This window comes from Flavobacterium sp. MR2016-29, assembly GCF_015350695.1.
Classification (GTDB): domain Bacteria; phylum Bacteroidota; class Bacteroidia; order Flavobacteriales; family Flavobacteriaceae; genus Flavobacterium.
This window is the reverse complement of record NZ_JADKPU010000009.1, coordinates 1-180,105: the sequence shown is the minus strand read 5'-3', so window position 1 is coordinate 180,105 and position 180,105 is coordinate 1. Positions and strand designations below refer to the sequence as shown.

Here is a 180,105-nt window from a genome sequence, read left to right as displayed (position 1 = left end):
GAATAGCTTAGAACTTCGGCATTAAACTCGCCAGCTATCGTCGTTGGTATCTTTTTATCTGATATAACGGCTAGTACGTTTCCTAAGTGATTTGACAACTCGTAACGTTTATCTCCAATCGAAGATAAGAAACTCCTTTGAACTATAGGCAACGCAGGTGTGAAAAGTCCGTTTGTAGGATCCAAATAGTTTGGTATTCCATCCGTTGGTGCATCCGTATTAAGTGTATAAGTACTACCTGTTGTAGCAGCATTTAGCATTCCAGGGCCTCCCTCATAAGTTTCCCAAGTAGCATAACCATCACCATCATCATCAACATCTAGATAGTTAGGTATGGTGTTGATTGACGCTTTCGGATTCTGAATTGAAGCTATTGCATTAGTATTTAGAGTAGCTCCCGTTGCAGGATTTTTGTCGCCATCAGGGTTCGCTCCTTCATTTAGGGTATAAATACCATCACCATCGTCATCTTTATCGTCATGATTTGCTATACCGTCACCATCAGTATCTATAAAACTTAGGTCATTATTTACTTCGTATAAATCAAATATACCATCTCCATCGGTATCCGGCAGGCAAGGTGCCAGAGTACGAATTACATTATTGTTTATTGGTATTCCTAAACTCGATACAGGAGGATTACTTGTGTTTGCCAAATCTGTTGCATCGTCAAAAGTAAACCCGTTTTGTAAAGTATTGATACCATAATTAAAATAACACATATCAAATCCAAGTGCTCTGGCATTACCAGCTCCTCCTAATTTATTAATGTTTTCGGCCGGTATACTGGCTGGGTTAACTGTTGTTGGTGTGATCCAATTAGCTCTGTTTTCAACAATTTGCGTGAAACCATTTACATCGAGTAGGGTAGGATTGGTACCAAAAGTAGTATTCAATTTTATAGCTATGCTATTGGCTGGTGTAGTCAATAAATTTGCTTGTAAAGTCACATCATAGCTTTTGATTGTTGCAGTAACGGGGCTGTCTGATGTAATTTTAGTGTATTGATTAACTGTAATCTTAGGGCTAATCGAATTATTGTTTTTAACTAGGTTAATTTGAACTTGATTTGTGATTTCTTTAGTTTGGCTTTCAATTACATCTTTGGTAACTTTAAGATCTTGTACAGACGCAACCAACGGTGTAGGTACAGCTATATCTATAGTAGTAACGGCAGCGCCTGGTGTAATTTGTGTTTTGAACACAATAGCTGTTCCCTTGTAAAGAGTAATAAAAAATTTACCAGATTCTAATGTTTTTCCAATTTTCAAAATCTGATTTGTAGTGTATGTGCCATATAAAATTTCTGCATTTCCGTTTGAGTAATATAATCTTGGCTGTGTTAACCCTGAATTCCTAACTGTCCTAAAACCATAAAAAAGATTATTGATAGTAAGTCCAACTTTTACCCTATTGGTATTTGTTAGTAAACTGGCAGTTTTAAATTCTAGTAATCCTGTTTCGGCAGGGCCAAAAACAGATACTGGATTTGCTGTTGTACAACTACCTGCAGATACTCTAAAAAGATTTATCAAATCACCATTGTCTACTCTTCTGACACAATTGTTAGCGACACCTTTTATATCTACTATTTTACTTTTGGTAACAGATTCTTGTTTAACGCCTTTGTATTGCAATTCACCTACAAAATATGTTCCATTAGCAGGATTGGCATTAATCAGTTTAATGGATGTGTCCAGATTTAAACTTTTCATATCTGGATCTATTGCAGGCGAATTATTCGAATACATACCCCAAGTTGATGAAGCCGTTGCAGTATCAAAGTGAAGCGAATAATCTCTAATAACAGGTGTTCCTGTCAATATAGAATTCTTAGTTAAAGCACTAGTTTTTGCAGCTATTCTGCCTGTGCTTGCAATGGAACTATTTCCTAATTTGTATATCAGTAAATTAGATTCTTCGAGTCCAAGACGGCTGCTGCCAAAAAGGTCGTGTTCTTTTAGACGATATAACGATTCAGTACTATTTCCCTGTTCGTTAACCTTATAGTTTTCTTCATAAACTCCTAATACATTGCCTTGTGCATCACGAGCATAATGCGTACGAACGATATCAAGACCACGTTGTACACGTTTTGCTATTCTATTGCCTAATCCATCATAATCAAAGAAGATAGTAACACCAGCTTTGCTGTTTATAACTTTTTCAACTTTGCCATCAACACGCCAGTCAATAGTCAAACCTTCGTTTTTATCTTGTATCAATTGACCAATAGCGTCATAAACATAGTTATACGTATTAGAATCACCTAAGTTATAATTAGCCTTTTCAATTAGATTTTGCTTGATATCGATACCAGTCTCAGTAAATATATCTTTAGCTACATCAAAAACATTGGTTAGCTTATTCGTTCCCGGAATGTATTTATAGGTAAAGTTGTCCATCTCTGGATTTGGTAGTGTTGAGTTAGGATAAACGCCCGGTGCGGTGTTACGCATGGTTTGTAAATTACCGTTTTTATCGTAAGAATAGCTGGATTCATAACTTTCAGCTGCTTGCATTGTGAAAGCATCAAAAGCTTGAGAAGTCATTGTTTTTATACGATTCAGCTGATCGTAACTATAATTATTTTTTTGTATAGCAAGCAACTGATCGCCTTCTTTACGAATAGCTGTTGTCATTTGCTTAATATTACCATTGTACAAGTTTTGAAGGCTTGTGCCAGTTGTATTACGACTTACCATTAAAGGTTTGAAAGAGTCACTTCCGTTATCCCCTGATATCGCTTTATAGTCATTGTCATAATAACTTAAAGAATAACCAAAAGCATCTTTTGTTTTTGTAGAACTTGCAGATGCTCCATCTTTGCCTAAGTCATTATCACTGCTAGATAGGTTTTCTCCATTAACTGTTTTTAACCAGCCCTGTAGCGTATAAGCATAATCTATTCCCTGCACTTTTTTGTCGCCTAATTCTACTCTCGCTAAAGGTCCGTGTGCATAATATTTGTAGCTAGCATCTTTTTCCCAAAGTGTACCATCTGATGATGTTTCGACATTTACAATACGATTGTCTGCATCATAGTTATAGCGATGCGTAAATTGATCAAATTTGTTAGGCTGAAATTTAACTGTATTTACATTGCCGCTTATAAGATCATAATCGTAAACAATTCTTTTTAAATGAACTTCACAGTCATTTGTTTGTCCTGTGGTTGTGTTGATAACAGTTTGAGTACAATTAGGATTTTTTAGAGCAGTATAGTAATTAACTATCTCTTTTACATTGCCGTGCACATCATAATTATATAAAATGGCGTTATCAAAAGTATTCGCATTCGTATAATTTTGATGATAGAATATTCCAGTTACTCTATTACGGTTATTGTATGCTGGATTAACTCCTGCTGCAACATTTGTAATAAATAATGAAGAAGCTTTGACAGTAGGTTCTACTTCTGGATCTTCATCATAAATAGTTCTTGTAACCTGAGTTTTAGGCAAACTGCTCTCAAAACCATCTACTATGGCATTTACAGCTCCAATAGGTTTTGGACTGCGCAAAAGTCTTCCTTCGGCAGATATACTATAACTTACAGATGCGGATGGATTGGCTGCATTAAATACAAAACTTTCTATTTCGCCAGCCTGATTTATCCTTCCTAGGCTATCATAGTTTGTATAGCTCATTTTGGCAACAGTTCCTGTTAGTTGTTTTCGGTTTTGCGAGGCAATGATTCTGCCCAATTTATCATAAGCAAAAGTTGTGGTATTGCCATCTGGAGTATTTTGCCAAACTAACTGATTTAATGAATTGTAGCGGTATTCGGTCTTAAATTTATGATTAGGCTGTAAATTCGAAATATCACCTGTAAATTGTTTAAGTGGGTCATCAGCTATTTTGTAAGCTTCTATTAGTGCATTTTTTGCTTTAATATCAGCTGGTGAAAAGCGATTTACTCCTTCTGGAGCTACAGTTTGAGTAAGATTTCCTGCTTGGTCATAATAATAAAGCGTATATTGATATTCTTGATCATAATACGTCATGTCAAGATTTTCAACAACCTCTGACATCGCTTTTTTGATATACGATGCAATAAATTCTTTGCGTTTCTCTTGCAGTAAATTATTATAATTATCTGCAGAAAAAGCTTCAGCAATGTTTTTTACAAGTTTTTCACAAGTTGATTCTGTCTCTTCAGGTAGACTAGGTGAAACCACACTAGTTAATGCTGCTGGAGGACAAATTTTACCATTATTAGCTGGTCTAAATACAGTTTCTACCCAATCATTCCAGTTCAGCACAGGAGTTACCTCATTATTAGCTATATTATCTGTATAATATTTTTTGTATTGCTCTATCACAGCATTGATACCGTTAAAACCGTAATGCAAGTAAGTGTCTCCAAATTCTGCAAGTGTTCTAAAACGGATATCATAAAGCTCTTTAACATCTAGTTCAGTTAAGTATCTGATATAGCTGTCTGAAATATACTGATAACCATTATTGCAAAAATTATCAAGAGTAGCTTGTGGCACTGAGTAATCAGCTATGCTTATTTTATTCATCCCGCTTATAAAAGCAGCTTTCTTTTCATCGCAAGCGACAGGAGCTACAGTTTGAGGAATACATGTAGTACATGTTTCTACCGAAGCTAATAACCTTTGAGAGCTTTTAACAGCACTTCTAAGAGAACTTGTAGCTTTTTTAGATCTAGCAGTTGCTTTACTGGCTAGTTCTTGTAAACTGATTGCATCACTTTGTAATAAATAATAATCATTTGATGGTACAGACTCAGCAATCATTCTCGCTCTGGCAACTGTATTGTCTGAAAGGAAATCACAGAAATCACTAGGACCTGCATCTAGCATTGTACCTGGAGCATAAAAGTTCATTCTATTTTGCAGAAATACAATTTTCGACTCTATTACATTGCTATTTTTGTTCTTATAATAAATTAAAAGACTGCTATCGCCTATATAATCTACACTTAAAACAGTAGCAATATCTTGGATTCCAAAATCCATTTCAATTCTGCAAAATATTTTGTCTATGCCGCCTGTTCCCCATGATCCTGCAGAAGCTGGACTTACATAATCATGATCGAAGAATCCTATTGCAAAATAATCCGAAGATGAAAATATTTGACATTTTGATATTTCTACATCATAATTATTTGGATAACTAGCCGCAAAACTTTCTTTTAATTTTTGAAATCTGCTCTCCAATTGAGTTTCCTGAACAAATGAATTTACATTAGGGTATGCATTTATTGTAGTAGCATCATTTACAAAACCCCCATTAGGATTAAATTGGTAATTTGCAGCTATAACTTCATTTAAAATGTTTTTTAATCCATTTTCATATAATTCTTCATTTTCTTGCGAATTTTCGCAACTAACTATTTTTTCAATCTCCGCAGGTACTAGAGGAGCAAAGAAATTACAAAAATCATCATCACCTAAAGACATAGATATTGTTCCTTCGAATGCAACACATTTTTGGCTTTCAGTATCATAATTTATATGTAATACATTATTTGAATCGATATCAATTTTGTTAAGATGAAGAATTGGCTCTTGAACGATATAACTAGGAGGTACCCCTATCCAAAAGACAGGCATTTGATTGCCTTCGTTATCATGGAACGAAATAATTATGGTGTCCCTAAAACCTGAATAATTGACCTGAAACTGATAAAGGTCAGTTGGTGGAAAATTAGGGAGATTTGCTTTTCTATATCTTTCAAAACGAGCCACTAAATTAGAATTATTGATAAGATTATTCATAGCAGGGTACTCGCTGCAGACGCGATAAATTGCAGTGTCAGGTGATGCTACTCCTCCATAATTAATTGTATAATTAGGATCAGATAAAATTTGATTTATAAAGTCTTTTAGATCGTTTTCAAAAGTAATTTCAGTTTCTGAATTGCTACAGGCAGCTATAGATAGACCTTCACACGGAATAACATTTTGACAAGCATCTCCAATACCATCTTTAGGATTAATATCCAATTGATCTGTATTTGGTGTAGTTGGACAGTTGTCTAGCTCATTTGGAACTCCATCGCGGTCATCATCCATAATAGCAACAAAAGGACAACAGTCAAAATTATTAGTAAAAAGTTTTAACGTTCCTTTTAAAATAGCTGTACCAGTAGTGAAATTAGTATTGCCAGAAGTAACTAACTGAAATGAACTTTCAGCATTATTATCTGGGGACTTAATTGTTATAGACTCAAATTTTTTGAAGGTATAAGAGTCAATCAAAACACCTTCTCTGACAGATTCTAGAACAAGGTTTGCAATGATATTTGTACCTTGTTTGAAATATATATTTTGTGCATTTCTTTCCCAAGTTATACTAGTATTGGCTCCGAAAAATTCTTCTAAATAAGAATTATTATACGCTGTATAATTACTTATATCAATAGGCGTAGTGCTATTAAAGGTACCTTTTGTTTTTAATTCGTTGAAAAGAGGTATCAAAGCTTTTTCAAACTTAGATTTTTTATTACAGCCAACTCCCTGGTCATTTGTTGCTTGATTAGGATCTAAAACTTCACCAATAGCATTTGGAGATGTCCCGCATTCCCCTATAGGAGCGCAAGTTTCTCCGGTTAGAATAATTTCATTAGAAATCTCATTACTTCCAACAGCTCCTATTTCAGCCACGACAGAGAATTTGTATTTTCCTTCTGAAGGTTTTGAATTTCCTAAATCGTAATAGATTTGCTTTAGATTTTTAATAGACCAAGAAGAGCCGTAATTTGCCCAAGTATAACCACTTGTTTTAGGCAGTTGTACTGAAATTGGACAAGTTGAAAAATCTCCTCCAGTTTTTGGAGTAATGTTAATAGTCAAAGTTGCTCCTGTTGCTGGTGTTGAAACAGTTAAAGGCTGTAATCCATTTGCAAATAATCCTTCTAATGTTTGATTAGCCGAAGGAATAATTAATTTTTTAATCAATTCTTTGGTAATATACGACTTATTAAAAGCTGCATTCGATAAAGATACTGGTGAAGTAAAAGCACCATCTTTGAAAAATCCATTCAAAAATATATCGAAGTCAAACAAAAGTGGGCAATTTCCAGTTTGAGCATAATACTCAAAATGGTTTGCTTGAACTGCATTGGCCATAGCATCTGTAGGACTTAAGCTCGAGTTGTATCCAAAATCTGCTGGAAGATAATTTTTTTGTTTGCTTTGATATAATATTGCACTGCTGCTTTCACATAAAGAGCCTGCAGTAACAATGTTATTTTGAATATAATTAGACAGCAACTTTTTCTGAGTGAAATTATCACTCAAAACATCTGTAATTGCACTAGAAGATGCTTGACCTACACAGCCATTAAAAGATTTGCGCTGCATAGCATATATATTGCTGAATATATGTTTGATTTTATTTTTTAATCCGATGTACAAACCTTTATAAACATTCCATACCTCATTTTTTTCAGATGCACTTAATGTAATATTAGTTAAGTCACATTGAGAAAAAGAGTTGCACAATACACTTTGTACAGCTACTTGATACATAGTTAAATTAGTATTATCTGCTCCGATGTAACTGTTGTTTATAGCCTGATACATTATACTTCCAGTACCAACTCTCATACTATAAAGAGTGGCATCTTCAAATGGAGCAGGAGATTGTGCTTGTTTAAAATAAGGGTCATTATTGTAAATTTTGAATTTGCCTGAATTTCCTGCACTGTCAAAATCAATAAATCCTTTTGAATATGCATCAGCATAAGTTGCAGTATTCATTAAATAAGAATCATAACCATCAGAAGATAAAGGTGTAGAAATTGTTCCTGTACTTTTAGCTATAGTAAAGTTTATTGTTCTTTGGCATATTTCACGGCTATATTCTAAATATCTATATTCTGGGTGATAAAGTAATAAAGATTGCGCCCAACTGTCTTCCCAATGCGCTATAAAATCGCTTACGTCCTTCAATTGCTCTGGCTGTACGGTCCAAATATCACTCCCGTCTGGAGCTTTTGCAGGACTAAGGACAGGAGTAAAGGCCGGATCAACTTCAGGTGAATATATTTTAGGAGTACTTGTATTGTCTATTATTTTAACTTCAATTACTGACTGAACTCCATAAGAATCTTTATAAGTATCTACTTGATCTTGAGTAGGGCTAATTGCTCTTCTAGGATGTTTCCAGTTGTTTCCAGTGGTTGCACCGTTATAATAAAGACTACCATCTGAATTGAAAACACTTAATTTGTCAAAATTTGAATTGGGTACTTTATTTCCGTTTGCATCTATAGTATTTACATCAGTAGCTCCATATTGTCCATTAGGTCTCAAATCTGAGATCAATAAATTTTCATTCATTTGACAAGAAGTTTCAAAATCAACGAATGTAGGATTACATATTTTATCACATTCTGCATATAACAAATCCCATTCTCTACTGAAACGTATATTTAAAGAATTTACATCAGATACTGTTATTATATTGCCTTCCATATCTGTAGCACCATTGTTTAATGTAATGCTTGTTGTATTGCCTGACGCGTATACACTTAGAACTACTTTGCCGTATAATTTATCGAAAGCACCTTGAACATAATTCAATTTTGTTCCTATACTTTTTGTACAGCTCTCACATGTAATATTACACGAATCATAAATAAATTGAGTATTGGGTGATAATCCAAATTTTGGATCATTAGGATCAATATAGCATTCAGAACTAGCTGTGGTCAATTTTTTTATGTAATCATCAGCGTAATCGTTTAATGCTTTTTCATTTACCTTAATTTCTTTTTTCAGACTATAGCTTCCTGTATTTAAAGTTGCTTTTGACTTAACTACAGGCAGACTTGCCGGAATATTGCTGCCTGATAAACTAAACGTACCAACAGTTTTAAAAATAGGCGTATCTAATTTTTCATTGCCACAATCGTCTTTTAAACCCAATTTAACATCATACACGAAAGGATATAAACCTGTTGGGCAATAAAAAGGAGAGAATGAGTTTGTTTGATCTAAACTATATTCAAAGTCATATCCTTCTCCGTCATTTGTGACTTCTACTGATTTTGAAAGAGTCAAAACATCATTGCTTTGAGGAAATATTCCTGTCGATTGTAATATGTTGTTGTCTTTTGCCGTATCTGCATCAGTAACTGCAAGTTTGTTGAGTAAGTCTGCAGTAACACTTCCATGACCGTTAGCATCAGCATTAGCCTTAGTATCTACGTTTTCTTCTGGCAAGCTAATAAGGTTATTTGGTGATTTTCCAGACAACGCCGTAGCAATAGTGCGCCCTTGTGGATCTAGATAACTTACAGATACTTGTTTATTAGGATCAACTACAATATTTTTTTTATAATGAGAAGATTCACCTACACTATAACCAAACAATCTATGCAGCTCTGGAGCTGAAGGTGTTGTGTAAAAATATTTCATCTCATGATTACTGCCAAGCTGATGCTCTACACCCACGCCGCCTTTTCTAGCTATTCGGCCTGTGTTGTCAGGTGTGTATTCTATTTGTGAGAAAGGATATAGTTTGGCATCCGGTACATAAGCCTGGTTAGTTCTTGAAGAAAAATCCGAATATCCCGTTGGAGAATAATACCTGCTTGATCCAGAACTATCCGACATTCCAGAAACATTGCTAAAACAGCTTCCTCCATCTATATCAAAATCTTTAAAAGAATAGGATTTGCTTTGGCTATTTAAGTTGTAATTTTTAAAATAATGAATATTAGAATCAACATTTGGAGCAGGCAATATCTCTAGGCCGGCTCTTCCTTGACTGTCATAAATAATTTCTCCTACTATAGTAGTATTATCGGTATTTATTTTGGTTACTGTTTGGCGATTTCTCAATGAGCCGTCAAAATAACTGACGATTTCTTTTTTCTTTCCATCTTCGGCATAGCTCGCTTGAAATTGCCAGTTTTTGCCAGCTTCATGTTCAGAAATAATGCTCTGATGAGGCCAATCAGCAATTGTGTTTTTTACACTAGTTCCTGAACTCCAATTACCATAATATTTAACAAGTTCTGTATTTCTGCTGATTCCTCGTACTCTATATATCAAATACCCTTTACTGTATATTAAGGGTATTTCAAATGTGTTTTTAGAAGTTATGATTCGGGTATTATTGAGTTCAAAATCTCTCTCTTTAAATGGAATTTGATCTCCAGATAAATGAGCAGTTATGCCTTCATTACTATAATTATCAATCCAAGTCCATTCTAATTCATATTCTAAAGCACCAGCTAAACTTGCCCAGTTAATGGTTACTGAACTTCCTGTAGCATTAGTTGAGCCAATCGGATTAGGCAATTGTTGTGATACTGCATAATACCTTTTTGTCTTGAAACCCATATTAACGAAAGCATTATTTGGTACTACGTTTCCGTTAGCTGTATTCAATGCATTGTATGAAATCAATTGTACTCTGATACCAAACCTGTTTTCGATTTTTAAATAACTTAAATCGCTAAAGTTCGCACCTCCGCTGTTTGCAGGATTTGGGTTATAATTTACTGTTAGTTCCTTATCAAAAGAAGTATCATTACTGCCGTCTTGTTTTAAAGGAGTTACTCTAAAAGTTGCCTTTAATTCATAAGCGACATATGGTGCTAGATTATTATCGATACTTAATGACAAGTAGCAATAAGAGCCTAAATTGTTTTGATTCGGAAAATTAGCTTCTGAATCAAAAATAGAGATAGGAGCATTGCCAAAACTGGTAATCGCTGTTGGCTTAAAACTAGTATACTCTCTTTCTTGTACTTGTGCGCTGAGTAGTACTGTAAAGAACAATAACCCAATTAAGCTTATCTTTTTACTTAACACATTCAATGATATATTCATATTATAATTATAACGTGATTAACTTATATGTTTTAAACTTTTCCAAAAGATTGTTATTGATACTGAAATAATTGGCGTTAGATAGGAGGGATGGATTCAAAATTATTTTCAAAATAAGTTTAAATACCCCTTCGGTTTGACCAATAGAACTGTTGTTCAATAAAATCAGAACTATTAACAATCAAGGAATTATCATTCCCTTTTTGGACTATTACTTCGCGTTTCTTGTATGGTATAAACTCCTTTTTCTGTTTCTTTCTTCACTCTTACCAATCCTCCTTCGAGATCATATTCATAAAACGAGGCGTAGTTGTTTTCATCTAATTCTGCCATGAGTTTTTGGGTATCTTCATCATAAACAAAACTTTTTAAATTCCCATTGTAAGGGAAAAATCGAATGTCATCAAAATAGCAGTCTGCCGTAGTGTTAGTACAATTTAAAGCGATTTCTAAACTTGGATTATTTTCTGCAACTATAGCAGGAATTTCAATAATGCCCAAAATGCGTTGCCAACCGTCTATAATTGCTCCAGAAGGCTTAAATGTTTCAGAATAGAATGATGCTCCATTGCCATTTGCAATAGAAATTGATATGTTGCTTTGAGAATACGTAATTTGCTGTTGCGCAACATTTTCTTTTACCCAGCCTGAAACAATATATTTACCAGCTTCCGGCATAAAAGAACTGTTAGACAATTCATCAAGTGCTGCTTGATTTGCTTGTGAATATCGCTTTATAATATAAGTGACTATATTTGAAAATGCATTACAGGTTGCTCTTTGTCTAATATAAATGTTCTTGTTCACATAACTATTTACATTAGTATTCCCCAAAATAATTGCAGCATTAGTATTTAATGAAGGCATACCGCTAAATTGTGGCAAATCAATCCAAGTTGTTGCGTTTAAAGAATATTGCCAATTATATTCACTCGAAGGAAAACCTATATCTGATTCTATTATAATGTTATCATTAATTGGAAGTAGAGTACTTGCACCAGTGTCCTTGATTTTAAGTAAAGGAACATTTGTTATTGTTAATTGATCGTTCCACCATCTTACAATATCATTGTAAGTATTTGTACAAAATGCAAAAGTACCTTCTTTTAAATCGTCATTAAAAGAACCATTTCCTCCACATCCGCCTATTGTTCTCTTCCAGTTTCTAGAAGATTTGACTTGAATTTTATCTGGAACCCTATTTGCTAAAACATCTACATTACTTTCATAATAAGTGTTTTGTCCTCGTGATATACCGCTTAAGTTCTTACTCAGAGCTTGTACAATACCGTCTTTATAAACCAAAGTAATATTTACATCGTTTCTGCATCCGTCACCGTAATTTCCACCTCCAGGACTAATGTAAAGCATTGTTTTTACCCTATACGAACCCATGTTCTGACCAAAAGCCAAGCTAGAGGACAATAAGAATATAAAAAAGATAAACAGTATTATTTTTTTCATTTTTAAATTTTTAGATACAAAAAATATTATTTAAGTTTTAACTTTATTAATAGTCTATTACCTTAATAAAATTTTGATTATTTAAATTTCTTATTAGTGAATTGTCATTTGGCCAGAAATTATTTCTTCATGATCTAGCGTAAAATATCTTAATCGATAATATGAATTTTCTACAGGGAAGTTATATAAATTGGTAAAGCCTGTTCCATCTGCGTCACCTATTTCATCACGTATCGTCGCCACAGTATACCAGGTTTGGTCATCTGGATGGTATACTTGTAAGTCTAAACTAATCCCATATATTGGTCTTTGTGTAATTTTATCTGTTATTCCATAATTAATTATTAAAACATTATTAGGGGAACTAGTATGATTTTCCATATACCATAGGTCGATTTGATAGTTTTGTGTAACGGGAGGATTTACAACAACAACAGGACACTTCGCCTCATCAATTTTAGGAATACTGGCAAACAAATTTCTCGTCATCGTGCTAGAAGTACCTTTAGATACTTTTAGACTATTTTTTCCAGTATGAGATTGATTAGAATCAATATTTAGCTTGTCATTTGCAAAACCAAAATGTTTTTTGGTAGTTACAGTTTTCTTCTCCTCAAATCCTTCGTATCCTATTTGTTGGTATTTTGAGTTAGAAGCTACCGCCATAGGCAGTTTATACATATAGCCATACTGTGCTGCACTGTAGCGTTCTAGCGCATCTTTGTTTTCTAATTCTGCTCCATAAGGACTGTATTTAGTAACACTGCTTGCAGAGGTCCAATTGGTATCGTCAATCTTCCAAACAGGAATTTGAGAGCTGCGGTCTAGTTTATAAAAAGGATTGAAACTAGTAAAGAAACCTTCGTTTCTAGGGTTATTACTATCTCCTCTTCTGCTATTTCTGCCTGTTAAATAGGCATACGATTTTTCGGCTCTCCAATTACCTTTAATGTTCCAGAGATAAGGATTTACCTTAACGTCATTAGGGTATTTAACATCTCCAGAAGGATAAATCAAGTTTAGATCTTTGTCAATTATAATATTGCCAGTAGCTGGATCTATATGTGAGACAGCACTGCTAGAATTATAACTTGGGTAATACGGAAGATTAGATTCAACTTGCGTATTCCAATGATCCTTATAAACAACTGCGCTTGCATTAATTATTCTAGGATTAAAACTTGAGTTCGAGTTGAATTGAAATGAATCTTGATCTAGCTTTCCATTCTTTATCGGATTGATCATAGAAGTAATCGAAGCCATCGATGCAGTTTGCATATTTCTATATCCAGAGCGTGTAATTTTAAAATTAAAATTGTTTAAATCTTGACATTTGTTGATATAATTTCCGCTTTTATCCATTAACAATACACCTGTTTTATCAGTATTGAAGCCTACGACCCATAATTTATATACTGCAGGCAAAGTTTGACCAGCTACAGCAGTTGACTGGATTATTCCACTATCGACAGCTATTTCATCTCCAACATGGAATATTTTAGAAACATCACCACTTTCTAGTTTAAAGTAAGGGTTTCCAGCCTGCCCTGTACCAGTATTGCCAGAACCATTAGCAATCAATTTTCCTTCAATACCAATATTTTGAGAAGCCAACCCCATTCCGTCATACATCCAATAAGCAGGGAAGTTGAAAGAAAAGTAATGATCACTATATTCATTAACAGTTTCTGTTAGGAGTACATCACCTGTACTGGCATCCCATCCAAGATTTTTTGTAGATACGGTAGCACCCAAATCAGTTGCTATTTTTTCAACCAATAGAGCAGTTTTATGTACATGCTTTGTGGTTACTGCTGTACGAAGTTCATTAATGTTCGTAGATGATTCTGGAAATACTGTAGGTATAAATATAGGTATTGGAAATATCCCAACAGGAATTAGATAACCCGCAACATTTGCTTTAAAACCAGAGGTTTCTGTTTTAGCAAAACTTCTGTTAAAGTCATTTATTAAATCATAGTCAACGCCAATTAATTTTTTAGATACATTTCCTTTTTCATCTACAGTAGTAATATTGTTATCTATATTTCCTTGTTCATCTAAATTATATTTGTATTCAACGGAAGAAACTATTTCTTTGGCTTCATTGTACACTTCCTGTAATTTCACTTTGCCATTCATGTCATTGGTTTCAATAGAATAGCCTTGGGTCATTGTCAATAGATTTCTAACATCTATATTTCCGCCTCTTATGACATTCTTCAACAGATCTTTAATAATGCTGGTTTCTGTAATTCCGTTAATCATCTTCACATCGGTGTAGGACACTTTTGTTGGAAAATCATGACTGGTATAATGTTTTGTTATGACGCTGCCCGTTGCATGCTTTTTTACTACAATATTTCCCGAACTGTCTTTTCTGTCCAAATTTTTCACTGTTACCCTTGAATAAGTAACTTTTGCTGCTGGAAAGAAATTAACTCCAAATGGTTTTTCTACATAATTACTTTCCATAGGAGCAGCTACTGTCTCTGCGTAATTTCCTTTTGCGTTATAGAAAGGTTCTATAAATGGATTTTCAGCACACATATTAGGTTCAAAAGTTGCGACTCCACTAGATTTTCCATCAGTATCATTATAAGAATACGTTTGACCATACTCCATGTCGTTCACTGTTCCGGCTGTACCTTCAAGCATTTGAGTCCAATTGTCACTTAATTTTACAGATTTAACTCGAAGTCCTCCACCCAATTTATGGCCATCTGGATTTTCTAATCGGATCCAAGACTTTTCAGGTTTAAAAATTCTTGCACGTCCTTTATTTTGTAAATAACCATTCGGCCCATCAAACATTTCTTTTATAATACTTAAACTGCCTCTCAGATTTTTTACAATAGAACCAAAATCTGTTGCTGCAGGATCATCGTTTATACCGCATGTTAATCTATTCAGGAACGTACGCCCAAAACCCCACCCAGCTTTAGCAATTGGATTTACTTCGTTACCGGTTCCTTTATCCCTTGCTAAAAATTCTACCGGAATAGAAGCTATTGTTCCTCCTAATTCTGAACTGTATTTAACATCAATTTCATTTGGGTTTCCTGTTTTAAAATAACCTGAAACATATTCATACTGTTGTGCATTATCAGACATATTCAGCATAAATTTAAACTGAATGGGTTTGTTTAAATTCTCACTTAAATATTTATCAAGAAATCCTTGTCTTGTGAGTCCGCCATCAGCAGTTAAAAGGTTATCACCACTTAGTTTTACATACAAAAACCTTTTATGAGTGTTGCCATTGTATAATATGTTTTTGCCTTTTATATCATCGTCATTAGGAACTACATTTTGCCCGACACCAACAACTTTATACATTTGCATTGCCTTTTTATCCTGCACGTATTGGTAATCATCACTTTCAGTCTCGATTTTGATTTCTCCTCCAGACGGTAATGTAACTGATTTCAAGTTCCATGAAGCGGTATTAATATCAGCTTGATTTTTAGTTAAGTCAGGACTCACTTTTGTTTTATTTTGATCAACAAAAGGAAATTCAGTATTTGATAATGGCGTATTTATATTGCCGCTATTTTCAGGGTTTTCCTTGTAATTTCCCCAAATATCAAAACCTTTCATATTGTATTTAGGATTAAAAGCACCTGGCACTGATGGATAAGGATCATCACTGGTTTTATTTAGTTTTTGATATTCCAGATCATTTTCGCCATAATCAAATGCATAGGGAGTGTATTTCCCCATATTAGAACCTCGATAGGTAAAATATACTTTTTTCAAAGTAAGTTTACCATGATAATTACTCAATTCATTCGCTGTAAGATTGGAGCTTTTGTTATTGTTCGAAATACCTTTACAGAGGCTATAACTATATACAAAATGCGCAGTTTTTATTGGTTTTACAGCGCTTCCTGCAATTTTAGACGGATCAAAAATTGCACCTGCAGCATCTGTAACTTCTGGTCTAGAATACAATCGTATTGCATGAAGCTTTTTCATTCTTCCTGAGCCTTCACCTCCATTTTCACCTGCAACACCAATAGCATCTTTTCTGTCTTCAATATCAAAGAATGCTACGTGGGTTTTAGTAACTATTTTATCGAGATATTTAAGTTCTTTTTCACCATATAAATAGTTTCCTTTTTGATCGTCTTTTTTTGAAATAAGACCTTCATTATAAGTAGCTGTATTCTTTTCAAAAGGGACTCTCCATTTATAAGCTGAGACTGTCGTATATTCAAACTTAGTAAAAGCACCCAAATCATTTATTGTTGGTCCATTGTCATCAATGTCTTGATAATCTGATGAAAGAACAGTAGATAATAGATAGGTATGTGCATAAGCAGGAGTTATAACTCTGTTTACATATTCATCACTTGTTTTATTATCCCCGTTTCCATAAAGAGATCCATTATATCCAACCAGTCCTGTAGTGTTGTTGCCACTTTTTCCAGAAACATCAAAAGTAGCTTCTGATTTTTTGGTATTGTAAGCTGTTTCTCCATACACATAACTTGTACCATCTGCCTGTAAAACTTTTATTCCTGCGGTGTGGTGTGGTTTAGCGTTATCATTTTTTATAATAAATTTATCTCTAGACGCTTCTGCATTTGTAATTTTCTGAATGACCTGACTGCGTACAAATCGTTTCGATCTCTTTATTTCTGTATTGCCATAGCTGCCACCTGTAAATGTATAAGGACTAGTGTACGTATTTTTTTTATTTCCGTCAATATCAACTCTTAAGGCTTTTGTTTCGTATATTTTATCTTTATAAATAGTTTCTGGATCTACTATTGCAGCACCAACCATTTTGAAGGTAACGGGTTCATAAGTCAATTCTTTTTTGTCAGTGCTTTTTTCGTTAAAACGGGCTAATACATTGTTATTTTCGATCCATCCACCTGTAGTACTTTCAGAGGGAGCTTTCTTAAAATCACCACTGGCATGAAATAAATTACCTAAACCAACTTCAACACCAAAATTTTGGCTTTTGCCAAGATCCACAACTTCGTCATTATATACACTGCTTACTTTTGATCTATACGGTCTAAACATACCTGATACACCTTGTCCGTCTATACTATAAGTGTCATAAGTATAATTTGTTACCGGTAAAGCCAACGTGTTTTTGCTTACAGTTTTTTCATTTTCTCTATTAAAATCTAAGACTCCAGACTCATTTACTTTTTTATATTCAGTATTTTCATAGCCATAACCTTTTTCTGTTCTGTTGCGATATTCATCTGCAACACTTTGATAGGAACCGTATCCTGTAACTTGAACTTGACCTTCTATTCCAAAGACCTCTCCTCCAATAGCGCCGTTAAAAGAAAAGTTTTCATTTCTAAATCCAATTCTTTTAGTAGGAGTATAACTTAAATTATTGAAAGAAATACTGCCGCCAATACCGCCGCCTCCAGAAGCTCTTTTAATATTATCATAATAGTCGTTACCATCTCGGCCGGTCTTTTTATCCGCAGTTTCTCCTTGTTGACTAATACTTGCAGATACATTAAGATTTTCAACTCCTTTTCTGCTATTTAAACCTAAAGAAATAGAACTGTTTAGTGAAGTAGTTTCACAGCCGTTATCTTGCATTTTAGTAGAAATACCAATTCTAGGAGTTACTGTAGCGCCACCGTCTAGAGAACTTGAGAAATCCATCCCAACCGATACGTTGCCATTAAAATTAAATCCTATACCATAAGAAGGTTTAAATGAAATTCCTTCATAATTATTAGATTCAACTCCCAATCCAACACCCAATTGCAAAGCATCAAAACCTGTATAAGCACCATTAACACCTACATTAATACCTACCGTTCTGTTTTGCCTTAAATTGTTTTCATAAGTCATTTCATCGCCTCTAAAATCATCAGGCAAACCTCGAACTTGTCTTTCTATCTGTCCTACATTTAGATTCCATCCAAGTCCTACCCAAGATGCTTCCTGATCCATGGTTATTCCTGAATTGTATGCAAGATTCAGTGGATATCCACCCACATCCATGATTGGAATATTGTAATTAAAGTCACCACTTGCTAAGTCTACCATATCTGAAGTGCCTATGGGTGTAAAAGAATTGAATTCAGGCTGTGTAGGCCCGCTCGTCAAAGCATACATCTGCATTGGCTGAAAGGTTTCCAAAAGAATCATCATCGCTAAATAAATAGCAACAGTTTTTTTTAATTTACTTACTTTTTTTGGCTTGATCATAAGGCTACAGGGGTAAATGGATCTTTGAATTTAAATTTTAATATTCCCTTTCTAAAAAGGAAATCATTGTAAATCAATTGTATTTTATCATTGGGATCTATTCCTGAGAAGAATAGCAGTACTTTTTGGAATGGAGCGATTTTATAATTACGCTCAAAGTTTACTCCAGAACATTTAATTGTATCTTTCTTTGAAGTCACAACATAAAAATCTTTGTCAAGGCCAAAAGACATGTACTTTACAGCAGCAGTATAATCCATGCCTGTAAAATCTTTGCTCAGTAGGTCTTTCTCTTCATCTTGTTGAAATACAAACTCTATAACACGCTCTGTTTTATTTTCTTCGTAAAGAGAATCAACGTGTTGTAGGTTTTCAATTCCCTGATCTTTTAGCAAATAATATTGAATGGGAACCTCAGTAGCAGTAAAACCAATATCTTCTACAATTTGCGTATATGAACGAGATTTCCAGCCTATTTTTTCGAGATTAAAATATCTATCTCTAATTTCTGAGTCGTGTATATTTTTTGATTGGTCTTTCCTGCAAGAAAATAAAGCAAAAAAAAGAAAGACAAAAATAACCTTATTTAAGTCCTTCATATTTTTTATTTATGTATGAAACTAAGTCGTTTGTTACATCTATGTCTTCAGAAGCAAATAAAATATTTGTTTTGGTGTCAGAACCGATTATAAGATTATAATCATTCTCTTCTGAAAATTTTGCCGAGTAGCTTTTAATTCTTGCTAATATTTTTGAAGATTGTTCAGAAGCAAATACTTGATTAAATTGTTCGAGTTCTTCTTTCGACTGGATAAACTCTTGCATTAGTACTTTTCTTTCTGTAGCTGTTGCAGAAAATTGTATTTTTTGATATAAAGAATCAACATGCAATTTTTTACTATTAAATTCCTTTTCGCCTACAAGCTTTAATTCTTTAGTCATATTGAAATTGTTAAATACTTGACTATTATCTACATAAACAATTTTGGAGTTTTTATTAAAATTGATAAAAACTATAACTGTTATAATTATAATTAATAAGACATTACATGTTATTAATGCCAATTGGGTATTTTTTTTCACAGAATAAATTTGTTAAAAATTTTGTAAATTAATTTTATGTTTTTTTGCTTAAATACAGCCTTATTTGCTTCTAGAAAATTTAATGATTTGTGTTAAATACTTTTTTACTAAATAATATAACTTTGAAGTGTTTAGATTTGTAACTATTCTTGTTAATATTAATCTTATTTCAAATAATTTTATTCTATAAGCATTTTTTTATGTTAAAAACCCATTATTTATCTCTCTTTTATAATAGTAGATGATTTTATTTTTGCTTTTTTCTAAAATTTCAAATAATGTTATTTATTTGTTAACGAGGCCAAAACTATATTATATTTTTTTTATTTACTTACGGCTTTCCTCATTGTAGCTTTTTTAGTAATTTTTTTTTAAATAAAAAACACTTATGTGTTTGCAAATCAGTGATTTGTTGTTGAATTAAATATTGAAAAAAAAATATTTTTTTAATATTAATAAAATCAAATTTGAATAATGAATAGGTAAGTAATTTCTTAAAATTTTGAAATAAGGCTTGTTTTTTTGAATATGCAATAAGAGTAGAGAAACAATAGAGCTATAAGTATAAAGCAGTGTGAAAGATTTTTTACTTGGGGAAGGTTTAATAGTTACGCTAGATTCTAACAAAAACTTTATAATTAAAAACCGAATTTGTATATTGTTCTGCTAAAATTAACAATGCCAATTATATACATTTTAAAAACATCTGTCTTTAAACGTTTTTTAGTACATTTTAATAGAAATCATCCAGATTATGAAAAAAACATTAATGCTCTTCCTTGCATTCTTAGCTTTTACAGCATGCTCAAAACATCAAGAGAAAAAAAATATTACTATCACTGGAATAGATTCCACATTGCGGCCTGGTAATGATTTTTTTAAATATGTAAATGGCAAATGGTATGATTCTGTAGCAATACCTGCATCTCAAGCCGGAGTTGGTGCATATATGTTTATGAATTATCCGCAACGCATACGTCTGCAAGGAATATTAGATAGTATTTCGCAAAGCAAGAATCCAGCAGGAAGTATAGCACAAAAGGTAGGAGACTTTTATGCATCTGGTATGGATACGGTAACAATTGACAAACGCGGTTATACGCCTATCAAACCCTTACTTGCCAATATTGAAGCAATTAGTGATTTACCATCTTTAATGAAATTTGTAGTTAATGAGGTAAAAGTGGGCAATCCTTCTATTATAGGTTTTGCAGTTTCACCCGATGAAAAAAACAGCAGTATAAACATTGCCCAAATTTATCAAACGGGTATTGGTTTGCCTGACAGGGACTATTATTTCAAATCAGATTCATCAACTGTTGCCATACAAGCAGCGTATAAAAAATACCTTGCTGCATTATTTCAACAAACGGGCAGCAATGCTCAAGACGCTAAAAAGAATGCTGATCTGGTTTATGATATTGACAAACAGCTAGCCGTTTCGCATAAAACAAAAGTAGAACTTCGGGATGTACAGGCAAATTATAATAAAATGGCTGTGAGGGATCTTGTAAAAAGACATTCCAATATTAACTGGAGTACTTTTTTAAATGATTTAGGTGCTCAAACCGATTCTATTAATGTAGGCCAGCCTGCCTATTATGATGCCCTTAATAAGCTCTTAAAAAACATTCCCATTGCTAATTGGAAAATTTACCTGAAAGCAAATTCTTTAGAAAGATATGCAGATGATTTAAGTAAACCTTTTGTAGATGCCTCATTTGAGTATACCAAAGTGCTTTCTGGTCAAGCAGTTCAAAAAACACGTGGCGAAAAAATGGCTAATGTCCTTGATAATTATTTAGGCGAAGCATTGGGTGAATTATATGTAAAGAAATATTTTTCAGAAGATGCCAAAAAACGCATGTTAATCCTCGTGAATAACCTCCAAAAAGCATATGCTAAAAGAATTGATAATTTAGCATGGATGAGTCCCGGTACGAAACAAAAAGCCAAGGAAAAACTGTTTGCCATGACAAAGAAAATAGGATATCCAGATAAATGGAAAGACTACAGCAAGGTACATATAGAAAGAAATACCTATTTTGAGAATATGGTTTCGGCCGCGACAGCTGCTTATCAATTTCAATTAGCAAAATTGGGCAAACCGGTCGATAAATCAGAATGGTATACTACGCCTCCGACAGTTACTGCATATAATAACCCTACTGCAAATGAAATTGTTTTTCCTGCAGGTATTTTACAGCCCCCATATTTTGACAATAATGCAGATGATGCTCTAAACTATGGAGGTATTGGAATGGTTATAGGCCATGAAATAACCCATACTTTTGATGATCAGGGTGCGCAATACGACAAAGATGGAAACTTAAAAAACTGGTGGAAAAAAGAGGATTATGCACAGTTTAAATCAAGAATACAGCAGGTGATCAATTTGTACAGTACCTATACCGTTTTAGGCGATCTGCATATTAATGGCGCAATGACAGTTGGCGAAAATACTGCAGATATTGCTGGAATAGCAGTTGCCTATGATGCTTTTAAAATGACCGAACAAGGAAAAGGCAATACAAAAATCGACGGTTTTACTGCAGATCAACGCTTCTTTATTTCTATAGCCAAAATATGGAGAGTAAAAATGAAAGACGAGTTCCTGCGATTGTGGATTAACAATAATCCGCATTCTCCACCAAATTGGCGTGTTAATGGTCCTCTAATGAATACGACACCTTTTTACAACGCCTTTAATGTACAACCTGGAGATAAAATGTTTTTGCCGAAGAAAGACAGAATAACAATTTGGTAGTGCCCTTGGCTCTCCAAGTGGTCTTGAAAAACTGTGCAAATACAAGTCTCGAAAACTTTCAAGACTTGTATTTGCACAGTTTTTTAGTTTCCTAGAAATTGTAAATTTTAGAAAAGTCCCTAAATTTTATATTTTAGCTTAAAAACAAAAAAAGCCTCAGATTTCTCTGAAGCTTTTACTTAGTAGCGGGAACAGGACTCGAACCTGTGACCTTCGGGTTATGAGCCCGACGAGCTGCCTACTGCTCTATCCCGCGATGTTTCGGGTGCAAAGATACACAGTTAATACGGTTATGCAAAGAAATTACTGAATTATTTTTATTGCATCTTATTTTTGCTGATAACTTATTAAAATGTAGTACTTTATATTGTCTTTTGCGAATTCCTGATTTCAGATATTTTATTTGTCGTAGTTCTTCTCTTCTTTTATTTCCTGTTCGATTCTTTTATTGATGTTTATTTTGGCATCCGTGAAAACAAAAATGGTTGTTTTATATTCACGGGCAAATTTATCAGTGATCTCGCCAGAAATTTTAGCAGTCTTAAAGTACGGACTAGTTTCTTTTATTTCATCATTGTTTTCATCGAATTCCTTAACTCTGATCAGATTTTTGTATAAAATATTTAGATTAAACCAATTGACATAATCGGCATTAAAAGAAACCGCTTTTATTCCTTTTTTAGTATAATAATTAATGGCTCCTGCTTGTCCATAATTGTCACAAAGTATGAGAGTTTTTTCAGGATTTTCCAATGTAGAATAAACAGAATCGGTTTTTCGTGCGAGTTCTTTCCAGCCTAACATATCAGCAAAATCTTGAGGCAGTGCATGATCTTTTCCATCTTCCCAGCGAAGCATTCCTAATTTCTGGTATTTCTCAGGATGCTTTACGATATATTCCGGACTTTTATTGGGGAAAGCCAAATTGTAAATCGGAATAAAAAGCAATATAGGAATCAGAATGAAAACCGGCCTTAAATATTTTTTCCAACCAGAATTCAAAACATCAGAAAGAAAAACAGCTCCAAAAGCAATATAAATTGGATACAAACCAATTGCATAATATGCTTTTGCCTTGAAATAAATAAAAACAATTAAGGTGAAAATTATCGAGCCAAAAAAGAATTTATATTTCTCGAAAGGCTTATAAAATAATAAAGCATAAAAAGCTGAAAGAATTACAAAAATAGAACCGATAAAAAATAATATTTGTTCTTTTAAAAATCCCATACGATCAACATTTACCAATTGCGTTTCGGCTAATTCCTTCATATGGTGCACTATGGGGAAATGATTGTTGTATTGCCATAAAAGATTCGGCAGAATTAATAGTATTCCTAAAATCGACGCAAAATAAAATTTTTTGTTTGCTAATATTGTTCTTTGTTTAGACAATAAAAGAGCAGGGAAGAAGCCAATCAGCAAAAACAAAATATTGTATTTATTTAAGAAGCCGAAAGCAAAAACAATTGCTCCTATATAAAACCATTTCGATTTTTCAGTTGTGATATATTGTATGACAACGTAATAAAATGCTGTCCAGCATAAAACATCGAGAGAGTTTGGCTGATAAAGCATGTTTATTCGCAATAGAGAAGAAAGCAAAATACAAGTTGCACCCAAAACTAGAGCGTATAAATTTCCTTTAAGCAATTCTGTCGTTTTCCAAACAACTAAAAGCGTTAACGCACCAAAAAGGGCAGGGAAGAATTTTACCCAAAAAACCGAATTACCAAGCAAAAAGATTAAATAAGAAAACCAAGATGTAACAGGCGGAACTGATAAATAGCCCCAAGCCAAATGATGTGCCTGATCAAGATGCAGATATTCGTCACGCTGTAAATCATATTCAGGACTTAGTAAAACATATTGCAGTACAAATTTTAAAATTATAAACCCAATTAAAATTATAGTTTTCTTGGTCATGAATATTTGGTTTACAGTTTATTAATGATGAAGCTAATATATAATTTATTTTGGATTTTGATTCAAATCAAAGCGTTATGAAATGATATAAAAATAGCCTCAGATTTCTCTGAAGCTATTTTTATAAATATTAAATTTCTTTTTTGAAAATTTTTTTTAAAAAAAATTATTCCTCCAAAGCTGTTTCAAATTCCATGTGATCGATAGTTTCTACTTCTGCTTGTGCAGGTTTAGAGGCTTTCAAGGCATTGAATCTTTCAAGCATTTCTGTTTCGCCTTCTTCACCGCTGAAATAAGGGAAAACATCCATAATTGGTGATTCTGAAATCGCCGGAATCGAATATTCACCCATTGTGTTTTTCATTACATGAATGGTATTATCAAAAGCTTCACGAACGTCATTTGCCTGAACAAGCATATACATACTGGTTTTTCTTTCTTTCCCGCTTTCTTCATCATAAGCAATCAAAGAAACTTTCGATTTAAACCAGCGATCTGCATTTTCAAAAGGATGAATTTCAGCATAATTCGCCACTTTAATATTTGTGATTTTAAATTCTTCACTAATATAAGCTGCCATTTCTTCATTAATTCTTTTTTCAGCTTCCGTATAAGACAAAGCATCAACCAAATAAGGTTCTGTCAATACTTTTTGCCCGCCTGTTTCATCTGTTTTTCTATATTTTACTTTGCATTCGTACCAAGTTGCGCTCATCTCTATTAATTTTTAAGGATGCCAAAGATAGATTTTACAGGAAAATAACAGCTGAATTCTCGAAATAGATATTCACAATTTTGAGTTTCTTTTTGTAAAGATTTGAATATCAGATAAAAAATAATCGGACTTATACAGCAATCTTTTTTACATAAAAAGCATTTTTTGTATATTTGAGTATGGATATAAATCTCAAAAACCTTTCAGTAAGGCCTGCCACAAATGCTGATTTGCCCGATCTTGCAAAATTTCTTCAATTTCTTGTTGAAGCCGAGCGCCCGTTTGATCCAACATTAAAAGACGGAGAAATTTTCTATTACGATATAAAAGACCTTATATTAGATAAAGCGACTGAAGTTTTGGTTATGGATTATGATAATCAGATCATTGGGTGCGGATACGCTCAAATACGATCAGCAAAAGCGTATGAAAAACATGAATTATTTGGATATCTTGGTTTCATGTTTGTTCTGCCGGAATTCAGAGGACATGGACTCAATAACGTATTGCTTAACGAACTTAAAAAATGGGTTTTATCTCAAGGAATAACTGAAGTCAGACTTGAAGTATATCATGACAATGATCCTGCAGTTAGGGCTTACGAAAAAGCAGGTTTCAAACAAATATTGACAACAATGCGCTGTGAAATTAGCCCAAAGAATTTTGATTAAAAAAAAGCTCCAGATTTCTCTGAAGCTTTTGTGTTATTGGTAAAGTATATCTTTAAAAATTTGTATTTACTTTTTTAGAACGATCTGCAATGTATGAGATAAGCCAAGCTTTTGGACCTTCTTTTACAAAATATATTTTCTTATTTTCTAAATCTGGAATACTTTCCAGGCAAGCCAATAATATATTATTTGCTGAAATAAGATATTTCTGGTCATAAATACTTAGAACTCTAGCAGCTTCTTTATTGGTTTTGGCAAGGTTAGTAAACTTGGTAAAATTATTCTTTAAGATAGCATCATAGTCTATAACATCTTGCATATTTAAAGGGACAAAATGCTCTTTAGGATTATCATCATAAGATAGTGTTGCAAACGCCCATACGGCTCCGCCAGATAAATAGATTTTTTCTTTTTTTCCAATAGCAGGATTGGTATCGAACATTTCTTTTATCTTCTTGCGCAACACGGGGTTAAAATCAAAAGATTTTTCCTGATATACAGATATGTCATTCGCTTGGTTTTGATTTGCAACTGTCTTTTTTACAGCATCTGTAAGTGTCATTGTACCAAAATCAAGTTCCAAAGGTATAAACTCTAATTTGTTATCTTTAAGTTCATCAATATAACCACCTTTAGTATTTTGAGCACCAATATCTAGCAGTAGGGCATCAGCATAATCGACAGGCGGTATAGAACCTTTTACTAGTACTTTCGCTTCTTCAGCAACATTGATAACATCAAGATCCTTATTGGTCAAGGTTGTAATTTTGCTTTTTAAAGCATCAAAGTTGGTGGCAGATCCAAAAACGGATGCAGCTACTATAAATATATTTTCTTCAGGAACTTTAAATTGCGTTCTAATTTTCGTCAATTCATTAAAAACGATAACTCCAGCACTGTTGATATCTTCCTGAGTAAGCAGGCCGTCAGCCGCAATATGTTTTGCAAAACTAAGACCTTCTTCGTTCAAGAAATAGACAATCTTATATTCTGCTTTCTTAATGTTGTTTACCTCAAGAACTGAAACTTTTATAGTTCTGCGGCTGATTTCAATTCCGGCATAAAGATTTTTTTGAGAAAATGAAGTAACGGAAAAGAATAAAGATAAAACGATAAAAAATAAAATTTGGGATTTGTTTTTTTTAAGCATTGGATTTAATTATGATTATAATATAATTTGTTTTGAGTAAGACTTTACATTAATTTTTATGGTATTTATGTGAAAGTCATAATTTTGAATTAAAAATAAAGGGTTTCAATACAAGATCGCAAATTTATAAAAAGATTTACTAACATAAATGCAGTTGCAGCGAAAACATGTTATTAAATTATTAAGATAGTTTTCATATTGAAAAAGAGTAATAATCGAAAAATATGCGCCAAACAAAAAGTATCTGATGTAGTTTGTACGAAAAAAGAATATATTTGAAATGCATTAAAACTTGACTAATCCTTCGGCAATCTTCAAAAGAATGAACAAAAGACTTATAATTAGAAATTTTACAATTAAAAGCATTTTTATTTTAGAAGCCCCTTTAATTAATGTGAAGTATCATAAGGTAATACCACTGGTTTTGTTGTTGCTGCAATCCATAAATTTAATAGGGCAAGGGATAAAAACTAGTGTTGAAAAATTAGAATATAATATAACAGATAAAATAGTTGTACAGTATCAAATTGCAAAAGAAGTTGACCCAAATGAAGAACTTGATCAAAGTCAATTCAAGGTGGTGGAAGGACCAAGTAAAAACATTTCTCTAACGTATGTTAACGGAAAGTCTGTTTCCAGCACTGTGTATACATATGTTATAGAAGCACGCAAGACGGGAAAATTAGATTTGCCTCAATTGACAATGCATTTTGAAGGCAAGGATATAAAATCTGAAAAACTGTATATTAACGTAGTTGGCGTATTGTTGACAGAACAGCAGATATCTGATAAAATTAAATCTGCAAATTCTCCGTATAAAGAATATCATGTGGGGCAAGCTTTTGAGATTAGTCTGCCAGCATATATTAAACAGGCGGAGGGAATTAATAGTGATGCAGCAATCGAATATGTAAATAGGGAAAATAATATTTACGGCTATACATTAGTTGAAACTAAAGAAGATATTCTACTATCAGGAGGAAAATACACTACACTAGATGCATATCATGGAAATATAATTAAAAATTTCTCAAAAGATTTAGCAAAAAAAACAGTCTCCACACCATTATCTAATAAAGGTAAAGAAATCAGTTTTATAGAAAATGATGTGACTTATTTTGATGCAGAAACAAATAAAGATTTGTATTATTTTATCGGGTCAGTAGAGACAAAAACAGCTTTTTATACCGTTGTTTTATATACATTCAATAAAAACAAAAGCGAGTTTAAAGCAGACTTTCAAAAAATATTATACAGTTTAAAAGACTAGACAAAATGAAATACAAAATAGTAGTGACGTTGCTTTTTTTTATCATGTTTCATCCTTTAATGGCACAGCAAATAACTATTGATATTAAAAAATTAAATTATAAGGTTGATGAAACGATAGACATAACGTATCGTATAGAAAAACAGGTTGATTCAGCTGCAATAGAAAATAAGAATTTTACAATAGTAAGCGGCCCTAATATAAGCACAACTCCAAATTTCTCCGAAGTTTCTTTTGTTTTAAAAGCTTTTACAATAGGACGAATAAAAGTCCCAACTTTGACTATGCATTGCAAAGACGAAAATATCAAGTCGAACGATTTATTTGTTGAAATTACTAATAAAGAATTTACGAGTGAAGACTTAAAATTAATTGCATACAAAACAGGACATTCCTTTAATGTGAGTTTACCTGCTTATTTGAGCAAAACAGCTGAAATGAATAGTTCTTCAGGAATAGAATTTAAAAGTGAAAAAGATGATGTTCACGGCTATGTGTTTTTTGAAAATAAAAAAAATAAGAACATACGAAAATCCTTCTCTGCTAATGAATATTATGAACTATTCATAAAAGATTTCATGATTGAGCAACAACAAAGAAAAGTTTCAAAACAACAGTTTTTAAAGAAGGGCGAAATAAATTTTATCGAAAGCGAGATGACATTTTTCGATAAAGCAAAAAAGAAGAAAATGTATTATTTCATTGGTATCGCAGAAACAGATAAGGCTTTTTATCAATTTATTTCATGGACGCCGGAAGACAAAAAAGTAAAAATTAAAACAGACTTTGAAAATATTTTTTTCAGTATAAAAGATTAAAGATGGTTATAGCGCCGGAACGTTTAGCAGTTGTTAATACTTCAAAACTAAAAAAGTAACAACCAAACAGAATAATAATATATGAAAATAACAACATTAATTTTTGCTTTAACTTTTGGACTTACAGCATTCGGACAGGCTCAAAAAACAAAAATTTTATTAATAGGAACTATTCATTTTGAAACCCCGCATACAGATCAATTTGAACTAAAAACGGACGATTTTTTGAGTGCAAAGAGACAAAAAGAATTAGAAGATTTAACGAATATTCTGTCTCAAACAAAAGCGAATAAAGTAATGATTGAAAGACCATTAGAAAATCAACGTTCCAGCGACAGTTTGTATAATTTATATGTAACAGATCATTATAAACTTACAGTTTCAGAAAGAGAACAAATTGGTTTTAGGCTTGCTAAAAAATTAAAATTAAATCAAGTAAACTGTATAGACAAATTTTATGCAATGCATGATAGCTTAGTGGGTGTTACTGCAAAAGAAAATAATCAGCTTTATTTGCTAAAAGATTTAGGAACAGTGGCAAATGCTATGCTAAATGATTATAATAATAAATTGAAAAAAGGCACAATAACCGAAGTTTTAAAATACCTTAATCAACCTGAAGAATTAAAAAAAAATTTATCAATTTATCTAAAATTTATAACAAAGATTGGAGCCGGTAAAAATTTTGCAGGAGCAGAATCGGTATCAGATTGGTATTTAAGAAATCTTGCTATTTATTCAAATATCATAACTCAAGTTAAATCTTCAGACAAATATGTTATTTTAATTTTTGGACAAGGACATATTCCAATATTAAAACATCTGGTGCAAAATAATGATGACTTTGAAGTCGTTGAATTAAATAGTGTTCTTAAATAACAGTCGCTAATAAATTCTGTCACAAATCTAGGTTAAATGAAATTTAAGTAAAAAAAGATAAGATTGTTTTTATCTAGTTTCGATACTTATTTTAATTCTTTCGAAATGTAGAAATCGATTCTTAATAATTTAAGTGATGAAAAAAAGTATTTTTATCTATTTGTTTATAATTTTTTGTTTTTGTAGTTGTGTTTCAAGTAATAAAAAAACTTTCGGTATAACATCAAAAAAGGAATTAATTTACATAAGCATAAATAAAATAGATGCTTTAAAAATAACTGAAGATGTTGTTAAATTTGCGAAATTCATAAATCCTGATTTTGCACAAGAGAATTTTGGAGAATTACAGATCAAGCCAACAGATTTAATTGTAAAAGAATTAAATAATTGTAATTTGTATAAAATTTGGAATATTCAAAATTGGGAAAAAATTGACCTTAATAATGATAATAAAACCGATCTGCTTTTTACAGGCTATTGGTATGGAAGCTATCGTCAATACGCTATAGTATATGTGGAATCAGATAAATATAAGTTGTTTAATTTATCAGAAAACATAGATATTGCCTGTAAAATTGTAAAGCCTATTATTGTAGATAATAAAAGTGGATTACTTGTTAATAATTACAAAACAGATCTAGAGACTGTTTACAAACTAAAAATGATTCATTTTGCAGATACTCTAACCTATAAATTTAATTACTTCATAGAAAAGAGTAAGAAGGCTGTAAATTATGATATACAGCATATAAAATTTATTTCAGAAAACAATTTTGAAATTGAGATTGATAAAAATCAAAATGCTCATTACACTTGTTTAAATGTTTTGAATGTGTCTCATTTAAAAGGTAATTTTTATAAAGGTGAATCAAGAAAAAAAATTGATAAGACTATATTTAATGATATTAGTAAATTACTTGAATATATTAATGTTTCAGATTTACCAAACGAGTTTGCAATAGATGGCTATGATTTTTCTACAGTTTGGCTTGAAATTAAATTTAAAAATGGAACTGTTAAAAAAATAAAAGATTATGGTTATCAAGGAACTTATGGACTAAATGCAACATATGATAAGATGAAAAATATAGCATTACAAACCGATTGGAAGTAGTAAATTGTATTGAATTAAAAAATATTGCGCCTAACAACCACTACAATAGATTTGGGTTATGCTTTACCGAAGTATTTGGAGGAAAGCACGAGGAAATGGACAAAACTTATGCAGAATCTGTAGGTATAGTTTTACAGGAATTTCGGACAGAGTTTCTTTTAGTAAATGGAGTAAAAAACCTGATCAAATCTATATCGAATTAGCGTGGGGAGGATTGAGAGATGCCTCAATTACGCAAAAATATTCCCCTATGTAGTGTTGAACGATTAAGAATTAACAATGGACTGGCTTCTGAGTAAAGCGGTCGTACAGTTGGTTTCATTGGTACTCCACAGCAACAAACCCCGATAGGCTAACTTTATGTCGTGTTTTTAAGGCCTGTTTTTTAATAATTTTCTTATAAATATATTAAAGTAAGAATAAAATTTTATATTTGAATTATTAAAAAATTAATATAATATGCATAAATGTATAAATTATTCAATCTGTTTCTTATTTACTCTTTTTTTGTTTGCCTGTAATGAAGAATCAATAAACAATCAAGAAAATATAAGTACTGTCAACAATAATTTGAAGTTAAGCAAATTTTCAAATTCAAATATAGCAGAAAATATTACAGTAGATTTTGAAAATGTCAATGAATTTGAAAAAGATAATTTTAAAATTGTCGAAAATGCAGCTAGAGAAAAAAACGCAAATTTTCTTCAGTCTGATTTGTTGCAAAATCAATTAAAATATCAAGTGATTACAATTGAATATGCAAATAAACCTTATTCATATTTGTTAGAAATTTATGCACATAAAAAAAGTACTGTTTATCCAATGACTATTACCAAGTTGAAGGATTTTTCAGGAGCATTAAATGTGTATTCCTTTGATGGGGAAAATTTAGGTTCAATTGGAGTGTCTAAAGGCATAGCGAAAAATATTTCAGAAAAAGAGGATTTAAATATTTTGACAACAGCAATAAATTTGTTTTCCGATAATTCGAATTTAACTAACCGAATTCCGCCTTGCAATACACCATATTATCTCCCTATGCAATTTACTGTAGATTATTATAATCAAACCTCATTTGATGGCACGGTTATTTCATATGATTATATGTATTCTACAACTACTACGGTACAGGTATTGATGACATATCCTTGTGATGCATTGCCAAGTGAAGTAGGACACGCATATACATCGGCAATTATTAATGACCATGGAGCTGGTGGAGCTGGAACTTCGGAGTTTGAAAATTTGAGAATTTATAATAATCTAACTGGTAAAGCAAGATGCTTAAATACCTTATTAAATAATAGCGGGAATTCTTTTGTAAAAAAAATGTTAGAAAAATTTGAAGGGTCTTCTGAATTTAGTATAAAAATATCCTCTGTAGACAAAGTCTATTCTGATGCAGCAAAAACTATAGAAATTAACGGAACTACGAAATATGATGATTCTGATAATACAAAAAATATGGATATAGAGATTAGTTCGACTAGAATTGATGCGGTGGCAAGTTTAGAGGCAGCACGTATTATTTTGCACGAATATATTCACGCAGATATGTATAGAAAATTGTATACTAAAGATAAAACGGCGATTGATGTTCAAGACTTTAAGAAAGTATTTGACTTGTATGAGAAGAACTATCACAGTTCAATGGCTGTTTTGTATGTCAATAGTATGCGAGATGCTTTAAAAGAATTTCATAAAAATGTGCTTACAGATGATTATAATAAATATGTTGCTAATTACGGTACTGCACCAAGTGATGATTTTTATGAAGCGATGGCGTGGGGAGGTTTAAGAAATGGAAACGTTAAAGCGTGGACGGATTTGCCAGCCGATAAAAAAGCTTCTATTGAATCATTAGCAAGTGGTGTTACTCAATTAACTAAAACATATACTTGTCCCAATTAATTATTAAATATTTTAATTATGAAAAAATACTTGTTACTAATGTCTTCCTTCTTTTGCTTTGGTTTAACGATAGCTCAGGAAAAAGAAAAAGACACATTATTTTTAAAATTGGATAACTCGTTAATTTTTGAATCTCAGTCTATTCCTTTGAAGTTTTCACTTAAAGATGCAAATACCGATGAGGACTTGTATTTTCAAGGAACTGAAATTTTAAATAATCTAAAACCTGGAAAGTTGATCTGTTTTAATGAGTTTATACATCAACCACAATTTTATGATAAGACCAAAACGCAAAAGTTAAAAAATTATGAATTAGTTATTTTTTTTAGAAGCACAGTTGTTTATTTGGTTAGAAAAAAAGATAAAAAAACTGAATACATTAAAGTAAAACCAATATTAGTAAGCTACGATTAAAACAGTTAAAAAATGCAATTATAGAATTTTGATAAACAGACAAGATTGCTTCTTCTTAATTGAAGAAAAAATTACACCTTTTAAAAATGGAAATCTTTATCTAAAAGACAAAGCAATTCCTATTGACATTGTTTATAGTATTGGTGGAATTCATATAATAAAAAAAAAGAGTTAGAATAACATAGTGTAGAAATTACTATGCCCAACAACTACTACATTGTATTTGGACAATTGGCTTTTTCGAAGTATAGGAAGAAAAATTGTTTTTGTATTTGGTGTAGTGCAGTTTTAAAAAACTGTTCCTTGCCCATAATAACTTTAAAACCAAAAATTATTAAGATGCATTTATACCTAATGATAACTTTATTATTTGCAATTAATGCACAAGGACAAGAAAAAGCTAATGATACGCTTTTTTTTAAATTTGATAAATCTTATATTACAGAATCTGATTTAACGTTTTATTTGAAAGACACTAATCACAACGAAATATTTTATTTTCGCGGAACTCAACTTCTAAATGACTTGAAACCTAAAAAAATTCTTTGTTTAAAGGAAATGATAAGACAGCCTAAATTCTATAATAAATCGAAAGCACAAAAATTAAATACTTATGAACTCATAATTTATTTTAGTGACAAAATTACTTATTTGGTTAAGGAGAAAAATGGCAAAAAAGAATTTATTAACATAGAGCCAGTACTTGCAATTGCAGATTAATACAACAAACTATTATGTGTAATACAAAACAAAAAGGTTGCCTTTTGAGATAGTCTCTATTTTGTACTCCGCTCTTCAAAGTTTTTAAATATTATAACGCTGTGCGAATATCTCTGACTTCGCACCACAATCTAAATCAAATAAAAAGTAAAATTTAATATAAAAAAAGCTCCAGATTTCTCTGAAGCTTTGTCTTAGTAGCGGGAACAGGACTCGAACCTGTGACCTTCGGGTTATGAGCCCGACGAGCTGCCTACTGCTCTATCCCGCGATGTTTCGGGTGCAAAGATACGCCGATTTTCTAGAAATCCAACGAAAACTTTAAAAAATGTTTTATTTTCTGTATTGAGTTGATATGACTACCTTTGCAAAATAAATAGTACACAAATGTCACATAAAGCAGGTTTTGTAAACATCATCGGGAATCCAAACGTTGGAAAATCAACATTGATGAACGCCTTTGTTGGAGAAAGATTATCGATCATTACATCAAAAGCACAAACAACACGCCACCGTATTCTTGGAATCGTTAATGGCGAAGATTTTCAACTTATATTATCGGATACTCCCGGAATCATCAAACCCGCTTATGAAATGCAGGAATCGATGATGAACTTTGTAAAATCAGCTTTTGAAGATGCTGATATTCTAATTTACATGGTCGAAATAGGAGAGCAGGACTTAAAAGACGAAGCTTTCTTTAATAAAATCATTCACGCTAAAATTCCGGTTTTGCTATTGTTGAATAAAATAGACAATTCAAATCAGGAACAATTAGAGCAACAAGTAGCATTTTGGACTGCAAAGGTGCCAAATGCTGAAATTTTTCCAATCTCTGCTTTACAGAATTTTAATGTACCAGAAGTTTTTGGAAGAATTATCGAATTATTGCCAGAATCTCCAGCGTATTATCCTAAAGATCAATTAACAGATAAACCAGAGCGTTTTTTCGTAAACGAAACAATCCGCGAGAAAATCTTGTTGAATTACAGCAAAGAAATTCCATACGCAGTTGAAATCGTTACGGAAGAGTTTTTTGAAGACGAAAATATTATCAGAATCCGTTCGATCATTATGGTAGAACGCGAAACGCAAAAAGGAATTATCATTGGACATAAAGGTGCCGCTTTGAAAAAAGTAGGTACTGAAGCTCGTGCCGATTTAGAGAAATTCTTCGGAAAACAAATTCACATTGAACTAGTTGTAAAAGTGAATAAAAACTGGAGAAGCAACGCGAATATGTTAAAACGATTTGGGTATAATCAATAGAGTTTTGTTTGTTTCAAGTTTCAGGTTTCACGTTTGAAATACGAAATTGGAACGAAAAAGATCTTGATACCTTGAACCCCTAGCCCCGATGGGAGGGAAAATCCTTTTGTGCCGGGGTTCGGCATAAAAGATTGGAAGGAACAGCGGGAAACAGCTTCTAATAATAATAGGAAAAATAATAAAAAACTTAGGTACTTAGAAACTTAGTCCCGAGGCTTCGGGATAGTCACTTTTTTAACTACCTTTGCAAAAAATTAAAATAAAGCATTTTGGATTACAAGTGATTAGGTTTTTAAGGAACTAAAAATTTGAAATCTAAAATCTAATCCCGAGGCTTCGGGACTAAAATTCAAAAAAATGAATAACATTGTTGCGATAGTAGGAAGACCTAATGTAGGGAAATCAACCCTTTTTAATAGGCTGATACAAAGAAGAGAAGCTATTGTAGATTCGGTTTCTGGAGTTACCAGAGATAGAAACTACGGTAAAAGCGAGTGGAACGGAAAAGAGTTTTCTGTAATTGATACCGGCGGATACGTTCGCGGATCTGATGACGTATTTGAAGGTGAAATTCGCAAACAAGTTGAGCTTGCTATCGATGAAGCTGATGTTATTATTTTTGTAGTTGATGTAGAAGAAGGCATTACACCAATGGATGACGTTGTTGCCCGTTTGTTGCGTAAGGTTACTAAGCCAGTTTTATTGGCTGTAAATAAAGTAGATAATGCCATGCGTGAGAAAGATGCGCTGGAATTTTATAACCTTGGATTAGGAGATTATTTCACATTCGCCAGTATTTCAGGAAGTGGAACGGGAGACTTATTGGATGCTTTAATTGAATCTTTTCCAGTAAAACCAGAACCAGTTCAAGAAGAAGTTGTGTTGCCTCGTTTTGCAGTTGTAGGACGTCCTAATGCAGGAAAATCAAGTTTTATTAATGCCTTGATTGGTAAAGAACGTTTCATGGTAACGGATATTGCAGGAACAACTCGTGATGCAATCGATACAAAGTTTGACCGTTTTGGTTTTGAATTTAACTTAGTTGATACTGCGGGAATTCGTCGTAAAGCTAAAGTAAAGGAAGATTTAGAGTTTTACTCTGTAATGCGTTCTGTTCGTGCGATTGAGCATGCAGATATTTGTATTTTGGTTATCGATGCAACCCGCGGATTTGAAGGTCAGGATCAAAGTATTTTTTGGCTGGCAGAGAAAAACCGTAAAGGAGTTGTAATCTTGGTAAACAAATGGGATTTGATTGAAAAAGATACCATGTCAACTCGTGATTACGAAGAGAAAATCAAAAAAGAATTAATGCCTTTTACAGATGTGCCAATTCTGTTCGTTTCGGCTTTAACGAAACAACGTTTATTGAAGGCATTAGAAGCTACAGTTCAGGTTTTTGAAAACAGAAAACAACGAATTGCAACTTCAAAATTCAACGAATATATGTTGAAAGTGATTGAAGCATATCCGCCGCCAGCGACAAAAGGTAAATATGTAAAAATTAAATATTGTATGCAGTTGCCAACTTTAACACCTCAATTTGTGTTTTTTGCCAATATGCCACAATATGTTAAAGAACCATATAAGAGATACCTTGAGAATAAAATTAGAGAAAATTGGGACTTTTCCGGAGTACCAATCGATATTTATATTAGAGAGAAATAAAATTAAAATCCCCGCTGTGTCGGGGATTTTTTTTGCTATAGAAACAAAATCTAAATAAATGTTAAACGCACAGTTAAACCTTTGGACTTTTAGTTAGTCTTATTGATCTAACCATCCGTTTTATGACCAAAGTATTTTCTTATTTTCTGTTTTTCCTAGTTTGTTCTACTGCAAATGCTCAAAATGATATTACGATAAAAGGAACTATTGTCGATATTAATTCGCAATTGCCTTTAGAAATGGCTACCGTTTATTTTACAACTGTAAAAGACTCTACAGTTCTGGAATACGCGACAACAGATAAAAATGGTGTTTTTAGAATCAATACTAAAAAAATAGACAAACCTGTTTTCTTGAAGGTCAATTATATGGGCTATCAGACATTGGTTGAAGAACAAAAATCAATTTTAGAAAGCAAGGATTTTGGAAAATTATATTTGCTTGAAAATGTAAATGCTTTAGAAAATGTAATAATAAAAACTGAAGCTCCTCCAATTACCGTTAAAAAAGATACTTTAGAATTTAATGCCTCTGCGTATAAAGTGCGACCAGATGCCAATGTTGAAGCTTTATTAAAACAGCTTCCCGGCGTTGATGTCGATAATGATGGAAAAGTTACCGTTAACGGACGAGAAGTAACTCAGTTTTTAGTAAACGGGAAAACGTTTTTTGATAAAGATGGAGCTTTGCTTCTAAAGAATTTGCCTGCTGAAATCATCAAAAAAGTGCAGGTTTCTGATTATAAAACAAAGAAAGAAGAACTTGCCAAACAAGAATCGACTTCGGATAATTCGACTATCAACTTAACTATTGATGAAAAGAAAAATAAAGGTTTTTTTGGAAAAATGCTCGGCGGTTATGGTTCTGATGATCGATACGAAAGCAGTGTAATTCTGAATTTTTTCAAAAACCAGCAAAAAATAAGCGTACTTGCTTCATCCAATAATATCAATTCTACAGGTTTTTCAATGGATGATGTTTTTGATAATATGAGCGGAGGCCGAAACAGCAAATCCAACAATCAGAGTTCTGGCGGAGGAAAAGGAATTACGCAGTCTAATTTGGCCGGAATAAATTATTCTGATGATTGGACTAAAGATTTTGCCGTAATGAGCAGTTATAATTTTTCGAATACGATTAATAATAACGAAAGCAAATCAGATCAGATTAATTTTTTGCCAACTGGAAATATTTTGACTTCATCAGATGCTAAAACAAGAAATGAAAATACTGGAAATAAAGTAAATCTAGAATTAGAATATAAAATTAATCCGAGTACAACACTTGTGGTTACGCCAAAATTTAATCAAACAAAAACAAACAGCGATTCTAAATCGAATACTTTTTCAGAAGATGAAAGCGGGCAGGAGCTGAACGAGAGCACTTCACAATCAAAAAATGAAGGCAACAGTTTTAATTTTACAAACAGTATTAATTTTAATAAAGCTTTTGAAAAACAGTCTCGCAACTTAAGTTTGGTTTTCAGCAACAATAATACAAGAAGCGATTCGAATGCACTAAATCTTTCTGAAACTATTTTTTATCAGGACAACAAACCAAATGACGAGAGAAATCAGAACAGCAAAAATGATACAAGCGCTGATAGTTATTCACTAGATGTTGAATATACTGAACCAATTACAGATTCATTGCGCGTAAGATTTGGTTCTGATTTTGATTGGGCAAATACTGTAAACGATCAAAAAACTTTTGATTTTGATGCCGCTTCGCAATCTTATTCTGATCTGAATTTGTCGCTGACAAACTATATATCTTCGAGACAAAATTCTGTTAGCCCGAAAGTGGGTATTACGCTTCAAAAAAACAAATACACCTTTAACTTAAATACAAAAACGTCTATTGTCGATTACGATAATCACTCTTTGTATTTAGGAAATGCAACAGATTTGAATAAAAAGTATGCTTTGCCTTTCGCGAATGCGCAAATGAGATACAAGTTCAGCCGTTCTAAAAATTTGACCTTTAGATATGATTATTCTAATTCGCTTCCGACTTCAACTCAATTGTTGCCAGTTTTAAATTTAATGAACCCATTGAATACCGTAATTGGAAATCCAAATTTAGATCCGATCGAGAAAAATAGTGCAGGTATAGATTTTAAAAACTTTGATTTCCGTACGCGTTCTGGTTACAGCGTTTTTATTAAAGGAGATTATTATAACAACGATGTGGTTTCGACTTCAATTTATGATGAAAGCGGAAAAAGAACTACAACTTACGCCAACATTTCTGGAACTTATCTTGCCTCAATTGGAGGGAATTGGAACCAATCTATAAAAAAAGATGCTCATGTCTTGCGATATGGTTTAGGAATAAATGCAAGTTATTCTTTTGATAAAGGATTTACAAATGCTGTTTTGTACAATGCAAAAGCAACGGCAATTACACCAAAAGTATATTTAACTTATGAATACGGAGAATTATTGACTGTTTCTCCATCTTACAGCTTGTCTTATAATGAAACAAAATATGAGAATTACACACGCGATGCAACTTCAAATGTAGTACACAGAATCAATTTACAGACAACAAGTTATTGGCCGGCAAATTTAATTTTCGGAAATGATTTTGGATACACATATAACTCTAATATTTCGAGCGATTTCAAAAAAGATTTCTATTTATGGAATACTAGTTTGTCTTACGGATTTTTAGATAAAAAACTGTATGCAAAAATAAAAGTGTATGATGTCTTAAATCAAAACCTGAGCGCAACAAGAACTATTTCTGCAACCTCAATTCGAGATGAAGAAAATACAGTTTTAAAACGGTATGTTATGTTTTCCCTAGCTTATAAAATTGGAAATTTTGCTGCAGAAAAAGGTTTAAAAAGAAGACAGAGAGAAGAATAATTACTTGATTCCCGCGCAAAGTGTTTTCAGTTTAATTTTATAATCTGGATCTAGAGGCTCGTTGGTTTGTGCTAATCTTTGTGAACCAACATTAGCCGGACAAGCAATATCATTAGTTGCGTCGTAAATAATTTTTGTTCCATTTAAGGAAAGTATTAATTCTTTAGGAACATATACTTGTACTCGCGTTTTAGAATAACCTGAAGGGAAATAACGTACATAATAACCATCAGGATGCAAAGTCCATATACCGCTGGGAATGTCAGTTCTGGCAGGTGCAATACCGGCAAGAATAGCATATTTTTCCATTTCATCATAAGTATAATTTCCTGAGGAAACCATTTGTCGAATTTTGTTTTCGGCCTCAAAAATTGCTTTTAAATTATCCGGAAGCTTATCCATAGCTTTATCCATTAAGTTGCCAGGCAAAACACCTAATACACCACCTTCAAGCTTTGTAAGCTGTAATGGAGTCAATAATGCAATGGCGGTTAATTTAACGGTACCGTTATAATCTGCAAATTTAGTTCTTGCAATGATGGTCCAAAGTAAAACTTGAATATCATGCTGATTGATTTCAGGGTGTTTTTCGGCACTTTTTAAAATCGCGGTAACAATTTCTTCTTTTGGTCCCAGAACAGGAGCAAACATATAGCCATCTCCTTGAGAAGGAGCAAATGTTCCTGCATGCAGGCAGTAGCTTTTGTTTGTCATTTCATATAAACCTGCACAAAGGACAAAACCGCCATCTGGTGCTTTTGGCAATAAGTATAAAGGCTGTGCTTTGTCTGCTATTGAAAAATCAGGCATTTTTGAACCTTCTTGATTTACATCTTCAAAGGAAGTAGTTATAGCGGCAGGCTGTTTTAAAATTTTATCTACACCTAATTTTTTGCTTGCCAAAGAAGCTCCTGCTTCCAGTACTTTATCTGTTAAGCCTCCAAATTGTGCGTGCGAAGCTTGTACAAATGCAAATTGAAAAAGAATTATAAATAAGATGTTTTTTATTATTTTCATTACTAAGAGTTTATATTTAAGCCAAGCGAATTTAAGTATTAACTTTTTTGAAATTAGAATTAAATTGTAAAAAGTAAGGCAATAAAGATTAAAATATTTTCTTAACTTAAATGGCTTATTTTGTTGTTTTTCTGTTTATTTTATGATAAAGTGTAAGTCGAAAGATATCACGATCATAAAAATCAACACCACTTGTGCGCCTCTGAAAACTTTTTAGATAACCCAGTTCTAGACCAAGGTTTGAATTAAAATGATAACGCAATGCAAGATAAAATCGGTTTTGATCGAAAGTATTTCTTTTGTTGTCTTTTCCGAAATTGAATAATACTTCATCAGAAATAGTTCCTTTTAAACTTCGATTTTCTTTTTTCCAAAGATCAAAAGTCGACTGCAGTCTGTAACGAAATCTATAAGCAAAAGAAAAATTGTCAAGTAATTCAGTTTTACTCGCTTTTTGAAAAAGTCGTTCTTCTAACTGAAAACGATTATGAAATGTAATTTTAGAAATGTCATTTATTAAAGTGATATCTTGCTGTGCCCGATATTCTGGAATTGAAAAATCTGGATCAATATTCGGGTCTTGAGTATTAACATTGAAATAAGCAAAACCGCCACCTAAATCTATATTTTTATTTGCTCTAAATCTTCCTTGAACTCTAATTACAAATAAATTCTCGTGAATTGGATTTAAAAAACTGCGATTATCAAATTCAGAATGTATTGCAAATTTCTCTGTTATAGGTAAAATGTTATAGTACCGAATCCATGTTAAGGTTTGCTGATCAGTTTTCTTCGCATTTTGCGCTGATAAGAATGGACCAATAAAGGCAATCAAAAACAATAATTTGAAAAATTTCATCTAATTCATAAATCAAGTTGCGAATATAGATAAATCAGAAGGTTTTTGTAAAATATCCAATCGTTTTTAAATTTGTTTTAGATTTTATTTTGTGATTTCAGCAATAAAAAAACGAGGCAGAATTAATAACCTACCTCGTTCAGTATATTTAAAATTAAATAAATATTATAAAGAATATTTTAAAGTGATTCCGTAAGTTCTTTGATCACCAATGACACCTGCATATTGTCCTGCATTTCCGCCTGCTGGCAATAATTGCTCATAATAATCTTTATTTAAAAGGTTGCGTCCCCAGAAATGTACAGATAAACCATCTGCCGCACGGAAACCTAAACGGGCATTAAAAATAGCATAACCTGGAACAACTAAATATTTTGAAGCTGAAGGGCTAGATGAAAATTCAGATCGTGCATAAGAATCTACCGCAACGAAAATTCTTCCTCTATTTCCAAAGAATTTTGCTTCGTCGGAAAGCTCGCCACCTAAAGATCCTGCCCATCTTGATACACCAGGCAAATCGGTACCGGAAACATCTTTATAGGCTACCTGAACTCCATCAACAGTAGTTCCGGTTTCTTCTAAAGGAAGTGGTGCATTTGTAAATTTGACATATGTACCTTCGGTATAAGTTGCAGCGGCATTAATAGTCAAGTTTGGATTTACAACAAAGCTTGCATCTAATTCAGCACCTCTCACACGTACTTTATCTGCGTTTGCAAGATAACCACGATTTACACCCAATTCTGCAGCCTGAACGTTTGTTTGGAAATCTTTAATTTCGGTATTAAAGAACGCCAAGTTGAATATTGAATTTTTGAAAGGAGATGTTTTTACTCCAACTTCATAATGATTTACTTTTTCTGGTTTAATTACTGCAAGATCAGTCAAAGGGTCACCCGCCGCATTTGTCGGAAGCCCAGCTACGTTTACACCAACTGGTTTATAACTTTTTGCATAAGTTCCGTAAGCATTAATTTTATCAGATGCTTTATAAGTTACCGTTAAGTTTCCTGAAAAATCGGTATTGTCAGTACTTGAATTAAAGGCTTGGTCAGAGTACACCGATTTTTTTAAGGCAATTAATGCAGCATTTGTCGTTTGTAAACCTCCGTATGTTGTACGAGAATAACGAGCATCTTTTTTATCAAAATTATATCTTAAACCTGGTAAAATATGAAAACGTTCTGTTATAGCCCAGTCTAATTGACCAAACGTTGCAGCACTTGATGCTCTAATGTTTGCATCAGTTTTAATACCATATCCTTCAAAAAGTCCTGGAGTTTTCCATAATGCACTTGTTGAGCTTTGTGCAAATCTCCACTGTGCACTTCCAGATTCTTCAGTACCATCAGTTTGAGAAGTTTGATCGATAAAGAAAACACCAACAACTCCGCTAATTTTAGAGGTTAATTGTCCTGCATAACGAACTTCTTGCGTTATTTGAGTTTGTCTTGTAGGATTTTGTGATTTGGCTAAAACTTGTAATCCTGTAAAATCTCTATCATTTGATGGATCCCAGTTCCAAAAACGCCAAGCTGTTGTCGAAGTCAGCGTTCCTGTTCCAATTTTAGTATCAATATTAAGAGAGATGCCACCCATATCTTGATTTGAGCGCCATGGTGTATCATGATCAATTTTACGGTCAAAAGCATTAAGACTTGGCAATTGGTAATTCAAATCTTTTATAATAGCATCAAACTGGCGATAAGCGGCTCTTTTTGTAGGTGCCACACCTGCAACAACCTGAGCATATCCGTCAGGGCGCTGTGTGGTAATATCTGCTGCTAATATAACATTCGTATTTACGCTTGGAGTCCAAAGTAGTTGACCTCTAATTCCTTGATTATTTAAACTATTTGTTGCTCTGCCAGTAGCAACATTATCAATTAAACCATCACGCTGTGTGCCTGAGAATGATATGCGTCCGGCTACTTTTTTGCCTAATGCACCAGTAACCGAAGCTTTAGCTTGTAAAAAGGCATAATTTCCATAGCTTACTTCAAAATCAGCACGAGAAGTAAAACTTGGTTTGCGAGTTGTAATGTTAAACGCTCCTGAAGTAGTATTTTTTCCAAACAGTGATCCTTGCGGTCCGCGTAAAACTTCAATTTGCTCTACATCAATAAAGTCTAATGTTGTTGCCGCTGGACGTGCGTAATATACACCATCAACATAAAAGCCAACACCTGGGTCAATACCGTCATTGGTAAGTCCGAATGGAGAACCGAGACTACGAATGTTAATTCCAGTATTTCTAGGATTAGAAGAGTAAAGCTGTACAGAAGGAACAAGTTCTTTAATACGGTTAACGTTGAAAGCTCCTGTTTGCTCAGCCTGTTTGCCTGTTATAACAGAAATTGCAATTGGCACATCCTGAACTTTTTCAATTCTTCGTCTTGACGAAACAACCACTTCAACAAGTTCATTTTCTTCGCTTAATGTTACTTGTAGCGGAGCAGGGGGCAAGTCATTAATTTCTAACTGTGCAGTTTTATATCCCACGTATTGTACTAAAAGTGTTAAAGGAAGTTTTTCTCTTGTATCTATTGTAAATTTTCCGTTTGCATCTGTTGTGGTGTTTGAAGTAGTTCCTTTAACAACTACATTAACAGCTTCTAGGGGAATGTTTTCATTTGTTTTAACCACACCTTCAATTTTTTGTGCAAATGATAATGAGAAAGTTAAAACGGCTAATAAGGTAAATATGTTTTTGATTGAATTTTTCATTTTTATATTAAGTATATGTAATTAGTAGAATTTAAAAGAAATTTTTTTAAATCAGCACATACACATATAAGAAGAATTGCTCACAGTTGTTAAGAATTTGATTTGATTGTTTTGCAAAAGATTTGTTACACTTGATTGACTTAAATGTACTTTCATGAGTTAAAATTTTGTAAATGGTTTGTTAATTATTTTTTGCAAATATAAATATTAATTCTATCGATTTACTAGGAATTAGAAAATATTTTTTTATTTCGTCACCAGTGAGGCTATTGTAATACCTTCCATAGCTTTCAAAGTTTTATCTCTAATAAGCATTAAACCGTGACGCAGACTGCATTCTGATTCAGTTTTACAATCTGAGCAAGGCTCGTAAAAGTTTAAAGAAGCGCATGGCAAAAGTGCAATTGCACCATCAAATAAACGGTGAATTTCTGCCAAAGTAATATCATTTTTTGATTTTATCAGATAATAACCGCCAAATTTTCCTTGCTTGCTGCTCACAAAACGGCCACGTTTTAGATCTAATAAAATTTGCTCTAAAAACTTTTTTGGTATGTTGGCTCCATCAGCAATTTCTATAGTTCTAGAAATGTGATTTTCGTCTTGTTCTGCTAAATAAAGTAAGGCCTTAAGGGCGTATTTTGCTTTATGTGATAACATCTATATTGAATTATTATTTGTAATTATGAATTATAAATTTTTTAATCTGATCTGTAATGAGACTGTAAGCTGTAAACTGAGACTGAATGCAAAATTCTACCATCCTCCGCTAGAACCTCCTCCAGAGAATCCGCCTCCGCCAAATCCGCCACCGAAGCCACCGCCTCCGCCACCAAATCCACCTCCAGATGATCCTCCTCCGAAACCGCCAAATCCTCCTCCGCTGCTTCTGCCAAGACTGCTTAATAGAATTACATCCATCAGGCTTGGGCCTCCGCCATTATTGCCAGAATTTCCTCCACCGCCTTTTTTGTTTCGAGACAGTAAAATTAATACAATTACAACAATTACAATAAGCGGCAGTATAGGAAAACTTTTTCCTTTAGCTTGTTTTCTTTCGCCCTTAAATTTGCCTTTAAAAACATCAATTATAGCATCGGTTCCTTTGTCAAGTCCATTATAAAAACTTCCCGCTTTAAACTCAGGAATAATAATATTTCTAATAATGGTTCCGCCTATCCCTGCAGTTAAGCGGTCTTCAACGCCATAACCTGGGTTGATTGCGATTTTTTTCTCATTTTTAGCCAGTAATATTACAACACCATTGTCATCTTTTGCTGTTCCTCCAATTCCCCAGGTTTGTCCCCATTTTGTAGCTAACTGACTCACATCTTCTCCTTTCAAACTTTCAATAGTAATTACTACTATTTGTGTTGTAGTAGAATCAGAATAACGAATTAGTTTTTCTTCTAATTGGGCTTTTTCAGACGCACTTAAAATATTTGCGTAGTCATAGACCGAAGTCTGGAAACTTGGTTTCTCTGGAATTGTAAATTGTGCAAAAATACAATTGGTAGTAAAAAGGGCTATTAATAGAAAGGATAATTGAAAAATTCCTTTAAGAATTGATGTTTTGTTTTTGGAAACTTTCATTATTTATCCTTTTGAGATTTCGTTAGATAATTCATTTGTATCGTCTTCAGACCAAGGGAAATATTTTTTCAATTGTTCACCGGCATTCAAAATGCCATCAACAATTCCTTGTTTAAAATTTCCTAATTTAAATTGTTCCACCATTTTATCTTTGGTACAATCCCAAAAATCAGAAGCCACAACATCATTAATACCTTTGTCACCGCAGATAGCAAAAGTTTTATCTTCGACAGCAAAGTAAAATAAAACGCCATTTTGTTGTTGGGTTTCATTCATTTTTAATTCATAAAAAACTTCTAAAGCCCTGTCAAAAGGAACTTTAGAAGTTGTTTTTTCTATATGTACTCTAATTTCACCAGAAGTATTTTTTTCAGCCACGCGAATAGCTTCAACAATTGTTAGTTCTTCTTCCTTGGTTAAAAAATCTTCTACTTGTGACATTTGAATTATTTTAGAGTTTAGTCCCTATCCCGAAACCTCGGGACGGGATTGATATTAGATTTTAGACGATACTTAGATTCTGAGAAGTCTACTCATCTAAAAAACTAATTTAGAATTTTACTTCAACTGGTTTATCTGCACCTGTAGAAGCTTCAAAGTATGGTTTTTCTTTGTATTCTCCTAAGAACCATTTGTTTGGAATAGAAAGTACATAACCATTATATTCTTGAACAGACTCATTAAAACGAGTTCTTGCAGTTAAAATCTGATTTTCAGTGCTTGCTAATTCGTCTTGCAATTTCAAGAAATTTTCATTTGCTTTTAACGTTGGATATTGCTCCACAGAAACCAATAAACGAGATAATGATGAACTAACACCGCTTTGAGCTTGGTTAAATTCTTTTAATTGTTCTGGAGTAACATTGCTAGGATCGATTGTTACAGAAGTTGCTTTTGCACGAGCTTCAATAACAGCTGTTAAAGTTCCTTTTTCAAAATCAGCTGCCCCTTTTACTGTATTTACTAAATTTCCGATAAGATCATTACGTCTTTGGTAAGCGGTTTGTACATTACCCCATTCTTTGTTAACGGCTTGGCTGTATTTTAAACCGTTATTCTTAATTCCGATTGACCAAAAAGCGATAATAGCTATTAGTACTACAATAATTCCTACGGGGATTAACCATTTTTTCATATCTGATTTAATTTAAGTTTGTTTCTAATTTATAATATTACAATTCGTTCTTAATTTCGTTTAATTGTGTTTTTATGGTCTCTAATTTACGTATTATTTCGAATTTATCTAATGTTTTCTTTTGACCTTCCTTTAAATGTGTTTTAGCGCCTTCGAGCGTAAAACCTCTTTCTTTAACTAAGTGATAAATTAGCTGCAGGTTGGTAATATCTTCTGGCGTAAACATTCTGTTGCCCTTGGCATTCTTCTTAGGTTTCAGGATGTCAAATTCGCTGTCCCAAAACCGTATCAATGACGCATTGACATTAAAAGCTTTGGCTACTTCGCCAATGCTGTAATATCTTTTATCCTTTGAAAGCTCAATATGCATGTTTTTTTATTTTCTATTTTAATCCAAAAATAACACTTTTTAAAGTATTAATCTAATGACTGATTTTCTTGGTTTGCCATATGTGAAATTGCCACATATTCGGCAGCCGAAATATTTCCGTAATAAAAATTCAGCGGATTCACGACTTTTCCATCTTTATGCACTTCATAATGACAATGCGGGCCTTCTGATCTTCCTGTGCTTCCTACATATCCAATAACAGCACCGCGTTTGACATGTTGTCCTGGTCTGCAATTGTATCTGCTTAGATGCGCGTACAAACTCTCATATCCAAAACCATGCCTGATGACTACGTGGTTTCCAAATCCTGACGCAGAATTGTCAGCTCTTGCAATAACGCCATCACCGGTGGCATAAACGGGAGAACCTGTGTTGGCAGTAAAGTCCATTCCGTTATGCATTTTTCGCACTTTCGTGAAAGGGTCAATCCTGTATCCAAAACCAGAAGCTACTCTTTTTAAATTTTCATTTTGAACAGGCTGTATCGCCGGAATTGCCAATAACAAATTCCCTTTTACACCCGCCAACTTCAAAATTTCATCTAATGATCTGGACTGAATGGCAAGTTGTTTTGAAAGTTTATCAATTCGTTTTGTGGTATTTAAAACTAGTTGCGAATTGTTATAACCTTCAAGATCCTTATATCTTTTAGGGTCTCTAAATCCTGCTTTTCTGATAGAATCTGGAATCTCGGCTTTATTAAAATAAACTCTGTAAATGTTATTGTCTCTTTCTTCCAAGGCTTCAGTTACATCATCAATTTCATCCATTTTTTTGTTTAAAATTGCATATTGAAGTTTTAAATTTTCAATTTCTCGTGCTTGTAAACGATCTTTTGGCGTTTCGAAATAAGGCGTATTTATTAAAAGCACAAAAACTAAAAAACCAAATAGCGCTGAAGCGAGCAAAAACAGCAATGCATAACCAATTTTGATTCTTTTTCTGGTTTTTATTTTTGTATAAGCCAGATTTTCTGAGTCGTAATAATATTTTACTTTCGCCATATTTTAAAATACGCTATTTTTGCAGCTTGTAAAATAAGTTAGTCGAACAAAATTACTAAATGTTTCAGTTGTTCGAAGCTTTTTTTCCAAGAATAAAATAATTAGATAATTGCGTCAATTTGATAATTAGATAATGTAAGAATTAAAGAATTTATTGTTGCTAACTTAAAGTTTTTTAATTTAAAATCGTCAAATTATCACATTTTCAAATTAACACTTTTTCTAATTGTTTAGTTATCAAATTATCACATTTTCAAATTGACTCATTTTCTTAATTAAAATATGAAATCACAAGACGTACGTAAACAATTTTTAGACTTTTTTAAGAGCAACGGACACTTAATCGTTCCTTCGGCTCCTATCGTCCTTAAAGACGATCCAACCCTTATGTTCAATAACTCGGGAATGGCCCAGTTTAAAGAATATTTTTTAGGAAACGGAACTCCAAAAAGTAAAAGAATAGCCGATACGCAAAAATGTCTTCGTGTTTCAGGAAAACATAACGATCTTGAAGATGTAGGTTTTGATACGTATCACCATACCATGTTTGAGATGCTTGGAAACTGGTCTTTTGGGGACTATTTCAAAAAAGAAGCAATCAACTGGGCATGGCAGCTTTTGACAGAAGTGTATAAAATTCCAAAAGAAAATTTATATGTTTCTGTTTTTGAAGGAAGCAAAGAAGATAATGTTCCTTTTGATCAAGAAGCTTGGGATATTTGGAAAACATTAATTGACGAGGATAGAATTATCCTTGGAAATAAAAAAGATAATTTCTGGGAAATGGGAGATCAAGGACCATGCGGACCTTGTTCTGAAATTCACGTTGATTTACGTCCAGAATCTGAAAAAGCTTTGGTATCAGGAAAAAGTTTAGTTAATAATGATCACCCGCAAGTAGTTGAAATCTGGAATAATGTATTCATGGAATTCAACCGTAAAGCTGACGGATCTTTAGAAAAACTTCCTGCACAGCACGTTGATACCGGAATGGGATTTGAGCGTTTGTGTATGGCATTACAAGGTAAAACATCAAATTATGATACGGATGTTTTTACACCGCTTATCGAAAAAATAGAACAAATTACAGGTTTGAAATATACATCTGATGAGGTAAAAGATATCTCAGAAGAACAAAATAAAACCAACATTGCGATTCGTGTAGTTGTCGATCACGTACGTGCGGTTGCTTTTGCAATTGCAGACGGACAATTGCCATCTAATACAGGAGCTGGTTATGTAATCCGTAGAATTTTGCGTCGTGCTATTCGTTACGGATTTACATTTTTAGGTACTAAAGAGCCTTTTATCAATAAATTGGTAGAAGTTCTGGCAAACCAAATGGGAGAATTTTTCCCAGAAATCAAATCGCAGCAGCAATTGGTTACGAATGTAATTCGTGAAGAAGAAGCTTCTTTCTTAAGAACTTTGGATCAAGGATTACAATTGTTAGAAAATGTGGTAACAGAAACTACAGGAAAAGAAGTTTCTGGAGCTAAGGTTTTTGAATTGTATGATACGTTTGGTTTTCCAAAAGATTTGACAGCTCTTATTCTAAAAGAAAAAGGTTTCTCATATAAGGAAGAAGAATTTGAAGTTGAATTACAAAAACAAAAAACACGTTCTCGTGCGGCTTCTGAAGTTTCTACAGAAGACTGGAATGTTTTAATTCCTGGAAATGTAGAAACATTTGTGGGTTATGATAAAACAGAAAACGAAGTAAAGATCACAAGAATTCGTAAAGTTGATTCTAAAAAAGATGGTATTTTGTACCAAATCGTTTTAGACAATACGCCATTTTATCCAGAAGGAGGAGGGCAAGTTGGTGATAAAGGAACTTTAGTTTCTGCAAACGAAACAATTGAAATCATTGATACCAAAAAAGAAAATAATTTGATTTTGCATTTTGCAAAACAGCTTCCAGAAAATGTAGAAGCAGGTTTTGTGGCAAAAGTAAATACTGATTTAAGAACATCAACTTCAAAAAATCACTCGGCTACGCATTTAATGCATTTAGCTTTGAGAAATATTTTAGGAACACATGTAGAGCAAAAAGGATCGTTGGTAAATCCAAATTATCTGCGTTTTGACTTTTCTCATTTCAGCAAAGTTTCTGATGAAGAATTACGTCAGGTTGAAGCAAGTGTAAATGCACAAATTGAAGCACAATTGCAATTGGTAGAACACAGAAATATTCCGATTAAAGAAGCATTGGATAAAGGTGCAATGGCTTTATTTGGTGAGAAATACGGCGATAATGTTCGTATGATTGAGTTTGGTGAAAGTAAAGAACTTTGTGGTGGAATTCACGTGAAAAATACTGCTGAAATCTGGCATTTCAAAATCATTTCTGAAGGTGCTGTTGCAGCAGGAATTCGTCGTATTGAAGCAATTACAGGTGATGCAGTAAAAGACTTCTATCAGAATCAAGAAAATACATTATCTGAAATAAAAGAAACATTAAAAAATCCACAGGATATTTTAAAGTCAGTTGCTTCTTTACAAGATGATAATACGAAATTGAAAAAACAAGTTGAGCAGTTATTAAAAGAAAAAGTAGGAGCATTAAAAACTGAATTAGAGAAAGATTTCCAAGAAGTAAACGGAGTTAATTTCCTAGCTAAACAAGTTGATTTAAGCATGGCGTCGACAAAAGAGTTAGCTTCGGCATTAGGAAGTTCAAAACCAGATTCGTTTGTGTTTTTAGCTTCTGTTGAAGACGGTTTGCCGAACATTCATTGTTATATCGCTAAAGAATTAGTTGCAGCTAAAGGCTTAAATGCAAACGCAGTAATCAAAGAATTAGGAAAATATATTGAAGGAAACGGAGGAGGACAGCCTTTCTTCGCTTCTGGAAAAGGTAAAAATGCAAACGGAATTGCGGAGGCTTTGGCTAAGGCGGTTGAGTTTGTGAAATAAGTTTTTTTAATCGCGCAAAGACGCAGAGTCGCAAAGTTTCTTAAGCTTTGCGACTTTTTTTATTTTATAAAAGCTTATTTTTTATAAGTTTATACTTATATTTTTTTAAAGTATGACCGAAAATGAAATTTCAGCTATTGTAGTTGATACTTGTTATAAAATGCATGTGAAATTAGGACCAGGTTTGTTAGAATCGGTTTATGAAGCAATTCTATACTACGAATTAACTAAAAAAGGATTATTGGCAGAAAGACAAAAGGCCGTTCCTGTTATTTGGGATGAATTAAAACTGGATATTGGTTTTCGAACTGATTTAATAGTTGAAAATAAATTGATTTTAGAAATTAAATCAATTGAAAAAATAACAGAAGTTCATGCGAAACAAATTATGACCTATTTGAAAATCACCCAAATTAAATTAGGATTACTGATAAATTTTAATGTTCCTTTGATCAAATTTGGTATTACAAGGATTGTTAATAATCTTTAGATTAGGTTCAAATCTCAATCAAAAGAAAATAAGTCAAAACTTTGTGACTCTGCCCCTTTGCACGATTTTTTCTTTCTATAAAAAATTAAGATATTTATTAAAAAAGCAAAGTCGCAAAGCTTAAGAAACTTTGCGACTCTGCGTCTTTGCGCGATTAAAACAACTCTTATTTTCTTTCCCCAATCTGCTGGCGCCACATAGCGTAATACAAACCTTTTTCAACAATTAAATCTTCGTGTTTGCCTTGTTCGATGATTTTACCTTGTTCTAATACAAAAATTCTATCAGCATGCAGTACTGTAGAAAGTCGATGTGCAATTAAAACGGTAATTCGGTTTTTATCAGATATATTTCTGATTGTTGCATTGATTTCTTCTTCGGTAATAGAATCTAATGCAGAAGTTGCCTCATCAAAAATTAATAAATTTGGGTTTCTCAAAATAGCTCTTGCAATAGATAAACGCTGCTTTTCACCTCCAGAAACTTTAATTCCGCCTTCGCCTATTGTGGTGTTTAAGCCATCTTCTGCACGTCTCAGCAATTTATCACAACTTGCTTTTTTAAGAGCATCATATAAATCTTCATCAGTTGCATTTGGTTTTACAAACAGCAAATTCTCGCGAATTGTTCCAGAGAATAATTGTGCATCCTGCGTTACAAAACCCAATTGTTTTCTTAGATCAAGTAAATCAATATCAGTTGAATCAATATCATTATAAAGCACTTGACCTTCCGCAGGCGTATATAACCCCACCAATAATTTTACTAAAGTCGTTTTTCCAGAACCAGACGGACCAACAAATGCAACAGTCTGTCCTTGTTTAATTTCAAAATTGATGTTTTCTACCGCTTTGAATTTTGCCGTTTTATGTTTGAAACTTACATTAGAAAATAATAAAGATTGAATCGCACCAACATGCTTCGGGTTTTTAGGACGAAATTCTTTTGGAGCGCTTAATAGAGTTTTAAAGTTTTCCATAGAAACTTTTGTTTCATTCAATGCAATAATGAAATTTCCTAATTCTTGCAAAGGGCCAAAGATGAAAAAAGTAAAAAAGACCATTGTCAATAAGTCTCCAACAATAATTTTATTTCCGAACAAGAAATAATACAAAGTAAAAACAACACAAGTTCTTAAAAAGTGAACTGTTGTTCCCTGAATAAAACTTAAACTTCTAATAAAACGGATTTTCTCTAACTCAAGCTGGAGAATTTTAAACGTATTTAAGTTCAAACGCTTTTCTTCCTGATACGTTAATCCAAGGCTTTTTACAAGTTCGATGTTTCTCAAACTTTCGGTTGTAGAACCTGCTAATGCATTCGTTTGGTTTACAATTTTTTTAGAGACAATTTTTATTTTTTTACCTAAATACGAACTGATCAAAGCAATAATTGGAGCAGTAATCAAAAAGATAATCGAAATACGGTAGTCAATTCGGGCAACGTAAACAATTACGAATATAAATCCGATAATGGTTTGAAAGATTAATGAGATTGAAAGTGTAATCAGTTTTTCAGAATCAGAGCGCACTTTCGTCAATTTGCTTAACGTTTCACCGCTTCGCTGGTCTTCAAACTCAGCATAAGGCAAATCGAGTGATTTTTTTATTCCATCAGTATACATTTGAGCTCCAGTTCGCTGAATAACGACATTGGTAAAATAATCCTGAAAGTTTTTAGTAATTCTCGAAATCATCGCAGCACCAAGTGAAAGTCCGAGCCAGAAAGATAAAGATTTAATAAACCCAATTTCGTTTCCTGCATATTTGTGTAATCCAACACCGCAATCCTGCATTAATTTTCCGGTAATAACCGAGTCTGATAAGCTGAAACAGATGTTTATTGTAGCCATAATCAAAGCAAAAAACAATAGCATTTTGTGTTTGATTATATAAGAATATAGTAATTTCATAAGTGAACTTAAATTTATAGAGATGCAAAAGTAGTGAATTGTTTGGCTTTGTAAAGTTGATTTAAGTTATTAAAAACCTAATTTTATGAAAATACCTTATTCTGTTGTAAAGGTATCTTTTTGAGATAATTATTTTCTTTCGTCTGAGATATTTTTGGTTTATTATTAACTATTAATATTAAATAAAATGAAAAAAATTGTAAGCCTTTTTAGTGTTGTTGCTTTGCTATTTGCATCTTGTTCAAAGGATGACAGTGTTAATTCGAAATCGGAAAATTTAATTTTGCCAAAAACGATTAAACTAAGTGATCCAAATTATTCTTCTGAAAATTTGACAAACACATTTAAGTATGACGGAAACAAAATTGTAAGCATCACGAATGAACGTGGAAAAACTGAATACACTTATAATGGAAATTTAATAGTAAAAGAAGTAAATAGCAGTACGGCAACTGGCATTCAAAAAGAAATTTCATACAGTTATGCAAATGGCAAATTAGCCAAAGCATTAACAGTAGTGCCGAATAATTATTCTTATGAGCTTGTTTATACAGATAATAATGATGGAACTTTTAAAGTAGAATCATACAGTATAAACCAAAAGACAGGAGTGAAAACAAAAAGTAATAACGTAGAAACACTTACTTTCTCAAATGGAAATTTAAATAAAGCAGTTTTAACTTATGGAAATACTGTTGAAACAAATGTTTATGACTATGATACTCAAAGCAATCCTTTTAAAAACATTGAAGGCTTTAATTTGCTAAATAGAGTTGATATATCTTCTCAACTAAATATTCTTTCAGCAAATAATATTATAAAGCAAACGTCATTTAATATTTATGATACCGTAGTTTCTGATTTAACTATTTATACAAGCAAATATGATTATGATACTAAAGGCTATCCAATCAAAAAAACATTAAATAATCCAGATGGAACAGTAAATAAAATATACGAATATATTTACTAAGTAAAAAAGTTAAATTTTATAAGCCAAATGCAAAAGTATTTGGCTTTTATTGTTTAAAATTATATAAATATTCCATACCATTTTTTGCGTAAGCTAAAAATATTTTAGGAAAAAGATTACTTTATTTTTTAAATAAAAGATATTGATAAAATTATTGATATAATTTACTTACAAGTTGAATTGTAAAGAGTTAAGATTTATTATGTTTTAAAAATAAACATTTTGATACATAATGAGGTTTTTTAGTATTAAAATAAGTCAGAATTTATTTGGTTTTGAAATTGACTTTCATTTAAATTTAGGTTACTAATTAATTATGTTAACCTTCAAAAATGAAAAAAATCCTTTACCTGTTTTGTGCTTTGACTTTAGCTCTTAGCTCTTGTTCAAGTGATGATGCTTCTTCTTCAGTATTAATTAAAAAAATTATAGAAAAAGATATTGATGGAGATGATTATACTGTAAATTATACTTACGATCAAGGAAATAAAATTTCAGAAGAAACAGTGCAAGATGGCGCAAGTACATATAAGATAATGTATTCGTATGATGGAAATTTAATTAATTCAATAACTCAGGTAAGCGGTGGACATGTAGATATTTTAACTACTTTGACTTATAATGCAACCAATTTACTCGCCGTTCTTGTGGACGAAACGGATGGTAAAAATCATTATTTGACAAAAACATACTATAAAGATAATTTTGATGGCAGTATTTCTTTTAGAAAAGTACACATAGATGAAGTAACAAGAGCTGAAACCGCTTTAAGTACAGGAAAGTTAAGCTATACGGACGGGAATCTTGTAAAAGAGGAAACCACCAATACTTCAGAAACTTCAACAATTGTTTATGAGTATGACACAAAAAATAATCCATTTAAAAATGTATTGGGAATAGAATTTTTGCTTGATAATGCAGAATTAGGGTACTCTAAACATAATAAAACAAAAGAAACTACTACATCTTCTCCTGGATCTAATCTAATTTATAGTTCTGCTTTTACTTATGATGGAAATGATTTTCCAATGGAAGCAAAACATTTTGATAAAGATGGAAAAACAGAAGGAACAACTCAGTATTTTTACTAAAATAAAATTGCAAAACCCTAACAGTTCCTATTGTTTGGGTTTTCTTTTTAAATTTTTCCCATTTTTGATGACCATTTAACAACCCCCTTATAAATTAATTCAAGATTGCCGTCATCTTGCAATTGTAAAATTGCTCCAGAGAATTCAGCTGTATTACTGCTCCAAGTTATCCGTTCTGGCGAGCCTCCAACACCTCCAGTCGTTCCTTTAATTACCAAATTTCCGTTAGGTTCTAAATAACAAGAAGTGCTGTAATTATATCTTCTATCTCCAGCTTCCCAAATTATTGTATTGTTTGCAAGATCAAAAATGTGGAGTAGGCCAGATTCAAATTTTAGCATATATTTTCCATTCGCAGATCTTATAGCATTTGTCCAGGGAATAAAATCAATTCGTTCTCCTGATTCAATACTTGATCGTATCGGAAAAGGATACCAGTGGTTTATAAATGTCATATCTGTAATAGATAAATCATCATTTATAGGATTTCTTACCCCGTCAGTTCTTAGTGACGGATCGATATAATAATTCATAATCGATAAGCTGTCATACTCAGTATAATTGGTTTGTTCACTGCTGTAAAGAACATTCTCATCGACTTCTTCTTTCGACCAGCCCATTAAATCGCTATAATATTTGTATACTTTTGGCAAATTCCAAGGAATGTTTGCTGCCGGACTTTGATGCTCGTGAATTAATCCTAATGCATGCCCAAATTCGTGTAATACTTCTCTTTTTGTTGCTGTGTCGTTTCCGAGAGTTGTCCATCCAAAATTCATTGATGGCTCGTTTTGATAATTAGTGGTTGCATTAGTAGAGTTCATTCCTAATACAGACCAGCTGCTGCCGTCATTTTTCCATCTAAAACTGATTCGAATGTCAGCATATTCATTGACAGGAACATACTCAAATTTGATATTTGCATAGATAGTCCATTCTGAAGCAAATTCTTTAACTTTATCTTCAAGCGCAGCATTTCCATTCAAAAATTTAATTTTAACAATTTGTCCAGGATTCCATCGTGGCCAAGTTATAATCGCCGCATCTGGCTTTTCTGTCGCATTGTTTTGCTGGTGAAATTCGTAAGTACAAACGGTTATCTTATTTTCATCAGAATAAGGAAAATCTTTATTGTTTTGGTCACAAGAAGATATAACGAAGATAAAACTGACTATTGCAAGTTTTAATTTTTTCATGATTAGTGCTGCTAAAGTAAGCTTGCAATTTAAATACAAAAAGAATTCATTTTTTAAACAGCATTCGAATGTGGCTTATATTGATACAAATATGCCTTATGAAATTGTAAATGAAATACGAAGAATAGACTTATTAAGAAGAATGCTTTTTTCTTAGTAAAAAATGGATGAAATTTGTGTAAAATGACAAGCCATGCAATTCAGAACCCAAATCCCAATTTCAAAAAGCAGTGCAACTATCGATTATAATTCGAAATTACTGTCTTTTGGATCCTGTTTTGCAGAAAATATGGCAGAGAAATTCGATTATTTTAAGTTTCAAAATCAAACAAATCCGTTTGGTATTATCTTTAATCCGGTTTCGATCGAAAATATAATTGCGAGAACGGTTCGAAAAGAATTGTTTATAGAGAAAGATGTTTTCTTTTATAACGAACGCTGGCACAGTTTTGAAGTGCATTCTGATTTAAGCAATTCAGATCGAGAAGAATTACTGGAAACTTTAAACAAGGCTATTGAAGAAACCAATAAGCAGTTACAAGAAGCAACACATATCATTATTACCTACGGAACATCTTGGATTTATAGAAATATAGAAAGCGATGAAATTGTGGCCAACTGCCATAAAGTGCCTCAAAAGCAATTTTCAAAAGAATTATTATCGGTTGATGTTATCCAAAAAAGTATTCAAAATACAATTGATGTGATTCAAAGCATAAACCCAAAGGTAAATTTCATTTTTACAGTTTCGCCAGTACGCCATCTAAAAGATGGTTTTGCAGAAAATCAATTGAGTAAATCACATTTATTTTCGGCGTTGCATCAAGTTTTAAAAACTCACAATTCAAAACTAATCCCTCATAATTATTTTCCTTCTTACGAAATCATGATGGATGAACTTCGTGATTATCGTTTTTACGCCGAAGATATGCTTCATCCAAACCAAGTTGCGATAGATTATATTTGGAAGCGATTCAGTGAAAATTACATATCAGAGAACAGTATTTCGATTATGCAAGAAGTAGATGAGATTCAAAAAAGTCTTCGCCACAGGAGTTTCAATCCCGATTCTGAGCAGCATCAAAAATTCTTAGAAAAACTGCAGCAGAAAATAAATCTTCTATCAGCTAAACAGCCTCACATTAAATTTTAAGATTTAAAGTTTTTTTGCGCTTTTGCAAGACTAAATTGAAATTTAATACCTTGAAAACTTCTTGGTAGAAAACTCGCAAAATGGCAAAAATCGAAAGTCTTTTCTTGTCTTTTTATGGCAACAATTTAACTATTGGCCGTAAAATTTTAGAATAATTGCTTGTAATTATGTAAATTGTTAAAGTTTAAATTTTCCAATTTTGTAAACTGTGTAAATACAGCCTTGCCATAACACAGCTTTAATCTAATCGTGTTTATTTACGTATGAATAAGAAACAAGTTCATTTTCTTAAAAAAACACTACGTGTACTTCTTTGGTGCGTGGGTTCAATTGTTGCGCTCTTATTGCTTCTAATTATTTTAATTCAGGTTCCGTCTATCCAAAATTTTGCCAAAGACAAGGCAATTACGTATCTGCATGATAAAATCAAAACCAAAGTTTCCTTAAATCATATTTCGATCAAATTTCCTAAAGATGTAGTTCTTGAAGGTTTTTACTTTGAAGACCAAAACAAAGATACTTTGTTGGCTGGTAAGCGATTAGTAGTGGATGTCGATTTGTTTAAGTTGGTCAGCAGCGAATTGGAGATCAACTCTGTTTCGCTTGAAAATGTAAAAGCAAACATCTCAAGAAATAAAGACGGCGTTTTCAATTTCGATTATATCATAAAAGCGTTTGAATCTAAAGAGCCAAAAGTCGAAGATCCGGACAGCAAACCTTTTAAAATTTCGGTTGTAAAAGTAAATCTTGATAATGTCAAGTTTAATTTTAAAGACGATTTCGCGAAAAATGATATCAAGGTAAATGTAACGCATTTTGATACCAGATTTAAGGAATTTGATTTGGATAAAATGAATTTCGATATTCCTAATATTAATTTAAACGGATTAAAATTGGTTCTGGATCAAGATGTTGTAGAGAAAATTGCTGAGGTTTCAGTAAAAACAGTTGATACAATTTCAAAACGAAAGGATTTTAGTTTAAAATTAGGAAAAATTAGTCTGTCGAAAATTGATATTGCATACGATAACAAAGATTCGAAATTAGATTCTGGCATAAAACTGGGCAATCTTGATTTGTCTGTGAATAAAATCGACTTGAACAATCAGCTGTTAGATTTTGATTCTTTTGAGTTGAAAAATCTTAGCGGTAATTTAAGATTAGGCGCAAAAGACAAGCAAATTCACACGCCAAGTTTAGATTCAACTGCAATCAAACAAACGGGCTGGAAAGTAAAACTGAATGATGTTAATTTAGAAAATATCGCTTTCAAATTTGACGATATGCAATCAAAACAAGTTCAGAAAGGAATTGATTACAGCCATTTAGATTTAAATAAGTTCAATTTTAAAGCCGAGAAATTGTATTACGGAAACGATACGATTTCAGGAAATATAAAATCGCTTGCTGTAAACGAAAAAAGCGGTTTAAACATTCAATCCTTAAAAACAGATTTCTTTTACGGGCCTAAAAATGCATCTTTAAATAATTTGTATTTAAGAACGCCGCAAACGCTTGTTCAAGATAAAATTAAAGTTACATATGCGTCGCTTGATGCATTAAAAAAAGATATTGCAAATATTGCTTTAGATGCTAATTTAAAACAGTCGAAAATTGGCTTTAAAGACATTTTATTGTTCGCGCCAGATTTACAAAAAACAAATCCGTTTAAAAGTAACCCAAATGCTATTTTATATTTGAATACTCGCTTAAGCGGAAAAATAAAAGATTTAACTATTCCGCAGTTCGAAATGAGCGGTATAGGAACTACAAAGGTTTCCCTTTCGGGGAAAATAACAGGCTTGCCCGATGCTCAAAAAGCGTATTACGATTTAGATATCAAAAAACTATCAAGCACTTCAAAAGACGTATATTCTTTTTTGCCGGCGGGAACGATTCCGAAAAATATTCAATTGCCTTCTCAATTTAATTTACAAGGAAAATTTAAAGGTTCTGTTCAAAATTTCAAAACTAATTTAGCTTTAAACAGCAGTTTCGGAAATGCTAAAATTGATGCGTTATTTGATCAGCGCGTTAAAAAAAGAGAGAAATACGATGCAACCGTTTATTTATTAGATTTTGATTTAGGAAGATTAATCAAAAACGATTCAATTGGAAAAATTACGCTTAAAGCGAAAGTAAAAGGAAAAGGTTTAGATCCAAAAACAGCTCAAGCACAATTTGACGGTTTGGTTCAAAAAGCCGTTTTTAATAAATATACTTACAGAGATTTAGCTTTAAAAGGAAATATCGAAAACGGATCTTTTGCCGTAAAATCTGGAATGAAAGATCCTAATTTAAATTTCAATTTAACGGCAAGCGGTAATACAAAAGACAAATATCCATCTGTTCAATTAAAATTAAACTTGGATATTGCTGATTTAGAAAAATTACATCTTCATGCCGGGCCAATGAAATTACGCGGGAATGTTGATGCCGATATTGCCAACAGTAATCCTGATTTTTTAAACGGAAAAGTATTTCTTTCGAACATTCAGATTTTGCAAGATGCAGAACCAATTGTTTTAGATTCGGTTCGTGTAATTGCTTTTTCAGATAATACACGTAACAATATTAAAATCTCATCTCAGTTTTTAAAAGCTGAAGTTGACGGAAAATATAAATTGACCACATTAGCATCGGCAATAAAAAAATCATTGTCAAAGTACATCGACTTAAAAAATCCGAAAGGAAACGGAGAATCAGATGAACAAAGATTAGCGTTTACATTAACGGTTGATAACGATCCGATTCTGTTTAAATTGATTCCAAAATTGACAGGTTTAGAGCCAATTAAAATCACCGGAAAATACAACAACGTAACCGATTCATTAGAAATAAAAGGAACGATTCCGAGAATTGTTTACGCAGATAATACGATTGCCGACGGAAAAATAAACATCGAAGCCAAAGAAAGCGCTTTAGAATATCAAATTTCTGTAGCTACGATTGAAAGCGGTTCTTTAAAAATTCCGTTTACAAGTTTATCAGGGAAAGTCGAAAACAACATCTTAGATTATGCACTTGAAGTAAAAGATACAAAAGACAAACAACAATACTTTATTGCAGGAGAATTTAAAACAGAAGATTCTAAAAACATTTTTAAAATCGATGCTGAAAACTTTATTCTGAATTATGATAAATGGAGTATTGATCCAGAAAATGCAGTTGAATTTGGCGGAAAAAGACTTTATATCAACAAGTTTAATTTAGCAAATTCAGGAAATGAACTTAAAATTCAATCGCAAGGAAATCAAAATAATGCGCCATTGCAGGTCGATTTTGTAAACTTCAAAATTGAGACCATTATGAACATGGTCAAAAAAGACAAATTACTAATGCAAGGTTTGATCAACGGAAACGCTTTGGTAGAAAATGTCATGACGAACCCAACTTTTACCTCTGATCTAAAAATTGATGATTTTGTTTTTAGAGGCGAACCAGTTGGTGACATTACTATAAAAGTAGATAACAAAACCAATAATTTATTGGTGGCAAATGTTACATTGACCGGAGAAGGAAATGACTTGAATCTGACCGGAAATTATGGTATGAAGGATGGAAATCTTGATTTTAATTTAGATTTGAAAAAGCTGAATATCAAAAGTATTCAAGGTTTTACGATGGGCAATGTTACAGAAGGAACAGGTTATTTATCTGGAAATTTCAAAATTATTGGGCAAGCATCAAGTCCAAAAGTTTCTGGCGAATTAAACTTTAATGATACAGGTTTTAGAATCACGCAGTTGAACTCATTTTTCAAAACAGATCAGGAAAAAATCACTTTTAATAATGATATTATCAGGTTTGATAAGTTTACACTTAACGACGAAAATGACAATGAATTATCGATAGACGGAACAATACAATCGCCAGATTTTAAAAATTATAATTTTGGCTTGACAATAACAGCAGATGATTTTAGAGCAATGCATTCTAAAGCGGCTGACAATGATTTGTTTTATGGAGATTTATTTATTGATACAAAATTAAATATAAAAGGAACGCTGGAAAATCCTGTGGTTGGAGGAAATCTTAAAATAAATAAAGACACTAAGTTTACACTTGTTTTACCGCAGTCAGATCCGTCAATTGCTGACAGAGAAGGAATTGTAGAGTTTGTTGATGAAGATAATCAATATCTGAAACAAACGGCAGAAATGGAGAAAAAACTGAATCAGTCACCATTGATTGGAATGGATGTCAGTGTTGAAATTTCGATCGATAAAGAAGCAAAAATGACACTTATAATCGATAAAGGAAATGGAGATTATTTAGATCTAAAAGGAGAAGCGCAATTGACAGGGGGAATTGATCCTTCTGGAAAAACAACTTTAACTGGTAAATATGAATTTTCAGAAGGTGCATATGAAATGAATTTCAATATGATCCGAAGAAAATTCGACATTCAAAAAGGAAGTTATATTATTTGGAATGGCGAACCTACAATGGCAAATTTAAATATCACAGCTATTTACAAGGTAGAAACTGCTCCAATAGATTTGTTAGGAAATCAGTTGGGTACTGTGAGTCCAACAATAAAAAATACTTATAAACAGAAGATTCCGTTTGAAACGCATTTAAAAATGAGTGGCGAATTATTAAAGCCAGAAATTACCTTTGATATTGTATTGCCAGACGGGAATTATAATGTTTCATCAGATATCGTAACAGCTTCACAACAAAAATTAGAACAATTAAGACAAGAGCCGGCTGAATTAAACAAACAAGTTTTTGCTTTGTTATTATTAAACAGGTTTGTTGGCGAGAATCCGTTTGCAAGTGAAAGTGGCGGTACAAGTGCCGAATCATTGGCAAGACAAAGTGTGAGCAAGATTCTTTCGCAGCAATTAAATGATTTTGCAAGTGAATTAATTACCGGAGTTCAATTAGAATTTGATTTGGAATCTACAGATGATTATACATCTGGAACTATGGAAAACAGAACCGATTTGAATGTTGGTGTTTCAAAAAAACTTTTAGACGATAGATTAAAAGTAACTGTTGGAAGCAGTTTTGCAGTCGAAGGACAAGAACGTGCCAATGAAGAAAGCACCAATATTGCCGGCGACGTAGCATTAGATTATCAGCTTACAAAAGACGGCCGTTATATGGTTCGTGCTTATAGAAAAAACGAATATCAGGTTGCAGTAGAAGGTCAGGTTGTAGAAACTGGCGTTGCTTTTATTATAACGATGAGTTACAATAAATTCCGCGAACTTTTTCATCGCAGTGCTGAAGAAAAAGAAATGATAAAGGAAGAAAAACTGCGTAAAGAAAAAAGAAAACAAAAAGAAAAGGCAGAGAAAGAAAAAAAGGAGAATGAGGAAAATCAAATTGAAGGTAATGAGCAAAAAACATAATAATATGGAAAACAGATATATAAAATATTTTATTACGCTGTCCTTATTTTTTGTTTTTGGATGCAGTAATACAAAATATTTACCCGAAGGCGATTTATTATATACAGGCGGTTCTGTCGAAGTTAAAGATTCAATCATTAAAAAGAAGGATCGAAAAGCGTTAGAAAAAGAACTGGAAGATTTATTGCGACCAAAACCAAATAAACAAATTTTTGGACTGCGCCCAAAGTTGTGGATTTACAATATCGCCGGACAGCCTAAAAAAGAAAAAGGAATAAGAAATTGGCTTCGAACAAAAGTGGGTGAGGAACCAGTACTTTTTAGCAAAGTCGATTTAGATTATAATGCATCTGTTTTACGAAATTTTACAGAAAATAGAGGTTATTTTAAAACTCGAGTAAGTGCCGATTCAACCGTAAGAAATAAAAGAGTGACAGCAGAATATATCGTTGTTCCTAAAAAGCAATACATCATCAAAAGTGTCACTTTTCCTGATGACTCTCTGGCAATGTCAAGAATAATTGGGCGATCAAGCCGAAGAAGTTTATTGAAGGTTGGAAAACCGTATGACTTAGATATTATAAAAGCAGAACGAGAAAGAATTGATGCCAGACTTAAAGAAAAAGGGTATTTCTACTTCAATCCCGATTATATTTTGGCTCAGGTAGACAGCACTAAAGGCGATCACGAAGTAAAAGTAAGACTGGTAATAAAACCAGATACACCGCCAAAAGCGCTTACAGCATATAAAATCAATAAAATAGTAGTTTATCCTAATTTTACGGTTTCAAAAGACACTGTAAAATATAAAAAGGAAGACATTGTTCAGTACAAAGACTTTACGATTATAGATACTGCAAATACCTTTAAGCCAAGAGTTTTTGACCGAGCAATTTATTTTAAAAAGGGAGATTTGTACAATCGAAAGGATCATAATCTTACTTTAAATCGATTTGTAAATTTGGGAACTTTCGGTTTCGTAAAAAATGAATTTAAACTTTCTGACAGCATACCAAATGCGTTAGATTCTTACTATTATCTTACTTTACTGCCTAAAAAATTTATTAGAGTTGAGGTTTTAGGAAAAACCAATTCAGCGAGTTATACAGGTACCGAAGTTAACGTCAACTGGAATAATAGAAACTTATTTCGCGGCGCAGAATTGCTGACTGTATCTGTTTTTGGTGGTGCCGATTTCCAGCTTTCAGGAACGAATAATGGAAAAAATATTTACAAATTAGGAACAGAAACAAGTTTGACATGGCCAAGATTTATTGTTCCATTTTTTCATGTGGAAGGTGCAAGTGAATATGTGCCAAGAACCAAAGCTTCATTACGATATGAATATCAAAACAGAACACAATTGTATGCTTTGAATTCTTTTAAAACCTCTTTTGGTTATTTATGGAAAGAAAATATTCGCAAGGAACATCAATTGAATATCCTAGATGTTACTTATGTTAGTCCGAATAATGTTACTGATGAATATCTGGCAGATATTAAAGATGATCCTGCACTTGGAAAAGTGATTGAAAAGCAGTTAATTTTTGGACCAACCTATTCTTATACTTATACGAACACTATGCAAAAGCGTAAAAAAAATACGTTTTATTTTAATGGCGAATTAGATTTGGCGGGAAATATTACAGGCTTGGTTACCGGAGCAAACGTAAAGAAAAACGATACGATCAAAATTTTTGATGTCCCGTTTAGTCAATTTGTAAAAATTAAAGCAGATTTTAGACATTATTTAAAACTTGGAAAAGAAAGCGAATTGGCCAGCAGAGTTATTGTTGGAGCTGGAATTCCGTACGGAAATTCAGGTGCGCTTCCAACTGCTAAGCAATTTGTAGTTGGCGGTACAAATAGTATTCGAGCTTTTAGAGCACGTTCTATTGGTCCAGGAAGTTATCTAAATACAGAAACGGCAAACAATTATCTGCCGGATCAATCGGGTGATTTAAAATTAGAATTTAATACAGAATACAGGGCTAAGCTTTTTAGCATTGTGCGTGGAGCTCTTTTTGTAGATGCAGGAAATGTTTGGCTGATGAATGCCGATCCTAATAAACCTGGTGGAGAAATCACCAAAGATTTTATGAAAGATATTGCCGTTGGAGCTGGAGCAGGATTGCGTTTTGATTTATCTTTCCTGATTTTAAGAACGGATTTGGCTTTTCCACTTCGTAAACCTTATTTGCCACAAGGCGAACGATGGGTAATTGATGATATTAATTTTGGAAGCGGACCTTGGAGAAAAGACAATCTAATTTTGAATATTGCAATTGGATATCCATTTTAAAAAAGTTTTTTGTGGCAGTACGAATTCATAATGAAAAAAACTTCATTGCGAAAAACTTTTAAGCTCTTGAAAAAAGAAGTAAATTGGTCTACTAAATTAATGGAATGCAAAACTTAATAAAAAGAATACTAGTTTTAACTGCAGTCGTACTTGTAATTGTTTTGGCTTTCAAATATTGCCAATTCAAAAAAGAAGATGATTCAGATATTCAATATAATACCAATTTAATTCAGCAGCAGATCTTAAATGTTGGCAAACTGGTTGTAACCGAAGGGCATTTTTCAGAAGTTATCACCTATAAAAATCAGCAGAAGTATTTGATGGATATGATTTCTTTTGAGAAGAAAGCACTTATTGTGGTCAATGCGAATGTAACTGTAGCTTATGATTTGCATAAAATGAAATATGACATCGATGAGAAAAACAAGACAATTACGATTTTAAATATTCCAAAAGAAGAAATTACCATCAATCCAGATATTCAGTTTTATGATGTAGAACAAAGTAAACTAAACCCTTTTACGGGAGATGATTACAATAAAATAAATAAATCTGTAAAAGCGAATTTGGCTAAAAAAATCGAAAAATCTTCTCTTAAAACAAATGCTCAAAACAGGTTAATCAGCGAATTATCTAAGATTTTAATTTTAACCAATTCAATGGGATGGAAATTGCAATACGAAGGAAAAACGATAGAATCCGATACCGATTTTAATCAAGATTTGAAGTTGTAGAGGAAAGGTACAAAGGTTGAGAGTAGCAAAGGTTCAAAGGTTTTATCACAAGAGAAACTCCGCTTGGTAAGTCACTAATCTTTGTCGAATTACTCGTGTGATTTCTCGTTCCTCGAAATGACAAAAAAACTTAGAATCTCAGCATCTTAAAACCTTAGTAACTTACAACACTAAACAACTTCTTTGTCAAATATCAAATCCAATCCGCCAGAAATTAAGTGCGCGACTTCAGGACGTTTTACTTTCAATTGATCCAAATAAACCAAAACTTCTTGTAAAAGTTGTTTTTCATCAGAATCTTTTAAAAGTTCAGCAATTTCAACAGATAACAGCCAATCATTAGAATGGTTTTGTTTGAGTTTTTCAAAAACAGTTTTTAGTTCAGTTTTAGCATCTTTGTTTTCTCGAATCATTCGCACAGTTTGATATAAAACTTCTAAGTCATCACGTTCGTCTGTATGTTTTGCTTTTATAGTAGTTGTTTTTGGAACAGAATTAATTAGATCGAAGCTATTTACATCGGCTGGACCGGAAAAAGCTGAAACTACTTTTTTACCTATTGCCATATCGTAATTTCCCCAATCAGGCTGAAACAAAATTGTTTCGCCGTGCGTAACAGTACAATTTCTAAAACTGATTAAAATAATCTCTCCGTGTAAGTTTCTTGAGCCAGTAATAATTTCTCCTTCAACAATAATATTGCCTTCAAATTCTAATTTTACGGTTTCGTTTTCAACAATACTATAGGCTTGTAAATCTTTCGGACTCATATCTTCAATTGCAAGATTAAAGCCTTTCAGTTTCCCAATCGGACTTCCAAATCCCTGCGGATGCGTTAAAGTTCCGTGACCTACTAATTCTTTTTCACGGTATGATAAAGCCGTTTTTCCAGTTGTCTGAATGTAAACTGGTTTTCCTTCTTCTTCCAAAACATTAGTAAAAACACCAGAGATTTGTAAACCAGTACTTAATTCAATTGTTCCTAAAGCGTTCGAATGAATTAACTTCTTAATTCCTGAAATTCCTCCCGTGCGCAAAGCCATTTTATTAGCAAATTCTTCTAAAATCAAACTCAAATAAGAGAAGGTTGGCGTTACATAAAGTTGCGGCTGTAACTGCGTAATGTCAAAATTTTGATTTGCAGCAGAAATGTCGTAAGGAATTTTTTTAACGTTATCTGTCATACACCAAGCACTTTCTCCGATAGATGAAAGTAATCCTGCGCCATATATTTTAGGGTCTTCAACTGTGCCAATTAAGCCATATTCGACTGTCCACCAATGTAAGTTTCTAATTTGAGCCATTTCAGAAAGTTCGCCCATATTGTTTTGCAAATCGGCAACCGCTTTTTCGGCTTCGTCAATTTTTTCCTGAGGCGTATCTTCGGCTTCTTTCAAAATAGAAAGCAGACGAATCGCTTCATACATCTGATAATCTTTGTAAGATGAAATAGCTTTGCATCCAATTTCTCCAAAGCGTCTCAAATATTCGGCATATTCAGGATTGGCAATAATAGGAGCGTGGCCGGCACCTTCGTGAATAATATCTGGTGCAGGTGTATATTCAATATGTTCTAATTGTCTAATATCTGATGCTATAACTAAAACATTATACGCTTGAAACTCCATAAAAGCATTAGGCGGAATAAATCCGTCTACTGCAACTGCAGCCCAGCCAATTTCGGTCAGAATTCGGTTCATTCCGTACATACTCGGAATAGAATCAACCTCAATTCCGGTTTTTTTCAAACCATCCAAATACGAATGATGTGCTACTTTTGCTAAATAATCTACATTTTTACGCATCACATAACGCCAAACCGCCTGATTGATTGGTGTGTAATCACTATAATCTTGAGGTTTAATAAATTGCTTTAAATGTTTAGGCAATCGCTCTAATAACGGATTTGTTTCAATAGTTGGATTCATTTCAAAAACATTGTAGATTAGAATGTAAAATTACGAATTTAAGGCGCTATTTTTTGTTATTCATGACAATATTTTTATTCGAAATAGTTTTTTATTGCGTTTTTCGTGAGATTCTTATAAGTATATCCAGCTGTATCGAATGTTCGATTGTTATAACTGTTCGCCTCTGTTCTTTAATTCATTTTCAGCATTCCTAAAATATTCAATTTTATGACTGAACATGAAGGCCATATTTGCCGCTCTCATTTTGGCTTCTTCAGTAATTACTCCAGCGAATTGTGAATCGATGGTAGAATTGAAAATTTCAATCCAGCGATTAAAATGCGTTTTATCAACAGGCAATTGTTTGTGTGGCGGAAAAGGAGTTCCAGAATACGCTCGAACATCAAATAAAATAGTCTGCCAAAAATTATACATTTTTTGCAAATGCGGTTCCCATCGATCTTGGAGTTTCTCATTAAAAATAGGCCCTATAAGATCGTCTTTTCTAACATTGCCATAAAAGCTGTTAACCATTTGTTTTATGTCTTCTATGTTTGAAATGTCTTTAAGATTTTCCATATTTCCTACTATAAATATAAACACAAAAATACAATATAACTGCTTTTTGTTTCCATGATATTTGTCATTTATGAATTATTTATGCGAATATTTTTATGGTAATAAGTTTCTTAAAACTGAATTTTAAATTTCTTTAAATAGAAGAAAATTAAAATATTTTTTTTGAGATTTTTAATATTTAAGTATTTGAAATATAGTTGTTTAGCAAAAATAAAGATCAGTTTTTGTTAAGTTATTTTTTACAAATGATGTGTATTTGTAAAGTTTTAATTATATCGATTTCGTGAAAATTAATCTAATTTCGATTTCTTTTAATAAAATTAATCATAATAAAATGAGAAAAATTTAACTATCTAAAAACCAAAAACCACAAAAAGATGCACAAAATTACTCGAAAACCTACAAATCGAATACAAACAATAATAATGGGTATTATTATTATGTTTTTGTTCATTACTAAGATGAATGCTCAAACGGTTACGCCTTGGATAACCACAAGCGATCAAACAAAATTACTGCAACAGCAAGGTACTGTAAATTTTGGTACGAATTCTGGATCCAATCCATCAACAGTTACAATTAATGCTGGCACTACGTACCAAACGATGGATGGATTTGGTTATACACTTACTGAAGGAAGCTGTGAAGTAATTAGCGGGATGGCTACAACGCAGCAAAATCAATTATTAAATGACTTGTATAATCCGACTACAGGTTTAAACGCAAATGTAGTTCGTATAAGTATTGGAGCTTCAGATTTAAGCAGTTCTTCTTATAGTTATAATGAAACTGCAGGCGATGTGAATATGAATAATTTTAGCTTGAACGGTCCTGATTTGAATTATTTAGTTCCGATTATAAAAAAGATTCTGCTCATTAATCCAAATATAAAAATACTAGCCACGCCATGGTCGGCGCCACGTTGGATGAAAACAAACAATTCTTGGTTTGGCGGAAATTTGCAGACCCAATATTATGCGGCTTATGCTAAATATTTTGTGAAATATTTTACAGCAATGCAGGCACAGGGAATTTCTATTTGGGGAATCACACCACAAAACGAACCAGAAAATCCGAATAACGAACCAAGCATGCTGATGAATTCAACAGAGCAGAAAAATTTCATTAATCAGCAACTTGGCCCACAAATGGCAGCTGCAGGTTTTGGAAATATTAAAATTATTGCTTTTGATCATAATTGTGATAATACAACATATCCTATTGATGTTTTAAATAACAGCAGTTATGTAGATGGGGCAGCTTTTCATATGTATTTAGGAAACATTTCAGCAATGTCAACGGTTCGAAATGCAACTAATAAAAATGTTTATTTTACAGAACAATACACTGGCTCAGGCGGAAGTTTTAGTGGCGATTTTGGCTGGCACATGCAAAATATAGTGATTGGAGGAACAAATAACTGGGCTAAAACAGTTTTAGAATGGAATGTTGCTAACAATTCTAGCCTAGGGCCTCATACCCCGGGCGGATGTAATACTTGTTTAGGGGCGGTGACAATTAATAACAGTACAAGTTATACTAAAAATGTTGCATACTATATTATTGGTCAAATCTCAAAATTTGTAAAGCCGGGTGCCTTACGAATAGGGTCTTCGAGTACTAGCGGCAGTATCCTATCTGTTGGGTTTAAAAATCCGGACGGATCGACCGTACTTGTAGTATACAATTCTGCGGGATCATCAAATACTATAAAAGTTGTTTCAGGATCATCTGCATTTAATTATGCGGTTCCGGCAAATGCTGCTGTTACATTTACTTGGAGCGCTGGTACACCGCCTGCTTCTGGTTTTCCAGGATATTATAACATTATTTCAAGAAACAGCAATAAAGGTTTAGATGTTGCAGATAATTCGACAACTAGCGGAGGCCGTATTCAGCAATACGATATAACAGGCGGCGGTGGAAATAACCAGCGATGGAAATTTGTTTCTGACGGAAGCGGGAACTACTACATCATTGTAAAATCAACGGGAATGTATTTAGCGGTAGAAAATAACGGAACTGGCGATGGATTAAAAGTGCAGCAAAAAACTTTTTCGGCATCTAATGAATTCAAATGGACCGTGACAGATCTTGGTGGCGGTTATTATAAAATAATTAACGTAAACAGTGGTAAATCGCTTGATGTTGAAAATGTTTCGACTGCAAACGGTGCTAACATTCAGGTTTGGAGTTATACAGGCGGATTAAATCAGCAATGGCAATTTATTCAAGTTGAAGCTACGGCCAAAAAAGCTCTGACAATAACAGAAAATGAAAGTCCGAACGATATGGCGATTTTTATAAATTCGACTAACGATTATTTAAAAATTGACACTAATCACGAAGGAAATGGAGAAGTAGAAATATTCTCGATTAGCGGACAAAGTCTTTTAAAGAAAACGGTAAATTTTGTAAAAGGAAATCAATCTGAAATTGAAATTTCGAGATTGCCAAAAGGAGTTTATATTGTGAGAGTGAATGACAGTAAAGGTTCTTATTCTAAAAAAATAGTAAAACAATAATTACAGATTTAGAATTCAATTAGTAATTTTATATTGATTTAAAAGGCTGCCTGATTTTATTTCAGACAGCCTTTTTGTTTTATCCAATTAACTGGGTAAACAAATCTTGATTGTCATTTAAATAGTGAAATTCAAAACCATTTTTAGTCATATTCATTTTAATTGCTAAAATATCTTTCTTGTTTTTTAATTCTAAACCAACTACAACGGAACCAACTTCGCGGCTGTTTTTCTTCGCAAATTGAAAATAAGTGATGTCATCATCTGGGCCTAAAATATTATTAACAAATTCTTTTAAAGCGCCTGGACGTTGTGGAAACTGAATCATAAAATAATGCATTAAACCTTCATAAAGCAAGGAACGCTCTTTGATTTCGGCAGTTCGTTCGATGTCGTTATTGCTTCCGCTGACAACACAAACGATATTTTTGCCTTTAATTTTGTCTTTATAAAAATCCAAAGCGGCAATCGTCAAAGCTCCTGCAGGTTCTACAACCATTGCTTCTTCATTATACAAACGTAAAATTGTAGTACAGACTTTTCCTTCGGGAACCAAAATAATATCTTCTAAATTTTCTCGGCAGATTTCAAAAGTTTTATCACCCACTTGTTTGACAGCAGCGCCATCTACAAATTTATCGATTGTAGTTAACGCGGTATTTTTGTTTTCTTCAATAGAAGTTTTCATCGAAGGAGCACCTTTTGGTTCAACCCCAATAATTTTTGTATTTGGACTTAAATGCTTAAAAACTTCAGATAAACCAGAAGCAAGCCCGCCGCCGCCTATTGGTACAAAAACATAGTCAATTGGCTCTTTAAAACTTTCTAGAATTTCTAACCCAACCGTTCCTTGTCCAGCAATTACTTTTTCATCATCAAAAGGATGAATAAATGTTTTGTGATTTTTGATGGCATCAGCAGTTGCAGATGCGTAGGCATCATCAAAGGTATCTCCAGTCAGCACAATTTCAACAAACGATTTTCCGAATAATTGTACTTGCTTTACTTTTTGTTTTGGAGTGGTTTTTGGCATGTATATTTTGCCATTTATTTTTAGAAGATTGCAAGAATAAGCAACACCTTGCGCATGATTTCCTGCACTGGCACATACAATTCCGTTGGCTTTTTCTTTTTCGTTTAACGAAGAAATTTTGTTGTAAGCACCTCTAATCTTATACGAACGCACAATTTGCAAATCTTCTCTTTTTAATAAAACAGTGGCTTTAAATTCGTCTGAAAGATTTAAATTTTGCGTGAGTGGAGTAGCAGCAACTACATTTTCGAGCTGTTTTTTAGCTGCGAGTACTTCGTTAAATAAATTCATGGTGTTTGTTTTTATTTTTTTGCCGCAGATTTAAAGGATTATAATGATTGTTAATCTGTGGAATGTGCAAATCCGCGTCAAAATATATTGTTTTTTAATCTTTTAAAAATAAAAAAACCTCCCGACTTGGGAGGTTCTTATAAATTATATTTTTACTTATTTATATAACACCTCGCCATTATTGCTGAATTGCAATAATGCTGATAATAGCGATGATAATGTTATTAAAGTTTGTCATTTTTTGTTTTTTGAAAAACAAATGTATTAATTATTTTTTTACCGGAGGATATTGCGCTAAAACTTTCGTTACAATTTCGTTAACTCTCTCGTCTTTTTTATCAACGTTTTTAGTTAAGGTTGCAACACCTTCTCCTTGCCAGATCATTTCTTTCTTTTTAGCATCAATCAAATCGATGAACAAAGTTCCCTCTGTAGAAGTTGAGACAGTAGTTTGATTTCCTCCATACATCATGTAAGGATTCCATCCCCATCCCCAACCGTAACCCCATCCGGCGCTAAATTGGTTTACATTAACTTGTTCTCTTGATTTTGTAAAAATATTTACTAATAAATCTGGGTTTTCACTTTTAGTAAAACCTTTGGCTTGCATTTGGGCGTCTATTGCGTGTAAAATACGTCTCTTATCCAAATCAGAAATTTCAACCTTGTCGATTCCAGGCTTAAAAAAAGCATAAGTTTTATAAGGCGCAAAATCTACGTTTTTATCATAATCAGAATAAACACTGACCGTGCTGCATGAGGCAAGTAATAAAAGCAAAAAAACGGGCACTAATTTGAATGTTTTCATATATTTAAAAATTTTAATGTTCTCATTTTTAGTTAAATAAGAAATCTTTGGGCTAAAACAGACTTTCGTCAACTATATTAGGCAAAGTTACTTTTAGTAAAGGCTGAACTTCCATCGCTCTTTTTATAGCAAAAATAGCTTCGTCATTTCGAGCCCAGCTTCGTCTTGAAATTCCGTTATTAACATCCCAGAAAAGCATTGATGCTAAACGCTTTGAAGCTTCTTTAGATCCATCAAGAACCATACCAAAACCACCGTTTATAACCTCTCCCCAGCCAACGCCGCCACCGTTGTGAATAGAAACCCAAGTAGCGCCTCTAAAGCTGTCTCCAATTACGTTTTGAATCGCCATATCGGCTGTAAAACGGGACCCGTCATAAATATTTGAAGTCTCTCTGTAAGGAGAATCAGTTCCTGAAACGTCGTGATGATCACGTCCTAAAACAACGGCTCCAATTTCGCCTTTGGCAATTGCCTGGTTAAAAGCTTCGGCAATTTTAATTCTTCCTTCAGCATCGGCATATAAAATTCGGGCTTGAGAACCTACGACCAATTCATTTTCCTGCGCGCCTTTAATCCATTTAATATTATCCTGCATTTGCTGCTGAATTTCTTTTGGAGACTTTTTTGCCAATTCTTCTAAAACCTGACTTGCAATCGTATCTGTTTTTTGTAAATCTTCGGGTTTTCCAGACGTACAAACCCATCGAAAAGGTCCAAATCCGTAATCAAAACACATTGGTCCCATAATATCCTGAACATAACTCGGATATTTAAAATCGATATTATTTTCGGCCATTACATCTGCACCGGCGCGTGAAGCTTCTAATAAAAAGGCATTTCCGTAATCGAAAAAGTAAGTTCCTTTTGCGGTATGTTTGTTAATTGCTTTTGCTTGTCTGCGCAAAGATTCCTGTACTTTTTCTTTGAATAATTCAGGATTATTGGCCATCATTTCATTAGCTTCTTCAAAGGTAATTCCAACCGGATAATAACCTCCAGCCCACGGATTATGTAATGAAGTCTGATCAGATCCTAAATCAATTTTGATGTTTTCTTTGTCGAAACATTCCCAAACATCCACTACATTTCCTAAATAAGCAATCGAAACTACTTCTTTATTGGCTTTCGCCGAATTTACTCTTTTAACCAATTCTTCTGTCGAAGTTACAATTTCATTAATCCATCCTTGCTCGTGACGAATTTTAGTGATTTTCGGATTTACTTCGGCGCAGACCGTAATACATCCGGCAATATTTCCTGCTTTTGGCTGTGCGCCAGACATACCGCCAAGTCCTGAAGTTACGAATAAACTTCCTTCTGGATTTAATTTTATTTTTCTAAAACCATTCAAAACCGTAATTGTAGTTCCGTGTACAATTCCCTGCGGGCCAATGTACATATAACTTCCTGCGGTCATTTGTCCGTATTGCGAAACGCCCAGAGCATTCATTTTTTCCCAATCGTCAGGTTTGGAGTAATTTGGGATTACCATTCCGTTTGTAACCACAACTCTTGGCGCTTCTTTATGCGAAGGAAACAATCCCATCGGATGTCCTGAATACATGGTTAAAGTCTGCTCATCTGTCATTTCAGACAAATACTGCATTGTCAATAAATATTGTGCCCAGTTTTGAAAGACAGCACCGTTTCCGCCGTACGTAATCAATTCATGCGGATGTTGTGCCACGGCATAATCCAAATTATTCTGAATCATGTGCATAATGGCTTTTGCCTGCAATGATTTCCCCGGATATTCATCAATTGGCCGCGCGTACATTTTGTAATCAGGACGAAAACGATACATATATATACGACCGTATTTTTCTAATTCTTCTGAAAATTCAACAATTAATGCAGCATGATGTTTAGCTTCAAAATAACGCAAAGCATTTTTTAAAGCTAGTTTTTTTTCTTCTGCCGAAAGAATATCTTTTCGTTTTGGTGCATGATTAATAGTTGAATCGTATTCTTTTTTTGGAGGTAAGATGGAAGGAATTCCTTCTTGTATTTGTTCTTTGAAAGTCATTTTTTTTTAGATTTTTAGATATTAGATCGTTAGACTTCTTAGATTTTAGAAGTACAAATCATATAGCTATTTTAAAAGTTAATTTTAAGTTCATTTTGAAGAATTATCTCATTTTCAAATTGACACATTTCATAATTAAAAAAAACTAAGGATAACGAATATCCGACCTATGATAGGATTTGTGGATTTTAATCCTAAATTTTCTTGAGCGAATATCCATGTAAATATTTTAGATTTTAGTCCCGATCTCGAAACCTCGGGACGGGATAGATTTTAGATTGCTGAATTGTCTAATTATCAAATTGACACATTTTCTAATTATACTATTTCCTAATCCTGCCTGTTTTTTTGTCGAATCCATACGGACAATGACGACAGCCGCTTTTGCAGCAGTAACCACGTTTTAAATGGTGTTTTTCTGTAAAGCATTTATAACCTTCGGGTGTATAGTAAAAATCTTCACCTTCGATTAATTTATTTTCATTACTTTGCTCTTTCATAAATCTGCTTCGCGTTCTATTTTAATAAACTTAAAAATCAAAAATATAATATTTGATTATGATTTTATTGAAATCGAACAATTTTATAGCTACAAATTTATAATTTTTACAGCCAATGTTTCTGATTGTTGCCAAATATTTAATTCCGAAAGGATATCGTGGAATGGCTGTATTTCCGTTTGTATTGATGAAATATGATTTGGATAAAAAAAATGAAGTTTTTGTTAATCATGAAAAAATTCATTTAAGACAGCAGTTAGAACTTTTGATAATTCCGTTTTTTGTGTTCTATTTTCTAGAGTATGTAGTGCGTTTAATTCAATATAAAAATGCAGCTTTAGCCTATCGAAATATTAGTTTTGAAAGAGAAGCGTACGCAAATGAAACCAATTTGAATTATCTGAAAAACCGATCATTTTTTCAATTTCTAAAATACATCACTTTAAAATAAAAGCTTTTGAACCAAGAAATTCATATCAATTTCGCCAATAATATCATATTGGCAATAAAACGCGAAGATTTAATTCATCCGTTTATTTCTGGGAATAAATTCAGGAAATTGAAATATAATTTGCTTCAGGCAAAAGCCGAAAATAAAGAAACTGTTTTAACATTTGGCGGTGCATTTTCCAACCATATTGCCGCTGTTGCATATGCTGGAAACGAGCAGGGTTTTAAAACCATCGGAATAATTCGTGGTGATGAGCTTTTTGATAAAATTGAAGAAAATCCTACTTTGAAATTTGCTCAGGAAAACGGAATGCAATTTGAATTTGTTTCGAGAGAAGAGTATCGTTTAAAAAGCGAAAATTCGTTTATTGAAAAACTAAAAGGGAAGTTTGGCCATTTTTATTTAGTACCTGAAGGCGGTACAAATGAACTCGCTGTAAAAGGCTGTGAAGAAATTTTAACCGATGAAGATGCCGTTTTTAATTATGTTTGCTGTGCAGTTGGAACTGGTGGCACGATTTCTGGATTGATTAATAGTGCGCATGCAAATCAGAAAATTTTAGGATTTCCGGCGTTAAAAGGTGACTTTTTAAACGATGAAATTCGTATTTTTGCCAAAAAAGATAACTGGAATTTAATTTCTGACTATCATTTTGGAGGTTATGGCAAAATAAATTTAGAATTAATTGAATTTATTAATGCTTTTTTTGAAGAAAATAAAGTGCCCTTAGATCCAATTTATACAGGAAAAATGGTTTTTGGCGTTATAGATTTAATCGATAAAAATTACTTTCCGGCAAATTCAAAAATTTTACTCATTCACACTGGCGGATTACAGGGAATTGAAGGAATGAATATGAAGTTGAAGCAGAAAAAATTACCAATACTCAAAAGGAATGTTTAAAAAAATTATAATAGTTTTCATAATTGCAACGTTGGCAAGCTGTTCTTCTAGCAAACCTGCTATTGCAACAACCAAAAAGCAAGCAGCTGCAGTGCAGAAACCCAGGACGGCCGCGACGAAAAAGCAAACTCCTGTTAAGCCAATCGGCAAAAATTATCCTTCTACAAATATTACAACTGAGGTTATTCAATCTACTTCAAAAACTGTTGTTACCAGCGATTTAATTAATAATTATATTTTGCAGTACAAAGATATTGCAATGGGAAATATGCAGAAATATGGTATTCCTGCAAGTATAATTTTGGCACAAGGAATTTTAGAATCTGGTGCTGGAAAAGGAGATTTGGCTTTAGAGGCTAATAATCATTTCGGAATAAAATGTCATAAAGACTGGCTAGGAGAAAGTGTTCGTCATGATGACGATTCAGCTCAGGAATGTTTCAGAAAATATAAAGAAGCAGCAGAATCATACCGTGATCACGCCTTGTTTTTAGTTGGAAAGAATAGATATGCCACTTTATTTACTTATGAAAAAGACGATTACAAATCTTGGGCAAAAGGTTTAAGAACGGCAGGTTATGCAACAGATCCGAATTATCCAGATAAATTAATCAGCTATATTGAGCGTTATAATTTGCATCAATACGATTGTCAGGTTACGGGAAAAGATTATACTCCCATTAATAAATCAACTTCAGTAAAAAATTCACCGTCAAACTCAAACTCAAGTTCAAACGATCCTAATTTATACGAAGTTCAAAAAGGCGATACGCTGTATTCAATTTCAAAAAAATTCAATCTATTAGTTGATGACCTAAAACTGAAAAATAATCTTTTAGATAATACACTTTCAGTAGGGCAGAAGTTGAGAGTAAAGTAGTTTTCAAGTCTCAGTCACAGTTTTCCAGTTTCGGAACAATCTAAAATCTAATATCAGAAATCTAAAATAAAAAATGATATATAAAAGAAGTAGTCAGCTTTTTGCTGAAGCAGAAAAAGTAATTCCAGGAGGAGTAAATTCACCAGTAAGAGCGTTTAAAGCAGTTGGCGGAACTCCTATTTTTGTAAAAAGTGCAAAAGGTGCTTATTTATATGATGAAGATGGAAATAAATTAATCGATTATATCAATTCTTGGGGACCAATGGTTTTGGGTCATGCATATCAGCCAGTGGTTGATGCCGTAATCGAAAAAGCAAAATTGGGAACTTCATTTGGAATGCCAACAGAACTAGAAACAGAAATCGCAGCTTTGGCCGTTTCTATGGTTCCAAATATTGACAAAATCAGATTCGTAAATTCAGGTACAGAAGCTTGCATGAGCGCGATTCGTCTTGCAAGAGGATTTACAAAAAGAGATAAAATCATCAAATTTGCAGGCTGTTACCACGGGCATTCGGATTCATTTTTAATTCAGGCTGGGAGTGGAGCTGTAACTTTTGGATCTCCAAATAGTCCAGGCGTTACAGAAGGCACCGCAAAAGATACTTTATTGGCGAAATACAATGATTTAGAAAATGTAAAAACTTTAATTGAAGCTAATAAAGGAGAAATTGCAGCTATCATTATTGAGGCAGTTGCCGGAAATATGGGCTGTATTCCGCCTCAAAAAGGTTTTTTAGAAGGTTTAAGAGAATTGTGTACAGCAAACGGAATTTTATTGATTTTTGATGAGGTTATGACCGGCTTCCGTTTGGCGCGAGGCGGGGTTCAGGAATTATATAATATTAATGCTGACATTGTAACTTTTGGAAAAGTAATTGGCGGTGGATTGCCAGTTGGTGCTTTCGCAGCTCGTGCTGAAATTATGAATTATCTTGCACCTCTTGGTCCAGTTTATCAAGCTGGAACATTATCTGGAAATCCTTTGGCTATGGCTGCAGGTTTAGCGATGCTGCAATCTTTAAATAATGATCGTGAAATTTTTACGCGTTTGGAGGAAAAAACAGCCTATTTAGAAGCTGGAATTGATCGCGTTTTAAAAGCAAATAATGTTGTTTTTACCATCAATAGAGTAGGGTCTATGATCTCTGTTCATTTTGATGAAAATCCTGTTGTAGATTTTCAAACAGCTGCAAAAGGAGATAATGAAACATTCAAGAAATTCTTCCACGGATTGTTGCAGGAAGGCATCTATATCGCGCCATCAGCATATGAAACTTGGTTCATTACAGATGCATTAACATACGAAGATTTAGATTTTACTATTAATGCAATTGATAAAGTTTCAAAAACATTTTAATATAGAATTCGAATAATTTACCTTGAGGCTTGACTTTTTAATTAAAGTTGAGCCTTTTTTATTGCTTTAAATTTGATTTTTTTTAGTTAATAAAAAGTTAATGAGCGGTTATTTACTTGTATAATTGTAATCAAAAATTATTTTTGTTTATCAAATAACCACTAAACCTACAGTAAATGAAGAAATTTTTCATTTTATCTACAATGGCCGCTTTTGTGCTGTTTCCAACCCATCAATTTGCCCAATCTACAAAGAAAAAATCTAAAAAAGACGAGACAGCTGTTGCTCCTCCGCCAGAGAAAAAATCAGAATCAACTATTAAAGAATACAGCAAAGTAATTACAAAAGATGCTATATCTGACGAAGGACTTTTTACAGTTCACAAAGTAGATAAAAAGTATTACTTCGAGATTCCGAATAAATATTTGAACAAGGATATGCTTTTAGTAAGCCGACTTTCTAAACTGCCTTCTAATTTAGGAGGAGGATATGTAAATGCGGGTTCTGAAACAAATGAACAATTAATTGTCTGGCAGCGCTTTCAGGATAAAATCCTTATCAAATCAAAATCATATAATTCAGTTGCCAATGATACTTTGCCGATCAGCATTTCGGTTAAATCAAACAATTATGAGCCAACTTTATTTGCTTTTGATATTGTTGCTTTCAGTAAAGATTCAGCAAATACTGTTATCGATGTAACTAAATTTTATAGTACAGATGTAAAAGCAATCAGCGGCATTTCTGCAGAAATGCGTGAAACCTATAAAGTAAAAGGACTTGATGATTCGAGAAGTTTTATCAATACAATCAAAAGTTTTCCGATGAATATCGAAGTGATTCAGGATATGACTTATAATGCTTCGAAACCTTCAATTTTAGAAGACACAGAATCGATAAGTATTCAAATGAATCAATCGATGGTTTTATTGCCAGAAGTGCCGATGAAACCAAGATTAGCAGATCCGAGAGTTGGATTTTTTACAGTGAGTCAATACGATTATGGGAGCAATGAATTAAAATCAGATCTTAAAACGTACATCCGCCGTTGGCGATTAGAACCGAAAGATCCTGAAGCTTATAACAGAGGAGAATTGGTTGAACCAATAAAACCTATTGTTTATTATTTAGATCCGGCAACTCCTGAGAAATTGAAAAAATACATCAAACAAGGAATTGAAGAATGGCAGAAACCTTTTGAAACGGCAGGATTTAAAAATGCAATTATTGCAAAAGATGCACCAACAAAAGAAGAAGATCCAGATTTTAGTCCAGAAGATGTTCGTTATTCGGTAATTCGTTATGTAGCAAGTACAACTAGAAATGCGGTGGGACCAAGCGTTTCGGATCCGCGTACAGGAGAAATTATCGAAAGTGATGTTATCTGGTACCACAATCATTTGCGTTCGTATAGAAACCGTTATTTGTTAGAAACTGGTGCTGCAAATCCAAAAGCTAGAACTTTGCAGACCAGCGACGAAGAAATGGGCGAAATGATGCGAATGGTAATTGCTCACGAAGTAGGTCATGCTTTAGGTTTTCCTCATAATATGGGCGCCAGCTCTTCTTATGATTGTGAAAGTTATAGAAATGGAGAATTTACACAGAAAAATGGTATATCGCCAAGTATAATGGATTATGCCCGTTACAATTATATTGCACAGCCTGGTGATCAAAATATTCGTTTTATTCGTAAAATGGGAGCATATGATCATTATGCTTTGAATTGGGGTTACAGAGTAATTCCGAATGCGAAATCTCCACAAGATGAAACGCCAACTTTAGACAAATGGGTTTTAGAAAAAGCTGGAAATCCAATTTATAAATTTGGAAAACAAAGCAGTGCATTTGATCCTTCTTCTCAAACAGAAGATATTGGAAATAATTCAATGAAAGCGAGCACATACGGACTTAAAAATCTAGAATATGTGGCAAATCATTTAAGTGAATGGACGAGTAATGTCACAAATAATTACGATGATTTAGATGAGTTGTATAAAGAAATGCTAGATGTTTGGAGCCGATATGTAGGTCATGTTGTAACGAATGTTGGAGGTGTTTATGAAAATACAAAGAATCCAAATCAAGCTGGAAATGTTTATGAAGCAGTGCCAAAAGCAAGACAAATTGAAGCAATGAATTGGCTTCAGGCAAATGCTTTTGCATCGCCAACCTGGATTGTAAATGTAAATACTTTAAAAAATACTGAGTTTGCAGGATATACAGAAACGTTTAGAAATATTCAGGTAAAACAATTGAATAGTTTGTTGAGTTTAGGACGTATAGGCAGATTAATGGATAATGAAATACTAGGAGCAGATACTTACAAAGCATTGGATTTCTTTAAAGACATCCGAAAAGGAATTTGGAAAGAAGCCGGAACAGCAACAAACGTTACTATTTACCGCAGAAATCTGCAAAGAGGGTATATTGATAGGATGGGAGCCTTGATGACGGAGGAAATTAAACCTAACGACAGATCTACCATTTACTATAATGTTTCTCAATCTGATCTTAGAGCTTTAGTTAGAGGTGAATTAACCGTTCTGAAAAAATCACTTACAGCGGCAAAAGCGTTGGGTGTAAATACAGAAACAAAATACCATTATGAAGATTGTATCAAAAGAATTGATTTGATTTTAAATCCGATAAAATAATAAAAACAAAAAAGAGGCTTTTAAAGCCTCTTTTTTTTGATCTCAATTACATTTTATCTTTTCGGTGATCTTTCATTTTATCTTTATTCTCTTTTTGAATCGCAGTCCATTTTTTATATTGGTCAGCATTCAAAATCGATTTCATTTTAGCATCTGTTGCTTTATGATCTTCTTCCATTTGTTTTTTCATGGCTTTTTTCTCAGCATCAGTTGGCTTTGCATCAGCATCTTTTCTGCTTTTTTTAAGCATTTCCATTTTGGTACTTCTGTCAGATAAAAGTTCTCCAACTTGTTTTTGCTGCGCTGCATTTAAATTTAACTCAGTTGTTAATTTTTGCAAATGTGCTTGATCACGTTCTTGCGGCGTTTTGTGATCTTTTCTTTTATGATCACCTTTTCTGAAATCACCTTTATGTTCTTTTTTAAGCGCAGTCCATTTTGTGTATTGATCTGCATTCAAAATCGATTTCATTTTAGCATCATTAGCTTCTTTTTCAGCAGTCATTTGTTTTTTAAAAGCTTCTTTTTCTGCATCAGTAGGTTTTGTTTTATTATCCTTTCTTGCTGCTTTAAACTTTTCTGCTTTGGCACTTCTTTCTGCTAAAAGCTGTTTTACTTGTTCTTGCTGTTTTTTATCTAAATTCAATTCAGAAGTCAGTTTTTGTAAATGTTTTTCATTTCGCTGTTCCGGAGTTAAATTTTCTTTTTGATCACGCGCCGGTTTCTGATTGATGTCTTGTGCAAAACTTACTACTCCAACGAATAATAAAGCTGCGATAAATAATTTTTTCATAATTCGTTTTTTTTAAATGATTATACCATTTAGACTTCGGCGATTTGGATAAGTTTAATGCGTTTTTAAGGTTTATCTTTTATTTAACAGAAAGTATTAAGAAAAGCATAATTTGTATTAGGAAATAAAAAAAGAGGCTTTTCAGTGCCTCTTTTTAATTGTAATTATTGATTTTCTTTTCTGTACTCTTTCATTCTCTCTCTCGCTTTGTCTTTGTTCTCTTCCTGAATAGCAGTCCATTTTTTATATTGGTCTGCAGTTAGTATCGTTTTCATTTTAGCGTCATTTGCTTCTTTTTCGGCAATCATTTCTTTTTTGAAAGCTTCTCTCTGATCAGCAGTTGGTTTTACATCGCTGTTTTTTTGAGCTTTACGAGCGTCTCTAAGTTTTTCAGCCTTAGCGCTTCTTTCTGCTAAAAGCTGTTTTACCTGTGCTTGCTGATTTGCATCTAAACTTAAATCAGTTGTTAGTTTTTTTAACTGTTTTTCATTGCGTTGTTCAGGAGTTAATCTTTCTCTTTGATCGCGAGATGGCTGATCCATGTCTTGTGCAAAACTTGCCATTCCAACGAATAACAAAGCTGCGATAAATAATTTTTTCATGAGGTAAGTTTTTTAATTGTTATACGAATTAGACTTTATAAGATTAATTAGGTTTAATTGAATTGCGAGAATTATAATTTATTTAACAAATTGAAGTGTAATTAATTAAAACGCTTTTGGTTATAAAAAAATTATAGAATTAATTGCGTATTTTTAGGGTATCAAGAAGTTAACAATTTAGAAAAAATATTATGAGTGCAATTGCTACATCACAGAATACTAAAATCGCTTTCTTTTCAACCCAGCCTTACGACAAGACTTTTTTTAATAAATACAATGCTGATTTTGGTTTTGAATTGGATTTTTATGAAACGCAACTTAACTCGCAAACCGTCATTTTAATTGAAAATTCGCATATTGTTTGTGTTTTTGTAAATGACATTGTCAATGAAGCTGTAATTAAACAATTGGCAGAAAAAAATGTAAAAATTATAGCATTACGTTGCGCCGGTTTCAATAATGTTGATCTGGAAGCAGCCAAAAAGTACAATATAAAAGTGTGCCGTGTACCAGCGTATTCACCACAAGCAGTTGCAGAACATGCGATGGCGATGATTTTGACTTTAAACCGAAAAACTCATAAAGCTTACAATAGAGTTCGTGAACAAAACTTCTCTCTAAACGGATTATTAGGTTTCGATTTATTCGGAAAAACAATTGGAATTATTGGAACAGGAAATATCGGAAAAGCTTTTGCAAAAATTGCTTTAGGTTTTGGCTGTAAAGTATTGGCATACGATATTGTAACAAATCACGAAATGGAAAAGGACGGAGTTAAATTTGTTTCTTTAGAAGAAATTTTTAAATCCAGTGATATAATTTCTCTTCATTGTCCGTTAAACGATCAAACGAAACATGTAATCAATAAAAATTCTATCGATTTGATGAAAGAAAGCGTTATGATCATCAATACCAGTCGAGGCGGACTGATAGAAACTGCCTGTGTAATTGAAGGCTTAAAAGAAGGGAAAATAGGTTATTTGGGAATCGATGTTTATGAGCAGGAAGAAAAACTTTTCTTTAGAGATTTATCTGCTGATATTATACAGGACGATGCTATTCAGCGTTTAATGAGTTTTCCTAATGTTTTGGTTACTGCACATCAGGCATTTTTTACCAATGAAGCTTTAACCCAGATTGCTCTGGTTACTTTTAATAATATTAAATCTTTGTTGATAGAGAATGATATTGAAAATAAAGCCGCATTGTTAGTTTAAATGTTACGAATTTAAAAATAAGAAATTATGAAGACTAAAATTTTAATCGCATCTGCTATTCTGGTTTTATATTCTTGTCAAAATAAAGACAAAACCGAATCGAAAAATATAATTAAAACAATTGCCGAAGATACTTTATCAAAAACTGTTGCAGGAACTGCAGATGTAAGTGAGGCTACTCCAAAAGATGACAAAGCAGTCGAGCTGATTCGCAAGCAATTAAATGTTTTGCTTGAGAAAGATTTGCCTGCAATGACAAAAAATGATCGATTTTTTTATTATGAAGCTTTTGATTTAAATAATGACAAGAAAAACGAATACTTTATTGGTTTTTCTAATTCTTATTTCTGCGGAAGCGGAGGCTGTTCAGGCTTTATTTTAAATAACGACGGAAGTGTAATCAATCGTTTCTCCGTAACCGATTTTCCGATTTTAGTAACAGCTTCAGTGTCTGAAAAATTTTATGATCTTGTATTTGAAACTGGAGGAAAATTTCATCTTTTAAAAATGAAAAACGGAAAATATCCTTCAAATCCATCTGTTCAGGAAGTTTGGAGAGGTGAAAATCCAAAAGAAAGTACTTCAGTTTTGGATATTAATGAGAAGAAATTGGAGAAATATTCGTTTTAGAATGCAAAACCCGACTGGTTTAAAAAACGTGTCGGGTTTAAATATTATAAATATCATTTGGAATTTTCCAAACGATCAACTATTCCACTAATTCAACCATTTTAAATTCGCCTTCAACAGCAACTTTAGTCAAACCGTGTTTAGATAAATTTTTCATGGCAGCATCCCATTTTTTACCGCTTAAATTAGCTGTAACCTTTAGCTGCGATAAATCCATTTTATTTTCGTTTCCTTTTAGTAAAATGATAATTGTTTTTTCTTCATCGGATAATTCAATAGATTGTTTTTTCTCCGGACGCATTTGAGGGAATAATAAAACTTCCTGAATTGATGCATTGTTTGTCAAATACATAATCAAACGATCCATTCCAATTCCCATTCCAGATGTTGGAGGCATACCGTATTCAAGTGCTCTTAAGAAATCTTCGTCGATAATTCCATTTGCTTCATCATCACCTTTTGCTGCCAAACGCATTTGATCTTCAAAACGCTCACGCTGATCAATTGGATCATTCAATTCAGAATAAGCATTTGCAATTTCTTTACCACAAACCATTAATTCAAAACGTTCTGTAAGTTCAGGATTGTCCCTGTGCTCTTTACATAAAGGCGACATTTCTTTAGGATAATCCGTGATGAAAGTTGGCTGAATATAATTTCCTTCGCATTTAGCACCAAAAATTTCATCAATCAATTTTCCTTTACCCATTGTTTTATCAACGTCAATTCCCATTCCTCTTGCTGCGTCAAACAATTCTTCTTCGGTTTTTCCAGAAATATCAAAACCAGTAAAATGTTTGATAGAATCGGTCATAGTTACACGAGCATATGGTGCTTTAAAGTTAATTTGGTGTTCACCAAAAGTAACTTCGCTTGTTCCGTTTACAGCAATTGCACAATGTTCTAATAAACCTTCTGCAAATTCCATCATCCAGTTGTAGTCTTTGTAGGCTACATATATTTCCATTGCAGTAAATTCAGGATTATGCGTTCTGTCCATACCTTCATTTCTAAAGTTTTTCGAGAATTCATAGACACCTTCAAAACCGCCAACAATTAATCTTTTTAAATACAATTCGTTTGCAATACGCATATAAAGCGGAATATCAAGCGAATTATGGTGGGTGATAAACGGACGCGCTGCAGCTCCACCTGCAATTGGCTGTAAAACCGGAGTTTCAACTTCAAGGTATCCAGCATCATTAAAATAACCACGCATCGCGCTAAATAACTTTGTACGTTTGATAAAATTTTCTTTTACTTGCGGATTCACTGTTAAATCTACATAACGCATTCTGTAACGTAATTCTGGGTCATTAAAAGCATCGTGTACGTTTCCTTCTTCATCAACTTTAGGCAAAGGAAGCGGACGCAAAGTTTTACTCAAAAAAGTAAAGCCGCTAACACGAATACATTTAGCACCAACTTGTGTAGTAAACAATTCACCTTCAATACCAATAAAGTCACCTAAATCAGTTAGTTTTTTAAATACCGTGTTGTATAAAGTTTTATCATCACCTTCACACAAAACATCGCGATTCACGTACAATTGAATACGTCCTTCGCTATCTTGCAACTCAGCAAAACAAGCTTTTCCTTGATCTCTAACACTCATCAAACGTCCGGCAACGATAACCTTTTTACCTTCTTCAAAAGACTCCTTAATTTGCTTAGAAGTATGATTTACAGGAAAAAGATTAGCTGGATAAGGATTGATTCCTAAGTTGCGTAAGTTTTGAAGTTTTTCTCTTCGGATGATTTCTTGTTCTGATAATGCCATTTTGTGCTCTTTTTTAAGTGTGCAAAGATAAAGAAAAGAATGCAGATTTTAGAATGGAGATTTTAGATTTTTTATAGCAGTAATTTACGGGATTTCAATTACGTTCAGTCCCGCTCCCAAAGCCTCGGGACAATGTATCTTTTTTGCAGAAAAAATAAAAAGGATACGGCTTTTATCAGAGCTAAATGACAAAATTTTGTTTTAAAAGATGACTTAGCTTGAATTAAATAAAAAACCTCAGTATCTTAGCAACTCAGAATCTTAGAATCTTTCAAAAAATGAATAAACTAGCAATCTTTTTATTTTTAATTCTCCTTTCAAGCTGTCAGATTACCGAGACGCTCCATCTCAATCCAGACGGAAGTGGCAATATTGAAATTTATAGCCTTCGTGATGAAAATAGTGTTGAACAGCTAGGAAGAGCAAATTTCAGATCTGAAAAATTTAGAGATACAACATTTACTTTTCAAGATTATATTACAAAGTATCACGAAACTTTTGTCAAATATAGTAAAGCTGACCAAGCACTATTTCAGCAACATGCTAATGTTAAAATGCACATAAAAGCAGATCCAGTTCAAATGGAAAATTACAATATTGTTTCTTTTGATTTCAAGAAATTAGATGAAATACCAAATGTTTATGAAAGTCTTGGGTTATCAAATTCTCTGAAAGAAAATTATCCGATATCAAGTCGGTTTTTTAAAATAAGATACACTTTTGACGGAACTGTTTTTAAAAGGAATGTTGTGATTCTTGATCAAGAAAAATTCGATCAAGAAAAAAAAGAAATTGAGGAAAGAAAAAAAGTATATTCTAAATATAAATTGACACAATCTTATACGCTCAAATACCTCTTTCCTAAAAAAATAAAATCGGTTTCAAATGAAAAAGCAATTCTCAGTGCTGATAAAAAATCTCTTACGATAGAATTTCAGCTTTCAGATTGTGTACAAAATCCTGAAATATCAAATCTCGAAGTGGTTTTAGAATAAATTATGGCTTACAGATTTTTTTGTAATAAAAACTTTGAAAAAGTTCCATCTAAATAACCTGCACTATTCCATTTAAATGATTTAAATGAGTAGGCAATGTTTGCATAAATATTAAACAAATCAACAATTAAACATTTTGAAAAGACTTCGTATCTTTGATAAAAAATTAACCATGATGAAATTATATAAAGTACTTAGTTTTTCTTTTTTATTAGCTGCGCTCACAAGCTGTACTTTTACCGAAAATATTTATGTAAACGATAACGGAACTGGAAAGTATGCTATCGATCTAGATGGTTCCGCACTTATGGAGATGGCTGGAGATCAAGTAGGAAGTCAAATGGGAGCCGATGGCAAAAAATCAATCGATTCTACTTTTACCTTCAAACAATTATTTGCAGATAAAAAAGACAGTATTGCAAAAATGTCTCCTGAAGCCCAAAAAGAACTTAAAAAGCTTGAAAATTTTGTAGTTAATACTAAAATGGACGCTGAAAAAAAGCAATTTTTAATGACGCTTGCAACTGATTTTAAAAGTGTAGGCGACCTTCAAGATATATTGCAATCGATGAATGCAATTCAAAAACTAGAAACTGGCAGTAATCCATCAACACCTCTTCCGGCTGGTTTGGGAGATAATAAAAGTAAATTGAGTTATACTTATGATGGAAAAAAATTTACACGTAAAGCCGTTATTGACAAACAAAAACTGGCAGAAAAAGTAAAAGATTCTGCAGATATGTCTAAAATGATTTTTGCATCATCAAATTATATTATCAAATATCATTTTCCTAAACGAATCAAAAAAGCATCAAACCCAAATGCTTTGTTTAGCGACGATAGAAAATCAATTACAATTCAATACCCTTTCACGGATTATATGGAGAATCCTGACAAACTCAACTTTGAAGTCGAGTTTGAAAAATAATTAAAATGAACAAAAAAATTCAACTTCAAGATTTAGGAAGTAAAGATTATAAATCGACTTGGGAATACCAAGAACAACTTTTTGCATCGATAGTCGACCTAAAAATCAAAAATAGAAGAGAAGAACTAGACTTGCCGACACCTAATTATTTGCTTTTTGTAGAACATCCGCATGTTTATACTTTAGGGAAAAGTGGCGATTTAGAGAATTTATTATTAAACGAAAAACAGCTCGAAGCTAAAGGAGCCACTTTCTATAAAATCAACCGAGGAGGCGATATTACATATCACGGACCTGGACAAATTGTAGGATATCCGATTTTGGATTTAGAAAATTTCTTCACTGATATTCATAAATATTTGAGATTTCTAGAAGAATCTATTATTTTAACTTTAGAAGAATACGGATTGAAATGTGGCAGAAGTGAAGGCGAAACAGGTGTTTGGCTTGACGCAGGAACTCCGTTTGCGCGTAAAATCTGCGCATTGGGAGTAAGAGCTTCACGCTGGGTAACCATGCACGGATTTGCCTTAAATGTAAACGTAGATTTAGGTTATTTTGATAATATTATTCCGTGTGGGATTCGCGGAAAAGGCGTAACTTCTTTGCAAGTTGAACTTGGTGTCGAAAAAGTTGATGAAGAAGAAGTGAAATCTAAAATCATAAAACATTTAACTAATTTATTTGAAGCTGAATTTATTAAATAAGCTTTTAGGAGATAGAGTATGAAAAATGCTGAAGAAAATAACAATTACAGAATTGCAGTTCCTTCAGCATTTGAAACTGTTTTTTCTCATTTTTACTTCGCCGAAAATAAAACTTCACTTCCAATAACTAAAACATTATTACCGAGTTTTCAAACTATTTTGGTTTTTAACTTCGGAACAAAATCATCGTTAAAATCGAATCAAAATAGTATTCTTGAAGTTGAAAAATGCATTGTTCTAGGACCAATAAAACATGCTTTTAGCTATACTTTAGAACCAAATTCAGAGATTTTAGTGGCTAATTTCAAAGAAGATGCTTTCTATAGATTCTTTGGAAATGCACTTTTTGACTCATTGCCCATTCATCCAGATGATTTAATAAATGAAAATTGTTTTACTCTTTTATGGGAAGATCTTCAAAAGCTTTCTGATACGAAAGAACGTGTCGATTATATCTTAAATTTCTGCAAGCCTTATTTAAGAGAACAAAATGCAATTACAATGCTTTTAAAGGATGTTCAGGATGAGAATTTAGATCCTATTAAAGTGATCGCTTCGCAGATAAATCAGACGGAAAGAAATATTCAGCTTCACCAAAAAAAGATTTTTGGTTATACCATTAAAGAAATCAATCGCTATGATCGGTTTTTAAAAACAGTCAATCAAATACATCAAAATATACTTAACGATTCAAAAACGGATTGGCTGACGATTGTGGATCAATTTGGTTATTATGATCAAAGTCAGCTTATTCATGATTTTAAATATTACATGAATATCTCACCAACAAAATTCCTGAAATTCCAGAGCGATATCTGCAGCTCAAAAGGATAATTATAGCGATTTCGTTTTCTTACAATTGTTGCCAAAAGCTTCGTTTTACATTTGTCATGTTCAATCTTAAAAATAGAAAACATGAAAAATTTAATTATTTACGCACATCCAAATCAAGCAAGTTTAAATTATTTTTTTAAACAAACAGTTTTAGAAAGTCTTCAGGAATCTGGACAAGAAGTTATTGTTCGTGATTTAAATATAATGAATTTTAATCCGGTTTTATCTCTCGAAGATATGAACGGACAAAGGATGGGAAAGGTTAGCGCTGATGTAAAAACAGAACAAGATTTTATTAGCTGGACAGATCGAATTATTTTTATTTACCCAATTTGGTGGACAGGAATGCCGGCAATTATGAAAGGTTATATTGATCGCGTTTTTAGTTACGGATTTGCTTATCGATACGATCAAGGCATTCAGAAAGGCTTGCTAACCGCAAAACAGACTATTATCATAAATTCTCACGGAAAATCGAATGCTGAATATGAGGCCATGGGAATGGATAAAGCCTTGGTTTTAACTTCAGACACTGGGATTTTTAACTATTGCGGATTAGAAATCAAAAAGCATTTTTATTTTGATAAAGCAGATAGAGCTTCGGCAGAAAATATTTCAGAATGGGAAGATCAAATTAAATTGGCTTTTAAATTCAAAGATGAAGTCTCTGTTGTTGGATAGAATTTATTTTAAAATAAAATGTAGAAAATGTAAAAATGATTTGTCGTGAATCAAGATTTTAAATTGACAGCAAATTATGGAAGATTGATGGTTTTGTAGCGTTTTTTATCTTAAATTTGGTTATATACTTTTATTGAAAGCTTAACTAAATCTAATTTAATGACTTATGAGAAAAATCTACTTTATTTGCTTCCTTCTTATGATGAATATTCTTTTTTCTCAAAAGAAGGATAAATTAACTCCAATAGAGGTTTATGAAAAAGTATGGCAAGAGCACAATAGTGATGCAAGGTTAAAATTAATTAAAACAATTTGGCTCGAAGACAGTACTTTTGAAGATCCTTCTGCATCAATAAAAGGATCGGTGGCATTTAATAATGTGGTCAATGAATTTTATAAAAAATTTCCTGATGCAGTATTAATTTCGGGACCAAAAGTTACGAAAGATAATTATGTGAGCTGGGATTGGAAAATTCAAGATTCAAAAAACAAACTTATAATGAGAGGACGTGAGTTTGCCAGATTAAATGGCAAAGGTCAAGTAAGTAAAATTATTAGTTTTTGGAATTCGGAAGTTAGTTTAACTGAATCTGAAATTTTACAAAATTTAGAAAATGATAATTATAAAGTTGTAGCAAAATATTTTGAATCTCTTTTTAAGACTAGAGATTTTACTGGAATAGCATCTATAATTGAGGAAGGAGCAATTTACAGTCAAGCTGAAGGATTGCCGTACGGAGGAACTTATGTAGGTTTTAATGAGTGGACAAAGATGTATACAAAATCTAGTGAGTTTTTTGATTTAGAAATAGAAAAAGAACCAACTTATTTTAGCAATGCAGCAAAAAATGAAGTGATTATTTATTTCACCATAAAATGCAAAGCAAAAAAATCTGGGAAAACACTTTCAATGCCAATTTCAGAACATTTTGATTTAAAAAATGGAAAAATAACTGCAATCAGACCATTTTATTTTGATACCAAACAATTTGCAGAATTTTTAAAAAGCAGAAAATAATATGTAATCATAATTACATTGATTTTCCTATTTTGACACTAAATATATTTATATAGGTAAAACAACACAACAGGCTTTTCAATTTTGAAAAGCCTGTTGTGTTGTTTTAGAATTCCAGTTTTAATTGTTCGGGTAAAAGTCTAAAACTCATTCTATGGTATTTTGTCGTGCCATATTTTTGAATAGCTTCACGATGCTCTTTTGTGGGATAGCCTTTATTCTGTCTCCAATTATACATTGGAAATTCTTCGTGAATTTGATCCATATATTCGTCTCGATAGGTTTTTGCCAAAATGGAAGCAGCTGCAATGCTCAAAAATTTTGCGTCACCTTTTATAATACTTTGATTTGGTATCGATTTTAACAGTTCGATTTCTTCGACAGAAAATTGTTTTCCAAAACTATTTTTTAAACCTAATTTCGCGTTCAACGATCGGTTTCCGTCTACAATAATATATTCAGGAACATGTTTTAGTTTTAAAATACATTCCTGCATTCCTTTCATCGAGGCATTCAAAATATTTATTTCATCAATTTCATCAGGAAATAAATGAGTAACTGAAAAGCAAACGGCATGTTGTTCGATAATTGGTTTTAATTGAAATCTTATTTTTTCAGATAATTGTTTACTGTCAGTTAAAACTTCATGTTCAAAATCTGCCGGCAGCATTATAGCTGCGGCAGTTACAGGCCCGGCAAGACAGCCACGGCCAGCTTCATCTGTTCCAGTTTCTAAAATAAATCCAGAAAAATTTCTTTCAAGCATTTATGTTGAATTTTTTAATTGACAAATATTAAAAATTTTCTTCTAAATCAACAATGATTAACAAATGAAATTATTTGATTTAGCAAAAATCAAGCAAAAGCAAGAGTTTTTAGAAAATTTCAATTCACTCTTAATAGATTTTAATATGTTTTCAACATAAAATTCAAATCATTTTGATTTTGCTGTCAAATTTCAAATTATTTTTCATGTTTTAAGTTCAAAAAATAAGGCATTATCGCTAAAGATTTAACTGTATAATTAGTTTTTTTGTCAGAGTTTTTAAATTTTATCTTAATAAAATTTATTCGGCATATTTTTTTTTTGGTTTTTTTAAACCAAATCAATCAAAGGAAAACAAAAATCAATGTTTTTCTGAGATTTTAAGCTTGGTTTTATCAAAACCTCAAAAAAGTCGGTTATTTTAATGAAGTTGATAAAAGTAGTCGACTTTTTTTATCGGTTTAATTAGATGAATTTTTAAAATGTTAAAATTGTTTAACATTTTAATAGAGGCAAAAATAATTTTAAGATTAAAATAGAATGAAAAATAGTGTTAAATTTTATATTTAGTTAGATTTTTAAGGGATATATTAAGGTTTTGTTAATAATCTAAAGAAAATTTAAATTGAAATAGTTTGTTATTTTAAGAAATAATTAAGATGTTTGTCGCATACTAATTCAAAATAAATTAAAATGAAATTAAAATTTAAATGGATTTTTACGCTTTTAGTAGCGTTGTCTATGCAGTTTTCTTTTGCTCAGGAGAGAACTGTAACTGGAAAGGTGTCTGACCAAACAGGCGTTATTCCAGGAGTTAATGTTCTTGTAAAAGGAACAAAAGTAAATACAGCAACTGACTTTGATGGAAGTTACTCTATTAAAGCAAAAACAGGTGATGTATTAGTTTTTTCATATGTAGGTATGAACAGCAAATCAGTAACTGTTGGTACTTCTAATACAGTAAGTGTCACTTTAGAGTCTGAAGCTCAGTTAATGAATGAGGTTGTGGTTGTAGGTTACGGTGTTCAGAAAAGAAAAGAAGTAACAGGTTCTATTTCTAAAATTGCTGGTAGTGACATTGCTAACTTAGTTACACCAAGTTTTGAAGGAGTATTAGCAGGTAGAGCTACGGGAGTTCAAGTTGTAACTAACTCAGGTATTGTGGGTGTTGCTCCAAAAATTAGAATTAGAGGTATTGCTTCTATCTCTAGTGGAACTGATCCTTTAATTGTTGTTGATGGTATGCCAATTCTTAGTGGAGATATTGGAGGTGTAGCAAATACAAATGGTTTAGCAGATATTAACCCTGCTGATATTGAATCATTTGATGTATTGAAAGATGGTGCTGCAACTGCAATTTACGGTTCTAGAGCTGCAAATGGAGTTATTTTGATTACAACTAAAAGTGGAAAAAAAGGAACTTTAAAAGTTAACTTTTCTAGTACTTTAGGTGTGGCTAGTGCTGCTAAAAAGTATGACTTATTACAAACTCCTGACTTTTTAGTAATTTCTAATGAAAAAAGAACTAATGCAGGACAAGCTCCTTGGGCTGTTGGTAGTGCATACAATACAGATTGGCAAAGTGCAGTTTTAAGAAATGCTCCTCAATCAAATCATAATGTATCTTTTAGTGGTGGTTCTGATAAAACGAAATACTACTTGTCATTAGGATTAACAGATCAAGAAGGTATTAATAAAGCTAATGATATGAAAAGATATTCTATCAGAGCTAATATCGATCAAGAAATCAATAAATGGTTAAGTATTGGGACAAATTTAAGTGTTACAAGAACAGAGTATAATGGATTAAATACAGGTGGTAGTTCACTTTCTGGTAATATTTTTAATACTACAAGACAGTTGCCTAACGTGCCAATTTATGATGCAAACAATCCAACAGGATATAACTTGACATTGCCATTAAGTACAAATACAGTTGGAAAATGGGATAATACAGATCCAGTAGGAGATAACATCACTAACATTGTTTATGTATTAGATCATAATAAATATTACTCTAAAGTAAATAGAACATTGGCAAATGTTTTTGCAAATGCAAAAATTACTTCAGACTTAAGTTATAAATTACAAGTAAGTTCTGATAATTCAATCACTGGTGGTTTCCAATATTGGAACCCAATTCATGGTGATGGACGTTCAAGAAATGGTGTTTTATTAAATGATAACACTGAATATTTAAGATGGAACTGGCAAAATATTTTGAACTACAAGCATACTTTCGCTGAAAATCATAATTTAGCTGTTACAGGTGTTGCTGAATATCAAAAACAAAAATATCAGTATTTCTTTGGACAAGGAACAGATTTATTAAGTGATTTTTACGATCAAAACCTTGTAACAAACTCATATTCTACTAAGGATTCTGGAGGATCTGTTACAGAAAATGGTATTATTTCTTATTTAGGACGTTTTACTTATAACTTTAAAGAGAAATATTTTATTCAAGCTTCTATCAGACGAGATGGTATCTCAAAATTAAGTGCTGATACAAGATGGAATAATTTCCCTGGAGTTTCTGCAGGTTGGACTGTTTCTAAAGAAAGCTTTATGGAAGGAATTAGTAATGTAGTTTCTGATTTGAAATTTAGAGGTTCTTACTCTGAAGTAGGTAACACTGAAATTGGAAATTATCCTTATTTAGGTTTAACTATTAGTTCGCCTTATGGTTCATTAAATGGAATTGGTTACTCTCAATTTGGAAATGACCAACTTCAATGGGAATCAAGTGCTAAAATTGATTTTGGTGCTGATTTAGGGTTGTTTAATAACCGCTTAACTTTAGCTTTTGATTATTATAGAAATAATATCGATAAATTAATCTTAGCTGTACCAACTTCACCATCATTAGGTGTTCCTTTTAATACTATCAATAAAAATATTGGTAAATTGTATAATCAAGGTTATGAGTTTGCTGTAAGCTTCAAAGCAATTAACAATGCAAATTTCACTTGGGATGTATCATCTAATTTAACTTTATCTAAAAACGTAGTTACTAGTGTTTTTAACGGTCAAGATATTATTGGTGGTTCTTCTACAGATACAAATATTGCTCCAAACATCATTATTAGAGAAGGTGAGTCTATGAACTCTTTATATGGATTTAAATATTGGGGAGTAAATAAAGCAAATGGTAATCCTGTTTATTATAAAGCAGATGGTTCTTTGGTACAAGGTCGTATTGGTGTAGGAACTTATGCTGTTTTTAATCCTGCAGACCCTACAAATGTTGCTACAGCATCTAGCTTAAGTGCTGCAACTGATAAAGTTGTTTTAGGTAATACTTTACCAACTTATTACGGATCTTTTTCTTCTAACATGAAATACAAAAATCTTGATTTAGGTTTTATGTTTAGATTTAGTGGTGGAAATAAAATTTTCAACAGTACTAGAAGAGAGTTAATGAACCAAAACTTTAATAATAACGGAACTGAAATTTTAGGAAGATGGCAAAGTGTTGACAATCCTGGAGATGGATGGACACCAAAATTATATGCTAGTTCTAATACCTTTACAAACCTTTCAGGAAATGCAAGTTCACGTTTTGTTGAAGATGGAGATTTTATCTCACTTGATAATATTAGTTTAGGATATACTTTACCAAAAATCTTAATGGATAAACTTAAAGTTGATAACTTTAGATTATTTGTTCAAGCACAAAATGTTTGGTTAATCACTGATTACAAAGGTATCAATCCTGAAATGGAAACTTCTGGGGTAGACATTAACGGTACTCCTCGTTCTAAAGTGATATCAATGGGAATAAATGTAAGTTTATAAAAAAACATATGAAAAATTTAATAAAAACAATTTTGCTTTCTGTAGTTGTATTCGGGATGAATTCATGTACAGAAGAAAAAATACTGGATTTGACTCCAGTAAATAACATCTCTGATAAAGATGCCTTTTCGACTGCATCATTAGTGGAGTCTTATATGAATGGTGTGTATAACGCAGCTGCAATTGGTACTTATAATAGTGGTACTTCAAATGGTGGTAGAGGTTATGTTTGGGGAGCTGCTTTCGTAGAGCAAGGTGAAGCTAGAGGAGAAGATGTTGTAAATACAGCTACTTTCTACCAGTTAACTTATGAAGGAACTTATGATCCAACAACAGCTAATAATGTTTATTACTGGGTTGATGGTTACAGATTAATCAACAGATGTAATTTAATGATTGAAGGTGTTAATGATGCTGTATCAAAAGGTGTTATTACTGCTGCTGCTGGTAATGATTATATTGGGCAAGCTAAATTTTTAAGAGCAATTACTCACTTTGAATTACTAACTTATTTTGCAAGACCTTACAATTTTACTGCAGGTGCAACACATCCTGGTATTCCTTATAGAGAAGTAGGTGTTAATACTCAGACTGAGATTGATGCTGAAGCTCTTAAACCAAGAAATACTGTAGCTGAGTGTTATGCAAAAGTTTTAGCTGACTTAAATGATGCTGAAAGTTTAATAGCTTCAAATGGTATTACAGGTGGTAGAGTAGTTGCTAAAGCAACAAAATCTGCTGCAATAGCTTTTAAAACTAGAGTATATCTTCATAAGAGAGACTGGGCAAACGTAATTACTGAAGGAACAAAATTAAATGGTGTTTATTCTTTGACTGCGGATCCAGCTACTCCTTTCGTATTAGCGAGCAACTTAACTAACTCAGAATCTATATTCTCTATTCAACATTCTTCTACTGCTAACCCAGGAGTAAATGCTGCTTTGGCAAGTATCTTGAAAAATAGATTATTAGTTACAATTAGTCCAATTATCTGGAGAGATCCAAGTTGGTTAGCTACTGATAAAAGAAGAGAAGAAGGTAAATTAATTGTTACTGCTTCTGGTAGAAAATACACAAATAAATACACTGATATTACTAACTCAACTGATGCTGCACCAGTTATCAGATATGCAGAGGTAGTATTGAATATGGCAGAAGCTCAAGCTCGTTTATCTAATTTGCCTGGAGCTTTGACTTTGTTAAACTCTGTAAGAAATAGATCTTTAGCGGCTCCCGCTACTGAGGCTTACACAACAGCTTCTTTCACTACAAACGCTACTATGGTTGCTGCTATTTTGAAAGAAAGAAGAATTGAATTCTTATGTGAGGGTCGCAGATGGTCTGATATTCACAGATTACAAGGTGATGATCTTGCTCCTATTAATGGTATTCCTGCAAAAGTTGCTAATGCTAATCCAGCTGCTGCATTATTTACACTAGGAACAGCTTATCCAGGTCCTTACGGAGTTGCAGCTATTCCTGCTACAGATAAAAGATTCTTATGGCCAATACCTCAAATTGAAATGAATACAAATCCAGGATTAGGACAAAACCCTGACTGGTAGAATAAAAATAAATATTTTGATTTTTTTAAAACCCTCAATCACTTTTTGATTGGGGGTTTTGTTATTTAAATAGAATTGTCTCGAAAAACTTCTCAATCATAATGATTTGTTTTTTTATACGTTTTTATCTTTTACCTTTGCTTGACTAATTTTGTCGAATATAATTTACATATAAAGCTGTCAAATGAGAATACTCTTTTTTCTATATCTATTAATAGTGCCTGCCTTACTGTTTTCTCAAGAAAAAAATACTTCTAAAAGTAATTTGGATATGAATACAAAATATTCAAGTATAACTGATACTTTAAAAAAGAAAAAAGCATTAGTAGCTAAGATTGATCAGTATCAAATTATTACTTTAGAGCATGATACAACTTATGTAGATACATCTTTGACATTAAAAAGTGCTTACAAACAAAACTATCTTCGAAAAGATAATTTCGGACTTTTGCCTTTTTCTAATATTGGACAAACATATAATACATTGCAATACAGTTTAACCAGTTTTTCTCCATACCCAGAAATTGGATTTTCAGGAAAACATTTTGATTATATGCAGGCTAGTGATATTCGATATTATTCAGTAGCAACTCCTTTGACAGAATTATTTTTTAATACTACGATTAATAAAGGTCAAAATGTCGACTCATTCATTACTTTAAATACGTCTAAAAATCTTAATTTTTCTGTTGCTTACAGAGGATTACGTTCAGAAGGAGATTATATAAATCAATTAGTCAGTGTAGGTAATTTTAGGTTTACTACGAGTTACGCCACTACAGATAAAAGATATATTTTAAATGCCCATGTAACGTTTCAAGATATTACAAATGAGGAAAATGGCGGAATTACAACGCCTGAAAATTTTGAAAGCGATGATCCCGATTATAAAAACCGTCAGCGACTGCAAGTGTTTTTGACAGATGCCACGTCACTTTTAAAAGGCAGACGTTTCTTTTTTGACCACGCTTTCAGAATAAATCCAAAAGATGCGAGTAATAATTTGTATGTAACACACCAGTTTAATTATGAATATAAATATTACGAATATAAACAGCCAACGGTACTTTCTAGTGTGGGCAATAATTCTTTAGTACAACGTTTTGGAGAATCATATGTTACTAGTAATATAAGCGATGAAACTCGATTTGAAAAACTATATAATAAAGTTGGCCTAGCTTATGAAAATTCTCTTTTAGGAAAATTTAATTTCTTTGTCGACGATTATAGATCCAATTATAAATACGAAAGAATTATCGTAAATAAAGATGGAACAGCAATTCCTGATAATTTATTTCTTCAGATTAATAATTTTGGCGGACAGTATGAATATCAGAAAAATAAATGGAATGGCCGATTTTTATACACAAGATCAATCACAAATCAATCCCTTTCGGATTTAGATGCAAAATTAAGATATGACTTAAATGAGAAAATTCAATTTGATTTTAGATATCGAAATGTAAACAAACTGCCGAACAATAATTATAATTTGTATCAGAGCAGTTATGTAAAGTACAATTGGTCAAACAATTTCAAAAATGAAAAAATCAATCAGTTAAGTGCTAATGTATTTACACCTTGGTTAAATGCCGAAGTTCAGTATTCTGTTTTAAAAGATCATTTGTATTTTAAAGATGTTTCAGATGCTGACGAAATTGCAGCTTATACTCAAATTATAAAACCAGAACAATATGGAAATGTAATTAATTATTTTTCTATAAAAGCTAGCAGAGAATTTAAATTTGGCGCATTTGCTTTAGATAATACATTGCTGTATCAAAAAGTAGATCAATCAGATTTGATTTTGAATGTTCCAGATTTTGTGACAAGAAATACTTTTTATTATTCAAGTTATTTTTTCAAAAAAGCACTTTATATGCAAACTGGAATTGTTTTTAATTATTTTACGAAATATTACGGAAACGATTATAATCCGGTGATTGGAGAATTTTTTGTCCAAGAGAAAAAAGAAATCGGAAATTATCCTTTATTTGATGTTTTCGTAAATGCAAGAATTCGTCAAACTCGTTTTTATTTAAAAGCTGAACATATAAATGCTCTTTTTTCTAAAAGCGATTATTATGCGGCGCCTAACAATCCGTATCGTGATTTTGTCATTCGATTTGGTTTAGTTTGGAATTTCTTCCAATAAAATCAAACACTATTTAAGCTTAAACCAAATATTAAAATTAAAATAAAAATGGACTTTTCAAAAAATATTTTAGAAACAATAGGTAATACACCGTTAGTAAAACTCAACAAAATTGTTGCTGAAATCGATGCGTTAGTATTAGCAAAAGTCGAAACTTTTAATCCAGGAAATTCTGTAAAAGACAGAATGGCCGTGAAAATGATCGAAGACGCAGAAGCTGACGGCAGATTAAAACCAGGGGGAACTATAATTGAAGGAACTTCTGGAAATACAGGTATGGGATTAGCTCTTGTTGCGATCATAAAAGGGTACAAATTAATCTGTGTGATTTCAGACAAGCAGTCTAAAGAAAAAATGGATATTTTGCGTGCGGTTGGAGCAAAAGTTGTTGTTTGTCCTACTGATGTTGAACCAACAGATCCAAGATCTTATTATTCTGTTTCTAAGCGCTTAGCATCTGAAACACCAAATTCTTGGTATGTAAATCAATATGATAATATGTCAAATTCATTGGCACATTACGAACAGACTGGACCGGAAATTTGGAAACAAACCGACGGTAAAATTACACATTTTGTTGTTGGAGTAGGAACAGGAGGAACAATTTCTGGTGTTGGAAAATATTTAAAAGAGAAAAATCCAAATATTAAAATTTGGGGAATTGATACGTATGGATCAGTTTTTAAGAAATACCATGAAACTGGAATTTTTGATGAAAATGAAATCTACTCCTATATTACAGAGGGAATTGGAGAAGATATTTTACCAAAAAATGTTGATTTTTCTTTAATTGATGGTTTTACAAAAGTAACGGATAAAGATGCCGCAGTTTATACTAGAAAGATCGCTCTTGAGGAAGCTATTTTTGTCGGAAATTCTGCTGGCGCATGTATAAAAGGTTTGTTACAGCTCAAAGAGCATTTTAAGCCAGATGATGTTGTGGTGGTTCTTTTTCATGATTCAGGAAGCCGTTATGTAGGGAAAATGTTTAATGATGACTGGATGCGCGAGCGTGGATTTTTAGAAGAAAATGTTACCAAAGCCGAAGATGTTATAAAAGATCATATCGATAAAGAATTAATTGTAGTGCGTACAGAAGAATTGGTTTCGCATGCAATTGAACGTATGCGTAAGTATAAAATTTCTCAGATTCCGGTTGTAGATATCAACGGATTTGTAGGTTCTGTTGATGAAACAGATTTGTTTAGAAGTTATGTTGCTGATAAAAATGTAGCCGAAAAACCAATTAAAGAAGTAATGGGGAAACCTTTCCCAATCGTAAAACTAGGAACTACGATCGAAGAGGTTTCGAAATTATTTACCAAAGAAAATGATGCAGTTTTAGTAGATCTAGGAAACGGAAAACATCATATTATTACAAAATATGATATTATTGGATCTATAAAATAATGCAATTTTTATAACTTTTTAAATCCATAAATCGGAGTTTTGAGACTTTGGTTTATGGATTTTTTATCTCATAAATAGTATAAAATAATGAATTTTACCGCTATAGATTTTGAAACTGCAACAGGATACCATCCTTGTTCTGTTGGAATAGTTACTGTTGAAAACGGAATTATTATTGATGAATTTGTTTCTTTAATTAAACCTCCAAATAACGAATATAATCCGTTTACGATCCAAGTTCACGGTATTTATCCTCGCGATACAGTTAATGCTAAATCATTTTCGCAGGTTTATCCGGAAATCGAAAAGAGATTACGAAATAGAGTTGTTGTTGCTCATAATGAAAGTTTCGATCGAAATGTGCTGATGAAATCGATGGCACTTTACGGGTTGTATTATGAAGATTTGAATATAGCACCAAAATGGGAGTGTACAGTTAAAATATATAAAGCAAAGGGATTAAAGCCTACAAAATTAAGCGATTGCTGTCGCGAAATGAAAATTCAGCTGAATCACCATGAAGCATTATCTGATGCTCGTGCTTGCGCCAAATTATATTTGATGCGCTAAAACTAATTATATAATGTAAGATTAATACTATTTTTTATTATTTTTAGGTTTTGTAAATCATTATTAAAATCCTAAAAATGAAAGAAGATTTTCTTCATTATCTCTGGAAATTCAAGAAGTTTGATACTTTGAATTTAAAAACCACTCAAGATGAGCAAATTACCATTATAAAAACCGGAGATTATTTAGAACTTGCAGGGCCTGATTTTTTTAATGCCCAAATTAAAATTGGAGATCAAAAATGGGCAGGAAATGTAGAAATTCATTTAAAATCTTCAGATTGGTATTTGCATCATCATGAAAAAGATATTGCATATCAGAGTGTCATTTTACATGTTGTTTGGGAACATGACACTGAAATATTCAGAGAAAACAATACAGAAATTCCGGTTTTAGTATTAAAAGATTTTGTCTCTTCTGATGTCATCAACAATTACAGTGCCTTAATGACTGCAAAATCATGGATCTTTTGTGAAAAACACCTTGTTGATATTGATGATTTTGTATTTAAAAATTGGCAGGAAAGATTGTTTTTTGAACGGCTGGAACGCAAATCAAAATTCATTTACGATTTACTTGAAGAAACAAATTCTGATTGGGAGGCAGTCTTATTTTGTTTATTAGCAAAGAATTTTGGACTAAATACAAATGGGAATTCTTTTTTGCAGATTGCGAAAGCCTTGCCGTTTTCGATTATTAGAAAAGAAAGTTTTGAAGTAGAAAATCTAGAAGCTTTATTTTTTGGAACATCCGGATTATTACAGAGTGAGAAAGAAGATGTTTATTTTACAGATTTAAAGTTTAGGTATTTTTTTCTGCTTCATAAGTATCAGCTAGAAAGATCTTATATAGAGCCAGTTCAGTTTTTTAAACATCGACCAGATAATTTTCCAACTATTCGGCTTTCGCAATTGGCGAATTTGTACCATAAGCATCAAAATTTATTTTCTAAAGTAATTCCTTTAAAGTCCGTTAAAAGTGTCTATGATTTGCTTGCAGTTTCTACTAGTTTGTATTGGCAGAATCATTATCAGTTTGATAAGGAAAGTCCGAAAAAGGCTAAATCTCTCTCTAAATCATTTTTAGATTTGATCATTTTGAATACTATAATTCCAGTTCAATTTGCTTATTCGAATAAGATGGGAGAATCAATGCCTGAGGATTTAATTACATTTATGACTGAAGTAGCGCCAGAGAAAAATGCGGTAATAGATAAGTTTGAATCGTTTGGAATTTCATCTAAAAATGCTTTTGAAACGCAAACTTTACTTGAGCTTAAAAATGAATATTGCAATCAAAAGGGATGTTTAAATTGTGCTTTAGGAATGGAATTGCTTAAGAACAATTAGCTAATTAGAAAATGGGTTGATTAGATAATTTTGTACTTTTGTCATCGTGAGCAAAATCGAACGACAAATATAAATCTAAATAAAAATGTCAGCAATTTTAAGACTTAAGTTTTTCTTTGAGAAATATGGATTTCATGTTTCATCTCGCCTAGCAGATAAACTCGGAATGCGGGTAACAAGTGTAAGATTATTTTTTATATACATTTCGTTTGTTACTGCAGGTTTAGGTTTTGGAGTTTATTTGACTTTAGCCTTTTGGATTCGCTTAAAAGATTTGATTCGCGCCAAAAGAACATCTGTTTTTGATTTATAAATAAATGATTAGATAATAAAAAGCCCCTTATTTTAATAAGGGGCTTTTCTATTCTTCTATTTTTTATTCTTCTATTTCTTGTGGTTTGTTTAGTTTTGCTCGTTTTTTACTGTAAGCAAAATAAACAACTATACCTATAGCTAACCATCCTAATGAAAGTAATTGAGCATCTAAACTCAAATTAATCATTAAATAAGTATTGATTGAAATACCACAAACTGCGATTAGTGGCAAAGCAGGTACTTTAAATGTTCTCGTTAATTGAGGTTGTTTCACTCTTAGAATCCAAACAGCTATACAAACCATTGTAAAAGCAAATAAGGTACCAAAACTTGTCATATCTGCTAATCTGTTAATCGGTGTAAAAGCTGCAACTATAGCAATAATCCCGCCTAAGATCATTAAATTGGTTTTTGGTGTTCCTGAAATTGGATTTACTTTAGAAAATACAGGAGGAATTAAACCATCTTTAGACATACCCAAGAAAATTCTTGATTGCCCCATAATCATTACCATTAATACAGAAATCAAACCAATAGTTGCGGCAACCGTAATTATAAAGCCAGCCCAAGGTTGCCCAGCAATATCAAATGCATATGCTACTGGAGCTTTTATAGCTTCTGGATATTTTCCTAGTGGATTAAAGTCTTGGTAATTCATCATTCCTGTTAAAACTAAAGAAACAAGAATGTATAATGTAGTACAAATTAATAATGAAGCAATAATAGCAAACGGAACATCTTTTTTAGGATTAATTGCCTCACCAGCTTGTGTAGAAACAGCATCAAAACCTACATAGGCAAAGAAAATTGCAGCAGCTCCCGAAACAATTCCTGCTATTCCGTAAGCATTATGAGTTGTTTCTTTTTCAACGATTTGTGTTGCTGCCGGAATGAACGGATGCCAGTTAGCAGTATTAATAAAGAAAAGACCTGCAACAATTACGAATATTACAGCAGAAACTTTAAGAATAACAATCATGTTATTTGCTTTTGCTGCGCTTTTTGTACCTTTTATAAGTAATGAAATAACTAAAATAACAATTAAAAAGGCGGGAAGATTCATTGAAAAACCTTCACCAGTATAACTTGCAGGGTCTGTTGTGAGCCATTCAGGAAGCTTAATATGAAACATTTTAAGTAATTTGTTAAAATATCCTGACCAGGAAACTGCTACCGTCATTGATCCCATTGCATACTCAAGGATAAGCCCCCAACCGATAATCCAGGCAAAAATTTCTCCAATTGTACCATATGCATAAGCATATGCAGAACCTTCAACAGGTAAAATTGAGGCAAACTCAGAATAACAAAGAGCAGCAAAAACACAGGCAATACCTGCAATGATGAATGAAAGTGCTAATGCTGGACCTGCATGATAATATGCACCTGTGCCAGTAAGAACAAAAATTCCTCCACCAATAATAGCTCCAACTCCAATGGCTGTTAGACTCCATTTACCTAGAACTCTTTTTAAATCACTTTTTTTCATATCAGCTTCAAAAGCTGAAATTGGTTTAACTCTCCAAATTGACATACTATTATATTGGTTTAATGTTATTAAGCTCCAAATGTATTGTTTTTTGTAAAAAATAAAAACAATTATATTGTTTTAAGTTACAAAATGTTTAAAATGTTCAGAAAAGTGCTGATAAATTATCTTTGAGCCCCCTAATTCATCAATTTAATTGAGGTTTATATTTAAAATGTATAATTCTCACAAAATACATTTTTCATAATACATTTCTTAATAAATTGTTTTAATTTCGTTTGTTTATGTTTTAAATTACGTTAGAAAATTTATGAAAATGAAAAATTTTAAAGAATTGAAATTGTATTTTAAATTTACAAGGCAACAGCGAACAGGAATTTTTTTACTTTTCTTGATTATTATCATTTTGCAGATTGTTTATTTTTTTGCAGATTTTAGCTTGCCTCAAAAAGCATTTCAAGAGAAAGAGAAATGGATGTCTTTGCAATCTGAGATCGATTCACTTCAAACTCTCAAATCTGAAATAAAACCAAAGGTATATTTATTTAATCCAAATTTTATTTCAGACTATAAAGGTTATAAACTTGGAATGTCTGTTCAGGAAATTGATAGACTGTTAGCATTTCGTAAAGAAAATAAATATGTAAATTCTGCTAGGGAATTTCAAGAGGTAACAAAAGTTTCAGATTCCTTATTAAAAGCCATTTCTCCATTTTTTAAATTCCCTGATTGGATTCAAAAAAAGAAAGAATTCGTCTCAGAGAAAAAAGATTATGTTCAAAAGATTAATTTTAAAAAAGAAAAGATTGTAATTTTAGATATTAATCAGGCAACTCAAGAAGATTTGATAAAAATTTATGGTGTGGGAGAAGCACTTTCAACACGAATACTAAAGCAGAAAGAAATTTTTGGAAGTTTTGTTTCGATGGAACAAATGAATGATATCTGGGGACTTTCGCCAGAAGTACTTACAGAATTAAATACTCATTTTAAGGCTGTATTACCTGCTAACTTTAGAAAAATAGCGATCAATGATGCTTCTTTAAAGGAATTATCACAGTTTCCTTATTTTAAATATGCATTAGCAAAACAAATTGTAACGTACAGGAGTATGAATGGAAATTTCACTAATATTGAGGATTTGTCAAAAATTAAAGGTTTTCCTGTTGAAAAAGCAAAAATAATTAGTTTATATTTGGAGTTCTAAAAAATAAAGTAGCAAACAATGAATTTTGAATACAACGAAACACAATCAATGATTGCACAGTCTATTAAAGATTTTGCTGAAAAAAACATTAGACCTAATATAATGGAATGGGATGAAGCACAGATTTTTCCAATTCCGCTATTTAAAAAATTAGGAGAAATGGGATTTATGGGCGTTTTAGTGCCTGAAGAATATGGCGGATCCGGATTAGGTTATCATGAGTATATTACGGTTGTTGAAGAAATTTCAAAGGTCGATCCTTCAATTGGGTTGTCTGTTGCTGCTCATAATTCATTATGTACAAATCATATTTTAACTTTTGGAAATGAAGAACAGAAGAAAAAATGGCTTCCAAAATTAGCAACTGCAGAATATATAGGAGCCTGGGGTCTAACAGAACACAATACAGGTTCTGATGCAGGTGGTATGAATACCACAGCTGTTAAAGATGGAGATCATTGGATTGTAAGTGGAGCTAAAAATTTTATCACCCATGCTATTTCTGGAGATATTGCGGTTGTAATAGTTCGTACTGGTGAAAAAGGAGATTCAAAAGGAATGACCGCATTTGTTTTCGAAAAAGGAATGGCAGGATTTTCTTCAGGGAAAAAAGAAAATAAATTAGGTATGCGTGCAAGTGAAACCGCTGAGTTGGTTTTTGATAGTTGCAGGGTACCAGATGCAAATAGATTAGGAGAAGTGGGACAAGGGTTTGTTCAAGCGATGAAAATATTAGATGGAGGCCGAATTTCAATAGGAGCTTTATCATTGGGTATTGCTAAAGGTGCTTATGAAGCTGCATTAAAGTATTCTAAAGAAAGACATCAATTTGGACAGCCGATCAGCAGTTTTCAAGGTATCTCATTTAAATTAGCTGATATGGCTACAGAAATAGAAGCGTCAGAATTATTATTGCATAAAGCCGCTTTCTTAAAACAACAACATAAGCCAGTTACCACTCTGGGGGCTATGGCAAAAATGTATGCCTCAGAAGCTTGTGTGAAAATTGCCAATGAAGCTGTACAGATTCATGGAGGCTATGGTTATACTAAAGATTTTCCGGTAGAAAAATTCTACAGAGATTCTAAATTATGTACCATTGGAGAAGGAACTACTGAAATTCAGAAACTAGTTATTTCGAGAAATTTATTAAAAGACTAATAGTAAGAGTAAATAAGCTTGTATTCTCTTGATTTTTACTCTTTTTTCTTTTTAAAAAAATAATTCATAATTTATAATCATAATTCATAATTAATATTTACTTTTGCAACCTTAACGAGAGGAGGTGTCTATATTATGTTAATTATACCAATTAAAGACGGAGAAAATATCGATAGAGCATTAAAGCGCTATAAAAGAAAATTTGATAAAACAGGAACTGTTCGTCAATTAAGAGCACGTACTGCTTTTATTAAGCCTTCTGTAATCAAAAGAGCTCAAATTCAAAAAGCTGCTTACATTCAAAACATGAGAGATGGTTTAGAGAGTTAGTAGTAGCTATTCAAAAATAATTACCGTTAGTCATCAAAAAATTATAACTTTGATGCTAGCGGTTTTTTTATGTGTAATTTTTAAATTTCTCTGAGGTTATATTTGTGTAATATATAATAGGTAGAAATAAAGAATGTCTTTTCTTATGAAATCAAACAAAGAAGCATTTCGTGATTATCTTCAGTTGGAGAAAAAATATTCTGCTCATACTGTTAATGCTTATTTAAATGATATTACTTTTTTTGAAGTGTTCAATAAAACTCATTTTGAACAGGAAGATATCGAAAAAGTAAATTATAGTCAAATTAGAAGTTGGATTGTTTCTTTGGTCGATCAGGATATTTCAAATGTTTCAGTTAATAGAAAAATGGCTTCTCTGAAGTCGTTTTATAAATTTCTTCTCAAAACAAAACAAATAGATGTCAGCCCGATGTTAAAGCATAAGGCATTGAAAACTCCAAAAATTGTTCAGATTCCCTTTTCTGAAAAAGAGCTAATAGAATTGATGGAGGAAGTTGGTTCACCTGTTGGATTTGAAGAAGTACGTGATAAGCTTATTGTGGATCTTTTTTATACAACGGGAATGCGAAGAGCAGAATTAATTCATTTAATGAATCGAAATGTTGATTTGTCTTCAAATGTCGTTAAGGTTTTAGGAAAGCGCAATAAAGAGCGTATTATACCGATTCTTCCAATTGTTGTCGAGCAATTTAAGTTGTATTTGTCAGAACGTTCTTCTGTGGAAAAAATAGTGGATACTGATTGTTTTTTTATTTCAAAAAAAGGGTTAAAATTGAGCGAATCTTTTGTGTATCGATTAATAAATTCTTACTTTAGTAAAGTCTCTGAAAAGGTAAAAAAAAGTCCACACGTGCTTCGGCATACTTTTGCGACTCACTTATTAAATAACGGAGCAGATTTAAATTCAGTTAAAGAATTATTAGGGCATTCGAGTTTAGCGTCTACGCAAGTTTATACTCATAATAGTTTAGCAGAGCTTAAAAAGGTGTATACTGATGCGCATCCTCGGAATAAGTAATAATTCTGAAATGTTTAACCCTAAAATTTGTATTATGAAGGTAGATGTTCATGCAGTTAACTTTACTGTTGACAGAAAGTTGGTGGATTTTATTCAAGAAAGAATGGATAAATTAGAAAAATATTATGATCGAGTTGTTTCGGCAGACGTTTTTTTAAAAGTCGAGAGAACCAGTGACAAAGAGAATAAGGCAGTAGAGATTAAGATTAATGTTCCTGGAGATGATTTTTTGGTTAAAAAACAATGCAAAACATTTGAAGAAGCGGTCGAGCTTTCGGCAGAATCTTTAGAACGTTTACTGGTAAAAAGGAAAGAAAAAATAAGAGCACACATATAATTGAAATTTTTTTCAAAAAATGTTTTGATTCAAAGATAAAATAGCTACATTTGCAGTCCGTTAGAAATAGCGGACTTTTTTATTGATATTGCCAGCGTAGCTCAGTTGGCTAGAGCAGCTGATTTGTAATCAGCAGGTCGTGGGTTCGAGTCCCTCCGCCGGCTCAAAATATTTCAAATGCGATTTGAAATTGTTCATGTAATTATTGATAAAAAAAAGGGGAGATACTCAAGCGGCCAACGAGGGCAGACTGTAAATCTGCTGTGTGAACTTCGCAGGTTCGAATCCTGCTCTCCCCACGATTTTGATGTCAGATTGATGATTTCAGGATTTAGATTTGTAAAAAAAAGGATGAATTTTATTTGGCTTTATTTTAATCTAAATCGGGAATGTAAAGTCTAAAATTCAAGCTCTGCCGGTGTAGCTCAGGGGTAGAGTGCTTCCTTGGTAAGGAAGAGGTCTCGGGTTCAATTCCCGACATTGGCTCAAGTAAGTAGGAAATTGAAAATTAATATATAACTAAGATTAAAAATTAAGTAAAATGGCAAAGGAGAATTTTAATCGTTCCAAACCGCACTTAAACATAGGTACAATTGGACACGTGGATCACGGAAAAACTACATTAACTGCTGCAATTACAAAAGTATTGTCTGATGCAGGTTACTGTCAAGCAAAATCGTTTGATCAAATCGATAACGCTCCAGAGGAGAAAGAAAGAGGTATTACTATTAATACATCGCACGTAGAGTATGAAACAGCTAACCGTCACTACGCTCACGTTGACTGTCCAGGTCACGCGGATTACGTAAAGAACATGGTTACTGGTGCTGCTCAAATGGACGGAGCTATCTTGGTAGTTGCTGCTACAGATGGTCCAATGCCACAAACTCGTGAGCACATCCTTTTAGGTCGTCAGGTTGGTATTCCAAGAATCGTTGTTTTCATGAACAAAGTGGATATGGTTGATGATGCTGAATTGTTAGAGCTTGTTGAAATGGAAATTAGAGATTTATTATCTTTCTACGAATATGATGGAGATAATGGTCCTGTAGTTCAAGGTTCTGCTTTAGGAGGATTGAATAACGATCCTGCTTGGGTACCAAAAATCATTGAATTAATGGAAGCTGTTGATGCTTGGATCGAAGAGCCAGTACGTGACGTAGCTAAGCCATTCTTGATGCCGGTTGAAGATGTATTTACAATTACTGGTCGTGGAACTGTTGCTACAGGTCGTATTGAAACAGGTATTGCTAATACAGGAGATCCAGTTGAAATCATTGGTATGGGAGCTGATAAATTAACTTCTACTATTACAGGAGTTGAGATGTTCCGTAAAATCCTTGATAGAGGTGAAGCTGGAGATAACGTAGGTTTATTGTTAAGAGGTATTGATAAAGAATCTATCAAAAGAGGAATGGTTATCATTAAGCCAGGATCAGTAAAACCACACGCTACTTTCAAAGCAGAGGTTTATATCTTGAAAAAAGAAGAAGGTGGACGTCATACTCCATTCCATAATAACTACCGTCCACAGTTCTACGTACGTACAACTGACGTAACAGGAGTTATTACTTTACCAGAAGGAGTAGAGATGGTAATGCCAGGAGATAACTTGACTATCAATGTTTCTTTATTAAGCCCAATCGCTATGAGCGTAGGTTTACGTTTCGCTATCCGTGAAGGTGGTAGAACTGTAGGAGCTGGTCAGGTAACTGAAATCGTAGGATAATCCTATAAATATTATAAAAAGCCAGTTGATTTTCTTAACTGAAATCACTGGCTTTAATTACGGGCGTAGTTCAAGGGTAGAATAGCGGTCTCCAAAACCGTTGATGGGGGTTCGAATCCCTCCGCCCGTGCAATAAAAAAATATATCAAATGACAAAAGTTACTAATTATTTATCAGAGGCTTTCGAAGAGTTAAAGTCAAATGTTACTTGGCCAGCTTGGGCTGAGGTTCAAAAATTGACAATTGTTGTGGCTGTATTTTCGATTCTATTTGCTTTGGCAACTTGGGGAGTAGACGAATTTTTTGCAAAAGCTTTGGCTGGATTTTTTAGTTGGTTAAAAAAAGGATAATTTTTTTGTGATGGCAGATAATAATGTGAAAAAATGGTATGTGGTTAGAGCTGTAAGCGGACAAGAAAATAAAGTCAAAGCTTATATCGAAACTGAAATTGCCAGACTAGGTATGGGTGATTATGTTTCCCAAGTTTTAGTGCCTACAGAAAAAGTAGTTACTGTAAAAGAAGGGAAAAAAATGTCTAAGGATAAGGTTTATTTCCCTGGATATGTTATGATCGAAGCCAACTTAGTTGGTGAGATACCTCATATTATTAAGTCTATTACAAGTGTAATTGGATTTTTAGGAGAAATTAAAGGAGGAGAACCTGTTCCTTTGAGATTATCTGAAGTAAATCGTATGTTAGGTAAAGTAGATGAGTTAGCTGTTAATACAGATACTCGTGCTATTCCTTTCAACTTAGGAGAAACTGTTAAAGTGATCGATGGTCCTTTTAATGGATTTAACGGTACAGTTGAAAAAATTAATGAAGAAAAGCGTAAACTTGAAGTTATGGTTAAGATTTTCGGAAGAAAAACACCACTAGAATTAAGTTTTATGCAAGTTGAAAAAGTATAATTTTTTGTTACATATATAATAACCATTGTAATCGCTTCCATTGATTGCAGTGTTAAATTTTTTAAAAATGGCTAAAGAAATTAGTAAGGTAGTTAAACTACAAGTTAAGGGAGGTGCTGCGAATCCGTCGCCACCGGTTGGACCTGCTTTAGGAGCTGCTGGGGTAAACATCATGGAGTTCTGTAAGCAATTTAATGCTAGAACTCAAGATAAACCTGGCAAAATATGCCCAGTGCAAATCACTGTGTATAAAGACAAATCATTCGATTTTGTTGTTAAGACTCCTCCAGCAGCGGTTCAGTTAATGGAAGCTGCAAAGCTAAAATCTGGTTCTGGTGAGCCTAATCGTAAAAAAGTAGCTAGTGTTACTTGGGAACAAATTAGAGCAATTGCTGATGACAAAATGCCTGACTTAAATGCATTCACTATTGAGGCTGCAATGAGTATGGTTGCGGGAACAGCTAGATCTATGGGTATAACTGTATCAGGAGAAGCTCCTTTTTAATTAAGAAAAAGACATGGCAAAATTAACAAAAAAGCAAAAAGAGGCTGCTTCAAAAATTGAAAAGAACAAACTATATTCTCTTAAAGATGCTGCGGCATTATTAAAAGTAGTTGCTTCTGCAAAATTTGATGAGTCTGTTGATATCGCAGTTCGTTTGGGTGTAGATCCAAGAAAAGCGAATCAAATGGTTAGAGGTGTGGTTACATTACCTCACGGAACAGGTAAAGACGTTAAAGTATTAGCATTGGTTACTCCAGATAAAGAAGCGGAAGCTAAAGAAGCTGGTGCTGACTATGTAGGTCTTGACGATTATTTACAAAAAATTAAAGATGGTTGGACAGATGTTGATGTTATCATCACTATGCCAGCTGTTATGGGTAAATTAGGTCCATTAGGTCGTATTTTAGGACCTAGAGGTTTAATGCCAAACCCTAAAACAGGTACTGTAACTATGGATGTTGCAAAAGCTGTTGCAGAGGTAAAAGCTGGTAAAATTGACTTTAAAGTTGATAAAACTGGTATCGTTCACGCAGGAATTGGTAAAGTTTCTTTTGGAGCTGAGCAAATTGTTGACAACGCACACGAAATTATTCAAACATTAATAAAACTTAAGCCAACTGCTGCTAAAGGTACCTATATTAAAGGTATTCACCTTACAAGCACTATGAGTCCTGCTATTGCATTGGATCCAAAAGCAGTATAATTGGTAGTTAAAAATTTTTAGTATGACTAGAGAAGAAAAATCAATCGCGATTGAAAATTTAACTGCGCAGTTAGCTGGTACAAATATCATTTATGTATCTGATATTTCTGGATTAAACGCAGAGACAACTTCAAACTTACGTAGAGCTTGTTTTAAAGCAGGTATCAAATTAGAAGTTGTAAAGAACACTTTGCTTGCAAAAGCAATGGAAGCTTCTGCTAATGATTATGGTGATTTACCAACAGTTTTAACTGGTAATAGTGCTATATTCATTTCTGATGTTGCAAATGCACCTGGAAAAATTATCAAAGATTTCCGTAAGAAATCTGATAAACCAGTTTTAAAAGGAGCTTACATCAATTCTGAAGTGTATATTGGAGATAATCAATTAGAGGCATTAGCTACTATTAAATCTAAAGAAGAACTTCTTGGAGAACTTATTGGATTATTACAATCTCCTGCTCAAAGAATTATTTCTGCTTTACAAAACAAATTCGCTGCTAGCGAAGAAGAAGCGGAAGCATAATAATTTTTATGAGGGAATTTCCCTCGTAGCTTAAATAGCGCACAATAAACAAAATATAATTTTACAAATCATTTTAAACGATAGAAAAAATGGCAGATTTGAAACAATTCGCAGAACAATTAGTTAACTTAACAGTTAAAGAAGTTAACGAATTAGCAACAATATTAAAAGACGAGTATGGTATCGAGCCTGCTGCTGCAGCTGTAGTAGTTGCTGCTGGTGGTGGTGAAGGTGCTGCTGAAGAAGCACAAACTGAATTTACAGTTGTATTAAAAGAAGCTGGTGCTTCTAAATTAGCAGTAGTAAAATTAGTAAAAGAACTTACAGGTTTAGGTCTTAAAGAAGCTAAAGATGTAGTTGACGGTGCTCCAAGTAACGTTAAAGAAGGTGTTTCTAAAGAAGAGGCTGAAGGTCTTAAAAAATCATTAGAAGAAGCTGGAGCTGTAGTTGAGCTTAAATAATTCAACTCGGTTTTAAGAACTAGGTTTAGGTCTTGAGTGAACGCTCAATGGCCTAAACCATTTTTCGTATAATAAAATAGATCAAGTTTTATTATCAAATAGTTTAAAATACGAAAAAGTTTTTGATCAATACGAAGAAAAAAAATTGAACTAATTTTTATCGGTTTATTTTTAAAGATGTATTGATTATAATAAGAAAGTATAGATTAAACAGTGTGTGTTTTTACACAAAAAATTACTTTTTTTTAATCAAAATTTTGTCCATTGATGATAACAAATCAGACTGAAAGATTGAATTTTGCCTCTACAAAAAATATTCCTGACTATCCGGATTTCTTAGATGTTCAGGTTAAATCTTTTAAAGATTTTTTTCAATTAGAAACTAAATCTGACGAAAGAGGCAACGAAGGGTTGTACAACACCTTCATGGAAAACTTTCCAATCACAGATACAAGAAATAACTTTGTATTGGAGTTCCTAGATTATTTTGTAGATCCACCACGTTATACAATTCAAGAATGTATAGAGAGAGGTCTTACTTATAGTGTGCCTTTAAAAGCTAGGTTGAAACTATACTGTACTGACCCGGAACACGAAGATTTTGAAACTATTGTACAAGATGTTTATCTTGGAACAATACCTTATATGACTCCAAGCGGTACTTTTGTTATCAATGGTGCTGAGCGTGTAGTAGTATCTCAACTACACCGTTCTCCTGGGGTTTTCTTTGGTCAATCATTCCACGCAAATGGAACAAAACTTTATTCTGCCAGAGTTATTCCTTTTAAAGGTTCTTGGATAGAATTTTCTACAGATATCAACAGCGTAATGTATGCTTATATCGATAGAAAGAAAAAATTACCGGTTACAACTTTATTCCGTGCTATTGGATTCGAAAGAGATAAGGATATCCTTGAAATTTTTGACTTAGCTGAGGAAATTAAAGTTTCTAAAACAGGTATTAAAAAATATATTGGAAGAAGACTTGCTGCTCGTGTATTAAACACATGGCATGAGGATTTCGTTGATGAAGATACTGGTGAGGTAGTTTCTATCGAACGTAACGAAATCATCCTTGATAGAGATACTATTATCGACAAAGATAATGTTGAAGAAATCATCGATTCTAACGTTAAATCTATTTTGTTACACAAAGAAGATAATAATCAAGCAGATTATGCTATTATCCACAATACGTTACAAAAAGATCCAACAAACTCTGAAAAAGAAGCTGTAGAGCACATTTACCGTCAGTTGCGTAACGCTGAACCGCCTGATGAGGAAACTGCTCGTGGTATTATTGATAAATTGTTCTTCTCTGATCAACGTTATAACTTAGGTGAAGTTGGTCGTTATAGAATGAACAAAAAACTTGGTTTAGATATCCCGATGGAAAAGCAAGTGCTTACCAAAGAAGATATCATTACCATTGTAAAATATTTGATCGAATTGATCAACTCTAAAGCGGAGATTGATGATATTGATCACTTATCAAACCGTCGTGTTAGAACAGTTGGTGAACAATTGTCTCAACAATTCGGTGTTGGTTTAGCTCGTATGGCTAGAACTATTCGTGAGAGAATGAACGTTAGAGATAACGAGGTGTTTACACCAATTGATTTGATTAATGCTAAAACATTATCGTCAGTTATCAACTCTTTCTTTGGTACTAACCAGTTATCTCAATTTATGGATCAAACGAATCCATTAGCTGAGATTACACACAAAAGAAGATTATCTGCACTTGGACCTGGTGGACTTTCGAGAGAGAGAGCTGGTTTTGAGGTTCGTGACGTTCACTATACTCACTACGGTCGTTTATGTCCGATTGAAACTCCTGAGGGACCAAACATTGGTTTGATTTCATCTCTTGGTGTTTATGCAAAAGTTAACGGAATGGGATTCATTGAAACTCCTTACCGTAAAGTTACTGATGGTGTAGTTGATTTAGAAAGTACACCTATCTATTTAAGTGCTGAAGAAGAAGAAGGAAAAATGATTGCTCAGGCAAACATTGAAATGGATGCTTCTGGTAAAATTACAGCTAGCAATGTTATTGCTCGTGAGGAAGGTGACTTCCCAGTTGTTGAGCCATCTGCAGTACATTATACAGACGTTGCTCCTAACCAGATCGCTTCGATCTCGGCTTCATTGATTCCTTTCTTGGAACATGATGATGCGAACCGTGCGTTGATGGGATCTAACATGATGCGTCAGGCGGTTCCTTTGATTCGCCCAGAAGCACCAATTGTTGGTACAGGTTTAGAGCGTCAAGTGGCTTCAGATTCTAGAGTATTGATTAATGCTGAAGGAGATGGAACTGTAGAATATGTTGATGCTAATATCATTACTATCAAATACGACCGTACTGAAGAAGAAAGAATGGTAAGTTTTGATGCTGATGAAAAAACATACAACTTAATTAAATTTAGAAAAACCAATCAAGGAACAAGTATTAACTTGAAACCAATCGTAAGAAAAGGTGATAGAGTTATTCTTGGCCAAGTATTATCAGAAGGATATGCTACGCAAAATGGTGAATTAGCTTTAGGTAGAAACTTAAAAGTTGCGTTCATGCCATGGAAAGGGTATAACTTTGAGGATGCGATTGTAATTTCTGAAAAAGTAGTTCGTGATGATATTTTTACTTCTATCCACGTTGATGATTATTCATTAGAGGTTAGAGATACTAAGTTAGGTAATGAAGAGTTAACAAACGATATTCCTAACGTTTCTGAAGAAGCTACTAAAGATTTAGATGAAAACGGTATGATTAGAATTGGAGCAGAGGTTAAACCTGGCGACATTTTGATCGGAAAAATTACACCAAAAGGAGAATCAGATCCTACTCCAGAAGAAAAATTGCTTCGTGCAATCTTCGGGGATAAAGCAGGAGATGTAAAAGATGCTTCATTAAAAGCGTCTCCATCTTTACATGGTGTTGTTCTTGACAAAAAATTATTTGCAAGAGCCGTAAAAGATAAACGCAAACGTACTCAGGATAAAGATGCTTTAGGCGCTTTAGAAATGGAGTTTGAAACTAAATTTGTTGAATTAAAAGACAGATTGGTTGAAAAATTATTCTTGATCGTTAACGGAAAAACATCTCAAGGTGTAATGAATGATTTGGGTGAAGAAGTTTTACCAAAGGGTAAAAAATATACTCAAAAAATGCTTTACGCAGTAGAAGATTTCGCTCACTTAAGCAAAGGTCAATGGGTTGCTGATGATGCTACTAATAAAATGGTTAATGATTTAATTCATAACTATAAAATTAAGCTGAACGACTTACAAGGATCTTTAAGAAGAGAAAAATTCACTATTACAGTTGGAGATGAATTACCATCTGGAATCTTGAAATTAGCGAAAATTTATATCGCTAAAAAACGTAAACTGAAAGTAGGGGATAAAATGGCGGGACGTCACGGTAACAAAGGTATTGTTGCAAGAATCGTTCGTCATGAAGATATGCCTTTCCTTGAAGACGGAACACCGGTAGATATCGTATTGAATCCACTTGGGGTACCTTCACGTATGAACATTGGTCAGATTTATGAAACTGTTCTTGGATGGGCTGGTATGAACTTGGGTAGAAAATTTGCTACTCCAATTTTTGACGGTGCTTCTTTAGATCAAATTAATGAATTAACTGATGAAGCTGGAGTGCCACGTTTTGGACATACATACCTTTATGATGGTGGTACTGGAGAGCGTTTTCATCAAGCTGCAACTGTAGGTGTAATTTACATGCTTAAATTAGGACACATGGTTGATGATAAGATGCACGCACGTTCTATCGGACCATACTCATTGATTACGCAACAGCCACTTGGAGGTAAAGCTCAATTTGGAGGTCAGCGTTTTGGAGAGATGGAGGTTTGGGCACTTGAAGCTTATGGAGCATCAAGTACACTTCGTGAAATTTTAACAGTTAAGTCGGATGACGTTATTGGTAGAGCTAAAACTTACGAAGCTATCGTTAAGGGAGAGTCTATGCCAGAGCCTGGATTACCTGAATCATTCAATGTATTAATGCATGAATTAAAAGGTCTTGGACTTGACATTCGATTAGAAGAATAAATAAAGTTTTCAGTTACAGTCTCAGTATTCAGTTCAACACTGAAAGCTGAGACTGAGGCTGTTTATTAAAATAAAGTTTTTAGGATTTATACCCGTAACCCGTTCCGATTTTTTACTTAAGCCTAGAAGGTTGGTAATTAGCACTTCAAAATTGACGTTTGAAGTTTAGAGAAGTAATCCGTGGTAGTGACTTGATGGTTTTACTCTTTTTAAAGAGAAGGTTATAAGTTAAAATCAATTTTTTAATTGCAGATAAATCAATAGTAAAAACTATGATGAATAATAGAAATAATAAAGATAAAAATCCAGTAAAAAGATTTAACAAAATCTCAATTGGATTAGCTTCGCCAGAATCTATCTTGAAAGAGTCAAGAGGAGAGGTGTTGAAACCTGAAACAATTAACTACAGAACTCACAAACCAGAGCGTGATGGACTTTTCTGCGAAAGAATCTTCGGACCTGTTAAGGATTTTGAGTGTGCTTGTGGTAAATATAAAAGAATTCGTTACAAAGGTATCATCTGTGACCGTTGTGGTGTTGAAGTTACTGAGAAAAAAGTACGTCGTGACAGAGTAGGACACATCAACCTTGTTGTGCCAATTGCTCATATCTGGTATTTCCGTTCTCTTCCAAACAAAATTGGTTATATCCTTGGTCTTCCATCTAAGAAATTAGATATGATCATTTACTATGAAAGATACGTAGTAATCCAGGCTGGTATTGCTAAAAATGCAGACGGAGAATCATTACAAAGATTAGATTTCTTAACTGAAGAAGAATATTTGAATATTTTAGATACTCTTCCACAGGAAAACCAATATTTAGATGATTTAGATCCTAATAAATTTGTTGCCAAAATGGGAGCAGAATGTATTATGGATTTATTAGCTCGTATTGATTTAGATGCTTTATCTTATGAATTAAGACACAGCGCTAACAACGAAACATCTAAACAACGTAAAACTGAAGCTTTAAAAAGATTACAAGTTGTTGAGTCTTTCCGTGAGTCTAACCTAAACCGCGAAAACCGTCCTGAATGGATGATTATGAAAGTGGTTCCTGTTATTCCACCAGAATTACGTCCGCTTGTACCACTTGATGGAGGTCGTTTTGCAACTTCAGATTTAAATGACTTATATCGTCGTGTAATCATCCGTAACAACCGTTTAAAAAGATTAATGGAGATTAAAGCTCCTGAAGTTATCTTAAGAAACGAAAAACGTATGTTGCAAGAATCTGTAGATTCATTATTTGATAACACTCGTAAAGCTTCTGCAGTTAAAACAGAATCTAACAGACCATTAAAATCGTTATCAGATTCCTTAAAAGGTAAGCAAGGACGTTTCCGTCAAAACTTACTTGGAAAACGTGTAGATTATTCTGCTCGTTCGGTAATTGTTGTTGGTCCTGAATTAAAATTATTCGAATGCGGATTGCCAAAAGATATGGCATCTGAATTATACAAACCTTTCGTAATCCGTAAATTGATTGAAAGAGGTATTGTTAAAACAGTAAAATCTGCTAAGAAAATTATAGACAAAAAAGAGCCTGTAGTTTGGGATATCCTTGAAAACGTAATTAAAGGTCACCCGGTATTACTTAACCGTGCTCCTACGTTACACAGACTTGGTATTCAAGCTTTTCAGCCAAAATTAATTGAAGGAAAAGCGATCCAATTGCACCCATTAGTATGTACGGCTTTCAACGCCGATTTTGATGGGGATCAGATGGCAGTTCACTTGCCATTAGGACCAGAGGCTATTTTAGAGGCACAATTATTAATGTTGGCTTCTCACAATATCTTGAACCCTGCAAATGGTGCTCCAATTACTGTACCTTCTCAGGATATGGTCTTGGGTCTATATTATATGACCAAAGAACGTATCTCAACACCAGAACATGTAATTTTAGGTCAAGACTTAACTTTCTATTCTGCTGAAGAAGTAAACATTGCATTAAACGAAGGAAGATTAGAATTGAATGCTCGTGTTAGAATTAGAGCAAAAGATTTTAATGATGCTGGAGAATTAGTGTACAAAATCATTCAAACTACTGCCGGACGTGTATTATTTAACGAAGTAGTACCTGAAGCAGCTGGATATATCAATGATGTATTGACTAAGAAAAACCTTAGAGATATTATCGGACACATTTTAAGTGTGACTGATGTACCTACAACTGCGGCTTTCTTGGACAATATGAAAGATATGGGTTATAAATTTGCATTTAGAGGAGGTTTATCATTCTCTTTAGGCGATATTAGAATTCCAGAACAAAAAACTAAATTGATTGCTGATGCCAGAGAACAAGTTGAAGGTATCTCAATTAACTATAATATGGGTCTTATTACTAATAACGAACGTTACAACCAAGTTATTGACGTATGGACTTCAGCAAATGCTCAGTTGACAGAATTAGCAATGAAAAATATTAGAGAAGACCAACAAGGTTTCAACTCTGTATATATGATGCTTGACTCTGGGGCGAGGGGTTCTAAGGAACAAATTCGTCAGTTAACTGGTATGCGTGGTTTGATGGCTAAGCCTAAAAAATCTACTGCTGGTGGTGGTGAGATTATTGAAAACCCGATTCTTTCTAACTTTAAGGAAGGTCTTTCGATCCTTGAGTACTTTATTTCTACTCACGGTGCTCGTAAAGGTCTTGCGGATACGGCTCTTAAAACAGCCGATGCTGGTTACTTGACAAGAAGACTTCATGACGTTTCTCAAGATGTTATCGTAAACATCGAAGATTGTGGAACTCTAAGAGGTGTTGAAGTTTCTGCATTGAAGAAAAATGAGGAAATCGTTGAATCATTAGGAGAAAGAATTTTAGGACGTGTTGCTTTGCAAGATGTTATAAATCCACTTACTAATGAAGTAATGGTTGAATCTGGTAAACAAATTACTGAAGCAATTATGAGAACTATCGAAGCTTCTCCAATTGAAAAAGTAGAAGTTAGATCTCCATTAACTTGTGAGGCTTTAAAAGGTATTTGTGCTAAATGTTACGGTAGAAACTTAGCTACTGGTAAGATGACACAAAGAGGTGAAGCTGTCGGAGTTATTGCAGCTCAATCTATTGGAGAGCCAGGTACACAGTTAACACTTCGTACGTTCCACGTTGGAGGGGTTGCTGGAGGTATTTCTGAAGAATCTAGTATTGTTACAAGATTCAACGGTAGACTTGAAATTGAAGATTTAAAAACTGTTAAAGGTGAGGATAGCGAAGGTAATGCGGTTGATATCGTAGTATCACGTTCAACTGAATTAAAATTAGTTGACGAAAAAACTGGAATCGTTTTAAATACACACAATATTCCTTACGGATCTAGTATTTTCGTTAAGGATGGTGAAGTAGTTACTAAAGGATCTGTGATCTGTAAATGGGATCCATATAATGGTGTAATTGTTTCTGAATTTACTGGTAAGATTGCTTACGAGGATTTAGAGCAAGGACAATCATTCATGGTTGAAATCGATGAGCAGACAGGTTTCCAAGAAAAAGTAATTTCTGAAGCGAGAAACAAAAAATTAATTCCAACTTTATTGGTTTACGGTAAAGAAGGTGAATTGATTCGTTCGTATAACTTACCAGTAGGAGCCCACCTTATGGTTGAGAACGGTGAGAAAATTAAAGCAGGTAAAGTATTAGTAAAAATTCCACGTCGTTCTTCTAAAGCAGGCGATATCACGGGAGGTTTACCAAGAATTACTGAGTTGCTTGAGGCTCGTAACCCTTCGAACCCAGCGGTTGTTTCTGAAATTGACGGTGTTGTTTCTTTTGGAAAAATCAAAAGAGGTAACCGCGAAATTGTTATCGAATCTAAATTTGGTGAGATTAAAAAGTATTTAGTTAAACTTTCTAGCCAAATCTTAGTTCAGGAAAATGACTTTGTAAGAGCGGGAGTTCCATTGTCTGACGGTGCAATTACACCAGATGACATCTTAAGAATTCAAGGTCCAGCTGCTGTTCAACAGTACTTGGTAAATGAAATTCAAGAGGTATACCGTTTACAAGGGGTAAAAATTAATGACAAGCACTTTGAGGTAGTTATTCGTCAAATGATGCGTAAAGTAAGAGTTCAAGATCCAGGAGATACATTATTCTTAGAAGATCAATTAATTCACACTAAAGACTTTATCGTTCAAAATGATAAGTTATATGGTATGAAAGTAGTTGAAGACGCTGGAGATTCTGCTGTATTGAAACCAGGTCAGATTATTTCGCCTCGTGATTTACGTGATGAAAACTCATTGTTGAAACGAACTGATAAAAATCTAGTTGTAGCTAGAGACGTAATTACTGCAACTGCAACGCCAGTTTTACAAGGTATTACAAGAGCTTCGCTACAAACTAAATCATTCATCTCTGCTGCTTCTTTCCAAGAAACAACAAAAGTACTTAACGAAGCTGCAGTAGCTGGTAAAGTAGATGATTTAGAAGGATTAAAAGAAAATGTAATTGTTGGACACAGAATTCCTGCGGGAACTGGTATGAGAGAATACGATAACACTATCGTAGGTTCTAAAGACGATTACAATGAAATGATGGCTAATAAAGAAGAATATATTTATTAATTAGGAAACTATGAGTAATCCGAAACAACAACAAGAGCAGATTAACATTGAGTTAGATGAAACTATTGCAGAAGGAATTTATTCTAATCTAGCAATTATAAATCACTCCTCATCAGAGTTTGTTTTAGATTTTGTGAGCATTATGCCCGGTATTCCTAAAGCCAAGGTAAAGTCAAGAATTGTCTTGACACCGCAACATGCTAAAAGATTATTGCGTGCGATAGGTGAAAATATTCATCGATTTGAAGCCGCTCATGGCGAAATCAAAGAGACAGAACAAGCACCAATACCGCTTAATTTTGGTCCGGCAGGACAAGCATAAATTATTAAAAGCCCCAGTAATGGGGCTTTTTTTATTTGGATGCACAATGAAGTAAATGCTCTTTAACGGATTATTTTTACTTTCGTCGACTAAATTTCATTTCATCCTTTTAATATTTTACTTTTAATGATTCCTAAAAAGATTAATTTTTGAAATATAATAACTTAGTATGGTTAATTTAATTCAAGTTAATAAAAAAGCGCTAGTGATAAACTAGCGCTTTTTTTGATTTATTGTTTCCTGAAATTATATTTAATTTTTATAATGAAAAATAATTTTTAAATTCTTCCAACCTTTTTATGAAAAATGTACTCTATATAAGTAATAAGCAGTGTGATAAATGCTTTTAACTTAAAAAAGTGCAACATGAAAAAGAAATTCACCTTAGAAATAGCAAATCCTTGTTCTGAAAATTTTGATAAAATGATTCCGAACGTAAATGGTTCATTTTGTAACTCCTGCATGAAAAATGTAATTGATTTAAGCAAGAAAACAAATTCTGAGGTTGCTAAATTCATTGCGGAATCTAAAGATAAAAATATTTGTGCAAGATTAAAAGTTACGCAATTGAATGAACAGTTTGAGCATAATGAAATATCTAAAATCAATAATTTTAAATATGCTGCAGTGGCCGCATCTGTTTTATTAACGTCAAGTATTATTGGGCAAGAAAAAACACCAGTACAAACTGAAATCAATGCTCCACAATTAAACAATGACATTGTAGGTAAGATTGCTTTGAATCACGATGTGGAGAAAGAGGTTTTGATAGTTGTTAAAGGAAAATTATTAGAAAGCAAATCCAATAAACCACTTGACGGAAAAGCATATCCTAATTTAATGCTTTCTATTAATGGCTCAAAAAATACACTAAAAATAAATTCTAAAACAGGAGCGTTTTCAATTCCGGTAAAAGTTCTAAAAAGCAGTAATACTCTTGAGATCACTATTACAGGAGATGATTATTATCTTTCGAAAACTATTCCTTTTACAATCAAATCTGTTAAGAATAAGATACTATTGCAAAATATAATTGTTGCAGAAGAGGAGATCTCCAGAATTATGATTGCAGGTGGATTAGGAATTAATTATATTCCACAAAAGGAATAATGTGAAAATAGAGGGAAGTATTTTGAAAATGAACAAATAAAAAAGACCGTTTAAAATTTTTAAACGGTCTTTTTTATTTGTTTTAAAGCAGATTAATCAAACTCAGAAGTAAAAAATAATTTTACACTAGGATATTTATTTTGCGTCATTTGAATTGTAAAGTCAGAATCAGCTAAAAATACTAATTGGCCATATTTATCGTGAGCTAAGAATTTTTGTTTGATACGTTTAAATTCTTTAAATTCATCATTTTTTGCATCATCAGGTTTTACCCAGCAAGCTTTATGAACAGGGAAATTTTCATAAGTACATTTTGCACCATATTCATGCTCTAAACGGTATTGAATTACCTCATATTGAAGCGCTCCAACTGTACCAATTATTTTACGGTTGTTCATTTCTAAGGTAAATAACTGAGCAACACCCTCGTCCATTAATTGATCAACACCTTTATCCAATTGTTTTGCTTTCATTGGATCAGCGTTATTGATGTATCTAAAGTGCTCTGGAGAGAAACTTGGAATTCCTTTAAAACTCATGATTTCGCCTTCAGTTAAAGTATCACCAATTTTAAAGTTTCCTGTATCGTGCAAACCAACAATATCACCTGGATACGAAATGTCTACGATTTCTTTTTTCTCAGCAAAAAAGGCATTTGGACTAGAAAATTTTAAATTTTTCTTCTGGCGTACGTGATAGTAAGGTTTATTTCTTTCAAAAGTTCCCGAAACAATTTTGATAAATGCTAAACGATCTCTATGTTTTGGATCCATATTGGCATGTATTTTAAATACAAAACCCGTCATCTTTTCTTCTTTCGGGTCAACTAAACGAGTTTCAGAATCTTTTGATCTTGGAGAAGGAGCGATCGTAACGAAACAATCTAATAATTCACGAACTCCAAAATTATTTAAAGCTGATCCAAAAAACACAGGCTGAATTTTTCCGTCTAGATAATCCTGACGTTCAAATTTAGGATATACTTCATCGATTAATTCTAATTCTTCACGAAGTTTCTCTGCTGCTTTTTGACCAACAATTTTATCTAATTCTGGATTGTTTTGAACATCAGAAAAAGCAATTGTTTCTTCGATATTTTTACGGCTGTCTCCACTAAAAAGATTAATGTTTTGCTCCCAAAGATTATAAATTCCTTGAAAATCATAACCCATTCCGATAGGGAAACTTAAAGGCGTAACGGTTAAACCAAGTTTTTGTTCTACTTCGTCCATTAAGTCAAAAGCATCTTTTCCTTCACGGTCTAATTTGTTGATGAAAACAATCATCGGAATGTTACGCATTCTACAAACAGCAACCAATTTTTCAGTTTGTTCCTCGACCCCTTTTGCAACGTCAATAACAACGATTACACTATCAACTGCTGTTAAGGTTCTAAAAGTATCTTCGGCAAAATCCTTGTGTCCCGGAGTATCAAGAATATTGATTTTTTTGTCTTTATAATTAAAAGCAAGTACAGATGTTGAAACCGAAATACCTCTCTGGCGCTCGATTTCCATAAAGTCACTTGTTGCTCCTTTTTTAATCTTATTGTTTTTTACGGCTCCCGCTTCTTGAATAGCTCCTCCAAACAACAATAATTTTTCTGTTAATGTTGTTTTACCGGCATCAGGATGCGATATAATTCCAAATGTTCTTCTGCGTTGTATTTCTTTTAAAAAGCTCATATTTTGTATAAATAGGTTGCAAAAGTACTATTAATTACGGCTTAATAAAAATATTCACTTCTATAATTTAGAAGTCTTTAGATTTATAAAACGAAATTTTAAGATAAAAAATAAGGCTGTTTTGTAGAACAGCCTTAAATTATGATTTTAATTTATTGATTGATTGACCAAACTGAATATCCTTTAGGCGGACATTGAATTTTCACCCATTTATCAGCTTGGGTAGTTGGATACCAAGTTGAATTTCCGGTAAAATCTTTAATTTGAGTATTGGCCCAATTGGTCTGAATCCATCTTTCTTGCCAAACATCTGAATTGTTGATGTAAACTACTAATCCAGGATTTCCGTTATAACCATTTCTTCTGGCAAGATATTCATCATTGTCTGAATACAAAATTGATGTTGTTCCTGTCGCTTTGTTGTTATGAATCCAGATAAGATTATTTAATTTGGTTTTATCCAGCCATTCCTCATAATCTCTATAGAAAATTGTTGGATAACCTTCATGTGTCAAAATATAAGAATAAGCCAATAATTTGTTTGAAATCTCATCAGTATCATGATTGGTAACAAAAGTAACAGCCTTATAAGGATTTCTCTTCCACATCATATCATCATTTAATAGAGCCAGATTATTTCCGTCAAATGCATCATTCATTTTATAATAACAAGCGAAATCAAACACAGAACTGTTTGCATTATTTGCCCAGTCATTTAGTACGTTTACATTAGAATCCCATAATTCACCTACAGAAAATCCACCAACATTTGCATTCCATGCGTTAACTACCCAAGCGCCAAAACCTTTAACATAATCAAATCTCCAGCCATCAAATTTCATTGTGTTTTTGTAATATTTACCAACTCCGTCAGCTCTTATCCACAGCCAGTCTTTTACATACGGATCAGCGTGGCACAAATCAGGAAATCCTCCAAAAGAACCTTCATCGTTATTTCCGTAGCTGTTTTTATAGAAGTTTACATAAGTACGTTTGAATTTTCCTGAAGCAACTCCATTAAAGTTAGTCCAAGTATTAGTTCCAGTAAAAGGATTCGCTTCTGATTGTCCTCCGCTATTGTGATTGATTACAATATCCGCATATACTTTCATGTTTTCTGTATGCGCTTTTGTAATCAAACTAACTAATTCAGTTTTAGATCCGAATCGTGTTTCTGTCGTTCCATTTTGATTGTAATCACCAAAATCAAAATAATCTGTTGGGTCATATCCCATAGAAAATGCGCCATTTTGTGCTTTTGATGCAGGTGGCAGCCATATTGAGCCAATTCCCGCATCTGACCATGCTGTTACTTTGCTGCTTACAGTATTCCACCAATTTCCTCCAGCAGGAACATCCCAATAGAAAGCCTGCATCATAACACCACCCCCGGGATTGTCAACGTATTTGCCTGTCAAAGAAGTTTTTGTTTCTCCTGTACTAAAAGGTTTTCCGTCGTGATGTGTAACGTTGATAATTTCAAATTTTTGGCTTTCAGCTTTTGTGTCAGTTTCGTTCATTTCATTTTGCGAGCAAGAACATAATAATGCTGTCATCGCGGCCATTAAATAAATCTTGGCATTCGGTTTTTTCATAATAGGTTTGGTTAAGGTTAGATAATAAAGTTGTAATTCAGTAATTTTTAACGGTATAAAAGAAGAAATTCTCAGTTTTAACCATTGTAAATTATTAATTACGCATCTAAAGTATGAGTTTTTTGAATTACTTCATTTTTATAAGAAAATATTTATACAACGAAAACGTTGTAGTGTTAAAAACTTTTTTTTAATTACTTAATAATTAGGTTTTTGATTTTTTCAGTAATTTTTGAAGAATGCATTTTAAAAGGAATATGAATAGTTTGAAATTGTTCTTTCGATAAATAATTTATTTAAATGAAGTTTGTTTTACAGATTTTAAGATCTATCCCCATATAATTTTTTGTTAATAGTATGGGCAATAGTTGTATTATGTAATTGAATTGTTATTTTTGTTCGTTATAAGTTAAAAAGAACTAGATCTTAATTATTTAGTGTTTTTAGAATAAATTCTAAAACTATCATAATAGTAAGGTTATGAGTAAGAAGAGAGAATTCTAAGCAAGATCTTTACATTAAAATTAAATTTAAAATAATGTTATTAAAAAAATTACAGCTAAAAACAATTGATTTCAAGTTAGTATTGACAATGTGTTTTTTACTTTTTTTCAACTTAATGGTTTCGGCTCAGGAAATTATTAAGGATGTTGTAGCTGAGAAACCAGCTGAAGTTCCTTCTGGACAGAAGCAAAAAATCGATGGTATCATTGCTACTGTTGGAGATTATATTGTTTTAGATTCTGACATTGATAAAGGATTTTTAGAAATTTCTGCCCAAGGAGGAAGTGTAAAAGATATTACAAGATGCCAAATGCTTGGTAAACTTTTAGAGGATAAATTATATGCTCACCAAGCGATTCAGGACAGTATTGTTGTGAGTGATGCTGAAGTAAGAAGCATGATGGAAGACCGTTTAAACTACATGGTAAAACAGGTTGGAGACATTAATAAAGTAGTTGAATACTATAAGAAAAGCTCTGTTGAAGAATTTAAAACTTATTTTGCTGATATCTTAAAAGAGCAAAAATTGTCTTCTGAAATGCAGAAAAAAATTGTAGATGGAGTAGAAATTACACCAGAAGAAGTTCGTAATTTCTTTAAAAAAATACCAAAAGATGAATTGCCAACTTTTGGAGCAGAAATGGAAGTAGCGCAAATTGTTATTGAACCTAAAGTTTCTAAAGAAGACAAACAAAAAGTAATTGACAGATTAAATGCTATTAGAAAAGATGTTTTAGAGGGATCTAGTTTTGCTACAAAAGCAGTTCTATATTCTCAGGACCCAGGATCTTCTTCTAATGGAGGTTATTATAAAATGACTAGAAAAACACCTTTTGTTAAAGAGTTTAAAGATGTTGCTTTTAGTTTGCAAGAAGGAGAAATTTCACAGCCTTTTGAAACTAATTTTGGTTATCATATTATTATGGTAGATAAAATTAAAGGTCAAGAAGTTGAATTGCGTCATATTTTAATATCACCAACGGTATCTGACGATGCTCTAAAAGAAGCTAAGGAAAGAGCAATCAATATCAGAAAGAAAATTGAAAATAAAGAAATTACTTTTGCAGATGCAGCGAGAACAGAATCTGATGAAAAAGAAACGAAAGCCAACGGAGGAACTTTGATAAATCCGAATACACAGGATACTCGTTTTGAATTGACTAAAATGGATCCAACATTATACAGTCAAGTTTCAAATTTAAAAGATGCCGAGGTATCTCAGCCGATTTTAAATACAGACGAAAAATCAAAAAAAACGTATAAGTTGATTACTGTTACCAATAGAATTGATGAACACGTAGCTGATTATGCTAAAGATTACACAAAAATTAAAGAATTAGCATTGAAAGAAAAGCAAATTAATGCAATTGGAAAATGGTTCGATACTAAGATTAAAGATACTTACATTAAAATTATTGGAGAATACAGAGATTGTGCCTTTACAAACAATTGGTTGAAAAAATAATTTTTATTAAATAAATAAAAAGAGTTAGTTTTATGAATTCATAGAGCTAACTCTTTTTAAATTTAAAAACATACTTAAATGTCTGACGTAGCAGCAATTCAAAATTTAGTTCAAAAACGAAACGAACTAAAATCAGAAATAGCAAAAATAATAGTAGGCCAAGATGCAGTTGTAGATCAAATTTTACTTTGTATATTTTCAGGAGGACACGCTCTTTTAATTGGTGTTCCGGGTTTGGCAAAAACTTTAATGATTAATACTCTGTCTCAAGCTTTAGGTTTAGATTTTAAAAGAATTCAGTTTACGCCAGATTTAATGCCTTCCGATATTTTAGGAAGTGAAATTCTAGATGAAAACAGACAGTTTAAATTTATAAAAGGGCCTATTTTTTCAAACATTATTTTAGCAGATGAGATTAATAGAACACCGCCAAAAACACAAGCAGCTTTGCTTGAAGCAATGCAGGAACGTTCAGTAACTATTGCTGGTCAAAACTATAAATTAGATTTGCCTTATTTTGTATTAGCAACTCAAAACCCAATTGAGCAGGAAGGAACCTATCCGTTGCCTGAAGCGCAATTAGACCGTTTCATGTTTGCCATAAAATTAGAATATCCGAGTTTTGAAGAAGAAGTGCAAGTTGTAAAACGCACAACATCTGATACAAAAACAACTATTAATCCGTTGTTTTCAGCACAAGAAATTATCGATTTTCAACATTTAATCCGCAGAATTCCTGTAGCTGATAATGTTATTGAATATGCTGTAACTTTAGTAAGTAAAACGCGTCCGGATAACAAATTATCTAATGATTTTGTAAAAAACTATTTAGATTGGGGAGCAGGACCAAGAGCGTCTCAAAACTTAATTTTAGCGGCTAAAGCACATGCTGCTTTTAATGGTAAATTCTCACCAGATATAGAAGATGTAAAAGCGGTTGCAACCGGAATTTTACGCCACAGAATTATTAAAAATTACAAAGCCGATGCTGAAGGAATTACAGAAGAAATAATTATTCAGAAGTTGATGTAGAAATATAAATTAAGTTTAAAAGCCGGAAAGATTCTCAAAATCTTTCCGGCTTTTTTATTTGGAGACTTTACTGGTTTCATTAATTAAACGAACCGATTTATTATAAAATAGCTTGATTAATAATACATCAATAAGCGAGGTATATTTTTTATTATCACATTCATACCACCAATAAGAAAAATATTGAATATTATCTTTTTCCATTTTAACCTGCCAGATTTTTTCGTTATCTCTTTTTATTTCTTTTGATTCGGTAATAGTATAGCCGTCGCCCGTCCAGCATATTAGAGGTTTGTGAATTGGAGTTTTGATGTAAATAAGTTTTTCGGGAGTTGAAATTTTAAATACCTCTTCATTTACCCAGCTGCCTTTCTGAATATTGTATTTAGTATTTAAATTTTCTAACAGATCATAATTTTGATCCGTTTTAATTTTTAAGCTTGTTACCAATATAATTCCGACAGCTATTAAAGCTGCAATTAATGTATCGAACCTTTTGGTGCAAATAATTTTCGTTTTTTTAGGTTTGAAAAAACGAATTAAAAACAACATGGGAGCAATTTGATAAAATAGGAAACACAGCATTCCAATACTGTGATGGAGAAGATTTTCTTCGGTACAGTCAAATAAGATTAATGTGATGATTCTGAAAAAGTTAGAAACGATATTAAGTGCAATTACCATAATGCAGAAAAGAACAATCTGTTGAATACTGAAATAAGCTTGTTGTTTTCTTTCTTCTAAAGTCAATAAAAAAGCACCGCTGAGTAATCCTGTTTTAAACATCGAAAGTCCCATACAAGCCGTGTCTACGGTAATTTTTGCATTATTTATGTAAAAATTCACGCCTTCTATTTTATCTATGGAAATAAAGTTCGTTAAAGTTAAAAATACGGTGTGACAAAGTGCTTGCTTTATTTCTGTAGTAAGATAATTGAAAAACGTATTAAAAAGCGATGAAAATAATATTATAGATAGGAAAGCTATAAATGAAAATTTTCCTGTAAAATTATAGTAAATCAAACAGGCAAAAACAGCCAAAGCCAGAAAATGCAGCGATTTTGTGTGGAGGCGAAAACTTATAAATTCTAATATAAAAATCATCCCCAGAAGAGGGTAATTTAAATTTAAATTTGTCCTTCTGCTTCCAATGACAAATAATACTATTGAGCATATAATTCCGAAAAAATTGCTGTCAAAGCCATTTACAAGAATGCTGTAATTGAGCAACAGCAAAATAATTGTAATTGCGATTACTATAGTTTTTTTATACTGCAAAATATGGTGAGTTATTAGTTTGTCTGCTTTTTGCTTTTTCTGTAATAAAAGAATAAGGTTGTGAATCCAATAAAAATTAATGCCCATTCATAAGGTTCAGGAACGGCACCATCATTATTTATAGAAGCATTTCCTAAAGTCTCAACATTTTTTTCGATTCCGTTTGCCTTATAATCTTCGTCAGTTTCAAGAACAATTAATGATGAAATCGGCGTTACAATATTTGCATTTTTTGCAAGTGTTGCATATTTATTAGCTGCCAAAGTATCACCTTGGATTTTAACTTGTTCTTCGAGAACTTTTCCAAAGGCGTACATTCTGTAAATATGATTTGGTCCATTATTTTTAACAAGATTGTTTTTTGGATTTTCCTGAATTGAAATTTTTGCCGATTCTATATTAACTAAATTTTCAGCTGCTCTAAAAGTTGTAAAATGATTCTCTTTTATCATCTTTAAACTATTAGAGAGTGTAGTCTGGTAATACTCTACATATTTCTGTTCTTTAATAGTCTGCCAAAACGGATTAATTTCTGCAGATATATTGATAACCTTTAAGTTTTGATTCTTAGTTTTAGTTCTGATTTTCTTCAAATATTCAGATTCTTCAAGTTCTTCAAAATTAGCAGAGAATGTTCCTGATTTGGTAATGATTAAACTATTTTTTGTGATTTTATAAAGTGGCAATAACGAATAATGCAAATCAGCAAATTCAGATCGGATGCTTTTGTAATTCTCTTTGTTTATTTCTTTCTTCTCTTTATCATAATAAACGTAAAATTTTTTTTCTTTTAAATCTAAAAATGATTCAATTTCAGAATTTGTCCAATTACTGTTAAGGTCTAAAACAATTTCTGAAGCCGTAAATGGAACAATTGCTTTTTGAATGTTTTTGATTTCGTATACTTTGTCTTTCCAGACAAAAGAATTTGAATGCAGTGTTTTATTTAAAGGCATTACCGCAGTCCAGTTGTCCAGACCAGTTGATTGATTCGTATAAGTGCCATTTTCTAAATTAAAATCTTTACTTGTTTGAACTTTACTATTGCCTGATATCTGAACTCTGGAAATCGTCACTGCATTTGAAATATTAGGACCTTTTATAGAAAGGCTTTGGTATTTCATTTCATTGTCTTCAACCTTTAACGGAGTTGTAAAACCGCATTTAAATATTCTTGGCGTTTTATAATTTATTGGAAATACACGAACTACAACTTTATTTCCTTCTTTCCATTGCATTAAAGAAGGATCTCTGTTTTCAACCCCAACAATTTGCTTATAAGCTTGTTTTGCTTTTTCTTTTGTAGTCAAAACTCCTTTTCGTTCAATACCATTTACCCATAACGAAAGTGAAGTTGCAACAGAACCTTCGGGAAGTTGAAAAGAATAAATAGCTTCCTGATCTCTCCAGGAATCTTTTTTACAAGCAATATCCATAGTTATTTCGGTATAAGCCAGTCGAGTATATGGATATAATTTTACATCCTCTTTAATGTTTTTTGTAAATAAATCTTCGCCACTCCATAATTGTTCTTCGGTTTCTAATCGTTTATCAAAATTGGATTTTAAAATACTAATTCGGTCATCTGTGCTTAAATCCAGTTTTTTGCAAAAAGCCAAAGCAATGGTGATAAACGGATTGTGTATTTTTCTTTGGTTGAATTGTTTGGTTCCGAAAGAATCGAAGCTTCTAAAAGTAAAAAAATCATCAGGTCCTTTATAAACAATATCTTTCTTTAATAAAATCTCATTAAAAAAATTAGGTTCCAGATTTTGAGAGATTTTTATATAATTAGGCAGATCTTCAGTGTAATCAAAAGATTTGATAACCTGATTTTTATTGATTTTTGTGCTTTCTATATTGAGTCTCACTGTAAATGCAAATAAGCTTATAAGAACAGTTAAAAAACCAATGCTAAATGCGGTAAAATATCTTTTATTAATTTCGAATAATCTGCAAATGGTAACGATATGAATAATCGAAACAATTACAGGAACTAATCCGTAAAATCCGATACCTAACAATATAATTCCAATAACAGAAAAAGGAAGACTAGGTAAAAGATATAAGGTGTAATATAGAATTAAAGTATAAGATATTCCGTTTATCACAAAAAGAAAATGAATAGTGTAGCTTTCTTTTAATTTTTGATAAATGAAGAAATTTGTAATGCAAAAAAGCAGGGTTGTGATATAAACCCAAACTGGTAAATCTTCAAAAATGGGAATAAAAGTATTGACGCAAAAACATCCTATAAACCAGTTTAATATTAGAAAAGGAACCAAATGAATGTATTTTTCTCTTTTTCGGATTATAATAAAAGATAGTATAACGCCGTAGATAAATTCAATTATTAAAGGTAAAGCAACAAGAGGTGGCAAATCATAATCTGCTTTTTCACTAACCAATAAAACCGTCAGAAAAAATAAGTTAACTATTGTAATTAATGTACTTATCTCAACTCCGGTTTGTTTAAAATAATCTTTTGTATTATCTAATTTGTATTTCATGACTTAATTTTTTTAAAAGAACTTTGAATTGCAAAGTTAAAATAAAAAGCGAATTATGGATTTTTTACTGCATTTATTTTCTTATTTATTTGAATTGAAAATCTTGATTGGAAATAGCATTGTTTGAGCCAATAAACTTAAACTATAACGTTATAAATTCTAATTTAGAAAGATTCTTCATGAAAACAGGAGGAAAACCCCACTTCTTTTATAACGTTAAATTCCGACTTTGTTAAAGAAAAGATTTTAAAATGTCAATAATTCATTTTTTTAATACAAAAATGATATTTTGACAAAAACAAGCAGTGAAAATCGTTTTTTAGCAATAATAATTTTTGAAAAGGCGACTTCTATTATATTATTTTTAATTATCGTCTTTAATGTTTAAATTTGCGTCAAAAAAATAAATCTGCCTTAATTATGAATATTTATCAGGATTATATCCAAGAAATTGAAGAACGCAAAACCCAAGGGCTTCATCCAAAACCAATTGATGGCGCTGAATTATTAAGCGAAATTATTGCTCAAATTAAAGATCTGAATAACGAGTACAGAGATGATTCTCTTAAATTTTTTATTTATAATGTTGTACCGGGAACCACTAGTGCTGCCGGTGTAAAATCTAAATTTTTAAAGGAAATTATTCTTGGTGAATCTGTAGTAAAAGAGATAACACCTGCATTTGCTTTTGAGTTGTTATCACATATGAAAGGCGGATCTTCGATCGAAGTTTTACTAGATTTAGCTTTAGGGAATGATGCAGCAATTGCAAAAGAAGCAGCAAATGTTCTTAAATCACAAGTTTACCTTTATGAGGCAGACACTGACCGCTTAAAGGAAGCATTTAAAAATGATAACGCAATAGCTAGAGAGATTCTTGAAAGCTATGCAAAAGCAGAATTTTTTACAAAACTGCCAGATGTAGCTGAAGAAATTAAAGTAGTAACTTATATCGCTGGTGAAGGAGACATTTCGACAGATTTGCTATCTCCAGGTAACCAAGCTCACTCACGTTCAGACCGTGAACTTCACGGTAAATGTATGATCACTCCTCAAGCGCAAGACGAAATAAAGATGCTGCAAGCGCAATATCCTGATGCAAGTGTAATGCTTATTGCTGAAAAAGGTACAATGGGTGTTGGTTCATCAAGAATGTCAGGCGTTAACAATGTAGCGCTTTGGACTGGTAAACAAGCAAGTCCATATGTTCCATTTATTAATATTGCTCCAATTGTTGCAGGAACAAATGGTATTTCTCCAATTTTCCTAACAACTGTTGATGTTACTGGCGGTATTGGTTTAGACCTTAAAAACTGGGTTAAAAAACTGGATGCAAATGGTGATATTATTCGCAACGAAAATAATGAACCTATTCTAGAAGAAGCATATTCTGTTGCTACCGGAACTGTTCTTACCATAAACACTAAAACAAAAAAACTATATAACGGTGATCAAGAGTTAATTGACATTTCTAAGGCGTTTACTCCTCAGAAAATGGAATTTATTAAAGCTGGAGGATCATACGCAATTGTATTTGGTAAAAAACTTCAAACATTAGCTGCTAAAATTTTAGATATCGAAGCTCCTCTTGTTTTTGCTCCATCAAAAGAAATTTCTATTGAAGGACAAGGTCTTACAGCAGTTGAAAAAATCTTCAACAGAAATGCTGTTGGTGTACCTGCAGGTAAAGTATTGCACGCGGGATCTGATGTTCGTGTAGAAGTTAATATTGTAGGTTCGCAAGATACGACTGGTCTTATGACTGCTCAGGAATTGGAGTCTATGGCGGCTACAGTTATTTCGCCAATCGTTGATGGTGCATATCAATCTGGTTGTCATACAGCTTCAGTTTGGGATAAAAAAGCTCAGGCAAATATTCCAAAATTGATGAAATTTATGAATGATTTTGGTTTAATCACGGCACGTGACCCGAAAGCGATTTATCATTCAATGACTGACGTAATTCACAAGGTTTTAAATGATATTACAATAGATGAGTGGGCTATCATTATTGGTGGTGACTCTCATACAAGAATGTCTAAAGGTGTTGCTTTTGGTGCTGACTCAGGAACTGTTGCTTTGGCGCTTGCTACAGGTGAGGCTTCAATGCCAATTCCAGAATCAGTGAAAGTAACTTTTATTGGAGAAATGAAAGGTTTTATGGACTTCCGTGATGTGGTTCATTCAACACAATCTCAAATGCTTAAGAAATTTGGTGGTGAGAACGTATTTCAAGGAAGAATTATTGAAGTTCATCTGGGAACTCTTACTGCTGACCAGGCATTTACTTTTACAGACTGGACTGCAGAAATGAAAGCAAAAGCTTCTATCTGTATTTCTGAAGATGATACTTTGATTGAATCTTTAGAGATTGCAAAAGGAAGAATCCAGATTATGATCGATAAGGGAATGGACAATCATAAACAAGTTCTCCAAGGTTTGATTAATAAAGCGGATAAAAGAATTTCTGAAATAAAATCAGCTGAAAAACCAGCTTTAACTCCAGATGCAAATGCGAAGTATTATGCAGAGGTTGTTATTGATCTTGATCAGATTGTAGAGCCAATGATTGCTGACCCAGACGTAAATAATGCTGATGTTTCTAAGCGATACACTCACGATACCATCAGACCTTTATCTTTCTATGGTGGAGAGAAAAAAGTGGATCTTGGATTTATCGGTTCTTGTATGGTTCACAAAGGAGATATGAAGATTTTAGCTCAGATGCTTAAAAATATAGAAGATTTACATGGTAAAGTTGAGTTTAAAGCTCCGCTTGTAGTGGCGCCTCCAACTTATAACATCGTAGATGAACTTAAAGCTGAAGGGGACTGGGAAGTTTTACAAAGATACTCAGGTTTTGAATTTGATGATAACGCTCCAAAAGGCGCTGCACGTACTGAATATGAAAACATGTTGTATTTAGAGCGTCCAGGCTGTAACCTTTGTATGGGTAATCAGGAAAAAGCATCAAAAGGAGATACTGTAATGGCAACTTCAACTCGTCTTTTCCAAGGAAGAGTCGTAGAAGATACTGAAGGTAAAAAAGGAGAATCATTGCTTTCGTCTACACCAGTTGTAGTGTTGTCTACTATTCTAGGCAGAACTCCTACTATGGAAGAATATGTAACAGCAGTAGAAGGTATCAATCTAACTAGATTTGCTCCTTCTAATAAGCAGTTGGTTATGTAATCATACGATTATTTAATGATTAAATTAAAAAAGCCCGAGTATAAACTCGGGCTTTTGTTTTGTAGCTCCTCTATTTTTTGTACCTTGTGATGTTCAAAATAAAAAAAACAAAAAACAATTATAAACTTATGGCTTTTGATATTGAAATGATTAAAAAAGTGTATGAGAACATGCCAGGTCGTGTTGATAAAGCACGCGAGATTGTTGGTCGTCCACTTACTTTAACTGAGAAAATTTTGTACAATCACCTTTGGGATGGAGATCCAACTAAGGCGTTTGGAAGAGGAGTAGATTATGTTGATTTTGCTCCGGATCGTGTAGCATGCCAGGATGCAACTGCACAAATGGCATTATTGCAATTTATGCACGCTGGAAAGAAAACAGTTGCTGTTCCAACAACGGTTCACTGTGATCACTTGATTCAGGCAAAAGTAGATGCTGCAACCGATTTGGCTAGAGCAAAAACACAAAGTAACGAAGTTTTCGATTTCTTATCGTCAGTTTCTAATAAATACGGAATAGGTTTCTGGAAGCCAGGAGCTGGAATTATTCACCAAGTAGTACTGGAAAATTATGCTTTCCCAGGCGGAATGATGATTGGTACCGATTCTCACACTGTAAATGCAGGTGGTTTAGGAATGGTTGCTATTGGTGTTGGTGGAGCAGATGCCGTAGACGTTATGTCTGGTATGGCTTGGGAATTAAAATTTCCAAAATTAATTGGAGTAAAATTAACTGGTAAATTATCAGGATGGACTGCTCCAAAAGATGTTATCCTTAAAGTGGCTGGTATCTTAACCGTCAAAGGTGGTACAGGTGCAATCGTTGAATATTTTGGAGAAGGTGCAACTTCTATGTCTTGTACTGGTAAGGGAACTATTTGTAACATGGGTGCTGAAATTGGAGCTACAACTTCAACTTTTGGTTATGATGATTCTATGAGTCGTTATTTGCGTTCTACAAACAGAGCAGATGTTGCTGAAGCAGCTGATAAAGTAGCTTCTTACTTAACTGGAGATCCAGAAGTATATGCTGACCCAGAAAAATATTTTGATCAAGTTATTGAAATTAACTTAACTGAATTAGAGCCACATTTAAATGGACCTTTTACTCCAGATTTAGCTACTCCAATTTCTAAAATGAAAGAAGAAGCTATTAAAAACAACTGGCCATTACAAATTCAGGTTGGTTTGATTGGTTCATGTACAAACTCTTCTTATGAAGATATTGCTCGTGCTGCTTCTTTGGCAAGACAAGTAAGTGCTAAAAACTTAAAAACTAAATCGCAATTTACAATTACTCCAGGTTCTGAAGTAGTTCGTTATACAATTGAAAGAGACGGATTTATTGATACTTTCGAAAAAATCGGAGCTACCGTTTTTGCTAACGCCTGCGGACCTTGTATTGGTATGTGGGATAGAGAAGGAGCAGAGAAAGAAGAAAGAAATACTATCGTTCACTCTTTCAACCGTAACTTTTCAAAACGTGCAGATGGTAATCCAAACACTTTGGCTTTTGTAGGTTCTCCAGAATTGGTGACTGCTATGGCTATTTCGGGTGATTTAGGTTTCAATCCATTAACAGATACTCTAATCAACGAAGATGGAGAAGAAGTGATGCTTGACGCTCCAACAGGTGATGAATTGCCTCCAAAAGGATTTGATGCTAAAGATCCAGGTTTTCAGGCTCCAGCTGAAGATGGTTCAGGAGTTCAGGTTGCTGTAAGTCCAACATCAGATCGTTTGCAATTATTAGCTCCTTTTGATCCTTGGGATGGTAAAAATATTACGGGTGCCAAATTATTAATAAAAGCATTCGGAAAATGTACAACGGATCACATTTCTATGGCTGGACCATGGCTGCGTTTCCGCGGACATTTAGATAATATTTCTAACAATATGCTGATTGGTGCTGTAAATGCATTTAACCAAAAAACAAATTCAGTTAAAAACCAATTAACAGGTGAATATGATGCAGTTCCTGCTGTAGCTCGTGCATACAAAGCTGCAGGAGTTCCGTCTATCGTTGTGGGAGATCACAATTATGGTGAAGGTTCTTCTCGTGAGCATGCTGCAATGGAGCCGCGTTTCTTGGGAGTAAAAGCAGTTTTGGTGAAATCTTTCGCTCGTATTCACGAAACCAACCTTAAAAAACAAGGGCTTTTAGGATTGACTTTTGCTAACGAAGCTGATTATGATAAAATTCAAGAGAACGATACTATTAATTTTACTGATTTAACGGAGTTCGCTCCAGGAAAGCCATTAACGTTAGAGTTTGTTCACGCAGATGGTACAAAAAGTATTATTTTAGCAAATCATACTTACAACGCTGGACAAATTGGCTGGTTCGTTGCAGGTTCTGCATTAAACTTAATTGCTGCTGGAAAAGCTTAATCTTTAAGATTTAATTATACAAAAAAACGCTCTGTGAAAACAGAGCGTTTTTTATTTTTTGGCAATTGCTATTAAATCATTGTTTTACTGTCAAAATAACTTTAAGGTTTTTGAGGTGGGGCAAATTTGTTGTTAAAAAAACTGGTTTTTTTACTTTAAAAAGTTAAATTCGCCTATCAAGTAATAAAGTTGCTTTTTTTGAGTTTAAAATATAGGTATTGAACTTCAATAGAAGCTTAAATAAAATTGAATAAGGAATGGTTGTCAGGTTAATAATAGTATTGTTTTTTTTTAGTGCAGGGGTTTTTTCTCAAGAAAAATTTATCAAACACAAAATTTCAAAAGGAGAAAACCTTACTATAATTGCTAAAAAATACGGACTTAAACCAAAAGATATTACTGCAGCAAATCCTAATGCTCCTGCAATTCTAAAATTAAACTCGATTTTATTAATTCCTAATAACGAGAAAACAGTTGCTCCAAAACCTGCAGAAACTGTTGCCAACACTACTCCTAGTTTACACGAAGTTGAAGCCAAAGAAACACTTTGGGGAATCTCAAAAAAATACAATGTTTCTGTTGAGGGTTTAATAAAAGCGAATCCTTCATTAGAAACCGAAGGATTGAAAATAGGGCAGCAAATTAACATTCCTTCTAATTCAACTGCAATTGAAGAAAAGCCTTTTGACGACCTTAAAATTGTAAATGTTGTAGAAGTCGTTGTAGAAGTTCAGCCCAAAGAAACCAAATACGCCATTGCAAAAAGATACGGACTGACAGTTGCCGAATTGGAGCGTCAAAATCCATTTATTAAAGGAAAATTGCCAGTTGGTTATCTTTTAAAAATTTTAACTACCAAACAAAAAGCAGACGCAGTACAAGCTTTGGCAGTAGCACAACCAGTTAAGGATACGCTTTCAGTTCCAGTTCAGGTTGCAGATAATTCAGAAATTAAGAGAGACTCTTCGGCAGTAATACGAGTAAGCAATCACTCCGATTTAGTCAATCAATTAATTGTAAATGCAACTGAAAATATCGGAATCAGATATCGTTCAGGCGGTACTACAAAAGCAGGTTTTGACTGTTCAGGCTTAATGATTTGTACTTTTAGCAATTTCGATATTAAACTGCCAAGAAGTTCTATTGAACAATCTCGAATCGGAATGAAAATAACTTCAACAGAAGCACAAAAAGGCGATTTGATTTTCTTTAAAACCAACGGAAGACACCAGATTAATCATGTCGGAATGGTTGTGGAAGTTTTAGATGGAGAAATAAAATTTGTGCATTCTTCTACTCACGGAGGCGTAATGATTTCTTCAACAAAAGAACCTTATTACGAAAGAGCTTTTTCTCAAGTAAATCGTATTTTGGACTAGTTTAGCCAGCATTTTTCATAAATTATGATAAAGTGCATTTTTAAATTCTTCAATAGGAAAAGGCTTGCTTAAAAGCTTAAAAACATCTTTGTTTTCCTTAATCTGTTTAATTTCATCGGGATCTAATGTAGAGGAAAGTATGTAAATTTTGACGTCTTTTTTAAAGGCATTATCAAATTGACTGTACACATTTAAAAAATCAAAGCCGTTCATTATCGGCATCTGGATATCAAGTAAGATAAATAATGCATTGTGTTTTGCTCTATTCTCTCTAAGCCAGTCGAGTCCTTCTTTGCCATTATTGGCAACATGAATTTCGTTTATAAAAAGTACTTTCTTAAATAATTGTTTGATAATAAGCTGGTCGATCAAATTATCTTCAATTAATAAAAATGTAGGTCTAAATGGCATAAGAATTTGGTATAGCTACTATAAACTGGCTTCCAATTGTGCTTTGCGAGCTTACAGTAATGTTTCCTTTAATGTTTTCAACAGCTTCTTTTACAATATAAAGTCCTAATCCTGAACCTTTATTTTTATTTGTACCGAAGTACATTTCAAAAATATTGTCTTTAAATTCATCTTTAATTCCAATTCCGTTATCAGTTACTTCAATTTTATGAAAATCATCAGCTACGTAAGTTTTAATAGAAATGAACATTTCTTGTTTGCTGCTGTCAGCGTATTTGATAGCATTTGAAATTAAATTCGAAATAATGATTTTTAATCGCAAACCATCACTCTGAATTTGGTCTACTAATAACTCTTTTGTAAAAGTAATTTTGTTTGCATTTTCAATATGCATCAATTGCGAAATGGCTTCATCAAAGAGTTCCTTTAGGCTAACAGGTTCCATGATAATTTGTTTTCGTTTATTTTTGGAATAATCAATTATATCACTTATAAATTGATCTTGTTTGGCAAGACTTTGATGCATCAGACATAAATAATCTTTAATCTGAACGATATTATCTTCTAATTGCGTTATTTCAATTAAGCCTTTTAAAGACGTAATAGGAGACCGTAAGTCATGCGATGCACTGTAAACAAAACGGTCAAGTTCATGATTTACTAATATCAGATTTTCATTTTTAACTTCGATTTCTTTTTTAGAAACTATTAAACGTTTTACCATTATAGAATAATAAAGACAAACGCTGCAGACAATAACCAAAATAAAAAAAATGTTTGTAATGATCAGCAAATCTTTTATTGAACGGGTTCCTTCTCCTAAAGTATTAGAAAAGTTACGCTCATTAACTGTTAATTTGTCGCTTATAGCACTTATTTGCTGAATAAATTTTTGTTGATCATCGATAGTTAAAATGTTTCGGTTTATTTTAGCATTAATTTGTTGTCCGATGATAAATAATTTGAAAATCAACTTATCGCCTTGTTCCCATTCATGAATTGCCTTTGATAAGAAAGAAACGTGTTTAAAATTATCAAACATCCAAATAAGATCGTTGAGATCTTCGCTATGATTCCTGCCTACAAGAAGTGCTTTTCGTGCTACGGCATTGTCTCCTGCTTTCATAAGCGTTATTCTTGCAAGCCCATCGCCTTGAGGTACTCTTAATTCTTCTAAATATAATTTCCATTGATTTTGATCTTTGGTATACAGATAAGTTATTAAATGCCGAGAGGCATCTTTCTGTCCTTTCGAATAATGTGATTCGCCATTAACATAAGCTCTGTTGGCAGACAATATTTTTATCGTAAAAAAATTGGTACAGATTAATAAGGCACATGAAATAAAAACAATTAACAGAAGAATAAAAACATTTGGAAAACGCAGCTTTTTTAAAATTTGAATCTTGTTCATAATTTTTAATTTGTAGGTTAATAATTTTGATTCTTTTTATGAACTTTTGGCAAATTTGTTTGCTGTCTTTATAAACAATATGGGGAATTGAATATAGTAAAAAATAAACAAATGTTAATGAAATATTTACATTTTATGATTTAGAGCATCTCTACCAAATTTAATAAAAAAATAATACAGTCTGACAAAATGTTCTGAATTTTCTGTCTTTTTAAATATTTTAAATTTAATGTATTGTTTATCAGTAATTTATTTTTTAATATGAGGTAGTTGTGCTTTTCGTAAAGAGTTTTTGATTTATAATATAGCGTATCAGAAAGCATCTAATAATAAAAAGTATTAATTTTTTGTTTAATCTTAAAGAGCCAAAAAAAATGGATGTAAATAAAAAAGCTGCAAAATTTTTATACTTGCAGCTTTCATCTTTTGATTGATTTTTGAAACTATATTACATTTAATTAAACATTCCTATTCGTTTTAATTTTCAAATTAAGTTTATTTCGGCAAATATTGATTTGGATCTTCGCTTTCGAATTTTGGATTTGAAATTTCTTCCTTAATAAAACTTAATTTAGGTTCTGCATGCGCCGAAGCAATATCAAATTGTGGCTTAGTTACAATCGCACTTTTAATTTTGACAAGATTAATTCCGAAATAGATTAAACCTCCGATGCCAATTAAAGCCAAAAGGATATTGGTATAAAAGTCAATTCCCGATTTATCTAAATTTTGAGCTAAAATAATAAGTCCTAGAGCTGTAAAAATAAATCCCCAATATTCCATCTTTATCCAGAACAGACTATGATTACTTTTGAAATTTATTTCTTTTCCGGTTTCTTTATCAATAAAAACTCTCAAAGTCCGATTCCATCTGATTCCAAAAATATAACTGAAAATTCCAGCAACATAAAGCGGAACAATAAAACACAAATCAATATATGTTTCTGGGAAAATTGAGATACAAGAGAAGATTGCGATGAATAATATTAAAACAGAGAGAAATCCTCTTCCTGACCAAACTATCATATTTTTATTTTTTAAGTTGAATGCTTATTTATTAAAGTCCATTTCATCATAATTGGACCATCAAAAATGGTAATGAATTTATTAAGAATAAACATTTATTACTCCTTTAAAGAATTGAATACCACCAAATAAAATAGCTCCCCAAAAAATGAAGCCAATATCAGCAAATGTCAAAATAGTACCGCCACAAAACCATAAAGCTCCGTAAACCATATCTTTTCGTGCTTTTTCGTATTGAGCTTCCTGAATTTGAATTTCTAGATTTTCGACAATTAATCCAGCGATCTCAGTACTTAAGCCTTGCTCAACGAGTTTTGCTTTAGTTTCGTAAGACGATTTATTTTCGTTTAATAAAAGATTAGCAGCATAATTGTAAAATTGATCTGCAACATCTTCTGCTTCGTGTGTGGTGGTTTCCATAAAGTGGTGTTTGGTTAGTTTATAATTTTTTGGTTTACAATATTAACAATGTACGGCTATCATATTATAGTGTAAAATGACACGTAAAAAATTTACATTTTGATTTTCAAATATAAATAGTTGAAACTTTATAAAGTTACGGGAACACGTAAAATGGATTTTTTTTAGATAAAAAAAAACTGCAAATAATTTTTGCAGCTTCTATAGTAATATTAAAAAAAGTGTGATTTATTTAATTTTTGAGAATTTATACTCACATCCTTCGTAACATATAAGATAAGTTGGTGATAAAATCATTTTTCCATTTTCTGATTTGTATTTTTCAACAAACTTTCCTTTTGGTGTTTCGATTGCAGTTGTAAATCCTGGACATCCAAAATTTAAAGTTAGTATTGAGGTTGTCAATATATAAGTACCTGAAGTACATTCTGTGAATCGAGTAGAAGTAAAAGTTCCGTCACTTTTAAAGGTGTAAGTATAGCCATTTTCAACAGGATTCCATTTTGTGTTTGTTCCTCCATCTCCTATATAAGCTTCAGTAAATTTCCAAGTTCCAACAATTCCAGTATCTTTTCGCTTAGTTTCATTATCGCTGTTGCAGCTTATTTGCAAGAATAGAATTGCAAGTAATAAAATTATTTTTTTCATGCTGGTTTGTTTTTGGCTAGTATAATTTTTACTTAATACCGACGAATCCGCTTCCAACTCCGTCATTAAAGTTATCAGAGATCGATAATTTATTTTTGTCATCAATTGTAATAATACCTTTTGTTACAATATTTAACGTCTCTTTGTTTTCGCCCATTTCACAAGTTATATACTTTTCCGTTTCGCCCGAGTAAATAGATTTTTGTGTTGTAAGTTCATATTTTCCACTTACAACTTCCTTTCCGTTTTTGGTTATAGAAAAAGTATTGTCTTTCGATAAACTTAATTGAATCGAATTTCCTGTAGAAGCTGGAGTATCATGTATATGAAAAGCAAATCCGCCATCTGTACTTACCCAATTCCATTTCCCGTAGATATCAGAATTTTGAAAGTTGCTTTTGCTTTCAGAACTGCAAGAAATAAACCCAATAGCAAGAATAAAAAATGTAATAATTCTTCTCATAATTTATTTGTTTTTAATAAGATGGTTCGATTTGAAATTGGTTGCGTTATAATTTGTAATATTTTGAAAATTAATTTCTTGTGATCGTTTTATTCAATTTTATGCCAAAAATGTTCGCAGCCATTTTTGCATACTGTATTTCTTCGTTCAGTATCTGTAATCTTAAAAATCCAAAGTAAGGCTGTTATTGTTTTTTCATTTTCATTTTTTGAAAGAAGAGCTAACTTCTGAAATGCAATTTTAGTTGGATTGGTTTTTAAAATTACAATTGGAGTATAAGTAGCTTTTAATGGAATTGTAGCTATTGCTTTTTGATATGCTTCAGAAGTATAATCCGTTTTATTTGGAATAGAATTGATGATATAATTATGTAATGTTCTAAAAAGTTCTTCAAAATTATTTTGTAATAATAATTTTATACCAAGATTAAAATCCATTTTACCTTGTGCAATCTTGTTGATTATTTCTTCCATAAATTGATTTTTAAAACTTTTTAAAGATGTAACTGTCTAAAAGAAAAGCCAAAATGATTACTGAAAATGAGATCGTTAAAGTGTAAATATAATCAATTTTATGTTTTGGGAATTTTCCAAATTCCGGTTCTCGCTTAAATATTGTAAAATAAATATTTCTAGTTATTTTTTGAACTATCAGAAAGATAAAAAGTAATTGCGAGCTAAAATAACTCACGCTTCTCATTTCATTATTTGAATTGTTTTCAATAATTATTCCAATAATAATCAATAAAATTGCGATTGAAATCCAAATAATAAATATTTTTTTTGTCTTCAGTTTTTCTATTTGAAATCCAACAATAAAAAGCGGAATTGTAAAAAGTATGGAAAGCAAAATGTCAATGTTCATTTTTGATTTTTATTTTTAGTTTTTTTCAAAGCAAGATGATTAAGCTATTTTATTGCTAAAGTATAAATATCCTTTCATTTACTAATTAGATTTTATGAAAACGATTAGTGTGAGTGATTACTTCACTTTGATTTTTATTTTATTTGAGCTCAGTGAATTTCATTTGATGTGATCCTTTTGTGAAGTAAAACGGAGCAAAAGATATAGCCGAAAGCCCGACCCAGAGAGACAAGCCCAAAATATTTTCCAATAATCTAAAATCTGTAATCTAAAATCTAAAATTTCCAAAAAAAGTATATCTTTAACCAACCCAAAATATAAAATAATGCAAGAAAACGACCAAGAACATTTTAAAAGAGAACTCGGATTACTAGACGGAACTATGCTTGTTGTAGGTTCTATGATTGGATCTGGAATATTTATAGTAAGTGCCGATATCGCGAGACAAGTAGGATCTGCCGGATGGCTGACTCTAATATGGCTGATATCTGGATTAATTACCATTATCGCCGCTGTAAGTTATGGAGAGCTCAGTGCAATGTTCCCAAAAGCGGGCGGACAATATGTTTATCTAAAAGAAGCATACAATAAATTAATTGCTTTTTTGTACGGCTGGAGCTTTTTTGCCGTAATTCAAACCGGAACAATCGCTGCCGTTGGTGTGGCGTTTTCAAAATTTGCAGCTTATATTTATGAGCCTTTCAGCGACGAAAATATAGTATTTGAACTTGGTTTTTTTAAACTTAATGCAGCGCAGATCGTATCAATTTTCACAATCGTGTTACTCACTTACATTAACAGTCGCGGAGTGAAAAACGGAAAAATTCTACAAACTGTTTTAACGATCATCAAAATTTTATCATTACTAGGTTTAATCGTTTTTGGATTAACGCTTGCAGCAAAAGCTTCCGTTTGGGATGCCAACTGGGCAAATGCCTGGACAACACGTTCTTATAATGTTGATAGTGGTTCATGGCTTCCAATAAGCGGAACTGCTTTGATTACCGGAATTTCGGCTGCAATGGTAGGATCATTATTTTCAAGCGATGCTTGGAACGGTGTTACATTTATTGCTGGTGAGATTAAAAATCCAAAACGTAACGTTGGTTTCAGTTTATTTCTTGGAACTTTTATCGTAACGATTATTTATGTTTTAACGAATTTAATGTACTTGGCTGTTATTCCGCTAGACGAAATTGCAACAGCAAAATCAGATAGAGTAGCGGTGGTGGCTTCTCAATATATTTTTGGTGATATAGGTACTTTGATTATCGCAATTATGATCATGATTTCGACTTTCGCCTGCAACAACGGATTAATTATGGCTGGCGCAAGAGTTTATTACACCATGGCAAAAGATGGCTTGTTCTTTAAAAAGGCTGCCGTTCTTAACGAATCGAGTGTTCCTGCTTGGGCGCTTTGGGCACAATGTATCTGGGCTTCGGCTTTATGCTTGACAGGAAAATATGGAGATTTATTAGACTTTGTAATTATAATTGTTTTGATTTTTTACATTCTAACGATCTACGGAATCTTTATTTTACGTAAAAAAATGCCAGATGCAGAAAGACCTTATAAAGCCTTCGGGTATCCTTTTTTACCAATGTTATACATCATTATTGCAACAGCAATTTGTATCTCACTGTTATTGACTAAATTCTCAACTTGTGGCTGGGGAGTATTAATTATGCTGACAGGAATTCCGGTATATTACTTAACAAAACCTAAGGAATCTTAATAAAAAGTTGCTTTCCCCAAGTTTTCGGGACTAAGATTTTAAATAAAAAAAACGCTTTGTGTAAACAAGGCGTTTTTTATGCAATCGATTTTTCAAGTTAAGATTTAAAAATTAACTTGAAGATCAGAAGCAATTTTATCTTCAGTAGGTCTTAAAAAAATAAGATATACAATAACCAAAACTCCAAACAACACAAATTCTGGTTTTAGAAATAATATGATAAAAGCAGCGCCTTCAAGAATTCCCCAGCGAATAACTGAAGCAGTTTGGTACGTTGGCAGTTTTTCTTCAAGGGTTAAATCTTGATCTACTTTTTTTAGAAAGGATTTAAATAAAAAATTACTTAAAAGGATAGCAATAAACGGAATTATTGCATACACGATTGAGGAAGAATCAAGAACAGGAATTTTTAATGTTTCATTCGAAAACTCACCTAACATAAAGTAAGTAATAATTACACCAGCGCAAATGGCTAGGTGAATGGTTTTAAGGATTTTAATTTTTTCGGTCATTATTTTTTTTGGTTTTAGAAATGCGAATATAGAATTAATTATCAATTATAAAAACAGGAAAAATAAGACACAAAATTTGTTTGACTCTGCGTAAAAAATATCTTCATAGAGATGTTTTTAACCTATTGAATCACTGGGTAAAAACTAATTGTAATACAGCGAATTTTGCGAAAAAAACATAAAAAAAGACACTACTTAATTTGCAGTGGCAAAAAATGTAGTGTCGTTTAATTTAAATAATCTGTAATTAAGCTATTTCAGTTTCTACAGAAGATTTTATAGTTGAATTAATAATAGATATGGTAAGAGGATCTGTTTCTCCAGAGAAGAAAGCGTCTAATATTTCTTTAAATACAGGATTTGTATTTTCTACTAAAGAAAAAAGCGTCATTGAAGAGCGTAATTTTCGTGCATCTAAATCGCCTAAAATCCCATCTGCTGATTTTCTTTTAAAAGTCAAAAACAGTTCTGAAATTTCGATAAGATGTTTTCCTAAAATAGGATGCTCTAAAAATTCGGCAGCTTCTTTAAGATCGGCAATCGCGTAAAGATTTGCAGTATCACTAGTACCCAATCCTTTTATCTGAGGAAAAATAAACCACATCCAGTGTGTTTCTTTTTTTCCTTTTTTAATTTCAGAAAGAGCAGTAAGATAAAGTTTATTTTGCGCATCTAAAAAACGCGATAAATCATTGTTTGAATAAGCCATTTTGGTATTTGTATTTTAAAAAAGGGTTGCAAAAGTAGTAAAAAAGAAAGGGTCTGCCTAATAAAAGGTTCATACAGTCAGTATTTTAACTTTTTTCGACAGAATTTTCCTCATGCCTCTAGTCTAAAAAATAACTCATTTTGAGTTATTTAGAAATCATACATTACGATGAGTTTGTCTAAAAGTTAAGTTTATTCTCGGTAAAACATCTCGTGCCGTTTTCGGAACCTGATGCTGCCAAAAACTATTTGTTGTTCCTGCCATCAATAAAAAAGAACCATGGTGAAGCGGAATTTCGACCTGCGGAATTTCCTTGCTGAATTTATGACGAAGCCTGAACATTCTAGTTTCTCCAAAAGTCACCGAAGCAATAATTGGGTTTGGTCCTGTATTATGTTCTTTGTCGCTGTGCCAGCCCACGCCGTCATTTCCATTTCGGTATAAATTAAGCAAAACGGTATTAAAATCCTGCTGCGTTTCTTTTTCTACCCGACCTCTGATAGTCAATAATTCGTAATTCCAATCGGGACCTTTTGGGTCTGCTCCGGGATTATCTTTATCCTCATACCAGGCGATCATTCTGGGAACCGTATAGGTTTTGTCATAAATTTCCATTTCATATTCTCTCCATTTGGTTTTGCGAAGCAGTCTTTCATAAAAACGGTCAGATTCTTCTTTGGAAAAAAAGTTATCAATCAAAATCAATTCAGAATCAGGAATGTCAAATACTTTTTTTCCTGCCAAACCTGGGGTAAATAATTCGGTGTCGTTAAATAATGTCATTTTTTCTCCTTTATTTTTTGTCAATTTCAATCCACACAGGGGCATGATCGCTTGTTTTTTCCCAGCCTCGTACATGACGGTCAACTCCGCCGGAGCGTAGTTCTTTTGCTATTTGCGGACTTAGTAAAAAATGATCAATTCTCAATCCAGCATCACGTTCGTAAGCCTTTCTAAAATAATCCCAAAAAGTATAAATCTTCTCATCAGGATATAATTTTCTAATGGCATCTGTCCATCCTTGCGAAACAATAGCTGCAAAAGCTTTTCGAACTTCAGGCAGGAAAAGTGCATCTTTTACCCATTTTTCAGGTTTATAAACATCTAATTCTGTTGGCATAACATTAAAATCACCAACGAGTATTACTGGAATTTTTAATTTCAGCAAGGTTTCTGCACGCTCAGCCAAACGATCAAACCATTTTAGTTTATATTCTAATTTAGGTCCCGGTGCCGGATTTCCGTTTGGAAGATAAAGGCAGGCAATTACGATTCCGTTAATCAAAGCTTCAATATAACGGCTTTGAATATCCTCATTATCGCCCGGAAGAATGCGTGTTACTTCTTCAATTTCCATATTTCGGGCTAGAATTGCAACGCCGTTCCATTGTTTTTGTCCGTGCCAAATCGCATTATAACCCGCATCATTTATCGCTTTAAGCGGAAATTTATCCTGCGGTGCTTTTAATTCCTGCAGACAGACAATATCTGGAGTCGCTTCTTCAAGCCAGCGCAGTAATACATTTAATCTTCCGTTGACTCCGTTTACGTTATAAGTGGCTATTTTCATAGTAGATTTAATTAGTTGTGCTATTAAATTTACAGCTTTTTATACATATATATTTACACAGTTTCCTATTCTTATTTCAGGAATTGTTTGTTAAAGAATACTTTACCCGGATGTTTTTCTGCGTAAGCAAAAATCAAATGCACCATATATTGATTGCTTTTATAAGGCGTAACATAGTTTTTTACTTCTAATGGATCATGAATCGAAACATCTGTCGGAATATGTCCCATACCATAAAAATGACCGTTTTCAATCCAAATACAGCTGCGTTCATCTTTGCTTCTTCCTTTATCTATAATGGCAAAAGTGGGGCGGTTGCTTAGTAGAAAATCAATTGCATTGTCGACTTGCTCGTTGTGAACCGAAACCTCAGGCAAGCTTTTTAGATCATTATTCTGAAAAATTTCTCCTTCTTCCGGTCTTGAATATTTGCAGAACCTTTGATCAATTTCAAATTGTTCAGCCAGACTTCTTAGTAAATCTATCGCGTTATACAAACTATTAAATTCATGAATACAAGTTTGAAATTTGCTTAGTTTTCCAACGGCCAAATATTTGTAGCCGTTTCTTGCTTCGTATTGATAAATGCCGAATTTTGCTTCAAAACGTTTTAATGCTCTATTGTAGGTTGGCCAAAGCTGTTTTATTTCGGTACATTCTAACAAAAGCGCCATTAATTCTGTGGCACAGACTTCAAAGGAAATGCTATAGATATCTCTTAAAAAATGCTGTCTTTGCGGATTGATTTTATGACCGCTAAAATGAGAAGCAACACGTTTTTTTAAGTTGATTGCTTTCCCGACATAAATCACCTTTTTCTGCTGATTATAAAAATAATATACACCTGGTTTTTCGGGTAAATTATTAAAATCTTCTGGAGGTAAATTGGGTGGCAAACGCTGATCTTGTGAAGTCATTTTGACCATTTTTGCAATCTCACCTTCCTCGTCCCATTCCAGCAATTGAGAAAATAATATTGCAGTAGCATCTGCATCTCCACCAGCCCGATGCTGATTTTCTAAAGGTATGTTTAGCGAATAGCAAAGTTTTCCCAGACTGTACGATGCAAGCCCCGGTTTAATTTTTCGTGCTGCACGAACGGTACATAATTTTCTGGCAGTCCATTTAAATCCCGCTTGTTCCAATTGATGACGCACAAATGAATAATCGAAGTTAACGTTATGCGCGACGAAAATACGATCGGTAAGCATTTCTAAAACTTTCTCAGAAATATCATCGAAGATTGGCGCATTAGCCACCATTTCGTTATTAATACCTGTTAATCCAAAAATAGAAAGCGGTATTTCTTTTTCGGGATTAACGAGCGTTTCAAAGCGATCAATTACATTTTTTCCGTCATGAATGATGATCGCAATTTCTGTAATACGGCTGCTACTGGCATTACCGCCTGTGGTTTCAATATCTACTATGGCATATTCTTGCTTTTTCATCTTTGTTTATATAACGTGAAAGCTGTTCTTATTCTTGTAACATCAAAATCTTTGTAACTATTTGCTTTGAAATTTCATTCGATATCTCGGCAAGTTAATTTCATGTGCCTGCGGATATGGTTCGCGATGCGTTGGACTGACATCTTCCTTGATTAACTGCTGTGTTTTAAACTGATCTTTAGCATCCATATACCTTGGATCAGGAATAAAGGGCATTTTAGCCATTTTAGTAATTGTGATAGTTGGAAAATGATAATCAACTTCGACATTTCCTAATAAAAGATAACAGCCGCCGCCCTGAAAAGGATATTGCGCTAAACAATCCGGGAAATGCGCTGTGTCAAAATAAGTGCCTTCATGATCAATCCAAGTCCCAAAATACATGTTTCCTTTTTTAGTGGGTACTTGTTTTCTGGAAATCAAATAAGCCAGCATTCGAACTTGCTTTTTATGATGAATAACCAAATCTTTAGCCATAATATCACCGCGATGTTTGGTTTGTAATAAATCAAAAATAGTACAGGATACAGGAAAACTTAACAATTCGATTTCATCAAAAGCATCTTCAAAAACAGAACGTTCTAAAGTTGGAAGTTTATATTCTTTAACGGGTTCTTGTAAAAGCATCAAACTTCTGTTTTCTGGTTTAAAATTATTCAGAAGCAAACTGGCAATAACCAGAAGCTGATTTTTGGTTTTTCCTGTGAAACGAAATGCATCTATAAAAATCAAAATTTTAATACTTTCAATGCCAATTGGAATTCGGTTGATAAAATCCTCCAAAGAAATAAATTCACCATTTTTCTCCCGATCCGATTCAATCAAATTTGCTATTTTCGATTCTAAACCCTGCAAATGCATAAAGCCCAGATAAATATCGTTTCTGTAAACGGTAGTTTGATATTCGCTTTTATTCACACACGGATTAAGGATTGTTGCTCCGGACATGCGTGCTTCGTGTACATAAACTTCTGTTCTGTAAAATCCGCCTTGATTATTAATAACCGCTGCCATAAATTCTACAGGATAATTGATCTTGAGATATAAACTTTGGTAACTTTCTACAGCATAAGAAGCGGAGTGCGCTTTACAAAAAGAAAATCCTGCAAACGATTCAATCTGGCGGTAAATTTCCTGACTAAGACCTTCAGGATGTCCTTTTTGGGCACAGGAAGCAAAGAAATTATCTTTTACTTTTTGAAGGGCTTCTTTAGAACGCCCTTTTCCAGACATAGCACGACGCAGAACATCACCGTCTGCAGCAGGAACGCCTCCGTAATGCTGGGCAATTTTGATCACATCTTCCTGATAAACCATAATACCATAAGTTTCACCAAGATGTTCTTTGAAAACCTCATGAAAATATTGAAACTGATCTGGATTATTATGACGAAAAATATATTCTTTCATCATTCCGGATTGTGCAACGCCGGGACGAATAATAGAAGAAGCCGCTACAAGAATCCTATAATTATCACAATTTAAACGGCGTAATAATCCGCGCATTGCGGGACTTTCGATATAGAAACAGCCAATGGTTTTACCTTGTGCCAAATGCACATTGCATATAGCTTCATTTTTTGATATAGAAGTGTTTCGAATATCTACTTTTATGCCTCGGTTTTTTTCGATTAGTTTTACGCTGTCGTCGATATGCCCAATGCCGCGCTGACTTAGAATATCGAATTTTTCGAAACCAATTTCTTCGGCAATATGCATGTCAAAAAGTACAATAGGAAAACCTTTTGGAGGCATTTCTAAAGGCGTATAATTGGTAATAGGTTCTTCAGAAATAATAATACCACAGGCATGCATACTGCGCTGATTAGGGTATTTATTCATCATAAGACTATAATCCTGAACCAGCTTTACAATAGAATTAGTTTCTTGTAATGCCATCGGATTTTTTGCCAGCATATCTAATTCTTCTTTCGGAAGACCAAAAACTTTTCCGACTTCTCTGAAAATAGAGCGGTGTTTGAATTCTACATTGGTACCGCAAAAAGCAACATGATCACGGCCATATTTATCAAAGATATACTCTAAAATTATGTTGCGTTCTTTCCAACTCCAATCGATGTCGAAGTCAGGCGGACTTTTTCGATTTAAATTTAAAAATCGCTCAAAATATAAATCCAATTCTAAGGGACAAATATCTGTAATACCTAAACAATAGGCGATAATACTGTTGGCACCACTGCCTCGGCCAATGTGCATGAAACCCTTACTATTGCTGTAGCGTACAATATCCCAGGTAATTAAAAAATAACCGCTGAACTCTAATTTATCAATTACTTTTAGTTCTTTTTCTACACGTTTTTTTGCCAGTTCGTGATTTTCGCCATAGCGCCATACTAATCCTTTCTGCGCCAGTTCAGTAAGTTTTGCTATATCTTCTTCACGACTTTTAGTAAAAAACTTTTTGTTTTTGGGTGTTGTAAAATCATATTCAAAATGGCAGGAATTAATTATTTGCTGTGTGTTGGATATTATTTCAGGATAACGTTCATAGTAAGGTAAAAGATCTTCTAGAGGCAACATTTTCTCAGACGTTTTACAATAATCAGTTTCTGTTAGTTTCGAAAGAATAATATTCGTATCAATCGCGCGTAAAATTTTATGCAGATTAAATTCTTTTTTATTTCTAAAAGTTACCGATTGCAGTACAACCATTTTAGAAATTTTATCTTTATGTTCTGATGTAAAAAGCCTTGAAACTTCATCCGCGCGAATGCCGATAAACTCATTTTCACGAAGTTTTGCTGGAGCATTTTCTAAAGTGTAAATAATAAAAGCCGATTTGAATTTGGGAGCAATTAGAGGTAAAGTTTCTCCACTGAAATTATGATCCGTTAAAAACCGATTCATTTCACCCAAACCTTCAGGGTTTTGAGCCAAACCTATATATCTAAATTGATGTTCTGAACGGAATTCTATGCCTACTAAAGGTTTAATTCCTGCTTTATCACATCCTCTTATAAAATCATAAATTCCAGTTACCGTATTAATATCTGTAAGTGCCATTGCTTTTACGCCACAAGAAACAGCCTCTGTGATGAGATCATCGAGAGGAATCGTGCCGTAGCGAAGTGAATGATATGAATGACAATTGAGATACATGATTATTTACTGCGTTTTAAAATTTCGTCTTTAGTATTCGGTTTAAAAGAAGCTCCGGCACAACGCATTACGGCATCAAAACCATAACGGGTTTTCATTTTATCCATGGCGGCATAAAGGGCTAACATTTCCTCGGTATCTTCAAAAAGATTAATTTGATACGTACCGCGCACGAGTCCGCTGCAGCGAATACCAATCAAACGCAATCGCATTCGGCGTTGGTATAGTTTTTCAAAAAGTTCCATTACATTTTTAGTCAAAATATGATCTGCTGAAGTGTAGGCTATTTTGCATTGTTTGGTTTCTGTATCAAAATTGGCGTAGCGTATTTTAACCGTAACAGTTGAAGTCAGCCATTGTTCTGAGCGAAGCTGAAAAGCGAGTTTTTCGACCATTCCCACAAGCACTCTTTTCAGTTTTGCAATGTCAATTGTATCCTGAGAAAAAGTATGTTCGGTAGAAATTGATTTTCTTTCGGTGTAAGGTTCAACTGGGGTATGATCAATTCCGTTAGCCTTTTTCCAAATATCCAAACCATTTTTGCCAATCATTTGTTGTAAAACTTCAGGAGGCATTTCAGATAAAGTTTGAATTTTTCGAACGCCTATTCGGGATAAAAGCTGAAAAGTCACAGCTCCGACCATAGGAATTTTTTGAATCGATAAAGGATTTAAAAATGCCTGTACATCATTTTCTGGAATTTCAAGATTCCCTTTTGGTTTGCCTTCGCCGGTAGCAATTTTAGAAACGGTTTTATTGACAGATAACGAAAAACTGATAGGAAGTCCGGTTTCTGTAATTACAGATTGTGCCAGTTCATTTGTCCATTTATAACTTCCGTGAAATTTATCCATTCCGGTAATATCAAGATAAAATTCGTCGATACTGGCTTTTTCCATTATCGGTGCTTTTTCCTGAATAACCTGTGTAACATCATGCGATAATTGAGAATATAATTCCATATCGCCTTTGATGATTTTAGCCTGTGGACAAAGTTTCATTGCCATGTGGATGGGCATGGCAGAACGTACACCAAAATAGCGTGCTTCATAGGAGCAAGAAGCTACAACTCCTCGGTCACCTCCGCCTATAATAAGCGGAATGCCATTGAGTTGAGAATTGGTGCGTCTTTCGCAGGATACAAAAAAGGTATCCAGATCCATATGTACAATTGCCCTTGCCATTTTCCTTTTTGTTTTTGTATAAAGCAAAATTAGTACAGATGATAACAATTTTTTGTATATTTGCTGTTCCAAATTATAACAAATTAATTATGTCCTTATTTTCAGACAATATCAGAGCATTAAGGGTTAAGCATAAAATATCACAAGAGAGATTAGCTGAAAACCTTAAGATTACCAGAGGAAGATACGTTAAATACGAAGATGGAACTTCAGAAGCGCCGTATGATATTTTAAAGCAGATCGCTTTATATTTTCATATGAGTATCGATTTGTTATTGTCTGTCGATATACGCAAAATCAATATAGAAAACTTAATAAAACTAGAGGGCAACCGACTCATTTTGCCAATCCAAGTCGATCAATTTGGTGAAAATTATATCGAAATTGTATCTCAAAAAGCAAAAGCAGGTTATCTAAACGGATATGCCGATCCAGAATATATTGAAAGTTTACAGCAGGTTTCGCTTCCGTTTTTAGGACCAGGAAAACACCGCGGATTTCCGGTAGAAGGCGATTCTATGCCTCCGCATGAAGATGGTTCGATCATTATCGGACGCTATGTGGAAAGGCTGGGAGAGGTAATGGATGGAAAAACCTATATCTTGATTACCAAAAATGAAGGTATGGTGTACAAACGTCTCAATAAAAATAAAAAGAATTCTTTAGTTTTGGAATCGGATAATAGTTTTTACCCAAATTATGAGGTGAAAGCTTCTGATATTTTAGAGATTTGGGAGTACGAATGCAACATCGGCCGATCTGATAAAAAACAGCAGCTTTCTGAAACTGAAACGATGAAAGAACTGCTTCTTGAAGTAAAAAGAGAAGTGATGGAGATTAAGAATAATACGGCGAATACGTAATTTTCAGCTAAACAGATTATTTTTTTTCGCCACGAATTCACGAATTTTGATTTAATAATTTCTTGAATTCCTGGCGAAAAACTTTAGACAAAGCCATTCAATTCTTTTAATCTGTAGCTTTAAATAAACTTTGTGCCTTAGCGCCTTTGTGGCAAGAAATCTAAAAAACCTTCACAAAACCCAATCCATATTGCTGCCCATTATAAAAAGGCATTACCATAGAAGTTGACTTACTTTCAGAAGACGATTTGAATAATTTTTTAGTGATATAGGGATTCATCCAATACGCCAATTTAGTGCTCAAAATTCCAATTCCAGCTCCTGCAGCAACATCGGTTAACCAGTGGCGGTTGTTGTAAATTCTAAATAATCCGGTTCCGGTTGCAACGGCATATCCGGCAATACCGTACCAAATCGATTTATCTTTGTATTCCTGCCATAAAAACTCGGCTCCGGCAAAAGCAGTCGCAGTATGTCCTGAAGGAAAAGAATTGTTCGAACTTCCGTCTGGACGTTCTTCATGCACAATCGATTTTAAACCTAAAACCGTTGAAGCCATTATAACATAAGAAGTCATAAATATTACAGAACGATCCCGCATATTATTTTTACCTTTTACGCCAAAAGCATTTAAAGCATAAACTGATGCAGCGGGTGCATATTGAGAGAAATCATCAATGGTAATTTTCTCATCAATGTCTTCAGTAACTTCATTTTTTATCTGATGATTAAAACTTAGGAGCTGATCATTTCCAATTCCAATAACGCCATAGCCAATTAATACACTGGGAATAATTAATTGCTTATAGTTAAATTTTAATTGATGAGCAGTGCTGTCAATTTTTACAATTGAATCATTTTGCTGTGCATTTGCAGAAAAAAATCCGACTAAAAATACTAGGGAAATCGTTTTTTTAAACATCTTTCGTTATCGTTATAAGTTGCAATAATAACGAATGTCTTAACTAAGTATTTTTGACTTAATTGAACCTTAAGCGGATATTAATTTGTTGGTTTTAAATAGAATGGTTTGATTAAGATTGGCTAAATTTTCTCAAATTCCATAGGAATGATTTTCATATAATACATTCAATATATCGAACCTATTGCTTTTTTACATTGTAAAATTTCTTTGCCAACAATATAAATCGAGCCTACGGCTCTTTTACTATTTTTGTTTAAACAATTAACAATTATTCTTAGACTTTTAACGAAAACCAAAACGTACTCCCCAGTCCCAAATTACTCTCAACTCCGACATTTCCATTTTGGGCTTCAATAAATTCTTTACTGATTGCCAAACCTAATCCCGTTCCGGATTTTTGACTTCCTGGAACTTGAAAATATTTATCAAAAACTTTATCTTTGTATCGTGTATCAATTCCTTTTCCAGTGTCGATAACCTGAAATACGATTTGATTGTTTTCTCTTTTTAATTTAATGAAAATAGTACTTTTTTCAGAAGAATACCGAATCGCATTCGATAAATAATTAATCAAAACCCAACCTGTTTTTTCGCTGTCGGCTTTTACGTCCTGCAGATTTTCATCGGCATCAATAACCAATTTAATCTGTTTTTGATCGGCCTGAACTTTTACGGCTTCAACAGCATAATTTACAATTTCACGCGGATTGCTTTTTTCAATATTCAGCTGAATATTTCCCGTTTCCAATTGTGATAAATTGAGTAATTCGCCTGTAATTTTCAATAGTCTTTGACTGTCATCTTTTATACTTTCAACCAATTGTTTTTGGTCGTCGTTCATGTCACCCGTTTTTGTATTTTCAAGTAATTGAAGACTTAATTTTATAGAGGCAATCGGCGTTTTTAATTCGTGCGAAACGGTCGCAATAAAATTGGTTTTGGCAAAATCCAATTCTTTAAAAAGTGTAATGTTTCTCAGAATAATTACATCACCAATATTGATTTCTTTTTCTTCGCCAGTTGGAATTATAGTAATATTCAAAATTTCTTTTTCGAAATAACTCTCTTTTCCGTGAGCGTAAATTTTAAGCGGTTGTTTTTTAGGAGAGTCAGCCTCTTCCTTTAAAATCAAAGACCGAATCAAATCATTTGATAAAGCCAAATTTGAAGCCGATTTCCCAACCACATCTTCCAGTTTTAATCCGACAATTTTTAACGCTTCATCATTGGCAAACAAAACAATTCCTTCATTATCAAGACCAATAATAGGATCGTGCATATTATTGATTAAAGTTTCCAGACGTTTTTTTTCAAAGAATAATTTATACAAATTACTGTCATTATATTCCTGAAGTTTCTGCGCCATCGTATTAAACGATTTGGCCAAATCTCCATACTCATTATGATTGGTAAAATGCACACGTTCTGAATAGTTTTTATTGGCAATTTCCTTAATACTCAGCGTTAATTCCTTTATAGGATTGGCAATATTATTGGGCAGATTAACTAGTAAATTAAAAGCAATCAAAAAACACAAAGTTCCCACAATGGCAATCCACAAATTGGCATTTTCAGCGGTATGTTTGGCAATATCGCTTTTCTGTTTTATAGCATCTAGATTCAATTTCATAATGGCAAAAATGTCTTGCCTGATTTGCGTTTTGAGCACTTCATTAGCCCCATTTTTTTCTAAAAGAGCAAAACTTTTTTCGAGATTTTCGGTTGCTTCCTTTTCTCCAGGTTCAGTTACATTTTGCGTTTGCTTTTCCAGATATTCTTTAAAAGTGTGAATCTGATTATCTGGATTTGCTTTAATTTCATCCAAGGACAAGATCATATTTCGCGAATATTCAAGCGTATTATAATTCGCTTTCAGAATATTCTCTGTATCTGCTTTTATCAAAAAAACAGAATAACCGCTCACTAACGAAAGTATAATGATCATTAAAAATAATAATCCAACTCCCAGATTTAATTTGGTTTTAATTCTCATAATTTTAGTTTTTGTAAAATGTTTGCTGTGAGATGTAAAATGTATTTCACAAAGATCATTTCACATTTTACAGCCAACATTTCACGATAATATAACAAGATCAACATTTGATAAAGACAGTTTGTTTAACAAACGCCTGAAAATTGTTGTAGACAAAATTACTTTAAATAAATTCAAATGCGGTTTACCAATGCAGACAGTTGTAATTTGTTTTTCTTCTGCAGTAATCAAAATCGCATCGGCAATATTTTTATGTTCTAATTTAATAACTTCTGCGCCCAATTGCACGGCGAGTTTAAAATTATTAATTAAATGTCGCTGTTTGTCTAAAGCAATTTTTGTACTGCTTTCCTGTGGTGTTTCTACATACAAAACATACCAGCTTCCGTTGTAATAACTTGCCAATCGTGCCGCTTTTCTGATCACAATTTTAGCCGTTTTATCATTACTGCTAATACAGGCCAAAAGTTTCTCATGTCGTAAAGCATGAAGATTCGGAACTTCATTCTCAACTTTTCGAACGACTTGACTCGCTACTTCTTTCAAAGCCAGTTCTCGAAGTTGTAAAATCTGTTCCGATTTAAAAAAGTTCGCTAAAGCCGTCTGAATTTTATCAGGAGTATAAATTTTTCCTTCTTTCAAACGCGCAATCAAATCTTCAGAAGTCAAATCGATATTGACCACTTCATCTGCCAATCGCAAAACATTATCTGGAATCCGTTCCTGAACGTCTATTCCCGTAATACGTTTTACATCCTCATTTAAACTCTCAATATGCTGAATATTAACAGCTGAAATGACATTAATTCCTGCATCCAGAATCTCCAAAACATCCTGCCAACGCTTTTCATTTTTGCTTCCTTCAACATTCGTGTGCGCCAGTTCATCAACAATAACCACTTCGGGACGAAGATTAATAATGGCTTGAACGTCGAGTTCTTCTAATTCTTTTCCTTTATAGAAAATTGTCCTTCGGGGAATCACAGGCAAACCCGCCAATAATTCATGCGTTTCCTTTCGCATGTGCGTTTCGATGTAGCCAATTTTTACATCGATTCCGTTTTTCAATAACGAATGCGCTTCCTGAAGCATACGAAAAGTTTTGCCCACACCGGCGCTCATCCCAATGTAGATTTTAAACTTTCCCTTTCGTGATTTCTGAATTAAATCGAGAAAGTGCTGTGCGTTATTATTTTCGTTTTCCATACTTTATTGGGTAATATGTTATCTGTAAAATGTAAAATGTTTTGCGTAATGTTAAGTACATTTTACATTTTACAAAAAACATTTCACATTACTAGAAAGAAATCGCCAATGAAGTCGTTACAAACGTATTGGTATCCGTTGGAAGATTGTTTTTTGTAAATATTTCATCTTTGCTCGAAAGATTTCTGGCTTCAATTCTAAACATAACATTATCAGTAACTAAGTAATCAAAGTTAGCTGAAAAACCGTAAGTTTTAAAACCGTTTGGCGTTTCAGTTGCAATGATTACTCCTTTTTCGTCGCTGTAATATTCACCGCGTGCTGCAAGCTGAATTTTGTCTGTTGGTTTGTATTGCAGAATCAAAACTGGTGAAAACCAAGTGTCGTATTTGTTACTGTTTTTAGCTGATTGCTGTGATCCAACATCAAAACCAGCTGTAATGTTTGTTTTCTCTGTTACTTTAAATTGTCCGTAAAAGTTATTAAAATAACGCCATTTTTTATCAATATCCAGCTGTTCATTTCCAACATACGTACTCCAGTTCAAAGCAACATTATCTGATGGTTTGTACGTAATCTGAGTTCCAAAAGCTGGCGTTTGATTACCTTCTACTTTCTCAATTCGTTGCCAGCCATTCAAATACATTCCTGCCAAATACCATTTTCCAGATTCAGACGTATAGCCAATTTTTACTCCCGTTTCATAATAAGGAGAATTCTCAGCCAAAATACTTCTAGTTAAAGTCTGACAGTCTTTTCCAATGGCGCTTTCAAAACCAATATGCGAAGGCATAATTCCCGCGTCAATCCATAAATTATGGTTTTTCGAAATCTTTACTCCAACATTTGCTTCGTAAACATTTTTCAACAAACCCTGCTCGGCCGCCATATTATATTCGGCATAAGTTCCTGCCATCAAGGCAAAATTACCCCGAATATTTTCTTTAGAATAATTCACTTTCGCCATACCCAAATTCAGGTTTACCTCGTTGCTTTTATTATAACTATAAAAAAAGTTTGGTCGAGTATGATTTTCGGGTTTTCCAAAATCATAACTATAATAAGCGTCTACATATCCTGAAAATGTAAACGGACTTTTTGTTTCTTCTTGTGCGTGTAAATTGCTAAAACCAAAAGCGATTAAAGCAGTAAGTATTATTTTTTTCATTTTTGTGGTATTCTATTATTTATTAGATTTTTTAGGAGCTAATCCCGCTCCCGAAGCCTCGGGAGGTTTCAATCTTTTGTGCCTCCCGAAGCCTCGGGACCGGCACAAAAGGATTTCCTCCCGAGGCTTCGGGACTATCGGGGCTAGGACATTTGGGGTAAAAAGGCGTTTTGTTTCCTAACAGGTTTTTAAAACCTTGTAGTTATTAATTTTAAAGTTTTGGTTTTTATCGCTTGGTTTGTCATCCTGAGGAACGAAGGATCACACTAGTAGCTCGACAAAGATTGGCGATCATGCAGACGGAGTTTCTCGTGTGATCCTTCGTTCCTCAGGATGACAAACTACACGGTTACTCCATGATAATAGTTGATGTCGATTTTCATACCTACAAGGTTTTGAAAACCTTGCAGGAGAAAACCTTAGAACCTTAGCGACTCAGAACCTCAGAACCTTTTTTAGAAAGTTCATCCAGCGCTACATTCAATTCCAAAACATTAACCGTTTCAGGACCAACAACAGCTGTATTAATTTTAGATTCCACCAAAGCTTTTACTTTAGCTTCATCCATTTTTCTTTCTTTGGCAATTCGCTTAACCTGAATCAAAGCGCCTTGCGGAGAAACATTCGGATCTAAACCACTTCCAGAAGCCGTAACCATATCTGATGGAATATCAGATTTTTTCAAATAGGGGTGAACCAATAAAAGTGTATCAATTCTTTTTTGAACCAAAGCCAGATATTCAGCATTACTTGGTCCTTTGTTGCTTCCGGCACTTCCCGCAGCATTATAATCTACAGCGGAAGGTCGTCCCCAGAAATAATTCGATTTGTCGAATTTTTGGCCAATTTTTTGGTAACCAACTACTTTTCCGTTAACCGAAATCGTTTCTCCTTTTCCTTGATTTGGAGCCAATTGTGCGATTCCGTAAATCGCTAAAGGATAAATAACCGCAAACAAAATCAAAGTAAGTACGGTAAGTTTTAAGAGTGAAAATATTGTTTTCATGTTTCTAATGTAAAATGTTAGATGTAAAAAGTGATTTGTAAAATTGTTATATGTGAGTTTTTGATTTTGTCATTTCACATTTTACAAATCACATTTCACTAAATAAAGAAAGTAACTATTAAATCAATTACTTTAATTCCGATGAAAGGGACGATCAAGCCACCAAGTCCATAAATCAAAAGATTTCTTTTTAAGATGGCACTTGCTCCAATTGGTTTATAATCAACCCCTCTCAATGCCAGCGGAATTAAAATTGGAATGATAATCGCATTGAAAATCACAGCCGATAAAATCGCACTTTCAGGACTATGCAAATGCATAATATTTAAACCTTGCAACGCAGGAATCGCAGTAATAAAAAGAGCAGGAACAATAGCAAAATATTTCGCAACGTCATTTGCAATAGAGAAAGTAGTTAAAGTTCCGCGAGTCATTAAAAGTTGTTTTCCAATTTCAATGATCTCAATTAATTTAGTTGGGTCATTGTCTAGATCGACCATGTTTCCTGCTTCTTTTGCAGCTTGAGTTCCACTGTTCATGGCAACACCTACATTCGCTTGCGCTAGGGCAGGAGCATCATTGGTTCCGTCACCCATCATAGCAACAAGTTTACCTAGGTTTTGCTCGTTTTTGATGTAGTTCATTTTATCCTCAGGTTTCGCCTCCGCAATAAAATCATCAACACCTGCGGCTTCTGCAATAAACTTCGCTGTCAATGGATTATCTCCGGTAACCATAACCGTTTTTACACCCATTTTTCTCAATCGGTCAAAACGTTCTTTCATTCCGGTTTTTATGATATCCTGCAATTCGATAACACCTTGAACCTGATTGTTTTTAATAACCACTAATGGCGTTCCTCCATTTGTCGAAATGTCAATTACTTTTTGAGCTGTATCTTCAGGAAATGCATTTCCAGCTTGAAGTGCAATGTTTTTTGCAGCATCCTGAGCACCTTTTCTAATGTTCGTTCCGTCTCTTAAAATGACTCCGGAAGTTCTAGTTTCTGCGGTAAATTTGATTAAAGTAGCACCTTCAATTGATAATTTATTGGCAGTTTCGGCTCCTGCCAGTTCCACAATACTTTTCCCTTCCGGAGTGTCATCTGCTAATGAACTTAACACAGCAGATTTAATAAAGTCTTCTTGAGAAACACCTTTTGCAGGATAAAAATTGGTTGCTTTTCTGTTTCCAATCGTGATTGTTCCGGTTTTATCCAAAAGCAGTACATCAATATCTCCGGCAGTTTCAACCGCTTTTCCAGATTTTGTAATCACGTTGGCACGAAGCGCTCTGTCCATTCCCGCAATTCCAATTGCAGAAAGTAAACCTCCAATTGTAGTTGGAATCAAGCAAACGAACAAGGCGATAAAAGCCGCAATCGTGATGGGTGCGTTGGCATAGTCGGCAAACGGTTTTAGCGTAACGCACACAATCACGAAGATTAATGTAAATGCGGCTAATAAAATGGTTAATGCAATTTCGTTTGGTGTTTTCTGACGGCTCGCACCTTCAACCAAAGCAATCATTTTATCCAGAAAGCTTTCGCCAGGTTCTGAGGTTACAATTACTTTAATTTTATCAGATAAGACTTTTGTTCCTCCAGTTACAGAAGATTTATCACCTCCGGCTTCGCGGATTACAGGAGCACTTTCTCCAGTAATGGCACTTTCATCAATTGTAGCCAGACCTTCGATAATTTCACCATCAGTTGCGATTAAATCGCCAGCTTCGCAAATGAAAACATCTCCTTTTTTTAGTTGTGAAGATGAGATATGTAAAATGTGAAATGTATCAGGCTGACCTTTTACATTTGACTTTTCACTTTTTACAAGCTTTGCAGGAGTTTCTTCACGAGTTTTTCTTAAACTGTCAGCTTGTGCTTTTCCTCTGGCTTCGGCAATTGCTTCGGCGAAATTGGCAAATAAAAGCGTTGCCAGTAAAATCAAAAACACAATTAAATTATAGATAAAACTACCTTGATCTGTTGCTCCCATTAATATGGAAATACAAACCGCAAACATGATCGCAGTTCCTATTTCTACGGTAAACATTACCGGATTTTTGATCATCATTTTTGGATTCAGCTTGACAAAAGATTGCACTAAGGCTTCTTTTACCTGCTTACTTTCAAACAATGATGTGGATTTATTAGTTGTCATTTTTCTTTGTGTAAAATGTTAAATGTAAAATGTGAAATTTCCTACTTTTGTAAATGATTATTTTAAATATGAAACCACATAAGAAATTGAATTCATGGATTAAAAGTTTTGAATTCGTTAAAGAAATTTATTTAGCTACAAGACAATTCCCTTCTGAGGAAAAGTTTGGAATTACTTCGCAAATCCGCAGAGCTTCTGTTTCTGTACCTGTTAATATTGCAGAAGGCGCAGCGAGAAAAGGAACAAAAGAGTTCATCCATTTTTTACATATTTCGCTAGGTTCTTTATCAGAACTCGATACTTTAATTTTATTAAGCAAAGAATTAGATTTTTTCAATGAAAAAGAATGTGACCAATTGATAGAAAAATTAGATATCATAGGAAAACTTATTTATGGATTAATCAAGAATCTTGAAGCGCGTGTATGATCTGTGATTTATGAGAGTGAAATGTGATTTGTAATATGTAAGATGTTGTGTGAGTTTGTGTCTTACATCTTACATTTTACTTTTTCACATTTTACATTCCAAAATATTCGGCTAAAGGTCCAAGTGCCAGCGCAGGAAAGAATGATAAAGCAGCAATAATTGCGATTACAGCAAAAGTCATTATTCCGAAAATTGAGGTGTCGGTTTTTAAAGTTCCTGCACTCTCTGGAATGTATTTTTTACCTGCCAGTAAACCTGCAATTGCTAACGGACCAATGATTGGAATGAAGCGGCTTAACAGCAATACAATTCCTGTAGTGATATTCCAAAAGGGATTATTATCTCCTAAACCTTCAAAACCAGAACCGTTATTGGCAGCACTTGAAGTGTATTCGTATAACATTTCTGAGAATCCGTGATTTCCAGGATTGTTTAACCAGCCTGTCGCGTTGCCACTGAACCAATAGCCCATTGCAGTATCATGTGCGGCAAAATAAGATGCTAAAGCAGTTCCGGCCAATATTAATAAAGGATGAAGAATCGCAATAAAAGCAGCAATTTTAACTTCCCGTGCTTCGATTTTCTTTCCTAAAAATTCAGGAGTTCGACCCACCATTAATCCAGAGATGAATACAGCCAGAATAATAAAAATGTAATAGTTTAAAATACCAACACCGCATCCGCCGTAAAATGCATTTACCATCATAGATAATAGTTGCATAGCACCAGAAACAGGCATAGAACTATCGTGCATACTGTTTACAGAACCTGTAGAAATTACTGTTGTGGCAATACTCCAGAAACCTGACATTGCAGGGCCAAACCGAACTTCTTTTCCTTCCATCGCTCCAGTCGTTTGTGCGATACCCATTTTTTCAATAGCAGGATTTCCGTTCATTTCGCTCATCACTGTTGGGACAACAAGTAATAAAAATCCAACGGTCATTACACCAAAAATGATGTTGGAAAGCTTTCTTTTGTTTAAGAAAAAACCAAGTGCAAAAATCATCGCAAACGGAACAATCAACTGCGCCCAAAGTTCAACTCCGTTAGTAAAATAAGTTGGATTTTCTAATGGATGCGCTGAGTTGGCTCCAAAAAATCCACCACCGTTTGTACCAATATGTTTGATGCCAATAAAAGCAGCAGCAGGTCCGCGAGAAACTTCTACATGATCACCCTGAAGCGTTGTAATAGTATCTTTGCCTTCAAAAGTCATTGGAGTTCCGCTAAATAATAGTGCAACAGCTACAATTGCCGAAAGGGGTAATAAAATGCGAGTACAGCTTTTGATGAAATAATTATAAAAATTACCTAATTGCTCTGTAGTTCTTTCTTTCATTGCCGTAAAAATCATGGCGGCAGCCGCCATTCCGATACCTGCAGAAACAAACTGAAGGAACATCAAAACCATTTGTGAAAGATACGATAGCCCACTTTCGCCTGAATAATGCTGTAAATTACAATTGACCAAAAATGAAATAGCAGTGTTAAATGCCAGATCAGTCGTCATTGAAGGGTTATTATCCGGATTTAAAGGTAAAGATCCCTGAAACAATAAGACAAAAAAACAAAGAAAGAACCAAACCATATTAATACTTAAAAGTGCTTTTAAGTGTTGTTTCCAGTTCATTTCTTCAGTGGCATTTATACCGCTGATTTTAAAAATAAATTTTTCAATTGGATTGAAAATCGGGTCAAAAAGTGTCTTATCTCCCAAATAAACTTTAGCAATATATTTTCCTAAAGGAATTGCTAAAATAATAGTTAGGATAAAAATACCAATGACGCCTAATAACTCTGTGTTCATAATTTTTATTTTTTTTAGTGAAAGGTGAGAAGTGATTTGTAAAATGGGTTGATGAATAAAATTTATGTTTACATTTCACATAAGGCATTTCACTTTTTACATGATTTAAAATTTTTCGGGTTTGATTAATACATATATCAAATACACGAAAACAGCGATTGAAATAATAAATAGTGCAGTCATGATTTAGATTTTTTCAAAAAATTCAACTGATTTGAAACAAATAGCAAACAGCACAACTGCCAATGCGAGTAAAAGAAAAGTGATCATAGGATTTTATTTTAGATTTTAGATTTGTGAAATGTGAGACGTAAAATGTGATTTGTGAAAGGAAACAACATTTAACATTTCACAAAAAAACATTTCACGAATTAGACTCCCGAAGTATTAACTTGCTTAATGTATTCCGCTTTAAGCGTTTGAGGAAAAAGGTGTGAAATATTGCAGTGGCGCATTTCCATAAAAGAAGAAACCGAAAAAACATACACATTAGAAATGGCATTTTTAGTTTCGATGCTTCCACTGATAAATAGGCGTTCAGCAAGAGCAAGACATTTTTTTGCACGAACGATATTTCCAGAAATAATAGATTTTTTGGTTATCTCGGCAAAGCGTTCTGCTTGTTTGTAGATTGAGGTGACTTGATTTTTCATGAGAATGAATTTTTATGTTCTCCCTCCTTATGCCAAAATATGTTCCGAAAAAGTAAGGTAACTGCTAAAGTGCTGTCAATAAAAGGAATGTAGTTTTGTGCCAAAAATTAGGCATAAAAAAAGCTTATCAAAATGATAAGCTTTTATTGAAATGATAAGGTTTATTTAATTGTGAATTGTGAATTGTAAAATGTAACCTTCTTTTAATTTGAAATTTGAAATTGCAATTGGTTTTGAAATTTAAATTTTGGAATTTTCAATCCCATATTCTTCCAATTTTCGATACAAAGTCGCAATTCCAATTTCTAATAACCGTGCTGTTTCGGCTTTATTACCTTTCGTATAATTCAAAACTTTCTGAATGTGCAGTTTTTCAACACTCTGCATAGAGAAAGCCGACATTGATTTTGTGCTTTTTTCCGTTTGATGTTGCATTTCATACGGCAAAACATCTGAAGTTAAAGTATCGCCATTACTTAAAATAACCGATCTTTCGATAATATTTTTAAGTTCACGGATATTTCCCGGCCAGGAATAATTTTCTAATTTCTGAAGAAAATCATCAGCAATATGTAATGTTTTTTTGTTTGTTTTTTCAGAAAATTGTTTGACGAAATAATGCGTCAAAACGCCAATATCCTTGATTCTTTCTCGCAAAGAAGGCAGTTTGATTTCGAAGATATTTAAACGGAAATACAAATCAGAACGGAAACGGTGTTCATCACTTTCTGTTTTTAAATCTCGGTTTGTAGCCGCAATTAATCTGAAATTTGATTTTTTTGGAGTTGTATCGCCAACCGGAATATATTCAGAAGTTTCTAAAACGCGAAGTAATTTTGCCTGAAGATCGATAGGCATTTCACCAATTTCATCTAAGAATAAAGTACCGCCGTTTGCTTCTTCAATAAAACCTTTTTTATCTTTTAAAGCTCCTGTAAAAGCGCCTTGTTTGTGGCCAAAAAGTTCGCTTTCTAAAATTTCCTTGCTGAAAGTGCTACAGTTTAAAGCCACAAAAGATTTTCCGACACGATTGCTGTTTTCATGAATGGCCTGTGCAAAAACTTCTTTCCCAGTTCCGGTTTCACCAGTCAATAAAACAGTCGAATCTGTTTTGGCAACTTTTTGGGCAAGATCAATAACTTGTTCAATTCCTTTCGATTTTCCAATTATAGTCTCGAAAGAATATTTACTTGCAATACGTTTTTCCAGTTGCTGTACTTTTTTCTGCAATTCCACTTTCTCTAAAGCTTTATAAAGAAGCGGAATAATTTTATCGTTATCGTCACCTTTTACAATATAATCAAAAGCACCATTTTTCATTGCCTGAACTCCGTCTGGGATATTTCCGAAAGCAGTCAGCAAAATAACCTCTACAAGCGGAAAACTTCCTTTTATGTTCTGAAGAAAATCAACGCCATTTCCATCAGGTAATTTGACATCACATAAAACGACATCAATTTCGGTTTGTTCTAGTTTCTTAAAACCAGATTTTAAATCTTTTGCCTCGAAAACTTCAAATCCTTCCGATTTTATAATACGCGCCAGCAGACTTCTAAGTTTTTCTTCGTCGTCTATAATTAAAATTTTGTGTGTCATTTGAGGAAAGCAAGTTATTTTGATGTACAAATTTAGGTTTTAAATCACTTTCCTTTTTTAATTCGGAATAAATTATTTTTAAGTATATAATAAGTTTTAAAATATTTTCATCGAAAAGAAATGTATTTTTAGATCCAAAAAGAACCACTAAAATTTATGTCAAAACGAATTCTCATTATAATAACTGCTGTATTGTTCTGTGGTTTACATGGTTTCTCAAATGAAATTGTTCAAAAAGATTCTTCAAAATCAAAAACAATTTCTTTTAAAATCAAATTAAAATCGGCCGATGAGGTTAAAATCAAACCTGCTCCTTTAAAATTCAATAAACATTTTGCCTATAGTTTTACGCTTGATGATGGATATCGATCTGCTTATTTAACAGCCTTTCCATTATTGAATGGCGGAAAAATCAGTAATCCTGATAAAAACGAATGGAAAATCGATCAAGGCGGAGACGGAACAACTTCAAATGGACTTTTTTATTCAGACGGTTTCGGAAACAAAATCCCATTTAAATTGGCTTTGGCAGTTAACGGCGGCGCAATTCGTGATTTACCGGCAAACCGCGGACATCTTTCGTGGCCGGAAATTAAAGAAATGTACAATGCTGGCTGGGATGTTTTGAATCACGGTTTTCATCATGCTACAAAACACGGAACGAATTATTTGACAGAAGTAACTGAAAATATTACTTCGATAAAACAAAATCTTGATTTTACCATGTCACATTTTGTGGTTCCTGGCGGAGAAGGAGATCCAGATTATCATCATGAATATGAAAAAGCTGCATTAGCAAACGGATTTCTTTCAGTTGCTTCCCACAAAGGTGTTGGACCTATTTTAAATGTTGATTCTAAAGTCGATTTAGATAAAATGATTACAGCCAGAACTTTTGTGCAGAGCTCAAAAGATTCAACTAGTTTCAAAACAATGGATCGTTATTTAAAGACACTAGATTCGATTGTAAAACAACCAAATACACTTTGGTTTAACGAATTTACACACGGTACAGGCAATGGAAATTTATGGAATTTAAGCATGCGTTTTCGCGATTTTAAATATTATATGACAGCGCTTGCAGATAAGTACGGCGTAAAAGGAAGTGATACAATTTGGATGGCACCGTGGCAGGAAGTTTACGAATATATTTGGTTAAGAGACAGAATTAAAGTCGATTACAAACAAAAAGATAAAGAAATAGAAGTTACTATTGAATTACCTGAAATTCCAGAAAACTTTAGAAATCGAGATATTTCTTTAATAGTTGATACTTCATCAAAATTTGAAATCGAATCAAGTAAAGATTTAAAAATTAAAGACGACGGAAAAACAACTCACAAACAGATTTTCATTGAACTGAAATAAAAAATATAGCCACAGATTAAAAGGATTCTAATGATTTTTTTACTTTCAAAATGACATAATCCTTCTAATCTTTTTAATCTGTGGCAAAACTTTCTAATTAATCTCCTTTTCGCTATCCTTGATAAAAGTATCAATATTCATTAAATAAGGGTCTACAACAATTCGTTGATGTTTTATTTTAGATTTTATTTTTCCCTCTATTTTATTGTTTTTTATTGCAAATGTAAAACGCGATAACTTTCCGTTTTCATCATAAATCCCAATATCTATTTTATTGTCGTTTGGAATTTGTTTTCGTTCTCCCGTCGCACTTTCTTTGAATTTTTCAGAAACCGCTTTAAAAGAAACCTCATAAAAACCATTCTTTTTACTACTTGAAACCGATTCTATTTTAGACGAATAAGTAATAATCTGCTTAAACATTTCATCTAATTTTGGATATAGTTTTTTATCCGTTACAGCATAAATTTCTTTTAATAAATCTTCAGAATCAGGAAACGGATTTGGATATTTATAATGATTCATAAAATTTTTCAAAGCCAGATTTACTTTTTCTTCACCAATTAATATTCGCAATTGATGCATAACCAGCATTCCTTTATCATAAGGTAAATGAGGCGTGTCGTAATTGGTTTTATATAAAGGTGTTTCTGGATCGTAACTTCTGCTGCTCAAGTATAAATCAAGATGAATCTTTAATGTTTCAAGTGCTTTTTCTAAACCATGTTCTTTTTCATAAAGCATTAATTCTGTGTATTGAGCCAAAGTTTCGGTCAAAATCCAGCTTCCTTCTTTTTGTTCTGGGCTTATTTGTGAATTTCCCCACCATTCATGCGACAATTCATGAGCCGTTAATTGATTGATGACATCTTCTTTATCTTTGTTTTTGAGATCGCTGTAAAATCCGAAATTCTCTTTCATAATAACTGTCGACGGATAAGAAGTTGCAGCAAATCCATCCGCGAAAGCAGAAACTTCGGCGTATCGAATCGTTTTATATGGATATTTACCAAAATTGCTCTGGCAGTAATCTAAAGTATTTTTTACATCTTGAATTAGTTTTTCAACGTTTCTGGAATGTCTTTTATCATAAAAAACTTCAATAGAAATTCCTTTATATTTCGTTTTTTGAATTTGATAATTAGCAGAAGAAAAAGCAAATCGAAACGGAATCTTTCCATTTGATTTATAATGAAAATAATTGCGATCGTCTTTTTTCCAACTTCCAATTAAATCTCCAACACCAATAGCAGTTTGATTTTTAGATGTTGAAACCAAAGCATCATAATCAACAAAATAATATTTGATTTTAGATTTATCTTCCAGTTTTTTAAGAGGCGTCTGAGGTTTCAAATGTCTTTTTGCACGCTCTTTTTTACTGCTGATTTCATTCGATTCCTGATAACCAAAAAGCGGAAAGTAACGGCTTATTCGCATAAAAGAACCATTTTCGATTATAGAATTAAAAGCCGTGTGTCCTTTAAAGGGCGACCACGATGATTCAAAAGAAAAATTCATTTTGAGTTTTTGCTGTGGCTGTAAAGGTTTTCCCAATCGAAACCAATAATGTTGAAAATCAGAAACATCGTCTAATTTTTTAGAAGTCGGAATCTCAACAGAAGTCAGTTTCGAATTTCGATCTATATATAGGAGTAAACTATCAATTGGTTTTTCAGAATTATTGATTAATTCATAGATGCCATTTACCTCATAGCGGTTGTCTTCGGGATATAAATCGACTTTACTTTTTATCGAAACGATTGTTGGCTGAGGTAGATTTGTATATTTTTTAAATTGAGTTTCATATTTCTCGCTCCAATTATTCTGATCGTCTTCGGTCAAATACGGATATTCAATATTGGTTTTGTAAAAAAGATAACCTCCAAAACCAATAAAAATAATAATTCCGAATCCTAAAGTTGCTTTTTGAATATTATTAAATGAATTTCTGCGAAAGATTTTTACGATTGAAGCATTTCTTTTCCATAAAATGCCAGTCAATGTTAAAAGGATTAAAGCCAATCCAAAATTGTAGAACATCGAAATATGAAACGAGATTTTATATTTGCCAAAACCATTCAAATCAAAATATTCTGTTTTAAAAGCATTTCCAAAACGAAATAAAGGATGTGAAATTCCCAATTGTTCTCCAATTCCGGTACAAAACAAAATGCAGACAAAAGCCGAAATCGCAAGTCCGATATATTTATTTTTAATAAAAGTCTGAATTGCAATGATCAAAATTGAAATTAAAAGCAACGGAAACCCAATAAAATAAAACAAAGAAAGATAAAGACCAATTTCGATTGGAGCATTCGCATTCATAATTTGAAATCCACATCCAATCAAAATACTTATACTAATAATGAGTAACGGAATTATAAAAAGTGCTGTCAATTTTGCCAGCAAAACAATAAACTGAGAATAAGGCGCAGTGTTTTCAAGCATTTCAAATCTCGAATTTTCACTTCGGTTTAATAATTCGCTGCTGTAAAAAAGGAGAATCAGGATCATAATAAAAGGCAGGCGATCCATTATTGTGGAAATCATCAAAGCAGTATCGGTAATTTTTTCAGCCAAGCGGATGCCGCCGTCAATTTCATCTGAAATCTCAATCATTAATAATCCAGAGAATAAAAGTACAATCAGCAAAAATGGAATTCCTTTCAGAATTAAATAAACATCCAGTTTTATATTGCTTTTAAAAACAGCTAAATTATGTCTGAAAGATTTTATTTCGATGTTATTCGGAATTGCTGCAGAAAATACTTTTGTTTCTTTTTGAATAGCTTTAGATGTTTTTACCTTTTTAGTTTTGGTTTTTCGGAATGAAAATAATCGATACGAAACAAAAAGTAAAAGGAGAGAAACAGAAATCCATAACAATCGGTTAAATAAAAAGTTACCCGAAAGTGAAACCAGCTGGCTGTTTTTTTCAATTGAAGTCCAATATCTCGTTTGTTCCAGAAAAGCTGCCAGACCAAACGGATCTATTTTTGCTGCCCAAGACATGGCTTTCGCCGAAGATGGAGAAGCATTTGCAAATAGGGGCGAATTCGAAAAAATCGAACCTGCTATATATAAGATGTAAATTAATAATCCGCCGACATAAATTAAGAGTTTGCTTCGAGTAAGCCACGCCAAAGCAGTCAAGATAGAAAGGCTCAAAAAAATATTCGGAATCACAATGACCAAATACGGCCAGAGATAATTTATAATTTCAAAAGGTCCAAGTTCACTTTTTTGAAGCCATGACATTTGGTGTCCAACGATCATTCCGACGATAAACATTCCAAAAGAAACTACGGCGATTATAAATGCTGCAATAAATTTTGGAGCTAAATAATGAAATTTAGAAATAGGAGAGGAGAAAATAATCGAATCGAATTTCGTTTCATATTCCTTTAAAAAACTTTGTGCCGCCTGAAGCGTAATCGAGAATATCGTCATTAACGAAATCAGACCAATCGCATAAGTTAAAACATACGGACTATTTTTGTATGCGCCCGAAAAAGAGAAGTTCGCAAACGCACTGACAAAAAATCCAAGAATCAGATAAATAATAAATGTGGCATAAAAAGTCAAACTTCTGGTATTGTTATGCCATTCAAATTGAATTAATTTAGAAAACATAACCTTAATTTTGAAGTTGATTTTGACCTAAAACACTAAAATAAACATCGCTTAAATCTGGCGATATCAATTCGAAACCAGAATCTGGACGTTCATTTGCGAAAACATGAATATTGATTTTTCCCGAATTTAAGTGAGAAGAAATGATATTGAAATTCAATTGATGATCCTTCAATTCTGTTTTCTGAATCGCTTTCATCCAGATTTTATCTTTCAAAGAATCGATTGCGTCATTTGGTTTTCCTTCCAAAATCAATTTTCCGTTGGAGATAATTGCCATTTTAGGACACAAATCTCGAACGTCTTCTACAATATGAGTTGATAAAACCACGATAATACTTTCACCAATTTCGCTCAGTAAATTATTAAATCGGTTTCTTTCTTCCGGATCAAGCCCAGCCGTCGGTTCATCCACAATAATAATCTTTGGATTTCCAAGTAAAGCTTGTGCAATTCCAAACCTTTGACGCATCCCGCCAGAAAAAGAATGAACCGCTTTGTCTTTATGCTGTAATAAATTAGTCTGCTGCAATAAATACAAAATTTGATCGTGTCGTTCTTTTTTATCGACGATCCCTTTCAAAACTGCCAAATGATCGAGCAGGCGATAAGCAGAAATTTTAGGATAAACACCAAATTCCTGCGGAAGATAACCTAGGTTTTGCCTGATAAACATGGGATTTTCCAGAATATTAATTCCGTTAAATTCAATAATTCCAGAAGTGGGTTCTTGTAAAGCGGCAATAGTTCGCATTAAACTTGACTTTCCGGCGCCGTTTGGACCTAATAAACCAAACATGCCATTCGTGATTTCAAGCGATAATTGGTCAATGGCTTTTGTACCGTTCTCGTACGTTTTGCTGAGATTTTTGATTGATAAACTGTTCATTTTTTGATTGGTTTTGATGATTAAATGAAATTATGATTTGAAAAATTTAGGCAATAGAATACCTGTCGGCTTCAAAAACCGATTTATTATGTTTAGAAATTAAAATTTAAAAGAAAGCTATTCTGCTACGTATTCTAAAATATCGCCAGGCTGGCAATCCAGAATTTTACAGATAGCTTCGAGAGTATCAAACCGAATTCCTTTTGCTTTTCCAGTTTTTAGAATCGATAAATTGGCAGGCGTAATATCTAGTTTTTCTGCCAACTCCTTACTCTGCATCTTGCGTTTGGCAAGCATTACATCAACATTTACAATTATTGGCATAGTTATATAAATAAGTCTTGTTCGTTCTGAAGGTTTAAACCTTGCTTAAAAATAGCAGCTAAAAAGTAAGCAAAAGCACCAAGCATTCCGTGCAGTATAATAAAAAGCCAAACTTCATTATCAAGCGGAACAAAAAAGAAAGCCACAAATAGTACAATAGTCGGAATTAATAAATTCGATAAATAGAAACGCCTTAAATGAGAAATTCCATTTGCAGTAAACAATTTTGGCTGATAAAAGACCTTAAAAACATTACTGCTCAATAAAAAGAAAAGACCGTATAGACTTAGCGGGGCTAAAAAATCAAAAAGAATGTATGGTAAATTGTAATCACCCAGCATTAAAGGATGCGAAGTAAAAGGATAACAAACCTGGAAATACTTTCCGTTATCTTTAAAAGTCAAAAACAATCCTGTTACCAAAGTAAAAACAGAATATGCAGCCAAAAAGAAATAGATAACGGACAAAAATCGGGTAAAGTAAAATAATATTCGAGATACAATATGAGTTGTCTTCATATATTGAAAAGTTAAATTGATATTGCAAATTTATAATTAATTATTGTAAAACGATAATTAATTATCAAAAAGTAATTATTTTTTCAGTAATGAGAATATTATAATTCTATTAACATTAGAAAACAAAAGGCATCCATATAAATGAGTTAATTTTGTATACTAGCATTTTTTTATATGAAAAACCCAATTTCAGTCTCATTATTAGACCTCGCTATCATCACTCAAGATAGCAACGCCACAGAAACATTTCAAAAAACAAAAGACATAGCGCAATTAGCAGATAATTTAGGATACAAGCGATTTTGGCTCGCAGAACATCATAACATGGCACACGTTGCAAGTACAGCAACTGTAGTTTTAATTGGTTATGTAGCAAGTCAGACAAAAAATATTCGTGTAGGTTCTGGCGGAATCATGCTCCCGAATCATTCTCCTTTAGTAGTTGCTGAACAATTTGGAACCTTGGAAACGCTTTATCCAAACCGAATAGATTTAGGTTTAGGAAGAGCGCCTGGAACAGATCAGCCAACTGCCGAAGCAATTCGAAAAGACTTTTTCGAGCAGGCGCAGCGTTTTCCGCAAAATGTAAGCAAGCTTCAAGAATATTTTTCTTCCGAAAATGAAACAGGAAAAGTGCGTGCATTCCCAGCCGAAGGTTTGAAAGTTCCAATTTGGATTCTAGGTTCAAGCATGGATAGTGCAGCTTTAGCAGCAGCTTACGGATTACCTTATGCTTTTGCAGGACACTTTGCGCCAAAACTGATGATTCAGGCATTTGAATTCTATCGCGAAAATTTCCAGCCTTCAGAGTATTTAGATCAGCCAAAAACAATGGCTTGTGTCAATATAATTGCTGCAGACACAAACGAAGAAGCAGAGCTATTGTCTACAAGTTTGTATCAAATGTTTTTGAACTTAATTAGAAACGATCGTAAAGGTTTACAGCCTCCAGTTCCATCATTAGATGACATTATGAACGAGCAAGAACGTTTCCATGTCAATCAAATGACAGCCGGAACCTTCACAGGAAACAAAGAACAATTAGTTACCGATTTAAAAAAGTTCATCGACTACGCAAGAATTGATGAACTAATGGTAACAAGTCCAATCTTCGATCATCAGGCAAAACTAAAAAGCATTCAAATCACAAAAGAAGCAATCGACAGCCTAAACGAAAGTATACATATATAAGTATACTATATATAAGAGTAGATCGCATTCACTGAGCCCGACAGTTTTAAAAACCTGCCGGGTTTGTTTTTTTATACATATATATAAGTAGAATTTTATACTATATATAGCATCAGTTAAAAAATATCTGTCAGGCTGAGCGAAGTCGAAGCGCCGCACAGTATTACACAATCCAGGCAATCCATCATTTAGAATTTATTTTTAATAAGAAGCTATTCCCGCTATCCGCTTCAATCTTTTTGAGGCGAACCCCGCCCCAAAAAGGATTTCCTCCCGAATCGGGACTATCGGGGCTAGCCATCAGTTTTCAGAAGAAAAAATCGGCAATAAAAGACCATTTCAGAAGAAAAAAAAGAAAACTTTGCATCTTCGTACCTCTGCGAGATTAAAAAAACATAGAAAAAACCAGACTTCGGGCCTTAGTGCCTTGGCGGCAGAACCAGGCAAAGCGAAGCAAAGCAGCCAAAAATCCCCAATAAAGGCAAAACGGCAAAAAAAACTTTGTATTGTAAAAAACGCCATACCAGCGAGTTATAAAATATATGGAAAATATATAATAAAAAGTCTTGCAGATGTAAATAAAGGTATTACTTTTGCACCCGCAACAGCGACAGGCGTTCACTGAAATACTGACAAGTTATTTAAACTAAACGAAAAAATATTTTCAAAAAAAGTTTAAAAAAAGCTTGT

At 33.0% G+C, this 180,105-nt stretch carries 129 protein-coding genes, 6 tRNA genes and 1 pseudogene; 71 read left to right on the top strand and 65 right to left on the bottom strand.

The window, feature by feature from the left end:
• From IR010_RS17890 to IR010_RS17870, 5 genes and pseudogenes are all read right to left on the bottom strand, one after another.
• Positions 1–10,820 (bottom strand): annotated as a pseudogene (locus IR010_RS17890) (hypothetical protein); the annotation flags it as partial.
• A 192-nt stretch (positions 10,821–11,012) separates the two neighbouring features.
• On the bottom strand, positions 11,013–12,284 hold the full coding sequence (locus tag IR010_RS17885; protein WP_194605700.1) for a hypothetical protein: 1,272 nt from the start codon (positions 12,282–12,284) through the stop codon (positions 11,013–11,015).
• A gap of 93 nt (positions 12,285–12,377) precedes the next feature.
• Positions 12,378–18,482, bottom strand: a complete 6,105-nt coding sequence (locus tag IR010_RS17880) for a hypothetical protein (RefSeq protein ID WP_194605698.1) — start codon at positions 18,480–18,482, stop codon at positions 12,378–12,380.
• Entirely contained in the window at positions 18,479–19,081 is a 603-nt protein-coding gene (locus IR010_RS17875) for a hypothetical protein (protein ID WP_194570716.1), read from the bottom strand. Before IR010_RS17875 ends, IR010_RS17880 begins: the two co-directional genes overlap by 4 nt.
• A complete protein-coding gene (locus IR010_RS17870; protein WP_194570715.1) occupies positions 19,065–19,565 on the bottom strand; it encodes an OmpH family outer membrane protein in 501 nt (166 codons plus the stop codon). Before IR010_RS17870 ends, IR010_RS17875 begins: the two co-directional genes overlap by 17 nt.
• 754 nt (positions 19,566–20,319) lie before the next feature.
• Between IR010_RS17870 and IR010_RS17865 the strand changes: the two genes are divergently transcribed.
• The gene (locus tag IR010_RS17865) at positions 20,320–22,332 is read left to right on the top strand and encodes a M13 family metallopeptidase (protein WP_194605696.1); all 2,013 of its coding nucleotides are present in this window, start codon (positions 20,320–20,322) and stop codon (positions 22,330–22,332) included.
• 183 nt (positions 22,333–22,515) lie between these two features.
• On the opposite strand, the gene IR010_RS17860 is transcribed toward IR010_RS17865, so the two are convergent.
• From IR010_RS17860 to IR010_RS17850, 3 genes are all read right to left on the bottom strand, one after another.
• Positions 22,516–22,588 (bottom strand) — tRNA-Met (locus tag IR010_RS17860).
• 143 nt (positions 22,589–22,731) lie between these two features.
• The gene (locus IR010_RS17855) at positions 22,732–24,258 is read right to left on the bottom strand and encodes a glycosyltransferase family 39 protein (protein WP_194605694.1); all 1,527 of its coding nucleotides are present in this window, start codon (positions 24,256–24,258) and stop codon (positions 22,732–22,734) included.
• 166 nt (positions 24,259–24,424) lie between these two features.
• Positions 24,425–24,973, bottom strand: coding sequence for a DUF4494 domain-containing protein (locus IR010_RS17850; RefSeq protein WP_029273375.1), 549 nt, complete (start codon positions 24,971–24,973; stop codon positions 24,425–24,427).
• Positions 24,974–25,152: 179 nt separating this feature from the next.
• On the opposite strand from IR010_RS17850, the gene IR010_RS17845 reads away from it, so the two are divergent.
• Positions 25,153–25,644, top strand: coding sequence for a GNAT family N-acetyltransferase (locus IR010_RS17845; RefSeq protein ID WP_194570712.1), 492 nt, complete (start codon positions 25,153–25,155; stop codon positions 25,642–25,644).
• A 52-nt stretch (positions 25,645–25,696) separates the two neighbouring features.
• On the opposite strand, the gene IR010_RS17840 is transcribed toward IR010_RS17845, so the two are convergent.
• The gene (locus tag IR010_RS17840) at positions 25,697–26,794 is read right to left on the bottom strand and encodes an exopolyphosphatase (RefSeq protein ID WP_194570711.1); all 1,098 of its coding nucleotides are present in this window, start codon (positions 26,792–26,794) and stop codon (positions 25,697–25,699) included.
• A 322-nt stretch (positions 26,795–27,116) separates the two neighbouring features.
• Between IR010_RS17840 and IR010_RS17835 the strand changes: the two genes are divergently transcribed.
• From IR010_RS17835 to IR010_RS17805, 7 genes are all read left to right on the top strand, one after another.
• Positions 27,117–28,064 carry a BatD family protein gene (locus tag IR010_RS17835; protein ID WP_194570710.1) on the top strand — a complete coding sequence of 316 codons (948 nt, stop codon included), beginning with the start codon at positions 27,117–27,119 and terminating at the stop codon, positions 28,062–28,064.
• A 5-nt stretch (positions 28,065–28,069) separates the two neighbouring features.
• Entirely contained in the window at positions 28,070–28,882 is an 813-nt protein-coding gene (locus IR010_RS17830) for a hypothetical protein (RefSeq protein ID WP_194570709.1), read from the top strand.
• Positions 28,883–28,963: 81 nt separating this feature from the next.
• The gene (locus IR010_RS17825) at positions 28,964–29,761 is read left to right on the top strand and encodes a DUF5694 domain-containing protein (RefSeq protein ID WP_194605692.1); all 798 of its coding nucleotides are present in this window, start codon (positions 28,964–28,966) and stop codon (positions 29,759–29,761) included.
• Positions 29,762–29,897: 136 nt separating this feature from the next.
• Positions 29,898–30,875: a hypothetical protein gene (locus IR010_RS17820; protein WP_194605691.1), complete on the top strand. Its 978-nt coding sequence runs from the start codon at positions 29,898–29,900 to the stop codon at positions 30,873–30,875.
• Positions 30,876–31,334: 459 nt separating this feature from the next.
• Positions 31,335–32,786, top strand: coding sequence for a hypothetical protein (locus tag IR010_RS17815; protein ID WP_194605690.1), 1,452 nt, complete (start codon positions 31,335–31,337; stop codon positions 32,784–32,786).
• Between the two features lie 18 nt (positions 32,787–32,804).
• Entirely contained in the window at positions 32,805–33,200 is a 396-nt protein-coding gene (locus IR010_RS17810) for a hypothetical protein (RefSeq protein ID WP_157495124.1), read from the top strand.
• 339 nt (positions 33,201–33,539) lie between these two features.
• The gene (locus tag IR010_RS17805) at positions 33,540–33,920 is read left to right on the top strand and encodes a hypothetical protein (protein WP_194605688.1); all 381 of its coding nucleotides are present in this window, start codon (positions 33,540–33,542) and stop codon (positions 33,918–33,920) included.
• A 198-nt stretch (positions 33,921–34,118) separates the two neighbouring features.
• Here IR010_RS17805 and IR010_RS17800 read toward each other — a convergent pair.
• A tRNA-Met gene (locus IR010_RS17800) sits at positions 34,119–34,191 on the bottom strand.
• A gap of 116 nt (positions 34,192–34,307) precedes the next feature.
• On the opposite strand from IR010_RS17800, the gene era reads away from it, so the two are divergent.
• The 3 genes from era to IR010_RS17785 all read left to right on the top strand — a co-directional run bounded on the left by era (position 34,308) and on the right by IR010_RS17785 (position 39,730).
• Positions 34,308–35,189, top strand: coding sequence for a GTPase Era (gene era, locus IR010_RS17795; RefSeq protein ID WP_029273385.1), 882 nt, complete (start codon positions 34,308–34,310; stop codon positions 35,187–35,189).
• A gap of 357 nt (positions 35,190–35,546) precedes the next feature.
• Complete coding sequence (gene der / locus IR010_RS17790) at positions 35,547–36,857, top strand: ribosome biogenesis GTPase Der (RefSeq protein ID WP_029273386.1); 1,311 nt, start codon at positions 35,547–35,549, stop codon at positions 36,855–36,857.
• A gap of 122 nt (positions 36,858–36,979) precedes the next feature.
• On the top strand, positions 36,980–39,730 hold the full coding sequence (locus IR010_RS17785) for an outer membrane beta-barrel protein (protein ID WP_194605686.1): 2,751 nt from the start codon (positions 36,980–36,982) through the stop codon (positions 39,728–39,730).
• Here the strand turns inward: IR010_RS17785 and IR010_RS17780 are convergent, their stop codons facing one another.
• The 9 genes from IR010_RS17780 to IR010_RS17740 all read right to left on the bottom strand — a co-directional run bounded on the left by IR010_RS17780 (position 39,731) and on the right by IR010_RS17740 (position 48,456).
• Positions 39,731–40,747, bottom strand: coding sequence for a hypothetical protein (locus IR010_RS17780; RefSeq protein WP_194570702.1), 1,017 nt, complete (start codon positions 40,745–40,747; stop codon positions 39,731–39,733).
• Between the two features lie 115 nt (positions 40,748–40,862).
• Entirely contained in the window at positions 40,863–41,606 is a 744-nt protein-coding gene (locus tag IR010_RS17775; protein ID WP_194570701.1) for a DUF2490 domain-containing protein, read from the bottom strand.
• Positions 41,607–41,771: 165 nt separating this feature from the next.
• Positions 41,772–44,333 carry a TonB-dependent receptor gene (locus tag IR010_RS17770; RefSeq protein WP_194605684.1) on the bottom strand — a complete coding sequence of 854 codons (2,562 nt, stop codon included), beginning with the start codon at positions 44,331–44,333 and terminating at the stop codon, positions 41,772–41,774.
• A gap of 246 nt (positions 44,334–44,579) precedes the next feature.
• Entirely contained in the window at positions 44,580–44,993 is a 414-nt protein-coding gene (locus IR010_RS17765) for an RrF2 family transcriptional regulator (RefSeq protein ID WP_029273391.1), read from the bottom strand.
• A gap of 96 nt (positions 44,994–45,089) precedes the next feature.
• Positions 45,090–45,926, bottom strand: a complete 837-nt coding sequence (locus IR010_RS17760) for a TPM domain-containing protein (protein ID WP_029273392.1) — start codon at positions 45,924–45,926, stop codon at positions 45,090–45,092.
• A gap of 3 nt (positions 45,927–45,929) precedes the next feature.
• A complete protein-coding gene (locus tag IR010_RS17755) occupies positions 45,930–46,367 on the bottom strand; it encodes a TPM domain-containing protein (protein ID WP_029273393.1) in 438 nt (145 codons plus the stop codon).
• 109 nt (positions 46,368–46,476) lie between these two features.
• A complete protein-coding gene (locus IR010_RS17750; protein WP_194605682.1) occupies positions 46,477–47,061 on the bottom strand; it encodes a LemA family protein in 585 nt (194 codons plus the stop codon).
• A gap of 37 nt (positions 47,062–47,098) precedes the next feature.
• On the bottom strand, positions 47,099–47,431 hold the full coding sequence (locus IR010_RS17745) for a MerR family transcriptional regulator (RefSeq protein WP_026985753.1): 333 nt from the start codon (positions 47,429–47,431) through the stop codon (positions 47,099–47,101).
• Positions 47,432–47,478: 47 nt separating this feature from the next.
• The gene (locus tag IR010_RS17740) at positions 47,479–48,456 is read right to left on the bottom strand and encodes a peptidoglycan DD-metalloendopeptidase family protein (RefSeq protein ID WP_029273395.1); all 978 of its coding nucleotides are present in this window, start codon (positions 48,454–48,456) and stop codon (positions 47,479–47,481) included.
• Positions 48,457–48,738: 282 nt separating this feature from the next.
• On the opposite strand from IR010_RS17740, the gene alaS reads away from it, so the two are divergent.
• Together alaS and IR010_RS17730 are read left to right on the top strand one after the other, a co-directional pair.
• Positions 48,739–51,375 carry an alanine--tRNA ligase gene (gene alaS / locus IR010_RS17735; RefSeq protein WP_194605680.1) on the top strand — a complete coding sequence of 879 codons (2,637 nt, stop codon included), beginning with the start codon at positions 48,739–48,741 and terminating at the stop codon, positions 51,373–51,375.
• 112 nt (positions 51,376–51,487) lie between these two features.
• On the top strand, positions 51,488–51,865 hold the full coding sequence (locus IR010_RS17730) for a GxxExxY protein (protein WP_194605678.1): 378 nt from the start codon (positions 51,488–51,490) through the stop codon (positions 51,863–51,865).
• Between the two features lie 166 nt (positions 51,866–52,031).
• Here the strand turns inward: IR010_RS17730 and IR010_RS17725 are convergent, their stop codons facing one another.
• Positions 52,032–53,777: an ABC transporter ATP-binding protein gene (locus IR010_RS17725; protein ID WP_029273399.1), complete on the bottom strand. Its 1,746-nt coding sequence runs from the start codon at positions 53,775–53,777 to the stop codon at positions 52,032–52,034.
• Between the two features lie 187 nt (positions 53,778–53,964).
• Between IR010_RS17725 and IR010_RS17720 the strand changes: the two genes are divergently transcribed.
• Entirely contained in the window at positions 53,965–54,750 is a 786-nt protein-coding gene (locus tag IR010_RS17720) for a hypothetical protein (protein ID WP_194570697.1), read from the top strand.
• Between the two features lie 332 nt (positions 54,751–55,082).
• Positions 55,083–55,841, top strand: coding sequence for a hypothetical protein (locus tag IR010_RS17715; RefSeq protein WP_194605676.1), 759 nt, complete (start codon positions 55,083–55,085; stop codon positions 55,839–55,841).
• Between the two features lie 47 nt (positions 55,842–55,888).
• Here the strand turns inward: IR010_RS17715 and IR010_RS17710 are convergent, their stop codons facing one another.
• Positions 55,889–57,037 carry a matrixin family metalloprotease gene (locus IR010_RS17710; protein WP_194570695.1) on the bottom strand — a complete coding sequence of 383 codons (1,149 nt, stop codon included), beginning with the start codon at positions 57,035–57,037 and terminating at the stop codon, positions 55,889–55,891.
• Between the two features lie 193 nt (positions 57,038–57,230).
• On the opposite strand from IR010_RS17710, the gene IR010_RS17705 reads away from it, so the two are divergent.
• The 4 genes from IR010_RS17705 (at position 57,231) to IR010_RS17690 (ending at position 66,589) form a co-directional block, all read left to right on the top strand.
• The gene (locus IR010_RS17705) at positions 57,231–58,190 is read left to right on the top strand and encodes a GSCFA domain-containing protein (protein ID WP_194605674.1); all 960 of its coding nucleotides are present in this window, start codon (positions 57,231–57,233) and stop codon (positions 58,188–58,190) included.
• A 263-nt stretch (positions 58,191–58,453) separates the two neighbouring features.
• Positions 58,454–63,553 (top strand): translocation/assembly module TamB, encoded by a 5,100-nt coding sequence (locus IR010_RS17700; protein ID WP_194605672.1) that lies wholly within the window; start codon positions 58,454–58,456, stop codon positions 63,551–63,553.
• Positions 63,537–65,855, top strand: coding sequence for a BamA/TamA family outer membrane protein (locus IR010_RS17695; RefSeq protein WP_194605670.1), 2,319 nt, complete (start codon positions 63,537–63,539; stop codon positions 65,853–65,855). Before IR010_RS17700 ends, IR010_RS17695 begins: the two co-directional genes overlap by 17 nt.
• Before the next feature lie 104 nt (positions 65,856–65,959).
• A complete protein-coding gene (locus IR010_RS17690; RefSeq protein WP_194605668.1) occupies positions 65,960–66,589 on the top strand; it encodes a DUF4230 domain-containing protein in 630 nt (209 codons plus the stop codon).
• A gap of 170 nt (positions 66,590–66,759) precedes the next feature.
• On the opposite strand, the gene IR010_RS17685 is transcribed toward IR010_RS17690, so the two are convergent.
• Positions 66,760–68,517: an aromatic amino acid hydroxylase gene (locus IR010_RS17685; RefSeq protein WP_194605666.1), complete on the bottom strand. Its 1,758-nt coding sequence runs from the start codon at positions 68,515–68,517 to the stop codon at positions 66,760–66,762.
• Positions 68,518–68,667: 150 nt separating this feature from the next.
• Positions 68,668–69,078, bottom strand: a complete 411-nt coding sequence (locus tag IR010_RS17680) for a group III truncated hemoglobin (RefSeq protein WP_029273408.1) — start codon at positions 69,076–69,078, stop codon at positions 68,668–68,670.
• Positions 69,079–69,455: 377 nt separating this feature from the next.
• Between IR010_RS17680 and IR010_RS17675 the strand changes: the two genes are divergently transcribed.
• Positions 69,456–71,603 carry an RICIN domain-containing protein gene (locus tag IR010_RS17675; RefSeq protein ID WP_194605664.1) on the top strand — a complete coding sequence of 716 codons (2,148 nt, stop codon included), beginning with the start codon at positions 69,456–69,458 and terminating at the stop codon, positions 71,601–71,603.
• Between the two features lie 79 nt (positions 71,604–71,682).
• Here the strand turns inward: IR010_RS17675 and ilvA are convergent, their stop codons facing one another.
• The 4 genes from ilvA to IR010_RS17655 form a co-directional block, all read right to left on the bottom strand.
• Positions 71,683–72,927: a threonine ammonia-lyase IlvA gene (ilvA, locus tag IR010_RS17670; RefSeq protein ID WP_194605662.1), complete on the bottom strand. Its 1,245-nt coding sequence runs from the start codon at positions 72,925–72,927 to the stop codon at positions 71,683–71,685.
• A 268-nt stretch (positions 72,928–73,195) separates the two neighbouring features.
• Entirely contained in the window at positions 73,196–73,735 is a 540-nt protein-coding gene (locus tag IR010_RS17665) for a DUF4136 domain-containing protein (protein WP_029273411.1), read from the bottom strand.
• A 52-nt stretch (positions 73,736–73,787) separates the two neighbouring features.
• Positions 73,788–75,764 carry a urocanate hydratase gene (locus IR010_RS17660; protein ID WP_194605660.1) on the bottom strand — a complete coding sequence of 659 codons (1,977 nt, stop codon included), beginning with the start codon at positions 75,762–75,764 and terminating at the stop codon, positions 73,788–73,790.
• A gap of 323 nt (positions 75,765–76,087) precedes the next feature.
• Positions 76,088–76,264 (bottom strand): DUF5522 domain-containing protein, encoded by a 177-nt coding sequence (locus IR010_RS17655; RefSeq protein WP_162789336.1) that lies wholly within the window; start codon positions 76,262–76,264, stop codon positions 76,088–76,090.
• A 115-nt stretch (positions 76,265–76,379) separates the two neighbouring features.
• On the opposite strand from IR010_RS17655, the gene IR010_RS17650 reads away from it, so the two are divergent.
• From IR010_RS17650 to IR010_RS17630, 5 genes are all read left to right on the top strand, one after another.
• Positions 76,380–76,715, top strand: a complete 336-nt coding sequence (locus IR010_RS17650) for a hypothetical protein (RefSeq protein WP_194570685.1) — start codon at positions 76,380–76,382, stop codon at positions 76,713–76,715.
• A gap of 6 nt (positions 76,716–76,721) precedes the next feature.
• On the top strand, positions 76,722–77,618 hold the full coding sequence (locus IR010_RS17645) for a 1-aminocyclopropane-1-carboxylate deaminase/D-cysteine desulfhydrase (protein WP_194605658.1): 897 nt from the start codon (positions 76,722–76,724) through the stop codon (positions 77,616–77,618).
• Positions 77,611–78,498 (top strand): glucosaminidase domain-containing protein, encoded by an 888-nt coding sequence (locus IR010_RS17640; RefSeq protein ID WP_194605656.1) that lies wholly within the window; start codon positions 77,611–77,613, stop codon positions 78,496–78,498. Before IR010_RS17645 ends, IR010_RS17640 begins: the two co-directional genes overlap by 8 nt.
• Before the next feature lie 73 nt (positions 78,499–78,571).
• Positions 78,572–79,858 (top strand): glutamate-1-semialdehyde 2,1-aminomutase, encoded by a 1,287-nt coding sequence (gene hemL, locus IR010_RS17635; protein ID WP_194570682.1) that lies wholly within the window; start codon positions 78,572–78,574, stop codon positions 79,856–79,858.
• Between the two features lie 176 nt (positions 79,859–80,034).
• Complete coding sequence (locus tag IR010_RS17630; RefSeq protein ID WP_194605654.1) at positions 80,035–82,515, top strand: zinc-dependent metalloprotease; 2,481 nt, start codon at positions 80,035–80,037, stop codon at positions 82,513–82,515.
• A gap of 46 nt (positions 82,516–82,561) precedes the next feature.
• Here the strand turns inward: IR010_RS17630 and IR010_RS20160 are convergent, their stop codons facing one another.
• On the bottom strand, positions 82,562–83,308 hold the full coding sequence (locus IR010_RS20160) for a hypothetical protein (RefSeq protein ID WP_228515192.1): 747 nt from the start codon (positions 83,306–83,308) through the stop codon (positions 82,562–82,564).
• A 164-nt stretch (positions 83,309–83,472) separates the two neighbouring features.
• Positions 83,473–83,910, bottom strand: a complete 438-nt coding sequence (locus IR010_RS17620; RefSeq protein ID WP_194570680.1) for a hypothetical protein — start codon at positions 83,908–83,910, stop codon at positions 83,473–83,475.
• Between the two features lie 191 nt (positions 83,911–84,101).
• Here IR010_RS17620 and IR010_RS17615 point away from each other — a divergent pair, with 191 nt between their 5' ends.
• A complete protein-coding gene (locus IR010_RS17615; RefSeq protein ID WP_194605652.1) occupies positions 84,102–85,127 on the top strand; it encodes a 2-hydroxyacid dehydrogenase in 1,026 nt (341 codons plus the stop codon).
• Between the two features lie 27 nt (positions 85,128–85,154).
• A complete protein-coding gene (locus IR010_RS17610) occupies positions 85,155–85,757 on the top strand; it encodes a hypothetical protein (protein ID WP_194605650.1) in 603 nt (200 codons plus the stop codon).
• A gap of 79 nt (positions 85,758–85,836) precedes the next feature.
• Here IR010_RS17610 and lysS read toward each other — a convergent pair whose 3' ends face one another.
• Positions 85,837–87,537: a lysine--tRNA ligase gene (lysS, locus tag IR010_RS17605; protein WP_194570677.1), complete on the bottom strand. Its 1,701-nt coding sequence runs from the start codon at positions 87,535–87,537 to the stop codon at positions 85,837–85,839.
• A gap of 278 nt (positions 87,538–87,815) precedes the next feature.
• Between lysS and IR010_RS17600 the strand changes: the two genes are divergently transcribed.
• From IR010_RS17600 to IR010_RS17575, 6 genes are all read left to right on the top strand, one after another.
• On the top strand, positions 87,816–88,532 hold the full coding sequence (locus tag IR010_RS17600; RefSeq protein ID WP_194605648.1) for a hypothetical protein: 717 nt from the start codon (positions 87,816–87,818) through the stop codon (positions 88,530–88,532).
• 172 nt (positions 88,533–88,704) lie between these two features.
• Positions 88,705–89,460 carry a hypothetical protein gene (locus IR010_RS17595; protein ID WP_228515191.1) on the top strand — a complete coding sequence of 252 codons (756 nt, stop codon included), beginning with the start codon at positions 88,705–88,707 and terminating at the stop codon, positions 89,458–89,460.
• Between the two features lie 5 nt (positions 89,461–89,465).
• Positions 89,466–90,167 carry a lipoyl(octanoyl) transferase LipB gene (gene lipB / locus IR010_RS17590; RefSeq protein WP_194570675.1) on the top strand — a complete coding sequence of 234 codons (702 nt, stop codon included), beginning with the start codon at positions 89,466–89,468 and terminating at the stop codon, positions 90,165–90,167.
• Between the two features lie 18 nt (positions 90,168–90,185).
• Positions 90,186–91,001: a DUF6597 domain-containing transcriptional factor gene (locus tag IR010_RS17585; RefSeq protein WP_194605646.1), complete on the top strand. Its 816-nt coding sequence runs from the start codon at positions 90,186–90,188 to the stop codon at positions 90,999–91,001.
• Between the two features lie 81 nt (positions 91,002–91,082).
• Positions 91,083–91,682, top strand: a complete 600-nt coding sequence (locus tag IR010_RS17580; protein WP_194605644.1) for an NAD(P)H-dependent oxidoreductase — start codon at positions 91,083–91,085, stop codon at positions 91,680–91,682.
• Positions 91,683–91,848: 166 nt separating this feature from the next.
• On the top strand, positions 91,849–92,700 hold the full coding sequence (locus tag IR010_RS17575) for a nuclear transport factor 2 family protein (RefSeq protein ID WP_194605642.1): 852 nt from the start codon (positions 91,849–91,851) through the stop codon (positions 92,698–92,700).
• A 106-nt stretch (positions 92,701–92,806) separates the two neighbouring features.
• Here IR010_RS17575 and IR010_RS17570 read toward each other — a convergent pair whose 3' ends face one another.
• Entirely contained in the window at positions 92,807–93,466 is a 660-nt protein-coding gene (locus IR010_RS17570) for a ribonuclease HII (protein ID WP_194570671.1), read from the bottom strand.
• Between the two features lie 693 nt (positions 93,467–94,159).
• Between IR010_RS17570 and IR010_RS17565 the strand changes: the two genes are divergently transcribed.
• The 7 genes from IR010_RS17565 to IR010_RS17535 all read left to right on the top strand — a co-directional run bounded on the left by IR010_RS17565 (position 94,160) and on the right by IR010_RS17535 (position 104,626).
• Positions 94,160–97,264, top strand: a complete 3,105-nt coding sequence (locus tag IR010_RS17565; RefSeq protein WP_194605639.1) for a SusC/RagA family TonB-linked outer membrane protein — start codon at positions 94,160–94,162, stop codon at positions 97,262–97,264.
• An 8-nt stretch (positions 97,265–97,272) separates the two neighbouring features.
• Entirely contained in the window at positions 97,273–98,829 is a 1,557-nt protein-coding gene (locus IR010_RS17560; RefSeq protein ID WP_194605637.1) for a RagB/SusD family nutrient uptake outer membrane protein, read from the top strand.
• Positions 98,830–99,013: 184 nt separating this feature from the next.
• Positions 99,014–100,984 (top strand): putative porin, encoded by a 1,971-nt coding sequence (locus tag IR010_RS17555; protein WP_194605635.1) that lies wholly within the window; start codon positions 99,014–99,016, stop codon positions 100,982–100,984.
• 48 nt (positions 100,985–101,032) lie between these two features.
• Positions 101,033–102,394, top strand: a complete 1,362-nt coding sequence (locus IR010_RS17550; protein WP_029273435.1) for a pyridoxal-phosphate dependent enzyme — start codon at positions 101,033–101,035, stop codon at positions 102,392–102,394.
• An 87-nt stretch (positions 102,395–102,481) separates the two neighbouring features.
• Positions 102,482–102,964, top strand: a complete 483-nt coding sequence (locus tag IR010_RS17545; protein WP_029273436.1) for a 3'-5' exonuclease — start codon at positions 102,482–102,484, stop codon at positions 102,962–102,964.
• A 77-nt stretch (positions 102,965–103,041) separates the two neighbouring features.
• On the top strand, positions 103,042–104,313 hold the full coding sequence (locus IR010_RS17540; protein ID WP_194570753.1) for a DUF2851 family protein: 1,272 nt from the start codon (positions 103,042–103,044) through the stop codon (positions 104,311–104,313).
• Positions 104,314–104,398: 85 nt separating this feature from the next.
• Entirely contained in the window at positions 104,399–104,626 is a 228-nt protein-coding gene (locus tag IR010_RS17535) for a PspC family transcriptional regulator (RefSeq protein ID WP_029273438.1), read from the top strand.
• Between the two features lie 63 nt (positions 104,627–104,689).
• Here the strand turns inward: IR010_RS17535 and IR010_RS17530 are convergent, their stop codons facing one another.
• Positions 104,690–106,162 (bottom strand): APC family permease, encoded by a 1,473-nt coding sequence (locus tag IR010_RS17530; RefSeq protein ID WP_194570752.1) that lies wholly within the window; start codon positions 106,160–106,162, stop codon positions 104,690–104,692.
• A 265-nt stretch (positions 106,163–106,427) separates the two neighbouring features.
• Between IR010_RS17530 and IR010_RS17525 the strand changes: the two genes are divergently transcribed.
• The 20 genes from IR010_RS17525 to IR010_RS17430 all read left to right on the top strand — a co-directional run bounded on the left by IR010_RS17525 (position 106,428) and on the right by IR010_RS17430 (position 125,119).
• Positions 106,428–107,324 (top strand): ComEA family DNA-binding protein, encoded by an 897-nt coding sequence (locus tag IR010_RS17525; protein ID WP_194605633.1) that lies wholly within the window; start codon positions 106,428–106,430, stop codon positions 107,322–107,324.
• Between the two features lie 18 nt (positions 107,325–107,342).
• Positions 107,343–108,485: an acyl-CoA dehydrogenase family protein gene (locus IR010_RS17520; protein WP_029273441.1), complete on the top strand. Its 1,143-nt coding sequence runs from the start codon at positions 107,343–107,345 to the stop codon at positions 108,483–108,485.
• A gap of 135 nt (positions 108,486–108,620) precedes the next feature.
• Positions 108,621–108,815 (top strand): 30S ribosomal protein S21, encoded by a 195-nt coding sequence (gene rpsU, locus IR010_RS17515; RefSeq protein WP_026985791.1) that lies wholly within the window; start codon positions 108,621–108,623, stop codon positions 108,813–108,815.
• Between the two features lie 145 nt (positions 108,816–108,960).
• Complete coding sequence (locus IR010_RS17510; RefSeq protein ID WP_194605630.1) at positions 108,961–109,854, top strand: tyrosine-type recombinase/integrase; 894 nt, start codon at positions 108,961–108,963, stop codon at positions 109,852–109,854.
• 34 nt (positions 109,855–109,888) lie between these two features.
• Positions 109,889–110,191, top strand: a complete 303-nt coding sequence (gene hpf, locus IR010_RS17505) for a ribosome hibernation-promoting factor, HPF/YfiA family (RefSeq protein ID WP_017496722.1) — start codon at positions 109,889–109,891, stop codon at positions 110,189–110,191.
• A 90-nt stretch (positions 110,192–110,281) separates the two neighbouring features.
• A tRNA-Thr gene (locus tag IR010_RS17500) sits at positions 110,282–110,355 on the top strand.
• 54 nt (positions 110,356–110,409) lie between these two features.
• Positions 110,410–110,490: transfer RNA gene (locus IR010_RS17495), tRNA-Tyr, on the top strand.
• Between the two features lie 115 nt (positions 110,491–110,605).
• Positions 110,606–110,677 (top strand) — tRNA-Thr (locus IR010_RS17490).
• Positions 110,678–110,732: 55 nt separating this feature from the next.
• Entirely contained in the window at positions 110,733–111,920 is a 1,188-nt protein-coding gene (tuf, locus tag IR010_RS17485; protein ID WP_007807448.1) for an elongation factor Tu, read from the top strand.
• Between the two features lie 59 nt (positions 111,921–111,979).
• Positions 111,980–112,050, top strand: a tRNA-Trp gene (locus tag IR010_RS17480).
• A gap of 19 nt (positions 112,051–112,069) precedes the next feature.
• Positions 112,070–112,270: a preprotein translocase subunit SecE gene (gene secE / locus IR010_RS17475; RefSeq protein ID WP_029273443.1), complete on the top strand. Its 201-nt coding sequence runs from the start codon at positions 112,070–112,072 to the stop codon at positions 112,268–112,270.
• 10 nt (positions 112,271–112,280) lie between these two features.
• Complete coding sequence (nusG, locus tag IR010_RS17470; RefSeq protein WP_029273444.1) at positions 112,281–112,832, top strand: transcription termination/antitermination protein NusG; 552 nt, start codon at positions 112,281–112,283, stop codon at positions 112,830–112,832.
• 67 nt (positions 112,833–112,899) lie between these two features.
• Positions 112,900–113,337, top strand: coding sequence for a 50S ribosomal protein L11 (gene rplK, locus IR010_RS17465; RefSeq protein ID WP_029273445.1), 438 nt, complete (start codon positions 112,900–112,902; stop codon positions 113,335–113,337).
• Between the two features lie 13 nt (positions 113,338–113,350).
• Entirely contained in the window at positions 113,351–114,040 is a 690-nt protein-coding gene (gene rplA, locus IR010_RS17460; RefSeq protein ID WP_017496725.1) for a 50S ribosomal protein L1, read from the top strand.
• Between the two features lie 22 nt (positions 114,041–114,062).
• A complete protein-coding gene (gene rplJ / locus IR010_RS17455; protein WP_194605628.1) occupies positions 114,063–114,566 on the top strand; it encodes a 50S ribosomal protein L10 in 504 nt (167 codons plus the stop codon).
• Positions 114,567–114,655: 89 nt separating this feature from the next.
• The gene (gene rplL, locus IR010_RS17450) at positions 114,656–115,027 is read left to right on the top strand and encodes a 50S ribosomal protein L7/L12 (RefSeq protein ID WP_007807437.1); all 372 of its coding nucleotides are present in this window, start codon (positions 114,656–114,658) and stop codon (positions 115,025–115,027) included.
• Between the two features lie 267 nt (positions 115,028–115,294).
• Entirely contained in the window at positions 115,295–119,107 is a 3,813-nt protein-coding gene (gene rpoB / locus IR010_RS17445) for a DNA-directed RNA polymerase subunit beta (protein ID WP_029273447.1), read from the top strand.
• 272 nt (positions 119,108–119,379) lie between these two features.
• Positions 119,380–123,687 (top strand): DNA-directed RNA polymerase subunit beta', encoded by a 4,308-nt coding sequence (gene rpoC / locus IR010_RS17440; RefSeq protein ID WP_029273448.1) that lies wholly within the window; start codon positions 119,380–119,382, stop codon positions 123,685–123,687.
• A 10-nt stretch (positions 123,688–123,697) separates the two neighbouring features.
• Positions 123,698–124,009: a DUF3467 domain-containing protein gene (locus tag IR010_RS17435; RefSeq protein WP_012024017.1), complete on the top strand. Its 312-nt coding sequence runs from the start codon at positions 123,698–123,700 to the stop codon at positions 124,007–124,009.
• A gap of 366 nt (positions 124,010–124,375) precedes the next feature.
• Entirely contained in the window at positions 124,376–125,119 is a 744-nt protein-coding gene (locus IR010_RS17430) for a hypothetical protein (protein ID WP_194605626.1), read from the top strand.
• Between the two features lie 92 nt (positions 125,120–125,211).
• Here the strand turns inward: IR010_RS17430 and IR010_RS17425 are convergent, their stop codons facing one another.
• Both IR010_RS17425 and IR010_RS17420 read right to left on the bottom strand, forming a co-directional pair.
• A complete protein-coding gene (locus tag IR010_RS17425; RefSeq protein ID WP_194605624.1) occupies positions 125,212–126,804 on the bottom strand; it encodes a peptide chain release factor 3 in 1,593 nt (530 codons plus the stop codon).
• A gap of 152 nt (positions 126,805–126,956) precedes the next feature.
• Positions 126,957–128,399: an alpha-amylase gene (locus IR010_RS17420; RefSeq protein ID WP_194570749.1), complete on the bottom strand. Its 1,443-nt coding sequence runs from the start codon at positions 128,397–128,399 to the stop codon at positions 126,957–126,959.
• Positions 128,400–128,937: 538 nt separating this feature from the next.
• Here IR010_RS17420 and IR010_RS17415 point away from each other — a divergent pair.
• Positions 128,938–130,368, top strand: coding sequence for a peptidylprolyl isomerase (locus IR010_RS17415; RefSeq protein ID WP_194605622.1), 1,431 nt, complete (start codon positions 128,938–128,940; stop codon positions 130,366–130,368).
• Positions 130,369–130,446: 78 nt separating this feature from the next.
• Entirely contained in the window at positions 130,447–131,400 is a 954-nt protein-coding gene (locus IR010_RS17410; protein ID WP_029273453.1) for an AAA family ATPase, read from the top strand.
• Positions 131,401–131,454: 54 nt separating this feature from the next.
• Here IR010_RS17410 and xrtN read toward each other — a convergent pair whose 3' ends face one another.
• Together xrtN and IR010_RS17400 are read right to left on the bottom strand one after the other, a co-directional pair.
• Entirely contained in the window at positions 131,455–132,765 is a 1,311-nt protein-coding gene (gene xrtN, locus IR010_RS17405) for an exosortase N (RefSeq protein WP_228515190.1), read from the bottom strand.
• Positions 132,693–135,188, bottom strand: coding sequence for an XrtN system VIT domain-containing protein (locus IR010_RS17400; protein ID WP_194605620.1), 2,496 nt, complete (start codon positions 135,186–135,188; stop codon positions 132,693–132,695). Before IR010_RS17400 ends, xrtN begins: the two co-directional genes overlap by 73 nt.
• 420 nt (positions 135,189–135,608) lie before the next feature.
• Between IR010_RS17400 and IR010_RS17395 the strand changes: the two genes are divergently transcribed.
• The 3 genes from IR010_RS17395 (at position 135,609) to IR010_RS17385 (ending at position 142,152) form a co-directional block, all read left to right on the top strand.
• Positions 135,609–138,380, top strand: a complete 2,772-nt coding sequence (locus tag IR010_RS17395) for a bifunctional aconitate hydratase 2/2-methylisocitrate dehydratase (RefSeq protein ID WP_029273454.1) — start codon at positions 135,609–135,611, stop codon at positions 138,378–138,380.
• Between the two features lie 128 nt (positions 138,381–138,508).
• A complete protein-coding gene (locus IR010_RS17390) occupies positions 138,509–140,773 on the top strand; it encodes an aconitate hydratase (protein WP_194570746.1) in 2,265 nt (754 codons plus the stop codon).
• Positions 140,774–141,030: 257 nt separating this feature from the next.
• Positions 141,031–142,152, top strand: a complete 1,122-nt coding sequence (locus IR010_RS17385) for a peptidoglycan endopeptidase (protein WP_194605619.1) — start codon at positions 141,031–141,033, stop codon at positions 142,150–142,152.
• Between the two features lie 15 nt (positions 142,153–142,167).
• Here IR010_RS17385 and IR010_RS17380 read toward each other — a convergent pair whose 3' ends face one another.
• The 8 genes from IR010_RS17380 to IR010_RS17345 all read right to left on the bottom strand — a co-directional run bounded on the left by IR010_RS17380 (position 142,168) and on the right by IR010_RS17345 (position 147,398).
• Positions 142,168–142,563, bottom strand: a complete 396-nt coding sequence (locus tag IR010_RS17380) for a response regulator (RefSeq protein WP_194570744.1) — start codon at positions 142,561–142,563, stop codon at positions 142,168–142,170.
• Positions 142,553–143,977: a sensor histidine kinase gene (locus IR010_RS17375; protein ID WP_194605618.1), complete on the bottom strand. Its 1,425-nt coding sequence runs from the start codon at positions 143,975–143,977 to the stop codon at positions 142,553–142,555. Before IR010_RS17375 ends, IR010_RS17380 begins: the two co-directional genes overlap by 11 nt.
• Positions 143,978–144,472: 495 nt before the next feature.
• Positions 144,473–145,003, bottom strand: a complete 531-nt coding sequence (locus tag IR010_RS17370) for a hypothetical protein (RefSeq protein ID WP_194570742.1) — start codon at positions 145,001–145,003, stop codon at positions 144,473–144,475.
• 81 nt (positions 145,004–145,084) lie between these two features.
• Positions 145,085–145,423: a hypothetical protein gene (locus IR010_RS17365; RefSeq protein WP_029273460.1), complete on the bottom strand. Its 339-nt coding sequence runs from the start codon at positions 145,421–145,423 to the stop codon at positions 145,085–145,087.
• Positions 145,424–145,651: 228 nt separating this feature from the next.
• A complete protein-coding gene (locus tag IR010_RS17360; RefSeq protein WP_194570741.1) occupies positions 145,652–146,071 on the bottom strand; it encodes a lipocalin family protein in 420 nt (139 codons plus the stop codon).
• A gap of 28 nt (positions 146,072–146,099) precedes the next feature.
• The gene (locus tag IR010_RS17355; protein WP_194605617.1) at positions 146,100–146,534 is read right to left on the bottom strand and encodes a hypothetical protein; all 435 of its coding nucleotides are present in this window, start codon (positions 146,532–146,534) and stop codon (positions 146,100–146,102) included.
• Positions 146,535–146,623: 89 nt separating this feature from the next.
• The gene (locus tag IR010_RS17350; RefSeq protein WP_194605616.1) at positions 146,624–147,007 is read right to left on the bottom strand and encodes a DUF5958 family protein; all 384 of its coding nucleotides are present in this window, start codon (positions 147,005–147,007) and stop codon (positions 146,624–146,626) included.
• 10 nt (positions 147,008–147,017) lie between these two features.
• Positions 147,018–147,398: a hypothetical protein gene (locus IR010_RS17345; protein ID WP_194605615.1), complete on the bottom strand. Its 381-nt coding sequence runs from the start codon at positions 147,396–147,398 to the stop codon at positions 147,018–147,020.
• A 325-nt stretch (positions 147,399–147,723) separates the two neighbouring features.
• On the opposite strand from IR010_RS17345, the gene IR010_RS17340 reads away from it, so the two are divergent.
• Positions 147,724–149,136 (top strand): APC family permease, encoded by a 1,413-nt coding sequence (locus IR010_RS17340; protein ID WP_194605614.1) that lies wholly within the window; start codon positions 147,724–147,726, stop codon positions 149,134–149,136.
• Positions 149,137–149,240: 104 nt separating this feature from the next.
• Here IR010_RS17340 and IR010_RS17335 read toward each other — a convergent pair whose 3' ends face one another.
• From IR010_RS17335 to dinB, 7 genes are all read right to left on the bottom strand, one after another.
• Positions 149,241–149,648 carry a hypothetical protein gene (locus tag IR010_RS17335; protein WP_029273465.1) on the bottom strand — a complete coding sequence of 136 codons (408 nt, stop codon included), beginning with the start codon at positions 149,646–149,648 and terminating at the stop codon, positions 149,241–149,243.
• 247 nt (positions 149,649–149,895) lie between these two features.
• Complete coding sequence (locus IR010_RS17330; protein WP_029273466.1) at positions 149,896–150,357, bottom strand: DUF1810 domain-containing protein; 462 nt, start codon at positions 150,355–150,357, stop codon at positions 149,896–149,898.
• Positions 150,358–150,513: 156 nt separating this feature from the next.
• Positions 150,514–151,140, bottom strand: coding sequence for an alpha-ketoglutarate-dependent dioxygenase AlkB family protein (locus IR010_RS17325; RefSeq protein WP_194605613.1), 627 nt, complete (start codon positions 151,138–151,140; stop codon positions 150,514–150,516).
• A 10-nt stretch (positions 151,141–151,150) separates the two neighbouring features.
• A complete protein-coding gene (gene xth, locus IR010_RS17320; protein WP_194605612.1) occupies positions 151,151–151,927 on the bottom strand; it encodes an exodeoxyribonuclease III in 777 nt (258 codons plus the stop codon).
• Between the two features lie 71 nt (positions 151,928–151,998).
• On the bottom strand, positions 151,999–153,378 hold the full coding sequence (locus IR010_RS17315) for an exonuclease domain-containing protein (protein ID WP_194605611.1): 1,380 nt from the start codon (positions 153,376–153,378) through the stop codon (positions 151,999–152,001).
• A 57-nt stretch (positions 153,379–153,435) separates the two neighbouring features.
• The gene (locus IR010_RS17310; protein WP_194605610.1) at positions 153,436–156,498 is read right to left on the bottom strand and encodes a DNA polymerase III subunit alpha; all 3,063 of its coding nucleotides are present in this window, start codon (positions 156,496–156,498) and stop codon (positions 153,436–153,438) included.
• A 2-nt stretch (positions 156,499–156,500) separates the two neighbouring features.
• Complete coding sequence (dinB, locus tag IR010_RS17305) at positions 156,501–157,682, bottom strand: DNA polymerase IV (protein WP_029273471.1); 1,182 nt, start codon at positions 157,680–157,682, stop codon at positions 156,501–156,503.
• A gap of 89 nt (positions 157,683–157,771) precedes the next feature.
• Between dinB and IR010_RS17300 the strand changes: the two genes are divergently transcribed.
• A complete protein-coding gene (locus tag IR010_RS17300) occupies positions 157,772–158,545 on the top strand; it encodes an XRE family transcriptional regulator (RefSeq protein ID WP_029273472.1) in 774 nt (257 codons plus the stop codon).
• 160 nt (positions 158,546–158,705) lie between these two features.
• On the opposite strand, the gene IR010_RS17295 is transcribed toward IR010_RS17300, so the two are convergent.
• The 6 genes from IR010_RS17295 to kdpB form a co-directional block, all read right to left on the bottom strand.
• Positions 158,706–159,467, bottom strand: a complete 762-nt coding sequence (locus IR010_RS17295; RefSeq protein ID WP_194570734.1) for a phosphatase PAP2 family protein — start codon at positions 159,465–159,467, stop codon at positions 158,706–158,708.
• 277 nt (positions 159,468–159,744) lie between these two features.
• Positions 159,745–161,463: an ATP-binding protein gene (locus IR010_RS17290; protein WP_194605609.1), complete on the bottom strand. Its 1,719-nt coding sequence runs from the start codon at positions 161,461–161,463 to the stop codon at positions 159,745–159,747.
• An 81-nt stretch (positions 161,464–161,544) separates the two neighbouring features.
• Complete coding sequence (locus IR010_RS17285) at positions 161,545–162,669, bottom strand: universal stress protein (RefSeq protein ID WP_194605608.1); 1,125 nt, start codon at positions 162,667–162,669, stop codon at positions 161,545–161,547.
• Between the two features lie 91 nt (positions 162,670–162,760).
• Positions 162,761–163,837: a porin gene (locus IR010_RS17280; protein WP_194605607.1), complete on the bottom strand. Its 1,077-nt coding sequence runs from the start codon at positions 163,835–163,837 to the stop codon at positions 162,761–162,763.
• A 427-nt stretch (positions 163,838–164,264) separates the two neighbouring features.
• Positions 164,265–164,843, bottom strand: coding sequence for a K(+)-transporting ATPase subunit C (locus IR010_RS17275; protein ID WP_194605606.1), 579 nt, complete (start codon positions 164,841–164,843; stop codon positions 164,265–164,267).
• Between the two features lie 98 nt (positions 164,844–164,941).
• Positions 164,942–167,005, bottom strand: coding sequence for a potassium-transporting ATPase subunit KdpB (gene kdpB, locus IR010_RS17270; protein WP_194605605.1), 2,064 nt, complete (start codon positions 167,003–167,005; stop codon positions 164,942–164,944).
• Positions 167,006–167,073: 68 nt separating this feature from the next.
• Here kdpB and IR010_RS17265 point away from each other — a divergent pair, with 68 nt between their 5' ends.
• Entirely contained in the window at positions 167,074–167,433 is a 360-nt protein-coding gene (locus IR010_RS17265) for a four helix bundle protein (RefSeq protein WP_134139622.1), read from the top strand.
• A gap of 91 nt (positions 167,434–167,524) precedes the next feature.
• Here the strand turns inward: IR010_RS17265 and kdpA are convergent, their stop codons facing one another.
• From kdpA to IR010_RS17245, 4 genes are all read right to left on the bottom strand, one after another.
• Entirely contained in the window at positions 167,525–169,243 is a 1,719-nt protein-coding gene (gene kdpA / locus IR010_RS17260; RefSeq protein WP_194605604.1) for a potassium-transporting ATPase subunit KdpA, read from the bottom strand.
• A gap of 105 nt (positions 169,244–169,348) precedes the next feature.
• Entirely contained in the window at positions 169,349–169,426 is a 78-nt protein-coding gene (kdpF, locus tag IR010_RS17255; RefSeq protein ID WP_073099479.1) for a K(+)-transporting ATPase subunit F, read from the bottom strand.
• 188 nt (positions 169,427–169,614) lie between these two features.
• The gene (locus tag IR010_RS17250) at positions 169,615–169,896 is read right to left on the bottom strand and encodes a hypothetical protein (protein ID WP_029273480.1); all 282 of its coding nucleotides are present in this window, start codon (positions 169,894–169,896) and stop codon (positions 169,615–169,617) included.
• A 240-nt stretch (positions 169,897–170,136) separates the two neighbouring features.
• Positions 170,137–171,492 (bottom strand): sigma-54-dependent transcriptional regulator, encoded by a 1,356-nt coding sequence (locus tag IR010_RS17245; protein ID WP_194605603.1) that lies wholly within the window; start codon positions 171,490–171,492, stop codon positions 170,137–170,139.
• Between the two features lie 156 nt (positions 171,493–171,648).
• Here IR010_RS17245 and IR010_RS17240 point away from each other — a divergent pair, with 156 nt between their 5' ends.
• Positions 171,649–172,860 carry a polysaccharide deacetylase family protein gene (locus IR010_RS17240; protein ID WP_194605602.1) on the top strand — a complete coding sequence of 404 codons (1,212 nt, stop codon included), beginning with the start codon at positions 171,649–171,651 and terminating at the stop codon, positions 172,858–172,860.
• A gap of 93 nt (positions 172,861–172,953) precedes the next feature.
• Here IR010_RS17240 and IR010_RS17235 read toward each other — a convergent pair whose 3' ends face one another.
• The 4 genes from IR010_RS17235 to IR010_RS17220 form a co-directional block, all read right to left on the bottom strand.
• Positions 172,954–176,493, bottom strand: coding sequence for an ABC transporter permease/M1 family aminopeptidase (locus IR010_RS17235; RefSeq protein WP_194605601.1), 3,540 nt, complete (start codon positions 176,491–176,493; stop codon positions 172,954–172,956).
• 4 nt (positions 176,494–176,497) lie between these two features.
• A complete protein-coding gene (locus tag IR010_RS17230) occupies positions 176,498–177,382 on the bottom strand; it encodes an ABC transporter ATP-binding protein (RefSeq protein WP_194605600.1) in 885 nt (294 codons plus the stop codon).
• Between the two features lie 117 nt (positions 177,383–177,499).
• Entirely contained in the window at positions 177,500–177,706 is a 207-nt protein-coding gene (locus IR010_RS17225) for a helix-turn-helix domain-containing protein (RefSeq protein ID WP_012024053.1), read from the bottom strand.
• A gap of 2 nt (positions 177,707–177,708) precedes the next feature.
• A complete protein-coding gene (locus IR010_RS17220; protein WP_194605599.1) occupies positions 177,709–178,224 on the bottom strand; it encodes a DUF2975 domain-containing protein in 516 nt (171 codons plus the stop codon).
• Positions 178,225–178,398: 174 nt separating this feature from the next.
• On the opposite strand from IR010_RS17220, the gene IR010_RS17215 reads away from it, so the two are divergent.
• Complete coding sequence (locus IR010_RS17215; RefSeq protein WP_194605598.1) at positions 178,399–179,415, top strand: LLM class flavin-dependent oxidoreductase; 1,017 nt, start codon at positions 178,399–178,401, stop codon at positions 179,413–179,415.
• Positions 179,416–180,105 lie beyond the last annotated feature (690 nt).

What these genes read in the sequence shown, in the direction of transcription:
- IR010_RS17865 (WP_194605696.1), top strand. Translation starts at nt 20,320, where the DNA reads ATGAAAAAAACATTAATGCTCTTCCTTGCATTCTTAGCTTTTACAGCA.
- hpf (WP_017496722.1), top strand. Translation starts at nt 109,889, where the DNA reads ATGAAGGTAGATGTTCATGCAGTTAACTTTACTGTTGACAGAAAGTTG.
- IR010_RS17830 (WP_194570709.1), top strand. Translation starts at nt 28,070, where the DNA reads ATGAAATACAAAATAGTAGTGACGTTGCTTTTTTTTATCATGTTTCAT.
- IR010_RS17780 (WP_194570702.1), bottom strand. Translation starts at nt 40,747, where the DNA reads ATGAAAATAATAAAAAACATCTTATTTATAATTCTTTTTCAATTTGCA.
- IR010_RS17690 (WP_194605668.1), top strand. Translation starts at nt 65,960, where the DNA reads ATGCAAAACTTAATAAAAAGAATACTAGTTTTAACTGCAGTCGTACTT.
- IR010_RS17730 (WP_194605678.1), top strand. Translation starts at nt 51,488, where the DNA reads ATGACCGAAAATGAAATTTCAGCTATTGTAGTTGATACTTGTTATAAA.
- IR010_RS17615 (WP_194605652.1), top strand. Translation starts at nt 84,102, where the DNA reads ATGAGTGCAATTGCTACATCACAGAATACTAAAATCGCTTTCTTTTCA.
- IR010_RS17365 (WP_029273460.1), bottom strand. Translation starts at nt 145,423, where the DNA reads ATGGAAACCACCACACACGAAGCAGAAGATGTTGCAGATCAATTTTAC.
- nusG (WP_029273444.1), top strand. Translation starts at nt 112,281, where the DNA reads ATGGCAGATAATAATGTGAAAAAATGGTATGTGGTTAGAGCTGTAAGC.
- IR010_RS17560 (WP_194605637.1), top strand. Translation starts at nt 97,273, where the DNA reads ATGAAAAATTTAATAAAAACAATTTTGCTTTCTGTAGTTGTATTCGGG.
- IR010_RS17360 (WP_194570741.1), bottom strand. Translation starts at nt 146,071, where the DNA reads ATGAAAAAAATAATTTTATTACTTGCAATTCTATTCTTGCAAATAAGC.
- IR010_RS17665 (WP_029273411.1), bottom strand. Translation starts at nt 73,735, where the DNA reads ATGAAAACATTCAAATTAGTGCCCGTTTTTTTGCTTTTATTACTTGCC.
- ilvA (WP_194605662.1), bottom strand. Translation starts at nt 72,927, where the DNA reads ATGAATTTATTTAACGAAGTACTCGCAGCTAAAAAACAGCTCGAAAAT.
- IR010_RS17845 (WP_194570712.1), top strand. Translation starts at nt 25,153, where the DNA reads ATGGATATAAATCTCAAAAACCTTTCAGTAAGGCCTGCCACAAATGCT.
- IR010_RS17520 (WP_029273441.1), top strand. Translation starts at nt 107,343, where the DNA reads ATGAATTTTGAATACAACGAAACACAATCAATGATTGCACAGTCTATT.
- IR010_RS20160 (WP_228515192.1), bottom strand. Translation starts at nt 83,308, where the DNA reads ATGAAAAAATTATTTATCGCAGCTTTATTATTCGTTGGAGTAGTAAGT.
- IR010_RS17775 (WP_194570701.1), bottom strand. Translation starts at nt 41,606, where the DNA reads ATGAAATTTTTCAAATTATTGTTTTTGATTGCCTTTATTGGTCCATTC.
- IR010_RS17335 (WP_029273465.1), bottom strand. Translation starts at nt 149,648, where the DNA reads ATGACCGAAAAAATTAAAATCCTTAAAACCATTCACCTAGCCATTTGC.
- alaS (WP_194605680.1), top strand. Translation starts at nt 48,739, where the DNA reads ATGAAATCACAAGACGTACGTAAACAATTTTTAGACTTTTTTAAGAGC.
- rpsU (WP_026985791.1), top strand. Translation starts at nt 108,621, where the DNA reads ATGTTAATTATACCAATTAAAGACGGAGAAAATATCGATAGAGCATTA.
- xth (WP_194605612.1), bottom strand. Translation starts at nt 151,927, where the DNA reads ATGAAAATAGCCACTTATAACGTAAACGGAGTCAACGGAAGATTAAAT.
- IR010_RS17540 (WP_194570753.1), top strand. Translation starts at nt 103,042, where the DNA reads ATGAAAGAAGATTTTCTTCATTATCTCTGGAAATTCAAGAAGTTTGAT.
- IR010_RS17760 (WP_029273392.1), bottom strand. Translation starts at nt 45,926, where the DNA reads ATGAAAGTTTCCAAAAACAAAACATCAATTCTTAAAGGAATTTTTCAA.
- rpoB (WP_029273447.1), top strand. Translation starts at nt 115,295, where the DNA reads ATGATAACAAATCAGACTGAAAGATTGAATTTTGCCTCTACAAAAAAT.
- IR010_RS17680 (WP_029273408.1), bottom strand. Translation starts at nt 69,078, where the DNA reads ATGGAAAATCTTAAAGACATTTCAAACATAGAAGACATAAAACAAATG.
- IR010_RS17410 (WP_029273453.1), top strand. Translation starts at nt 130,447, where the DNA reads ATGTCTGACGTAGCAGCAATTCAAAATTTAGTTCAAAAACGAAACGAA.
- IR010_RS17825 (WP_194605692.1), top strand. Translation starts at nt 28,964, where the DNA reads ATGAAAATAACAACATTAATTTTTGCTTTAACTTTTGGACTTACAGCA.
- IR010_RS17425 (WP_194605624.1), bottom strand. Translation starts at nt 126,804, where the DNA reads ATGAGCTTTTTAAAAGAAATACAACGCAGAAGAACATTTGGAATTATA.
- IR010_RS17685 (WP_194605666.1), bottom strand. Translation starts at nt 68,517, where the DNA reads ATGAATCCAACTATTGAAACAAATCCGTTATTAGAGCGATTGCCTAAA.
- IR010_RS17575 (WP_194605642.1), top strand. Translation starts at nt 91,849, where the DNA reads ATGAGAAAAATCTACTTTATTTGCTTCCTTCTTATGATGAATATTCTT.
- IR010_RS17325 (WP_194605613.1), bottom strand. Translation starts at nt 151,140, where the DNA reads ATGACATTATTTAACGACACCGAATTATTTACCCCAGGTTTGGCAGGA.
- IR010_RS17720 (WP_194570697.1), top strand. Translation starts at nt 53,965, where the DNA reads ATGAAAAAAATTGTAAGCCTTTTTAGTGTTGTTGCTTTGCTATTTGCA.
- IR010_RS17785 (WP_194605686.1), top strand. Translation starts at nt 36,980, where the DNA reads ATGACCAAAGTATTTTCTTATTTTCTGTTTTTCCTAGTTTGTTCTACT.
- IR010_RS17525 (WP_194605633.1), top strand. Translation starts at nt 106,428, where the DNA reads ATGAAAATGAAAAATTTTAAAGAATTGAAATTGTATTTTAAATTTACA.
- IR010_RS17310 (WP_194605610.1), bottom strand. Translation starts at nt 156,498, where the DNA reads ATGTATCTCAATTGTCATTCATATCATTCACTTCGCTACGGCACGATT.
- IR010_RS17230 (WP_194605600.1), bottom strand. Translation starts at nt 177,382, where the DNA reads ATGAACAGTTTATCAATCAAAAATCTCAGCAAAACGTACGAGAACGGT.
- IR010_RS17710 (WP_194570695.1), bottom strand. Translation starts at nt 57,037, where the DNA reads ATGAAAAAATTAAAACTTGCAATAGTCAGTTTTATCTTCGTTATATCT.
- IR010_RS17220 (WP_194605599.1), bottom strand. Translation starts at nt 178,224, where the DNA reads ATGAAGACAACTCATATTGTATCTCGAATATTATTTTACTTTACCCGA.
- IR010_RS17705 (WP_194605674.1), top strand. Translation starts at nt 57,231, where the DNA reads ATGCAATTCAGAACCCAAATCCCAATTTCAAAAAGCAGTGCAACTATC.
- IR010_RS17280 (WP_194605607.1), bottom strand. Translation starts at nt 163,837, where the DNA reads ATGAAAAAAATAATACTTACTGCTTTAATCGCTTTTGGTTTTAGCAAT.
- IR010_RS17300 (WP_029273472.1), top strand. Translation starts at nt 157,772, where the DNA reads ATGTCCTTATTTTCAGACAATATCAGAGCATTAAGGGTTAAGCATAAA.
- lipB (WP_194570675.1), top strand. Translation starts at nt 89,466, where the DNA reads ATGAACAAAAAAATTCAACTTCAAGATTTAGGAAGTAAAGATTATAAA.
- kdpA (WP_194605604.1), bottom strand. Translation starts at nt 169,243, where the DNA reads ATGAACACAGAGTTATTAGGCGTCATTGGTATTTTTATCCTAACTATT.
- IR010_RS17400 (WP_194605620.1), bottom strand. Translation starts at nt 135,188, where the DNA reads ATGAAATACAAATTAGATAATACAAAAGATTATTTTAAACAAACCGGA.
- IR010_RS17420 (WP_194570749.1), bottom strand. Translation starts at nt 128,399, where the DNA reads ATGAAAAAACCGAATGCCAAGATTTATTTAATGGCCGCGATGACAGCA.
- IR010_RS17675 (WP_194605664.1), top strand. Translation starts at nt 69,456, where the DNA reads ATGCACAAAATTACTCGAAAACCTACAAATCGAATACAAACAATAATA.
- IR010_RS17750 (WP_194605682.1), bottom strand. Translation starts at nt 47,061, where the DNA reads ATGAAAAAATGGTTAATCCCCGTAGGAATTATTGTAGTACTAATAGCT.
- IR010_RS17745 (WP_026985753.1), bottom strand. Translation starts at nt 47,431, where the DNA reads ATGCATATTGAGCTTTCAAAGGATAAAAGATATTACAGCATTGGCGAA.
- IR010_RS17265 (WP_134139622.1), top strand. Translation starts at nt 167,074, where the DNA reads ATGAAACCACATAAGAAATTGAATTCATGGATTAAAAGTTTTGAATTC.
- rplL (WP_007807437.1), top strand. Translation starts at nt 114,656, where the DNA reads ATGGCAGATTTGAAACAATTCGCAGAACAATTAGTTAACTTAACAGTT.
- IR010_RS17855 (WP_194605694.1), bottom strand. Translation starts at nt 24,258, where the DNA reads ATGACCAAGAAAACTATAATTTTAATTGGGTTTATAATTTTAAAATTT.
- IR010_RS17340 (WP_194605614.1), top strand. Translation starts at nt 147,724, where the DNA reads ATGCAAGAAAACGACCAAGAACATTTTAAAAGAGAACTCGGATTACTA.
- IR010_RS17585 (WP_194605646.1), top strand. Translation starts at nt 90,186, where the DNA reads ATGAAAAATGCTGAAGAAAATAACAATTACAGAATTGCAGTTCCTTCA.
- IR010_RS17315 (WP_194605611.1), bottom strand. Translation starts at nt 153,378, where the DNA reads ATGAAAAAGCAAGAATATGCCATAGTAGATATTGAAACCACAGGCGGT.
- IR010_RS17765 (WP_029273391.1), bottom strand. Translation starts at nt 44,993, where the DNA reads ATGTTATCACATAAAGCAAAATACGCCCTTAAGGCCTTACTTTATTTA.
- IR010_RS17355 (WP_194605617.1), bottom strand. Translation starts at nt 146,534, where the DNA reads ATGAGAAGAATTATTACATTTTTTATTCTTGCTATTGGGTTTATTTCT.
- IR010_RS17805 (WP_194605688.1), top strand. Translation starts at nt 33,540, where the DNA reads ATGCATTTATACCTAATGATAACTTTATTATTTGCAATTAATGCACAA.
- IR010_RS17530 (WP_194570752.1), bottom strand. Translation starts at nt 106,162, where the DNA reads ATGTCAATTTGGAGAGTTAAACCAATTTCAGCTTTTGAAGCTGATATG.
- IR010_RS17610 (WP_194605650.1), top strand. Translation starts at nt 85,155, where the DNA reads ATGAAGACTAAAATTTTAATCGCATCTGCTATTCTGGTTTTATATTCT.
- IR010_RS17390 (WP_194570746.1), top strand. Translation starts at nt 138,509, where the DNA reads ATGGCTTTTGATATTGAAATGATTAAAAAAGTGTATGAGAACATGCCA.
- IR010_RS17370 (WP_194570742.1), bottom strand. Translation starts at nt 145,003, where the DNA reads ATGATAGTTTGGTCAGGAAGAGGATTTCTCTCTGTTTTAATATTATTC.
- IR010_RS17715 (WP_194605676.1), top strand. Translation starts at nt 55,083, where the DNA reads ATGAAAAAAATCCTTTACCTGTTTTGTGCTTTGACTTTAGCTCTTAGC.
- IR010_RS17840 (WP_194570711.1), bottom strand. Translation starts at nt 26,794, where the DNA reads ATGCTTAAAAAAAACAAATCCCAAATTTTATTTTTTATCGTTTTATCT.
- rpoC (WP_029273448.1), top strand. Translation starts at nt 119,380, where the DNA reads ATGATGAATAATAGAAATAATAAAGATAAAAATCCAGTAAAAAGATTT.
- IR010_RS17290 (WP_194605609.1), bottom strand. Translation starts at nt 161,463, where the DNA reads ATGAGAATTAAAACCAAATTAAATCTGGGAGTTGGATTATTATTTTTA.
- IR010_RS17555 (WP_194605635.1), top strand. Translation starts at nt 99,014, where the DNA reads ATGAGAATACTCTTTTTTCTATATCTATTAATAGTGCCTGCCTTACTG.
- rplJ (WP_194605628.1), top strand. Translation starts at nt 114,063, where the DNA reads ATGACTAGAGAAGAAAAATCAATCGCGATTGAAAATTTAACTGCGCAG.
- IR010_RS17725 (WP_029273399.1), bottom strand. Translation starts at nt 53,777, where the DNA reads ATGAAATTACTATATTCTTATATAATCAAACACAAAATGCTATTGTTT.
- IR010_RS17395 (WP_029273454.1), top strand. Translation starts at nt 135,609, where the DNA reads ATGAATATTTATCAGGATTATATCCAAGAAATTGAAGAACGCAAAACC.
- IR010_RS17275 (WP_194605606.1), bottom strand. Translation starts at nt 164,843, where the DNA reads ATGAAAACAATATTTTCACTCTTAAAACTTACCGTACTTACTTTGATT.
- IR010_RS17375 (WP_194605618.1), bottom strand. Translation starts at nt 143,977, where the DNA reads ATGAACAAGATTCAAATTTTAAAAAAGCTGCGTTTTCCAAATGTTTTT.
- IR010_RS17240 (WP_194605602.1), top strand. Translation starts at nt 171,649, where the DNA reads ATGTCAAAACGAATTCTCATTATAATAACTGCTGTATTGTTCTGTGGT.
- IR010_RS17755 (WP_029273393.1), bottom strand. Translation starts at nt 46,367, where the DNA reads ATGTCACAAGTAGAAGATTTTTTAACCAAGGAAGAAGAACTAACAATT.
- IR010_RS17430 (WP_194605626.1), top strand. Translation starts at nt 124,376, where the DNA reads ATGAAAAAGAAATTCACCTTAGAAATAGCAAATCCTTGTTCTGAAAAT.
- dinB (WP_029273471.1), bottom strand. Translation starts at nt 157,682, where the DNA reads ATGGCAAGGGCAATTGTACATATGGATCTGGATACCTTTTTTGTATCC.
- IR010_RS17350 (WP_194605616.1), bottom strand. Translation starts at nt 147,007, where the DNA reads ATGGAAGAAATAATCAACAAGATTGCACAAGGTAAAATGGATTTTAAT.
- secE (WP_029273443.1), top strand. Translation starts at nt 112,070, where the DNA reads ATGACAAAAGTTACTAATTATTTATCAGAGGCTTTCGAAGAGTTAAAG.
- IR010_RS17660 (WP_194605660.1), bottom strand. Translation starts at nt 75,764, where the DNA reads ATGACTTTCAAAGAACAAATACAAGAAGGAATTCCTTCCATCTTACCT.
- IR010_RS17435 (WP_012024017.1), top strand. Translation starts at nt 123,698, where the DNA reads ATGAGTAATCCGAAACAACAACAAGAGCAGATTAACATTGAGTTAGAT.
- IR010_RS17545 (WP_029273436.1), top strand. Translation starts at nt 102,482, where the DNA reads ATGAATTTTACCGCTATAGATTTTGAAACTGCAACAGGATACCATCCT.
- IR010_RS17695 (WP_194605670.1), top strand. Translation starts at nt 63,537, where the DNA reads ATGAGCAAAAAACATAATAATATGGAAAACAGATATATAAAATATTTT.
- IR010_RS17595 (WP_228515191.1), top strand. Translation starts at nt 88,705, where the DNA reads ATGATGAAATTATATAAAGTACTTAGTTTTTCTTTTTTATTAGCTGCG.
- IR010_RS17510 (WP_194605630.1), top strand. Translation starts at nt 108,961, where the DNA reads ATGAAATCAAACAAAGAAGCATTTCGTGATTATCTTCAGTTGGAGAAA.
- IR010_RS17225 (WP_012024053.1), bottom strand. Translation starts at nt 177,706, where the DNA reads ATGCCAATAATTGTAAATGTTGATGTAATGCTTGCCAAACGCAAGATG.
- IR010_RS17815 (WP_194605690.1), top strand. Translation starts at nt 31,335, where the DNA reads ATGCATAAATGTATAAATTATTCAATCTGTTTCTTATTTACTCTTTTT.
- xrtN (WP_228515190.1), bottom strand. Translation starts at nt 132,765, where the DNA reads ATGGGCATTAATTTTTATTGGATTCACAACCTTATTCTTTTATTACAG.
- IR010_RS17640 (WP_194605656.1), top strand. Translation starts at nt 77,611, where the DNA reads ATGTTTAAAAAAATTATAATAGTTTTCATAATTGCAACGTTGGCAAGC.
- IR010_RS17570 (WP_194570671.1), bottom strand. Translation starts at nt 93,466, where the DNA reads ATGCTTGAAAGAAATTTTTCTGGATTTATTTTAGAAACTGGAACAGAT.
- IR010_RS17810 (WP_157495124.1), top strand. Translation starts at nt 32,805, where the DNA reads ATGAAAAAATACTTGTTACTAATGTCTTCCTTCTTTTGCTTTGGTTTA.
- IR010_RS17580 (WP_194605644.1), top strand. Translation starts at nt 91,083, where the DNA reads ATGAAAAATTTAATTATTTACGCACATCCAAATCAAGCAAGTTTAAAT.
- IR010_RS17875 (WP_194570716.1), bottom strand. Translation starts at nt 19,081, where the DNA reads ATGAAGGACTTAAATAAGGTTATTTTTGTCTTTCTTTTTTTTGCTTTA.
- IR010_RS17655 (WP_162789336.1), bottom strand. Translation starts at nt 76,264, where the DNA reads ATGAAAGAGCAAAGTAATGAAAATAAATTAATCGAAGGTGAAGATTTT.
- hemL (WP_194570682.1), top strand. Translation starts at nt 78,572, where the DNA reads ATGATATATAAAAGAAGTAGTCAGCTTTTTGCTGAAGCAGAAAAAGTA.
- rplA (WP_017496725.1), top strand. Translation starts at nt 113,351, where the DNA reads ATGGCAAAATTAACAAAAAAGCAAAAAGAGGCTGCTTCAAAAATTGAA.
- IR010_RS17630 (WP_194605654.1), top strand. Translation starts at nt 80,035, where the DNA reads ATGAAGAAATTTTTCATTTTATCTACAATGGCCGCTTTTGTGCTGTTT.
- IR010_RS17535 (WP_029273438.1), top strand. Translation starts at nt 104,399, where the DNA reads ATGTCAGCAATTTTAAGACTTAAGTTTTTCTTTGAGAAATATGGATTT.
- IR010_RS17700 (WP_194605672.1), top strand. Translation starts at nt 58,454, where the DNA reads ATGAATAAGAAACAAGTTCATTTTCTTAAAAAAACACTACGTGTACTT.
- IR010_RS17565 (WP_194605639.1), top strand. Translation starts at nt 94,160, where the DNA reads ATGAAATTAAAATTTAAATGGATTTTTACGCTTTTAGTAGCGTTGTCT.
- IR010_RS17770 (WP_194605684.1), bottom strand. Translation starts at nt 44,333, where the DNA reads ATGAAAAATTCAATCAAAAACATATTTACCTTATTAGCCGTTTTAACT.
- kdpF (WP_073099479.1), bottom strand. Translation starts at nt 169,426, where the DNA reads ATGACTGCACTATTTATTATTTCAATCGCTGTTTTCGTGTATTTGATA.
- IR010_RS17380 (WP_194570744.1), bottom strand. Translation starts at nt 142,563, where the DNA reads ATGCCATTTAGACCTACATTTTTATTAATTGAAGATAATTTGATCGAC.
- IR010_RS17740 (WP_029273395.1), bottom strand. Translation starts at nt 48,456, where the DNA reads ATGGCGAAAGTAAAATATTATTACGACTCAGAAAATCTGGCTTATACA.
- kdpB (WP_194605605.1), bottom strand. Translation starts at nt 167,005, where the DNA reads ATGACAACTAATAAATCCACATCATTGTTTGAAAGTAAGCAGGTAAAA.
- IR010_RS17600 (WP_194605648.1), top strand. Translation starts at nt 87,816, where the DNA reads ATGAATAAACTAGCAATCTTTTTATTTTTAATTCTCCTTTCAAGCTGT.
- IR010_RS17215 (WP_194605598.1), top strand. Translation starts at nt 178,399, where the DNA reads ATGAAAAACCCAATTTCAGTCTCATTATTAGACCTCGCTATCATCACT.
- IR010_RS17835 (WP_194570710.1), top strand. Translation starts at nt 27,117, where the DNA reads ATGAACAAAAGACTTATAATTAGAAATTTTACAATTAAAAGCATTTTT.
- lysS (WP_194570677.1), bottom strand. Translation starts at nt 87,537, where the DNA reads ATGGCATTATCAGAACAAGAAATCATCCGAAGAGAAAAACTTCAAAAC.
- IR010_RS17620 (WP_194570680.1), bottom strand. Translation starts at nt 83,910, where the DNA reads ATGAAAAAATTATTTATCGCAGCTTTGTTATTCGTTGGAATGGCAAGT.
- tuf (WP_007807448.1), top strand. Translation starts at nt 110,733, where the DNA reads ATGGCAAAGGAGAATTTTAATCGTTCCAAACCGCACTTAAACATAGGT.
- IR010_RS17880 (WP_194605698.1), bottom strand. Translation starts at nt 18,482, where the DNA reads ATGATCAAGCCAAAAAAAGTAAGTAAATTAAAAAAAACTGTTGCTATT.
- IR010_RS17650 (WP_194570685.1), top strand. Translation starts at nt 76,380, where the DNA reads ATGTTTCTGATTGTTGCCAAATATTTAATTCCGAAAGGATATCGTGGA.
- era (WP_029273385.1), top strand. Translation starts at nt 34,308, where the DNA reads ATGTCACATAAAGCAGGTTTTGTAAACATCATCGGGAATCCAAACGTT.
- IR010_RS17295 (WP_194570734.1), bottom strand. Translation starts at nt 159,467, where the DNA reads ATGTTTAAAAAAACGATTTCCCTAGTATTTTTAGTCGGATTTTTTTCT.
- IR010_RS17345 (WP_194605615.1), bottom strand. Translation starts at nt 147,398, where the DNA reads ATGAACATTGACATTTTGCTTTCCATACTTTTTACAATTCCGCTTTTT.
- IR010_RS17415 (WP_194605622.1), top strand. Translation starts at nt 128,938, where the DNA reads ATGTTATTAAAAAAATTACAGCTAAAAACAATTGATTTCAAGTTAGTA.
- IR010_RS17330 (WP_029273466.1), bottom strand. Translation starts at nt 150,357, where the DNA reads ATGGCTTATTCAAACAATGATTTATCGCGTTTTTTAGATGCGCAAAAT.
- rplK (WP_029273445.1), top strand. Translation starts at nt 112,900, where the DNA reads ATGGCTAAAGAAATTAGTAAGGTAGTTAAACTACAAGTTAAGGGAGGT.
- IR010_RS17250 (WP_029273480.1), bottom strand. Translation starts at nt 169,896, where the DNA reads ATGAAAAATCAAGTCACCTCAATCTACAAACAAGCAGAACGCTTTGCC.
- IR010_RS17550 (WP_029273435.1), top strand. Translation starts at nt 101,033, where the DNA reads ATGGACTTTTCAAAAAATATTTTAGAAACAATAGGTAATACACCGTTA.
- IR010_RS17850 (WP_029273375.1), bottom strand. Translation starts at nt 24,973, where the DNA reads ATGAGCGCAACTTGGTACGAATGCAAAGTAAAATATAGAAAAACAGAT.
- IR010_RS17285 (WP_194605608.1), bottom strand. Translation starts at nt 162,669, where the DNA reads ATGGAAAACGAAAATAATAACGCACAGCACTTTCTCGATTTAATTCAG.
- IR010_RS17235 (WP_194605601.1), bottom strand. Translation starts at nt 176,493, where the DNA reads ATGTTTTCTAAATTAATTCAATTTGAATGGCATAACAATACCAGAAGT.
- der (WP_029273386.1), top strand. Translation starts at nt 35,547, where the DNA reads ATGAATAACATTGTTGCGATAGTAGGAAGACCTAATGTAGGGAAATCA.
- IR010_RS17820 (WP_194605691.1), top strand. Translation starts at nt 29,898, where the DNA reads ATGAAAAAAAGTATTTTTATCTATTTGTTTATAATTTTTTGTTTTTGT.
- IR010_RS17385 (WP_194605619.1), top strand. Translation starts at nt 141,031, where the DNA reads ATGGTTGTCAGGTTAATAATAGTATTGTTTTTTTTTAGTGCAGGGGTT.
- IR010_RS17885 (WP_194605700.1), bottom strand. Translation starts at nt 12,284, where the DNA reads ATGAAAAAAATAATACTGTTTATCTTTTTTATATTCTTATTGTCCTCT.
- IR010_RS17245 (WP_194605603.1), bottom strand. Translation starts at nt 171,492, where the DNA reads ATGACACACAAAATTTTAATTATAGACGACGAAGAAAAACTTAGAAGT.